The organism is Dyella sp. A6, from assembly GCF_036320485.1.
GTDB classification, from domain to species: domain Bacteria; phylum Pseudomonadota; class Gammaproteobacteria; order Xanthomonadales; family Rhodanobacteraceae; genus Rhodanobacter_A; species Rhodanobacter_A aluminiiresistens.
Genome location: NZ_CP132911.1, coordinates 3,030,845 through 3,261,530 on the forward strand (window position 1 = coordinate 3,030,845; position 230,686 = coordinate 3,261,530).

At 63.0% G+C, this 230,686-nt stretch carries 206 protein-coding genes, 1 tRNA gene, 3 pseudogenes and 2 riboswitches (2 of these 212 cut by a window edge); of the genes and pseudogenes, 106 read left to right on the plus strand and 104 right to left on the minus strand.

Annotation, left to right across the window (positions count from 1 at the left end):
- On the plus strand, positions 1 to 1,535 hold the 3' portion of the coding sequence (locus RA164_RS13585; protein WP_329741376.1) for an APC family permease. The gene continues 127 nt to the left of window position 1, outside the view; 1,535 of the gene's 1,662 nt are visible here — the last part of the coding sequence; its start codon lies off the left edge, out of view; it ends in the stop codon at positions 1,533 to 1,535.
- Positions 1,536 to 1,592: 57 nt separating this feature from the next.
- On the opposite strand, the gene RA164_RS13590 is transcribed toward RA164_RS13585, so the two are convergent.
- Genes RA164_RS13590 through metX form a run of 3 tightly spaced genes read right to left on the minus strand, consistent with a single transcriptional unit; the run spans position 1,593 to position 4,937 of the window.
- A complete protein-coding gene (locus tag RA164_RS13590; protein WP_329741377.1) occupies positions 1,593 to 2,693 on the minus strand; it encodes a homoserine dehydrogenase family protein in 1,101 nt (366 codons plus the stop codon).
- Positions 2,690 to 3,892 (minus strand): cystathionine gamma-synthase, encoded by a 1,203-nt coding sequence (gene metB, locus RA164_RS13595; RefSeq protein ID WP_329741378.1) that lies wholly within the window; start codon positions 3,890 to 3,892, stop codon positions 2,690 to 2,692. The genes RA164_RS13590 and metB overlap by 4 nt, the downstream gene beginning before the upstream one ends.
- A 4-nt stretch (positions 3,893 to 3,896) precedes the next feature.
- Positions 3,897 to 4,937 (minus strand): homoserine O-succinyltransferase MetX, encoded by a 1,041-nt coding sequence (gene metX / locus RA164_RS13600; protein ID WP_329741379.1) that lies wholly within the window; start codon positions 4,935 to 4,937, stop codon positions 3,897 to 3,899.
- Positions 4,938 to 5,023: 86 nt separating this feature from the next.
- A riboswitch (SAM riboswitch) is annotated at positions 5,024 to 5,138 on the minus strand.
- Between the two features lie 680 nt (positions 5,139 to 5,818).
- Here metX and RA164_RS13605 point away from each other — a divergent pair.
- The 3 genes from RA164_RS13605 to RA164_RS13615 are packed head-to-tail and all read left to right on the plus strand — an operon-like array spanning position 5,819 to position 8,186.
- Complete coding sequence (locus RA164_RS13605) at positions 5,819 to 6,760, plus strand: DUF6662 family protein (RefSeq protein WP_329741380.1); 942 nt, start codon at positions 5,819 to 5,821, stop codon at positions 6,758 to 6,760.
- A gap of 12 nt (positions 6,761 to 6,772) precedes the next feature.
- The gene (locus tag RA164_RS13610) at positions 6,773 to 7,300 is read left to right on the plus strand and encodes an FMN-binding protein (protein ID WP_329741381.1); all 528 of its coding nucleotides are present in this window, start codon (positions 6,773 to 6,775) and stop codon (positions 7,298 to 7,300) included.
- On the plus strand, positions 7,275 to 8,186 hold the full coding sequence (locus RA164_RS13615; RefSeq protein WP_329741382.1) for an FAD:protein FMN transferase: 912 nt from the start codon (positions 7,275 to 7,277) through the stop codon (positions 8,184 to 8,186). Before RA164_RS13610 ends, RA164_RS13615 begins: the two co-directional genes overlap by 26 nt.
- Positions 8,187 to 9,134: 948 nt before the next feature.
- Here the strand turns inward: RA164_RS13615 and RA164_RS16625 are convergent.
- Entirely contained in the window at positions 9,135 to 9,443 is a 309-nt protein-coding gene (locus tag RA164_RS16625; RefSeq protein WP_412731034.1) for a helix-turn-helix transcriptional regulator, read from the minus strand.
- Positions 9,444 to 9,524: 81 nt separating this feature from the next.
- Positions 9,525 to 9,631: riboswitch (TPP riboswitch) on the plus strand.
- Between the two features lie 63 nt (positions 9,632 to 9,694).
- Here RA164_RS16625 and thiC point away from each other — a divergent pair.
- From thiC to thiD, 7 genes are read left to right on the plus strand one after another with little or no spacing between them, the layout of a single operon-like run.
- Positions 9,695 to 11,518, plus strand: a complete 1,824-nt coding sequence (thiC, locus tag RA164_RS13620) for a phosphomethylpyrimidine synthase ThiC (RefSeq protein ID WP_329741383.1) — start codon at positions 9,695 to 9,697, stop codon at positions 11,516 to 11,518.
- Positions 11,502 to 12,497 (plus strand): FAD-dependent oxidoreductase, encoded by a 996-nt coding sequence (locus RA164_RS13625; protein WP_329741384.1) that lies wholly within the window; start codon positions 11,502 to 11,504, stop codon positions 12,495 to 12,497. Before thiC ends, RA164_RS13625 begins: the two co-directional genes overlap by 17 nt.
- Complete coding sequence (gene thiS, locus RA164_RS13630) at positions 12,494 to 12,688, plus strand: sulfur carrier protein ThiS (protein WP_329741385.1); 195 nt, start codon at positions 12,494 to 12,496, stop codon at positions 12,686 to 12,688. The genes RA164_RS13625 and thiS overlap by 4 nt, the downstream gene beginning before the upstream one ends.
- Before the next feature lie 3 nt (positions 12,689 to 12,691).
- Positions 12,692 to 13,471 (plus strand): thiazole synthase, encoded by a 780-nt coding sequence (locus tag RA164_RS13635; protein ID WP_329741386.1) that lies wholly within the window; start codon positions 12,692 to 12,694, stop codon positions 13,469 to 13,471.
- Positions 13,468 to 14,076, plus strand: coding sequence for a thiamine phosphate synthase (locus tag RA164_RS13640; RefSeq protein WP_329741387.1), 609 nt, complete (start codon positions 13,468 to 13,470; stop codon positions 14,074 to 14,076). Before RA164_RS13635 ends, RA164_RS13640 begins: the two co-directional genes overlap by 4 nt.
- Positions 14,073 to 15,059, plus strand: coding sequence for a HesA/MoeB/ThiF family protein (locus tag RA164_RS13645; RefSeq protein WP_329741388.1), 987 nt, complete (start codon positions 14,073 to 14,075; stop codon positions 15,057 to 15,059). The genes RA164_RS13640 and RA164_RS13645 overlap by 4 nt, the downstream gene beginning before the upstream one ends.
- On the plus strand, positions 15,056 to 15,853 hold the full coding sequence (gene thiD / locus RA164_RS13650) for a bifunctional hydroxymethylpyrimidine kinase/phosphomethylpyrimidine kinase (protein ID WP_329741389.1): 798 nt from the start codon (positions 15,056 to 15,058) through the stop codon (positions 15,851 to 15,853). Before RA164_RS13645 ends, thiD begins: the two co-directional genes overlap by 4 nt.
- Before the next feature lie 81 nt (positions 15,854 to 15,934).
- On the opposite strand, the pseudogene RA164_RS13655 reads toward thiD, so the two are convergent.
- Both RA164_RS13655 and RA164_RS13660 read right to left on the minus strand, forming a co-directional pair.
- Positions 15,935 to 16,186, minus strand: a pseudogene (locus RA164_RS13655) (IS3 family transposase); the annotation flags it as partial.
- A 57-nt stretch (positions 16,187 to 16,243) separates the two neighbouring features.
- Positions 16,244 to 17,155, minus strand: coding sequence for a LysR family transcriptional regulator (locus RA164_RS13660; RefSeq protein WP_329741390.1), 912 nt, complete (start codon positions 17,153 to 17,155; stop codon positions 16,244 to 16,246).
- Positions 17,156 to 17,382: 227 nt separating this feature from the next.
- Between RA164_RS13660 and msuE the strand changes: the two genes are divergently transcribed.
- From msuE to RA164_RS13690, 6 genes and pseudogenes are all read left to right on the plus strand, one after another.
- The gene (gene msuE / locus RA164_RS13665; RefSeq protein WP_329741391.1) at positions 17,383 to 17,964 is read left to right on the plus strand and encodes an FMN reductase; all 582 of its coding nucleotides are present in this window, start codon (positions 17,383 to 17,385) and stop codon (positions 17,962 to 17,964) included.
- 200 nt (positions 17,965 to 18,164) lie between these two features.
- Positions 18,165 to 19,148, plus strand: coding sequence for a DUF1852 domain-containing protein (locus RA164_RS13670; RefSeq protein ID WP_329741392.1), 984 nt, complete (start codon positions 18,165 to 18,167; stop codon positions 19,146 to 19,148).
- Between the two features lie 27 nt (positions 19,149 to 19,175).
- Positions 19,176 to 20,204, plus strand: coding sequence for a methionine synthase (locus RA164_RS13675; protein ID WP_329741393.1), 1,029 nt, complete (start codon positions 19,176 to 19,178; stop codon positions 20,202 to 20,204).
- 69 nt (positions 20,205 to 20,273) lie between these two features.
- Positions 20,274 to 21,346 (plus strand): annotated as a pseudogene (locus tag RA164_RS13680) (IS5 family transposase).
- Positions 21,347 to 21,797: 451 nt separating this feature from the next.
- Positions 21,798 to 22,661: a hypothetical protein gene (locus tag RA164_RS13685; protein WP_329741394.1), complete on the plus strand. Its 864-nt coding sequence runs from the start codon at positions 21,798 to 21,800 to the stop codon at positions 22,659 to 22,661.
- 84 nt (positions 22,662 to 22,745) lie between these two features.
- Positions 22,746 to 23,771, plus strand: coding sequence for a YncE family protein (locus RA164_RS13690; RefSeq protein ID WP_329741395.1), 1,026 nt, complete (start codon positions 22,746 to 22,748; stop codon positions 23,769 to 23,771).
- Positions 23,772 to 23,961: 190 nt separating this feature from the next.
- Here RA164_RS13690 and RA164_RS13695 read toward each other — a convergent pair whose 3' ends face one another.
- Together RA164_RS13695 and RA164_RS13700 are read right to left on the minus strand one after the other, a co-directional pair.
- Positions 23,962 to 25,341 (minus strand): HAMP domain-containing sensor histidine kinase, encoded by a 1,380-nt coding sequence (locus RA164_RS13695; RefSeq protein WP_329741396.1) that lies wholly within the window; start codon positions 25,339 to 25,341, stop codon positions 23,962 to 23,964.
- The gene (locus tag RA164_RS13700; protein WP_329741397.1) at positions 25,338 to 25,997 is read right to left on the minus strand and encodes a response regulator transcription factor; all 660 of its coding nucleotides are present in this window, start codon (positions 25,995 to 25,997) and stop codon (positions 25,338 to 25,340) included. The genes RA164_RS13695 and RA164_RS13700 overlap by 4 nt, the downstream gene beginning before the upstream one ends.
- A gap of 243 nt (positions 25,998 to 26,240) precedes the next feature.
- Here RA164_RS13700 and RA164_RS13705 point away from each other — a divergent pair, with 243 nt between their 5' ends.
- The 3 genes from RA164_RS13705 (at position 26,241) to RA164_RS13715 (ending at position 31,998) form a co-directional block, all read left to right on the plus strand.
- Positions 26,241 to 27,335 carry a YncE family protein gene (locus RA164_RS13705; RefSeq protein ID WP_329741398.1) on the plus strand — a complete coding sequence of 365 codons (1,095 nt, stop codon included), beginning with the start codon at positions 26,241 to 26,243 and terminating at the stop codon, positions 27,333 to 27,335.
- A 123-nt stretch (positions 27,336 to 27,458) separates the two neighbouring features.
- Positions 27,459 to 30,446, plus strand: a complete 2,988-nt coding sequence (locus RA164_RS13710; protein ID WP_329741399.1) for a TonB-dependent receptor plug domain-containing protein — start codon at positions 27,459 to 27,461, stop codon at positions 30,444 to 30,446.
- Between the two features lie 145 nt (positions 30,447 to 30,591).
- Positions 30,592 to 31,998: an MFS transporter gene (locus tag RA164_RS13715; RefSeq protein ID WP_329741400.1), complete on the plus strand. Its 1,407-nt coding sequence runs from the start codon at positions 30,592 to 30,594 to the stop codon at positions 31,996 to 31,998.
- On the opposite strand, the gene RA164_RS13720 is transcribed toward RA164_RS13715, so the two are convergent.
- The 9 genes from RA164_RS13720 to RA164_RS13760 form a co-directional block, all read right to left on the minus strand.
- On the minus strand, positions 31,992 to 33,854 hold the full coding sequence (locus tag RA164_RS13720; protein ID WP_412731035.1) for a PstS family phosphate ABC transporter substrate-binding protein: 1,863 nt from the start codon (positions 33,852 to 33,854) through the stop codon (positions 31,992 to 31,994). The genes RA164_RS13715 and RA164_RS13720 overlap by 7 nt on opposite strands.
- 140 nt (positions 33,855 to 33,994) lie before the next feature.
- Complete coding sequence (locus tag RA164_RS13725; RefSeq protein ID WP_329741402.1) at positions 33,995 to 35,035, minus strand: ABC transporter substrate-binding protein; 1,041 nt, start codon at positions 35,033 to 35,035, stop codon at positions 33,995 to 33,997.
- Between the two features lie 21 nt (positions 35,036 to 35,056).
- Complete coding sequence (locus tag RA164_RS13730) at positions 35,057 to 35,842, minus strand: hypothetical protein (protein WP_329741403.1); 786 nt, start codon at positions 35,840 to 35,842, stop codon at positions 35,057 to 35,059.
- A 58-nt stretch (positions 35,843 to 35,900) separates the two neighbouring features.
- Positions 35,901 to 37,949, minus strand: coding sequence for a PepSY domain-containing protein (locus RA164_RS13735; protein ID WP_329741404.1), 2,049 nt, complete (start codon positions 37,947 to 37,949; stop codon positions 35,901 to 35,903).
- A gap of 206 nt (positions 37,950 to 38,155) precedes the next feature.
- Entirely contained in the window at positions 38,156 to 39,664 is a 1,509-nt protein-coding gene (locus RA164_RS13740; protein WP_329741405.1) for an HAD family hydrolase, read from the minus strand.
- Positions 39,661 to 40,707, minus strand: coding sequence for a hypothetical protein (locus RA164_RS13745; protein ID WP_329741406.1), 1,047 nt, complete (start codon positions 40,705 to 40,707; stop codon positions 39,661 to 39,663). The genes RA164_RS13740 and RA164_RS13745 overlap by 4 nt, the downstream gene beginning before the upstream one ends.
- Positions 40,704 to 41,852, minus strand: a complete 1,149-nt coding sequence (locus RA164_RS13750; protein WP_329741407.1) for a PstS family phosphate ABC transporter substrate-binding protein — start codon at positions 41,850 to 41,852, stop codon at positions 40,704 to 40,706. Before RA164_RS13750 ends, RA164_RS13745 begins: the two co-directional genes overlap by 4 nt.
- Positions 41,853 to 41,896: 44 nt before the next feature.
- The gene (locus RA164_RS13755; RefSeq protein ID WP_329741408.1) at positions 41,897 to 44,173 is read right to left on the minus strand and encodes a TonB-dependent siderophore receptor; all 2,277 of its coding nucleotides are present in this window, start codon (positions 44,171 to 44,173) and stop codon (positions 41,897 to 41,899) included.
- A gap of 450 nt (positions 44,174 to 44,623) precedes the next feature.
- Positions 44,624 to 45,625, minus strand: coding sequence for a sialidase family protein (locus RA164_RS13760; RefSeq protein ID WP_329743557.1), 1,002 nt, complete (start codon positions 45,623 to 45,625; stop codon positions 44,624 to 44,626).
- Positions 45,626 to 45,907: 282 nt separating this feature from the next.
- Here RA164_RS13760 and RA164_RS13765 point away from each other — a divergent pair, with 282 nt between their 5' ends.
- On the plus strand, positions 45,908 to 47,128 hold the full coding sequence (locus tag RA164_RS13765; protein WP_412731036.1) for an alpha-L-fucosidase: 1,221 nt from the start codon (positions 45,908 to 45,910) through the stop codon (positions 47,126 to 47,128).
- A 120-nt stretch (positions 47,129 to 47,248) separates the two neighbouring features.
- Here RA164_RS13765 and RA164_RS13770 read toward each other — a convergent pair whose 3' ends face one another.
- The 7 genes from RA164_RS13770 to RA164_RS13800 all read right to left on the minus strand — a co-directional run bounded on the left by RA164_RS13770 (position 47,249) and on the right by RA164_RS13800 (position 60,786).
- On the minus strand, positions 47,249 to 49,087 hold the full coding sequence (locus RA164_RS13770; RefSeq protein ID WP_329741410.1) for a glycoside hydrolase family 35 protein: 1,839 nt from the start codon (positions 49,085 to 49,087) through the stop codon (positions 47,249 to 47,251).
- 59 nt (positions 49,088 to 49,146) lie between these two features.
- Positions 49,147 to 51,816 (minus strand): glycoside hydrolase family 3 protein, encoded by a 2,670-nt coding sequence (locus tag RA164_RS13775; protein ID WP_329743558.1) that lies wholly within the window; start codon positions 51,814 to 51,816, stop codon positions 49,147 to 49,149.
- 10 nt (positions 51,817 to 51,826) lie between these two features.
- Positions 51,827 to 54,241, minus strand: a complete 2,415-nt coding sequence (locus RA164_RS13780; protein ID WP_329741411.1) for a beta-N-acetylhexosaminidase — start codon at positions 54,239 to 54,241, stop codon at positions 51,827 to 51,829.
- A gap of 14 nt (positions 54,242 to 54,255) precedes the next feature.
- A complete protein-coding gene (locus RA164_RS13785) occupies positions 54,256 to 55,311 on the minus strand; it encodes a glycosyl hydrolase family 18 protein (protein ID WP_329741412.1) in 1,056 nt (351 codons plus the stop codon).
- Positions 55,308 to 56,942: an alpha-L-fucosidase gene (locus RA164_RS13790; RefSeq protein ID WP_412731037.1), complete on the minus strand. Its 1,635-nt coding sequence runs from the start codon at positions 56,940 to 56,942 to the stop codon at positions 55,308 to 55,310. The genes RA164_RS13785 and RA164_RS13790 overlap by 4 nt, the downstream gene beginning before the upstream one ends.
- 142 nt (positions 56,943 to 57,084) lie before the next feature.
- A complete protein-coding gene (locus tag RA164_RS13795) occupies positions 57,085 to 59,748 on the minus strand; it encodes a TonB-dependent receptor (protein WP_329741413.1) in 2,664 nt (887 codons plus the stop codon).
- 30 nt (positions 59,749 to 59,778) lie between these two features.
- Positions 59,779 to 60,786: a glucokinase gene (locus RA164_RS13800; RefSeq protein ID WP_412731038.1), complete on the minus strand. Its 1,008-nt coding sequence runs from the start codon at positions 60,784 to 60,786 to the stop codon at positions 59,779 to 59,781.
- Positions 60,787 to 61,268: 482 nt separating this feature from the next.
- Between RA164_RS13800 and RA164_RS13805 the strand changes: the two genes are divergently transcribed.
- Genes RA164_RS13805 through RA164_RS13830 form a run of 6 tightly spaced genes read left to right on the plus strand, consistent with a single transcriptional unit; the run spans position 61,269 to position 67,351 of the window.
- The gene (locus RA164_RS13805; RefSeq protein ID WP_329741415.1) at positions 61,269 to 62,294 is read left to right on the plus strand and encodes an aldo/keto reductase; all 1,026 of its coding nucleotides are present in this window, start codon (positions 61,269 to 61,271) and stop codon (positions 62,292 to 62,294) included.
- Complete coding sequence (locus RA164_RS13810; protein WP_329741416.1) at positions 62,291 to 63,160, plus strand: amidohydrolase family protein; 870 nt, start codon at positions 62,291 to 62,293, stop codon at positions 63,158 to 63,160. Before RA164_RS13805 ends, RA164_RS13810 begins: the two co-directional genes overlap by 4 nt.
- Positions 63,161 to 63,203: 43 nt before the next feature.
- A complete protein-coding gene (locus RA164_RS13815; RefSeq protein WP_329741417.1) occupies positions 63,204 to 63,950 on the plus strand; it encodes an SDR family oxidoreductase in 747 nt (248 codons plus the stop codon).
- Between the two features lie 15 nt (positions 63,951 to 63,965).
- On the plus strand, positions 63,966 to 64,829 hold the full coding sequence (locus tag RA164_RS13820) for a fumarylacetoacetate hydrolase family protein (RefSeq protein WP_329741418.1): 864 nt from the start codon (positions 63,966 to 63,968) through the stop codon (positions 64,827 to 64,829).
- Positions 64,830 to 64,888: 59 nt separating this feature from the next.
- The gene (locus tag RA164_RS13825; RefSeq protein ID WP_329741419.1) at positions 64,889 to 66,208 is read left to right on the plus strand and encodes an L-fuconate dehydratase; all 1,320 of its coding nucleotides are present in this window, start codon (positions 64,889 to 64,891) and stop codon (positions 66,206 to 66,208) included.
- 3 nt (positions 66,209 to 66,211) lie between these two features.
- Positions 66,212 to 67,351 (plus strand): alpha-hydroxy acid oxidase, encoded by a 1,140-nt coding sequence (locus RA164_RS13830; protein ID WP_329741420.1) that lies wholly within the window; start codon positions 66,212 to 66,214, stop codon positions 67,349 to 67,351.
- A gap of 77 nt (positions 67,352 to 67,428) precedes the next feature.
- On the opposite strand, the gene RA164_RS13835 is transcribed toward RA164_RS13830, so the two are convergent.
- On the minus strand, positions 67,429 to 67,782 hold the full coding sequence (locus RA164_RS13835) for an L-rhamnose mutarotase (protein WP_329741421.1): 354 nt from the start codon (positions 67,780 to 67,782) through the stop codon (positions 67,429 to 67,431).
- Positions 67,779 to 69,068 (minus strand): L-fucose:H+ symporter permease, encoded by a 1,290-nt coding sequence (gene fucP, locus RA164_RS13840; protein WP_329741422.1) that lies wholly within the window; start codon positions 69,066 to 69,068, stop codon positions 67,779 to 67,781. The genes RA164_RS13835 and fucP overlap by 4 nt, the downstream gene beginning before the upstream one ends.
- Before the next feature lie 239 nt (positions 69,069 to 69,307).
- On the opposite strand from fucP, the gene RA164_RS13845 reads away from it, so the two are divergent.
- Together RA164_RS13845 and RA164_RS13850 are read left to right on the plus strand one after the other, a co-directional pair.
- On the plus strand, positions 69,308 to 70,087 hold the full coding sequence (locus tag RA164_RS13845; protein ID WP_329743560.1) for an IclR family transcriptional regulator: 780 nt from the start codon (positions 69,308 to 69,310) through the stop codon (positions 70,085 to 70,087).
- Between the two features lie 224 nt (positions 70,088 to 70,311).
- Positions 70,312 to 70,599, plus strand: a complete 288-nt coding sequence (locus RA164_RS13850; RefSeq protein ID WP_329741423.1) for a hypothetical protein — start codon at positions 70,312 to 70,314, stop codon at positions 70,597 to 70,599.
- On the opposite strand, the gene RA164_RS13855 is transcribed toward RA164_RS13850, so the two are convergent.
- The 10 genes and pseudogenes from RA164_RS13855 to RA164_RS13890 form a co-directional block, all read right to left on the minus strand.
- The gene (locus RA164_RS13855; RefSeq protein WP_329741424.1) at positions 70,567 to 72,927 is read right to left on the minus strand and encodes a winged helix-turn-helix domain-containing protein; all 2,361 of its coding nucleotides are present in this window, start codon (positions 72,925 to 72,927) and stop codon (positions 70,567 to 70,569) included. The genes RA164_RS13850 and RA164_RS13855 overlap by 33 nt on opposite strands.
- An 84-nt stretch (positions 72,928 to 73,011) precedes the next feature.
- Positions 73,012 to 75,135 carry a beta strand repeat-containing protein gene (locus RA164_RS13860; RefSeq protein ID WP_329741425.1) on the minus strand — a complete coding sequence of 708 codons (2,124 nt, stop codon included), beginning with the start codon at positions 75,133 to 75,135 and terminating at the stop codon, positions 73,012 to 73,014.
- A gap of 63 nt (positions 75,136 to 75,198) precedes the next feature.
- Complete coding sequence (locus RA164_RS13865) at positions 75,199 to 75,945, minus strand: PilW family protein (RefSeq protein WP_329741426.1); 747 nt, start codon at positions 75,943 to 75,945, stop codon at positions 75,199 to 75,201.
- Entirely contained in the window at positions 75,939 to 76,406 is a 468-nt protein-coding gene (locus tag RA164_RS13870) for a type IV pilus modification PilV family protein (protein ID WP_329741427.1), read from the minus strand. Before RA164_RS13870 ends, RA164_RS13865 begins: the two co-directional genes overlap by 7 nt.
- On the minus strand, positions 76,366 to 76,809 hold the full coding sequence (locus tag RA164_RS13875) for a hypothetical protein (protein WP_329741428.1): 444 nt from the start codon (positions 76,807 to 76,809) through the stop codon (positions 76,366 to 76,368). The genes RA164_RS13870 and RA164_RS13875 overlap by 41 nt, the downstream gene beginning before the upstream one ends.
- 57 nt (positions 76,810 to 76,866) lie before the next feature.
- A complete protein-coding gene (locus tag RA164_RS13880) occupies positions 76,867 to 77,277 on the minus strand; it encodes a type IV pilin protein (RefSeq protein WP_329741429.1) in 411 nt (136 codons plus the stop codon).
- A 968-nt stretch (positions 77,278 to 78,245) separates the two neighbouring features.
- Entirely contained in the window at positions 78,246 to 79,280 is a 1,035-nt protein-coding gene (locus RA164_RS13885; protein ID WP_329741430.1) for an AraC family transcriptional regulator, read from the minus strand.
- A gap of 440 nt (positions 79,281 to 79,720) precedes the next feature.
- Positions 79,721 to 80,092 carry a transposase gene (locus RA164_RS16565; RefSeq protein ID WP_345786164.1) on the minus strand — a complete coding sequence of 124 codons (372 nt, stop codon included), beginning with the start codon at positions 80,090 to 80,092 and terminating at the stop codon, positions 79,721 to 79,723.
- Between the two features lie 10 nt (positions 80,093 to 80,102).
- Positions 80,103 to 80,279: pseudogene (locus RA164_RS16630) on the minus strand (IS110 family transposase); the annotation flags it as partial.
- A complete protein-coding gene (locus RA164_RS13890; protein WP_329741431.1) occupies positions 80,194 to 80,808 on the minus strand; it encodes an IS110 family RNA-guided transposase in 615 nt (204 codons plus the stop codon). The pseudogene RA164_RS16630 and the gene RA164_RS13890, both read right to left, overlap by 86 nt.
- Here RA164_RS13890 and RA164_RS13895 point away from each other — a divergent pair.
- From RA164_RS13895 to RA164_RS13910, 4 genes are read left to right on the plus strand one after another with little or no spacing between them, the layout of a single operon-like run.
- The gene (locus RA164_RS13895) at positions 80,807 to 80,962 is read left to right on the plus strand and encodes a hypothetical protein (protein ID WP_329741432.1); all 156 of its coding nucleotides are present in this window, start codon (positions 80,807 to 80,809) and stop codon (positions 80,960 to 80,962) included. The two genes, RA164_RS13890 and RA164_RS13895, sit on opposite strands and share 2 nt — an antisense overlap.
- On the plus strand, positions 80,959 to 81,144 hold the full coding sequence (locus RA164_RS13900; protein WP_329743561.1) for an H-NS family nucleoid-associated regulatory protein: 186 nt from the start codon (positions 80,959 to 80,961) through the stop codon (positions 81,142 to 81,144). Before RA164_RS13895 ends, RA164_RS13900 begins: the two co-directional genes overlap by 4 nt.
- Before the next feature lie 42 nt (positions 81,145 to 81,186).
- On the plus strand, positions 81,187 to 82,119 hold the full coding sequence (locus RA164_RS13905; protein WP_329741433.1) for a tyrosine-type recombinase/integrase: 933 nt from the start codon (positions 81,187 to 81,189) through the stop codon (positions 82,117 to 82,119).
- Positions 82,120 to 82,159: 40 nt separating this feature from the next.
- Entirely contained in the window at positions 82,160 to 83,377 is a 1,218-nt protein-coding gene (locus RA164_RS13910; protein ID WP_329741434.1) for a PLP-dependent aminotransferase family protein, read from the plus strand.
- Here the strand turns inward: RA164_RS13910 and RA164_RS13915 are convergent.
- Complete coding sequence (locus RA164_RS13915; protein WP_329741435.1) at positions 83,337 to 84,797, minus strand: pentapeptide repeat-containing protein; 1,461 nt, start codon at positions 84,795 to 84,797, stop codon at positions 83,337 to 83,339. The two genes, RA164_RS13910 and RA164_RS13915, sit on opposite strands and share 41 nt — an antisense overlap.
- 423 nt (positions 84,798 to 85,220) lie before the next feature.
- Here RA164_RS13915 and RA164_RS13920 point away from each other — a divergent pair, with 423 nt between their 5' ends.
- The 3 genes from RA164_RS13920 to RA164_RS13930 are packed head-to-tail and all read left to right on the plus strand — an operon-like array spanning position 85,221 to position 87,606.
- Positions 85,221 to 85,643 carry a hypothetical protein gene (locus RA164_RS13920; RefSeq protein WP_329741436.1) on the plus strand — a complete coding sequence of 141 codons (423 nt, stop codon included), beginning with the start codon at positions 85,221 to 85,223 and terminating at the stop codon, positions 85,641 to 85,643.
- Positions 85,643 to 86,038, plus strand: coding sequence for a hypothetical protein (locus RA164_RS13925; RefSeq protein ID WP_329741437.1), 396 nt, complete (start codon positions 85,643 to 85,645; stop codon positions 86,036 to 86,038). The genes RA164_RS13920 and RA164_RS13925 overlap by 1 nt, the downstream gene beginning before the upstream one ends.
- Complete coding sequence (locus RA164_RS13930) at positions 86,035 to 87,606, plus strand: DUF3987 domain-containing protein (RefSeq protein ID WP_329741438.1); 1,572 nt, start codon at positions 86,035 to 86,037, stop codon at positions 87,604 to 87,606. Before RA164_RS13925 ends, RA164_RS13930 begins: the two co-directional genes overlap by 4 nt.
- A 467-nt stretch (positions 87,607 to 88,073) precedes the next feature.
- On the opposite strand, the gene RA164_RS13935 is transcribed toward RA164_RS13930, so the two are convergent.
- The gene (locus RA164_RS13935; RefSeq protein WP_329741439.1) at positions 88,074 to 88,739 is read right to left on the minus strand and encodes a MobA/MobL family protein; all 666 of its coding nucleotides are present in this window, start codon (positions 88,737 to 88,739) and stop codon (positions 88,074 to 88,076) included.
- A gap of 386 nt (positions 88,740 to 89,125) precedes the next feature.
- On the opposite strand from RA164_RS13935, the gene RA164_RS13940 reads away from it, so the two are divergent.
- Entirely contained in the window at positions 89,126 to 89,536 is a 411-nt protein-coding gene (locus tag RA164_RS13940; RefSeq protein ID WP_329741440.1) for a hypothetical protein, read from the plus strand.
- A gap of 511 nt (positions 89,537 to 90,047) precedes the next feature.
- Here the strand turns inward: RA164_RS13940 and RA164_RS13945 are convergent.
- On the minus strand, positions 90,048 to 91,124 hold the full coding sequence (locus RA164_RS13945; protein ID WP_412731039.1) for an IS5 family transposase: 1,077 nt from the start codon (positions 91,122 to 91,124) through the stop codon (positions 90,048 to 90,050).
- A 220-nt stretch (positions 91,125 to 91,344) separates the two neighbouring features.
- Here RA164_RS13945 and RA164_RS13950 point away from each other — a divergent pair, with 220 nt between their 5' ends.
- The gene (locus RA164_RS13950; protein WP_329741442.1) at positions 91,345 to 91,764 is read left to right on the plus strand and encodes an H-NS histone family protein; all 420 of its coding nucleotides are present in this window, start codon (positions 91,345 to 91,347) and stop codon (positions 91,762 to 91,764) included.
- A gap of 109 nt (positions 91,765 to 91,873) precedes the next feature.
- Here the strand turns inward: RA164_RS13950 and RA164_RS13955 are convergent, their stop codons facing one another.
- Positions 91,874 to 91,960 carry a YegP family protein gene (locus RA164_RS13955; protein WP_412731110.1) on the minus strand — a complete coding sequence of 29 codons (87 nt, stop codon included), beginning with the start codon at positions 91,958 to 91,960 and terminating at the stop codon, positions 91,874 to 91,876.
- Between the two features lie 501 nt (positions 91,961 to 92,461).
- Between RA164_RS13955 and RA164_RS13960 the strand changes: the two genes are divergently transcribed.
- Both RA164_RS13960 and RA164_RS13965 read left to right on the plus strand, forming a co-directional pair.
- Positions 92,462 to 93,037, plus strand: coding sequence for a TetR/AcrR family transcriptional regulator (locus RA164_RS13960; RefSeq protein ID WP_329741444.1), 576 nt, complete (start codon positions 92,462 to 92,464; stop codon positions 93,035 to 93,037).
- Positions 93,034 to 94,014, plus strand: a complete 981-nt coding sequence (locus tag RA164_RS13965) for an NAD-dependent epimerase/dehydratase family protein (protein WP_329741445.1) — start codon at positions 93,034 to 93,036, stop codon at positions 94,012 to 94,014. Before RA164_RS13960 ends, RA164_RS13965 begins: the two co-directional genes overlap by 4 nt.
- Before the next feature lie 179 nt (positions 94,015 to 94,193).
- Here the strand turns inward: RA164_RS13965 and RA164_RS16635 are convergent, their stop codons facing one another.
- Positions 94,194 to 95,054 carry an inositol monophosphatase family protein gene (locus RA164_RS16635; protein WP_412731040.1) on the minus strand — a complete coding sequence of 287 codons (861 nt, stop codon included), beginning with the start codon at positions 95,052 to 95,054 and terminating at the stop codon, positions 94,194 to 94,196.
- Between the two features lie 12 nt (positions 95,055 to 95,066).
- On the opposite strand from RA164_RS16635, the gene RA164_RS13970 reads away from it, so the two are divergent.
- A complete protein-coding gene (locus RA164_RS13970) occupies positions 95,067 to 95,696 on the plus strand; it encodes a TetR/AcrR family transcriptional regulator (protein ID WP_329741446.1) in 630 nt (209 codons plus the stop codon).
- Between the two features lie 307 nt (positions 95,697 to 96,003).
- Here RA164_RS13970 and RA164_RS13975 read toward each other — a convergent pair whose 3' ends face one another.
- A complete protein-coding gene (locus RA164_RS13975; RefSeq protein WP_329741447.1) occupies positions 96,004 to 97,434 on the minus strand; it encodes an aminotransferase-like domain-containing protein in 1,431 nt (476 codons plus the stop codon).
- Between the two features lie 89 nt (positions 97,435 to 97,523).
- On the opposite strand from RA164_RS13975, the gene cyoA reads away from it, so the two are divergent.
- Genes cyoA through cyoD form a run of 4 tightly spaced genes read left to right on the plus strand, consistent with a single transcriptional unit; the run spans position 97,524 to position 101,525 of the window.
- Positions 97,524 to 98,498 carry a ubiquinol oxidase subunit II gene (gene cyoA, locus RA164_RS13980; protein ID WP_412731041.1) on the plus strand — a complete coding sequence of 325 codons (975 nt, stop codon included), beginning with the start codon at positions 97,524 to 97,526 and terminating at the stop codon, positions 98,496 to 98,498.
- A gap of 16 nt (positions 98,499 to 98,514) precedes the next feature.
- The gene (gene cyoB / locus RA164_RS13985; RefSeq protein ID WP_329743562.1) at positions 98,515 to 100,527 is read left to right on the plus strand and encodes a cytochrome o ubiquinol oxidase subunit I; all 2,013 of its coding nucleotides are present in this window, start codon (positions 98,515 to 98,517) and stop codon (positions 100,525 to 100,527) included.
- Between the two features lie 3 nt (positions 100,528 to 100,530).
- Complete coding sequence (gene cyoC / locus RA164_RS13990) at positions 100,531 to 101,148, plus strand: cytochrome o ubiquinol oxidase subunit III (protein ID WP_329741449.1); 618 nt, start codon at positions 100,531 to 100,533, stop codon at positions 101,146 to 101,148.
- Entirely contained in the window at positions 101,145 to 101,525 is a 381-nt protein-coding gene (gene cyoD, locus RA164_RS13995) for a cytochrome o ubiquinol oxidase subunit IV (protein ID WP_329741450.1), read from the plus strand. Before cyoC ends, cyoD begins: the two co-directional genes overlap by 4 nt.
- A 215-nt stretch (positions 101,526 to 101,740) precedes the next feature.
- On the opposite strand, the gene RA164_RS14000 is transcribed toward cyoD, so the two are convergent.
- Both RA164_RS14000 and RA164_RS14005 read right to left on the minus strand, forming a co-directional pair.
- Positions 101,741 to 103,348 carry a hypothetical protein gene (locus RA164_RS14000; protein WP_329741451.1) on the minus strand — a complete coding sequence of 536 codons (1,608 nt, stop codon included), beginning with the start codon at positions 103,346 to 103,348 and terminating at the stop codon, positions 101,741 to 101,743.
- 229 nt (positions 103,349 to 103,577) lie between these two features.
- Positions 103,578 to 104,072 carry a hypothetical protein gene (locus RA164_RS14005; protein WP_329741452.1) on the minus strand — a complete coding sequence of 165 codons (495 nt, stop codon included), beginning with the start codon at positions 104,070 to 104,072 and terminating at the stop codon, positions 103,578 to 103,580.
- 215 nt (positions 104,073 to 104,287) lie between these two features.
- Between RA164_RS14005 and RA164_RS16640 the strand changes: the two genes are divergently transcribed.
- Positions 104,288 to 104,545: a helix-turn-helix domain-containing protein gene (locus RA164_RS16640; RefSeq protein WP_412731042.1), complete on the plus strand. Its 258-nt coding sequence runs from the start codon at positions 104,288 to 104,290 to the stop codon at positions 104,543 to 104,545.
- A 151-nt stretch (positions 104,546 to 104,696) separates the two neighbouring features.
- Here RA164_RS16640 and RA164_RS14010 read toward each other — a convergent pair whose 3' ends face one another.
- The 6 genes from RA164_RS14010 to RA164_RS14035 form a co-directional block, all read right to left on the minus strand.
- Complete coding sequence (locus RA164_RS14010) at positions 104,697 to 105,182, minus strand: JAB domain-containing protein (RefSeq protein ID WP_329741453.1); 486 nt, start codon at positions 105,180 to 105,182, stop codon at positions 104,697 to 104,699.
- 107 nt (positions 105,183 to 105,289) lie between these two features.
- Positions 105,290 to 105,658, minus strand: coding sequence for a hypothetical protein (locus tag RA164_RS14015; protein ID WP_329741454.1), 369 nt, complete (start codon positions 105,656 to 105,658; stop codon positions 105,290 to 105,292).
- 857 nt (positions 105,659 to 106,515) lie between these two features.
- Positions 106,516 to 106,803 carry a YegP family protein gene (locus tag RA164_RS14020; RefSeq protein ID WP_459553950.1) on the minus strand — a complete coding sequence of 96 codons (288 nt, stop codon included), beginning with the start codon at positions 106,801 to 106,803 and terminating at the stop codon, positions 106,516 to 106,518.
- A 197-nt stretch (positions 106,804 to 107,000) separates the two neighbouring features.
- The gene (locus tag RA164_RS14025) at positions 107,001 to 107,210 is read right to left on the minus strand and encodes an alkylphosphonate utilization protein (RefSeq protein WP_329741456.1); all 210 of its coding nucleotides are present in this window, start codon (positions 107,208 to 107,210) and stop codon (positions 107,001 to 107,003) included.
- A gap of 109 nt (positions 107,211 to 107,319) precedes the next feature.
- Complete coding sequence (locus RA164_RS14030) at positions 107,320 to 108,033, minus strand: hypothetical protein (RefSeq protein WP_329741457.1); 714 nt, start codon at positions 108,031 to 108,033, stop codon at positions 107,320 to 107,322.
- A 58-nt stretch (positions 108,034 to 108,091) separates the two neighbouring features.
- Positions 108,092 to 108,307 carry a ribbon-helix-helix protein, CopG family gene (locus RA164_RS14035; protein WP_329741458.1) on the minus strand — a complete coding sequence of 72 codons (216 nt, stop codon included), beginning with the start codon at positions 108,305 to 108,307 and terminating at the stop codon, positions 108,092 to 108,094.
- A 116-nt stretch (positions 108,308 to 108,423) separates the two neighbouring features.
- On the opposite strand from RA164_RS14035, the gene hyfB reads away from it, so the two are divergent.
- The 6 genes from hyfB to RA164_RS14065 are packed head-to-tail and all read left to right on the plus strand — an operon-like array spanning position 108,424 to position 115,634.
- A complete protein-coding gene (gene hyfB / locus RA164_RS14040) occupies positions 108,424 to 110,448 on the plus strand; it encodes a hydrogenase 4 subunit B (protein ID WP_329741459.1) in 2,025 nt (674 codons plus the stop codon).
- A complete protein-coding gene (locus RA164_RS14045; protein WP_329741460.1) occupies positions 110,439 to 111,398 on the plus strand; it encodes a respiratory chain complex I subunit 1 family protein in 960 nt (319 codons plus the stop codon). The genes hyfB and RA164_RS14045 overlap by 10 nt, the downstream gene beginning before the upstream one ends.
- A 3-nt stretch (positions 111,399 to 111,401) precedes the next feature.
- Positions 111,402 to 112,067 (plus strand): formate hydrogenlyase, encoded by a 666-nt coding sequence (locus RA164_RS14050; RefSeq protein WP_329741461.1) that lies wholly within the window; start codon positions 111,402 to 111,404, stop codon positions 112,065 to 112,067.
- Position 112,068: 1 nt separating this feature from the next.
- Positions 112,069 to 113,523, plus strand: a complete 1,455-nt coding sequence (locus RA164_RS14055) for a hydrogenase 4 subunit F (RefSeq protein ID WP_329741462.1) — start codon at positions 112,069 to 112,071, stop codon at positions 113,521 to 113,523.
- A gap of 4 nt (positions 113,524 to 113,527) precedes the next feature.
- On the plus strand, positions 113,528 to 115,072 hold the full coding sequence (locus tag RA164_RS14060; protein WP_329741463.1) for a hydrogenase large subunit: 1,545 nt from the start codon (positions 113,528 to 113,530) through the stop codon (positions 115,070 to 115,072).
- Positions 115,056 to 115,634 carry an NADH-quinone oxidoreductase subunit B family protein gene (locus RA164_RS14065; protein ID WP_329741464.1) on the plus strand — a complete coding sequence of 193 codons (579 nt, stop codon included), beginning with the start codon at positions 115,056 to 115,058 and terminating at the stop codon, positions 115,632 to 115,634. The genes RA164_RS14060 and RA164_RS14065 overlap by 17 nt, the downstream gene beginning before the upstream one ends.
- 568 nt (positions 115,635 to 116,202) lie before the next feature.
- On the opposite strand, the gene RA164_RS14070 is transcribed toward RA164_RS14065, so the two are convergent.
- From RA164_RS14070 to RA164_RS14090, 5 genes are all read right to left on the minus strand, one after another.
- Positions 116,203 to 117,417: a tyrosine-type recombinase/integrase gene (locus tag RA164_RS14070; RefSeq protein WP_329741465.1), complete on the minus strand. Its 1,215-nt coding sequence runs from the start codon at positions 117,415 to 117,417 to the stop codon at positions 116,203 to 116,205.
- Between the two features lie 173 nt (positions 117,418 to 117,590).
- Positions 117,591 to 117,666 (minus strand) — tRNA-Thr (locus RA164_RS14075).
- Between the two features lie 79 nt (positions 117,667 to 117,745).
- Positions 117,746 to 118,453 (minus strand): SPOR domain-containing protein, encoded by a 708-nt coding sequence (locus tag RA164_RS14080; RefSeq protein WP_329741466.1) that lies wholly within the window; start codon positions 118,451 to 118,453, stop codon positions 117,746 to 117,748.
- Positions 118,454 to 118,561: 108 nt separating this feature from the next.
- Positions 118,562 to 119,308: a type III pantothenate kinase gene (locus RA164_RS14085; protein WP_329741467.1), complete on the minus strand. Its 747-nt coding sequence runs from the start codon at positions 119,306 to 119,308 to the stop codon at positions 118,562 to 118,564.
- Positions 119,305 to 120,294: a biotin--[acetyl-CoA-carboxylase] ligase gene (locus tag RA164_RS14090; protein WP_329741468.1), complete on the minus strand. Its 990-nt coding sequence runs from the start codon at positions 120,292 to 120,294 to the stop codon at positions 119,305 to 119,307. Before RA164_RS14090 ends, RA164_RS14085 begins: the two co-directional genes overlap by 4 nt.
- Before the next feature lie 152 nt (positions 120,295 to 120,446).
- Here RA164_RS14090 and RA164_RS14095 point away from each other — a divergent pair, with 152 nt between their 5' ends.
- Positions 120,447 to 120,803, plus strand: coding sequence for a hypothetical protein (locus RA164_RS14095; protein ID WP_329741469.1), 357 nt, complete (start codon positions 120,447 to 120,449; stop codon positions 120,801 to 120,803).
- 48 nt (positions 120,804 to 120,851) lie between these two features.
- Here RA164_RS14095 and RA164_RS14100 read toward each other — a convergent pair whose 3' ends face one another.
- The 4 genes from RA164_RS14100 to dusA all read right to left on the minus strand — a co-directional run bounded on the left by RA164_RS14100 (position 120,852) and on the right by dusA (position 124,271).
- Positions 120,852 to 122,264, minus strand: coding sequence for an ATP-binding protein (locus RA164_RS14100; RefSeq protein WP_329741470.1), 1,413 nt, complete (start codon positions 122,262 to 122,264; stop codon positions 120,852 to 120,854).
- Complete coding sequence (locus RA164_RS14105; RefSeq protein WP_329741471.1) at positions 122,230 to 122,922, minus strand: response regulator transcription factor; 693 nt, start codon at positions 122,920 to 122,922, stop codon at positions 122,230 to 122,232. The genes RA164_RS14100 and RA164_RS14105 overlap by 35 nt, the downstream gene beginning before the upstream one ends.
- Complete coding sequence (locus tag RA164_RS14110) at positions 122,922 to 123,245, minus strand: PepSY domain-containing protein (RefSeq protein ID WP_329741472.1); 324 nt, start codon at positions 123,243 to 123,245, stop codon at positions 122,922 to 122,924. Before RA164_RS14110 ends, RA164_RS14105 begins: the two co-directional genes overlap by 1 nt.
- 90 nt (positions 123,246 to 123,335) lie before the next feature.
- Complete coding sequence (gene dusA, locus RA164_RS14115) at positions 123,336 to 124,271, minus strand: tRNA dihydrouridine(20/20a) synthase DusA (RefSeq protein ID WP_412731111.1); 936 nt, start codon at positions 124,269 to 124,271, stop codon at positions 123,336 to 123,338.
- A 318-nt stretch (positions 124,272 to 124,589) separates the two neighbouring features.
- Between dusA and RA164_RS14120 the strand changes: the two genes are divergently transcribed.
- Positions 124,590 to 125,366: a ferredoxin--NADP reductase gene (locus RA164_RS14120; protein WP_329741474.1), complete on the plus strand. Its 777-nt coding sequence runs from the start codon at positions 124,590 to 124,592 to the stop codon at positions 125,364 to 125,366.
- Positions 125,367 to 125,461: 95 nt separating this feature from the next.
- Here RA164_RS14120 and RA164_RS14125 read toward each other — a convergent pair whose 3' ends face one another.
- A complete protein-coding gene (locus tag RA164_RS14125; protein ID WP_329741475.1) occupies positions 125,462 to 126,112 on the minus strand; it encodes an RIO1 family regulatory kinase/ATPase domain-containing protein in 651 nt (216 codons plus the stop codon).
- A gap of 106 nt (positions 126,113 to 126,218) precedes the next feature.
- On the opposite strand from RA164_RS14125, the gene RA164_RS14130 reads away from it, so the two are divergent.
- The gene (locus tag RA164_RS14130; protein ID WP_329741476.1) at positions 126,219 to 126,704 is read left to right on the plus strand and encodes a DUF456 domain-containing protein; all 486 of its coding nucleotides are present in this window, start codon (positions 126,219 to 126,221) and stop codon (positions 126,702 to 126,704) included.
- Positions 126,705 to 126,713: 9 nt separating this feature from the next.
- Here the strand turns inward: RA164_RS14130 and trhA are convergent, their stop codons facing one another.
- Positions 126,714 to 127,379, minus strand: coding sequence for a PAQR family membrane homeostasis protein TrhA (gene trhA, locus RA164_RS14135; protein WP_329741477.1), 666 nt, complete (start codon positions 127,377 to 127,379; stop codon positions 126,714 to 126,716).
- A gap of 388 nt (positions 127,380 to 127,767) precedes the next feature.
- Between trhA and RA164_RS14140 the strand changes: the two genes are divergently transcribed.
- Positions 127,768 to 128,436 (plus strand): energy transducer TonB, encoded by a 669-nt coding sequence (locus RA164_RS14140; protein ID WP_329741478.1) that lies wholly within the window; start codon positions 127,768 to 127,770, stop codon positions 128,434 to 128,436.
- A gap of 68 nt (positions 128,437 to 128,504) precedes the next feature.
- Here RA164_RS14140 and RA164_RS14145 read toward each other — a convergent pair whose 3' ends face one another.
- Positions 128,505 to 128,795: a hypothetical protein gene (locus RA164_RS14145; protein ID WP_329741479.1), complete on the minus strand. Its 291-nt coding sequence runs from the start codon at positions 128,793 to 128,795 to the stop codon at positions 128,505 to 128,507.
- A 224-nt stretch (positions 128,796 to 129,019) separates the two neighbouring features.
- Here RA164_RS14145 and RA164_RS14150 point away from each other — a divergent pair, with 224 nt between their 5' ends.
- The 4 genes from RA164_RS14150 (at position 129,020) to RA164_RS14165 (ending at position 133,184) form a co-directional block, all read left to right on the plus strand.
- A complete protein-coding gene (locus RA164_RS14150; protein ID WP_329741480.1) occupies positions 129,020 to 129,610 on the plus strand; it encodes a cupin domain-containing protein in 591 nt (196 codons plus the stop codon).
- A gap of 23 nt (positions 129,611 to 129,633) precedes the next feature.
- Positions 129,634 to 131,004: an FAD/NAD(P)-binding protein gene (locus RA164_RS14155; RefSeq protein WP_329741481.1), complete on the plus strand. Its 1,371-nt coding sequence runs from the start codon at positions 129,634 to 129,636 to the stop codon at positions 131,002 to 131,004.
- Positions 131,005 to 131,037: 33 nt separating this feature from the next.
- Positions 131,038 to 132,432: a cardiolipin synthase gene (gene cls / locus RA164_RS14160; protein ID WP_329741482.1), complete on the plus strand. Its 1,395-nt coding sequence runs from the start codon at positions 131,038 to 131,040 to the stop codon at positions 132,430 to 132,432.
- Positions 132,433 to 132,563: 131 nt separating this feature from the next.
- Positions 132,564 to 133,184 (plus strand): glutathione S-transferase, encoded by a 621-nt coding sequence (locus RA164_RS14165; RefSeq protein ID WP_329741483.1) that lies wholly within the window; start codon positions 132,564 to 132,566, stop codon positions 133,182 to 133,184.
- A gap of 36 nt (positions 133,185 to 133,220) precedes the next feature.
- On the opposite strand, the gene RA164_RS14170 is transcribed toward RA164_RS14165, so the two are convergent.
- The gene (locus RA164_RS14170) at positions 133,221 to 133,982 is read right to left on the minus strand and encodes an energy transducer TonB (protein ID WP_329741484.1); all 762 of its coding nucleotides are present in this window, start codon (positions 133,980 to 133,982) and stop codon (positions 133,221 to 133,223) included.
- Between the two features lie 47 nt (positions 133,983 to 134,029).
- Positions 134,030 to 134,419, minus strand: coding sequence for a hypothetical protein (locus RA164_RS14175; protein ID WP_329741485.1), 390 nt, complete (start codon positions 134,417 to 134,419; stop codon positions 134,030 to 134,032).
- 84 nt (positions 134,420 to 134,503) lie between these two features.
- Between RA164_RS14175 and pncA the strand changes: the two genes are divergently transcribed.
- The 3 genes from pncA (at position 134,504) to RA164_RS14190 (ending at position 137,855) form a co-directional block, all read left to right on the plus strand.
- Entirely contained in the window at positions 134,504 to 135,148 is a 645-nt protein-coding gene (gene pncA, locus RA164_RS14180) for a bifunctional nicotinamidase/pyrazinamidase (RefSeq protein WP_329741486.1), read from the plus strand.
- A gap of 99 nt (positions 135,149 to 135,247) precedes the next feature.
- Positions 135,248 to 136,585 carry an ABC transporter permease gene (locus tag RA164_RS14185; RefSeq protein WP_329741487.1) on the plus strand — a complete coding sequence of 446 codons (1,338 nt, stop codon included), beginning with the start codon at positions 135,248 to 135,250 and terminating at the stop codon, positions 136,583 to 136,585.
- 10 nt (positions 136,586 to 136,595) lie between these two features.
- Complete coding sequence (locus tag RA164_RS14190; protein WP_329741488.1) at positions 136,596 to 137,855, plus strand: ABC transporter permease; 1,260 nt, start codon at positions 136,596 to 136,598, stop codon at positions 137,853 to 137,855.
- Positions 137,856 to 137,877: 22 nt separating this feature from the next.
- Here the strand turns inward: RA164_RS14190 and RA164_RS14195 are convergent, their stop codons facing one another.
- Positions 137,878 to 138,066 (minus strand): CPXCG motif-containing cysteine-rich protein, encoded by a 189-nt coding sequence (locus RA164_RS14195; RefSeq protein WP_329741489.1) that lies wholly within the window; start codon positions 138,064 to 138,066, stop codon positions 137,878 to 137,880.
- 69 nt (positions 138,067 to 138,135) lie between these two features.
- On the opposite strand from RA164_RS14195, the gene RA164_RS14200 reads away from it, so the two are divergent.
- Positions 138,136 to 138,411: a hypothetical protein gene (locus RA164_RS14200; protein ID WP_329741490.1), complete on the plus strand. Its 276-nt coding sequence runs from the start codon at positions 138,136 to 138,138 to the stop codon at positions 138,409 to 138,411.
- A 1-nt stretch (position 138,412) separates the two neighbouring features.
- Here RA164_RS14200 and RA164_RS14205 read toward each other — a convergent pair whose 3' ends face one another.
- Both RA164_RS14205 and RA164_RS14210 read right to left on the minus strand, forming a co-directional pair.
- The gene (locus RA164_RS14205) at positions 138,413 to 139,132 is read right to left on the minus strand and encodes an HAD family hydrolase (RefSeq protein ID WP_329741491.1); all 720 of its coding nucleotides are present in this window, start codon (positions 139,130 to 139,132) and stop codon (positions 138,413 to 138,415) included.
- Positions 139,133 to 139,258: 126 nt separating this feature from the next.
- On the minus strand, positions 139,259 to 141,826 hold the full coding sequence (locus tag RA164_RS14210) for a glycoside hydrolase family 3 protein (protein WP_412731043.1): 2,568 nt from the start codon (positions 141,824 to 141,826) through the stop codon (positions 139,259 to 139,261).
- 583 nt (positions 141,827 to 142,409) lie between these two features.
- Here RA164_RS14210 and RA164_RS14215 point away from each other — a divergent pair.
- From RA164_RS14215 to tsaA, 3 genes are all read left to right on the plus strand, one after another.
- On the plus strand, positions 142,410 to 144,836 hold the full coding sequence (locus RA164_RS14215) for a TonB-dependent receptor (protein WP_329741492.1): 2,427 nt from the start codon (positions 142,410 to 142,412) through the stop codon (positions 144,834 to 144,836).
- 211 nt (positions 144,837 to 145,047) lie between these two features.
- Positions 145,048 to 145,812 (plus strand): META and DUF4377 domain-containing protein, encoded by a 765-nt coding sequence (locus RA164_RS14220; protein ID WP_329741493.1) that lies wholly within the window; start codon positions 145,048 to 145,050, stop codon positions 145,810 to 145,812.
- Positions 145,813 to 145,874: 62 nt separating this feature from the next.
- Positions 145,875 to 146,393, plus strand: coding sequence for a tRNA (N6-threonylcarbamoyladenosine(37)-N6)-methyltransferase TrmO (gene tsaA, locus RA164_RS14225; RefSeq protein ID WP_329741494.1), 519 nt, complete (start codon positions 145,875 to 145,877; stop codon positions 146,391 to 146,393).
- A gap of 32 nt (positions 146,394 to 146,425) precedes the next feature.
- On the opposite strand, the gene RA164_RS14230 is transcribed toward tsaA, so the two are convergent.
- Complete coding sequence (locus RA164_RS14230; protein ID WP_329741495.1) at positions 146,426 to 146,812, minus strand: YciI family protein; 387 nt, start codon at positions 146,810 to 146,812, stop codon at positions 146,426 to 146,428.
- A 177-nt stretch (positions 146,813 to 146,989) separates the two neighbouring features.
- Here RA164_RS14230 and RA164_RS14235 point away from each other — a divergent pair, with 177 nt between their 5' ends.
- Both RA164_RS14235 and RA164_RS14240 read left to right on the plus strand, forming a co-directional pair.
- Positions 146,990 to 147,865, plus strand: a complete 876-nt coding sequence (locus tag RA164_RS14235) for a sulfotransferase family protein (RefSeq protein WP_329741496.1) — start codon at positions 146,990 to 146,992, stop codon at positions 147,863 to 147,865.
- A 188-nt stretch (positions 147,866 to 148,053) separates the two neighbouring features.
- Positions 148,054 to 149,478 (plus strand): cryptochrome/photolyase family protein, encoded by a 1,425-nt coding sequence (locus RA164_RS14240; protein WP_329741497.1) that lies wholly within the window; start codon positions 148,054 to 148,056, stop codon positions 149,476 to 149,478.
- Positions 149,479 to 149,649: 171 nt separating this feature from the next.
- Here the strand turns inward: RA164_RS14240 and RA164_RS14245 are convergent, their stop codons facing one another.
- Positions 149,650 to 150,321 carry a ChrR family anti-sigma-E factor gene (locus RA164_RS14245; RefSeq protein WP_329741498.1) on the minus strand — a complete coding sequence of 224 codons (672 nt, stop codon included), beginning with the start codon at positions 150,319 to 150,321 and terminating at the stop codon, positions 149,650 to 149,652.
- The gene (locus tag RA164_RS14250; RefSeq protein WP_329741499.1) at positions 150,318 to 150,947 is read right to left on the minus strand and encodes a sigma-70 family RNA polymerase sigma factor; all 630 of its coding nucleotides are present in this window, start codon (positions 150,945 to 150,947) and stop codon (positions 150,318 to 150,320) included. Before RA164_RS14250 ends, RA164_RS14245 begins: the two co-directional genes overlap by 4 nt.
- A 170-nt stretch (positions 150,948 to 151,117) precedes the next feature.
- On the opposite strand from RA164_RS14250, the gene RA164_RS14255 reads away from it, so the two are divergent.
- The 9 genes from RA164_RS14255 (at position 151,118) to RA164_RS14295 (ending at position 159,038) form a co-directional block, all read left to right on the plus strand.
- Entirely contained in the window at positions 151,118 to 152,080 is a 963-nt protein-coding gene (locus RA164_RS14255) for an acyl-CoA desaturase (protein ID WP_329741500.1), read from the plus strand.
- Positions 152,081 to 152,082: 2 nt separating this feature from the next.
- A complete protein-coding gene (locus tag RA164_RS14260; protein WP_329741501.1) occupies positions 152,083 to 153,372 on the plus strand; it encodes an NAD(P)/FAD-dependent oxidoreductase in 1,290 nt (429 codons plus the stop codon).
- Positions 153,369 to 154,151 (plus strand): DUF1365 domain-containing protein, encoded by a 783-nt coding sequence (locus tag RA164_RS14265; RefSeq protein WP_329741502.1) that lies wholly within the window; start codon positions 153,369 to 153,371, stop codon positions 154,149 to 154,151. The genes RA164_RS14260 and RA164_RS14265 overlap by 4 nt, the downstream gene beginning before the upstream one ends.
- A complete protein-coding gene (locus RA164_RS14270; protein WP_329741503.1) occupies positions 154,148 to 155,452 on the plus strand; it encodes a cyclopropane-fatty-acyl-phospholipid synthase family protein in 1,305 nt (434 codons plus the stop codon). The genes RA164_RS14265 and RA164_RS14270 overlap by 4 nt, the downstream gene beginning before the upstream one ends.
- Positions 155,449 to 155,982 carry a DUF2878 domain-containing protein gene (locus RA164_RS14275; protein WP_329741504.1) on the plus strand — a complete coding sequence of 178 codons (534 nt, stop codon included), beginning with the start codon at positions 155,449 to 155,451 and terminating at the stop codon, positions 155,980 to 155,982. The genes RA164_RS14270 and RA164_RS14275 overlap by 4 nt, the downstream gene beginning before the upstream one ends.
- On the plus strand, positions 155,979 to 156,776 hold the full coding sequence (locus tag RA164_RS14280) for a DUF1295 domain-containing protein (protein WP_329741505.1): 798 nt from the start codon (positions 155,979 to 155,981) through the stop codon (positions 156,774 to 156,776). The genes RA164_RS14275 and RA164_RS14280 overlap by 4 nt, the downstream gene beginning before the upstream one ends.
- On the plus strand, positions 156,773 to 157,855 hold the full coding sequence (locus RA164_RS14285) for an SAM-dependent methyltransferase (RefSeq protein ID WP_412731044.1): 1,083 nt from the start codon (positions 156,773 to 156,775) through the stop codon (positions 157,853 to 157,855). Before RA164_RS14280 ends, RA164_RS14285 begins: the two co-directional genes overlap by 4 nt.
- A gap of 21 nt (positions 157,856 to 157,876) precedes the next feature.
- Positions 157,877 to 158,455, plus strand: a complete 579-nt coding sequence (locus tag RA164_RS14290) for a lipocalin family protein (RefSeq protein WP_329741506.1) — start codon at positions 157,877 to 157,879, stop codon at positions 158,453 to 158,455.
- Positions 158,456 to 158,537: 82 nt separating this feature from the next.
- Positions 158,538 to 159,038 (plus strand): low molecular weight protein-tyrosine-phosphatase, encoded by a 501-nt coding sequence (locus tag RA164_RS14295; protein ID WP_329741507.1) that lies wholly within the window; start codon positions 158,538 to 158,540, stop codon positions 159,036 to 159,038.
- A gap of 698 nt (positions 159,039 to 159,736) precedes the next feature.
- Here RA164_RS14295 and RA164_RS14300 read toward each other — a convergent pair.
- From RA164_RS14300 to RA164_RS14315, 4 genes are all read right to left on the minus strand, one after another.
- Positions 159,737 to 160,342, minus strand: a complete 606-nt coding sequence (locus tag RA164_RS14300; RefSeq protein ID WP_329741508.1) for an OmpH/Skp family outer membrane protein — start codon at positions 160,340 to 160,342, stop codon at positions 159,737 to 159,739.
- A gap of 259 nt (positions 160,343 to 160,601) precedes the next feature.
- Positions 160,602 to 160,889, minus strand: a complete 288-nt coding sequence (locus tag RA164_RS14305) for a hypothetical protein (RefSeq protein ID WP_329741509.1) — start codon at positions 160,887 to 160,889, stop codon at positions 160,602 to 160,604.
- A 53-nt stretch (positions 160,890 to 160,942) separates the two neighbouring features.
- Positions 160,943 to 161,602, minus strand: coding sequence for a thiopurine S-methyltransferase (locus RA164_RS14310; RefSeq protein WP_329741510.1), 660 nt, complete (start codon positions 161,600 to 161,602; stop codon positions 160,943 to 160,945).
- A gap of 152 nt (positions 161,603 to 161,754) precedes the next feature.
- A complete protein-coding gene (locus RA164_RS14315) occupies positions 161,755 to 162,309 on the minus strand; it encodes a transglycosylase SLT domain-containing protein (protein ID WP_329741511.1) in 555 nt (184 codons plus the stop codon).
- 73 nt (positions 162,310 to 162,382) lie between these two features.
- Here RA164_RS14315 and RA164_RS14320 point away from each other — a divergent pair, with 73 nt between their 5' ends.
- Positions 162,383 to 163,171: a hypothetical protein gene (locus tag RA164_RS14320; protein WP_329741512.1), complete on the plus strand. Its 789-nt coding sequence runs from the start codon at positions 162,383 to 162,385 to the stop codon at positions 163,169 to 163,171.
- Positions 163,172 to 163,301: 130 nt separating this feature from the next.
- Here RA164_RS14320 and RA164_RS14325 read toward each other — a convergent pair whose 3' ends face one another.
- From RA164_RS14325 to RA164_RS14355, 7 genes are all read right to left on the minus strand, one after another.
- A complete protein-coding gene (locus tag RA164_RS14325) occupies positions 163,302 to 163,586 on the minus strand; it encodes a DUF6881 domain-containing protein (protein ID WP_329741513.1) in 285 nt (94 codons plus the stop codon).
- Positions 163,587 to 163,603: 17 nt separating this feature from the next.
- Positions 163,604 to 163,909: a hypothetical protein gene (locus tag RA164_RS14330; protein ID WP_329741514.1), complete on the minus strand. Its 306-nt coding sequence runs from the start codon at positions 163,907 to 163,909 to the stop codon at positions 163,604 to 163,606.
- Positions 163,910 to 163,974: 65 nt separating this feature from the next.
- On the minus strand, positions 163,975 to 164,403 hold the full coding sequence (locus RA164_RS14335; RefSeq protein ID WP_329741515.1) for a hypothetical protein: 429 nt from the start codon (positions 164,401 to 164,403) through the stop codon (positions 163,975 to 163,977).
- A gap of 70 nt (positions 164,404 to 164,473) precedes the next feature.
- The gene (locus tag RA164_RS14340; protein WP_329741516.1) at positions 164,474 to 164,947 is read right to left on the minus strand and encodes a GNAT family N-acetyltransferase; all 474 of its coding nucleotides are present in this window, start codon (positions 164,945 to 164,947) and stop codon (positions 164,474 to 164,476) included.
- A 561-nt stretch (positions 164,948 to 165,508) separates the two neighbouring features.
- Complete coding sequence (locus RA164_RS14345; RefSeq protein WP_329741517.1) at positions 165,509 to 166,270, minus strand: TSCPD domain-containing protein; 762 nt, start codon at positions 166,268 to 166,270, stop codon at positions 165,509 to 165,511.
- Between the two features lie 90 nt (positions 166,271 to 166,360).
- The gene (locus tag RA164_RS14350) at positions 166,361 to 166,903 is read right to left on the minus strand and encodes a hypothetical protein (RefSeq protein ID WP_329741518.1); all 543 of its coding nucleotides are present in this window, start codon (positions 166,901 to 166,903) and stop codon (positions 166,361 to 166,363) included.
- 53 nt (positions 166,904 to 166,956) lie between these two features.
- Positions 166,957 to 169,104: an adenosylcobalamin-dependent ribonucleoside-diphosphate reductase gene (locus RA164_RS14355; protein ID WP_329741519.1), complete on the minus strand. Its 2,148-nt coding sequence runs from the start codon at positions 169,102 to 169,104 to the stop codon at positions 166,957 to 166,959.
- A 257-nt stretch (positions 169,105 to 169,361) separates the two neighbouring features.
- On the opposite strand from RA164_RS14355, the gene RA164_RS14360 reads away from it, so the two are divergent.
- The 4 genes from RA164_RS14360 (at position 169,362) to RA164_RS14375 (ending at position 174,595) form a co-directional block, all read left to right on the plus strand.
- Positions 169,362 to 170,741, plus strand: coding sequence for a Do family serine endopeptidase (locus tag RA164_RS14360; protein WP_329741520.1), 1,380 nt, complete (start codon positions 169,362 to 169,364; stop codon positions 170,739 to 170,741).
- 229 nt (positions 170,742 to 170,970) lie between these two features.
- Positions 170,971 to 172,416: a LysM peptidoglycan-binding domain-containing protein gene (locus RA164_RS14365; protein ID WP_329741521.1), complete on the plus strand. Its 1,446-nt coding sequence runs from the start codon at positions 170,971 to 170,973 to the stop codon at positions 172,414 to 172,416.
- 2 nt (positions 172,417 to 172,418) lie between these two features.
- Entirely contained in the window at positions 172,419 to 173,129 is a 711-nt protein-coding gene (locus RA164_RS14370) for an HAD family hydrolase (protein WP_329741522.1), read from the plus strand.
- A gap of 83 nt (positions 173,130 to 173,212) precedes the next feature.
- Positions 173,213 to 174,595: a leucyl aminopeptidase family protein gene (locus tag RA164_RS14375; protein ID WP_329741523.1), complete on the plus strand. Its 1,383-nt coding sequence runs from the start codon at positions 173,213 to 173,215 to the stop codon at positions 174,593 to 174,595.
- Between the two features lie 571 nt (positions 174,596 to 175,166).
- Here RA164_RS14375 and RA164_RS14380 read toward each other — a convergent pair.
- Entirely contained in the window at positions 175,167 to 176,231 is a 1,065-nt protein-coding gene (locus tag RA164_RS14380) for an IS30 family transposase (RefSeq protein WP_329741524.1), read from the minus strand.
- Positions 176,232 to 176,468: 237 nt separating this feature from the next.
- Between RA164_RS14380 and RA164_RS14385 the strand changes: the two genes are divergently transcribed.
- Positions 176,469 to 178,220 carry a M1 family metallopeptidase gene (locus RA164_RS14385; RefSeq protein ID WP_329741525.1) on the plus strand — a complete coding sequence of 584 codons (1,752 nt, stop codon included), beginning with the start codon at positions 176,469 to 176,471 and terminating at the stop codon, positions 178,218 to 178,220.
- 79 nt (positions 178,221 to 178,299) lie between these two features.
- Here RA164_RS14385 and RA164_RS14390 read toward each other — a convergent pair whose 3' ends face one another.
- From RA164_RS14390 to RA164_RS14445, 12 genes are all read right to left on the minus strand, one after another.
- A complete protein-coding gene (locus RA164_RS14390; protein ID WP_329741526.1) occupies positions 178,300 to 180,555 on the minus strand; it encodes a carboxy terminal-processing peptidase in 2,256 nt (751 codons plus the stop codon).
- Positions 180,556 to 180,566: 11 nt separating this feature from the next.
- The gene (gene lipA, locus RA164_RS14395; protein ID WP_329741527.1) at positions 180,567 to 181,577 is read right to left on the minus strand and encodes a lipoyl synthase; all 1,011 of its coding nucleotides are present in this window, start codon (positions 181,575 to 181,577) and stop codon (positions 180,567 to 180,569) included.
- Between the two features lie 11 nt (positions 181,578 to 181,588).
- Positions 181,589 to 182,257, minus strand: a complete 669-nt coding sequence (lipB, locus tag RA164_RS14400; RefSeq protein WP_329741528.1) for a lipoyl(octanoyl) transferase LipB — start codon at positions 182,255 to 182,257, stop codon at positions 181,589 to 181,591.
- Positions 182,258 to 182,339: 82 nt separating this feature from the next.
- Positions 182,340 to 182,630, minus strand: coding sequence for a YbeD family protein (locus RA164_RS14405; RefSeq protein ID WP_329743565.1), 291 nt, complete (start codon positions 182,628 to 182,630; stop codon positions 182,340 to 182,342).
- Positions 182,630 to 183,892, minus strand: coding sequence for a D-alanyl-D-alanine carboxypeptidase family protein (locus RA164_RS14410; protein WP_329741529.1), 1,263 nt, complete (start codon positions 183,890 to 183,892; stop codon positions 182,630 to 182,632). Before RA164_RS14410 ends, RA164_RS14405 begins: the two co-directional genes overlap by 1 nt.
- Positions 183,893 to 183,951: 59 nt before the next feature.
- The gene (locus RA164_RS14415) at positions 183,952 to 184,875 is read right to left on the minus strand and encodes a septal ring lytic transglycosylase RlpA family protein (RefSeq protein ID WP_329741530.1); all 924 of its coding nucleotides are present in this window, start codon (positions 184,873 to 184,875) and stop codon (positions 183,952 to 183,954) included.
- Complete coding sequence (mltB, locus tag RA164_RS14420; RefSeq protein WP_412731112.1) at positions 184,872 to 185,885, minus strand: lytic murein transglycosylase B; 1,014 nt, start codon at positions 185,883 to 185,885, stop codon at positions 184,872 to 184,874. Before mltB ends, RA164_RS14415 begins: the two co-directional genes overlap by 4 nt.
- 91 nt (positions 185,886 to 185,976) lie before the next feature.
- Complete coding sequence (gene rodA / locus RA164_RS14425) at positions 185,977 to 187,092, minus strand: rod shape-determining protein RodA (protein ID WP_329741532.1); 1,116 nt, start codon at positions 187,090 to 187,092, stop codon at positions 185,977 to 185,979.
- Positions 187,089 to 189,014, minus strand: coding sequence for a penicillin-binding protein 2 (mrdA, locus tag RA164_RS14430; protein ID WP_329741533.1), 1,926 nt, complete (start codon positions 189,012 to 189,014; stop codon positions 187,089 to 187,091). Before mrdA ends, rodA begins: the two co-directional genes overlap by 4 nt.
- 46 nt (positions 189,015 to 189,060) lie before the next feature.
- Positions 189,061 to 189,546 carry a rod shape-determining protein MreD gene (mreD, locus tag RA164_RS14435; RefSeq protein ID WP_329741534.1) on the minus strand — a complete coding sequence of 162 codons (486 nt, stop codon included), beginning with the start codon at positions 189,544 to 189,546 and terminating at the stop codon, positions 189,061 to 189,063.
- The gene (gene mreC, locus RA164_RS14440; protein ID WP_329741535.1) at positions 189,543 to 190,493 is read right to left on the minus strand and encodes a rod shape-determining protein MreC; all 951 of its coding nucleotides are present in this window, start codon (positions 190,491 to 190,493) and stop codon (positions 189,543 to 189,545) included. The genes mreD and mreC overlap by 4 nt, the downstream gene beginning before the upstream one ends.
- 124 nt (positions 190,494 to 190,617) lie before the next feature.
- The gene (locus RA164_RS14445; RefSeq protein WP_329741536.1) at positions 190,618 to 191,664 is read right to left on the minus strand and encodes a rod shape-determining protein; all 1,047 of its coding nucleotides are present in this window, start codon (positions 191,662 to 191,664) and stop codon (positions 190,618 to 190,620) included.
- Between the two features lie 282 nt (positions 191,665 to 191,946).
- Between RA164_RS14445 and RA164_RS14450 the strand changes: the two genes are divergently transcribed.
- The 11 genes from RA164_RS14450 to RA164_RS14500 all read left to right on the plus strand — a co-directional run bounded on the left by RA164_RS14450 (position 191,947) and on the right by RA164_RS14500 (position 206,288).
- A complete protein-coding gene (locus RA164_RS14450; protein WP_329741537.1) occupies positions 191,947 to 192,882 on the plus strand; it encodes a carbohydrate kinase family protein in 936 nt (311 codons plus the stop codon).
- A gap of 18 nt (positions 192,883 to 192,900) precedes the next feature.
- Positions 192,901 to 193,254 (plus strand): DUF1304 domain-containing protein, encoded by a 354-nt coding sequence (locus tag RA164_RS14455; RefSeq protein ID WP_329741538.1) that lies wholly within the window; start codon positions 192,901 to 192,903, stop codon positions 193,252 to 193,254.
- A gap of 17 nt (positions 193,255 to 193,271) precedes the next feature.
- The gene (locus RA164_RS14460; protein WP_329741539.1) at positions 193,272 to 193,961 is read left to right on the plus strand and encodes a M24 family metallopeptidase; all 690 of its coding nucleotides are present in this window, start codon (positions 193,272 to 193,274) and stop codon (positions 193,959 to 193,961) included.
- 368 nt (positions 193,962 to 194,329) lie between these two features.
- A complete protein-coding gene (gene fusA / locus RA164_RS14465; protein ID WP_329741540.1) occupies positions 194,330 to 196,471 on the plus strand; it encodes an elongation factor G in 2,142 nt (713 codons plus the stop codon).
- 131 nt (positions 196,472 to 196,602) lie between these two features.
- Positions 196,603 to 197,325, plus strand: a complete 723-nt coding sequence (locus RA164_RS14470; RefSeq protein ID WP_329741541.1) for a 2OG-Fe dioxygenase family protein — start codon at positions 196,603 to 196,605, stop codon at positions 197,323 to 197,325.
- A 65-nt stretch (positions 197,326 to 197,390) separates the two neighbouring features.
- Complete coding sequence (locus tag RA164_RS14475) at positions 197,391 to 198,992, plus strand: peptide chain release factor 3 (protein WP_329741542.1); 1,602 nt, start codon at positions 197,391 to 197,393, stop codon at positions 198,990 to 198,992.
- 217 nt (positions 198,993 to 199,209) lie between these two features.
- Positions 199,210 to 202,800 carry a response regulator gene (locus RA164_RS14480; RefSeq protein WP_329741543.1) on the plus strand — a complete coding sequence of 1,197 codons (3,591 nt, stop codon included), beginning with the start codon at positions 199,210 to 199,212 and terminating at the stop codon, positions 202,798 to 202,800.
- A complete protein-coding gene (locus RA164_RS14485) occupies positions 202,800 to 203,660 on the plus strand; it encodes a CheR family methyltransferase (protein WP_329743566.1) in 861 nt (286 codons plus the stop codon). Before RA164_RS14480 ends, RA164_RS14485 begins: the two co-directional genes overlap by 1 nt.
- Positions 203,657 to 204,226: a chemotaxis protein CheB gene (locus RA164_RS14490; RefSeq protein WP_329741544.1), complete on the plus strand. Its 570-nt coding sequence runs from the start codon at positions 203,657 to 203,659 to the stop codon at positions 204,224 to 204,226. The genes RA164_RS14485 and RA164_RS14490 overlap by 4 nt, the downstream gene beginning before the upstream one ends.
- Entirely contained in the window at positions 204,223 to 205,227 is a 1,005-nt protein-coding gene (locus RA164_RS14495) for a diguanylate cyclase domain-containing protein (RefSeq protein ID WP_329741545.1), read from the plus strand. The genes RA164_RS14490 and RA164_RS14495 overlap by 4 nt, the downstream gene beginning before the upstream one ends.
- Positions 205,228 to 205,358: 131 nt before the next feature.
- Positions 205,359 to 206,288, plus strand: coding sequence for a CPBP family intramembrane glutamic endopeptidase (locus tag RA164_RS14500; RefSeq protein ID WP_329741546.1), 930 nt, complete (start codon positions 205,359 to 205,361; stop codon positions 206,286 to 206,288).
- Between the two features lie 67 nt (positions 206,289 to 206,355).
- Here RA164_RS14500 and RA164_RS14505 read toward each other — a convergent pair whose 3' ends face one another.
- Both RA164_RS14505 and RA164_RS14510 read right to left on the minus strand, forming a co-directional pair.
- Positions 206,356 to 208,827, minus strand: coding sequence for an acyl-CoA dehydrogenase (locus RA164_RS14505; protein WP_329741547.1), 2,472 nt, complete (start codon positions 208,825 to 208,827; stop codon positions 206,356 to 206,358).
- 19 nt (positions 208,828 to 208,846) lie between these two features.
- Entirely contained in the window at positions 208,847 to 209,743 is an 897-nt protein-coding gene (locus tag RA164_RS14510) for an alpha/beta fold hydrolase (RefSeq protein WP_412731045.1), read from the minus strand.
- Between the two features lie 100 nt (positions 209,744 to 209,843).
- Between RA164_RS14510 and RA164_RS14515 the strand changes: the two genes are divergently transcribed.
- From RA164_RS14515 to RA164_RS14535, 5 genes are all read left to right on the plus strand, one after another.
- Entirely contained in the window at positions 209,844 to 210,422 is a 579-nt protein-coding gene (locus tag RA164_RS14515; RefSeq protein WP_329741548.1) for a TetR/AcrR family transcriptional regulator, read from the plus strand.
- A gap of 134 nt (positions 210,423 to 210,556) precedes the next feature.
- Entirely contained in the window at positions 210,557 to 212,326 is a 1,770-nt protein-coding gene (locus RA164_RS14520; RefSeq protein WP_329741549.1) for a phosphoenolpyruvate carboxykinase (GTP), read from the plus strand.
- A 188-nt stretch (positions 212,327 to 212,514) separates the two neighbouring features.
- Positions 212,515 to 213,060 carry an RNA polymerase sigma factor gene (locus RA164_RS14525; RefSeq protein WP_329741550.1) on the plus strand — a complete coding sequence of 182 codons (546 nt, stop codon included), beginning with the start codon at positions 212,515 to 212,517 and terminating at the stop codon, positions 213,058 to 213,060.
- On the plus strand, positions 213,060 to 213,488 hold the full coding sequence (locus tag RA164_RS14530; RefSeq protein WP_329741551.1) for a hypothetical protein: 429 nt from the start codon (positions 213,060 to 213,062) through the stop codon (positions 213,486 to 213,488). The genes RA164_RS14525 and RA164_RS14530 overlap by 1 nt, the downstream gene beginning before the upstream one ends.
- A gap of 16 nt (positions 213,489 to 213,504) precedes the next feature.
- Positions 213,505 to 214,407, plus strand: a complete 903-nt coding sequence (locus tag RA164_RS14535; RefSeq protein ID WP_329741552.1) for a DUF4097 family beta strand repeat-containing protein — start codon at positions 213,505 to 213,507, stop codon at positions 214,405 to 214,407.
- A 159-nt stretch (positions 214,408 to 214,566) separates the two neighbouring features.
- On the opposite strand, the gene RA164_RS14540 is transcribed toward RA164_RS14535, so the two are convergent.
- A complete protein-coding gene (locus RA164_RS14540) occupies positions 214,567 to 215,472 on the minus strand; it encodes a hypothetical protein (RefSeq protein WP_329741553.1) in 906 nt (301 codons plus the stop codon).
- A 250-nt stretch (positions 215,473 to 215,722) separates the two neighbouring features.
- On the opposite strand from RA164_RS14540, the gene RA164_RS14545 reads away from it, so the two are divergent.
- The gene (locus RA164_RS14545) at positions 215,723 to 218,608 is read left to right on the plus strand and encodes a bifunctional diguanylate cyclase/phosphodiesterase (protein ID WP_329741554.1); all 2,886 of its coding nucleotides are present in this window, start codon (positions 215,723 to 215,725) and stop codon (positions 218,606 to 218,608) included.
- 10 nt (positions 218,609 to 218,618) lie between these two features.
- Here RA164_RS14545 and hslO read toward each other — a convergent pair whose 3' ends face one another.
- Positions 218,619 to 219,518 carry an Hsp33 family molecular chaperone HslO gene (gene hslO, locus RA164_RS14550; protein ID WP_329741555.1) on the minus strand — a complete coding sequence of 300 codons (900 nt, stop codon included), beginning with the start codon at positions 219,516 to 219,518 and terminating at the stop codon, positions 218,619 to 218,621.
- Between the two features lie 124 nt (positions 219,519 to 219,642).
- On the opposite strand from hslO, the gene mtgA reads away from it, so the two are divergent.
- The 3 genes from mtgA (at position 219,643) to RA164_RS14565 (ending at position 221,897) form a co-directional block, all read left to right on the plus strand.
- The gene (gene mtgA, locus RA164_RS14555; RefSeq protein ID WP_329741556.1) at positions 219,643 to 220,380 is read left to right on the plus strand and encodes a monofunctional biosynthetic peptidoglycan transglycosylase; all 738 of its coding nucleotides are present in this window, start codon (positions 219,643 to 219,645) and stop codon (positions 220,378 to 220,380) included.
- A gap of 72 nt (positions 220,381 to 220,452) precedes the next feature.
- Positions 220,453 to 221,427 (plus strand): glycosyltransferase family 2 protein, encoded by a 975-nt coding sequence (locus RA164_RS14560; RefSeq protein WP_329741557.1) that lies wholly within the window; start codon positions 220,453 to 220,455, stop codon positions 221,425 to 221,427.
- A 41-nt stretch (positions 221,428 to 221,468) separates the two neighbouring features.
- Positions 221,469 to 221,897, plus strand: coding sequence for a CBS domain-containing protein (locus tag RA164_RS14565; RefSeq protein ID WP_329741558.1), 429 nt, complete (start codon positions 221,469 to 221,471; stop codon positions 221,895 to 221,897).
- A 36-nt stretch (positions 221,898 to 221,933) separates the two neighbouring features.
- Here RA164_RS14565 and RA164_RS14570 read toward each other — a convergent pair whose 3' ends face one another.
- Positions 221,934 to 223,193, minus strand: coding sequence for an NTP/NDP exchange transporter (locus tag RA164_RS14570; RefSeq protein ID WP_329743568.1), 1,260 nt, complete (start codon positions 223,191 to 223,193; stop codon positions 221,934 to 221,936).
- Positions 223,194 to 223,307: 114 nt separating this feature from the next.
- Between RA164_RS14570 and RA164_RS14575 the strand changes: the two genes are divergently transcribed.
- Positions 223,308 to 224,936 carry a GMC family oxidoreductase gene (locus RA164_RS14575; protein WP_329741559.1) on the plus strand — a complete coding sequence of 543 codons (1,629 nt, stop codon included), beginning with the start codon at positions 223,308 to 223,310 and terminating at the stop codon, positions 224,934 to 224,936.
- Positions 224,937 to 225,072: 136 nt separating this feature from the next.
- Positions 225,073 to 226,377: a serine hydrolase domain-containing protein gene (locus RA164_RS14580; protein WP_329741560.1), complete on the plus strand. Its 1,305-nt coding sequence runs from the start codon at positions 225,073 to 225,075 to the stop codon at positions 226,375 to 226,377.
- 73 nt (positions 226,378 to 226,450) lie between these two features.
- Here the strand turns inward: RA164_RS14580 and RA164_RS14585 are convergent, their stop codons facing one another.
- The 5 genes from RA164_RS14585 to RA164_RS14605 all read right to left on the minus strand — a co-directional run.
- Positions 226,451 to 227,488, minus strand: a complete 1,038-nt coding sequence (locus RA164_RS14585) for an energy transducer TonB (protein ID WP_329741561.1) — start codon at positions 227,486 to 227,488, stop codon at positions 226,451 to 226,453.
- A gap of 275 nt (positions 227,489 to 227,763) precedes the next feature.
- Positions 227,764 to 228,384 carry a met regulon transcriptional regulator MetJ gene (gene metJ, locus RA164_RS14590; RefSeq protein ID WP_329741562.1) on the minus strand — a complete coding sequence of 207 codons (621 nt, stop codon included), beginning with the start codon at positions 228,382 to 228,384 and terminating at the stop codon, positions 227,764 to 227,766.
- A 483-nt stretch (positions 228,385 to 228,867) separates the two neighbouring features.
- Positions 228,868 to 229,263, minus strand: a complete 396-nt coding sequence (gcvH, locus tag RA164_RS14595; RefSeq protein WP_329741563.1) for a glycine cleavage system protein GcvH — start codon at positions 229,261 to 229,263, stop codon at positions 228,868 to 228,870.
- Positions 229,264 to 229,359: 96 nt separating this feature from the next.
- Positions 229,360 to 230,460, minus strand: coding sequence for a glycine cleavage system aminomethyltransferase GcvT (gcvT, locus tag RA164_RS14600; protein ID WP_329741564.1), 1,101 nt, complete (start codon positions 230,458 to 230,460; stop codon positions 229,360 to 229,362).
- Positions 230,461 to 230,532: 72 nt separating this feature from the next.
- Positions 230,533 to 230,686, minus strand: partial view of an alpha-ketoglutarate-dependent dioxygenase AlkB family protein gene (locus RA164_RS14605; RefSeq protein WP_329741565.1) — the end only. 470 nt of this gene lie beyond the right edge of the window; 154 of the gene's 624 nt are visible here — the last part of the coding sequence; its start codon lies off the right edge, out of view; its stop codon occupies positions 230,533 to 230,535.

A 230,686-nucleotide genomic window follows, 5' to 3' on the forward strand; every position in this document is an offset into this window, starting at 1 on the left:
GCGCAACCTGGGCCTGGGTGATCGGCGCCGCCGTGATCATGGTGATCGCGCTGACCTACGCCGAGCTGGGCGCGATGTTCCCCGAGTCCGGCGGCATGGTGCGCTACGGCCACTATTCGCACGGCTCGCTGGTCGGCTTCATCGCCGCCTGGGCCAACTGGATCGCCATCGTCTCGGTGATTCCGGTGGAAGCCGAGGCCTCGGTGCAGTACATGTCCGGCTGGAAGTGGCAGTGGGCGCAGAACCTGTACCACGTCACCAACGGCCACGGCGAGCTGGCGCCGGCCGGCCTGATGATCGCCGCGGCGCTGGTGATCATGTACTTCCTGCTCAACTTCTGGAGCGTGAAGCTGTTCGCCCACTCCAACACGGCGATCACCATCTTCAAGCTGATCGTGCCCGCCGCCACCGGCCTGGCACTGATCGCCAGCGGTTTCCACCACTCGAACTTCTCGGTGGGCCTGCACGGCGGCACCCACGTCAGCGACTTCGCGGCGATCCTTACCGCTGTAGCCACCGCGGGCATCGTGTTCAGCTTCAACGGCTTCCAGAGTCCGGTGAACCTGGCCGGCGAAGCACACAATCCCGGCAAGAGCATTCCGTTCGCGGTGATCGGCTCGATCGTGCTGGCCGCCGTGGTCTACCTGATCCTGCAGGTGGCCTACCTGGGCGCGGTACCGCCCGACATGCTGGCCAAGTTCGGCTGGCACGGCATCGACTTCAGCTCGCCGTTCGCCGAGCTGGCGGTGATCCTCAACCTGAACTGGCTGGCCCTGCTGCTGTACGCCGATGCCTTCATCAGCCCCAGCGGCACCGGCATGACCTACACCGCGACGACCGCGCGGATGATCTACGGCATGGAGCGCAACGGCACCCTGCCGAAGATCTTTGGCCGGATCCACCCGAAATGGGGCGTACCGCGTCCGGCGATGTGGCTGGACCTGGTGGTGGCGTTCCTGTTCCTGTTCTTCTTCCGCGGCTGGGGCACGCTGGCGGCGGTGATCTCGGTGGCCACGGTGATCTCCTACCTGACCGGCCCGGTCAGCGTGATGACGCTGCGTCGCACCGCACCGGAACTGAAGCGCCCGCTGCGCCTGATCGGCCTGCCGGTGATCGCCGGCGTGGCCTTCATCATGGCGACCGAGCTGCTGTACTGGGCACGCTGGCCGCTGACCGGCCAGATCATCCTGCTGATGGTGGTGGCGCTGCCGGTGTACCTGTACTACCAGGCGAAAAGTGGCTGGCACGATTTCGGCCGGCAGATGAAGGGCGCCTGGTGGCTGATCTGCTACCTGCCGGTGATGGCGATCGTGTCATGGCTGGGCAGCACCACGTTCGGCGGCCACGGCTACCTGCCCTACGGCTGGGACCTGTTCACGGTCGGCGTGGTGGGTCTGGTGTTCTATGTGTGGGGCGTGCGCGCCGGCTGGCGCACGCCGTCTGTCGAAGCGGCACGCATCGAAGCCCACGACGAGCCCGACGCACCGCTGGTGCCGCCGGACGAGGAAGAGTCGGAGCGCATGACCGGACATTGATCCGGTCGCGCCTGCCATCTCCTGCCCGCCATCGCGCCCGCCCTGCGGCAGGCGCGATCAGGCCAGCGCCAGCACGTCGCCCAGCAGGGCCTGCGCGGTGACGTCCGGGCCGGCACCCGGGCCCTGGATCACCAGCGGCTGGGTGTTGTAGCGGGTAGTGGTGAGCGCGAACTGGTTGTCGGTGCCGTACAGGCGCGTCGCCGGGTGCGTGCTGGCCACTTCCACCAGCCCCACGTGGGCATGTCCGCGCTGGTTGAGCCGGGCCAGGAAGCGGATCGAGCCGCCCCGCGCCTTCGCCGCGGCGTGACGCTCGGCAAGGCTTTCGTCCAGCTCGCCGATGCGTGCAAGAAAGGTCTGCAGGTCCACGCCACGCAGGGCCTCGGGCACCAGCCCCTCCACCGTGACCTCTTCCGGGCGTAGCGCAAAACCGGCGCAACGGGCCAGGATCAGCAGCTTGCGTGCGACATCGCCGCCGGAAAGGTCGTCGCGCGGATCAGGCTCGGTGTAGCCGAGTTCGCGCGCACGAAGCAGCAGCGCCGAGAACGGCTGGCTGCCGTCGTACTGATTGAACAGGTACGAGAGCGAGCCCGAGAACACGCCTTCCAGCGTCAGCAGCGCATCGCCGCAGGCGCGCAGCCGGCGCAGGGTGGAGATCACCGGCAGACCGGCCCCCACGGTGGCCGAATCGCCGTAGCGTGCGCCTCCTGCCAATGCCTCCTGCAGGGCGCGCCAGCCAGGCAGGTCGCCACCGGCCAGCGACTTGTTGGCGGTGACCACGTGATAGCCGCGCGCCAGCCAGGCGGCATGGCGCGAAGCCAGTTCCGCACTGGCGGTGGCATCGACCACCACCTTGTGTCCGGCGCCGCTGGCATCGAGCGCAGCCAGCAGAGCCGCGTCGTCCCGCGGATCGCCGTCGCTCTTCAGACGCTCGCGCAGGTTGCGCGAGGCCAGCTTCTCCGGTTCGACCTGCTGGCGACGCGAATTGGCCGCGCCGACCAGACTGAGATGGGCCGCGGCGGGCGTGTTCAGCAAGCGCAGGAAGGCGCCACCCACCACACCAGTACCCAGCAGCACCATCGCAGTCGCGCTGCCGGCCGCCGGCTGGCCGGCCCTGAGCGCCGGTTTCTGCCGCGCACCGTCTTCCAGCACTGCACTCATGCGCTGACCCTGCGTTTGGATTTGCCTGCAGCCTCGGCGCGTGCCAGTGCGGCATCCAGGTCACGCAGCAGGTCGTCGCCATCCTCGATGCCCACCGACAGGCGCAACAGGGTGTCAGCGATACCCGCCTTGCGACGCGCCTCCGGCGCCATCGCCGCATGCGTCATCGTCGCCGGGTGCGCAACCAGGCTTTCCACCCCGCCCAGCGACTCGGCCAGCGAGAAGTAGTGCAGGCCATCGATGAATGCCTCGATCTCGGCTACCTCGCCTTCCAGCTCGAAGCTGAGCATGGCGCCGAAGCCCTGCTGCTGACGCGCCGCCAGGGCGTGGCCGGGGTGATATTCCAGACCGGGGTAATAGACCTTGCGCACCGCCGCATGGCCATCCAGCCGGCTGGCGATGCGCACCGCGTTTTCCTGATGCTGGCGCAGCCGCACGCTCAGCGTGCGCAGGCCGCGCAGGGTGAGAAAGCTGTCGAACGGCGCACCGGTGAGACCGTTGCAGTTGCCCCACCACTTGATCTGCTCGGCGACCGCCGCCTCGCGCGCCACCACCGCGCCACCGACCACGTCGCTGTGGCCGTTGATGTACTTGGTGGTGGAATGCACCACCACGTCGGCGCCCAGCGCCAGCGGCTGCTGCAATGCCGGTGACAGGAAAGTGTTGTCCACCACCACCAGCGCGCCCACGGCATGCGCCGCCTGCGCCACGTGACGGATGTCAGTGATGCGCAGCAGCGGGTTGGATGGCGTCTCGACCCAGACCAGTGCCGGCTTCTCCACCAGCCCGGCGGCCAGCGCAGCTCGATCGGTGAGGTCGGCGAACTGCACGCGGAAGCGCCCCTTCTTGGCCCAGGCGTCGAGCAGGCGCCAGGTGCCGCCGTAGCAGTCGTGTGCGGCCAGCACCAGGCCACCGGCCGGCACCAGTTCCAGCGCTAGGGCCACTGCGGCCATGCCGCTGGCAGTGACCACCGCGCCGGCGCCCTGCTCCAGCTCGGTCAGCGCTTCGGCCAGCAGGTCGCGGGTGGGATTGCCGCTGCGCGAATAGTCGTACGGCCGCTTGCGACCGAAGCCTTCGAAGCTGTAGTTGGTGGACAGGTGCAGCGGCGGCACCACGGCACCGTGCTGGGTATCGGACTCGATGCCGGCGCGCACGGCACGCGTGGCGGCGGCAGCCTCGGGGGCGAAATCGGCGCTCATGGGATCAGACTCCACAACAACAGGGGATGGCCTGGCGCAGCAGTGGCGCCAGCTTGCCGGTTTCTTTCAGGAATGCATCGTGGCCGTAGGGGGAGTCGACCACCTCCAGCGTGGCCGGTCCGCGCACGCGGCGCTGCAGCTCGCACAGGTCGGCCAGCGGCACCAGCCGGTCGGTAGGGAAACCGATCAACGTGGTCGGCGCCAGCACCGCCTCGGGCGCCACATCGTGCAGGTCGATCGATTCGGAGAGCGACAGGAAGCGTTGCACGTCGAAGCGCTCGACGAAACGGCGACCGGCGTTTTCCAGGTAATCCTCCACCGGAAAGTGGAAACGGCCGTCGCGGAATTCAGCCTCGCCACCGAAGCGGCGCGAGAACTCCTCGCCACCCCGGTAGGTCGTCATCGCCAACTGCCGCGCCAGCGCCAGCGCGTCGTCCGCACGCCCCGTCTCCAGGCCGAGTCGGACGATCTGCCGCTGGATCGAGCGCTGCGCCGTGGACAGCGGATGCGAACGATGCGCGCCCGCCAGCAGCACCAGCCGCTCGATCCTGGCCGGGTGACGTGCCGCGAAGGCCAGACCGACCATCGCGCCATAGGACGAGCCCACGAAAGCGGCAACCTGCCCGATACCCAATGTCTCGACCAGCGCCGCCAGCGCATCGGCCTGGTCCTCGCTGGACACCGTGTTCACGTCGTCGCCGAGCGTGGCTGGGGTCAGCCAGTCGATGCTCAGCACGCGGCAGGCGGCCAGGTCGATGGCGCAGTCCTCGCCGACCAGCTCCGACCACCAACCGGGGGTACCTGTTGCCGTGGTGGCCACATCGCGGTCGGCCGAGATTCCGCCCTGCACGATCACCGTGGGCGCATCCGGCGCACCGCACCAGCGATACGACACTTCCACCTCGCGCACGGCCTGCCCGTAGCGCGGCGACAACATCACCCGACGACTGCTGCGCTGGTCGGTAAGGGCCTGACGCGGAAACAGCGACACGATCACGGCAGTGGGCCGTTCATCGTCGGAGGAGTGGGCATGTGTGGCGGGCATCGGTGGTTCTCCTGTGGCATCGCCCCTGCGGAGAACCTGCAAAGAGGTTGTCGCCAGATCAAACGCGAACGTGCCGCGATGACGACATCCCATCTACCGGTCGGTGCCTAGGCACCCCGCAGGAGTTGGCACCGTTGCAGGCAATGCCTGCAGGTTGCCCCGGCTTCAAAGGGCCTGTCCCTCAGCCGGTCTCGATGAGTGGAAGCAACTCTAACGACACCGGCAAACAGGTGTCAATGGACGTATAGACGTCTAAACGGCTTGAAGGCCTTATGCACACTGCATTCGGCGCTTATGTCCATTCGCCATATGTGCCGAAATGCATGGCTCCCGTCAGCATTCAGGAGATTCACCAGGAGGCCATGCCGTACCCGTGACGACAGGCAACGGGCAGCCAAGGAAGGAAGATGCGCGCAACATCTGAGCCGTGCCCGCGCACATGCAGGCGATCCGCACACGAAAAAGGCCGGAGATCCGATGCACGGATTTCCGGCCCTGGGTGCAGCGTCGCTGCATGATGTCTGGTGCCGCTTGTCAGCATGGAATTACATACATACCTCTATGTTTTGTAACAAATTAAGATAATCTAAATTCATACCTACCGCCAACGTTACCGTCGCTCTTTACTTGCTTACTTTGTCAGCCCGGACCTTATCGTCATCCATGTCGATGTACGGGTGCTCTGCGCTTGAGCTGGACCGGCTTAGCCACGTTCATGAATTTCTTTTCAGGCGGCTTACAGGATGTTGTGGTCAATGCATTCCCGCAACCGAGTCACCATCGACTCCAGAATATGCGAATAGGACCTATTCGCATTGACTTAGAGCGAAGCAACGTGCAAGTATGCGAATGGTTCTCGTTTGCGTATATAAAGGGGTCTCATGACGCGCACTTCGAAAAGGAAGCTATCGGTGTGCCTGCTGGCCGTCGCCGCGACTTACCTCTCCGCCGCAGCAATGGCGGACGAGCCAATCTTTGGATTCCTCAACACAACCGACCTGCTTCCCAAGCATGGTCAGGAGTATGAGCAGTGGTTGACATGGCGCCACCAGAAGGCGGGCGGGCGATTTGATCTGCTGGAGGGAAAGACTGAATATTCCTACGGTGTAACCGACGCCCTGCAGCTCTCAGGCTACCTGGTCTACGACTGGACACAGGCGTATCGCAATGGTCCGGATGGAACGACGACAGCACCGGAACCATATTCGGCCTATTTCCCGAGCCCCTACAGTCACTTCAACAGCACCAAGCTCATCGCAGGTGCATTCGAAGCGATCTGGCGTGTGCGCAGCCCATACACCAACCCAGTGGGTGTCGCCTTCCTGTTCGAGCCGGAAGTTGGACCGCGTTTCCAGGAATTGGCCGTGAAGGCCATCATCCAGAAAAACTACCTGGACGACCGGCTTGTTCTGGTCGGCAACGTCGCGTGGAAACCGGAAATCCGCGAGCTCCCAGGCAACCCTTATGCGGATCCCGGCAGCGGCGAAGATCGCTCCAACACCAATATCGAGACCGACGTGAATTTCGGCGCTGGTGTCTCGTATCGCTTCACTTCTAACTGGTCCGCAGCATGGGAGATTCAGAACGAGCGGGAGATCAACCGATTCGCGCTGCTCGATCACAGCCAGTGGATGGGCAATGTCCTGTACACGGGGCCAACCATCCATTACGCAAACCAACATTTCTTTGCCACGCTCACGTGGTTGCAGCAGCTTCCTGGTGCGCACAACTACATGGACCCCAGCATGGTCGTCCATGGATATGACAATGACGTCGATTTCGAACACACGCGTGTTCGACTGAAGCTCGGTTACTACTTCTGACGGAAGCGAACTATGAAAGCCCAATTCCTGTTGGTGCCCGCCACCGCATTGGTGGCCGTGGCGGCACCTGTGTACGCCAAGGTGTACCTGAGCATCGAGCAAGCACAGCAGTTGATGTTTCCTGGAGCTACGCTCATCCAGCAACCATTGACGTTGACAGCAGGCCAGGTACACGCCATCGAAAAGGCGAGCCATACAGACGTGTTAAGCCGTCAGCTCCGACTGTGGAAAGTGTCCACTGGCGGCTGGTTCATCATCGATCAGGTCGTGGGCAAGCACGCGTTCATTCCCATCGCATTGGGACTAGACGGCACCGGTGCGGTAAAAAGTATCGAGATACTAGAGTATCGCGAAGCTTTCGGCAGCGAGGTACGCAATCCGAAGTGGCTCGCTCAGTTTGACGGCAAGCGCAATGGCGCAACGCTTACCTTGACTAGGGATATCCAGAACATCTCCGGCGCAACCCTATCATCCAAGCACATCACAGACGGCGTGCGCCGGCTCCTAGCGACCTATGCTCTTGCCATCGCACCCCATTGAGAGGGCCAGGCCGCTCCTAGGCACTATTGTCCGCATTCGGATCCAGGGACTACCCTCCGATCTAGCCAACGACGCTATCGATGCAGCCTTTGGCCTCCTCGCCGACATTCATCGCCTGATGAGCTTCCATGAGCCAAGTAGCGAGCTTTCGCACCTGAACAGAAAGGCATCGTACGGCCCAGTCCCAGTCAGTTCGCATACGCAGGCGGTATTGAGTCACGCACTGGAGCTTTCTAGGGTCTCAGGGGGACTGTTCGATCCGACGATCGCCCTGGCTCTCGTTGAAGATGGGTTACTCCCTGCCCTGCCTGGAGTACGGCCCGACCCAGAGGCGGACTGGAACGATGTCACCATATCGCCAGACGGGGTCGTCTCGTTTGCCAAGCCGTTGTGGCTGGATCTGGGCGGCATTGCCAAGGGCTACGCCGTCGATTGTGCGTTCGACTATCTCGCCGCCCGCTCCCCAACCCATCTGTGCGTGGAAGCCGGAGGTGATCTGCGCCTGATGGGACCGGTACCCGAACTCATCTATCTGTCCACTTCCCACAGGGGAAGTGCCATTCCGGCAATCCATCTCGAAAATGCTGCGCTAGCCAGTTCCGGCAGTCAGACATCAATGGTCTGTTCCAATAGCACTAATGACTCGAGGCTCATCTGCCCCCATATCGACCCGCGCTCTGGACAGTCGTGCAAGGCTGATCGGTTTGTTAGCGTCGTTGCTCCCTGCTGCATTGATGCCGACGCGCTCACCAAGGTCGTCATGGCTGCAGGGAAATCAGCTACCCCTGTTCTTGAACGTCACCATGCAATGGCATTCATGATGGACGACAACGCATGGACGTCCATCTGCAGCAACCAGCCCATGCCCATTTCCGTTGATTTTTAAGCCCAATGCGTCTCACTCTACCCATGCGCTTGACGCTCTATGTTGTCGGCCTTGGCTTATGGCTAACCGGCATCCTTTGGCTAATTTTCCACTACTTTCTGATGCAGCAAACGCCGTTCGGGCTAGAGCCGCATCCATTGGAACACTGGTGGCTTTCGCTGCATGGACTTTTCGCCTTCCTTGCACTCTGGGTTTTAGGATGGCTCTGGGGGCGCCACATCATCTGGGGATGGAAGGCAAAGCGGTACCGGCTAACGGGTGGTCTGTTGTTCGTAATTCTTGTAGTGCTCGTGATATCTGGCTATTTCCTGTATTACCCCCCTAACGACAGCGTTCTTCCAATTATCGCAGTGTTGCATTGGTCGATTGGCCTTGCAGTCCTGATTCAGTTCCTTCTACATCGCTACTGGCATCCGTCAAAGAAGCAAGGGTCACCATATCAGCGGTAACAACACCTAAAAACGTGTTTCGCCGCCTAACCTGCTGCAGGCAAGGTAGACTTCTGCATCTCTCCCTATTCTTACTGGGTCATAAATCCCGTCCCATTGGGCGTGCGCAACAGGGACATCGGTCGAGTTGTTGAGCGATGAAGCGTGCTGGCAGGTATCGCAGTGTCAGTGGCGTCTGGAACGTAGCGCTGCATTCGTCTGACAGCCGCGCGGCGTGTAGCTATCGGGTAGGGCAAGCGCTTCTGGCTGAGCGGTGCTTTTTATCGCCTCCACCCTTCGAGCGTTGGGTGAACAGGCTGGCGTGGGTGGCGATACACAACGTCGCGTGATGGCGCCTCGCCCGTCTGATAGGTGCAGACGATCGTGCCATGATTTTTATGACACAGCTTAAGACTAAGCTGACCATATTTTACGGTGCTAATCCATCCATCATGTCTGCACCTACAGTCACACTCGACCGAAGGGATCGCGAGCGCATCGAGCTGACAGACGCAACACTTCAACGGAGCATCAACTCTAGACACGTTAAGACTTGATCTTTTGACTTGCCCTCTTTCTTGACAACGTACCAATCACGCATCTGTCGTGGCGACACTTTGTAACGAGCTTTGAATTGACGGCAAAAGTGCGGAAGCGATGTAAACCCGCATGCATAGGCAATCTCAGAAATCCGATCCGAAGAGCGTCCCAGCATCGCGGCGGCTACGGACAGTCTTGTTTCCATGAGTAGCTGATTGAAGGTCACACCATGCTTCGCACATGTTTTGTGCAGCGTGCTGAGCGAGCAGCCTAGCGACCGCGCGGCCATGGTTGGTGACAAAGCCTCTAATCAGGAGACGACGCGAGCAACATCCGTCGTGACCCGTTCAGAAAGTTGCGCTAAGCTCATAGACGTTCCGAGGGGTGTCCTGCGCGTGCAGGGCTGAGATGGCAGTGGCCGAACCCTTTGAACCTGATCCGGGTCATGCCGGCGAAGGGACGGGAATTCACTAGCTCGCCATCGGCGTGCGCCCAAACTGATCGTCGCCCCGGATCTCCCCATTCTTCAGGAGGAGATCCATGCAAACAACGAGTCATCCACACACAGCTACTCCGGCCACCGTGACTACGGGCGCCATCCGTGGCTCACGCAAGATTTACCTGAGCCCTGCGGGGCATCCGGAACTGCTAGTACCGTTCCGCCAGGTGCTACTGAGCGCCCCCCAGGAGTTACCGCTCAACCTCTACGATGCCTCCGGCCCGTATACCGACGATACGGCTCAGATCAATCTAGCGCATGGCCTGTCACCACTGCGCGAACCATGGCTAGCCAAACGCACGCTGGAGCTCATCCCTGGCCGAACGGTACGACCCGAGGACAATGGTCAACGCGAAGAAGGAGGGGCGCTACCGGCTTGTCCTGCTGCTTTGCGGTTACGTCGCGGAAGTGAGTGCAACTATGTCACCCAGTTGGAATACGCGCGCGCCGGCATCATCACCGAAGAGATGACCTACGCTGCCTTCCGCGAAAACCTTGGTCGCAGCGAAGCACTGGCAGATGCAGCAACAAGGCTCGCCGATGGTGAAGATTTCGACTCAGCCATGCCCGAGTACGTCACTCCCGAGTTCGTGCGACAGGAGATTGCGCTCGGCCGGGCCATCCTGCCGGCCAACATCAACCATCCCGAGCTGGAGCCGATGGTGATCGGTCGCAACTTCCTGGTGAAGGTTAACGCAAACATCGGCAACTCGGCGATCAGCTCCGGCGGTGCCGAGGAGGTGGAGAAGCTGGTATGGGCAATCCGCTGGGGCGCCGACACGGTGATGGACCTGTCCACCGGGCGTAACATCCACAACCTCCGCTCGTGGATCATGCGCAACTCACCGGTGCCGATCGGTACCGTACCGATCTACCAGGCGTTGGAGAAAGTAGGTGGTGATCCCCTCAGGCTCAGCTGGGAGGTGTTCCGCGACACGCTGATCGAGCAGGCCGAGCAAGGTGTGGATTATTTCACCATCCACGCCGGGGTACGGCTGGCGTATGTGCCGCTGACCGCCAGCCGGGTTACCGGCATCGTCAGTCGCGGTGGCTCGATCATGGCCCGCTGGTGCCTGGCCAGACACCGGGAGAGTTTTCTCTACGAACATTTCGCAGAGATCTGTGCGATCTGCCGGCAATACGACGTATCGCTCTCCCTGGGCGATGGCCTGCGTCCGGGCTCAATTGCCGACGCCAACGACGCTGCGCAGTTCGCTGAACTGGAAACCCTCGGCGAACTTACCAGGGTGGCTTGGCAACACGGCTGCCAGGTGATGATCGAAGGCCCCGGCCATGTACCGATGCACAAGATCAAGGCCAACATGGACAAGCAGTTGATCGCCTGCGGCGAAGCGCCGTTCTACACATTGGGCCCGCTGACCACCGACGTATCTCCCGGCTACGATCACATCACCTCGGGCATTGGTGCAGCGATGATCGGCTGGTTCGGTACCGCCATGCTCTGCTACGTGACCCCCAAGGAACACCTGGGTCTTCCCGACAGGGACGACGTCAAGACCGGCGTGATCACATATCGTATCGCCGCACATGCCGCTGACTTGGCCAAGGGACACCCGGCTGCACGCCTGCGCGACGATGCATTGTCGCGCGCGCGCTTCGATTTCCGCTGGGAGGATCAGTTCAATCTGGCACTTGACCCGGATACGGCACGCGCCTATCACGATGCCACCCTGCCCAAGGAAGCCCACAAGGTGGCCCATTTCTGCTCGATGTGCGGGCCAAAGTTCTGTTCGATGAAGATATCCCAGGATCTACGCCAGGATGCCGCGGCGCTGGCCGGTATGGCCGACAAGTCCAAGGAGTTTCTGGCCACCGGTGGCGCGCTCTATGTGCCAACCACTTGAAGGCCGCGCCATTGCAGTAGTCGGTGCCGGCGTAGCCGGCCTGAGCGCGGCCGTGGCATTGGCCGAACGCGGTGCGCGAGTGAGCGTGTATGAGCAAGCCCGCACGCTCGGTCGCGAGTCCTGCTCATGGTTGGCCGGCGGCATGCTGGCACCCGGTTGCGAGCGCGAGTTGGGCGAGCCGCGGGTGGCAGAGCGTGGCGCCTTAGCGCTGGACTGGTGGTCGCAACATGTGCCGGGCGTCAACCGACATGGTTCACTGGTACTGGCGCCCCCCCGCGACCATGTTGAACTGCAGCGCTTCGCCATGCGTACCGGGGGACATCGCATACTGAACGCCGATGCCATCGGCACACTGGAACCTGATCTGGCTGGTCGCTTCGCTACCGGCCTATGGTTTGCCGGCGATGGCCATCTGGATCCACGCCTGGCGCTGCCAGCGTTGGGCGAGCGGCTGAAGGAGTTGGGTGGGTGCCTGTTCCTGGATACCGCGACTGAACCCGCAGCGATATCTCATGGCAGCGTGATTGACTGCCGGGGACTGGCAGCCCGTGAGGCCTTGCCGGCACTGCGCGGCGTACGCGGTGAAATGCTTTTGCTACGCAGCCGTGACCTACATCTGACACGGCCCGTACGATTGCTGCATCCGCGTATCCCACTCTACGTGGTACCACGCACCGACGGCCTGCTGATGCTTGGCGCCACCAGCATCGAGAGCGAGCATGCCGGTCCAGTTAGCGTGCGCTCCTCACTAGAGCTTCTCAACGCAGCCTACATCTTGCATCCGGCGCTGGCCGAGGCGGAGATCGTCGAGTTTGGCGTCGGCGTTCGGCCCGCTCTGCCCGATAACTTGCCGCACCTGCAACACAAAGGTCGAGTAGTGCATTTCAATGGCTTATATAGGCATGGCTTCCTGTTAGCACCATGGTACGCCGAACAGTTGGCCGTCCAAATGGCAACAACCAATAAGGTACTCGCATGACGATCATGGTGAATGACCAGGCCCAGCCACTAGCTTCAAACTTGGCAGAACTTCTGGATCGCATGGCGCTAGGCGATGCCGTGGTGGCTACCGCACTCAACGGCCATTTCGTGACAGTAGGAGAGCGCGTCAACACCTTGCTGGCACCCGGCGACCGGGTGGAAATCCTGGCACCGATGCAAGGAGGCTGAGCGATGGATGAACTTGAATTGTACGGCCAACACTTCGCTTCACGGCTGTTGCTTGGCACGGCTCAGTATCCCTCGCCAAACTGTCTGGCCGAAGCGGTGCGTGCAGGCGGCAGCCAAATCCTCACTGTGTCATTGCGCCGGGAATCGGGTAGCGAACGCAGCGGCCAGCAGTTCTGGCAATTGGTGGCGGGCCTTGATTGCAGCATGCTGCCCAACACCGCCGGCTGCCATTCGGTGAAAGAAGCGGTCATCACGGCGCAGATGGCACGGGAACTGTTCGGCACCCGCTGGATCAAGCTCGAGGTTATTGGCGACAGCGATACGTTGAGGCCTGATGTCTTCGGCCTGGTCGAGGCGGCGCACCAACTCGCCGCGGAAGGCTTCCAGGTGTTTCCCTACACGACGGACGACCTCGGTGTAGCCGAACGCCTGCTGCATGCGGGCTGCCGGGTGCTGATGCCTTGGGCCGCACCGATCGGCAGTGGCCGCGGCTTGAGCCATCCGTATGCTCTACGCAGCCTGCGCGCACATTTTCCCGATGTGCCCCTGGTGATCGATGCCGGCATTGGCCTGCCCTCGCAGGCTGCCGCGGCCATGGAGCTGGGCTACGACGCAGTACTTCTCAATACCGCCGTTGCATGCGCTGGCGACCCGATCGCGATGGCTGGTGCGTTCGGCAAGGCCGTGCAGGCGGGCCGGGCGGCCTACCTGGCTGGACCGATCCTACCTCGCGACATGGCTGCACCCTCCACGCCACTGCTGGGCCAGGCGGTGCTCGAATGACTCTGCTCGACCCGTTCTACCCAGTGGTCCCTGATGTCAGGCGGCTACAACAAATGCTGGCCGGCGGCGCGCGGTTGGTGCAGTTGCGCGCCAAGTCGGAAGACATGAACTGGTTGCGCACGCAGATCGCCGATGCGCTGCAAGCCTGTCGTATGGTTGGTGCGCAGCTGGTGGTCAACGACCATTGGGCGTTGGCGATCGAGCTAGGCGCCGACTTCGTCCATCTCGGTCAGGAGGATCTGCTTCGGGCCGACCTGGTGGCATTGCGCCGGGCCGGGATTAGGTTGGGCATCAGCACCCATGATCCAGCCGAACTGGATCGCGCGCTGGAGGCGCAGGCCGATTACGTCGCACTGGGGCCGATCTGGCCAACCACCCTGAAAGTGATGCCATGGGCATCGCAGGGATTGGATCGAATAGGTGAATGGAAGCGTCGTATCGGTTGCCTTCCGCTGGTGGCCATCGGCGGCATCACCCTACAGCGACTGCCTAAATGCCTGGCCGCCGGTGCCGATGTGGTTGCGGTTGTTAACGATGTGGTCAATCATGCTGACCCACGAGCACGAGCGGCGGCCTGGCTGGCCGCAAGCCAGCGCGCCGTATGAGTCCGCGCTATTGTACCCAGCAAAAGCTGGCGCAGGTCGGTGTGACCGGCCAGCAGCGGCTTGTAGGTGCGCGGGTGTTGGTAGTCGGTGCCGGTGGACTGGGAAGCACGCTGCTGCCGTTGTTGGCGGGCGCCGGTGTGGGCCAATTGCAGCTGGTCGATCCGGATACGGTGGAATTGAGCAACCTACACCGACAGACGCTTTATCGTATGGACGATCTTGGCCAGTCCAAGGTGCAGGCGGCCGTCGCGTCCCTCCATGCGCTCAATCCGCAGGTACAGGTGCACGCCGAACAACAGGCCCTTGATCCGGCCAACGCGCCCGGCTGGGTAGCACAGGCCGACGTGGTGGTGGATGCGGCCGACCAGTTCGCCGTCAGCTACGCGCTGAGCGATGCCTGCCTGGCTACAGGCACGCCGCTGGTGAGCGCTTCGGCACAGGCATTGGACGGGTATGCCGGCGTGTTCTGCGGCGACGCGCCGAGCTATCGGGCCTTGTTTCCACGCTGGCCCGTGCAGGCGGCCGACTGCGCCAGTGCAGGCGTGCTTGGACCGGTGGTGGCGATGATCGGCAGCCTGCAGGCGCAGCTCGTGCTGGCATTGCTTTTGAAGATGACACCTTCGCCATGCGGTCGTTTGTGGCGTTGGGATGGCCAGTCGATGGCGTTCTCTCAATTCAATTTCGGCGAAGCGGAAGAACCAGTCAACTCCTTACCCTTGGTTGGGCACACGCAACTGAAAGAAGACGACCTTCCGATTGACTTGCGGAGCGCTGCAGAAGCACCTCTCACGGTGCGCGAGGATGCCGTTCGCTGCGCACTGCCCGAGTTGCGGCAGATACTGCCTGAGCTACCGCGTGATCAACGGCTGGTATTGACCTGCCGCAGTGGCATGCGCGCGGCACGAGCCGCCGAACAACTTCAGCAGTCCGGCTTCACGCGTCTCGCCTTGCTCGCGATGGGCGAAGTGGACCGTCACCGGTGATCCCCCATGTGCTCAGTGTGGCTGGCAACGACCCTACCGCATGCTCGGGCATCGGCGCCGATTTGAAAACTTTTGCCGCACTGGGTGCCTACGGCATGGCAGTGATCACCGCGCTGACCGTGCAGAACACCCAGGGTGTACGCGCAATCTCTCCAGTCGCCCCCGAATGCGTCGGCGCCCAACTTGATGCCGTACTGGAGGACGTCAGGGTAGATGCGCTCAAACTTGGCATGCTGACCGATACCGGCATCATCTGCGCAGTGGCAACACGACTGGCGAGCCGACCGATATTGCCGGCAGTACTCGATCCGGTAATGCTGGCCAGCAGCGGCGACGCACTGATGACCGGACATGCGTTGGCAGCCCTGCGCGATGTGCTTCTGCCGCGGATTACGGTCCTGACTCCAAATTTGCACGAAGCAGCCACGCTGCTGGATATACCGCCAGCGGGCAACCTGGAACAGATGCATCAGCAGGCCGTGATGCTGCAAGGCTTGGGCCCCTCCTGGGTACTGCTGAAGGGCGGTCATCTGGGCGGTGAGTGTAGCCCTGACGTGCTGGCCGGCCCCTCAGGAGTGCAGACATTTGACGCACCGCGACTGGCCTGCAGCAACAGTCGCGGCACAGGCTGTACGCTTTCTTCTGCGATCGCGGCACTGCTTCCGCGGCATTCAGTGCATGAGTCCGTGGCTATGGCCAAGCGATTCGTGAAGGCGGCCCTAAGCACGTCAGATACGTTGGACGTCGGCGAAGGACCAGGACCGTTAAATCACTTCTGCAGCAACTTAACCTAAGCCTAGGTATTTCGACTCTACCTTTGTCTGCATCCAGTGCGGCCGCTTCACAATCCTGAAACCACCGGCGGAGATCGGGTTCTACCCGGTTTTCACGGACGGTTGTGAAAGGGTGGAGAACTGCAGATCCCACTTCGCCTGTCTCCGCTGCATTCTAAGGTTGTAGAACCGCTCGACGTATTCGATTACATCGGCCGTTGCCGCATTGAGCGTCGGGTGCTTCATGTGATAAATCCGTTCGCGCTTGAGCAGGCCGAAGAAGCCCTCGCACGCCGCGTTGTCGCCGCAGTGACCCACTGCACTCAGTGAGCGCACCAACGCGTTGTCTGCCTGCTCGCGGATTTTGCACGAATTTCTGCCGACCTTCCCTGTTGACGATGCGGCGTTCCATTAGTTGGTCCCGCATGCGGTAGAGCGGTTCGTGAGACCGCGAGCCAGCTCGACAAAAGCACGCAGGTAGTCGATAGCAATGTCTGCTTCGCGCGCGCCCAAGTAGATCTGCTTAGGGATGCCTTGCGGACCTAGCCGCACGGCAACCACTTCCATCCGGGCTGCGTATTCCTCGACCAACCAGCGCGGCATTGCGGCCACGCCACGGCCGCTGGCCACTAACTGCATCATGATATCTGTGGTTTCGATCGCCTTGTGCCGTTTTGGGGTGACGCCGGCAGGCAACAGGAACTGGCTGTAGATGTCCAGCCGCTCGATGTCCACCGGGTAGCTGATCAGGACCTCGCGAGTCAGCTGCTGCGGCTTCACGTAGGCCGACGCCGCCAGTACGTGGCTCTTAGGGACCACGAGCACCTGTTCATAGTCGAAGACCGGCTCGTATTTCAGACCTGGCTTGAACAGTGGGTCGGGTGTGACTAATAGGTCGATCTCGTAGCCGAACAGCGCGCCGATACCACCGAACTGAAATTTCTGCTTGACGTCCACATCCACATCCGGCCATGCAGCCAGATACGGCGACACGACCTTGAGTAGCCACTGGTAGCAGGGATGACATTCCATGCCGATGCGCAGCGTGCCACGCGCTCCCTGTGCAAACTGGCCCAGACGCTCCTCGGCCAAATCCAGCTGTGGCAGCACCCGATTCGCCACCGCCAGCAGGTACTGCCCGGACTGAGTCAGGCGCAGGCTGCGCCCTTCCCGCAGCCAGATGTCGGTACCGAGCTGCTGCTCAAGCTTCTTCATGCTGTGGCTAAGTGCCGACTGGGTCAGGTTCAGCACGCCCGCGGCGGCCGTCAGCGACCCCTGCCGCTCGACCTGCTGCACGATGCTGAGGTGGATGCGCTCAATCACAATAATGAACCTGGCTCATGGATTCGTGAAATATTACCATTTTACGTCATCTGAAGTGGCGGCTAGCATCAAGCCCACATTTGATTGATGCGGGCGTCGTAGCCGATCCAGTAACGGACAGCCGCGGCAGTCCGGATCGATCATCTGCTCATGACATGTATCTGCACGCAGCCGGCTCCCAACCTTCTCACGGTGCCGGACACCTCTCCCCACGCTGAAAACACAAAATGACACGTCCACTCCGCGTCGTTTCCGTCTCCGGCGGGCTGCAACGCCCATCCAAGGCGATAGCCCTAACAGAACACCTTCTGCAGCTGCTTGGCGAGCAGCTGCCGTGCGAGCAGCATCTGGTCGAAGTGGGTCAACTTGCACCGCAGTTCGCCGGAGCGGTCCGGCGCTCGCAAGTGCCTGCCGCGGTAGAGCGCGAACTTGTGGCGGTCGAGCGGGCCGATGTGCTTGTGGTCACGACGCCGGTCTATCGCGGCTCTTACACCGGGTTGTTCAAACACTTCTTCGATCTCATCAAGCAAGACGCCCTGACCGACACGCCTGTCCTTCTCGCTGCTACCGGTGGCAGCGAGCGCCACACCCTGATCATCGACCATCAACTACGGCCACTCTTCAGCTTCTTCCAGGCGCGCACATTGCCGTTGGGCGTCTACGCGACAGACAAGGAATTCGTGGACTTCCGTGTGCACGACGAAGCGCTGCTCCAGCGGGCCAGTCTGGCCGTGCAGCGGGCGTTGCCGCTGCTGGAGCTCAGCCGCCGGGCTGAAACCCACATCGCCGAGGACGTGGCCGTTGCCTGAATCAGCAACAGCCCAGATGCGCCCTCCCCGTTCATCGTCCGATACCGCCGCGCTGTTGCACTCACGCCATCACGCAGGCGAACCGCAGCCTTCAGCCAGCAGCGCAAGAGTGTGAAGGCAGTTGAGCTGCATCACATTCAAGTGCCAGATGCACCACGTGCATCCGGATGTCATCCAGGAAGCCATAGCACCAGGCCACCATGAACAACGACTTTAGTTTCAACATCAAGCGCATCGCCTTCGACGAGAACTACCGGCCCGCTGAAGGAACGCGTATCACCACCAACTTCGCCAATCTGGCCAGAGGAGAGCATCGAAAGGAGAACCTACTCAATACCCTGCGGATGATCGGCAACCGTTTCAACGACCTGGTGCACTGGGACAATCCGAACGCGGATCGCTATCGCGTCGAGCTCGACATCGTCTCTGTCGAGATGCATATCGACGCAAGCGAAGCAGATGATGCGTTCCCGCTAATCGAGATCCTGCAGCCGAGCGTGATCGACACCCGCTCCGGTGCGCGCATCGCCGGCATCCCCGGGAACAATTTCTCGTCCTATGTGCGCGATTACGACTTCAACGTGGTGCTGCCCGAATACAACCAGGACAAGGCCACCTTCGGCGCTCCGGACGATTTCGGCGATCTGCATGGCAAGCTGTTCAGGCACTTCCTGAAGTCGGCGGCCTACGCCGCACAGTTTTCCAAGTCGCCGGTGATCTGCATCAGCGTCTCCAGCAGCAAGATCTATCACCGCACCGAGAACCAGCACCCCATTCTCGGCGTGGAGTACAGGCAGAGCGAGTTTTCCTCGACCGACCAGTACTTCGAGAAGATGGGGCTGCAGGCCCGCTATTTCATGCCGCCCAACAGCGTCGCGCCGCTGGCGTTCTACTTCCAGGGCGACCTGCTGGGCGACTACACGAGCCTGGAGCTGATTGCCACCATCGCCACGATGGAGGCATTCCAGAAGATCTACCGACCGGAGATCTACAACGCAAACTCCGCAGCGGGAGCGATCTATCAACCCAGCCTGACGCACCAAGACTATTCCACGACCCGCATAGTCTACGACCGCGAAGAACGCAGCCAGCTGGCCATCAAGCAAGGCAGGTTCACCGAGCACCATTTCATCAAGCCCTACCGGAGCGTTCTTGATCAGTGGGCCGCCGGCCGCCCTCGCTAATCACCAGGACACACGAAATCTCACCTCATGAAAAAACTATTGCCTACCTCCACCGCCGGTAGCCTACCCAAGCCGTCTTGGCTTGCAGAACCCGAGAAGCTCTGGTCACCCTGGAAACTGCAGGGCAAGGAGCTGACCGAAGGCAAGCGCGATGCGCTGCGCCTGTCGCTGCAGGAGCAACAGCACGCAGGCATCGATATCGTCAGCGAAGGCGAGCAGACGCGCCAGCACTTCGTCACCACGTTCATCGAGCACCTCAGTGGCGTGGATTTCGAGAAGCGCGAGACGGTCAGGATCCGTGATCGCTACGATGCCAGTGTGCCGACCGTGGTCGGCGCGGTAAGCCGCTCGAAACCTGTTTTCGTCGAGGATGCGAAGTTTCTGCGCCAGCAGACCAGTCAGCCGATCAAATGGGCGCTACCGGGCCCGATGACGATGATCGACACGCTCTATGACGCCCATTACAGGAGCCGCGAGAAGCTCGCCTGGGAGTTCGCCACCATCCTCAACCAGGAAGCCAGGGAGCTGGAAGCGGCCGGCGTCGACATCATCCAGTTCGATGAGCCGGCGTTCAACGTGTTCTTCGACGAGGTGAACGATTGGGGCGTTGCCACGCTCGAGCGCGCAATCGAAGGGCTCAAGTGCGAAACTGCGGTGCACATTTGCTATGGCTACGGCATCAAGGCCAACACCGACTGGAAGCAAGCACTGGGATCGGAATGGCGGCAGTACGAGGAGTCGTTCCCGAAACTGCAGAAGTCCAGCATCGACCTGATCTCACTGGAATGCCACAACTCGCATGTGCCTATGGATCTGATCGAACTCGTGCGCGGCAAGAAGGTGATGGTCGGCGCGATCGACGTATCTACCAACAAGGTAGAGACGCCGGAAGAAGTGGCCGATACGTTACGTAAAGCCATGCGATTCGTCGAAATCGATAAGCTGTTTCCAAGCACCAACTGCGGTATGGCGCCACTATCGCGCGATGTTGCGAGAAGTAAGCTCGCCGCCCTCTGCGCAGGTGCAAAAATGATTCGCGACGAGAAATCCACCTAGCGGGCTATTGAGAAACCTCCACGCATCGCCGTGGTCATAGACGCTCTCAATCACTGACCGCCTAATCCGATGCGCAGCCCCGACTTCCAGCAGCTTGGCATGTTTTCGTATGTATCGGTCGATGATCGGGTGCCGCCCGATCATCCGATCCGCAAACTGCGGGTGCTGGTGGACGCGATCCTGGGCGAGCTCGATACGTTGCTGGCGGCACGCTATGCCGCGAGTGGCCGCCCGTCGATACCGCCCGAGCGCATCCTGCGTGCCTCGCTGCTGCAGGTGGTCTACAGCGTGCGCAGCGAGCGGCTGCTGATGGAGCAGCTCAACTACAACCTGCTGTTCCGCTGGTTCGTGGGACTGAACATCGACGATTCGGTGTGGGACCACTCGACGTTCTCTTTCAACCGCCAACGGCTGTTCGACGAGGCGATCGCCCAGCACTTCTTCGAGCACACCGTGCTGCTGGCGCGGCTGCGTGATCTGGTCAGCGACGAGCACTTCTCGGTGGACGGCACGTTGCTGGAGGCGTGGGCTTCGCACAAGAGCTTCCGGCCCAAGGACGGCGACGGTGATGGCGACAACTTCGTGGCCAGTCGCGCAGCAACGAGACGCACGCGTCCACCACCGATCCGGATGCCCGGCTGATCCGCAAGGGCTAAGGCAAGGAGGCCAAGCTGAGCTACCTGGCCAACAGCCTGATGGAGAACCGCCACGGCCTGGTCATCGGCGTGGATGTCCGCCATGCCAGCGGCACCGGCGAACGCGACGGTGCCTTGGATCTGCTCACCGCGGCTGGCGTGTTGCGAGGGGCTACGCTCGGGGCCGACAAGGGCTATGACACGCAGGACTTCGTCGCAGCACTGATGACACGGGGAGTCGTGCCGCATATCGCACGCAACACGGGTAACGGTCGACGCAGCGCCGTGCCGAGCGCAGTGGCACGCACGGGTGACTACGCGATCAGCCAGAAGGTGCGTAAACGGATTGAACAGGGCTTTGGCTGGATCAAGACCATCGGCGGGCTGCGCAAGCTGCCGATGGTCGGCCTCGCCGCGGTGCGTGGCTGGGTGACCTGGACGTTTGCCGCCTACAACCTGATCCGCCTTGGTGGCATCGGGCAGTGGTGGGAACCGTCGCCGACGTGAGCGACGACGGGAGACGTGCGTCCGCAGGATGGAAAATCGTGTCCTGTGGCTGCCGCAAAGCCGATGATCCATAGACCATGGCTATGAAGCCTGACGCAAGATGGTGCTTCTCAACGGCCTGCTAAGCCATTGATTCGCCGATGGCCACACATACCTTGCTCTTCGGCTCCAAGCAAAGTGTGTGAATGACCTGCCTGAGCTGCACTGACTTTGGTTTTCAAAACTGCGCACACGTTGCTGACATGCCCACCTTATCGTCATCCATGTCGATGTACGGGTGCTGTGCGCTTGAGCTGGACCGGCTTAGCCACGTTCATGAATTTCTTTTCAGGCGGCTTACAGGATTCCTTTAGGTTGGGCCGATACCCTCCATCACGATACAACTTTTTCCTCTCCGTAATGGGGCGGGTCACTACAAACCTTTGAGGGGCACGAAATGGTACGCACGGGCATGAAGGTTACGGCCGCGCTGATAGCACTCACGATGGCCGGGGCGGTATTCGCTGAAATGGGGCCGATTGTGATTGGGCCTGGTAGCTACGGCCAGGAGCTGGTTACTCGCGTGATTCATAAAAATCGCAATGTCGATTCACTCACGCTCTACGTCGCTGTTCCTCACACGTCCAACCCGCAGGCCATCGCCTCCACGACAGGCAAGACGGGTACACCAGCCACGGCAACCGCCAAGAAGGTACTGGTGAACGGCAAGGCCCATTTCGACTACGTCGCAGGACAGCTCACGGCGACGATGCCGATGCTAGATGTCTCTGGCAAAAATGCCGGGGTCATGACGATCTCGCTCAAAGGCAGCAGCAGGCAAGAACTCGAACATGAGGCGCTCGCCATCCGTACCTACCTTCAGCGCAATACCTCCTATGCGGCAAACCTGGTTCAGAAAGCACTCTGGGACAAAAACCTTCCCCTGAATTCCTATGCGCAAGATCTCGTCGATGAGACGCTGGCGCGACATCGCGATGTGCTGATCATGGCCATTCACGCCGCGACGCCGAAAAACGCCACGCCCGAGATCCTGGCTTCGAACATCGGTCGCATTGGCAAACCGGACGACAGCGATGACGCCCGAGTGGTGAACCTCGGCAAGACCAACCTGGAAAACAACACCGGTCTGCAACGCTACGAGGTAGAGCTCCCTTTGAACGACTCCACCGGCAAGCGTATCGGTGCACTCGGCGTGGTCTTTCCCCTGACGAAAAACATCGACGAGAAGGCCCGCCATGAGGAGGCTATCCGCATCCGCGATGAGCTCGCCCGCAAAATCCCCTCGGCGGCGAAGCTGGTCGAAACCACATATTGACCCTGATAACAGTACTCCACAGCTATAGGCCCGGGCGCGAAATGGGCCTTACCTGAATCCCAATCGACCGATGGACCAATAACGATGAAACTACGTCAATTTGCCTGGCTCACGAGCTTTGCATTCTCAAGCTTGCTTTCGATGACCACCTTTGCCGCCTCATCGAACGAACCTTTGACTCTACTCGGGCGTACCAACTTCCCAGGCTACAACGGTGATGTTGATCACCTGTTCGCCGACCTCAAGGAGAACAAGCTCTTCGTGGCTGCGGAGGATCACGGCACCGTGGAGGTATTCAATCTCAAGACTGGCAAGCACCTGACGACATTGACGACCTTCAAGACACCACATGCTTTCTTCCTGGTTCCTGGCACGCATCGCCTGATCGTGACTGACGATTCAGGGCCACGGATCATCGACGACCGAAACTACAAAGTGCTCGGATACATCAAAGTGGCCCCTGGCGCCGATACCGAATACTACGACCCATCCACGAAGCATCTATTCATAGTCACCGGCGGCGCAGATGTACATGCGAAGCACTGCTGGCTCAATGAGATCGATCCCTGGACAGGACGTGTGTTACGCACGCATGAGTTCGATTCCGACCACGTCGAGGCACTGCGCGCCGAGGAGCACGGCAACCGGATGTTCATCAATGTAGCCGACAAAAATGAGGTTGACGTGCTCGACAAAAAGACACTCGACGTCATTGCCCACTGGCCGATCATTGGCGCTCGCACCAACCTCGCGATGTCGCTCGACGATGCCCATCACCGATTGTTTGTGGTAACGCGCAATCCAACGAAGATGCTGGTGTTCAACACTCAAAACGGCAAATCAGTCGCCACTCTGGATGTGCCCGCGATCAATGATGGGGTTTCCTTCGATGCCGCCCGTGATCGTATCTATGTCCCTGGAGCGGTGGGCGAACTAGGTGTCTACCAGGAAATTGATCCGGACCACTATCGCGAACTCGCGCGCGTCCCCACCGCACCTGGGGCCAAGAGCGAGACTTATGTCCCGCAACTCAACGAACTATTCCTGGGGATCTCGCCCCAGTACAACAAGCCACCGGTAGCCGGTGTTCTGCGCTTCAAGGCACATTGAGCTGGAACCGGGAAGTTCTCTGGACACCTGCTTCGGTGACTACAGGCTCGGATGTGAGCTTGGCTCCTCTTCACATCCGGGCCTGTGATGAGTCCGGTCTACCTTTGCGACCCGCCGCGTACCCGCCCATACAAGTCCAAAGACATGGCTGGCTATTGCCCACATAGAACAACAAGATATCGCTGTCACATCACCCTGGTTGTTTCGAACTCTCCTCACTGGTGGGTAACTCCAGCACGACGCGCAGCCCCTGACTTTCCACACGGGGCTCGGCGTAAATGCGGCCATTGTGCAACTGGATGACGCTTCGGCAAATAGCGAGACCCAAGCCGCTGCCGCGATCTGCTTCGCCACCTTGATGAAAGCGGACGAAGCGTTCAAAAGCGCGTTCACACTGCTCACGCGTCAGGCCCGGCCCCTCGTCCTCAATGCTCAAGCGCCAGTAGCGCGGCACAAATTCGGAACGCAACGTGATCAGCCCACCTGGCGGGGAAGCCCGCAAGGCATTGGTGAAGATGTTGAGGATGACCTGCCGCAGCCACCGTCTCTCGAACGCAACCCGGCCATGGCCCAGGCAGGTACAGCGTATGCGTCGTCCTTGATGCTCGGCCAGAGCACAGACATCCTGCTCGAAACTCTGCAAAAAACGATGCGGATCCTGCACAACGAGATCCATATGGATACCCTGCGCCTCGGCTCGCGAGAGGAAAAGCAGCTCGTCCACCATCTGATTGATGCGGGCCAGCTCCTCCAGTTGCACCTGGACAGCCTCCTCCTGCGCCGTGTTCAGGGTGCCGTCCGCCAACAATTTTTCGGCATGCAGCCGTACCAGCGAAAGTGGCGTCTTGAGCTCGTGGGACACCTCGGCACTGAATTCACGCACATGGTTGAACGAAGATTCAAGGCGGTCGAACATTTGATTCAGCAGCCGCGCGAGATCCGATATCTCGTCGTCGATGCCACTGACGCTGATGCGCTCTGTGAGGTTGTCTGAACGAATGCGATTGGCCATCTCGCCGATCAGCCGCACCGGTCGTAGCATCAGGCGGGAGAGTCCCAACCCGATCATCATGCTGGCAAGGATCATCCCAAGAAGTAGCGCTAGACTGACCTCGGTATAGGCCACCAAGGCCCGCCGCATCTGTCCCACCGGTGTACCGACGCTGACGTCGAACGGTGGCATCAGGAATTCCGCAATACGCAGCTCGCCTACACCGGGCATGCTGCCGTTGTAGACCCGTTTGCCCTTCACGTCGGGCAGTGCCTTGCCAGCAAGGTTCCTGGAACGGAACAGGTTGCCTTGTTTAGGTACATCAATACTGATGTAGAACAACACCGAGGCATATTCCGTGGTCTGCCGAATACGCTCGTTGATCGTTGCCGAGCTCAGTGCTGCGTAGTCCGGCCCAAGGCGTGCCTTGATCTGGCGGAACTCGGTGGTGTTGAGCAGATCCAGATCACGGATCATGTAGCTCTGCAGCAGATGGTAGCCGGCAATGAACAGACCGGCCAGGGTAAGCGTGACACTCAGTACGAACCAGAAGGTGATGCGCGCACCGATCGATTTCATACAAGCTGGTAGCCGACACCTCGCAGTGTCTTGAACAGTGGCACGGGTTGACCGGCTTCCAGCTTGTTACGTAGCCGACTCATATAGACGTCCAGAAGATTGGTGTCAGTCAGGCCTGGCCATATACGCTCGGAGATGTAGGAGCGTGTAAGCGTTCGTCCCGCGTTCTGCATGAAGATCTCCAGCAGCGCAAATTCCCTGCTGGTAAGGTCTACTGGCTGCTCCTTCAACATGACTGTGTGGCCAAGCAGATCGAGCTTCACGCAACGATGAGTAAGCACTGTCTGCTTGATCGAAGACTGGCGCCGCAACAAGGAGCGCACGTGAGCCAAAAGCTCGTCGAAACTGAAAGGTTTGGGCAAATAGTCGTCGGCCCCGATGTCCAGGCCTTTGATGCGATCTTGCACCGTATCGCGCGCGCTGAGGATCAGTACCGCTTCGTTGAAGCCTGCGCGTCGCCATTCCGCGAGTAGATTCAGGCCATCACCATCAGGCAGGTTCAGGTCGAGGATGATCACGTCATAGTTGGTGTCAGCCAGCGCATCGCTCGCATCTCTACAGGTGCCGACCCAGGACACGGTGTAGGCACATTCGCTAAGCCCCTGCTTCAGAAACTGACCAAGCCGTTGCTGGTCTTCGACGACGAGAATCTTCATAGCGCACCTGACTGTCGAGGTTGCGCAGCGAGTGTATGCCAGCAATGGACATAACCAGTGACGCGACGCACAACATGTATTTGCCGAGTCATTGCCTCGCGGCATGCCTGGAAAACCACGTCCTGTCGACACAGCGATGATCTGAAAAATTTTTAAGGATTCTTACAGGTATCTGTTAGGTGCATACCCTAGGGTACGCGCCAAGCATTTACCGATTTCGTCGATAGGGGACAGGATAAGTCGATGGTTGCCATGCCCTCACCTTTCCGATTCGCACGTCCACGATGGTGTGGCATCCAGACCCTGGCGACCTTGCTTCTTTGCCTGGCTGCACTGTCCACACCGAGTCGCGCAGCAAGCTTCTACCAGCTTCGCTCTGCCGTAACCCTAGCGGGCAAGGCACCGGCATGGGACTACCTGAGCTACGATCCCACGCGCTCCTATCTGTTCATCGGCCGCCGCCACGATGGTGTCACCGTGTTTGACGTGACCACACATAAGGTGGTCACTGACATCACCAATTCCTCGGGCGCCAACAAAGCGATCCTGGTGCCCGAACTGGGCCTCGGTTTCACCGTCAACGGCGACGGCTCGACGACCGAGTTCAAGCTGGCCTCGTTAAAGACAATACGCCGTATCCGCTTTGGCATCAGCGCCGATGCCGGCAGCTATGAACCAGTGACCGGGCAGCTAATCTTCACGATGGGCGACAACAGGAAGGTCGCCTTCATGGATGCTCGCAGCGGCAAGCTGGTGGCCACGTTGCCGATGCGAAGCCACCAGATTGAGGCTTCGGCACCGGACGGTCACGGCAACCTGTTTGTCGCCGAGCGTGACCGCGATGCGGTAGTTCGCATTAATGCCCGCACGCACCGTGTCACTGCTATCTGGCCGACCGCGCCCTGTCACCAGCCCACCGGGTTGGATTACGACGCGAACAGCCGGCGCATTTTTGTCGGCTGCCGTAGCGACCGCCCCCTACTGGTTGTACTCGATGCGGGCAACGGCAAGCTGGTGGCCAGGCAACCGATTGGCCGTGGCAACGATGGCGTGGCCTTCGATCCACTTACACACCGTATCTTCGCCTCCAACGGGCTCGATGCCGACCTGATGGTCATCGACCAGCTAGGCCCCGACAGCTACCGTCTGGAGCAGGCCGTCACCACCCGTCCCATGGCCCGCACATTGGCTCTCGACCCGAAACGTAATCGCGTCTACCTGGTAGCCGCCGAAGGCGGCGTCGATCCCACCAGGAAGGTCGACACAGCCGTAGCACCCTTCTATCCGAACTTCTATTTCGACAACAGTTTCACCGTACTTACGTACCAGGAGAACTGAAGCAAACAACGAGTGGCAAACACCACACGCGGCCTGGGGAATGGATGTCGATGGATGAGGGACGGGGCTCGCTGGGTGAATTGCTAGGGGATTTGACGCGACACTCTGGGGGGGAGACATCACATGCACGACTATCCACGCAAGGCGTTGTTCGGCGCATTGCTTCTTGGGCTGAGCCTGAGTGGCCAATCCATGGCGGCGAAGTCCAGGAACGGAGAGAAAGCCACACCGGCAAAACACAATCCGGCGGCAGCTACTGCAAACAAGGCACCCAAAGTCAGCAACCTGAAGCAAGTCATGGTGACGGGCACCTTGCTTCCTATAGATCCAAACACCGCAGCCGTTCCCGTCACTACACTCGAGGCCAGCGAACTTCGCCAAACTGGCGTTTCGAGCAACATGCTCGGAGCCTTACGCAAGAGCATTCCCGCTTTCGCCGGCCGCAGCAATGCGGGCGCAAGCAACGCGCAGAACCGCAACCAGTTCACCGCCGGCGGCTCGCAGGTCGAACTGCGTAATCTGCCGACGCTGGTCCTGGTCAACGGCCGGCGTATGGCACTGGATGGCGTCGCCGGCCTAAGCGGAAGCAAGAACTTCGTCGACATTAGCCAGATTCCGGCCGCCGCGCTTGAACGGGTCGACGTGCTCACCGACGGCGCTTCCTCGCTCTACGGCGCCGACGCCGTCGGTGGCGTGGTGAACTTCATTCTGAAGCACGATTATCATGGTGTGACGCTCGGTGGGCATTACGGCGTGGCGGATGGTGGCTATAAGGACCGCTCCGCCTACGTAACATTCGGCGGGGATATCGGCCCGATGAACTTCACGGCCACTGTCGCTGATGCCAAGACCAGTCCGCTGTACCAGAGCGCACGCTCGTTCACGAGCCCAATGTACGGTGTCGTTCCCGGTACCGGTCTGCCGGGCGTCGTCGACGGCGGCAACTATGTGCTTGCACCCGGGCTGCTCACGCCGGGGGTTCCTACCGGCTCCGCCGCAACCGCCGGCAGCTACGCGGCCCTGACACCGAACGTCTACAACGCTACCAGCGCCACACAGCTGTCCAAGGGATTCGATTATTCGAAATACGCGATGCTCCTGCAGCGACAGGAGCACAAGAATCTGGTCGTGAATATGACTTCGCAGCCCTTCACCGCGGACCAGATCGAGGCCTTCGGCGACTTACTGCTCTCGCAGAACAAGGTCCAGTCCACCGCCTGGGCCGCTGCAGGCCAGCCCTACTCCCATGTCTCGCTGACCGTGCCGGCCGGCGCGCCCTACAACCCGCTGACCACAGCCGCCGCGGGCGTGACCTTTGCTGATAGTTCGCGGCCCAAACAGGTATTCGACACAACAGACTCCTATCGCTTTTCCTTCGGGCTCAAGGGCAACCTGCCCCATGCATGGACCTGGCATACCAGCGTCGATTACAGCGAGAGCAAGCTGACGGAGCGCGACACCAACCTGATTTTCGTGCCCAATCTGGCGCGGGCGGTAGCCGGCGGGTACGACTCCAATGGCAACGCAGTGGCTGGCGGTGCCTACAGCAAGGTCTACGGCGGCTATTCGATTGGCAACCCGCTGGTACTGCAGCCAGCGCTCAACCCATTCGCGGTGACCGGCAACTCGGCGGCCGCGCTGGCAAACGTGTTCGGCACCGAGATGCTGCACGGCGACAGCAAACTCTACTCCTGGGATGCGCACGCAGTCGGCAAGCTGTTCGAGCTACCCGCAGGTCGAGTGAACATCGCATTCGGCATCAGTTGGCGACGCGAAGAGGTTTCCGGCCACGCAGATCCGAATGGCCGCGTCACCGATCCAGTCACCGGCTCCACTGCCGGCAACGACCAGAATTGGAGCGGCGGCCTGTTCACCGATCCCTTCAGCCACGGCCGCAACGTGAGTGCCGCGTACGCAGAGACGCTGATTCCGATCACCTCTCGCAGCATGGACATCCCCGGTCTCCACGAGCTCGACATCACAGCCGCGAGCCGCTTCGAACACTACAGCGACGCCGGCAGCAGTAACTCGCCGAAGCTCGGATTCCGTTGGGAACCCTTCGACAACCAGTTGGTGCTCCATGGCACCTACACTAAGTCGTTCGCAGCGCCGCCCCTGTACCAGGCTTATGGGCCGTTCGACACCCGCCCCGTCACCGACCGCCTCATTGGCATCGTGTTCGGCAGCCAGTACGGCGTCGGGAATACCTTCAATGGTGAGGACGGCGTCAATCCGGCGCTCAAACCGTCCACCTCGACATCTCGCTCCATCGGATTCGCGTTCTATCCGAACTTCATTAAGGGCCTGACGCTCACTGCGGATTATTCCTCGATCACCGTGCACGGTTTCCCAGGTGGTGCGGACTTCACCACCATCCTGAAATCGGTGAACGACCTGGGGTCGGCCTCGCCCTACTTTGACAGCGTCAGCACCGGCAACTTCACCAACCTCGGTGGCACCGATCCATTCGGAACCCCTGGATCGCTGAAGGCTTTCCTGACCAACCAGGCCACCGGCCTGCCCGACCCCAGTAAGTACTCGCAGCTCTACGTCATCGACCGCTTTCGCAACCAGAGCACCCTGATTGAGCATTCCTGGATGCTTGGACTGGACTACGTACTCCCCATGGCCCATTACGGAACCTGGGAGTTCTCTAGCAAGGGGATGCTATTCAATTCGTACAAGTTTCAGCGCTTCGCGGGCGGTTCGTACCAGCAATATGCTGGTAACGCCAGCAACATTGGCGTGTTCGCCGGAACGCTACCGAAGGCAAGCTTCTATTCGACACTCGGCTGGTCCTACGGAAACTTTAACCTCATGTTGGGAAACACCTACATCTCCTACGTCAACGACACGGGCGCCGCCGGCACTCTCCCGGGTATCCGGGTACCGAGCTACAGCGTGTGGGACATTCACGGCTCGTACACCTGGACATCCAGAAACCTCGCAAGCGACAGGAGCATCACGCTGTCGCTCGGTGTGAACAACATCGGCAACACGATGCCGCCGATCTTCCCACGCGCCTTCAGCAACCAGTTCACCACCAGCGACATCGGCACGTATTCACCCATCGGTCGGCTGATCTATGGAGACGTGAAGGTAAGCTTCTGAGCATCTCTGGCGACCCAGACGCCACGGCGGCACGTCCGGGTCCCCGCATCCAGACCCGGTCGATTCTCCATGCCGCCCTACCCTCGCCGATACGATTCAAGCGCCCTTCGCGGCGACCGCCCCCCACTGCCGACAGGTGAACAACGTGTCTGAAACTGCTTCTGCCAAGATCGCCGCCCGCCTTGATCGGCTGCCACCATCACGCACGATATGGAAGATCGTCCTGTGGATCTCGCTTGGTGGTGTATTCGAGTTCTACGACCTCTTCTTCACCGGCTATGTGGCCCCGGGCATGATGAAATCCGGGCTGTTCACGCCACAATCCCTGGGATTCTTCGCCAACCTCGACTCGATCAAGATTGCCGGCTTCGGCACCTTCGTGTTCTGTACCTTCGCAGGCCTTTGGGTGGGCGTGGTTCTATTCGGTCACATGGCTGACCGCTACGGCCGTCGTCCGGTATTCACCTGGTCACTGGTCTGGTACGTAGCCTGTACCGCCATCATGGCCTTTCAACGAAGCGGTGAAATGCTCAATGTCTGGCGCTTCATCGCAGGTGTGGGCTTTGCGGTGCAGCTGGTCACCATTGACACCTACATCTCCGAACTGATTCCCAGCGCGGAGCGTGGACGCGCGTTCTCCGTGAACCAGTTCATCACGTTCTGTATTGTGCCTGTAGTGGCGCTGCTAGCGTGGCTACTGGTTCCGCTCAGTCCCCTTGGCATCGACGGCTGGCGCTGGGTGGTGCTGACTGGATCGATAGGTGCCGTGCTGGTATGGCTGCTTGTACAGGGAATACCCGAGAGTCCGCGTTGGCTGGCCCTGCAGGGGCGCACGGACGAAGCAGAAGCGATCATGACCGCCATCGAACTGCGCGTGACTGCGGAAACCGGCAAGCCACTACCGCCGCCCGCCTTGGCTCATGCCGAGGAAACCGGCCTCGGCCAGGGTCGTCTCGCGGAAATTTTTTCTCCACAGTACCGCCAACGCACCCTGATGTTGTCGGTGTTCAACATGGCGCAAGTGATCGGTTTTTACGGGTTTGCGGCATGGGTACCCACACTGCTGATCGCGCGCGGCGTCACCGTTACGCACAGCCTCGAATATTCCTTCATCATTGCGATCGCCAACCCGGTTGGACCACTGCTTGGCGTGCTGTTCGCCGATCGTATCGAGCGCAAGGTACAGATCATCATTGGCCTGGTAGTCATGGGCCTGAGCATGCTGGCTTTTGCCATGGCGAACAGCCCCCTCGTGCTCATCGCGCTAGGCGTATTGTTCACCCTGTCAGCCAACGTGATGTCGTACGCCTACCACAACTATCAGGCTGAGCTATATCCCACCCGCATACGCTCCCGCGCGGTCGGCTTCGTCTACTCCTGGAGCCGCATCGCCGCCGCATTCGCCGGCCTTGCCATCGGTTACCTACTCCACGCCGGCGGCGCCTTGGCAGTAGCGGCGTTCATCGCAAGCGCCATGGTGATAGGCATCGCGATGATCGGCATCTTCGGCCCAAAGACCAAGGGTGTTGCACTGGAGAAAATCAGTCACTGATGCGGACGAAAGACGATCGGCATATGCCCTCGCGGCACGGCCTCCGATCCGCATAGCAGACGTCTGACTCGGACCCGCTCCACATCCCGTTGCGCGCGACTAAGCGGTAAATAGCCTGGGCGGGATGCAGTCATTATCCGCTGCCCTTGCCTGGACAGCAGCAACGTAAGGTAACGACAAAGTAGGAGGTTGCGATGACCAGCCTCAGGTGCGCGGGTGTAGATGTAGAGATAACGGTCCAGGGGATAGCGGCCGGACACGATGTCCGCGGCTGATCCCGTCGAGACTCCCTGCTCTGCACCAAGCCGGATGCTCAACATGCGCACCGAACTATTGGCTTGGTTGAGATCTGCAATGCATAGTGCATCGGGATCGGCAGCTACCCGCCGGATCACCTGCACGGACTCACGGTAGCCAGTGTAGTTGGCGGCATAATGCTCGTCCGCGAAGTGATGCCGACGCATGTAGCGTCCTAACGCGGTGTCCGCTGCCAGACCGCACGGATGGATGGGCCGTTTCGCCCAGATTCCAGCCAGCCCCAGCTGCCCCCAGGTTTCCAGTGGTTTGGCGCCGGTGAAGCTGCGACGCAGTTGGGCCAGATCAATGCTGGCAAGTGGGTTACCCGGATGAACGTAGATCGCCAACGGCGATGAACGCGCGCGCGGATCGAGCGCGGCATGTGCCACTCTGAACTGCAGCGGATCGCTACCGATTTTTCGACGGTAGTCTGCCAATGCCTCAGGCAGGAACTCCGCCCCCATCGGCGCAAACAGGCTGCGCCCTTCAGCCAGGGCCGCCGGCGCAGTGCGCGTTCCTTCAAGAATCAGCGAGAAGTGGGTGCCAGGATAGCGTTTCGCGTAGAGTCGATTGATCGCCTGCAACATCCAGAGCATGTCGTTATAGCCAACGATGCGCACCGCGCCATTCCGATCCAGGTAGGCCGGTTTTGTCGTATCGCAATCGCGAGCCAGTTCCAGAAGCGCATCGTGTCGCTGCATCGGCGTCAGCGGCATGAAGTGCATGTGATCACGCGCTACCTGGTGCTGACCGCGTGGGCTCAGCACATAGGTAAGAAACTTGCAGGCCGGCTGCGAAAGTCCTCCCGCGGGCGTGGACGGAAAGCCCAGGTAGATCAGGCGCGCGAGCGCATAGTGCCCGACGGCGACCTCAGCATGACTACCCATCACGTAGGTCATGCCTGTATGCAGCGACATCGGCACTGCGCGCACAGCCCCCTTCGCGTAGCCGAAGCCGCTGTAGCCGATTCCATCCGGATCACGCCCGACCTGTCGCACGATAGCCGTCAACGCGGTGGAGCCGGGACTATCCCTCTCTACCCGCAGATCCGCGCGCCAGCGCTGTCCATGCAAGACGCGCTCATCGAGAAAATTCACGATGCCGGGCGGGTTACCGGAGGTGCGCAGCGGTGTCATCCCATACAGGTGGATCGGACGTTTGGCCCACCTCCCTCGTAGTCCGAGCTGGCCCCAGGTCGTCCGCGCATGGTCCCGGCCTGGTCCGGGCATCCCTGAAAAGATCGCTGCGAGCTGCGCGAGATCTAGGCCACGAAGTGGGTTGGAACGATTGACATAGACCGCCAGCGCGAAGGTGCCATGTGGCGTGGCATAACTACCGCCTGCAACCGGGACGACAAGGAGTCTCCGTCCCAACCTGTGCTCGACGGATGTGCGCTCCGATGGAAATGGCTCGCGTGCGAAACTGATGCAGTTGGCCTTGCCAGCCAACGTGGCAGCCACGCCAGCGGAAGAGTAACGAGTGCCTGTGCCGACCACGACGGCCACGTCCTGCGTCGTCGCATTGAAAACCCCCGCCCAGTTCGACAAAAGCGTCTGCATAGTGTCAGCACCCAGGCAGTGCAATCCTTGATCCGCTTCGGGTGAACCAGCAGGAGCTGCACTTGTCGACCCTCCCGTCGCCGCTACTGCAACCAGACAGAACAACGTCAGGACCGCCAGGGAGCCAAATCGCAAAGCCGTCATCGATAGGCCTTCAGCGCCTTGTCAACGAACGTGTTGGTATACGTATCATTCACCCTCACACGCCAATACGACGGATTGGCCGCGGTCAGCACCTGCCATTCCTTGGTCGCGCCCTTGGCAGGCATCCTTCCGTCGTTATCGAACATCGGGATTTCTTCCTTCAGTTCCTTCAGGTAAGCCCCGCGGTCCTTGCCTACGATCTGCGGCGGCATCACTGCCATGATCTGCTCAGGCGTATGCGTGTGGATGAAGTGCAACGTGCGCACGAAGGCATCGGCCAGGAGTTGCGCAACCTCAGGGTGTGCTTTCACCTCTGCACTCATCATGTACACCGTGCTCGACGGAAAAAGCGTTCCCAAAGCCTTTTTGGTGCCGCGCACGGTTGTCAGATCCGCGAAGACCGACCCCACGCCCTGGGATTCGTACAGATCCCCCTCCGGAGTCGGTGCGACAACCAGGTCCGCCTCACCTCGACGCAATGTGTCTACGTTCCTTGCGTACATCGTGGGCAACCGCGTGTAATCGCCAAGACCGTGTCCACCCGACAAGACGAGTGCGTTGGCAATCGTTGTCTTGGAGGAACCCGCACCACCCGTGATGATGCGTGCGCCCTTCAGATCCGTCGCGCTTCGATACTTGTTGCGCACCTGATTGGCGACATAGACCTTCGCGCCAGGCGTTACGCCCAGAGTGACGATCGCTTCGGTGTCGATGCCTTTCGATTGATTGACCACGTTATGGTGGTAATAAGCCATTACCGCATCGACTCGCCCATCTTTGAGCATGTCCACGCTAGGCACATCGTGCCGTGTGTTCATGACGGTCACGATCACTTTCCCCTCGTCGAAATAGCCGAGACGCTCGGCGAGCACGACGGGAAAGTTGCGGATCTTATCGATCTCGTCGACCAGTAGCACGACACGATGCGGAGACGTAGTCGTACAGTCAGGCGAATCCACCGGTGCGTCACGGTCACGGGCCATGGCCATGCTGCTCACGATGAGGGCGGCGGTAAAGGAAATAGCAAGTTTTTTCATGAGGGTTCCATGCACAGACGCTCAATGGCCCAAGACGACGGGGTCGGCGACAACGACCTGTTCCTCGGCACGTACATGTTGCTTGCTAACACTGATCGCCTCCCATTCCGGATTCGACTTCAGGCGTGCGCGCACCTTGTCCACGACAGCCTCGCGTCTGCTCAGCGCCGCCTGGTCCTTGTATCGAAGGATCGCGATCACGTTCCATGCACGTCCGGCCGGGAACTGATTCATGTAGATCGCATAGCTCGCCAGCACGCCCTCACCCATCCATCCTTTGAACTGAGGTATAACGTAGGCATTCGCATATTTCAGATAGTCGCTAGCCGACACTTCCGTCTTGTAGGGAATGACCACATAGACGGCATCCGGCAGACGCGCCGCAGTGGCAGCCGAGAATTTCAGATCTGCTGGTGTCGTGCGAATGGTCGTCACCGCCGCCAGTGCTTTCGTGGATAGCGCACCCGGATCCCTTGCCTCGACACGACGCCAGCGATAGAGGGACGCTGGGGTGGCGAATGTGAGGATCGCCATCGCATCCCAGTTCCCTGAATCCGCGTATCGACTGAAGAGCAGCTTGTAGTGCGTGAGGCGGCCGTCATGCTCCCATTTCGCGAACGTTTGAACAGTTGATTGCGTAAGCTCTTGTCGCAACATGGGTCGATTCGGAGGTGTCGTCTGGTACTCGATGATCAGCGACAAGCCTCGATTGTCTGGCGGCGGTACTGTACCTGTTGCACTTACTTCTCCGACATGGGACAGGCCCATCGATACTAGTGTCAGCGCAAATATCGTTTTTTTGATCATGCTCCCTCCCTTTGATTGTCGTTTGTTGCATGGATCTGTCGACGCTCGGACGCTGATTTCAGAGATCCAGCACCAGATATTCCCCCTTGGCCCGCGAACAACACGGAGTGAAATAACCGCGCTCCCGCTGTACCCCCGTCAACACCGAGTCCAGATGCTCAACCTCACCTGATATCAGTCGCATTACGCAGGTTCCGCAAATTCCTTGCCCGCATGACACCGGGATCTCGACCCCGTGTTCGGCCAACGTCGCTGCAATGCTCACGTGTTCGGCGACCTGAAACGTCCTCCCGGTGCTTGCTGCCCGGACAACAAACGCATGCGTCATCACCGGTTGCTTCGCCTGGGCCGCAAACCGTTCGCTGTGGAGCTGCTCCGTAGCCCAACCATGCCGATGCGCGGCTTCCAGCACCGCGTCAGTGAACCCTGCCGGACCGCATACATAGAGGTGTGTACCCACCGGCTGCCGGCTGAGGACATGGTCGATATCGAGCCGTCCGCCCCGTTCGTCACTGAAATGGAAAGACACACACTGCGCCCAGGACGAGCCCGCAATCCGTTGCAGAAAGGCGGTGCGTGAGCGCGAGCGTGTGCAGTAGTGCATCTCGAACTCGGCGCCACCGCGCGCGAGCTTCTCAGCCATACCGAGGATCGGCGTAATTCCGATGCCACCTGCGAGAAGCAGCGAGTGGGAAACCGATTCGTCCAGCGCGAAGTGGTTGCGCGGAGGGCCGATCTCCAGAAGATCATCTGTTTTTACGCGCTCATGCAACATCGCAGACGCACCGCGCGACTCCGGGGCGCACAACACGGCGATCAAGTAGCGTCGACGATCTCGAGGGTCGCCACATAACGAATATTGACGTACGAAGCTGCCTACGTAGACGTCAATATGCGAGCCCGCGGTAAACGCGGGCAACTTGCCTCCGTTTCGCGCGACGAGCTCGAATGCACACACACCGTCGGCCTCGACTGTCCTGCCGGCGACACGCACTTCCAACGTGGCGTTGCCGGAGACTGGACCACGGGTACGGCGTATGAAGTTGCGTATGCCTGTGTATCCGAGTATCGGTACCGATAGCGCACCGAAGAGCAGCAGTAGTTGTGCAAACACTCCGCCGTATTGTCCTGTGTGCCAGGACAACATCCAGAAATACAGGCGAAAACCGAGACTGTTCTTCGCATACGGCACGAAGCTAAGCACCTTGCCACTATAGGCATCGAGGTACAGCATCGTGCGTGCATTCGGATGCGGCGCATCATGGGCGATCAGCCATATTTCGACGGGATCACGCGTCTTGTACGGAATGTGTATCAGCGCATCCTGCGGATCGGGCACGAGCGTCAGCGCCGTGCGCCAGAACGTTTCGAGTGGCAAACGCCTGGCATCATGAGCCGGTACTACCGACATCGGTGACACGGTCATCCGTGAACCGGTGACCGTGTAGATGCCTTGTTTGTACCACTTGAATGCGAAGGGCAGTCCAGTCAGGACCAGCGACAGCAGGACGGCCGCAGCGCATACGCCCATTACCCGGTGTAAATGGAAGGCTGATAACCGTGCAGGCGAGCCAGCTTTGACCGCGAGTGCCATCCGCCATCCGGTGCGTGTTCGCGGCCACCAGAGCACGACTCCGCCGATGATGAGCGAAAGCCCGAAGACCATTGCGCACGTGCCCGCAATCAGCCGACCGTGCTCGATGAAGAGAAAGCGATGAATCTGCTCGATGCGGCCGAGAAGACCGCCGTAGCGTGGGCGCTGGCCGAGCACTTTCCCGGTGCAGGGATTGAGATACACAAAAACTGCATCCTCAAGGCGAACTATCGCCACCGGCATGCGCGGTTCACCCGGCTTTCCAGCAATTATGCGGACATAGTCGGGTTTTACCCCAGGCCGCAAGGCAGCTGCGTTTGCGGCGAGCTCATCCAACGGCACGCGCGACGTACAGACTGGTATGGTCAGCAGACTACGGCTTATTACCGGCTCAAGTTCCGCACGAAACACGATAGCCGCCCCCGTTGCCGCCATGAGGCAGAACAGCAGCCCGATGGTCAGGCCGGTCCAGCGATGGACCTGTAGCAACCGCGAACGGAATGCGTGCTTCATGACGTACCCTGACTATGGCAATGCCTTCGCTTCATATCTCCAACCGGCCGACCGGTGGATTTATCTGCGCTCAAGTACACGTTGAGCCAGGGAGTTACATCGCCAGTTCCCCTACACACGAACGCCACTAGGCCCTGCCAGAACGCTGGAGTGGGGATGTGCCCGATGAGGCACCCTCCAGCGACGGCAGGTGGTAAAACATCGATTCACCCGCCGATTGACCAGAGCACCACAGCGTCGAACAGTGCATGGCCCTGGGTGGTGAGATCATCGTAAGTAGGGTTATCCATCGGCAACTGCGCCCGCCGGGCCGGTGCAACGAAGCCATCCGCCATTACCGAACCCTTGGGATAGCCAAAGATCGCACGCTGCTCTGGAGCGTTGGGCAGGGTCGCGATCACCACAGCGTCGGGCGTCGGTACTGCCCACTTCAGCACGCCTGGATGTTTGCTGAACTGCACCAGGCCCGGCGTAAGGCCTGCCGCCATCGGGTTGCCCGCACCGACAATGTCCAGATAGTTCTCGGGCGGGTCGTCACTTTCGTGCTCCTCGCCGTGCTCGCCATAGTCAACATACCGGTGGCGACCCGCCAGATGCAGTGCATCGGCGTCCAGGCCCTCCATCGAAATTACCGGCACTGCGACATCGGCATACTTGTTGGCCAATTTGTACTTCGAACAGGTTGAGGAAATAAGCACCAGATCCTTGCCGTCAGCACGTGACTGTGGCGCAGTCTGGTCGGCGACATCCACGTCGAAACCCAAGCTGCGCAGGTGTGCCACGATGTGCTGGTCTGCCTCACGCCCTTCCCCGCCGTTGACACGTTCCACGTACAGCACCTTCTTGCCGTGCGCCGCCTTACGGAGCCGAGCGTCGAGCGCAGTGGGATCGTAGGGCGCTACATGCGGGGGCGGGCTGGCTGCCCAACGGAGAGCTGTGTCGAACAATTTCAGACCGATCGCCCAACTCCGCATCTGTGGGTCGTGTGCTGCCGGTCCATGTACCGCGGTTAGCAGATGGAAATTACCGTTGCCGAGAAAGAAGCCAACCCGACGCGCTGGAGCTACCCGTCGTTGCAGCATGCTGGCATTGCGCTCGTAGGTGAACACCGCCGCCATATGCGGACTGCCATTGAAATCGGCGACCACGGTGGCACCGGGGCCAGGACGGCCCCAGCCGGCATGACCAGGCTCCAGATACAGCGTGCCAAACAACTGCGGTTTGAGCCCGACCGCCCGACCAATCTCCGACGTCGTGCTCGCCCCGTAGCCGTAGAGAATCATGAAGCTATCGGCGAAATGCTGGATCGGATCCACCACACCGAAATCCCTGTGCAACTCAGGCCCGGTCATCCCCAAATTGGGATAGTCGAAGGTGTTCCAGGTGAAGATCGGCACCGCGACATCGGCATAGCGATCACCCAGTCGATTGGCGTTAGCGGTGGAAGAGATCACGATCAGACTGACGCCCAGAGCGGAACTCTCGGGCGCATTGTCATCAACCGTCTTGACCTTGAAGCCCAGTGACTCCAGGTGCTGGTGTACCAAGGCATCGTCATTGGGCTGGCCGGGTTCAGTCGAGCCGGTCACCAGCAGTACGGTCTTACCGTGGAGCGCCGACCAGGGCAGCATCGCAGCGCTGGCGGATGACATACAGAACACGAGTGCCAGCACGAGGCCAACCGTGACCAAGAAGGAACGCATCCGTCGACTCATGGCCTTGCCCCCTCCGCCTGTCCCAATGTCCATAGTTCGGCCGTTTTGTTCGCCCCCTTCCCAACATCGGATGTACCACCGATCGCAAGCCATGGCTGGTGGGTGACTGGGTCCATGGCCATCGCTTCGCAGTGCCACGGCAGCGGATCGTCGCCGGCCGCAACGTATTTCACGAAAGCCAGCATACGGATCAGGGTCAGTCGGTCGTTGGCGGCCACTCCGATCGCGGCCCCCTTCCAGCCACCGGCACCAAAGGGATGGAAAGCGAACAGCATGCGCGAGGCACCGCGCATCGAAGATGGCAGATGCTCGAATGTGAAGCCCATGTCGGTATCGATTACCGCGCGTGTACCGTCTGCGCAGCCGACAAACAGGCGACGACCGACCGGGTCCATTGCCAACCCGCTCGGGTTCTTGCAAGCCGACAGCGGAATGGCGCCCAAATCACTCATGTGCGCCTCGTCGACAGCATCGATCGCGTCGTTCGAGCCATCGGTAACATAAAGCGTACCGCGCTCATCGATGGCCATCTGCCCAAGAGTGCCGGACAAGTTCAGCGCCCCAAGAAGACGACCGCTTGTCGCATCGACTTTGTCCAGGCCGGATCCATGTACATGCTCGATAAACACCGCCCGCGCCTCGCTGTCGTAGAGCATGGCTTTGGGCGTGCCGCCACCGAGTGATTGCTGCCATAGCAAATGCAGCGGACGCAGACCGAAGCTCGCCAGCCGTGCAGGATCGGCAAGCAAGGCATAGCCGGTGGCATGCTCAGGATCGATTGCGATGTCAACGACGGTTCCGGATAAAGCCAGCGTTCCTGTCATCTGCCCGGTAGCCGCATCGTAGGCCAGCAGTTCGCTCCCTCTGGCAATATAGGCCTCGTGGCCACCAGGACCGAACGCCAGCGCCTGCACCAATGCACCAGCCGGTAACGTGAAGCGCTTTACGAGTTTCTGCCCAGGTGTAGCGGCTGAGCAGATGCCACACAGCGATGCCAAAGCCAGCCCGAGCAGGCCGCACCTGATAGGTTGATGCCTTCTCATGGACGACCTTCCCCTTGCACCGAGTTGCCGATCAACGCACGAGCACTGGCCGCCTGGTTACTACGCAGCGGCAGGAACACAGCCTCGTCCAGCACCTGCTGCTGCCCCTGCCGACTAAGCACAAAGCGGAGGAACTCCCGCTCAGCTGGCGGCAAGCTACTTCCCGGCTTCACATTCACATTGGCGTAAACCAACCTGCTCAACGGATAGGTCGCCATGGCGACGTTCGTATACGTCGGTGCCACATAGTGACCGTTGCTTCCGATCGCCAGCATCTTTACCGGGGCGTCGATGAAGGCCAACCCTGCATAACCGATACCATCGGGATCGGCGGCGACGCGCTGGGCGATCGGAAACACCGTCGGATCGAAGTGCAGGTCCTTCCGCCAGTGTCCACGCTGCGTGCCGGTATCGAGCACGCGTTGACGTACGAACTCCTCGAAGCCATTCCAGGGTTTGATCGCATACACATGGATCGGCTGAGCGGCCCAAGCACCTTTGGCGCCGAGGTCGCCCCAAGTGGTTGTGACCTGCCCGCCGCGTAGTCGCGTGCGCGACAATACGGCATCCAGTTGCTTCAGGCTCAGATGGCTAAGTGGATTTTGCCTGTTCACGAAGAACGCCACTGCATCCAGGAAACCAAACTGCCGATACGAACCGCCCGAGACCGGAATGCTCAATGGTGGATAGCCATGGTGTGCGCGGAAAGCACTTACGTCGGTAGGCCTGAGCTCGCGTGAGACAAAGGCGATGTCGAGCCGGCCGGCATCCATTTCGCCGGCCACGTGGGTCCCTTCGTAGGGCGGACCAAAATCGACTCGTACCCTGGGATAGAACGTGTGGAACGCGCTTATCCAGGCTCTCACCAATCCGGGCAGAACATCGGAGCAACCAACCTTGATCGAACCGTGAAAGTCGGCGCCATGCGCAGGCACAAACAGCGGCAACGAACCGTCGAGCGTCGGCTGCAGCAGCTCGGGCTGCGGTAATGGCCTGCCGACGCGCTTGCCGGCTTCATCCTGAGCATGAGTCTGAACCGGATGCGTGGTCGCCACCGGCAGCAGCCACTCAACCTGCTGTGACGCCGACGGTCGCTGTGCTGCAACTGCCACCGGAGCAGCAAGAACTGCGACCAGCAGCGCCAAGCCTCGCCGCCTCAATGGCGTTGTGTTGCGCTCACCATGACGTTTCATTGGAAATAAGCCCTTACCGAGAGGGTGAACATTCGTGGAGTGCCCGGAAGCAGATTGATGTCACCGTTGAACCCGGCACTTTGGTAGTAGGTCTTGTCGAACAGATTCTCGACCTTGAACGTCACCACATACGGCCCACGGCTGTAGTACAGCGCCGTATCCACCCGGGTATAGGCGGGTAGCCGCAACATTGGTACACCCACCTTGGTTGGGCTGAAACCCTGACGTTCGCCGTTGTAAATAACGCCCACCCCAAAGCCCAGTCCTTCCAGCGAGGCGTTGGTGAAGTCATAGCGTGACCAGACGTGCGCGCTGTTGTAGGGCACGTCTGGCAGGCGACTGTTCACCTGTACCGGTGTGGTCGATGCCGTGATCCGAGCGTCGGTATAGCTGTAGCCGGCAGTCAGCTGCCAATTATCCACGGGGCGTGCATTGACCTCGAACTCTGCGCCCTGCGAGCGCGCCTTGCCCAACTGCTGGTAGCAGGTGCCGTAGGCGCAAGGGAAATGACTGAATGTGTTCTTCTCGTTGATACGGAACAGCGCCAGCGTGGCCGACAGATGACCGTCCATGAAGTTGGCCTTGCTCCCTGCTTCGATCTGACTGGCCCACGTCGGCACAAAGCTGTTGACCCCGTGGATGTCGATCGCGTTGGCCGCTGGCGGCACGTAAGACGTGCTGTAGCTTGCGTAGTAGCTCCAATGCTTGTTCGGTTGGTAGACCAGACCGTACATGGGCAGAAATTTTCCGTTGGTCTTGCTGTTCCTTGGAACGCCAGCGACCCGCCGCTCGACGATCGACTCGTGATTGCGCGCATAGCGCAAACCAAGCGTGGCTTTCCAGTGTTCGGAAAGGCTCATCATGTCGGCGAAATACACGCCATAGCTCTCCGTCACCGAGTAGCGGTCTGTCAGTAGCTTGGCACTACCGTTGGCCACCAAGGGCAGATCTGACAATGCCGGAACTTGGCCGTACACCGGATCGTAGATCGAGATATCCAGCGATTCAGGACCCTTGGCCGGCGCATTGAAGAACTGCAGTCGGTTGGCATCCAAAGTGTCGCGGCCCGCGGTAAGGCCGATTACCGTCTTATGGCTGATACCGAAAGTATCGAAGGGGATATGCAGATTGGTATCAACGTAATCGTATCGGCGCCTGTTGATCTGACCGCGTGCGCGGCGAGCGACGTGGAGCAAGTCCGGGCGGATTGCTGTGACATCGAAGCCGTGCGCCTGGTCGGTATGCCAGACGTCGCGAGTGTCGATGTTCCAGCTGATACCGTTACCGAAGTTATGGTTGAAAAACAGCGACAGTACGCTGCCATGCTCCTTCTCGTAGTCGCTTGGCTCCTGGTAACGCGTCGTGATCGGTGCCACGAGGTTGATGTTGCTGTCCGGCGCGACCAGATAGGTGTCGTAGCTGTAGTGCAGGTGCTGGTATTGATAAGCCGCGGTAAGGCTGGTCCTGTCCGAGATATTCCAGGTCAGGCTGGGAGCGAAGTAGACGTTGCGGTCGTAACTGGAGTGACGGTAAGTATCCTTGTCCGAGTCTTCCATGATCAGCCTGTAGAGAAAGCGCTTGTCCTTGTCCAGCGGACCGGTCAAATCGGCCGCGAAGTCAAGTCCGGGCCTGTCTCCGATGCCAACGCCGGCTCCATCGTAGGTGGTGACGGTGCTGCTCAGCTCATACAGGGGATAGGGCTCGGGCTTCTTGGTGATCAAGTTGACGAATCCGCCCGGTTGTTCCTCGCCATTGAGCACCGAGGATGGACCGCGCACCACATCAATACGCGAGATCCCGATGGTTGCTGGTGAGCCGAATCGCGTTGCCAGCCCCGGCAGCCCATCGACCAGGATGGAGTTCTGATCGTTGGCACCGCTCTGGAAACCACGAAAAACCAGGTCGTAACCGGTAATGCCGGCACTCTGTATCCCGGTCATGTAGGGATACAACTCGGCGACCTTGGTCGCCTCGACCGCGTGCATGAAGGCACCTGTATAGGTGGAGATGGAGAACGGCGTATCCCTGGCAGATACGTCCATCTTCAATGCACTGTGGCCCTTGGCGGAAATGAAGCGACTTTTGACCGATACCGCTTTCAGCGTGACAACTTTTTTGGGCGATGACTTTGATGATGACTGGCCATTCGACACCGACTTCGCAGCACCTCCGAACGGCTGCTCGGGTGATGGCCCTGGCCGGGCTTGCGTGGTTGCTGCTGAAAGGACTGCTGCGATTGAAACGGCGATTAGATTGAAACGACGGAATGACATTCTCCCCTCCCCGACAGGCACATCTTTGGATGCCTTGTGTGTATGCCGGTCGGCCCCCCCCGGGGGTTCCGGCTCAGGGCGAGCATAGGTCGCGTTTCTTTAAGCAGACTTAATTCTTTCTTAAATTTCTTTCAGCCCACCCGAATGGACTGTCCCCGCATCCTGGAGGGAGCCAGGTCGCCGGTTCAAGCCATAACAGCACTCCTCAACGGCTACGGCGGCTACCCCAGATAACTGGCCCTAATCGCCCTTCCCTGACGCCACCTCATGGCCAAAACCGGACAACGCCACAGCCCTGCGGGGCGTCCAGAGGCATGCTTGAAGCGTCCGTGGTGACGGGGTAGAACCCTTCACAGATCCGCGGGTTTCTGACCACCATGGCTATGAAGCCTGACGCAGGACGGTGCTTCTCAACAGCCTGCTACCGGGCATCGCACAGATGAGCCTTATTTAGAGCCGCTTGGGGTCAAGCACAATGTGCCTTATGCGCAAGCGCTTCCATGTGTACACAATGTGTACTAGACCATTCTTTGCCTGAATCACTGCGGGGTACGAAAACTCTGCCCCTGGAGTATGTTCAAGTGTAAGCACGCGCCTCCAGTGAATCCCATCTTTCGATAGCGCCACCGCAAGCGTGCCCCGTCCGTTCCACCAGTTCTTTCCGTGTATCGTCGGGTTATAGACGAGCAGTGCACGACCATCGCGCAACATCACCGCATCGATACCGGAATTTGGGTTACGCACGTCTAGCAGCGCCAGATTCGACCAGTGTCTTCCGCCATCATGTGACCAGGTCGAAAAAACGCGGTTCTGCTTTGTTCGTCCAATGGCCTGCAACAGGTGCGGCCCCCAGTACAAAAGAGAGGGCTGGATCGCTGCAATGTGCCGTGGATTACCGACTGGCGCAGCCAGATGCCATGTCTGGCCAGCATCATCAGACAACTCGAAGTGGATGTGCCAGCCACCTAGCTCGTTGCTCGACGGGCTGACAATGCTGCCATCGGGTAGCTGCACGGGCTTGTCCTTGATCGGACCAAGCAACCCTGAAGGGAGTCGCCTTGGGGCGGACCAATGCACTCCATCGTCCAGTGATGTCATGACCATCCCCCACCAGTGCGCTGGATCAGGACCAACCTTATAGAACAGCAACAACGGACCATGTCGCGGCATGAACAGTACCGGGTTCCACGTTGGCAGGCTTCTCCCATCTGGCTGCCGTCCATTGGCAACCTGGACCGGCCGACTCCAACCGCCCCCAGCCGGTTTGCGCGACAACCAGATACCTACATCGGGTGCGCGCTCATGCTTGCCACCAAACCATGCGGCAACTAGTCCAGCCGGCGTATCCACAATGGTCGACGCATGACACCTCGGCGTTGGCGGAGAGATGCTTACGAACTCCTTGAGAACGATCGATCCATGCGACCTAGACGCAGAAAATGACGGCGCCATAAAGCACACGAAGACGAGGCAAGCCGAGTAACGGAATACCTTGATAAACATACTATTTTTCATTGACAAAGCCCGGTTATGACATTTTAATCTTCAATCGATTTAGACGTCTTTACTTCTACTTTTGGAATACGAATGATCAAGCCCGCCTTAAGGACACTTTGCATCTCCATTGCCATCGCAACGACCGCATGGTCGATACCGGCAACGGCACAAAACTTTGTCGACGTTGAACCATCCCCGCAGCAGTTGCATTGGCAGGACCTTGAGTTCGGAGTGATCGTGCATTTCGGCCTGAACACCTTCCTCAACCAGGAGTGGGGCAACGGCACGGCGAACCCATCCGTGTTCAATCCCGACCACGTCGATCCCGAGCAGTGGCTGCGCGCAGCGAAATCTGCCGGAGCTCGCTACGTGGTACTGGTCGCCAAGCACCACGATGGCTTTGCGCTCTGGCCTACCGGCCAGACCAGCTATTCGGTAAAGAGCAGCCCGTGGAAGCATGGCAAGGGCGATCTGGTACGGATGACCGAACTGGCCGCACACAAGGAAGGCATGGGCTTCGGCGTCTATCTCTCGCCATGGGACCGGCATGAACCCAGCTACGCGAACTCCAAGGCCTATGACAAGTTCTACATGGCCCAGATGGATGAGCTGGCGCAAAACTACGGCCCATTGGTCGAATGGTGGCTCGATGGTGCTGGCAGTGCAGGCCATGTCTATGCTTTCAAGAAGTACGTCAACGAGCTGCGCACTTATCAGCCGAACACCATGGTGTTCGCCGACGTCGCGCTGTTTGGCTACGGTGACGTACGTTGGGTCGGTCAGGAGGACGGCCGCATACATGGCGAAAACTGGAACGTGATCGATCGTCACGGCGAAGTGCGCTGGCGACCGGTCGAAGTCGACACGCCTCTGCACAAGCTCCAGTGGTATTGGCACCCCGATAGCAACAAGACGCTTAAAAGCGTGGCTGAGCTGGTCGACATCTGGGAAAACAGCGTTGGCCGTGGCGGCCAACTGATGCTTGGCATCGCGCCAAACGAACATGGCCTGCTGCCCGCGGCCGACGTGGCCAGACTCAAAGCCTTCGGCGAAGCACTGAAAGCCCGCTATGGTGCCGACAAGAACCTCGCACGCCACCATCTTCCCTGCAATCCTAACGTTGCCGCCGCGCTCGACAACAACGAGGACACCTTCTGGTCCGCACCAAAAGGCTCGCATCACGCGACACTCGAAGTCGACTTCAAGCACCCGGTCACCCTCGACCACTCGCTTGCAATGGAATGGTTGAACGTGGGGCAGCGCGTCGAGAAATATGCCATCCAGGTCTGGACCGGCAACGGCTGGAGGACCGTCGCCGGAGCGCAGGCCATCGGTCACATGAAGATCGATCACTTTCCCGCTGTGACCACGACCAAGGTGCGACTGGACATCCTGGCCAGCACCGGCACCGCGCGCATCCGCGAATTCCAGCTGTTCAACGTGGGCACCACACCCTGATGGCAATACCCGAGTTACCTGCCCGCACCGCGGGCGGGTAACCCGGTGCGCTGAGCGCTCGGCGCGCCACCGGACTGCCGCTGGCGAGAAATGCGTCATGGCCCGCGTACGACACATCCTTCACTTCCGTCTCGCTTGGGTCGACCATAGCGGTGTATCCAAGCCACGCAGGGTCGGTCGGACATCGCTGCGCAGGTCGAATACCACGACATCGTTGCGGCCACGGCGCATCCACGGTGCGGGCAGATACAGCGAGTGCTGCGGACCAATGGACCAAATGCGGCCGAGGTTGTGGCCATTAACCCAGGCGAAGCCCTTACCGAAGGCTCGGACGTCGAGAAAGGTATCGAGACGCTGCGTCACATCGAACCAGCCACGATGGAACGCCGGCCCGGTCACCGGGACAGTGCTCCAGCCATGGATCTGTCGCGGCGAGCGCATGGGCAATGGATAGACATCCCAGCCATGCAGCACCCTGCCATCGAACATGACGGGGTCGACCAGCCCAGCTCGCCCGTCGGCCAGATGTGGCCCGTAGTTGATCCGCCCAGTGTTTTCCACGAGCACGTCGAGGGTGTGCCGGCCCGGCCCCGTGTCGATGTCCAGCGCCACCTGCTTCAGCCGGCGGTCAACCGTGCCGACCCGCTGCCGGTCGATATACACGGCAGCGTAGTCGCGCACGTCGCCCAGATACAGTTGGCCGTGGTGGGGACCATCCAGCCGGGTGCGATACAGAATGTAGCCATAAGCCTGACCGAAGTGCTCCATCGGCTTCGGCAAGTCGACATGCACTGGTGCCGGCAGATTGCTCCACAACGAAGCCGACTGCGTCAGGGTGAATATGGGAAGCCGCATCCGCGGCAGGGCTGGCGGCAATGGCGGCGGCGTCTTGTCAGTGGCCCGCTCAATGACATCGCGGAACAACATGAACTTGCGCCGGGGCCGGCCGCCTTCGTCCAGCGCCGCATCGTAGTCGTAACTTGTGGTCTGCGGCGCGTAATGGTCGGCCGGTCCACCCTGGAAATTTGCGCCATTCATGAAGCCGAAGCTGGTACCACCCTCGAACATGTATATGTTCACCGAGTCGCCCTGCCCCAGTATCCAGGCCAGCTCCTTCGCCTGGGTACTGGTATCGGTCTGCGCGTGTGCGCCACCCCACTGGTCGAACCAGCCGGCCCAGTATTCGCCGGCCATGCGCGGCTGCCTGGGCCGGAACGCGGCCAGCTCAGCAAAGGCCTTGCGTGCCTCGCCTGGAGCGAAGTTCACGACGGCAAGCACACCAGGCATGGCATCGTTCTTGAGTTCGCCCGGACCATCGGAGGTGAACAGGATGTCGCTCCCCATGCCAGCCTTCTTCAGGGCCTGGCGAATGTCCTCCATGTAGCGACGATCATTGCCGTAGGAACCGTATTCGTTTTCCACCTGCACGGCGATGACCGGACCGCCACGACTAGCCATCAGTGGTGCCACCTGCCGTCCAAGCGCGTCGAAATAGCGATCCACTGCATGCAGGAACGCTGGATCCCGGGTGCGTACATGAAGATTTGGGTCGGCGAACAGCCAAGCCGGCAACCCGCCCGCCTCCCACTCCGCACAGGCATAGGGTCCCGGGCGCAGGATCACATTGAGCCCCATCGCCTGCGCCAGCCGCAGGAACGCCGCGACGTCGTTGCGCCCCTTGAAGTCGAAATGGCCCGGTCGCGGCTCCACCGCATTCCAGAACACATAAGTCGTGATGGTGTTCAGGCCCATCGCCCGTGCCTTTTCCAACCGGTCGCGCCAGTACGCGCGCGGTACGCGCTGAAAGTGCATGGACCCGGCAATGATCTGGTACGGCTTGCCCGCACGTACGAAATGGTCGCCAGCGATCGTTACCGGCTCTATGGTTGCCGCTCTGGCCGCCATTCCGGCGACCAGGGCCAGGGCAAAACAGGCCGACAGCGACACACGGCGTAGCATGCCTTTGCATACGCTCCGAACGCGTGTATGGCCGGACATCGCACAGACAGGCACACGGATCATTTCGGCAGTTCCGCATGCCCGGAAATATGGAAGCCTGCCGACACCCCTCCGGCTTGGCCCGGCTGGCCACCACCCAAGAACACCCGGTAGCTGCCTGCATCGACGGCACGCCTGCCGGCAGCATCGACTTCGCTTAATCGACGCGGCGACAGGGTGAAGCTGACCACGCAGCTTTCGCCCGGCGCCAGATGCACGCGACGGAATCCCACCAGCGCATGGCGCGGCGCCAGCGGCACACCGGGAGCATCGAGATAGACCTGCACCACATCATCGCCCGCGCGTTGGCCGATGTTGCGCACGACGGCGCTGACCTTGAGCGGCTGACCCGCGCGCAGGGCACCGCTGGAAAGCTTCAGGCCGGCATATACAAAGTGCGTGTAGCTCAGTCCATAGCCGAACGGATACAGCGGTATGCCCTTGAAGTAACGGTAGGTGCGTCCCTGCATGTCGTAACTGTCGAACGGCGGTAGATCATCCACCGAACGGAAGAACGTCACCGGCAGGCGCCCGCCGGGGTTGTAGTCGCCGGCCAGCACCTGGGCGATCGCCCGGCCGCCCTGCTCGCCCGGGTACCATGCCGCAAGAATTGCGTCCGCATGCTGTTGCGCCCAGTTCAATGCCACGGCACCGCCGGACAGCAGTACGACGACCAGCGGCTTGCCGGTCGCCGCCACCCGCTCGAGCAGATGACGCTGTATCGCAGGCAGGCCGATACGGGTACGGTCACCGCCGTCGAAACCCGGCACATCGAGCTGCAAGGCCTCGCCTTCCACGTCCGGCGAGAGACCGACGAAGGCGACCACCGCGTCGGCCGAACGTGCCGCCCGCACCGCAGCGGCAAGCTGGTCGGCCGGGGGCGCCAGCCATTGCAGGCGGATGCCCTGATCCTGTCCGCTGTGCACCATTTCCAGCCGGATCGCATGCGGCGCGATGCCGGCGAAGTGCAGCTCCACCTGCATGTGCTTGCCATTGCCTTGATCGTCAATGACCTTGCGGCCATCCACGTACAGACGCACCGGATCGTGACCACGACAGTCGAAGCAGCGGTCCACGTGGATGGCCAGTGTGTAGTCGCCCGGACCCGGCGGCACCAGTTGGCCAGTCCAGCGCACTGCATAGGCATCGGCCGACAAGCCCTTGGCCGGGGCCACCTGGTCCCAGTCGAAATCGACGACGCGGTCGGTACGGGTCACTCGCGGCACGCCAACGAAGCTCGTTCCGGCGAAATATTCGCCGGTGAGCCCCACATGCCCACGCGAGCGCAGCGCGGTTTCGGGAATTGGTACCGGCACACGCGCCGCGATCGGCGAACCCTGCGCATAGACCACCTTGCCGGCACCGAAACGCCTACGCATGCCTTCGAGCGGCGTCACCGGGTTGCGTGCCGTGCCGTGGTAGTTCGCCTCCAGCGTCTCCACCGTGTCCGCGTCGGGGCCGATCACCGCCACGCGCATGCCGGCGTGCATCGGCAGGGTGTCGTGGGCGTTCTTCAACAACACCATCGACTCCAGCGCAGCACGCAGAGCCAATTGACGATGTGCCCGGCTGTCCACCTGGTTGGGACCGATCGAGGCGTACGGGTCGGCCGAGGTCGGACCCAGCTCGCCGAGCCGGTAACGGGCCGCGAACAGGCGGATCAGCGCACGATCGAGTGCCGCCTGCTTCACGTATCCCTTGCGTACCGCTTCGTCCAGGCTGGCATAGGTGTGGCCACAGTCCAGGTCGGTACCTGCCCGGATCGCCGCCGCCGCCGACTGTGCACTGTCCGGCAGGTAATGGTGGAACTGCGTGATGTCGCCCACCGCATCGCAGTCGGACACGACGTAGCCATGGAACCCCCAGTCCTTGCGCAAAAGCGTGGAGAGCAGCCAGGGGTCGGCACACACCGGCGTACCGTGCAGCGCGTTGTAGGCGCACATCACCGAACCGGCCCGCCCTTCGACCACGGCGGCCCGGAAGGCCGGCAGATAGGTCGACTCCAGATCGTACGGCGACACGTCGACGTCGAAACTGTCGCGTCCCGGCTCCGGCCCGCTGTGTGCCGCGAAGTGCTTGGGTGTGGCGATGGCGCGCGGATGCTCCGGATCAGGCCCTTGCACGCCACGGATGAAGGCTATCGCAAGGCGTCCGGTGAGGAACGGATCCTCGCCGTAGGTTTCCTGGCCCCGTCCCCAGCGGGGATCACGCAGGATGTTGATGTTCGGCGACCACACCGAGAGCCCCTGGTAACGCCCGTGATCGCGACCGGCACCCAGTGCATTGAACTTGGCCCTGGCCTCGACCGAAACCGTTTTCCCAACACCTTCGAGCAGACCCGGATCCCAGCTCGAAGCCAAACCAATCGCTTGCGGAAATACCGTCGCATAACCTTCGCGCGCGATGCCATGCAGCCCCTCGCTCCACCAGTCGTAGGCCGGAACGCCAAGCCGTGGAATGGCTGGGGCATCGTTCTGTAGCTGCGCCACTTTTTCGGGCAGGGTCATCCTGGCCACCAGCGCGGCCGCACGACGGCCGGCATCGTCCGGAGTGTACGCATTCGTGACGGCAGGGCATGCCAGGCCAAGCGCTAACAGCAAAAACAGCAGCCGATCACAACGAGCTGCAAGCGCGCTGGCCGTTAGGGCAGCGATACCTCTTGGCCTTATCTGACAGCACCTGTTCGGCATCGGTATCTCCTCAATGTCCACGACGGAGGCCTGCCGACCCGACCTTTGTACTGCCTTCCAACAACCGCACCATGCCCAGGCCATACAGCGGTCCATCGATCGGCGCAGTCACCCGCAGGCAAAGGTCGTGTACACCCTGCCTCTGCATCAACACCCCATGCAGTGCGAAACGCTCTCCCAGCTGTCGGCCGGCCGGCAATGGCAGGCTCGCCAGCAGGGGGCCGTCGCAGCGATCCTCGTGCACCTCCAGCTCACCATGCACTGTGCGTGCCGGATAGGCCACCACCTTGGATTGGTCGTGTGCCAGTCCGTAGTTGCGTGCCAGCCTCGCCATGTCGACGTCGATGCCGGTCACTGTATCCAACGGTGCCTGCGGATAGACCCAGCAGGCGTGGAACAGGTCCATGTCGTAGACCGGGGTGTGCCGGGTACCGAGGTCGGGCAGCAGCGGCACACGCAGCCCGAGATTTCCGCCCGGGCACGCCTCCAACTGGCCGTTGCGCAGGGTCAGCAATGCAGCGCGGTCGAATACCCGCACGCGTGGTGCAGCCAGCTCGCTGCCGTCCGGCGCGAAAGTCGCGGCACGCACCGTGGCCGGCAGCGCAACCGTGAAAGGCCGCGCGTAGACAGGCGACCGCCTGCCGGGCTCGCTGCCATCGGTGGTGTAGCGCAGGGTGCCAAAGCCCAGCTGGTTGTCCAGGCTGACCATGGCGTGACCGCTTTCCAGCGCCTTCGACACGGTTTCGTCGAGGTGGAATGTCGGGGCGAACGGCGTGTCGGCCGCCGCGATGCCGAAGGCGCGATAACGCCGCATCTGCGCGGGTAGACGTTGCAGGAAGCTACGCCAGTCTCGCTGCTTGCGCGGCGACCAAGCGATCTCCGACAACGCGTCGACCCTTGGGAACAGCGCGTGCTGCACTTGCCACGGCGAGATCATGTACTCGCTCCACAGCGCCGCCTCGACACCCAGCACATGGCGCGCCTGGCCGGCGGTCAACGACGGATCGATCGGCTCGAAGCGATAGACCCTCGACAATGGCAGGACGGAAAGCCGGCCACTCGGCTCATCGGCGCGACGGGTCTGCAGGTTGTCAAAATACAGCCAGCCGGCCGGCGCCAGCACCACATCGTGATCCTGCTTGGCCGCCGCGATCGCACCCGCGGTTCCCCGCCAGGACATCACCGATGCCGTGCGCGGCAAGCCACCTTCCAAGATCTCGTCCCAGCCGATCAGCCGCCGGCCGTGCCGCTGCAGGTATTCGCCAAGGCGATTGGTAAACCAGCTTTGCAGGGCATTCTCGTTGCTGATGCCCAACGCCTTCATCTTCGCCTGCACCTGGGACGACGCCTTCCACTCGTCCTTGATCGCCTCGTCGCCACCCAGGTGGATGTACTTCGATGGGAACAGCGCCATCACTTCGTCGAGCACATTTTCGATGAAATGCAGGCTGCGATCGTCGACATTGTAAAGATAGGGGTTAACGCCCCAGTCCACCGACACCGGTGGCCGCCGCCCAGTGACTCCGACCTGCCCGGGATAGGAAGCCACGGCAGCTTGGGCATGGCCTGGCATGTCCAGTTCCGGGACCACCTCGATATGCCGGGCGGCCGCGTAGGCGACGACCTGCCGGATCTGCGCCTGGGTGTAGAAACCACCGTACCGCAAAGGCTCGCCGTGGCTACCGGCACCCGGCGGCGTACGCCATGCGCCGATCCGGGTGAGCTCCGGATAGCGCTTGATCTGGATCCGCCAGCCCTGGTCGTCAGTAAGGTGCCAGTGGAAGACGTCGAGCTTGTGCCGAGCCATCGCATCGAGCACCTGCTCGATTGTGTCCACGCTTTGGAAATGTCGGGCCGAGTCCAGCATCAGCCCACGCCAGGCGAAGCGCGGCCAGTCGTGGATCGATATGCCGTCGATCCGCACCGGGCCATGGCCCGCGTGAGCGGTCAACAGCTGCCACAGCGTGATCGCTCCATAGAAGATACCGCGCTCGTCGCGTGCCTCGATCGTCGCACCCTGCGCATCGACCTGCAGCACGTAACCGCCGCGCTTGTCCACCGGCGCGTGTGGATTCAGTCGCAGCACGATGGCACCGATCGGTGCCTCGGCTAGCGCGCGCACCGGTAGCGAAAGCCCCCGCACACGCTTCAGCGACCTGGCGAGATAGTTTGCCGCGAACAGTGCCTGCCGGTCTCCGGGCGGCACCACGATGACCGTATGTGCGTCGACAGTGAAGCGTCCGGCTTGCGCCTGCATCTCGGCCGGAACCGGGATCAATGCCGGCACGGCCGGTGTCGGCGCAGCCGCAGCCAAGGCAGGACCGGCCAGCAGGAACAGTGCCGCAATGCCCCGTGCGAGCAGGCGGCGGCGCCAGTGTCCTGCTACGCGACGGGCAGTCGACTCGACGGCATGACTCGAATTCACCGACGAATCTCCGCTCAATGCCGGGCGAGCGGCAGCTCGTTCCAGACCTTCGGGTCCTCGGCACCAAGCACCCAGGCACAAAAACCTTCCAGGTGGTATTTCCCGATCAGCTGGTAACGGTCATGAAAACTGCGCGCGTCAGGCATGAAAACCCATTCACGCATCTCGTCACGGTAGAAGTAGTACCAGGATTCGTGCGCGATCGGATCCCAGCGGATTGTTGCGTTCTGCTGCCTGGCCAGCGGAATCGATGCATCGGCGTCAATGTAGTCGGCCTTGATGTTCGACGCTTCCGTGCCATCGGGTCGCACGGGGTTGCCCGTATACCAGTGGTAGCCGTACAGCGCGATGCCCAGCGAAAGCTTGTCGGCCGGCACCCGCTTCAGGGCATATTTGAGCTGAGTCAGCATCCATGGCAGTCCGTCGACCGGACCCGGCGTGGTCCAGCGCGTGTGCTGGTCGTAGGTCATCAGACAGATCAGGTCGGCATATTTGCCCAGCGCAGAGAGGTCGTAGGCACCGCGCCAGTATTGCCACATCCACTTCGAGAACGCGCCCTTTCCGGCATGCCCAGGTGCGTTGGGCACGACCGCGATCGACAGTTTCATGCCATGGCGATGCAGTGCCTCCGCAGTCTGCTTGACCAGCAGCGTGTAGGCATCGCGATCGGTCCAGGAGATGCTCTCGAAATCGAACTGGAAACCGTCATACCCGTATTCACGGCCCTGCTGCAACAGCGACTGGATCATCGCCCGCTTGGCGGTCTCGTCATGCAGAAATGCATGAAAGCCCTTGCGCCCCGCCGTCATCGAAATGATCGGCATGACAGGCAGGTGATGCACCTGCGCGATATGCAGCACGTACTTCTCGGGACCACCGTTGACGAGCCCCTGGTTATCCACCCCATACCAGGTCGGAACCAGGAGACCGATCTTGTCGACGTGCGCCTCGAAAGAGTTGAGCGATTTCTGCGTATTCATCAAATAGAACAACGCGACCGGCTGCGCAGCGAAAAGCGGGGTACAGACGAGCGATGCGGCCAGGAGCAGCCAGAGGTGCCAGCGTTTCATGGGTGTCCTTTGGTCGAAACCGGTTTGGAGAATGCGATACGGAAGGCGTACGCGTACTCGCCAACCGGGCGTGCCGGAAGCGCGAGGTGCAGGCCGTCGGCCTGCTGTTTCCAGGTCACCTCGCGACCGTCGGCAAGCAGACGCACGTCGCGCACGTGGTCGGTAGGTTTGATCGCGTGGATCACGGCCTTGCCGTCGGCGGGCCAGGCCATCTCGATGGCATAGAGATCGCCGTCGCGTGTGGTGAAGCGGAAATCCGCGGCGGTGTACGCCGATGTTTTGGTGTCATGGAAGCTGCCACTGACGACCTTGGTCGGCCCCTCACCCGACACCCGCCACGGCCTGGTGTCGTAAATCGCACGGCCGTTGGCCTTGAGCCAGCGACCGATGGCGTGCAGGATCCCCTGCTCGGCCGCGGGAATCGTGCCGTCGGCGCGCGGACCGATGTTCAACAACAGGTTCCCGTTTTTGCTGACCACGTCGACTAGCAGACGCACGATGAAACCGGGCGTCTTGTAGGTGTCGTTCTCGACGTAGCCCCACGAGTCGTTGCTGACCGAGGTATCCGTCTGCCAATGCCGCGCCTGGATGCCGTTGAGCTGACCACGCTCGATGTCTAGCGTGCCGGCGCCTGGCGCAAAGTCGCCCAGCTTGTAATTGACCACCACGCCACCCCAGCTTCGCCCCCGGTTGTAGTAGTAGGCGAGCATCTTTGGCAGCGTATTGCGGAACGACGGCTGGCCAATCCACCAGTCGAAATAGATCAGGTCCGGGTGATAGTCGTCGATCAGCTCGGCTGTGCGCGCCAGCCAGTCATCGAGGAAAGCTTGAGAGACATACGTCCAGTCTTTGGCCAGATGCATGTCGTTACCGTCGTAGATGCGCGGCTCGGCAGGCCCGTACAGCCCGGCGTAACGAGGATCGTTCACGTCGGAATCGATCTGCCGCCCGGTGTCGAAGAACCAGTCGTGTTCGGCACGGTGCGAGGAAACCCCGAAGTGCAGCCCCTGTGCGCGAACGGCCTTTTCCAGCGCACCGACCAGGTCGCGCTTCGGGCCCATCTTCACCGCGGTCCAGTCCGACAACTTGGAGTTGTACATCGCGAAACCGTCATGGTGCTCGGCCACCTGCACCACGTAGCGGGCGCCCGCGGCACGGAATAATCGAGCCCATGCCGACGGATCGAAATGCTGCGCCTTGAACCTGGGAATGAAGTCCTTGTAGCCGAACTTCGCCTGTGGCCCATAGGTGGCGACATGGTGGTCGAACTCCTTCGACCCCCTCTTGTACATCCGGCGCGAATACCACTCGCTGCCGAATGCCGGCACCGAATACACGCCCCAGTGAATGAAGATGCCGAACTTCGCGTTGTCGTACCACGTCGGCGCGCGGTAATGCTGCAACGATGCCCAGTCAGCCTTGTACGGCCCGTTGTCCATGCCACGTTCCACCCGCGACAGGATCCTGCGCCGTTCCGGTTCGTACTTGGCCGTGGCCTTCTGCCAGGCCATGTCCATCTGGCGTGCGGTGAGACGATGTTCGGTCGAACTGGTGGGCGACGTTTGCACCGCAAAGGCATGGGGCGCCAGCATCACCGCCAGCGCGCCGCATGAGAGCAGGGAAAATTTCATCGACTCGATCTCCGCGGATGCCTGTCCGCAGAACCGTCTTCCTGACAATTTCTGCGGAGCAGCCGTCGTTACGTATACGAACTTCAAAAAAGCCGGTCGCGACCCAGGAGGGGAGAAGACAGGGCCGCGACCGGCCGCTAAATCAAAGCTTGAAGTTCAGGCCCAGCGAGAACGTCCTGCCGTTCTTGTACATGCCGATCGGCGCGTACTTCACGCCGTTGTACCAGTAGTACGTCGAGTCGAGCAGGTTCGTTGCGCTTGCTGTAAGGCCGACCCAGTGATTGAGCTGATAGCTCACGGTGAAATCGAGCTCTTTGTAAGCATCAGCAAAGACCTGCGAGTCCAATCGCCCGACCTGGGTGAAATACGGCGAGCGCCAGCTGTAGTTCAGACGCGCCGACCACGGACCACGCTCGTAGTACGGGATGATGTTGATCGTGTCCCTCGACAGATACGGCATGTTGTAGTTGTTGGTGGTCTTTGCGTGCGCGTAGGTGTAGTTGGTCTGCACGCCAAAACCATGACCGAGGTCCTGCTGGTACAGCAGCGAGATACCGTGCACCTTGGCATTGTCGGCGTTCACAGGAGAGGTCACCTGATAGGTCTCCGTCTTGCCCGTGGTCACGTCGTACAGCTGCTGATCGGTCGTCTTCGAGACAATATAGGTACCAATGTTACGGACAAATACTTCTGTCGAAAGCAGACTTGCCGGTGCGAAATACCACTCGGCCGAAAAGTCGAAATTGGTCGACTGGTACGGCTTCAGATCCGGGTTGCCACCACTCGCCGACAGGGTCGTGTCATCACGACTGAACGCACCGGCAAGATTCGAATAGCGCGGCCGTGCAATCACCTTCGAAGCCGAGAAGCGAAGCACCTTGTCGGAACCCCAGTCATACGCGATGTTGAAGCTAGGCAGGGGCTTGTAATAGTGCGACGAGGACGTCGCCGGCGTATAGGTGCTGCCTCCATTGAGGCTATTCCAATAATGCGACGTATCCAACGTATCAACGTAGCGGACACCAAAGTTACCGCGAAAACCATTGTCGCTATCGAAATTCACCTGACCGTACAAATCCTTCGTTATTTCGTTGACGTCGAACGAAGAACCGTAGTCGATGTGGTATGCACCCTGCGGAAGCGACTTCAAATACGACACAACGTCGCTCAAGTTTGCTGTCGCCCACTGAGTCAGGTTGCCGCTGGCATCCAGGCCGTTGAACAGGCCATTGGGAGTTGAACCCGGATCGAACTGTGTCAGATAAATGTCGCTGGTCGTGTAGATGGAGTTTCCATAAGCGGAGGTTCCATTGGTGTGATTGATGTACTTCGCGCCAAACAGCACCTCATCGAACGGTCCCCAGTTGACATCCTTGGTTGCGTCAAACTGCGCGTAGCGCTCACGGTCCTTGGTCTTCTGGTAGTAGATGCCGCCAGCCTGCTGGCCGGTGGTCAGCCCCCAGTTGGCGGCGCTATCGTTGTCGTACGTCACACCGGTCTGCTTGCCGTTGTAGTTGAACGCATAACCGCCCGATTGCAGCAGGTACTTCATCAGGTACTCGGGATCCTTGCCGCCCTTGGCGGAGGTGTAGCCGACCTGGCTCTTGAAGGTCCAGGAATCACCGAAGAACTCGTGCTTCAGGTTGATGCTGCGGGTATCGACGTGGGTCACGCGATAGTTGGCATCGAGCTCTGCATAGGGCTGGCCATTGCCGGTATTCGGGGAAACCGTGGCCGAAGTGATGTAGCCGTTGTTGAGCGAAAGCTTGGTGATCTTGTTCAGATCGCCGCAGCCGGGACAGACATATTCAGACTCGCTGTAGTTATTGTAGGTGCCCTTGATGTACAGGCCGGTAAGGTCGAATTCGTTCTTGTCGTTCGGCTTCCACTCCAGTGCCGATTCGATACCGTCGCGCTTGCGCGTCTGCTGGAAGTACGAGCTGTTGATGCCAACCGGTAGCTTGGCGGTGGCAACGTTGCCGCTGCCACTGACCGCAGCGGTGCTCGGGATGCTGCTGCCCGTGGTGTAGCCAAAGAACTCAATGCCCGCACGCGACAGGTTTTCTTTGTCGTGGGTCACCGTGGTCAGAATGCCGAATGTATCGTCGCTGTTCTTCCAGCTCCACAGTACCGATGCGCGCGGATTACCCTGTTGGGAGCGGTCGTTGTAGTTGTATCCGACCGAGCCGCGCAGCGTGTTCGCGGGAAGGTCTAACGGCTTGCGCGTATGAATGATCACGGTGCCGCCGATACTGCCTTCGTCGATGCGTGCTTCAGGCGACTTGTAAACCTCCATCAGGCCGATGATCTCGGGCGAAAGCAGGGTGTAGTTGAAGGTGCGGCCGCTGGTGTCGGTCGGGTTGCCGCCCCAGTCGCCGGACGCAATCGTTTCGCCATTCAGAAGCACACGATTAAGTGCCGGGTCGGTCCCGTTGATGCTGACCTTCTCACCCTCACCGAACTGGCGATCGACGGTGATGCCAGGCAGGTGCGAGAGCGACTCGGCCGCATTGGTATCCGGGAATTTGCCGATGTCGGTGGCGCTGATCGCATCTACCACTGCATTTGCGTTGCGCTTTACATCAAGCGCCCTCTCGAGACTACTCCGGTACCCAGTGACCGTGATGCCCTTCAGTGTGCGGGCCTGCTTTTCCTCGTGCTTTTTCTCGGGTGTCAGCTTCTGGCTGCCCGTACTGGCTGCCACAGCCTGCGCGGCTGGCGTAGCTGGCTCCTGGGCACTCACGCCGGCGGCGGCACCCAACCCGAAAAGTATGCTCACGTACAGCAACGAATTCTCAAGTTTCATAGATATTCCTCCCGACCCCTCATAAAGTTGTCACGCCTGTTTGTTTGCGTGGTTTTGCCGTTCGATTGTCGGCTTATGCACATCATCGGTATCGACAGTCGCAGTGCATGTGTCCGCTCCGGGACGATGAACTTCCAGATGCCAGCGAGCTGCGCCGACGACGCCTTGCCAGCCTCGGTCCAAAACGTAAATAGGTACTCTTTGCAGCAACGGTCGCATCACACCTTTGTCGAGGAATCGATCGACAAACGGGCTCTGTATGAACCTCTCTTCGATGAGAGATATCACTCCACCCACAAGGCATACGCTGCCGGCGCCATACGCAGCCGCCATATCGCCAATGAACGCCCCCAACCAGCCACAGAAAACGTTCAAGGCCTCGTCAGCCAGCTCATCTCCGTCGTTGGCTGCAGCCACAATGGATCGCGCATCTTCATGTCGCGGATAGCGATTTCGAGCCGCGCAGAGTGCGACATACAGTCGATGCATACCTGGTAGAGACAACAACACTTCGCAGGATGTATATGCCCCGGCTACGCTTATCTTTTCGAGTAACTCCTGCTCCAGACCGACCTTTGCCGCCAACTGCATCTGTCCAGCTTGGGTCGCCAGCACACGTGACTGGCAGCCTGGCAGCCAGGCTGCCACTCCGAGCCCGCGCCCCACGCCAACTACGACAGTGGGTCCTGACAACTCGCTTTTTCCAACCCCTTGTTTCAGACATTTCAGGGTATTGAGATCGATGCCCGGAACCGCATGCGCCACCGCCTCGATCGTGTTCAGGAAATGGATTCGCCCAAGACCAAGTACACGCGCCACCTCATCGAGCACTACAGGCCAAGCCAATTGGCGACTAACCACAACACCGGCATGTATGTACCCCGAACCGGCGACGACTAGTTCCTTCGGCCTCTGCGCGACCTCCTCACAAAACGAATGAACGATGTCTTCCAGCCGCGGGTGAGCCGAACCCTCATATGCACGACAAGCGATGATTCGCGAATTGCCTCGATCTAAATCTTGTGTCAACAAACCCATGCGTACATGTGAGCTTCCTATATCTGCCACAAGGAGTAGGGGCGACCGGTCACCGTGCTCGACGCCCTCGAACTCGACAGATCCATACGCCGATGCATCACGCGATTCGGCGCTCCCGAGCTGAACGTGCAGAGAGGCGTCATAAGCCCCCCCACCCTCTCCCACTGTCCGGTCGTGCCGCACGTGGTTCGCCCCATGTCCTACCGCGACTCGCATGATTGCCCCCGATGCACCTGGACCCAGATCAACGTCAGAACCGACATCGACAGCACAGTTCATCCACGAACTGTATATTTATATATAATTTGGATCGTGACAAGTCATGCTGCAATGCAACTTTTCTGACAAACGCAAGAGGTCGCAAATGAACTCGACGTTCATATGTACACTTTCAGGCAAATGAGCGAAGATGAAAGTCACCCGGTGACTCGAACGGATCGGCGGGACCACAACACCGACTCCAGCGCATTCATGAGGGCTGCATGACAGCATCGGCCACACAACCCACACGCTCAGCGCACTGGTTTCACTCCAACAGGCAGATCTCACGACTTGCCTTCGGTGGAGCTCCCATCGGCAATCTCTATACAGAAGTAGAGACTGCGACCGCATACGCGGCAGTCGAACATGCGTGGGAACGAGGGATTCGACACTTCGACACTGCGCCCTACTACGGATACGGTCTTAGCGAGACTCGGCTATCCGGCGCACTACTAGGCAAACCACGAAGCAGCTACACGCTTTCGACCAAAGTAGGCCGATGGATCGAAACCGACAGCAATGCGCTCGACCATCCTGACGGCTTCTTCGTTGATGGCTTTCGTGCCCACTTCGACTACAGCAGAGACGCAATCTTTCGTAGTTTCGAAGCCAGCCTGAAGCGACTATGCACGCATCGCGTAGAGATCCTGCTCCTGCATGACGTGGGTAGCGATGCCCACGGTGAAAATCACCAAACCATGCTCCGACAAGCTTTGGATGAAGCGCTACCTGCAATGGCAGAGTTACGGGCACAGGGCGCGTGCGACGCGATTGGAATCGGTGTCAACGAGGAGGCGGTTTGCCTTGAACTCATGCCGCGCTTCCCGCTCGATGTGATCATGCTGGCTGGTCGCTACACCCTGTTCGAACAACATGCTAGCCGTAGAGTTATGGCTGAAGCAGAGTCACGCGGGATATCCATCCTTGCAGCTGGCCCCTACAACTCCGGACTGCTAGGCGATGCGGCCGGCCCGGGTCGGTTTTACAACTATAGCCCCGCCGCCCCAGATGTTCTCGAGCGCGCACAGCGCTTCTATTCGGTATGCGCTGAAACCGGAACCGATATTGGTGCAGCAGCTCTACAGTTCCCGCTGGCGCACCCGGCCGTGGCCACAGTGGTATGCGGTCTGCGTTCGTCCGATGAAGTGATCACTGCAGCCAATCGATTCGACACGGTAGTGCCCGACGAGACATGGGACGCGCTGCGCAAAGCGGGCTTGCTTGAAGCAGACGTGCTCACCCCATGATCATTGTCGATGCGCATCAGCATTACTGGGAGCCAAGCCGTGGCGATTACGGCTGGCTGGATGATGCGCCAGCACAGTTGCGACACGCATTTCTTCCGCAAGACCTGGACATACAGCGCATTGCAGCAGGCGTGGCCTTCAGCATCCTGGTGCAAGCAGCACCGAGCGAAGCCGAAACCCGCTATCTGTATGCCCTTGCGCAGCTTGAAACCGGCGTTCTCGGCGTCGTCGGCTGGGTCGATCTGGAAGCTCCCGATGCAGAGGCGCGCATCGATGCACTAGCCTCCGACGGGAGCGGACTACTGTGCGGGCTGCGACCGATGGCACAGGACCACCCCGACCATGACTGGTTGGCACGCAGCTCGCTGGATCACGCGCTGGCGCATATGGTGGAACATGATCTGGCGTTCGATGCTCTAGTGACAGAACCGCAATGGTCTTCTCTACTGATGCGGCTCGACCGCCAGCCAGGCCTGCGAGTGATACTCGATCATGGTGGCAAACCACCGGCCGGCGCTGCCGGCTTCCGTCGCTGGTGCGCATGGATCGACGAACTGGCCGCGATCCCAACTGTTCACTGCAAGCTGTCCGGCCTGCTGACGGAGCTCGCGTCGACACAACCAGACAGCGCCATCGAACCCCACGTCGCATACCTGTTCGAACGCTTCGGTCCGTTCCGCTTGGCATGGGGCAGCGACTGGCCGGTGCTGACCCTACGCAGCGACTACAACACGTGGCTTCGCCAGGCTACCGCCCTGACCGAGCGATACGCCCCCGGACACCTCGGCGATGTCTTCGCCGGCAATGCGCTGCGCTTCTATGGACGCAACCAACCAAGTCTTAACCCGTGTGGAGAAATGTCATGACACACTCGAAAAGCCCCGCCAACGACAACACGGACTGCGGCACATGAGCGGGCGCCTTAGCGACAAGCACGCGCTGGTGACGGCCGCTGGCGCCGGTATCGGTCGTGCCACCGCGATTGCCTTCGCCAAAGCAGGCGCACGCGTGTTGGCAACGGATATCGACGAGAGCGCACTCACCGACCTGTCGGCGGCCCACCCGGCCATCGCCACTGCACGCCTCGACGTCACCGACACCGCCGCGATCACCCGTTTGGTGCAGGCATCCGGACCCTTCGATGTACTCTTCAACTGTGCCGGCTACGTCCATGCGGGCACCATTCTCGACACTGACGAGGAAAGCTGGCGCCGTTCGTTCTCAATCAACGTCGACAGCATGTTCCACCTCATCAAGGCTGTGCTGCCCGGCATGCTCGAGCAGGGCCGCGGCAGCATCATCAACATGGCATCGGTCGCCTCAAGCGTGAAAGGTGTACCCAACCGCTTCGCCTACGGCACGACCAAGGGCGCGGTGACCGGGCTCACTCGCGCTGTCGCCGCCGACTATGTCGGCCAGGGCATTCGCTGCAATGCGATCTGCCCGGGCACAGTCAAGACACCCTCGCTCGGGGATCGCGTGGCGGCACTCGGTGGCGACCCGGATGCGGTATGGCGAAGCTTCGAGGAACGGCAGCCAATGGGGCGGCTGGGCCGCGCCGAAGAAATAGCCGCCCTGGCGCTTTACCTCGCTTCGGACGAAGCCTCATTCACCACAGGTGCGCTCCACATCGTGGATGGCGGTTGGTCGAACTGACATCGGGAATACTTCATGAAACTTGTACGCTACGGTCAGCCGGGGCAGGAAAAGCCCGGCATGTGCGATGCCAATGGGCAGTTGCGCGATCTTTCCTCCATTGTCCAGGACTTCAGCGGCGAAGCACTCTCGCGCCAGAGCCTCGACCGGCTCGCGCGCCTCGACCCGGCTACCCTGCCACCAGTCTCCGGCAACCCGCGCCTGGGACCGCCGGTAGCCCATGTCGGCAAGATGATCTGCGTGGGCATGAATTACGCGCGCCATGCCGCCGAGACCGGCGCCTCGGTGCCGGAGCAGCCGGTACTCTTCATGAAGGCGACCAGCGCCATCGTGGGAGCATATGACGATGTCGTCATTCCGCGTGGATCGACCTGCACTGACTGGGAAGTGGAACTTGGCGTGGTGATCGGTGAAGCCGCGCGCGACGTCGCCGAGGCGGACGCGCTTGCGCACGTCGCCGGCTACGTCGTGGTCAACGATCTGTCCGAACGCGCCTTCCAGCTCGAACATGGCGGCCAGTGGGTCAAGGGAAAAAGCTGCGACACGTTCGGCCCGATCGGCCCATGGCTGGTGACCAGCGATGACGTCGCCAACCCCCAGCAGCTCGACCTCTGGCTCGAGGTGAACGGCCACCGCTACCAGTCCAGCAATACCAGCGACATGGTGTTCGGCGTGGCAAAGCTGGTGAGCTACATCAGTCGCTACATGACCCTGCAACCGGGCGACGTGATCAGCACCGGCACGCCGGCCGGGGTCGGACTTGGACTGAAACCGCCGACCTACCTGCGTGCCGGCGACACCATCGAACTGGGCATCGCACAACTGGGCCAGCAACGACAGCGCGTCGTGGCCCACCCCTCGGATGCCACATCCGCCTGACACACATCGCACCCACTCCAGTACAGCACTGCTTTCGTTTGCGGGGAACCGAAGTTCACATGGCCATTATTACTGCATTGGAAACTTTCGATGTGCGCTTTCCGACCTCGCGCACACTGGATGGCTCGGATGCCATGAATCCTGACCCAGACTATTCCGCCGCCTATCTCGTACTGCGTACGGATCGCAGCGACGGGCTGTGCGGACACGGCTTCGTATTCACGATCGGCCGTGGCAACGATGTGCAGACCGCGGCCCTCTCCGCACTGGCCCCGATGGTGGTCGGACGGACGGTCGAATCGGTGATCGGCGACCTCGGTGCGTTCGCGCGACAGCTCAATGGCGACTCCCAGCTGCGCTGGCTCGGCCCTGAGAAAGGCGTCATGCACATGGCTATCGGCGCGGTCGTCAATGCCGCCTGGGATATGGCAGCCAGGGATTCGCACAAACCGCTGTGGCGATTTATCGCCGACATGGCGCCGGAACAGCTGGTCGCGCAGATCGACTTCCGCTACCTCACCGACGAGCTTTCGCCGACACAGGCACTGGCGATTCTGCGCACGGCAGAGCCCTTCAAGCAGGAACGCATCGAGCAGCTGCTGACGGAGGGTTACCCTGCCTACACGACCTCGCCGGGCTGGCTGGGATACGCCGACGCAAAGATGCAGCGCCTGACCCGTGAGGCCGTCCAGGAGGGCTTCCGCACGATCAAGCTGAAAGTCGGCGAGAGCGTCGAAGACGATATCCGTCGCTGCAGGCTAGCCCGTGAAACGGTAGGACCGGATATCGCTATTGCAATCGACGCCAACCAGCGCTGGGATGTCCCACAGGCAATCGAATGGCTGCGCGCGCTGGAAACGTTCAACCTAGCCTGGATCGAAGAGCCGACTAGCCCGGACGACATCTTAGGCCATGCAGCCATCCGTCGTGGTGTGCCGTCCATTCCGGTGTCCACCGGTGAGCACACGCACAACCGCGTCATGTTCAAGCAGCTCTTCCAGGCCGACTCGGTGGACTTGATCCAGATCGATGCAGCCCGCGTCGGCGGCGTCAACGAAAACCTTGCCATCCTGCTGCTGGCTGCGCATCGCGGCGTCCGCGTGTTTCCGCATGCGGGCGGCGTCGGCCTATGCGAGCTTGTACAGCACCTAGCCATGGCCGATTTCATCGCGATCAGCGGTAAGAAAGAGGATCGCGCGATCGAGTTCGTTGACCACCTGCATGAGCACTTCCTCGAACCGGTCGTGATCAAGGACGGCCGCTACCTGCCACCCCGGCAGCCCGGATTCTCGGCCGAAATGCATGCGCGATCGCTGGACGAATACCGCTACCCTGACGGCACTGCCTGGCAGGACACACCAAGCGCCGTGAAGGCTTGAGCCATGACTACGCCCATCACCTGCATCCGCGACCTGCGCGAAATGGCACGCCGACGCGTGCCCCGCGCCTTCTTCGAGTACGCCGACCGCGGCGCCTACGACGAGTGGACGCTGCACGAGAACCGCGCCGCACTCGACCGGATCCGGTTGCGGCAACGAGTCATGATCGATGTCGACCAGCGCCAACTCAACACCCGTATGCTCGGGCAACCAGTCAGCATGCCACTGGCGATCGCACCAACCGGACTGACCGGCCTGCAGCATGGCGCCGGCGAAATCCTCGGGGCTCGCGCCGCCGCACGCGCAGGCATTCCGTTCTGCCTGAGCACGATGTCGATCTGCTCGATCGAACAGGTCCGCGCAGCCACCGATGCTCCGTTCTGGTTTCAGGTCTACGTCATGCGCGATCGTGGCTTCGCCCGTGACCTGATTGACCGTGCCCGCGCGGCAGAATGCTCCGCGTTGATGCTGACTGCAGACCTCACCGTACAGGGACAGCGTCACCGCGAGATCAAGAACGGCCTTTCCGTGCCTCCAAGGATCACTCTACGCAATCTGCTAGACATGGCCAGCAAGCCACGCTGGGCATGGAGCATGCTGCACGCACCGAGTCGTTCTTTCGGCAATCTGGAAGGACGTATCCAGGGAACCGACAGCCTAACCACCCTGGCGCAATGGATCGCTGGGCAGTTCGATCCGACGCTGAACTGGAACGACCTCGACTGGATCCGCGAACGCTGGCCCGGCAAGCTGATCGTGAAGGGCATACTCGATCCCGAAGATGCACATCTCGCCGCCGAGCACGGCGTCGACGCGATCGTCGTATCGAATCACGGCGGTCGACAGCTCGACGGCGCTCCCGCCACCATCGATGCCCTGCGCGGAATCGTCGATGCCGTGGGTGACCGACTCGAAGTCCTCTTCGATGGAGGCATCCTCAGCGGCCAGGACCTGTTCAAGGCCTTGGCGACCGGCGCCCGCGCCGGCCTGATCGGCAAGGCCTTCCTTTATGGACTTGGCGCACTGGGAGAGGACGGGGTGACCCAAGCCATCGAGATCATCCGCCGCGAACTAAGCGTGACGATGGCGCTTACCGGGCAGCGCGATGTGCAGCAGATCACGCGCGAGGTGCTCTGGCACTGAACGCTCCCAGGCATCACAGCGAGTCGCCGCCTCATTACGCGGGGCCCTGAGCTACCCGACACCAGCGGCGCCTTGCTCTACGCTTCGCCTAGGCTGGCGAGGCTGAAGATCCGCTGCATCGGCACCCACTTCTGCCCGGGCTGAGCCCACGGAAGCGCCTGCTGGAATGTATTCATCAACGCCTCCCACTGCTGGATTCGGGGATCGTTCGCATCGGCAGCGGCCTTGGCCTTCGGGTCATAGGCAGCGCCCGCATCCATCACCATCAGCAGACGGTTTCCGGTGCGGAAGATCTCCATGTTCTCGATGCCCGCTGCGCGGATCGATGCAACGACCTCGGGCCAGATCTGCGACGCCTGATGCCAGCGTTCGTATTCGGCAATGGCCTCTGCGTTATCGCGCAGATCAAGCGCAAAACAGTGACGACTCATACCCGCCCTTTCCAGCGACTTCTGGCAAAGGCCAGCACCACGACGAAACACATCCCGGGAACCAGCATCGCATGCGCGATGCCGTACGCGTCAGACACCGCCCCCATCACGCCCGTGAGCACCGCACCACCGATGATCGCCATCACCAGCACGGAGGAACCCAGCTTACGCTCGTTGCCATGCCGGTCGCCGACGCCAAGCGCGAAAATGGTCGGATACATCACCGACATGAAGAAGCTGCAGGCAACCAGCGCGCAGGCGCCCGACATGCCTGGCACCAGCGCCGCATACACCGCCAGTAGCACATCGACTACTGCGAACATCGCGAGCAGGCGGGGCGGCCGCAGATAGCGCATCATGCCGGCACCGGCGAAACGCCCGAGCATGAAGCACACCAGCGCAGCAGTAAGAAAGTTGGCCGCCTCACGTGCCGGCGTTCCAGGCATCGTCGCCTGCACGTAGCGGATCGTATAGCTCCAGACACTCACCTGGGCGCCCACATAAAAGAACTGCGCTACTACCGCCGACATAAAGTGACCATTGCGAAGCACCCGCCACAACGCGCCGCCCTTGTTCTGCGGCTCGGTCGCGTCATCCCGGCCCGAATCAGGAAAACGCGTCGACGCGATCAACACTGCCCAGCCAAGCACCACCAAACCGATGATCAGGTACGGCAACTGCACAGCTTCTGCCTCGTGCACCGAACGGACATGCCGCGCGGCAGCCGACAATGTCGGCGATACCGTTGCCGGGGTGGTTTCCGAAAGAATGAATATCTGGCCAACCACCACTCCGAAGATCGAACCCAACGGGTTGAAGGCTTGGGCCCAGTTGAGCCTGGCTGCGGCGGTTTCCGGCGAACCCAGCAGGGTCACCAGTGGATTAGCCGAGGTTTCCAGGAAAGCCAGACCACCGGCAATGATGAACAACGCGCACAAGAACATGCCATAGGTCGCCATCACCGCAGCAGGCCAGAACAGGAGAGCGCCGACGCCATAGAGCAACAGGCCGAAAAGCATGGCACCCTTGTATCCATAGCGCCGCATAAACATGCCGGCAGGAATCGCCACCAGAAAATAGCCTACGTAGAACGCACCCTGTACCAGTCCGGACTGGAAATCGGTAAGCGTGAATGCCCTTTTGAACTGTGCGACCAAGACATCGTTCAGATTGTTAGCCACGCCCCACAGGAAGAACAGACTGACCACCAGAAACAACGGCAACCGCCCGGCTCGCCTCACTGTCTGCAGCCTTGCTTCGACTGCAACCGTATTTGCCGATGCCATCAGGGACTCCGATTAGAGGATCAGGATGCCATGCGCTCGCCATGGCACGAGATGTAGCATTGCTAGGTGGTGCAAATATAAACTAGATGTTTACCAGCATCACAAGCTGCGTCGCAACACTGAGCTAGATTGCACCCACATGCATTTATTGCGCTGATGTACAGCTTCGGGAGTTGCCAGCCCGACCTGCAACGCCACCGCGCTAGTTAGCGCCCACTCAACGCATGAACATCACGACCATGACCAAAGCCCCTGCAAAGTATCGCGCTCCAGCTCTCGATAAGGGTCTGGACATACTTGAATTGCTGGCCGCCGCACCGGCCCCCATGAGCATCACCGAAATCTCTGAGGGTGTCGGTCGATCGCGCGGCGAGATCTTCCGAATGCTGCAAGTGCTTGAAGAACGTGACTACATCGAGCGTGGGGAAAGTGACAGTAGCTACTCGATCACAACCCGTCTTTTCCGTCTCGGCATGGAACAACCTCCGGTCAAGAGCGCCCTCGAAACTGCATTCCCAATCATGCATAGGCTGGCCGACGAAATAGACCAGTCCTGTCACCTGGTTGTGCCATCAGGGGAACAGATAGTGGTGGTCGCTCGCGTCGATCCTCCCGGAGAAATTGGACTAGTCGTGCGTGTCGGCCATCGTCGCCCTATGTCGCAATCTGCATCAGGTCAGGTGCTGCTGGCGTTCCAGAGCGACGAGATCCGCATACGCTGGCTGCAGAACATCGCGGAATCTGATCCTGAGTTTGATCGAAAGAAACTGCTGCGGACCATTCGTCAAATTCAATCTCACGGACATGCCATCAGCCCAAGCCAAGTCGTGGACGGGATCACCGACCTCTCCGCGCCCGTCATGCAGCATGGTCATGCAGTATGCGCATTAACAGTTCCTTTCATCGAGCGCCGCAGAGCATCGATTGACATGGACGCAACGCTCAGACAATTGCATGAAGCAGCCTCGGAAATTTCCGAGGCGCTTCAGTACGGCAGTCCGTCACGTGTGACGACATGAGCCGCCCCATCCACTTAAGACACTACGCCTACCCGCTACTCAAGCGGGTGGGCATCGGGCGAACATAGATTGACGGCTATCTCGTCATTGGAATCGATGCATGCAGTTATCGGAGCACCTTCTTGCAGGCTGTTGAGAAACCTCCACGCATCGCCGCGGTCATAGACGCTCTCAATCACTGACAGCCTAATCCGATACGCAGCCCCGACGTCCAGCAGCTTGGCATGTTTTCGTATGTATCGGTCGAGGATCGGGTGCCGCCCGATCATCCGATCCGCAAACTGCGGGTGCAGGTGGACGCGATCCTGCGGGCCCGCCGCTGCAGGCGGTACGCTATACCGCGGGCAGCCGCCCGTCGATACCGCCCGCGTGCCTCGCTGCTGCAGGTGGTCTACAGCGTGCGCAGCGAGCGGCTGCTGATGGAGCAGCTCAACTACAGCCTGCTAGATGACTCGACGTATTGTCAGGATGGCCTGTTCCTACAGAATGAAACTCGTCCCTGCCATAGGTAGAGACCGATCACCTGCCAGGCGCTTTGCTCGTCTGGTCGCCTGCTGCTCCGCAGTCCGGTGCCCCAGGGCACCGTACAGGCAGGCTTCGGCCCATGCAGCTCGCCAGTCGGTCGCGCTCCAGGCCGAGAGCACGCCACCGACAGCCATGGCTCGATGGACGTGTCCAGTCGCCAGCAACGCCAGCGTGTAGGGCGCACCTACTTGAACTATCCCCTCAGGAACGCCCATCTTTTCCGCCACGTCCATGGCATGTTTCAAATGGTCAAGTGCAGTCGCCCGGTCGCCCATAGCCCATGATCTGGAAGCCTGCGCACGTGCAAGATAGAGGCTGACCCAGGCATTCAGTGTCCGTAACCGTGCAGCCCAGCGGGACATCTCATCCAGCTGTCGTTGTGCATCCTGCAGCCGGTTCGCATGCAACAGTGCCTCGATGCGGACGAAGTACGCATGCGCACAATCCTCCGGATCGACCAACACGAAGTCCGATACAAGAACCTTGGCCGCCGTCCTAGCCGCTTGCATATCATGGCCCTGCTCCAGATCAATCACTGCCAAGAGTTCGTCGGTCTCGGCAATCAGCGTGGCATCGACGCTGGAATCGGCCTGTACGATCAACCTGTCCGCCAATCCCTCAGCTTCCGCCGTGCGGCCGTTGTCTGCCAGTGCACTGGCGCGTGCAAGCGTCAATTCATAACGCATGTGTGCGCTGATGAAACCCAGGTCGTGGGCTCCAAGCGGCCAGAAAAGATCACTGGTCCGCAATTCGTCCGCGAACTGGAGCTGTATCTGCTGGACATCCGCGATACCGTCCAGCGCCGTTGGCAGCATGGCACGGGCTCCCATCGATTCGAATTGGCCCCGTGCCCGCTGTAACAGTGCCAGCGCGGCATCGGGCTGGTTACGGCGGATCTTGAGCAGACCGAGCTCGAAATCGACTTTGGCCGCGCCCAATGCATCGCCCGACAGGATGTAGGTAATACGGGCAAGTCCCAGATCCGCGCTGGCATCATCGAACTTCGTCAGTACCTGCTCCTCGTAGGCACGATCGAGATAGGCGTTGGCCAACGCCTCGCCACCCTTATGCGACCGAAGTATCGCTACCGCACGGTCCAGCGAGGCCTTCGCTCGTCCATGTTGACCCTGACTGCCATACAACAACCCAAGCGATGTGAAAATCTCGCCCTGCACATATGGATCACGCCCCCCGGGCAGCCGCTTCAGCAGCGCAAGCAGACGCGCCTCGCACAAGCTCGCATGCCCCTCCTCGCAATCGAGCGAGGCCAGGGCATAGGCTACTTCCGGCTGGTTCCGGATTTTCGGTGGTGCACGGTTGATCAGCTCGCGGGCTGTTTCGGGCTGACCGGCGAGACGCGCTGCATCGATGCGCTGCAGGGCATCCTGCGTATCGTCCGAAGGCGACTCTGCTGCACTCCCGCCGTAGCCCATCTGGGCAAGTAGCAGTTCACTGGCGGTGCGTGCGGCGACCAAGACGTTTCCGGACGACGCACTGGTCGCCCAGGTTCCACCGTCATGCCCCCTTGCCTTCAGCCGTACATGCCAAGTGTCTCCAGAATACGCGACATCGGGCCGTACCTGGAGACCGAAGCCTGGCAGCCATGGTGCCACCTGGCCGTGCCCACCCGCCTGCTGGCGGACCAGGCTCATCGTGCTAGAGCTTGGCTCGGTCAGCATCTTCGCATCCCGCAACCGGTTCGATACCAGCTCCATCAGGCCGTAGCGAAGCCACTGCCAATCCTCGGGCGCCTGGACGGTAGCGGGAAGCACAATGGCCACACGCCGACCCAGGTGCAGCGACGCCGGTGCCCTGGCCGTGCGGCTGAGGTGCCAGCCGAGGTAACCGGCCAGCGGCAGGAACAGTACCAGGGTGACGAGATAAAGGCGCCGCCGGCCAGCACCACGCCAATACCCTCGCGCCTCAGCGTGTTCTGGGGGTGCCTGCGTGTCGTCGTCAGTGCCTGGCGCCGTCTCGAACGCTCCGACCGAGGGCGTAGGCATCCTTTCGGTCGAGGTGGTATCCGGCATCCAACGGTAGCCGACCCGGGCCACCGTCCTGATGTAGCGCTGCTCGCTACCCGCATCGCCCAGTGCGCGCCGCAGGCGAACGATTGTCTGGGCCAGACGGTTGTCGCTGACGTCGACACGTCCCCACACCGCGGAAATGAGTTCGTCCCGCCCAATGGCCCGCTCCCGGTGCTCGACGAGATAGACTAGGCAGTCGAACGCGCTGGCCGGCAGGGAAACAGCCCGACCGTCCCGACTCAACTCCCGCGCCAACGGGTCGAGCTGGAAGTCGTCGAAACGATACATCTGATTCCCCATCCGTGGATCTTAGCCGATAACTTCTGCGCGCCGCCGGATCTCATTGCCGCAATGCGCCACCCGCGGATGCCGTTACAGGTAGCGTGTCCACACGACGACGCTCAGATTGCTTCGTCCGGCCTGACTGTCCCCGGCATTGCAGTCCTTCATGCACGGCACCTTGCCCGGCTGGTAGCCTCCCGGCAGCTTGCTGTAGTCGATCAGTGTCGCCCCGCTCAGCGAGACGGGCGCGGTGTCGGAGGTATTTTCCGCGCCCGCGGTGATGGAGCCGTTGATCGTGGTGCTGCCACCGGTGTTCAGCACGTTGCCTGCCAGCACACTGCCGTTGACCACCGAACTCGCACCGATATTGATATCGCCGCCCGAGAACTGCCCGTTGACGTACCCCCCAGCAAGCAGGCCTACGTTGCCGATGGCATCACCGGACATGGCTTGATTCGCGGTATCGCAGAGGTCGGTCGGGTAGACGCCGTCGAAATCGGACTTCTGCACCGCATCCAGGGTCATGCCCGTCGGCGTCGCGTTCTTGCACATCTCCTGGTAGCCCGCGTAGTTCGGTGAATCCAGGCGAAAGCTTCCGCTGGTAGCGATGTTGCCGGTCGCGATCGCAGTATCGAGGTAGTAGCCGTTGCCGAGAACGAGATTGCCCTGGAACCACAGCACGCCACGGGCGAAACTGTGACCGCTGATGGTCCAGGTGCCGCCGCTGTAGGAAAGGCAGCCGTTCTCGGTGGACTGCCCCTGGCAAAGGGTGTGCCCGGGCACGGCTGGCTTGCTGCACTGTCCCACGCCGCTGGCATCCAGCGTACCGGGCACCAGCACGGTGCAGAGAAAATCCTGGTAGCCGCGCTGGTTCGCGAACGGATACCCGCCCAGGTAATAGGTTCCGGCGTCGATGCCCGCCACGTTCGACACGGTGACCCGCATCGCGCCATCGACCATCGCGAAGGCATAGTTGGCCGACGATTGCAGCGCATAGGCGTCGATCGCCGGACGACTAACCGTCACCGGCGACAAAGCAGTTACCGAGACCGTGGGCACGTGCACCGAGTGGCCCGGCACGACGCTGACGTCGACCGTCATGTACTTGCTGGCTAGGGTCAGCTGCCCGCCGATGGTACCGCTGACGCCGACCCAGCTCTCAACGTTCAGGTCGCCCTGCGCATCCAGCGCACCGATGCCGCCATAGCCACTCACGGTCACGCTGCCGGCCGTGGTGACGCTTTGCGCTCCACCTCCAGTCATTGTGACGTCGCCGGTGGTGGTGATCACCGTCGAGGCGTTGCCTCCGGCATAGAGCACGGTGCCGTTCGCATGGATTGTCGAGGCGCTGCCGCCACTACCGCTCCAGTCGACGTTCCCCATGGTGGTGATCGTACCGATCGTCACGCCGCCGGCCGGGACATTCACGTCGCCGATCGCAGTCACCGACGTGGCGCTTCCGCCATTGAAAGTGACGCTACCGTTCGCCTGGATGACGAACGGCTTGGCGCCGCCGTCGACGACCACGTTACCGAGTGCATCGATCACGTCCACACTTGCGCTGCCGGTCACCGTGACGTCACCGTTAGCATAGACCTGGTTGACGTGGATGCCACTGCCTATGCTCACGTTACCTGTCGCATGGATGCTGTTGATGCCGGTGATGGAGGCGTTGTCCAGGTTCACGTTGCCGTCGACGTTGAGATTGGCGTTGTCTCCCCCGACCACCTTGATCCCCCCGGTCATGTCTAGATTTTTATAGATGTTGATGGTGTTGACACTCACTGGTGCCGACCCAGACGTACCGCTGCCGTTTGTGCCGCTCGCCGGAGCGGGCGTGACGTCGTAGACCACCTGTAGGGTCGCCTTGCTTGCGGCGTCGGTGGTGTTCGCCGCTGCACCGACCAGGTCCGCGACGACCTGATAGATTACGGTCCCGTTGGCCGAGTTGTTCTTGGTGACATGAATGATGTCGAAGGACAACTCGGATTGTCCGGTAATCGCCAGCGGCCCGGAAAGTCCAGCCAGCGTCGTCGCGCTGACCGTCGCCAAGTAGCGCCGCAGGACTTCCACCCCGGTCCACGCCGTGCCCTGCGCCGAAGTCACCGAATGGAGGCTGAGCTGGCCTTCCTGCGAGCTTCGAACCACGTGCACCACGCCGATGGTGGTCGCCATCATGGCCAAACCTATCATGATGACCAGCAGCAGGTTCATGATGCCGCGCTGGTCGGCACGGCGGATGACGGGGCGGGCGTGTCGACGGAACACGTGCGGTCCTCACTGATGTAAGTTGGAGAGACAGGCCGAGAAGACCGCCAGCGTGGTGCCTCCGGTCGCCTGGCCCTCGATGGAACTGCTCCGGGTCGTGGTCGGCTGTGCAGCCATGCCCGAGGAGCTGTCCGGTTGGTCGTAGCTCACATAGAGTCCGTTCACCGCCGAGGTCTGTCCGAACGGCCAGCAAGACGCCGACGAAACCGTGAAACCAGCCCCCGCTCCCACGCTCTGCGCCGAGGCGAGCGAATGGCTAGTCCAGGTGAGTTCCTGCCAGGCCGTGGCGCGAATGCAGCTGACCGGGGCAAGCCATTGCAGTCCGCCGCCATCACCGCCGCTGTCGGTGACGATCAGGCCCTCGCACATATAACCGTTCGCATCCACGGCGCCGGACGCGGCGGTGGGGTTGTAGCCCCACACGATCGCATTGCCGCTGACGCTCCCGGTATAGGACGCGATGGCCGTGCCACTGAGTCTGCCCTCGACCAGCGCCGCGTCCTTCAGCACCACAAGGTCGGTACCTGCGGCGGCATCGGCTATGCCGAAGCCGGCCTGCTGGATTTCCTCTTGCGACACGAGCGAGCCGACGGCCACCTCGCGATCCCTGGTCGCCTGGGTGTTGACTTGCTTGGCGGTGACGATGAGTGTGCGATAAAGCATCAGCATCGCAGCCACCGAAATCAACGCGATGACCATGCCGATCATCATGCTGATCAGGGTAAACCCCACTTCTCGGCGGTGGCGCGTCAGCATGGCGTCGCCACGTCGTCGCCCACGCGAAGCCGACCGTTGAACATGACATCGTCCGGCCTGGTGCAAAGCACGACGGTCGAGGGCTGCGATACGACCAGGCCGCCGACCTTGACGGTCGATGCGCCCGGGCACTTCACCTCCAGCATGTGTTCGCTGCTGTCGGGAAGCACGACCTTCGCCAGGGCGTTATCCGATGCCTTGGGACAAAGCTCGGGGCCGTAGTGCTGCAGAAGCATCCGCATCTGTGACACGGCCACGCCGTCGACACGCGCATTCTTGGCGCCCACCACGATGCGCGACGCCACGTAGGCCGTCCCCGCACCGATGATCGACATGAGCAGGACGCTGATCAGCGCTTCCAACAGCATGTCGCCGCGCTGCCTCCGCCGTGGATGCGCGCCGGCAGGCTTTCGAATCGCCCTAGGGAAGAGAAACGGGATAAGCATCTTCGGCCCCCACATCGATATCGAGCGGCGATTGCGTGCACGTCATGCCACCGACCCTGACGGACAGCGGCACGCCCCTTTCGCTGTAGGCCACGCACTGCAAAGGAATCTGGTCCCATTGCCGAAGCACCGACGCATCCGACGGCATCGCCTGGCTCCATGCGGGAGTCTGGGTGCAGGAGATACCCTGCGTGTCCGCGACGACGACGCTGATCACCCCCTTGACGAGGCAGACTGCGGCCACCGGCGTGGACGGGTCGATCAGCGCCGCCGGATCACGCAGCGCGATGGCCTTGGCGCGCCCCAGGCCGTCGATCAGGATGCCCACCGCGTTGCGCTGGTGCACCGACTCCACCCAGCGGCGAGTCAATGGAAGACTGATAAGCACCAGGAAGGCGAACAACGCCAGCGTGACCATCAATTCCACCAGCGTGAAGCCGCGCTCTCCGGCCAGCCTCGACTCATTCATCGGCAGTCACCACGACGTGACGGCGCCGCAACCGCTCACGGCGCCCTGGGCTTCATCGTTGTTCAGCGTGAGCACACACTGGGCGAGCGAACCGTCGATGCCGTGCGCCTTCAGCTCGTAGGTCGTCTGGGTCGACTGGATCGTGTACGTGAAATCCGCCCCCTGCGACGGCTTCCAGCCGGGGTAGTCCTGTTCGGTTTCCGCGGTGCTCTTCGTATCGTGCACGGAATAACTCAGCTGGCGTTGCAGCTCGTTCTCGAGATTGAGTGCCAGCGCGCTCAGGTCGCTCTCCGCAGCCCGCACCTTGCTGCGTGTGATGTAACTGCCGTAGGCGGCGACCGCAAGCGCGGACAGGATGGCGATGATGACAATCACAGTCATCAGTTCGATCAAGGTGAAGCCGCGCTGCCTTGTCACGGCAGACTCGGTCGTGCGGTATCTCATCATCGATCTCGTATGAACCGGCTTCGTACCAGCTTCAATGGCACCGGTCGCTTCTTCCCGCACACGGCCAGCAGGCCTTGCGCCCCCTTTGCCCGCGCGTATCAACAGCGCGGAAACGTCCTGGCAAAGCGCGGAACATCGTTCCATGCGTACCAGTACGGCGGGGTATGCTAAGGCCTCGTAGCGCCGGCCAACCATGGCGTACCGGCACCGAAATTCTGTCATCTTGGGTCAACCGTCAGAGCCAGTCCGTCGCCACCCGCCCATGACCCGAAATGACAGATTTTCGCCCTCTTCGGCAATGGTCCTTCAATGCGCCGGCGATGAGGATGACGATAACGTTTCCGCCAGCGCGGTTCTGTTTCCGGGCCGACCGTTCGCGGCGATACAGGCATGCCATGCCTCATCCCCCGAGTCTGCGCGACATGCACCCACTCTTACCCGCGTCCTCGCAACAGACTTAGCCTTTATGAAGTATCGCTCCGTCGTACCCTCCACCTTGCTGCACTCCCGTATCCAGCTAGGCACGGCTGGCCTAACGGATAAACTCTGGCTTCGCGTGTCGACAGCATGCGACTTTCTATCCAACTGGGGGGTGCAGGTCAACTTATCGATTTGGAGAGGTCTTCCGTGCGATGTCTTGATCGTAGACAGAACTAGCAGTTATGGCCTTCTTGCCTACGAAGTGGCTATACGTCGAAATATCCGCATGCTGGCTGTAGAAAGTACTATTGAACACATACCTTGCCTTCCCCGCGAAGCTAATTCAGCGACTATTGCCGGTGCCTTACACGAGATACTATTCGAATCATCAACAAGGAGAACACTCTCCACCTCACCGGAGCAAAAGGGCTCTATCTCGCATATGACTGATCCATGGCCTCATGATTGAAGGTGTGTCGCATGTCGACTTAAGCATTTATGACTAGCTATCTTCATCCTTAGCTGCCGGTCTCGCATAAACGCCCATGACATATCCGAGCGCGGTATCGGCTTGGGGATTCGCCAGTCCAGCGACGGAACGCACGGGTGAGGTTTGCTGCATCGGCATATCCTCGTCGACCCGCGATTTCGTCTACGGTCATGGTCGTATTCACGACATCCTCCATGACCTCCCACTTGCGCGCCTCATCGACCAGATTACGGAACTGGATGCCGTGAATGCGTAGCCGACGCTTGAGCGCACTGCTTGACATACATAGCAATGACGCGACTTCATCCTGGCTCAAATAGCTGCCATCTCCCCGAGCGAGAATCAGCCTTGTGCGAGCTAATAAACTAGCATTGAAGCCATATCGATGGCGATCCCTTTCACACTGATGCCTTGATCTCCTCAAGGACGCAGCATTTGCGCTTGGTAGTCGCAAGTCAAGATATTGAATGGGTATTCGCACTAGGCACAATTTTGTATCAAAGCGCACATCCATGAGCCGTTTCTGATAGGCACTGAAGTATTCAGGCTCACTTTCAGGAAACCAGAGCTCGACATCCGGAAGACTCTGCTGCGTTAACTGCTCACCTAGCCGAGCCGTTATTGTCGCTATGCGCTCAAGAGCAGAGCGGCGCATAAGGCCACCAACCGACAAGTCATGGATTTGGAGCTCTACAACTCTGCGTTGTTCATGCAAATGTATGCCGAATGAGGTCGTACAAAGGCTCAGATACCGCTCCCACAACTCTAACGCCTCGCGCAAAGTAGCACTGCTCATGAGGGCTAGTCCCAAGATGCCGTGCCAGGTCATTGTGCTGCTTAGCCCAAGCTCAAAACCGATGCCTCGGTTCCCAGTCAGACGCGCTGCATTCTCCAGCAGCACGGCATCCTGCTGCGTTGTTAGACGGAGATCGGCATCAAAGTAATCCAGATCGACCCCTATGCCACCTGTCACTTCCCGCAGTGCTATGCCGTACTTATCAAGAACCTGAACAAGACCCGCCAGATATTCAGCGGATACATCCGCCCCACACCACTTGCTCATGCTAGTTGCCCCCAGAGTGAGAAAGCAGCCTCTAGCTGCCCTAGGCATACTGGGTTGCCTAGACACATCACTCATGCGCTAAATATGCTCCCGACGTGTGACTTCTATGACTTCCACGAGAAATCAAAGCGATTCGGACATACAACGACTTCGGGACATCGAAGCCGAGCATGCCAAGCTCAAGCGGATGTATGCCGAACTGGCGATGGAGAACCATGCGCTGAAGGATCCCATCGCAAAAAATGTATGGTCCGCCCCGGTCTGCAAGGACCGCGGTCGTTGACGAAAGGCAGTTTGCACAAATGTATCCGGCCTCTCGCGAGTCAGCCGCTTTTGGCGACCAGGCCATGATGAAATTCGCACGCAGCATTCCTAATAAACGGTTCGGGCCCGATGCCCGCTTTTTTGCCAGGATTACGCTACGCCGATCGACTGTTTCGTCATCTCCCTACGGGCTTCGCAAACGCGGTGAAGAAAAGCAGTGAAGCAAGGCTACTCAGGCGCTGGTAGAGTCCGCCGGGTCGGGTAATCACGGCCCTAGCCATACGTGCCATCTTATTGGCCAGGGCCACTGTGACCTTGTTGAAATGCGCTCGCTGGCTGAGTTGGTCGAGCCACGTGCCCAAGCGGTTTCGGGTTCGGTCTATGTGCATGACGCATGACCTGGCGCCATGGATGAGTAGGCGACGAACGTAGCTGTTGCCACGTTTGCTCACTCCGAGCAGCGTCGGCTTGCCGCCTGTCGAGTACTGCGCAGGTACTAGGCCGAGCCATGCCGATAAATCTCGCCCCCCGCTTGAACTGGCGCGCATCGCCCACGGCTGCCAGCAGCGCAGTCGCCGTCAGGGCACCGATACCAGGAATGGTCATGAGTCGACGTGCCATATCGTTCCGATCGGCCAACGCGGCCACCTCATCGGAAAGTTGCTGGATATGACCTTCGAGTTCGTTGAGGTACTGACGTAACATCCCCAGCAACTGGCGCATCGAAGGCGTCATTTTCGGCATCCTCAAGGACCTGTGGCAGGTCCAACTTGAACGCGCCGGCACCGCCACGCAAGGCAACCCCATACTCAAGCAGCAAGCCGCGCATCTGGCTGATCAGCGCGGTGCGCTGATACACCATCATGTCGCGTGCCCGATGCATGGCTTGCACGTCCACCTGCTCGACGCGTTTGACGATGACAAAGCGCATCGTTGGCCGTGTCGCGGCCTCGGCAATGGCTTCTGCGTCGACGCTGTCATTCTTGTTGAACTTTACGTACGGCTTGACGAACTGCGCGGGGATGATACGAACGGTGTGTCCATACGCCTGCAGCTTACGCGCCAGCCACTGCGAGCCAGGGCAGGCTTCCATGGCAATAACTGCGACCGGTACATTGCTGAAGAACTGCAGCAGAGTGTCCCGCTTGAGCTTCGTACGCAGTTCCGAATGGCCCGATTTGTCCAGGCCGGAGATATGAAAGAGATTCTTGCCGATGTCGATGCCGTAGGTAGCGACATGCTGAGCTTCAGCGAGGTGGCGCATGGTCGAATCCTCCATCGAAGGGAGTGGCGATTATCTCGCCGAGGAGGGGGCGGACCATCTCATTAATGTAAACCCGGCGCACAAGCGCCCGCTGTTGGCATGGTTGATGGATCGCCCAAGCCCGGTGGGTAATCATCTTGTCCTTGAGCACTGAAGTATCGCAATCCCGAGAATGCCGCCCAGAACTGGTCAGGCCGAAACAACCGCCCTGCGTGGTTTGTCGAGGCACTGAAAAACCAAGGCATGACTGCTGACAGCCTGCTCATCGCTGGCCCAGCTGATAAGAATGTATCGCAAGGTGCTTCATGGGGAGTGCAGCACAGGCCAGCCCCTTGAGCTCGGTAATCAGATCAGTCATGGGCCACAACGGCGTCTAAGATGTCCTGCCTTCCTCAAGAGAAATCTTTGATGCAGCAGCTTGACTCCGCCGTCGTAGATTTTATCGCCCACTGCAGGCACGCCAAAGCCCTTTCCCCGCACACAGTAAGGGCTTACACACAAGATCTAGCAGACTTCTCCTCATTCGCCCCCCAAGGAAGAAGCATCAGTAAGGCCAGTGATTCCGACGTAGAGCAGTACCTTCAGGGTCTTAACCGACGGGGGCTCAGTCCCGCGACCATCAAACGACGCCTGGGATGCCTTAAGGTATTCTTCCAGTGGCTCGCTTCAACCAAAACCATTTCGTGCAACCCACTCGAACAATTCAAATTGACCATCAAACAAGTCCGCCGACTCCCACGAGCCATCTCAAGAAAAGAGCTCAGGGAACTCGTGCATGTGGCATCCAACGCAAATAAGGTAACGCCCAGCGGCGCAACAGACCTCGGCATCCTCTTGATGGCGACCACTGGCATCCGGGTTGCCGAACTCGTTGGCTTGAGACTCGATGATATCGACACGATTGATGGCCAGGTTCTGATACATGGCAAAGGGAGTCGTGAGCGCACAGTCTTTGTAACGAACACAGATCTCCTTAAGAAACTAAAAACACATGCCACCGAACGCCTAAAAGCATCCGGCATCGACGGGCACCTGTTCGTCAACCAGCGGGGAACCCCACTTACACCGGCAGCCTTCCGGGCCCGCGTGCGCAAGACATGCGATGCGTCAAAAGTCAAACGCCACGTTACCCCCCATATGCTCCGACACACAGCGGCCACATTGCTCCTTGAGGAGGGCGTCGACGTCCGCATCGTCCAGCGCTTACTTGGACACCAGAGCATATCTACCACCGAGATCTATACCCATGTAGCCGACATGACGCTTCGCAAAGCCCTCCTACAAGCGGATTTGGCAAAGTACCTGAACTGAGCGCTGATAACTAGGAATTATCAGCAATGGGTGAAGTGCATTGAACGCATGCGATTTTGAGTTGAGCGCTACCCCGCGCTACGCTAAAGATGACTACGAAGACGTCAATGCTGAATTCTTCAATGACATACTGCGAACCAAGACTTGGTCATCGCTACCGGCCGGCTGGCATAATCCAAAAAGCGTTGCCGCTGAGACATTCCCACTTCAACAAGCCAATTTCGCAGATGGCTTGCAGTACGCTTTAGACGAAGGTTTTGCTCTAGGTGAGTTCAAAGAAGCCATCCTGAGCGTTCTGGGGCGTTGGGAGGCGCGAACAATGGCCTGGGGGGAGTTAACTATTTGCCCATCCGTTTCCACGGCAAACCTCGTCGTTTTGAGTGCACTCAAAGTCCGTGGATATCGGCACATCTGCTTCGAAAGCCCGGCCTATTTTGCGACCCCCATTCAAGCAGAGATGCTGGGCTTTGAGGTCCGAAGGGTCTCAGGCACACTCGCGGACGACTTCGAGATTCCAGGGAGATCGTTCATCGAATCCTTTCCGGGTACGCGCAAAGTGTTGTGGCTCACCCAGCCCCGCTTCGGACTTGGAACCAATCAAGACTTGTACGCACTTCGTGAACTGGCGTCGCAGTTGTCGCCTGACGATGTCCTCGTCTTCGATGAAGCCGCAGAACAGATGTTCCCCAGTGTCTTATCCGCAATTGGGCCAACATCTTGCACCATTCTTCGTACTCGTGGACTGATGAAAGGCATCGGTATGAACGGCATGCGCCTAGCTACCATTCTTCACCCGCATGACTGGCGAGCCGATATGGAGCTGATGCTGGAGCCATGTGGCGCATCTTTGGACCGCTTTAGCCTGAGAAATTTTGTGATCTTCGCAGACTCGCCGCAGCTCTTGCCGTCGCTGCTTGAAACTGCAAACAGGCAAGCAAGCCGTCTGCGGAAGGAGGTCGAGCTCACTACTCTCGGCACCTGGGCAAAGCCCACGCTTCTAATCAATGGCTACATTGGTTCAGTGGTGTTGGACTTTCGGGGACTTCCTGGTGACTACGCGTCAAAGCGTCGAGCCTTTCTGTACTACTGTAGAAAGCAACGCATGCCAGTTGTCATGCGGGCAAGCATAGGCTTCCCTCACGACGACGCGTGGGAGGCCATCCGCCTGAATTACTTTACGTCTGAGGAGAATGTTTCTCGATCTGCCGTGACCTTGGTTAGTGCTTATGAATACCTTTCTGAGCGTCTTGCTCGCTAGAAAGAAGGTCAACCAGTACCCTTCGGACTTTTTGAAAAAATGCGACACTCATACTCAACTGAAGGCCCAAAAGAAAAGAGTTGGGCAGAAGCGTTTTTACGCTTAACTGATACTCCCCACTCTTCGAGGGCATGAGACCCATTGATATGGCGAACACGTCATTGCTTACTTTGACCTTCGCGCCACCTTCCTCGCCAAGACGGGGCGTTTTCGACAGGCTCACCTTGAATCTTGTAGATAGGAAGGCCGCCACAAAGCCGACCAGCGCCTTGTGATTCACAAAGCCAAGTGCTAGATCTATCGGTGAATTTCTTGGCCGAACCGATTCTACTTCGATGCCATTGATGCCGACTTCAGCAAACCAATTTCGGAAGTAGTCTTCATCAAGGGGGCCTACAGCGGCGACATGAAGAATCTTGGTTTCTGCGAAGGCGGCAGACCAGTTCTCCACAGCCTCCAAGAACGCTGTAGCATGCCTGGCAAGAACCCAATGTATTCCTGCGACCTCTTGATAGAGCCCAGCCGCTTCTGGCCTTTGCTCGAGAAATTTCAGAATCTCAAAGTTCCGAGAGTGAAGAATGAGCAATGGGTAGACCGGCAGACGGTCTCGCTCAAAGAGCGCGACGAGGAACTGAGCAAAAGAAGAAAGTTGTGCACCAAAGCTGGCCTGTACGGCGACATCGCTCTTCCAGTTTCGAAGATCCAGCGCAGATTCAAATGCCCCCTCGTCCGCCTCGAGATTCTCCGTCTCAAAGTTTCGATATCGCAAGTACTCAACCGGGCTTAGTTCGCTCTCTGAAGCGATTTCGCCAAGCGCTGACCACTCGCATTTAACATCCTCGCCCATCGACGTGCGTGTCACCAGGCTGCAGTGTTGGAACTCACTCTTGAGAAGTCCGAAGTTTCCAAAAATTAGCCGGGCGTCGATGTCCATCGACGCCCAAGCCGTATCAATTAGGAGGCTGCTTTCGATGACGCGATTGGATGTCTCGCAGCTGAAGAACGAAGATTTCTCCAAATGGCTGCTTTTTATAATGATATGTTTTAGATCGCACCGGTCGAAGACGCATTCTTTGAACACGCAGTCACTAATGCCCGTGTCTGGGAAACGGCACTCGATAAATTCACAGCGCTCAAACGAGTTAGTGATAAAAGATGCGTGTCCTAGATCGCAGTTATCAAACACGACATCGGTTACCCGGCAGTCTTTCCAATCGCACCGGTCTAAGTCGATGTTTCGGAACTCTGCGTCATGAATTCGGCTCTCGGCGAAGTTGCCCGAAAACTGCTGCCAGGGCGCGAACGTGCCAGTCAGTCGCAGACGTCTGACATCATTGCCGACTCGAGGAATATCCCGTATCAATCCACCCGCAATGCTGGTAAGCCCCTGATCATCAACATATACGTGAAGCTCACCCATTGCTGATAATTCCTAGTTATCGTCGCTGGTGAAATTTTGCTTCTTAACTAAAAGCAGCGCAACCTGCTGGCCCTTGGCTAAGCGTGACAGGTTGCCGCTGTTCGTACCGCATCGAATAGAACACGTACAAGATGCAGGCGACGACCAAGTAACCCACACCTCCGACCACGAAACAGAATGAACAGTAGCTGAACACCCGCCTACATCGAACCCCCTCCCTGTTGATTGTCGAGGCAGCACCCCCCATTGCATGTACCGCCGGCTCGCCGGTGTTGTTCACTTCATGTCTCCGTTATAGCGGCGTAAGCCGCCACTGCAGCTCCGCTGCATTACTCCACTCAAAAGACATAGCGCACGCGCGCACCGCCCTCGGCCGCCCTCGGGCAGGCATAGGCCTTCTTTTGTCTTCTCTAGGAGATTTACATGATGTTGAACGACCGCCCCAATGGGGCAGCACGAATCGATAGTCGCAACATTCGGCGTGGCTGCGCTTTCAAGAAGGCGCACAACACTATCAATTCCCCCACCCCAGCGGCCCCACGAGGCCGGTACACACTCGATGTCTTGACTTTGGGTGACATCTCCGAGCGCATGAACCGCTCAAGGTCATGGCTGTACGCTAACAATATCGTCCCGTTGCTGGACTCGGCCGGGAAGCACATCAATGCCAACAAGCCGACGCCCTTCCCGTGGGTGCAACTCCCTTTGCCATTCAACGAAGTCGGCGAGCGGCTCTGGCAAGCAACTCAAGTGGATGAATGGGCGATCGAAATCTTCACTCGGGGCCGTCACGAGCGGCTCGCCTCTTCCGATGGTTCGCTCCAGCTCTCGCGGGAGGTGCGGTGATGGATCCCGTCAACGAGCTGACCCAACACCGCTACGCAGAGGAAAAGCCTGCGGCCACGGCAGAGGACATCATAGCGGCACTCGATACGCTAGAGCCTGACGCTGACTCGCAAGCAGCCATGCTTATCGCGGCTACCTTTCCTGCACTCAAGCAGGCAATGGATCGCGGCAACTCCAAGCAACGGATTCTCGCGCTGCTGAGCGATAAGGGCGTCACCTTGCATCCGAAAAAGTTCGACAGGCTGTTCAATGCGGAACTGAACGCACGCAATGAACGCGGCGAACGCTTCTGCTGCGTGACATGCGGCCAATCGATCACTAAGCAAAAGGACCGAGGGAGTACGAGCGTCACCTCGTCTGATCACGACGACCGCGCCAAAAGGGGAGAAGCATGATGCAGGCGGATCTCCCCACCGACACGGTGAAGCGCGTGGCGCAAACCGAGTCAAGTACCAACTACCTGCAGACCGGAGGGCGCCCTTTGGGCGCCCTCCATTATCACGTCTGCGGCCCTATGCACGCATTCCCAAAGGTCGCGTCCAAGATGATCGAGGAGCTGATACAGAATCTCCAGACCCCAATCGCGGTCAACATCGGTGTCACTTTGGCAGCCATGTCCGCTGCATGCCAGCCGTGGATCCGCGTCCAACTTCCCAATGAAGACACCCCACAGATCACAGCTCTCGCAACCATCGTGGGGGTGGACTCCGTCATGGGTGATAATCGTGCCGCAAACCATGCCTTCCGCTCCATCCGCGAATACAGCCTCGATCAAGCCCACCAATACGCGAAGAGCGAAACCACCCGGGAGACCCAGTCCGCGCTCTATCGCGCCAAACATAAGGCCCTCTCTGGCAAGCTCACCAAACTATACGATCCTGACAAGAACCCATCCGCCAAGGATATTGCAGAGGCCGAGGACGCACTTGGCCGTCACATCAGCGGCAGAGTCAAGGCAGCTGAACCACGCCTCTACATCAAGGGCAATATCACAGTTACAAGGCTGGTTAAGGATCTTGAAGGCATCCATGTACCTGCACTTTGGGCTACCGATGGGAGCCAAGGACTCTTCGGCAAAATAACCAAGGAGGACATGGCGATCATCAACGAGATCTTGGAAGGTCGGACTGTGTTGTACCAGAGACTGCGCCAAAACGCCCTGGTAGAGAATGCACTCCTGACCATTTTCGCTTCCACGTCATGTGGTGAGTTTGACCTCTTTATCAAGAACAAGGGGCGATTTGCCATGGATGACGGTCTCATTCCTCGCTGCCTTATGGCCAAGACTTCTGGTAACGCCCGCATTCAGCCCATCATGGAGCCTGAATCGCCTTGCTCGGATGCATTCAATCAACGCGTCACGGAACTACTTTCTCGAGTCCAGCAACTCACTGCGAGTGGCGAACTTGAGCCCATCACTCTGGAATTCACTGACGAAGCCAAACTGGCTTTCATGGGGCTCTTAGATGATTGTCGTCACCGTGTAAATTCCACGAATGACTGGAGACAAATCGAAAAATCCGCGAAGAAATATCCTTCCAACGTTGCTCGTATCGCAGCTATCTTTCACTTCTTCGGCGGGCAAGATGGTAACCTTATCTCGATAGACACTCTTCGCCGGGCGCGTATCGTCGCAGATTGGTATATGGAGCAAGCCAAGCAGATTCTTGTCATTGAACCTACGAAGCGTCGCCTTGAGAAGCTGATCGATTTTCTCTACGCCGATTGTATCCAGAAAAGGAGGCACGAAAGGTGCGTGAGCCCGTTTGAAGGGCATCTCATCTCTGTGCGATGGATTCTCCAAAATCATAACGTGGACAAGGATACGCTCGCTTCCATGCTTACGATTCTATACAGGGAAGACATGGCATGGCCCGGCGCCTCATCGTCGGGTGCACAGTGCATCGAGCTGAACTATCAAAAGTTCTCTCGGCAGCGAGTCGTATCCGACTTCAATCTGTAGGCCCAAACCAAATCACGGCGAACCGACCGGTTCGCCGTGATTTGCAACGTGCTCACTACATACTACACACAACTTTCATCGCACTGATTACGGCAAATCGTGGGTATGCCGACGAATACACAAATCTCTATTCACGGGCACCAGAGGTTCACGGGCACCAGAGGTCTAGCTTCATCGTATTCGACTCGACATCCAAACGCAGGCTCGCAAGCACCCTCCTCGCACCGCATCCACTCCTAGGCCTGAAAAAACTACTACACCTACTACGTAGTAGGTGTAGTAGCGAATGGTTTCACGGAGTCGCCAACCAGTAGCCCGAATGCGCCCCATCCATGCCCATAAGCGCCTACCCACTTTCGCATCAAGGCATCGGCATTCGTGATGCCACGCTTGGTACATGAGCCCAGAAGAGCCTCTCAATTGCCCTGCGCTCCCTGTTTGCTTGTTCACTTACGGCATGACAGCTTTCAGTCGATACCAGGGTCATCTCGATATCTTGCGCGAAGGTAGGCTTTCTTCTCCAGGGCCGACATTCGCCGGATACGGCCGGGACCCAGATGACGTTCCGGTTTCCGGCTCAAGCCTTGCTCCCTCAAGGATCGGTGGTCTACGCGCGCTTCGTGTCCATAACGAATCAGCGCCTCATTCTGGGCCACGGCAGTTTGCTTCTTCAATCTAAGGACGGAGTCTCGCAACTCCATCAAGTTCATGCCACCGCTTGCTTTGCGGCAACCTCCGCGTTCAGGACACTTCGAGTTGTAGCGCCTGAACATTTGCTCAGGGGGGCGCTCTATGCCGTCCGGCATTCGGTCAGAGACCATGAGATGAAGGTGCGTATTGAGCCACCCTTCCAGCGAGGAGCACTTGGCATGTACGGCGTACTGGTAGGGCCTATTGCCAGCAATGTCGGCAACATGCCTCAAGGCTAAAGCAATTTGCTGATCTTGGGTCAACTCTGATGGAAGCGCGATCTCATGTTCACGATATGTCGCACCATTCGCGCGCTCATGCATGTCCGCCATCTTCCAGAAGAAAATTGGGTTATTCACAGCCCAATCAGGCATATTCCCGTAGCCCGTTGCAATGACATCCTCCCGCCCACGATGTCGCCCCTGGCCCGTGATGTAAGCCATGTGACTCGCCGCTACCCCAACTCCGCCAGCCTTCAGCTGGTGATGGAAACTTGCCATGCAATTACCCTTTCTCTGTCATCCAAAAAAAACCGACGAAGTTGACTTCGTCGGTTGCACATGAGGGGAATTCACCACGTCTAAGCAGGCTTTGGCGAGAAACGGTATGTGCGCGCGCACCCACACACCCAATGGGCTCTACGCTTTCGATACCAATTCTTTCTTATCCTATCTCTGATGCTCAGTCACTGACGCCCAATCACACTGAATGCATTCCACCTCATACGGCTGCACCGTATCGAGATTTTTTACTACATGATCGTAGGCACTCGGCGGGAAGCACTCGCGTGATTCACTCAACACGGATTACCCTCCAACCAGTCCATGCCATGCAATATCGCTCCAAGGAGCTCTGCGTGCACGCACCTCAATCACTTCCACAAGAACGACAACCACATCCACCCGCACCTTCCTTTACCCAGAAAGTGACGAGCATCCTCACCATATCGTCGCTCTTCATCGTGGTGATGACACCATTCGCTTATTTGGGTGGGCGGGCATACCACGATGGCTGGTACGCAGCACTTCGTCTTGACCCGAACATGTTTCCCCTGGATCCGCAGGGAGTTCTGGTTGAAGGCGCCATCGGATGGGGAGAGGTACTATCGACCGTAATGGACACCATTTGCCACGTAATCGCGCACTATTGGTTGGAGGCAATTGGTATCCTTGCCGCTATTGCCGCGCGCTTCATCGTGTCCATAGACGGCTTGCTTACACCAGTCGACGAAAGCGGCTGAATAAGCCTATTCGCCGACGTCGGAGAGCCATCCGCCGGTGGTTTCGCCCATCCATCAAACCAACACTCTTTCTTGCCATGGTGATTCTTACTACCTTTGAGCTAATGTTTGGCTTGGGATCAATATATGGCATGGTTGTGCTGCCCACACTGTTGATGGGACAGCACGACGCCCACAGGATGGCGGCCACAGGCTTCACTCACTCACCGCAGACCGTGGCAAAGAACCCAGAAGGCAAACTCATTGAAAATGCATCTGGTCGGATGCGGGCCGTGATTCTGCGCGCCTTGGGCACAGCGTCACGCGAGCACAGTCCCCGTGTCTGCAATCACTTCGTCAGACTCACCTCCACCGGCTTCCTCGCATCACCGCAGGTAGGAACCGAGTACTCCTTCGAACAGCGCCTTAACAGGCTGTTGAGAAGCGCCCATTCAGAGGCCGCACGATAGGTTCAATGAATCATGAAACGACCGCCATGCCATGGCGTTGCCGTCGCTGGACGCACGTCCCCTCACGTGGGCGAGGGATTCCACCACTCACCAATACCGCCGAGCCAGATCAGGTTGTAGGCCGCAAAATTCCAATGCACCCAGGCGCTGACCTTCGCCAAACCGACCAGGGGCAGCTTGCGTAGATCGCCGACGGTCTTGACCCAGCCAAAGCCCTGTTCGATGCGTTTGCGCACCTGCAGGCTGATGGCGTAGCCCTTGCCACGCGCCGTGCGCCCGTCAAAGGCGCTGCGCCGACCGTTGGCGGTGTTGCGGGCGATGTGCGCCTTGATACCGCGCTGCTTCAGCTGGCCGACGAAGTCGCGCACGTCGTAACCCTTGTCGGCACCCAGCGTCGCGCCACGATGCAGGTGCGCATCGACCAGGGCCAAGGCGCCATCGCGTTCCCCCGTGCCCGTGGCGTGACGAACGTCCACACCCACCAGCAAGCCGTGGCGGTTTTCCATCAAGGCATTGGCCAGATAGGCCAGACGCGCCTGTTGACCTTGACCTTTGCGGGCCAGCCGCGCGTCCGGGTCGGTGGTGGAGGCATGCGTGTCGTTGCTGCGCTTCTGACCACGGAAGTCGCTGCCATCCCCATCGTCCGAACCGTCCTTGGGACGGAAGCTGCGGTGCGAGGCCCAGGCTTCCAGCAGCGTGCCATCCACCGAGAAGTGCTCGTCACTGACCAGTTCGCCCAGCCGGGCCAGTAGGACCGTGTGCGCGAAGAACCGCTGAGCGATCTCGGCGTCGAACAAGCGGTCGCGGTTGAACGAGAACGTGGAGTGGTCCCACACCGGGTCGTCGATATTCAGGCCCACGAACCAGCGAAACAGCAGGTTGTAGTTCAACTGCTCCATCAGCAGCCGCTCGCTGCGCACGCTGTAGACCACCTGCAGCAGCGAGGCCCGCAGTAGCCGTTCCGGCGGAATCGAGAGGCGGCCACCCGGTGCATAGCTCGACGCCAGGAGTTCGTCGAGCTCCTTCAGGATCGTGTCGACCAGCATGCGTAGCTTGCGGATCGGATGATCGCCTGGCACGCGCTCGTCCACCGATACATACGAGAACATGCCCAACTGCTGGATATCTGCTCCGCGCACCGTGACAACCCGATCATTGATGAGGGCTATCATTGTCGCGGCTGCGGGGCGTTTCTCAACAGCCTGTTAAGCCCGCCACAGTCCCAATGAATTGAATTCGATAGCTCTAGTCATCAGAACGCCCCGTCGTCGCGTAACATGTTGATACTCGCATGAATGGCAAAGATGCCGTCTTCGACGAAAAATCCTAAAAACCCAGCTAATCAATCAGAGGCTGTCAATGACCATTGACCTGAAGAACCTATCTCCGAAAGAACTCCAAGCGCTCATCGCCAGCGCCAATGCACAGATGGAGGCGGCGCATGCACAGCACGTCAGTGCTGTCCGCGCAAAGGTGGATGCGCTCCTCAAGAACGCTGACCTGACCCTGGATCAGGTCTACCCGCGGCGCGGCGGTAAGAGTAACAAAGGTCCGAAGGCTGCCGCCGCGCCGAAGTATCGCAACCCGGAGAATGCCACTCAAACCTGGTCAGGCCGTGGCAAGCGTCCAGCATGGTTTGTCGCTGCCTTGAGGAAGAAGGGCGTGACTGCGGACAGCCTGCTCATTACTATCTCCGCGGCCAAGGCCTTACCTGCCAAGAAGGCCGTGAAGAAGGTGGCCAGAAGGGCCCCTGCCAAAAGGGCTGGCACGAAGAAGTAAGAACAAACGCAGCACCGCCGCGATGGTATCTTGGATGCCTTCAGACTGCCGAAGGCCGACGGATGCCGGCCTTCGGAGACATTCGATCACGACGGGCTCTACAACCTGGTCAAGTCTCGTCCTTGATATCGGCCGTCGGTCCATTCTCCTTGACGGAGGCAATACCCCTCTCACACGCCGCCGAAGAGGAATACATCTCGCTGCGACCGATCACCTCGCCGGGGGCGCGCACCGATCAAAACGCATCACGCAACCGATCAGCGCTGATCATACCGCCGACCGCTATGATCAGCGGAGGGCTCGCGCTAACGGACTGAAGCCAACTCAAAGCAGACATGATTGGGAACCCTGCGCAGGAGACGCTTTGCACATGACTCAAAGTGTCATGCACACCTACACCGTACAACCCCGAATCAGTGAGACGGGGCTTTCTCCCGAAGAAAGGGTTATCAGTCACCACTGATGACTTAGTGAACAGTCCCCGCTGAACCGCATCCATCCGCTCGGAGCGGGCGGCAAACCGGATGCGGAGCAGCCGCGCTAGCTCATGAGTCAGCTTCCCGATTAGCAATCACGCCTGGCCGCAGGCTGTCCGCTACTCCTGTTAGCAACTCTCGCCCCAAAGGGATCAGAGCTTTGCATCAAACAATTTAGCGTCGCTATAGACAAGCCAATATAGCGTCGCTATATTGGCCGCATGAATACGCGCGACATCCTGCTCCATGCTGCCCTTAAGCTTCTGGAAGAAGAAGGCGAGGCACAGTTCACGACGCGAAAGATCTGCGCGATCGCAAACGTGACCGCACCTACGCTCTATCACCACTACGGCAATGCAGATGGACTTCTGAGCGCCGCCATTGCGGAAGCCTTCGCACAATTTCTCGAAAGCAAGCGGACAGTGGCCCAATCCACTGATCCGGTGATGGCGCTGCGCGAGGGCTGGGACGATTACGTACGCTTCGCTGCGGCTCGCCCAAGGCTCTATGCGGTGATGATGAGCCGCGTTCTGGACGGCGCTGACATCACCGCTGCCGAGCAGGCCTTCGCGCTTCTGATCGCACGCCTAGAGGCTGTTGCCGCAGGGGGGCGACTCGGACCAACCATCCAGGATGCGGCGGATCTCATGTGGGCGTCTGCCAATGCCGCATCCCAACTTCACGTCACGGCACGGCTGCGGAAAGTGAAGGCCCCAACTCCCGCAATTCTTGAACGCATCCGCGAGGATGCCCTGCGGTTCATCCTGAATTCTGAAAAAGACGGCCTGTCACCATGAAAATTCTCGTTACGGGGGGCACCGGGATGCTCGGCGGCCATCTAATCCCTAAGCTCGTGGAAGCAGACCATCAGGTTTTCGCCCTCACACGCTCTGAAGCCTCCTACGCCAGGCTGAAGACCATGGGAGCCATGCCACTCGGCGCCGATCTAAATAGCAGCACGCCTCTGTCACTGCCCGCAGTCGACGCCGTCGTGCATGCAGCCGCCATATTCCGCTTTTCAGGACCTCGAGAACCTTTCTTCCGCACCAATGCCGATGGCACCGCCGCTCTGCTCGAGGCATCCGAATCCGCCGGTGCGAAGATATTCGTCTATATCAGTGCAGCGGGAATCATCATGGATGACGGCGGCACGGCAATTCGCGACGCGGATGAGCGCGCGCCGACGTTCCCTAACCACGTCTCCGCCTACATTGCGAGCAAGGCCCAGGCCGAGCAGTTGGTCCTAGCAGCCAACAGACCCGGCTTCCGTACGATCGCGCTTCGCCCACCGGCCATCTGGGGGCCTGGCGATCCGTTCAGCAAGGCGCTTCCTGAAGCGATCAGGTCCGGGCAGTTCGCCTTCATCGACCGCGGTGACTACGCCTTTGCCACTTGCCATGTGGACAATGTGATCGAAGCCATTCGATGCGCTCTTGAATGCGGGGAAGGCGGTCGCGCCTACTTCATCAAGGATCGGGAAGATCAGACCTTCCGGGAATTCGTGGCGTCACTTGCGAGCCTGCAAAATTTGTCCATCGACAAGCTGCGTTCGATGCCCTATTGGCTCGCTTCATCCATTGGCCGGCTGCTCGATACTTTCTGGGCCATCACGCGAAAAAGCGGGGATCCACCCATTTCGCGCTCAATGATCCGCATGATCGGGCGCGCCTTTACCGTCAACGACGCTGCCGCACGTCGAGAGCTGGGCTACATCGGAAGAACCTCGCGTTCCGATGGCTTGCAAAGCTATGCGAGACCGCCGGCTCGACGATAGAGCCCTTGAAAGAAACCGGTGACATGCGGGAAACAGGGGGCAGGCTAGACTCTTCAGTGATCGCTTCTGGCACCGATTTCTGCCTGTGGCGCGTGCTGATCGAAATGCCGGCACACTGATCACGGCCAACTGGTCCGGGTGATCAATCTTTTCGATGTGCGCAGCGGGGAGAACCCCGGCTATGCTTTGGACTTTGCAAGTATTCGCACGAGTTGACGGTGTAGGCTGCTAGGCGCCGCCACAATGCCACCAGGAGTCCAGCCAAGAGGCTGTCCCACCATGTCGCTGACGATCCCTCCCGCCTCCTCGACGAGGAGACTCCCAGCGAGCCAATCCCCTACATCCTGACCAACCTCCCAGTAACCGTCCAGTCGACCCGAGGCGACATAAGCCAACTGCAGAGATGCAGAGCCCATCTGACGGACCACAAAGGCCTTGGATGAAACCGCTCTCAGAAGGTTAAGCGAATGACGATGCGATTGCCCCCCCACCTGAGCAAGTGGAGGGATCGCGGTCGACATTACGGACGTTTTGATTTCAGTCTTCATGCTTGACGTCAATCTATGCCCGTTCAAGGTCGCCCCGTACCCCGCCGCCGCGACAAACATCTCACCCAAGGCTGGTTCGTAGACAAAGGCAGCACGAACCTTCCCGCCCGTCACGAGTGCCAGCGAGCTTGACCACAACGGCAAGTTCTGAATGTAGTGGTATGCACCGTCAATGGGGTCGTGGATCCAGCAAGTCGAGTCCTTAGACTCAAGCTGTGGCTCCTCTCCTCCCCACTTGATGGGTGGGTAAAGGTCGTATAACGCCGCTCGTAACTCGTCGGCGCCGAAATGGCCTATCCCACGCACCCAAGCAATGACCGCACTCAAATCTTCGCAGGGTGGAGGCCGTTCAGAAATCGATGCAACCTTGTCAGTTGTGGCACGCAGCAGGTTGCCACAAGCCTCCAAGTCAATGTCAATCACCTTTTTGTATCCTTCCCAGTACCACTTGGCACTACGATAGACGGTAGGTTTCTCCCTTCCTACTCGCATTTTCCAATCATCGTGAAGGCCCGCCAGTCAACGTTAAGCCCAAGAAAAAAGGCTTCTCAAGAGCGATCAATCATGACGGTTGATGCAATTGTTGAAGCAGCCGCTCGCATTCTTGAGACGCGTGGCGCGGAGGGCTACACCACCAATGTCATCGCGGAGCGCGCAGGAGTGAGCGTCGGCTCGCTGTACCAGTACTTTCCGAACAAGGATTCGATCACGAACGCCCTGATTGAGCGCGAGACAACCATTCTCATTGGTCGCGTGCGATCCGCTGCTGGCGAATCCGACGCACGGTTAGCACTTAGCGTCATGATTCGACTTGCGGTGGCACACCAATTCGAGCGCCCTATACTCGCCCGTCTCCTGGATGCCGAAGAGGTTCGCCTTTTGGGCTCCGCCCATGAGTCACGCTTCGCAGAACTCGCCCGTTCCGCAATAGCCCCAGTGGTGAAACGGGTGACATGCGCACAAGTTGAGGACGCCGAATCTGCCGCGTTAGACATCATGGCGATTACGCGGGGGCTGACGGATGCCATAAGTGTACAAGGCGACGTTAGAACACATGGAGTGGAACAAAGGATCTCTAGAGCCGTATTTGGCTACTTGGGGTTAGCGTGCGGGCAACGCCGCTTCCCGCTTTGAGTAGCAGGGTCCCGAGTACTTTAGCTGCTTCGCGTAGGGGCTGGTGTCAGCCCGCCCAATGCCTTCTTCAGCGCCCTTCGTAGTATTCGTTCGATCTCGGCGTGAACCGCGTGCAGCACGCTGTTTAACGCCACGAATTTCGTCGATCACAAGGTCTGGGGTTTGATGCTGATGGCCGTGATCGCGTGCGGACCGGAGCGTTATAACTGGACACGCTAATCGGACGGATACGCACACCTCGTCGAGATCCACTTCAAAGCACGCGACGCTGGCGCATGAAGAAGACTCAATCAACGTATGTGCACGGCTACACGACAAGACTAGGCTGCAGCAATGGCTGACGAGCTAGCAGCGCGGCCAATTTTTGCAGTGCCGCCACAAGGCTCTGACGGCTAGATCCACCTCCAAGCGAAATACGAATCGCGTTTTGTGATGACGATGCCACTTGGAAGACGCTCGACGGTGTGAGGGCTAGGCCTTCGGAACGAGCCACTTGGACGAGGTCGTTAGAGGTCCAATGGTCTGGCAGGACATGCCACAGATGGATGCCCGCACTGTTAGCGTAGGTCGCCCCCTTTGCCCCTAGAAGAATCTTGCGTGCGAGCCGCTGACGAGAACGTGCCTCAGAACGGACGTCTGCCACAATGCGGGCCGCCGTTCCATCGAGTATCCATTGCGTCACAAGCGCGGCCATCATCGGAGCGGCCATCAGGGCGATGGAACGCAAAGCTGCAAGAAACACGCGATGAGTGTTGTCATCCGGCGACACCACGAAGGCGGTGCGTAATCCCGGTGATAGGCATTTGGACAAGGTCGATACGTAGTGAACGCGTTCCGGCACGATTCGAGCCAATGGTGGAGGTGCACCATCTGCGAATAACCAGTACGGATCATCCTCAATGATCTGAAGGCCGTGTTTGACCGCCATGGCGGCGATTTCGCGGCGACGGCTTTCGGGCATGGTATGTGTGCTCGGGTTCTGCAAGGTCGGATTGAGATAAACCACGCTCCCCCTATGCGCCCGACATGCTTCTTCCAGCGCGTCGGGCCGCATACCGTCTGCATCTGTCGCCACAGGCATTGCGATTCGCCCGAACTGCTGGATGGCCGCCAGTAGACCCGGATAAGCCAGAGGTTCGGTCAAGATGATTTCGCCAGGCGTCGTCAAGGTCATAATCAATGCAGCAAGGGCGGACTGAGCGCCTGGAGACGTCGCCACCCGCTCGATATCCACTTTGCCAAGCATCGGATTCAGCCAGCGTCGAGCGGCATCGCGATCCGCTGGGCCGCCTCCGGCCAAGTGGTACGTCATCAGAAGGTCCGCATCGTTGCGCACCAGGACTTGTGAAGTGCCTTGTCGCAAAGACTCCGCCCAGTCGACCTCTCGGGGCGAAGGTGGGATGTTCATGCTCAGGTCGACCATCCCGGACAATTCGACCTTCGAGGCCGCGACATAAGTTCCACGTGCGCCCAGCGATCGTATCCACGCTCGCTGTATGGCTTCTCGATAGGCATGGCTTACCGTCGTGAGGTCCACATGGAGTTGTGCGGCCAATTGGCGCTGGGGCGGCAACCGATCCCCCGGGCGAAGTCGTCCGTCGGACAATGCGTGTTCCAAGGCCTGAAGAATCTGCAGATAGCGCGGACCTCTGCCCGGCCTGATCGCTTCGATCCAGCCGGTTACCGCCGCCTTTCGTCCTGGTCCTACCTGAGTCATTTTGCCGCCAATGTATGGCATATGCACCCATCTAGCATACACAAAAACCAAACAAAGTACCGTAGATAGATTTTTGTATGGTTCTTGTCTTCGGAGAGTGTGTGCGAACCATGAAGAGACTGGCTACCAGTGGCACTGATAGATCGTTGCCTCGGACACGACCGGGCAGACGACTAGGGTCACGGGCCGCATGCGGCCTTGCCCCCTTTCTTGTATGCATGACAACGCTCACATTGAGTGGCTGTCACATGGCACTGTTCGACCCCAAGGGCAGTATCGGCGTGCAAGAAAAGCACCTGATCATCATTGCATCAGTTTTGATGCTGCTGGTGGTGGTCCCAGTGATCGCGCTGACACTGTATTTCGCCTGGCACTACCGCAAATCCAACACACAGGCTACCTACGCGCCAACGTGGACACACTCCACAAAGATCGAGGTGGTGGTGTGGGTTATTCCGTGCCTGATTGTGACCTGTCTTGCGGTACTTATCTGGCGCTCAACGCATACGCTGGATCCCTACCGCCCCGTCCAGTCGACGGCCAAACCGGTAAACGTCGATGTCATCGCACTCAACTGGAAGTGGCTATTCATCTACCCCGACGAGGATATTGCCTCGGTCAATCGGTTAGTGATTCCGGTCGGCAGGCCAATCAATTTCCGCATCACCTCTGACTCCATCATGAACTCCTTCTTCATCCCCCGGCTCGGTAGCCAGATTTATGCGATGTCGGGAATGCAGACGCGCCTGCACCTGATCGCAGATACGCCCGGCGTCTATCAAGGGATGTCGTCCTCGTTCAGTGGCCCGGGATTCGCTGACATGCATTTCGATACCGCAGCCACCAGCGAGGCGGATTTCAAGCGCTGGGTCGAACAGGCTCGGCACTCAAAGCTTGTATTGACCAAGGCGGCCTACCAGGCCCTTGCAGCACCGAGCCGGAACAACCCGGTGGAAAGTTATTCGCACGTGGCTGCTCACCTGTTCGAACACGTCGTCGACCAGTACCGGCGCGACGTCTTCCCAGGCCGCCCACCGCACCCCGCCATTCCCTTGAACCCATCCGCTGCCAGAGTCTCGGAGTAGCGCCATGTTCGGACACTTGTTGGGTAAGCTCTCTCTAAACGCCATCCCCTATCACGAGCCCATCATCATGGGCACGCTCGCCGTGGTCTCGGTCCTCGGCTTCGCCCTATTGGCGGCCGTCACCTACGCCGGCAAGTGGACCTACCTTTGGAAGGAGTGGTTCACCTCGGTCGACCACAAGAAGGTCGGCGTGATGTACATCATTCTTGCCTTGGTGATGCTGCTTCGCGGCTTTGCCGACGCCATCATGATGCGCGCCCAACAGGCCATCGCGGCGAATGGCGCGGCAGGTTACCTGCCTCCACATCACTACGACCAGATATTCACCGCCCACGGCGTCATCATGATCTTCTTCGTGGCGACACCGTTCATCATAGGCCTGATGAACGTCATCCTGCCGTTGCAGATTGGTGCGCGCGACGTCGCCTTTCCGTTCCTGAATTCGCTGGGCCTGTGGCTATCCGTCGTCGGGGCACTACTGGTTATGCTCTCGATGTTCGTCGGCGACTTCGCTGCCACGGGCTGGGTCGCCTACCCCCCGCTCTCCGAGCTCAGTCACAGCCCCACGGTAGGCGTCGACTACTACATATGGTCGCTGCAGGTCTCCGGGTTGGGAACGCTGCTGTCGGGCATCAACTTCATCGCCACCATCCTGCGCATGCGGGCACCGGGCATGACGCTGATGAAGATGCCGGTCTTCGTCTGGACAGCGCTGGTCACCAGCATTCTGATCGTCGCCGTATTCCCCGTACTGACAGCGACCCTGGCCCTGCTCGCCGCCGACCGCTACCTGGGGATGCATTTCTTCACCAACACGCTTGGCGGAAACGCGATGATGTACATCAATCTCATCTGGGTCTGGGGCCATCCAGAGGTCTACATCCTCATCCTGCCTTTGTTTGGCACGTTCTCGGAGGTGATCGCGACCTTTTCGGGTAAGCCGCTCTTCGGCTACAAATCGATGGTCTACGCCACCTGCGCGATCGGCGTGCTGTCGTTCTTCGTCTGGCTGCACCACTTCTTCACCATGGGCTCCGGGGCAAACGTCAACGCCTTCTTCGGCATCATGACGTCAATCATCTCGATTCCCACCGGAGTGAAGCTGTTCAACTGGCTTTTCACCATGTATCGCGGGCGCGTGCGCTTCCATCCATCCACGCTATGGACGATTGGCTTCATGGTGACCTTTACCATCGGGGGTATGTCCGGTGTGCTGCTGGCCGTTCCTGGCGCCGACTTCGTCCTGCACAACAGCTTGTTTCTGATCGCGCATTTCCACAACGTGATCATCGGCGGGGTCGTATTCGGATGCATGGCCGGCCTCAATTTCTGGTTCCCCAAGGTGTTCGGGTTCACGCTTGACGAATTCTGGGGCAAGGTTTCGTTCTGGTGCTGGCTGATCGGCTTCTACCTCGCCTTCATGCCGCTCTACGTGCTTGGCTTCGAAGGCATGACTCGGCGCATGAACCACTATACGAACCCTGCGTGGCAACCGTGGCTGATCGTGGCGTTCATTGGTGCCGTGGTCATCGGGATGGGGATCTTCGCCAACCTGATCCAGATCGGCGTGAGCATCGCCCGCCGCGAAGCGAGCCGCGACCCTACGGGTGACCCGTGGGATGGACGGAGCCTCGAATGGTCGACCGCATCACCTGCACCTTTCTACAACTTCGCCACCATCCCCCACATCACGTCGCTGGAACAGCATTGGGACGACAAGACAACGGGTGTCGCCTACCGTAAACCGGAGCGGTACGAAGACATCCACATGCCGAAAAACACCCCAGCAGGCATCGTCATTGCCGCGTTCAGTCTGATGCTCTCCTTCGCACTGGTCTGGCATATGTGGGTGGTGGCGCTGCTCAGCCTCGTCGGTGCAGCAGCGACCCTCCTGGCGCGCAGTTATCGCCTCGACCAGGAGTATGTCGTCCCCGCCGCAGAGGTGGAGCGCCTGGAGCACACCCGTCTTGCCCCCATGCAGATGTTCCACCAAGTGAATTCGGCATCGGCCAGCCTGAAGGCGTCTTGAGCAATGAGTACCTCCGTCCTATCCACCACGCAGAACGTCACTAGCCACGATGCGGGACACCACGACCGCGGCGCGACCACCGTGCTCGGGTTCTGGCTCTACCTGATGAGCGATTGCCTGATCTTCGCCACGTTGTTCGCGACGTTCGGTGTACTGGCGGCCAATACGGCGGGCGGTCCCGGTGGCAGAGCGCTCTTCGACCTGCCCTATGTCCTTGGCGAGACCGCCTTACTGCTGACCAGCAGTTTCACCTTCGGGTTTGCCGTGCTAAGCGCACATGAGCAGCACCGAGACCGCACTCAGGCGTGGCTGTGGATTACGTTTCTTCTTGGCGCCGCATTCATCGCGATGGAGCTGCACGAGTTCGCCCTGCTGATCCACCGCGGCGCCGGCCCTGATACCAGCGCGTTCCTGTCGTCGTATTTCGTCCTCGTCGGAACGCATGGTCTGCACGTGATGTGCGGGTTGCTATGGATCGTAACGCTCATTCATCAGGTCGGCCGCTTCGGCCTCAACAGTGCGATGCTTCGCCGCCTAACCTGTTTGAGTCTCTTCTGGCATTTCCTCGACCTGATCTGGATCTGTGTCTTTACCTTCGTCTACTTGCGCGCTTTCCTATGAAAACCTCGCCATCACATCCAAAGGCTGCCGCCGCGAAGACGTCCTCGCACGGAACGACCAGGGACTATGCCGTTGGTTTTGCCCTGTCATGCATCATCACGATGGCGGCATTCGCCACTGTCATGGCCGGCATCGCATCGCATGGCATCGGACTCGCCATCGTCGTGGCGCTCTGTGTCGCCCAATTGCTCGTGCAACTGGTGTACTTCATGCACATTGGAACCTCCCCCGACAAGCGCGAGAACGCCGTCATTTTCAGCTGCACGGCGCTTCTCATCGTCGTCATGGTGGGACTTTCGCTGTGGGTCATGCACAACGCCAACGTCAACATGATGCCGACACATATGTCGGCGAGACAGGCCATGCTGCATGAGTAATCTCGAATTGGCTGTTGAGAAGTGGCGTTCCACTGTGCTTTGGTAGGTCCGATCTAGCGATAGCTGTCATGCTGGTGACCATTTGTGGCACACGTACACGATTACTACGTTAGCAACCGGCAAAGCCGGAGCCCCCGTTCGTGGACGGGGGGCTCGATATCAAAAGCGCTAAAATCCGCCCGCATGGAAGCGTAGAAAGACTTTGGCCTACGCCGCTACTCTTTGAATCTAGGATCCCGACCTATGACGTTGCCTTTGGTGTCGTAGCAGATGACATCGCAGCTCAGGCGGTAGCGGCTGATGTCGGCCGGATCGACTGGAAACATCCATCCCGCGACATCCTGTATCGAACCGATTGCCACGCCATCCCCACTGACGCATTGGCCGTTCTTTTCGCACTCGACCTCGTAGATCGGGTACCCGAGATAATCGATGGTGCTCACCATGAGATTCGAGTTGATCCGGATCAGGGCGTCCATGTATGCATCGAGCGGTGCCTTACCCGGATAGAACGAGGTCACCCGGTTGCCAAAGGTGTTGGCCGTCAGTTCGCTACTGCCAGTTGATTCCGGTGTCGACGCGTGTTGTACCCCCGCCTGCGCCGACGGCGACATCGCTTGCGATGACTGTCCGGTGGTCAACCATCGAGTGACCGGAATTTCCGCCGCCAGGGTCGACGATATCGCCCGTCCCACGACATGCTGCGCCTTGTCGAAGCAGATCGGCCCCATACACGCGATCTTGTTCGCAGCCAGCGCATTGATCAGCTTCGGCCACCCATCGATATCCGGGATGGCAGTGACCGCGATCTGTACATCGGCCGGATTGACCGGCCACAACCGCGCCGCGAACCCGGCGATGTTGGTTGTGTGCCCGGTATCGCCGTTGCTGAAGTAATCATCACAGGACGCTCGTCCGGCGTTGTTCTGGCACGTTGCCTCGATCGATACATAGCCCGCCGCATCAATACCGCCCAGCTGGTAGGGCATCTTCAGATACCGAAGCGCGTAGGTCGCCGCCTTGAGCGGGCTTTGCCCTGGATAGTGAGACACCACCTGGTTGCCATAGGTTGCCAGGGTCAGCCCCGGGGTGGGTACCGGATCACTGTTGCCTTGTGTAGACGGAGTCGCCTGCTCATTCGCGGATGCCGGCAGTGTGGTGCCACTGGCCATGGCATGGATCAGCGCGTCATCGTCGGTCAAGGCCACGGTCGAAGACGTACCGGTGTTGGCCACCTTCGCCATTGACTGACCAACCTGGGCCAAAGCGCCAATCAGGACGAGGATGCCAGCGACGTTGAAGAACAGCTGGCGCTGAGCAATGCCCTTGGGGTTGATCAGGTGAAGCACCTGCTGGCCCCGCATCGTCTCATCAGCCTGCTCGGGTGGGATGACCTCGGACCAGCCCTTGCGGATGCCCAGGACCACGGCCAGCGCGGCAAGAAACGCGGTGACGGCATTGTTGACGTTCACCATCATCAGTTCGCTGGCGCCAGCGACGGCGCTGATGCCTATCCACGCCGCGCTGTAAGCCGCACCGATCACGCCCGCGAGGAGGTACCACACCCAGAGCTTCGATGACCGGGTCAGGAAACCGCCCGGGAGGTGGAGACGGTGCAAGGTCTTGCCGCGTCCGATGTTGGACCAGAGGTAGAACGGCAGCACGACCCAGGGAAAGAGGGCGATGCCATACAGGCCGCCTCCCACACCAAGTTCCAGGGCGATGAGGAGGATTGGAAGTACGAGGATGTTGCGGATGACGGTGAACTTCTGCCCACCGGTCAGGGTGGCGAAGATCGTCCAGAAGCTTTCAGTCTTCTTCATGGGGATGTTCCTTTCGATACGGTCGCGCAGCGACCGCAGGGATGTCGTGGGAGAGAGAAAACGTCGTTAAAGCCCAGAGCCGTAACCTGGCGCCAGGATGCATGCCGGTGCCTGCAGGCACCGGGGCCGCCCCTGGCCATGGGTGCGATGACCTGCGTTCCTAAGGTTGCTTTCGGTGATCGCGTGGTGGTGCCGGTGCGTAGAGGCAACCAGCTCCAGGACCAGTTGACTATTCGACGTGCGACAGCCCCCAGTCGTATTGGTCGTAGGTGCTGACGTTGTCGTGGTCGATCATGCTGTAGATGTTGGCGAGGTAGTCGGCGGCGTTCTTGTCGCTTTCCTTCCGGCCATCGGTGAACAGGGTTTCCCAACCGACGTAGCTCAACTCGGGCGTACCGTCGGCACCGATGGTCCACTGCTGGACCTCAGTGACCTTCTTGTAATGCAGCTTTGTGAAGTCAGGACTGCTTGCCGGATTCAGCACGCAGCGGTACTCAACCACGGTCTGCCCGCGATCACTGGTGATCGTGCCCCAGTGGACGGAGGCGCAAACCTTGCGGTGATCCAGAGCCTGGCCGAGGGTCATGTCCGATTGGACGGTGTAGTACTGGACCGGGCTCGTGAAAGCCATGGCCTTCACCTTGCTGATGTTCGGGTGGGAACATCCGGCCAAAACCGCAAATGCGGCGACCAACCCCAGCCCAACGGTGATGCGGGTTTTCATGCACTTGCTCCTTGTGTGGGCAACGTTGTCTCGCCCGGGTTATGGGAATGGATCAGATCCGCGTCGGCGCTGGATGGATCGGGGTACCGGCCTCGCTGAGATGCATGACCGGCATCACAGATGACGCGGAAGCCTTCCGGATTTATCTGGTCCTCAATAGAGTTTGTAGAATATATCCCGTGGATTGAAAGTCTCGCAATCGGCACTTTGCGTGCATGCCACGGGACTTCGACCAGGTGCGTCACCAGCTTGCGCGTAACATCCGGAATCTCCGGAGAAGCAAGCGACTCTCTCAAGAGCAACTAGCTCTGAACGCAGACGTGGATCGAACCTATGTCAGCCAGATCGAGCGAGCCATCGGTAACCCGTCCCTTCTTGTGCTGTGCAAGCTTGGACTCGTACTTAATGTCGACATTGGCGCACTACTCGACGCGGACAAAAAAGCGAGACCGGTAAAATCAGCGGGTAGCTGACGTCTATGCCAGCTTTCGGTCGTGATCTAATCGTGTCGTAGACGGATTCCATGGAGGGATCGGAGACGCCCGGTGGCGGCTCACACCGCTCACCAGGCCTACGAAGGATTGCACCAAATCAGTCGCTACGAACTGGCGTTGTTGCGGCCGGCTACAGCAGGCCGCGACTGGCCATACTGACGCAGTCGGATCCGACGATCAGGTGATCCAGCACTCGAACTCCGACTAGGCGTAGGGCATCGCACAACTCCTTGGTGATGGAACGATCGGCGACGCTGGGCTCAGCCACCCCACTTGGATGGTTGTGGGCCAGAATGGCTGCACTGGCGTTGATGCCCAAAGCGGCTCGTACAACTTCGCGCGGATAGACACTGGCACCGTCGACAGTGCCGGTGAACAGCCGCTGGCAACCCAGGATGCGATGCCGGGTATCGAGCCACAGGACATGAAACTCCTCGTGCCGAAGCGCCCCCAGGCGCATACGGAGAAAGTCAGCGGCATCGGTCGGACAACCGATGCTTCCCTTACGCTCGAGCCGTTCCTTGAGGATGTCCTCAGCTGCTTCCATGATGGCTTGCTCTTTGGACTGGCGTTCCGGATCGGCGACCGGGGGGCAGAGGGTTGAACTAGATGACATGGTGGATTCCTTGTTTCAGAGGCACAAAGGCCCAGCGCCCGGCCGAGGCCGGGCGCTGGGCACTATGCGCGAAAGTGAGAAATGAAGTTAACGAGCCCGAAAGAGCCCTACGGCGAGGTGTCGCCGAAGGTGTGCCCGCAGGCTCTGCAGCGGTAGTTGTCGAGGATGTTCTGGTCGATGGCGGCACCCAGTTTGGACCCGGCCGCACAACCCGCAGCACCGGCGACGATCCCATCGATCACCACGCCAGCCGCCGCACCCATCAGCGCTCCGATAGGTCCGCCCACAAACCCTACCTCAGCACCTGAAAGCGCCAGGGTCACGCCACTGGTCGTACCAGCAATGGCACCGATCGCGCCACCGTACTTGCGTCCCAGGTTACGCGTTTCGATCTGTGCTGACCTACATCGTGGGCAACGTGGCACCACATCCATTACGTCACCGGCCCAGGGCTGCTCCGGGATCAGGTCATGCATGGGCGCTGTCCTCCAGACGGTAGTTGACGTACCACTGAAGGAGGAACATCCAGAGACATCCCGCCAGGAAAAGGCTCGCGAACACAATCAGGCATTCAACCAGCGAGAAGCAGGGGTAAGTACCCCCCAATCTATCGAACATCACCAAGACTCCCAGGAAAGGAACATCCGCGGACTGCAAGCACGGATGGATCCGCCACGATGGCGGCTCAGAGAGGTGATGTGGATTTGAAAAATGTTGGATTCGACGCTGCCTGATGCACTAGGAGCCCACGCTGACGACAGGGCGTTCCAATAGTGTCGAGTGGGGATAACCACCACAAGCGTTGTTGAACATCACCATGACTCCGTACGCAGGTGGCTTTCGCATGGAAGCCCACACGGAAGGAGCAGAGAACGCCCTCTGCTCATCGGGGTGATATGGATCTCAAAATTGCTGGGTTCGCTGGCTCCAATCTCCCTCTAGCCAGTAGTGGGCCGGGGTAGCCCACGGAACTGCTGCGCGCAGATGGCGGCCAACGAACACTGGAGCAAGCAGAAGTTACGCGTGGGTGCCTGGCGCTAGCGACGATGGATGCCCCGGAAAGGGCGCCGCATGCTCGCCCCCCCTTTGAAAGAGCCACCTGATTCATTGCAGTCCTCGGATCGCAGTTGTGCCCAGCCGTCACGGCGTGATCGGCAGCACGCTTGGCGTGCCACGACCACACCACACTTGCGAGAGCTGCTAGGTGAGGCGCTTGTCAGTATGTTGCTAACCGATGAGGGTCGAAATCTCTTTTAAAGCCAGCGCAGAACAAGGAAGGCCGACGGATGCCGGCCTTCGGAGACATTCGATCACGACGGGCTCTACAACCTGGTCAAGTCTCGTCCTTGATATCGGCCGTCGGTCCATTCTCCTTGACGGAGGCAATACCCCTCTCACACGCCGCCGAAGAGGAATACATCTCGCTGCGACCGATCACCTCGCCGTTACCGGCCTTGAGGACAAAGTAGGGATCGCCTGCTGTGGACGTTTTGCGCTCGTAGCGCCCATCGTACGGACTGTTGGTCTGGACGGACGCAATGCCGTTCTGTGCTCCAGCCTTGGTCGTATATCGCTCGCTGGTCAAAATGATCTCGTAGTTGCCCGCCTTCAGATTAAACATGAATTGGTCACCACTACGCTTCAAGACATACCTTCCGGACATCGCTCAGTTCTCCTGCGGCATTGATGTTCCCCCTGAGGCGATCCATGGGTTTTCCATATCCACAGCCATGGATTGGTCAGATAACCATAGTTCATCGGAGTGCTGCGACGGTTCACTGAAACGGCTTACTATCGCCTATAGCGGATGTCGCATGCTCACCCCTTCTTCAAGAAACATGTCCTGAGTACCAGCGTGCTCTTGCCGTCGCGGCACTCTATCTCTTCCTCGTTCGACGTGAGGCGAATGTTCTTGAACTGCGCTCCGCGCTTGAGCGTTTGTGACGAACCCTTGACCTTGAGGTCTTTGATGACAAGCACCGTGTCACCGTTCTCAAGCGTGTTTCCATTGCTGTCGCGTACCGCCATGATGTTGCTTGCCTCTCTTTGGGTCATTACGTGCGTCATTGAACCAGGCGGCGGCCGAATGATCCCCATGCCGTTTCAGGCTTGAGGTTGGCGCCTGATGCGACGGGCATCATTTCGATCGCTTCTTCTGGCCCATGGCGTGAAAACGTGAAGGCGGCGCCAAATGCGCGCGCACCGTCTCAAAAATGGGATTGGCTTCCGATGGTTGCCTGAGATGGCGCCCCACAGCCACGGCAGCCAACTGACTCACCTCCATGGGCAGTGGCGTAGCGAGTTCCGACCAGAATCCCAACTCAAGGCCTTTCAGATTCGCCGTTCCTGTCAACTGGGACAGCGCCTCGTCGAAAGCCGTCCGGCGTAGCTCATTGACGACCGCATCACCCGCCGCTGCGATAACGAGGCGACATGCGGCCTGGCGAGAGCTCTTCAAATAGGCCTCATACGCCATCAAGCAACCAGAGAACAGGGAGCGGTGACGCACTATGTCCGACCCTTTGCTGCGCCCGGTTTGGTGTTCGACAACGGCTACTGCAAATCGCAGCGGCAGGCGCCGGATGAGCGCCGCCAGCGTACTTTCGACCGCATTGGGTTCGCGGTCGACGGGGCGAGACAGCTGAGGTGCAGCGTCTTGAGTCCACGTCAAGCCAGGTTCGCCGGCGATATTGCCCCGCAATGCCTGCAGCTCCTCCAAGGCATGTGCAAGCATGGACCACGTCGCTGGCACGGTCGGCCAACAGAGCACCTGCACATCGGTTCGACTGTCCTGCGTCGTGGTGCTGCATTCGCCGAGGAAGGCCACATGCTCCGGGCGCAGCCCTGACATGACCCGAGAGGCATCTGATTTGTGCTGTGCCGGTGAGAGCTGCCGGCGCGTCGTAGGTTTACTTGCGGCCGGCATGCTTACCTCGTTGATCGGGCACCGGTTCGTCTTCGGCATGCCAGGGACGTCCGGAGGTTTGCTCGATGTACTCGCGGATAAGCCGACGCACGACCTGTGACGGCGTGGTGTCCTCGGCCGCGCACAAGCGCTCGAAGACGGCCTTCTTGCGCGGATCGATCAGGATCGTGAGACGGGCTGTACGATTCTCGATGGTCATGGGAGTATTATCCAGCTTACATGAAGAACAAACCATATGATAATCATATTATCATTTGATGAGCATGCCGTGATGTTCGCGTCCGTGGCCACCCCACCATCGAGGGAGCCAGGCGCGTGAACGAGGTGGTTTTCGCATCACCCACGCTGGTGACGGCTTTGCTCGGCCTTGTGGCGACCTGGCTGTTTATCGGCGTACTCGGTCTGGCCCGCCCTCATGGCGTCGTCTGGGTGGCCCGCGCGCTGTTCCCCCTGGGGAGCGTGATCGCCCTGGGCGTGGCCGCAGTCGGCGCCGCGGCCTTGATGCCCGCCTTCCAGGCCCAGCAGGTCGTGCTGCCCCTGGGACTGCCTGACTTGCCGTTTCACGCCCGACTGGACGCCCTGTCAGGGTTTTTCCTGATGCTCCTCGGCAGTGCAGGGGCGGGGATTTCCATCTTTTCGGCAGGATACTTCCGGTCCGGCGAAGGCACGGCACCTGGCCTGCTGTGCCTGCAGTACCACGTGTTTCTTGCCAGCATGACGCTAGTCATCCTGGCCGCCGATGCATACGGCTTCATGGTCGCCTGGGAGACCATGGCGCTCAGCTCGTACTTCCTGGTCACCACGCAGCACCGGTTGCCCGAGATTCGACGCGCGGGATTCCTGTACCTGCTGATGGCGCATGTCGGCGCGCTTGGCATTCTGTTGTGCTTCGGCGTTCTGCATGGTGCCGGCTGGCAGATGACGTTCGATGCCATGCGGACCGCCTCGCTCTCCCCGGCTTGGGTGAGTGTCGCCTTCCTGCTGGCCTTGTTCGGCTTCGGCGCCAAGGCGGGCATGGTCCCTCTTCACATCTGGCTACCCGAGGCGCACCCCGCCGCGCCATCCCCGGTCTCGGCCATGATGAGCGGATTGATGTTGAAGACGGCGATCTACGGCCTTTTACGTGTCGGCCTGGACCTTCTTCCAGCCGGTCCATGGTGGTGGGGACTGCTGACACTGGTCCTCGGCCTGGGGACGGCGCTTTATGGCGCCGTCTTTGCAGCGGTCCAGACTGACATGAAGCGGCTGCTGGCTTACTCCTCGATCGAAAACATCGGTCTGATCTTGGCCGGGACCGGCCTGGTACTGCTGTGCCGCACGTTCGACATGCCGGTGCTTGCCGCTCTGGCGCTGGCCGCCGTACTGATCCATGCCTTCAACCACGCACTGTTCAAGAGCCTGCTCTTCCTGGCGACCGGCTCGGTGATGCACGCCACGGGCGAACGCAGCCTGGGCAAGTTGGGAGGACTGATCCGGCGCATGCCATGGGTCGCCGCGTTCGCACTCCTGGGGTCGCTGGCGATTGCCGGCCTCCCCCCGCTCAACGGCTTCGTCTCCGAGTGGCTGCTGCTGCAATCCTTTCTGAAGACCCCCACCCTCCCGCATGCCTTCCTCAACATGATCGTCCCGCTGGGCGCTGCCGTGGTGACACTGACCGCCGCCTTGGCCGGCTACGTGATGGTCAAGTTCTACGGCGTGGTCTTCCTTGGCCAGCATCGTGAGAAAGCGCTGGCTACGGCGCATGATGCAGGCCTGCTCGAGCGGGTGGGGCTGGCGTGGCTGGCCCTCGGATGCGTCGCGATTGGAGCCTTTCCCCAGGTGGCACTGGATGCCGCCGGACGTGTGACCCGGGCGCTGCTTGGAGCCACGACGCAGCGCGGGCCTTCGCCGTGGTGGATGACACCCATCGCAACCAATGAGGCGTCGTACAGCGGCCTGTGGTTCTGGATGGGACTGCTGGCGGTGATCGGCGTGACGTTTTCCATCGTGTACCTCTTGTTCCGCGGGCGCACTCGGCGTACGCCCGCGTGGGATTGCGGGTACCCCTGGCAGACGCCGCGCATGCAGGATTCCGCCGAGGGCTTTGGTCAACCGATCCGCCATCTGTTTGAACCCTTTTTCAAGATCGAGCGCGAACTGCCTGGCCCAACGGATACCGTTCCACGGTATCGCGTCCTGGTCATGGACCGGTTCTGGCTGGCGATCTATCAACCGCTCGGGCGCATGCTGCAACGCATGACGGACCGCATCGCCGTCTTGCAGTCGGGACGGCTGGCGCTCTATCTGCTGTACAGCTTTCTGACCTTGATCCTTCTACTGATGCTCGTCCTATGGCAATGACGGCAATGATCTATGGATGGCAAATAGGCGCGTGCCTGCTCGCCATCGGTCTGGCCCCCTTGTTCGCCGGATGGGTCGGGCAGTGCCGGGCGCTGCTGCAGAATCGCACTGCGCCATCGCCCTGGCAGCCCTACCGGATGCTGCGGAAGCTGTTCCATAAGGACGTCGCCCTGGCCAACGACGCGTCCTGGCTTTTCCGCAGCGCGCCGTACGTCGTCTTCGCCTCCATGGTGCTGGCAGCAGCGATCATTCCTTCGCTGACGACCCAGCTCCCCGCATCGCGGGTCGCCGATGCCATCGCGCTGGTGGGTCTGTTTGCGACGGCGCGCGCCTTCATGGCATTAGCGGCGATGGATATCGGCACCGCCTTCGGTACGCTCGGGGCGCGACGCGAAATGATGATCGGATTCCTCACCGAGCCGGCGTTGTTGATGGTGTTGTTCAACGCCTTCCTGATGGCGGGCACGACGGCCTTGCCGGTCATCGTCCAGCACACGCTTGCACAAACGCACATCGTGCTTCATCCGAGCTTGGCGTTTGCCGCCATTGCGTTCGTCATGGTGCTACTTGCCGAAAACGCCCGCCTGCCGATCGACAACCCGTCGACGCATCTCGAACTGACGATGATCCATGAAGCTATGGTGCTGGAATACTCCGCGCGCCACCTGGCACTGATCGAATGGGCATCGTGGCTGAAACTGTTCAACTACGCCTGCATCGGCTTCACGCTGTTCGCGCCATGGGGCATCGCCACACACCATGTCGGCGCCGCGGGCATCGCACTCGCCCTGCTCACCCTGCTCGCCAAGTTGTTGTTGGCCGGCGGCGTCCTGGCGCTATTCGAAACCGTGTCGACCAAGCTGCGACTGTTCCGTGCACCCGAGTTTCTCACCATGGCCTTCCTGCTGGCCGTACTCGGTGTACTCGTACACCTGTTACTGGAGGGCTGAGCCGTGCTCACGCTACCGCTTACCGCCCAATGGCTGCAAACGCTCGCCGGCGCCTTGCTGCTGATCTCCTTCGCCATGCTGGCCGAACGGCGGAGTCGGCGCCTCGTCACGCTGCTCGTCTGGCAAGGCATGGTGCTGGTGACCGCCACACTGCTGACCGCGGCAACCACCCATCTGAACCATCTGTACTTTTCGGCGGCGCTCACATTCGTACTGAAAGTCTGCGTGCTCCCCTGGATCCTTCTGCGCCTGATGCGTCGACTGGGTATCGAACGCGACAACGAACCCCTGGTGAACGTACCCACCTTGATGCTTGTCGGGCTTGGCTTGGTGATTTTCGCGTTTGGCCTGGCCCAGCCGGTCAGCGCACTCGCGACAACAGTCATCCGGCAGACGCTGGGGATTGCGCTAGCCGTAATCCTGCTGGCTCTGCTGATGATCCTGGCGCGTCGCAAGGCCTTTACCCAGGTGACCGGGTTCCTTGCGCTGGAAAACGGCCTGTTCTTTGCGGCCACCAGCACCACCTATGGCATGCCCATGGTGGTCGAACTGGGCATCGCGCTGGACGTGCTCGTGGGCGTCTTCATCTTCGGCGTCTTTTTCTTTCACATACGCGAGCAGTTCGACAGCCTTGATCTCCATCACCTCGAGTCGCTCAAGGAGGAATGACATGGAGATTGCATGGGTCGTGGGCATCCCTGTCGTGGGAGCCGCCCTGCTTGCGCTGATCGGCTCGCGACGTTATGCCGCCGAGATCAATGTCGCGATCAGCCTGGCCACGCTGCTGGCCGCGTCGATGCTGACCGTCCATGTCTTCCGGGATGGATCCCTGACGGCCTATGACGAGCAGTTCTTCATTGATCCGTTCAACGTGTTCCTCGTGGCGCTGACGGCGCTGGTCGGCTTCACCACGGCGCTCTTTTCACGGTCCTACATGCGCATCGAAGCCACCCATGGCCGACTGACCGTGCGACGGCTACGGCTTTATCACAGCATGTACCAGCTGTTCATGGCGTCCATGCTGGTCGCCCTGACGACAAACAACCTGGGATTCCTGTGGGTGGCCATGGAGGCGGCCACACTGTCGACCGTTCTGCTGGTGTCGCTGTATCGCACCCGCGCAAGCATCGAGGCCGCCTGGAAGTACTTCATCCTTTGCGGCGTGGGGATCGCCCTGGCGCTGTTCGGCACCATTCTGATGTACGTGGCCGCGCAGGATCGGCTCGGCGGCAGTGGCATGTCCGCACTGCTCTGGACGCATCTCGACGCGGTCAGGGGCCAGCTGGAACCCACCGTGGTCGGCCTGGCCTTCGTCTTTCTGCTGGTCGGGTACGGCACCAAGGTCGGGCTGGCACCGTTGCACAACTGGTTGCCGGATGCACACGCCGAGGGTCCCACGCCCGTCTCGGCGGTTCTGTCCGGGCTTCTTCTCAACGTAGCGCTCTATGCCGTCCTGCGTTGCAAGATCATTGCCGACGGCGCCCTGCATTCACCGCTTCCCGGACGCATGCTGATGGGCTTCGGCCTGCTGTCGACCGTATGGGCCGCGCTGTTTCTCTGGCGCCAGCGCGACATCAAGCGATTGTTCGCGTACTCGTCGATCGAGCACATGGGCATCATGACCTTCGCCTTCGGCATGGGCGGACCGGTCGCGACCTTCGCTGGTCTCTTACACATGACCGTACACTCGTTGACGAAGTCGGCCATCTTTTTCACGGCAGGCCATGCATCGCAAGCGACGGGCACGCAGCGCATGGACCGTATTCGCGGCCTGCTCGCCATTCATCCCAGTGTCGGCTGGGGGCTCATGATTGGATCGCTGGCGATTCTCGGCATGCCGCCTTTCGGCGTGTTCGCTAGCGAGTACATGGTCCTCATGACGGCGATGCGCGACCACCCGTGGGCAACGCCTTTCCTGCTCTTCGCATTGGTGATTGCCTTCGCCGCCATCTTCGCGCGTGTGCAACCGATGGTCTTCGGCGAAGCCGAAGCGCCGTCACTCCCGCACCCGCCGTCCCTGGCACCGGTTTTCATTCACCTGGCCCTAGTGCTCGTCTTGGGTATCAGCATTCCAGCGGCTCTCGCCGAATGGTATCGCCTGGCAGCCCACCTGTTCGTGAGGTGACCCTATGCCGCTTGAAGTCATTGCTCGAAACGGCATCCCGGTACCGGCCAATGTCCCCGTGCGACGCCTTGTGGTCGACGCCCATCAATGGACGTCGCTGGCCGAGCAACTGCACGTGGCCGGAGCAAGCCTGCTCACGCTGTGGGGACATGACGAGCGAGATCGCAACGGCCAGTTCAGCGTCTTCGCGGCCTTCCTCCTGCCTGGCCAAGTGGTGGTGCTTCAGCACATGCTGGCGGGGCATCACCCGATCTACCCATCCCTTGGACACCGGTTCCCGGTCGCCATTCGCTTGCAGCGGTCCACTTACGATCTGCTCGGCGTGGAAGCCGACGGCGACGACACCCGCTCATGGCTATGCCATGACACCTGGCCCGCCCACTACTTCCCGTTACGTCGCGACGCCGATCTGGCCATCACGCATGCCACGCCGCCACGGCCTTATCGCTTTGTACCCGTCCTCGGCGAGGGTGTGCACGAGATACCGGTCGGTCCGGTGCATGCCGGCACCATCGAGCCCGGCCACTTCCGGTTCTCCGTCGTCGGTGAAAAGGTCCTTCGCCTGGAAGCGCGGCTCGGCTATGCCCACAAGGGCATAGCCAAACGGTTCGAAACGCTTGCACCACACGAGGGACACCGGCTCGCCGCACGCGTCAGCGGCGACAGCGCCGTCGCGTACTCATGGGCCTATTGTGCGGCACTCGAGTCACTTACAGGCATGGCCCCGTCGCCACGGGCCGCGCATCTGCGTGCCCTCGCTCTTGAACGGGAACGCATCGCCAATCATCTCGGCGACCTGGGCGCGCTCGGCAACGATGCCGGCCTCGCGTTCGGCCTCACTCAGTTCTCGATACTGAAAGAGCGCCTGCTTCGCCTCAATGACGACATCTTCGGTCAGCGCTATCTGATGGATTACGTCATTCCAGGTGGCGTGCAATCCGATATCGGACCGCATCACGTTCGTCGACTCCTCGACGAAACGACCGTTCTCGCCCACGAAGTCACATCACTACGCTCGATCTACAGCAGCCATTCAGGCCTTCAGGACCGCTTCCGCGGCACCGGGCAACTCGCGCCGTCCCTCGCCAAGGCTCACGGGGCACTGGGCCTTGTCGCACGGGCTTCGGGCATCGCGCAGGACGCACGCATCAGCATGCCGTGGGCACCCTACAACGATGTCCCTCCCGCAGGAGTGCTGGAGACCGACGGCGATGTCGCCGCACGCGTCCAGGTGCGCTTTGGCGAGGTCATGGAGTCCTTGCGACTCAGTCGTCTCTTGCTCGAGAAGCTCCCGCCAGGACCCACCGCGACGCCCATCCCCACGGCAGCCTCCCATGCCATCGGTATCGGCATCATTGAAGGATGGAGGGGGCCGGTGACGGTGGTGCTCGAGACCGACACCCCGCATACCATCCGGCGGTGTCACGTCCACGACCCGTCGTGGCAAAACTGGCCGCTGATCGAGTACGCGATGCTCGGCAATATCGTGCCCGATTTCCCGCTGATCAATAAGTCATTCAACCTTTCCTACAGTGGTCACGACGGGTGAGCCGATCATGCTAGATCTCCTGACACGTATCCGTCGCACCGGCCTGCTCACCGAGGCAACGGCCAAACCCGATCTTCGCGACGATGAAGTACGTCATATGCATGATCGCCTCCAGCGTGTGTTCGGGCGTGCATTGCGTATTCGCCATGTCGATGCCGGCTCCTGCAACGGCTGCGAGCTGGAAATCCAGGCGCTCACCAACCCGTACTACAACCTCGAAGGCGCCGGACTTGCCTTCGTCGCCAGCCCACGCCACGCAGACGTCCTACTGGTGACCGGCCCCGTCTCTGTCAACATGGTCGAAGCGCTCAGACGCACCTATGACGCCATGCCCAACCCCAAATGGGTCATGGCTGTCGGCGATTGCGGCGCCTGCGGTGGCGTCTTCGGCATCAATTACGCATCCCGTGGGCGCGTGGCCGATGTCCTTCCGGTGGATATGACGGTCCCGGGTTGCCCGCCGACGCCTCGTGCACTCCTGCAAGGACTGTTGCTGATGGCCAGCATGCCCCACTCACGTTCGCCTTTCCGAACCTCACGCGAACGCACCGATCCGAAATAGCCAGGCATACCCCACCGCGCGCCGCACGGCGCCGGGCCGAACTTACGTGGGGGCAAAATCTCCGTGCGGCTGATCTATTTCATTAATGTAGTATCCGCAAAAGACTTCAACTTTATAGCTGACAACTACCGCCGGTCGCTATGGAAATATTGCCACTCTAGAGGTGAGTTCTGGCAAATCTCGCATGCGCCCGGTGGTACTGAATGAACCATAGCGTTGAGTCGAGTCTCGAAGTCGAAGCTCCAACCTAGCACTGACAGCCATGCTGCAATCACCAAAGCTCAGGCGAGAGCGCACACTCGAATGACCGCTCTTGGCGCCGATTCCAGCCAGTGGTCTCATGCTGATCATCATGCCGGTGCGCTGATCATGATCGATTGGTGCTACTGATCAACTCCATCGGTGTACGCATCGAAAGCAGCAGCCACACCATTGCTAGTCGATACTCTATGGCGCTAGGGAAAGTGCAACTGCCTGCCAGAAAGCATACCCTTCAAAATTTTGCTCATAGGCGGCTTGATGTGCGTACTTCTCTGCATAGAGATGCACTCCCCTGCCAGTAGCAAATTCAGCCACACTCAACCGCGATCCCCACCTTCTTCCCAGTATTCCGCAACTCATCCAGGTAGTCCGCCCACGCCTGCATCATATTTCGGCGCTCAGGCAGATGCTGGGCATAGTTGTAAGCGGCACGGATACTGTTGCGCTCGACATGCGCCAGCTGGCGCTCAATCCAGTCTGTGTTGTAGCCCTGCTCGTGAAGCAGTGTACTCGCCAAACTACGGAACCCATGACCGGTCATTGAATCCTTGTCGTACCCGAGTCGTCGTAATGCCGCGTTAATCGTGCCATCGCTCATAGGCTCCGTATAACGTCGAACCCCTGGGAATACTAGGCGCCCCCGCCCCGTCAGCGGTTGAAGCTCCTGAAGGATGTTCACCGCCTGGCGAGACAAAGGCACGAAGTGCCTCTCACGCATCTTCATCCGTTCACCAGGAATCACCCACATCCCCTTTTCAAGGTCGAACTCTCCCCAGTCTGCCTTGCGCAGCTCACCAGGGCGCACGAATACCAACGGAGCCAACTGCAGGGCACATCGAACGGGAAGCGTACCGCCATAGCTGTCGATCGCACGTAGCAACTCTCCTACCTTCAGTGGCTCGGTGATACTGGCCCTGTGGCGCGTCTTCGCCGTCTTCAGGGCACCGCGAAGGTCAACCGTCGGATCACGCTGCGCCCGACCGGTAGCCACGGCATACCGGAATACTTGCGAACAGATCGACTTAAGGCGCTGCGCGGTCTCTAGATGCCCCCGGGACTCCACGCGACGAAGCACAGCAAGTACATCCGGCGGCTCAAGATCACCTACGGGTCGGCCTCCAATCCAGGGAAAAGCCAAGTCATCGAGCATCCAACGCACCTTGCCCCGGGTGGTCTCAGCCAAGTCTTGGCGGCCAGCAAACCACTCCTCCGCAATGACAGCAAAGCTGTTCGCCGCCTGTTCCTTTCCTGCAGCCTTCTCTGCCCTACGCTTTGCTCCAGGGTCGACGCCTGCTTGTATCAGCTTCCGTGCATCATCGCGCCGAACACGCGCGTCAGAAAGACTCGTCTCGGGATAGGTACCCATGCTTAGCGTCTTGCGCTTGCCAGCGAATCGGTAGTCGAAACGCCACCAGCGCGCACCCGATGGGTTTAGAAGCAGGTAAAGGCCAGCCCCATCGGCCAGCTTCTTGGGCTTGTCGGGCAGTGGTGCCTTGCGGATAGTGATGTCGGTAAGCGCCATGACGGTAACACCCTCTAACGACAGGTTGCTTACCGTCAAATCTACCGTCACCTGACGGTGGATTTCAATGGACGTGATTGGACAGCACAAGACAACAAAAAAGCCAGAAGCCTTACGTACCAAGGACTTTCTGGCTTTTGTTAGACGAATTTGGACTGCTTTGAACCATTATGTGGTGCCGCTTGTCCGACTCGAACGGACGACCTACTGATTACAAATCAGTTGCTCTACCAACTGAGCTAAAGCGGCGACGGACCGCGATTCTAGCAGGCTGCCAGCCTGGCTCAATGCTTGCGCCGCATCCGGTCGGCCTGCCGGCCCGCCGGACTCAGAAGCAACCCGTACTGTGCGAGCCCACGCTCGGGTCGCGGATACGGCTGCGCCAGTCGAAATGGGCACTGTCGTTGACGACCATGTCCAGCCAGTACTGCGGCACCTGCTCGGTGCGCTGACTCAAGCGGGCCGGAAAACCGGCCGCCACGATCTGGTCGAAACGCTTGTGGGCATTGGCCGGATCGTGGAACAGGCCCAGTGAAACGGTGTTCTGCTGATCCCCGGAACCGACCACGAAATAGTCCGTGATATGGCTGGCTTCCAGCTTGCGCGCCTGCGCCAGCGCCGCCGCACGGCTTGGACTGGTGGGCAGATGCACCCACCAGCCACGCATCTCGGTGGACTGCTCCATGCGTGCACGCAGGCGGACCACCCTGGAGACCAGCGCACTGCGCGCGTCACGCATGTCCTGTGGCGTGGCGAACGGCCCAAGTGTCATGCACTGATAGCTCGCCGCCTGCGCCGGCACCACGGCTGGCGCGGCAGCAGGTGCCATGGCTACCGTGGTCGCAGGCGCCACTGAGGGCGCCGAGGCGGCGATCGCCGGCTCCGGACTGGCGGGGCGCTCGGACAGCAGGTGCAGCTCGGGTACCCCGGGATCGGTCGCGGCGCGGCGCACGGGATCACCCTGCCCCAGGAGCAGCCACGCACCCACGGCAATATTGAGCGTCATCAGAAGAACAAAAAGCAGGCGCAGGAACATCGACCATCCATCCGGCGGGTGAATACCTATTTTAAGCCAGCACGGCCGACCGGCGGCGTGCGGCACGACAAGCCCCACGGCATGCCGCACGAGGCCGGCATGCCTGGCTCAGGCCGACGTCGCCCCGTTCGCCCAGACCGCCAGGCCGCGCAGCACGCTGTCGACGACCTGGCGCGAGGGCAAGGTCAGCAGCGGCACCAGCTCGCCTGCATCCCCACCGTGCAGGATCATGCCGGGCGTGCCACCGAGCGGGCCGGCCATGCGCGCGGCGAAGCGCTCGACCAGGGCCACCGCCGCCAGCCAGCAACCCGAACTCACGGCATCGGCGGTATTGTCGGCCACGTCCAGTATCCGCCCCGGCCGCTCCGGCCGGACCTTGGCGGTAGCGCCCAGCAACGACTGCTGCATCAGTCGCGGCCCCGGAGCGATAAGCCCACCAAGATGCCGGCCATCCGCCGCCAGCGCATCCAGGGTGAGCGCGGTACCGACGCCGACCAGCACGCACGGAGCATCGCCGGCGGCCCGTGCCGCCACCATGCTCAGAAAACGATCGACGCCTAGCCGCCGGGGCTCGGCGTAGGCATTGCGCACGCCGCAGGCTTCCGCCGGGGTCCGCAGCCAGGCAACCGCCTGCCCGAACAGCGAAGCCGACTGCCCGGCCACCATCGCCTCGCGTGCCTCGTCCACCACCGACGCGCCCAGCACCGCCGCCGGCACCGGCAGGCCGTGCCACGCAGTCGACAGCAGATCCGGCAGGTTCTCATCCCAGGCCACGGCTCCGCGCGCCAGCCATCCGTCGTTGCCGGACAGCGCCCATTTCAGGCGGGTATTGCCCAGATCCAGCAGCAGCCTCATGCGCGACGCACCGTGACGTCAGCACTGTCGATGCGATGCAGGCCATCGGCGGCCTGCAACAGCAGCGCTCCGCGCGCATCCACGCCCGCACCGACGCCATCGAGATCGCCCAGCGCCCCGCTGAGGCGCAATGGCACGTCGCGCAGCAGGTCATGCCGCGCATAGTCGTCGGCGAATCCGGCGAAGCCCTGCTGCTCGAACACGGCCAGGCCATCGACCAGCGCCGCGATCAGTGCCGCCGCCACCGCGTTGCGGTCGGGCGGCACACCACCGCACAAGGTGGCCAGATCGCAGGCCGGCTGCCCGGCCTGCTCGTGCAGCGCCGGCGTCAGGCGAAGGTTGAGACCGATACCGATCACCGCGGCACAGGGCCCCTGATATTCGCCCGACAACTCGACCAGGATGCCGGCCAGCTTGCCGCCCGGAAGGCCATCGCCCGAACGGGCCAGCACGTCGTTCGGCCACTTCAGCCCGGCACCGCCCACCCCGAGCGACTCCAGCGCCCGCTGCACGATCACGCCAACCGCCAGCGACAGGCCGCCCAGCGCGGCAAAACCGGCATCGAAGCGCTTGAGGCAGGACAGATAAAGGTTCAGGCCGGGCGGCGAAAGCCAGGTCCGTCCACGCCGTCCGCGTCCGGCACTCTGGGTTTCCGCCATCACCACGCTGAGGTCCGGCGCCTTCGGCCCTCGGCGTTGCAACTCGGTCGAAGTGGAGTCGATTTCCCAGTACAGGTCCAGCACTCCGAGGCGTCGCCTGGCGGCCGCAGGCAGGGCCGCCTCGATGGTCGCGGCGTCCAGCATCTGCAATGGCCATGGCAGACCGTAACCGGCCGGACCATGGGATTCGATCGGCACGCCACGGCTGCGCAGCGCCTCGACCTGCTTCCAGATCGCAGCACGGGAGATCCCCGCGGCCTCGGCCAGCCGGGTGCCCGAGACGATTTCGCCGGTAGCCAGCGTCGCCAGCAATTGCGGGGCGGACATCAGCGCGTGCCCGCCGGCAGGAGGTCAGAACATGTCATCCGTGGATTCTAGCCGGTGCGACGGCCGTCGCACCGGCCGACCGGGGCACTGGCATCGCCACGCCATTTCTGGGACGATCAACGTCTCGCCTGTGCGTCAAGGGGTTGATCGCCATGCGCGCCATACATCTTGTACTGACCGGTTGCGTGCTGGGCCTGTGCCTGGTCGCGACGGCTCAAGCCACTGTCAATGCCGACACGGGAAATGGCGGCATGGGTGGCGACTCGAGTCATGCCAACGCATCGGCCAACGGCAGCCGTGATGCCGATACCTCCGGCGGCGAACTGATGGGCATGCCCGTCGGCGCCTCGTCCGGCAGCGGACATGCCAGCAGTGCGTCCTCGTCGGACAAGAGCGACGACAACTCGATCCACAACGTCAGCAGCGGTGACTCCGCACCCTCGTCGTCGCCGCCACCGCACCGCGTGAACCTGGGCTGGCAATCGCTGCTGCCCGGATCCATCCAGTAAGCGGCACCGCCGCGCCACCCGGACACGGGCAGCCGCAACGGTTGCCGGTCAGCCCGGCGGGAACTCCACGCTGAAGCGGGCACCGCCGAATTCCGGGGAGCGATCAACCACTAGCTCGCCACGATAGGCGCGCACGATGTCCTGCACGATGGACAGGCCGATGCCATGGCCTTGCACACGTTCGTCACCACGCACGCCACGCTGCAGCACCTTCTCGATCTTCTCGTCGGGAATGCCCGGGCCGTCGTCTTCCACGCTCAGCCACAGACCCGGACGCAAGCGGCTGCCCTGAGACTGCACCTTAGCGACCAGCAGCACGTGGTGGTTAGCCCACTTGAAAGCGTTCTCGAGCAGATTGCCCATCAGTTCCAGCAGGTCGCCCTGCTCGCCGTAGAAGGCCGCGGCATCCTCGATGTCGAATTCGCACAGCACGTTCTTGGCCGCGTAGACCTTCTCCAGGCTGCGCACCAGGTCCTCGGCATGACCAGCCAGCGGCACCGCCGCGGCGGCGAAGGTCTGCCGGCCCGAGGTCGCAGCGCGTGCCAGCTGATAGGCCACCAGTTCGTCCATCCGACGCACCTGGTCGAGCAGCGCATCGCGCAGCTGCGGCCGCTCGTTGGCCGCCGACTCCACCTGCGAGCGGATCACCGCCAACGGCGTCTTCAGGCTGTGAGCCAGGTCGGCCAGAGTGTTGCGGTAACGCGTGCGCTGCTCGCGCTCGCTGTCGATGAAGGCGTTGATGCGCCCGGTCAGGCCGGTCAGCTCGAGCGGATACTGACTGTCCAGGTGCTCGCTGTCGCCGCGCTCGACGCGGCTCATGTCGCTGGCGACCCGGCGCAGCGGGGTAAGGCTCCAGCGCAGCAGCAACAGCTGCAGCACGATCAGCAGCACGCCCAGTGTCGACAGCCAGCCGATCAGGCTGCGCCGGTACACCGCGTTACTGCTCGCGAGCTGCTCTTCGGTCTGCGCGACGGTAAACGTCAGATGCACCGACTTGCGCTCGGGCAGGTCCAGCGCCACGCCGTAACTGTAGTAGTACAGCCGACCCATACGGGTATCCACCGGCCCGACGAAGCGTCGCACTCCGGGCGGCAACGGCTGCAGGAAGCCGAAGTCGCGGCCGATTGCCGAGGACGACTCCCAGCGGAAGCCATGGTCGCCCAGCACCACCGCATACAGACCGGACCCGGGCCGCGAGAAGCGCGGGTCCGGCGTCGCGTCGGGCATCAGCGGACGCCCGTAGCGCCCCACGTCAGTGCCGGCGATGTAGGCAATCGCGAAGTTCTGCAGACGGTCCTGCAATGCATTGAGCGCGCTGTCCGCGTTGGTCTTGGACAGCGTCAGGCCGATCGCACCCAGAAAGGCTGCCAGCACCAGCGCGGTCGCCAGCGCCGCGCGTGCCGCCAGCGAGAACGGGCGTGGCGTCTCAGTCGTCGTCGCTTTCGTTGCGGGGGATGGCAAAGCGGTATCCGCGTCCACGTACCGTCTCGATGGGTTTGAGGGTGGCTTCCGGGTCCAGCTTCCTGCGCAGGCGGCCGATGAAGACCTCGAGCACGTTGGAGTCCCGGTCGAAATCCTGCTGGTAGATGTGCTCGGTCAGATCGGCCTTGGAGACCAGCTCGCCGGCGTGCAGCATCAGGTACTCGAGTACCTTGTACTCGTAGCTGGTGAGGTCGACCGGTTTGCCCTGGACCGTCACGGTCTGCGCGGTGGTATCCAGCTTGATCGGGCCGCATGCCAGCACCGGCTTGGACCAGCCACTGGCACGCCGCACCAATGCATTGATGCGCGCCAGCAGCTCCTCGACATGGAACGGCTTGACCAGATAGTCGTCGGCACCCTGCTTGAGGCCCTCCACCTTGTCCTGCCAGCCACCGCGCGCGGTGAGGATCAGGATCGGATAGCGCTGGCCGGCTTCGCGCAGCGCCTTGATCAGCTCCATGCCCGACATCTTGGGCAGGCCCAGATCGATGATGGCCAGGTCGAACGGCACCTCGCGCCCCATGTACAGGCCCTCTTCGCCGTCCTGCGCCGCGTCGACCGCGAAACCATCGCGTTTCAGGCGGGCGGCGAGGGTCTCGCGCAACGGCGCCTCGTCTTCTACCAGAAGGATGCGCATCAGTGTTTCTCCTTGTTGCCCGCGGCACGGCCGACGGGATTCTCGGTGGATGGAGCCCTTGAAGCGGGATGTCCGGCATCGGACGACAGGGTAACGACCCTCACGTGCCCATCGGGTGTAAGTACTTTGACGCGGTACTCCAGCCGGCGCCCCACATGACGCTGGTCGGCGGAAAGTATCCGCCCGCCCGTCTGCTGGTGGACCAGGATCACGGCCTGGTCCAGCGACGGGACGGAAGCTTCCTGCGCGCGCGCGCGGACCGCGGCCGTCACCAGCGACAGCACGGCCACGATGGCCAGCGCGGAGAGGGATTTCAATGCCATTTCATCTCATGACTGCTTGCGGGGGACACCCCCGCGGACGCTTCATAGTGAAAAACCCGGGCTGAATAGTGACCGGACGGCGATCGACTGTCACGCGGCAGCGTATCGGGCGGGGATGGCCTGCTCCAGCAACGGCCAGGCGGCCCCGGCGCGATGTGCGCCCTCGCTCAGCACCCGGCGGAAACCCCGTGCGCCAGGCTCGCCCTGGTAAAGCCCCAGCAGGTGACGCGTGATGTGTTTGAGCGCGGTGCCGCGGGCCAGTTCGGCCTCCACATAGGGCCGCAGGCGCGCCAGCACCTGCTCGCGGGTCGGCAGCGCCTGTCCATACAGCGCCTGCTCGAGCCGGGCCAGCACGAACGGATCGTGATAGGCCGCCCGCCCCAGCATCACGCCGTCCAGCTGCTGCAGGTGGTCGCGCACCTGCTCCACCGTGGTGATGCCGCCATTGATCACCACCACCAGTTGCGAAAACTCGCGCTTCAGCCGGTAGACGCGCTCGTAGTCGAGCGGCGGAATCTCGCGGTTCTCTTTCGGCGAAAGTCCCTGCAGCCAGGCCTTGCGCGCATGCACCACCAAGATTTCCACGCCGGCCTCGAGCATGGTATCGGTGAAGTGCTGCAGGTCGGCATAGTCGTCCTGGTCGTCGACGCCAATACGGCATTTCACCGTCACCGGCACCGCCACCGAGTCACGCATCGCCTTCACGCAGTCGGCCACCAGCGCCGGCTCGCGCATCAGGCAGGCGCCGAACCGGCCGGACTGCACGCGATCGGACGGGCAACCGACATTCAGGTTGATCTCGTCGTAGCCGGCCTGCGCACCCAGCCGGGCCGCCTCGGCCAGCTCGCGCGGTTCGCTGCCGCCCAGCTGCAGGGCTACCGGGTGCTCCTGCTGGCTGTGCTCGAGCAGACGCAACTGACGCCCACGCACCAGCGCCGCGCTGGTCACCATCTCGGTATACAGCCGGGCATGCGGCGACAGCAGTCGATGGAAATAGCGGCAATGCCGGTCCGTCCAGTCCATCATCGGCGCCACGCTGAGGCGCCAGGGCTGGTCGTCCGGCCGGGTTTGAAGTGGGGTCGAGGCGTTCATCAGCCTGCCATTTTCCGCGATAAGTCCCGTCACTGCACACTTTTCGGTCCGGATGGCCACAGCGGTCGTGCGCGAACGACCCGCCGCGAGCGCCCGAACCCCGGCAAGCAGCCCGCCGATCGCGTAAAATGGCGACCTGCTGCGTTTCCGCACGACACTCGCCAGGTAGCACGGCCCCGCCGCCTTCCCCAAGCGAGCAATGCCCGTGTTTCGTGCCGCGCCCACCCACTGCAACGACTTCGAGAGCCCACCATGGTAGCCATGGCGACCGAGCACGTGATCGACGTGCACCACTGGAACGACACGCTGTTTTCCTTCCGCACCACGCGCGACCCCGGCTTCCGCTTCGACAGCGGTCAGTTCGTGATGATCGGCATGGACGTGGACGGCAAGCCGCTGATGCGCGCCTATTCCATCGCCAGCGCCAGCTGGGAAGAACACCTGGAGTTCTTCTCGATCAAGGTGCCGGACGGCCCGCTCACCTCGCGCCTGCAGCACCTCAAGCCCGGCGACCCGCTGATCCTCACGCGCAAGCCCACCGGCACCCTGGTGCTGACCGACCTCAAGCCCGGCAAGCATCTGTACCTGCTCGGCACCGGCACTGGACTGGCACCGTTCATGAGCATCATCCGCGATCCGGATACCTACGAACGCTTCGACAAGATCGTGCTGGCCCACGGCGTGCGTCACATCAACGACCTTGCGTATGCCCAGTACCTGGAACACGAGCTGACGCAACACGAGTATCTGGGCGAGCTGGTGCGCGAGAAGCTGATCTACTACCCGACCGTCACGCGCGAGCCGTTCCGCAACCGGGGACGCATCACCGATGCGATCGCCGACGGCCAGATGAGCGAGACCATCGGCCTGCCGCCACTGAACCCGGATACCGACCGCGTCATGCTGTGCGGCAGTCCGGCCATGCTGGACGATCTCTGCGCACTGCTCGACGGCCGCGGCTTCCAGGCCTCGCCACGTACCCGCGAACCCGGCGACTACGTGATCGAACGCGCCTTCGTCGAAAAGTAAGAACCAGGAGTGAGTGGAGAGGAGTGAGGAATGAGAAAGGAGCGGCAGTGTTCTGGTGCCTGCACGCTTTTCTCTCACTTCTCACTTCTCGCCCGTCAGCTCCTGACGCGCCCCTTGCCCTCGTTGTCCCAGTAGCCGAATACGCGGCGGGCGATGAGCTTGTAGAGTCGCTTGCCGGTGGCGCGCCACAACCGCGAATGCGGCGCGGGCGTATCCAGAATGGCGCGCTGGCGGGCACTGAGCGCATCCGCACAATAGGTCCGCTTGTGCTTCAGCAGGTGACGCAAGTCCTCGCGCGCCAGCAGGCGGAACAGGCGACCACGGCGCCCGCGCGTCCATGCCAGCTGGAAATCCACCACGGCGGGACGACCGTCATCGCGCACCAGCCAGTTCGGCTCCTTGGCCAGGTCGTTGTGCACGATGCCGCACCGATGCAGGCGTGCGAGCAAGCGCAGTGCATCGCGGTAATAACCTCGATCGCGCGGCTGCGCCAGCTGCATCGGCTGGCCCGCGATATAGCTGCGCAGCAGTTCCCGACCATTCCAGCCCAGCAGTGCGGGCACGCCATCGATGCCGGCCAGCCGTGTCAGCGCACGGGCTTCGCGCGCCGCTGCACGTCGGGCGAAGGCACGCGACCACCAGCGCGCCGCACCGATGTCGCGGCGGATCGCGCGCTGGCGGTCATGCTCGACGATTTCGATGCGGCCGAGTTCGTCGGCCTTGAGCAAGGTGGGTTCGCTGGTCATGCCTGTTCCGGTCACACTGGTGGGCTCACTTGCCCGCTTCATCTCGACGACCGAGTATTGTGGCCGATCCACGGCACACCCGCCGCGACAGGGAAGGCCATACCGCATGCTCGACATCGCACTCTACCTGCTGGCCGCCGCACTGATCATCGGCGGGCTGATCGGCACCGTGCTTCCGGCCCTGCCCGGCCTGCCGATGATCTTCGGCGGCATCTGGCTGGCCGCGGCGGTGGACGGCTATCGCCACCTGGGCCAGTGGTGGCTGCTGGTACTCGGCGGCCTTACCGCGCTCGGCATCACCGTGGATTTCGTGGCCGCCTCGCTCGGCGCCAAACGCGTGGGCGCCAGCAAGACAGCGATCTGGGGGGCCAGCATCGGCACGATCGTGGGCATGTTCTTCGGCCTGCCCGGATTGATCCTGGGACCGTTCGTGGGCGCGCTGCTGGGCGAGTTCTCGTCCAGCGGCAGCGTGTTGCGTTCCACCCATGTCGGTATCGGCACCTGGCTCGGCCTGCTGTTCGGCGCCCTGCTCAAGCTGGTGCTTTCGCTGTTGATCCTGGCACTGGCCGCGTTCGGCTGGCTGCTGGCCTGACCCGGTCGCTCAGGCGCCGTCCGGCAGCACGTAAAGGAGCACGGCCATGAAATGCAGCACGCTGCCGGCCAGCACGAAGGCATGCCACACCGCGTGGTGATACGGCAGGCGCCGCCATAGATAGAACGGCACGCCCAAGGTGTAGGCCACGCCACCGGCGATCAGCAGCGCCATGCCACCAGTCTGCAGGTGCGCCAGCAGTGGCTTGAACGCCACCATGCCGACCCAGCCCATGGCCACGTAGAGCAGCACCGCCAGCGCGCGACGATGACCCAGCAGACCCAGTTCCAGGGCGCTGCCCAGCAGGGCCAGGGTCCAGATGACGCCGAACAGGCTCCAGCCCCAGGGCCCCGGCAAGGCCACCAGGGTAAATGGCGTGTAGGTGCCGGCGATCAGCAGGTAGATGGCGATGTGGTCGAGCACCCGCAACCGGCGCCGGACGGGTTCGCTACGCACCGCGTGATAGAGCGTCGATGCGGTGTAGAGCAGTACCAGCGAGCTGCCGTACACGGCACTGGCCGTCACTGCGCGGGCGTCGCCATGGATCGCGGCGAGGGCCACCAGGGTTGCCAGCCCGGCGATGCTTAGCAGGATGCCGACCCCGTGGATCAGGCTGCTGGCCAGTTCGTCACCAACGCTGTAGCGCGGCATCTGCGCCGGAAGTGCAGTGGTCATGGGTGATCGGCTCCGTGGACAGCGACCGGCGCCTGCGACGCGCCTCGACCTACCTTAGCGACTTGGCCGGCGCTTGCATACTCACGCGTATGTCGAAGCGAGGCACGCGCGTTAAGCGCGTCATCACGAAAGTTGTACACCCTTCCAAGGTTGTTGAGCGCATTTTAGGTCTAGCGGACTGTACCTCCCCGATGTCCGCATTCCCCGACCCCGCGCCCGCGGGGTTCTTTTTTGGCCCGGCGACAGGCCGCAGCCGACCGGCGCGGGTCCGCCCGAACTTGCGACACTAGGCTCGCAGGCATAGGCTGAAGCCGCGTCACCACGATCCCCTCTGCCTCCGGCAGCGTGCGTGCCGCCACAACTCCCCCACCGCTGTCAGGAGGTCGCCATGTCGTCCGCAAGCCTGGCTGTCGTTTCTCGCGCGCACCCGGATCCGGTGCGCATCGCTGCGCTCAGCGCCACACTCGCCCTCAACCTCGCCGCCTTCGTGATCGCGATGCGGCCGCAGGCCCCGGCCTTCACGCCTGCCACCATCCCGCACGACGCGCTGGTAGTGCAGTGGGCCGAACCGCCCGCGCCTGTGCCACCACCCCCGCCATTGACCGTCAAGCCGCTTCCGCCGCAACCGGCTCCGCTTCCTCGAACCCGCCCGACACCAGTCCAGCCACCGGTAGTGGCACCAACCGACCTGGACCGCATCGCCACCATCCAGCCTGCATCGGTCGCGCCACCGGCGACACCTGCGCACGATGCCCGGCCGGCGACGAACACGGTTCCGACCGAAGCCAGCCTCGCCTATCGCGCAGCGCCACTCCGCTACCCCGGCATGGCAATGCGCCAGCACATGCAGGGCACGGTATTGCTGCGCGTGCTGGTGGACGAAAACGGGCGACCGCTGCAAGTGGAGATCGCCCACAGCAGCGGCTATGTGCTGCTCGACCGTAGTGCGCGCGACCAGGTCCTCGCCGGGTGGCGTTTCAGCCCCGCGATGGTCGATGGCCATGCGGTGAAGGCATGGGCGCTGGTACCGGTCAGCTTTGCCCTTCGAACGCTCTGAGGGCAGCTCCGGCAAACGAAAGGGCCCGGCCCGCCATCACGGCGGACCGAGCCCTTCCACGGCAAACGTCAATGCGACAACTGCGGCTTCGACGGTGTGCGCCGCGTACCGTGCACGATCGCCCACACCACCGCGGCCACGAGCAGCAGCGGCATGCAGAATGGCAGCAACGCCAGCAGCACGAAGGGCGCAACCAGCAACAGCACCAGGCCACCCGCCAGCAGTCCGACGGCGCCGGCAAGCAAGCCAAACACCCCGCCGACAACCGCGAACACCAGCTTGAACACGAAACCCACCAGCGCGAAGGTCACCCACAACGCGACCGCCGCCAGCATCAGCATTACGAACAACTCGATCATGTCCGTTCTCCATTGATGAGCGCGCATTCCGGCACCCGTCCAGGCGCTTCGATGCGGCAAACCGCCCGAGGGTTTAAAGCCGAGGGCTTGAAGCTGCACAAGGAGCACGTTACGCCGCCGCGCGACACGCCGCCTGTCGCAAAAGTCATGCATGGGCGTCACGCCTTCGCCTTACGCCGACTTAACAATGAGCATGCTCCACTGATCGCCGGATTTTGCTTGGCATGGCCCGCATGCGCAGACATCGCCACCACCTGAAAGCCTTGCGCGACACCGCGCTGGCGCACACCCGCGAACCGCACCCCGACCTCGCCGTACTGGCACGCGAACTGGGCCGTGTCGTCCACCGTGACGGCCAGGCCCTGGTCGATGACATGGTCCGGCTGCACGGCTCCTCGCGCGACTTCCGCCGCCTGCTGCTCAGCCGCCGCGGACAGTTGACGCCAGTGAGCGTGCTGCTGGTGGTCTGGCCGCCGGACCATGTCACTCCGTCGCACGATCATGGCGGACTGTGGGGGCTGGAGATGAGCCTGCACGGGGCCCTTGAAATGGAATCGTGGACGCGGTCGTCCGAGCACAGCGACTGGCAGCTGCGTGGTCGCGACTGGCTTGGTCCCGGCGATGCGATGTGGTTCGATGCCGGAACATCCACGATGCACCGCTGCCGCAACATGTCCCGTCACGAAGTGGCACTCAGCCTGCATGTCTACGGTGGTGACCTGATCGATTGCAACGCCTACGCGCCGGAGGCCCAGGGCTCGCACTGGCATGCCATGCCGCAGCACCTGCGTATCGACGGCGCCCTGCCCGTCTGACTGCACCAACAACCGGGAGTCGCATGTTTCGACGTGTCGCCATCATCGGCGGCGGCGCCGCCGGCGCTTCGCTGCTCAGCGAACTGCTCGACCGGCAGGTCGCGCAGCCCATGCATCTGGACTGGTATGCCGGCCCGGGCAACGCCGGACGCGGTGTCGCCTACGCCACCCGCTCCAACCTGCACCTGCTGAATGTGCGTGCCGCCACGATGGGCATGTACGCGCATCGGCCCGGCGGCTTTCTTGAGTATCTGCGCCGCGACAACCCCGACATTGCCGGTACCGACTTCGTGCCGCGCCGGCTCTATGGTGACTATCTCGAGGAAGAGACCGCGCAGGCGCTGGCGCGGGCCAGAACTAACGGGCACGACGTGCATGTCGTGCCGTTCGCGGCCGAGGCGGTCGTGCCGGAACGTGACGCGGTGACGGTGCTCCACAGCGGCGTCGAAACCCGCGTCGATGCGGCCGTGCTGGCCCTCGGCACCCTGCCCGCACGCCCGCAGGCGGGCGTGAGCGCGGCCGCGCTCGACAGCGGACGCTACGTCGTCGAACCCTGGCAATGGCTGTCCGCAGACCACGACGAACCGCCGCCGCGCCAGGTCGTCCTGGTCGGACTCGGCCTCACCTCCGTGGACGTGCTGCTCGAGCTTGCGAACCGCTGGCCGGAAACGCAGTTCGTAGCGATCTCGCGCCACGGCCGGCTGCCCGAAGCCCACCAGCAGCGCATCGCCGCGCCGTTCGAGGACGGCGACACGCTGCCGGAGGCGATGCTCGATGCCCCCGAGATCCGTACCTGGCTACCCTTGCTGCGCGAAGCCTGTAACCAGCATGGCGAATGGCGCAGCGTGATCGACGGCCTGCGCCCGTATACCGCAAGCCTGTGGCGTGCACTGTCCCAGCAGGAGCGTGCCCGCTTCCTGCGTCACGCGCGCTGGGCCTGGGAGCGCGCGCGTCATCGCATGGCACCGCAGGTCGACGCAGGCATCGCCGCGCTTGTGCAGCAGGGTCGCCTGCGCATAGCGGCGGCCCGCATGCGCTCGGCCGAACCGGCCGCGGACGGCCGCCTGAGCGTGGAACTGGTCCACGCCGGGCAACTGATCGAGAACGTGCAGGCCGACCTGGTCATCCAGGCCACCGGTCTTGAAACCGACGTGGGCCAGACCACGCACCCGCTGGTGCGGCAACTGGTCACCAACGGCCATATCCTGCCCGACCCGCTCGGGCTCGGCTGCCAGGCCGAGCCCGACGGACGACTGCGCTACGATGGCGGCACATGGTCACGCCTGTTTGCCTTGGGCGGGTTGTTGCGCGGTACCTTGTGGGAATCCATCGCCATGCCGGAAATCCGGCAACAGGCGCGCCAGCTCACGGATCGACTGCTCGACGGGAAATGACGGCATGCCAGTAGCGCACGAGGGCCCTTCACCATGAACCTGCCGCTACTCACCCTGATCATCGTGCTGGTGCACCTGGCCGGACTGGTGGCGGCTACGCATGCCGTGATGCACACCCGTACGCCGCAGGGCGCATTCGCCTGGGCACTGGGTCTCGCACTGCTGCCCTGGCTCACCCTGCTGCCCTACCTCTACCTCGGGCGCAGCCGCTTCCACGGCTATGTGGACCTGCATCGCCGTCATCGCCGCCAGCTGGACCTGGCCCGCTCCGAGGCGATCCAGCCGCCGCAACACATCCTCGAACGCTACGGTGCGCTGTCCACCATGCTGGACACGCCCTTCCATCCCGGCCAGGCGCTGCGCCTACTGGTGGACGGTGGCGCCACCTTCACCGCCATCCTGGCAGCCATCGCACAGGCCGAGCACAGCGTACTGGTGCAGTTCTTCATCATCCACGACGACGGCCTGGGGCGCCGCATGCAGCAGGCCCTGCTGAAGCGTGCGGCCGCGGGCGTGAAGGTGTGTGTGCTGTACGACGGCATCGGCAGCTACGCCCTGCCCCATCGCTACGTGGAAACCCTGCGTGCCGGTGGCGTCGCCATCCACCCCTTCGCCACCCAGCGACGGCACAACCGCTTCCAGGTGAACTTCCGCAACCATCGCAAGATCGTGGTGGTGGACGGCGCCATCGGCTACGTCGGCGGACTCAATGTCGGTGACGAATACCTTGGCCAGAAGCCGCCACTGGCACCCTGGCGCGATACCCATATGGAACTGCGTGGGCCGGCCGTGGGCGAGCTTCAGCGCAGCTTCGCCGAAGACTGGCACTGGGTCACCGGCACCCTGCCGCCCCTGCACACACCGCCGCTGGGCCAGGGCAGCGCGCACACCCTGATCGCCGCCACCGGGCCGGCCGACCGGCAGGAAAGCTGCTCGCTGTTCTTCGTGACCGCGATCCAGGCCGCGCGCCAGCGGGTGTGGCTGACCACGCCCTATTTCGTACCCGACAGCGCCGTGATGGCCGAGCTGCGGCTGGCGGTGTTCCGCGGCGTCGATGTACGGGTACTGATCCCGTCGATCGCCGACCACACCACCGTATTCCTGTCGTCCACCCTGCACGCGCGGGATGCCGTGCGCGCCGGCATCCGCATGTTCCGCCACCACCCCGGCTTCATGCACCAGAAGGTGTTGCTGGTGGACGACGACACCGCCGCGGTCGGCAGCATGAACATGGACAGCCGCTCATTCCGGCTGAACTTCGAGGCCAGCGCACTGAATGTGGACCGCGGTTTCGCCGCCGATGTGGACGCCATGCTGCGCAACGACTTCAGCCACGCCGTCGAATTCGACGAGAGCGAATACGACCATGCGCCATGGCGGCGACGGCTGGCCATGCACCTGGCACGCCTGTGCGACCCGATCCTGTGAGCGCATGGGCGTGGCTGCCCACAGCCGCTGGAAGCCGTTGTCACGCGAATGACCCGGGCTGATTGACGACAGCCGCACTACCCCCGAAAAATGCATCGCCCGCAGCAGCAGCGCCACCCCGAGGATCGCACGTGAAACTGATCGGCATGCTGGATTCACCCTATGTGCGTCGAACCGCGATCTCGTTGCGGCTGCTCGGCCTTCCCTTCGAGCATCAGCCGCTCTCGGTATTCCGCACCTTCGCGGCCTTCGAGAAGATCAACCCGGTGGTGAAGGCGCCGACGCTGATCTGTGACAACGGCGAAGTACTGATGGATTCGGGCCTGATCATCCAGTACGCCGAGGCGCTGACCCGGCCGCGCTCGCTGTTTCCCGACGACCCCGAGATCCTGCAGCACGACCTGCACATCATCGGGCTGGCGCTGGCCGCCACCGAGAAGAGCGTGCAACTGGTCTACGAACGTGAATTGCGGCCACCGGAGAAGCGGCATCACCCGTGGGTGTCGCGGGTCACCGGCCAGTTGCTGGCCGCCTGCCGCGAACTGGAACAGGCCTTCGCCCGCAGCAAGCCACCAGTCGAGAGCGCGACGATCCGGCAGGCCGGCCTGACCGCTGCGGTCGGCTGGCACTTCGCCCAGCAGATGCTCCCCGGCGTGATCCCGCCCGAGCACTACCCCGCGCTTGCCGCCTATTCGGCCGCGGCCGAGGCATTGCCCGAGTTCCGTGCCCTGCCGCACACCGCGGCAACGTAAGGGATCACCCGTCTGCAGCCCCATGCTGGCAATGCCTCAACGCGTCTTGTGCACCAGCTTCACCGGACTGTCGATCGCCGCCACCACGCCATCGGGCAGTGGCGCGGGGCGATGCCCCAGCCTGGCCAGGCCGGTTGCGTCGATCGCCGGTCGCAGCGCCGGAAGATTGGAGGCCTCCGGATTGCCGAAGCTGTCATAGGCATGCAGCATGAAGGAAATCGGGATCAGTACATGTGAAATCACCGGCGTGCCGGCCACCATGATCGGCCTGGCCCGCCAGCGCTCCAACGTATGCACCGCCTGATAGACGAACATGCGCGCCGGGCGTCCTTCGGTCGTCAACGCCCGCACCAGCTGCACATGGTCCACCCGGCCATCCGTTTCGACCGTCGCCTTCAGCAGCAGTCTCGCTTCGCGCCGTTGACTGATCATCTGCCGCGGGAAGCCCGGCGGGTCCCGCCGCGTGAAATAAGGGCCGGTGCAGATGTACCTCACCGACACGTCGTATTTCCCGTCCGCGGCCGGCGTGCCCAGCAGGCGCACATACAGCCAGGTTGTCGTCGCCACCGTGCGGCTACCCTCCCGCGCCGGCAGGAACGACAGGTTCGACAAGCTACGCTGGATCAATGCCGTGAACGGCGCCGACAGCTTGACCATCGGCTGGACCGACTGCAGGTGGCCCTGCGCATCCACGCTTACCTGCACCGCAATCTCGGACGACTGAACATCCCGCACGGCCGCATGGCAGGGCAACAGCACCAGCAGTGCCAGCCAGACCGACGTCATGATGCTCTTCATCAGCGTCCTCCTGTCATCCATTCCAGTCCGCCGGCATCCGGCAAGGCCTACTTGCGCCCGGACAGCCGCCGCTTCCAGTCGCCACTGCACAGTGCCCAGGCAACGTATACACCGATCGCCGCGCCCAGCAACTCGAACAGTACGCGCATACCGATATGGTCCGGGTCGTGCACCGTCGCCAGCTCGGCCTGCAGCAGCTGCAGCGACTGCAGGCCGGAGGTGTAATTGAAGTAGAACAGGTTCCATACGTCGCCACTGGCCGTCAGCACCAGCGTCACGAAGTACGACCAGCCGATGCGCTTGGCGTCGTTCCAGTGGTTGTGCCTGCCGATGACGTGAAACAGCAGGTACAGCAGCACGCCCGCCAGCAGACTGATCGCTCCGGCCTCGAGGCCACCGAGCAGACCGAAGGCCATCCACGACTGGTTGTATTGCATTCCCGCCCCCTGTGCTGCCGATCCGGCGATGACTGCCCTGCGCGCTAGACTAGACTAGCGTCTCCAACCGCTTTCCACACGCCCATGCCACATACCACGCACGAACGCGCCGCACTGATCCTGGTGGACGTGCAGCCGGACTTCATGCCCGGCGGTACGCTGGCCTGCCACGAAGGCGACGTCATCGTGCCGGGCATCGACCAGTTGCTGCAGCGCCGCCTGTTCCGCCACGTGGTCGCCACCCAGGACTGGCACCCGGCCGGCCATGTTTCCTTTGCCAGCACGCACGACGGCAGTGCACCGTTCCAGCAGATCGAGCTGTACGGCCAGCCGCAGACACTGTGGCCGGACCACTGCGTGCAGGACACGCCCGGTGCTGCGCTGCACCCGGCCATCGACTGGTCGTGCGCCGACCTGATCCTGCGCAAGGGCAGCGACCCGCGCGTGGATTCCTACAGCGGCTTCCGCGAGAACCATGGCCCGGCAGGTACGCGTCCCGCCACCGGCCTGGCCGGCTGGCTGCGCGATCGTGGCGTCGACACCGTCTATGTCGCCGGACTGGCACGCGACGTCTGCGTGCTGTGGACCGCGCAGGACGCCGTGGCTGCAGGCTTCCGCGCCCATCTGCTGTGGGACCTGAGCCGGCCGGTCGCACCCGGTGGCGACGACGCACTGCGCAACACGCTGCGCGCGGCGGACATCGGCGTGCTGGAATCCGGCGCACTCTAGCCCCTCGGGAAGACGGGCGGCGGCCGTACCGATCAGGTATGGTCGAGAACCGGCGGGTCGCGTACCTGCCGATCACCAGGCCGCGTCACAGGGGACGTTATGTGGGCTTATTACGTAGCACTCGCGCTGCGGAGCAGCGGGCGCAGCAAGGCACTGACCGCGCTGGTGATCGTGCTGCTGGCCTTCGGGGTATCGGCCTGCATGGTGTCCTACGCCGTGTTCCGCGCCACCACCAGCGACCCGCTTCCCGCCAAGTCGTCCCGACTGTTCGTGCCGCAGATCGACAACTTCGGTCCGTCCTACACCTGGCAGAACGAACCGCCGGATACGCTGAGCTACATCGATGCGGTCGCACTCTGGAAAGCGCGAAAAGCACGCCGGCAAACCCTGCTCTATCCCGCGATATGGCAAGTGGAATCGGTGGATCAGACCACTCCGGTCATGTCGATGCATGGCGATGCGGTGACCGCCGATTTTTTTCCCATGTTCGACGTGCCTTTCCGCTATGGCAGTGGATGGACACCACATGACGATGCGCAGCACGCCAGTGTGGTCGTGATCAGCAGGCATTTGAACGAGAGGTTATTCCACGATCAGAACAGTATCGGACAGGAGATCCAACTGGATGGGAAGCTGTTTCGGATCATCGGCGTGCTGGATCGGTGGAATCCAAGGCCACGCTTCTACGATTTGGGCAGTTTTGGAAGCAATAGCAACCACGCATTCGACAATGCAGGGGACATCTATATTCCATTCACCCGCGCGACCGACATGAAGAAGGACAGCACATCGACCTCGGGCTGCCCGACGAAGTCAGGACAGATGGATACGTCCAACTGGGGCGCCTATTTGAACAGCGAATGCGACCGGATCGATGCCTGGGTGGAGCTTGCGACACCCGGTGGCGTGCAGCGCTATCGTGAATTCCTTCGCAACTATGCCGAAGAACAACAGCATCTGGGCCGTTTCGCGTGGTCGCCCAACGTACGCCTACGCAACCTGATGCGCTGGATGACGCACCTGCAGGTCACGCCGAGAGCATCCACATTGTCCATGCTTGTGTCCGCCAGCTTTCTTCTGGTCGTTCTGGTCAATGTCATTGGTCTGATGCTGGCTCGATTCATGCGCCGCGCACCGGAAATCGGCATTCGCCGTGCACTTGGGGCGTCACGCGCGGCGATCTACCGGCAGTTCCTGGTTGAAGGTGCCACCATGGGCTTCGTCGGCGGCATGCTCGGGGTAGCGCTGACAATGCTGGGGCTATGGGGCATCGGAGGGTTGTTCGAGTCGAAGATAGCGCGCCTTGTGCACGTTGATGCTTCCCTGCTCTCGCTGACAGTCGTAGTGGCGGTGATCGCCACGGTGATATCCGCGCTGTACCCGACATGGCGCGCGGCACAGACCCAGCCCGCCTGGCAAATCAAGATCAACAACTGAGGGCTCCGCCATGGCGTTTTCCCGGGCCTACATGCAATTGCGTCCGATCATCGTCGCACTGGGCCGGCACAAAGTCGCCACGATGCTCATCGTGTTGCAGGTGGCATTGACCCTGGCGGTGACCTCCAACGCGCTTTTCATTGTCGCAACCCGCATCGTCCACCAGTCCCGCGCCACGGGTACCGACGAGGCCCATCTTTTCGTCATCCGCAACAAGTGGACGATCGGCCAGAGCACAACCCTGATCCATGCCGACATTCGTACCGATCTGCATGCATTGCGCCATGTCGCAGGGGTCCGTGACGCATTTTCGAGCAACGACTTCCCGCTGGCGGGCTATGGTGAGAGCGGCATATCGACACGCTTGAAGGTCAAACCTGACCAGGCGAAGCGGCCACAGTTCGCCATGGTCTACGCTGCCGACGTACATGCCATCGACACCCTTGGTGTTTCGCTGATTGCGGGGCGCAATTTCCGCCCTGACGAAGTCGGTTCGATCGGCCCCGACGGCACGCTGGCCTCGCCGGACATCATCATCACGCGCAGTCTGGCCCGCAAGCTCTTTCCAGATGGCCATGCACTAGGTAAAACGGTCTATCTGCCAGGCGGACCGACCACCATCATCGGTATTGTCGACAGGCTACAGGGGCCACTCAGCGTGACACGGTCTTCCGATGGAGACAGCGTGCTCGTCCCCGCACACTATATCGACCCGGCAGGTGTGGTGTATCTGATCCGTACCGCCCCCAAGGCGGCCATGGGACCCGTCATCACTGCAGCACTGAGAGCCCTTCAAAGCCGCAGCGGACTACGGATCATCGACCCGGAAAGGGGCATTGTCACGATGTCCGAAGCACGTGCGCACGCCTACGCCACCGACCGCAACGTAAGCCTGCTGATGAGCATCCTCAGCGGAATGCTCCTGCTGGCGACCGCCGGCGGGATTGTCGGATTGAGTAGCTTCTGGGTCAGCCAGCGACGCCGGCAGATCGGCATCCGCCGCTCTCTCGGTGCCTCAAGTGGCGACATCCTGCGCTACTTCCATGTAGAAAATTTCCTGATCGTCAGTGGCGGCATCTTTCCCGGCGTAGTGCTTGCGGTGCTGGCAAACCTTGGCCTGATGAAGGCCTTTTACCCGATGAACCGCATGCCGCTCTCCATACCCCTGCTCGGCGCACTGCTGCTGTGGGTACTCGGCCAGCTGGCCGTATGGGGACCGGCCCGCCATGCGGCCAGAGTGCCGCCCGTGGTGGCGATCCGCGCCGATTGAACTGCCACGGAATCCGCCCGGCTCAGGCATCGTTCTCCGCTGACACACTGGCGTGCGGCTCGCCGTCCACGTCGACCGTCACCTGCACGGTGATCGGCCGGCAGCACACCTGGCAGTCCTCGATGTAGCACTGCGCGCCTGCGGAGGCGTCGAGCAGCAGCTCGATGCGTTCGCCGCAGTAGGGGCATGCCATTTCGGCTGGGGTGAGCATGTGCACGAACCTCGCGCCAAACACCAGTGGGCGCGGCTATACTCGCGTTCTCCGCGTGGATGGATTGTCATGGCTGAGCGTATTTTCGACCGCTACCGCGTCCATTCCGGCGCGACCCTGGAGGGTTCGCGCTATACCGCATGGCTGGCGGTCACCCCGCTGGAGCGCGGTTTTCCGGTGTACTACGCGATCTGCGAGAACCGCAGCTTCCGCCGGCAGGAGACCGCCGAACGTGCGGCCACCTCGGCACTGGACGCCGTGATGGCGCTGGAAGAAGACGGCACCCCGGTGTTCCCGATCGACTACGCCGGCCCGGACGACGACGCCCCCGTCGCCACGGAGTGACTCAGGCGCTGGCGCGCTTCGCCAGCTCGGCCACCGCCGCCGGAATGCCGGCGGCCGCTTCCACCGTCAGCATGCGATGGGCATCGTCCTGGCCTAGCCCGTGGTCCAGCTCGTGCGACCAGGTCACGTGATAGGGCATGTGCACGCCCCAGCCTCCCAGGCGCAGCACCGGTTCGATATCCGAGCGCAGCGAGTTGCCGACCATCGCGAACTGCCCGGGTTCGAGTCCGAACTCGCCCAGCACGCGGCTGTAGGTGGCACTGTCCTTTTCCGAGACGATCTCGATGCGGCCGAACAGCCCGGCCAGGCCCGACTGGCGCACTTTCTTTTCCTGGTGGAACAGGTCGCCCTTGGTGATCAGTACCACCGCGTACTCGCGTGCCACCTGCTCCACCGCCTCGCGGATGCCGGGCAGCAGGTCCACCGGATGCTGCAGCACCTGCTTGCCCAGCTCCACCAGCCGGTGGATGTCGGCGACCGAGATGCGCTCGCCGGTGACCGCTATGGCGGTCTCCACCATCGACAGCGTCATGCCCTTGGCGCCATAGCCGAACAGGGCCAGGTTGCGCCGCTCGGTGGCCAACATGCTGGCGTGGACCTCGGCATCGGCCAGGTCCACATAGCGCCCCACTATCGCGGCGAAGGCATCATTTGCCTGACGGTAGTAGTCCTCGCTGTGCCACAGGGTGTCGTCGCCGTCGAAGCCGATCAGTCGGAGCATGGGTAGGTGCCGTTGTGTCGGGGCCGGCAGCATAACCCACACGCGGCCGGCCACAGATCGCAAGCGACCCCGCCATGAGACGGGGTCGCTCGTCGATACGCTTTTGCCGACAACCCGCGGCGGGTGTCACTGCCCGCCGTGGCAGGGCACGCTGTACGGCGCGTTGGTGCCCAGCGCGATGCGGGTGATCGCAAGCGTGTCATGCGCTGCCGTCTGCAGCCGGAACGGCACCTCGATGTGCTTCATGTCGGCACCCGCTGCCTGGAAGCACTTCAGCGGCACGCCGACACGCAGCCACTTGCCCTTCGGCAAGGCGGCCAGTCCCTGCTCCAGCGGCAGGCTGGCTGCACAGTGGGCACCGCAGTCCATGCCCAGGGTGATGCGTCCGGGTGCCAGCGCGTCGATGCGCATATCGGCAATCAGTTCCACGTCGCCATTGGTCTGGCGTTCCAGGTTCAGCGGCTTGTCGGCATGCAGCGCGAAGCTTGCTTCGCCGTGGCCAGACCAGACCAGGCGACGCGCGTCTTCCTGCCGGTGGTAGTCGAGCGCGCTGACATGCAGGCTGCCGTCATGGGTCGCCGCAGGCACCGCCAGCAGGGCCTGCGCCTTGCCGTCGGCACCGGCGATGCGCGTACCGAGCCCCGCCGCAGCCTTGCCGTGCTGCAGATACACGCCGGGTGCGGCCACGTTCGCCGGCAGGCCGGAAACCTCGGACAGATGGCCGAGATCGCCGTTGTCTTCGTAGGTCAGGCCATAGCCGTAGGGGAACTGCGGATCGTAGTGCTTCTGCCCCACGTTCAGCGGCGTCTGCATCGCCGTGCGCGGCCACGAATCCGGCAGCTTGCCGTGGAAGTCGTACTGCACCTTGCCGGCAGCGTTGCGCAGCAATACATCGGCCACGCCGGCGCCCTCGGAACCGGGCAGCCACGCCGCCACGAAGGCGTTCGAGGCATTGATTTCCGGATTCACCCACAGCGGCCGGCCGGACAGGAACACCGACACCACCGGAATGCCCTGCGCGCGCAGGCGACGGACCAGGTCGAGGTCGGTGGAGTCGCCCGGCGCGAACGCCAGCGTGGGCACGTCGCCCTGGAATTCCGCATACGGATGCTCGCCGTACACCACGATCGCCACGTCCGGCTTGTGCGTGTAGTGGCCGTCCACCGACAGTTCGGCCGTACCGCCCGCCGCACTCACCTGGCTGTGGATGCCGTCCCAGATCGATTCGCCGTGCGGGAAGTCCGCATTGGTGGTACCGGTACCCTGCCAGGTCAGCGTCCAGCCACCGCACTGCTCGGGAATGTTGTTGGCGCCGTCGCCCGCCACCAGGATGTGCTCGTGCGGGTTCAGCGGCAGCAGATGGTGCTCGTTCTTCAACAGCACCAGCGATTCGCGCACCGCCCGACGCGCCAGCGCACGGTGTGCGGCACTGCCGATCAGGTCGAAATGCCCGCCCAGCGGCTGCCTGGACGGCAAGCCCTCGTGAAACAGGCCCAGCCGCATCTTCACCCGCAGGATGCGCGCCACCGCGTCGTCGAGCCGGGACATCGGAATCACGCCCGACTTCACCTCGGCCAGGGTGTGCTGGTACAGCCCGCGCCAGCTGTCCGGCGCCATGTACATGTCCAGTCCGGCATTGATCGCCTGCGGACAATCAACGTCGCTGCAACCGGGGATCTGACCCTGGGCGTTCCAGTCGCCCACCACGAAGCCCTGGAAATCCATGCGCTTCTTCAGCACGTCGGTGAGCAGTGCCTTGTTGCCGGTCATCTTCACGCCGTTCCAGCTGGAGAACGAGGCCATGACGGTCTGCACGCCGGCGTTGATGGCCGGCGGATAACCGGCACCGGCCACGTCACGCAGTTCCTTCTCGCTGATTTCGGCGTCGCCCTGGTCGATGCCGTCCTTGGTGGAACCGTCGCCGACGAAATGCTTGGCGGTGGCGATCACATGTGCGCTGTCCAGGAACTGCGGCGTGCCAGCCTTGCCCTGCAGGCCCTCGACCGCGGCCGACGCGTAACGCGCCACCAGTGCGGGATTCTCGCCGTAACCTTCGTAGGTGCGTCCCCAGCGATCGTCCCTGGGCACGGTGATCGTGGGCGCGAAGGCCCAGTTGATGCCCGCCGCACGCGCCTCTTCCGCGGTGGCCGCACCGATCGCGCGCACCAGCGCCGGGTCGCGCGTGGCGCCCATCGCGATGTTCTGCGGGAACACGGTGGAACCGAGCACATCATTGTCGCCATGCACGGCGTCCACGCCGAACAGCACCGGGATGGCGACGCCGCCATCGTGCGTGTCCATCGACGCGCGGTAAAACGCATCCGAAAGTGCCAGCCATTTCGCCGGCCCGGCCAGCAGGCCGCCGCCCGGCTTGGAATTGCCGCCGGCAAGGATCGCGCCCAGCCGATATTTGCGGACATCCGCCGGGGTGACGCTGCCGATGTCGGCCTGGATGACCTGGCCGACCTTGTCGCGCAGGGTCATCTTCGCCATCAGCGCATGCACGCGCTGCTCGAGTGCCGCGTCGGGCGGCAGCGGCCAGTGCCCCTTCGGCCATAGCGACGGATGCACCGTCGTCGATGCCTTGATCTTTCCCGCATCCGCCCGGGCCAGCCCCAGGGTGCCGGCGGAAAGTCCCGCGAACAATGCCCAGGCGCACCACCAGGCGCCCTTTCCACCAACGACGAACCGCACGGCCTTCTCCTCGACTTCAATACGGCCGGGTATGCCAACACCCACCCCGGCCAGGATGTTCCGGCGAGTATCGACAGATGATGACAGCGCTGTCAAATGGTAGGACATTTCCGATTCGATGCGGGTGCACCAGGCATTGCCGAACGCTTTCCTTCTCCTCCGTCGCACGCGATCCCGTGATCATTGACCGTGATCGTCCATACCATCTCGGTGACACCAGACGACCGGCCAGACATGCCCCGTCGATGGCATTCCAGCCGCTTGTCCCATTCATGCATTGCAACATGCGTATTCGTCACATGGCATGCATTCAGCACCGCAAAGGGGCGACATCCGCACTCGATGCGAGATCACCCCGAAACGTATCTGCATGAATCTTCCGAGATTCTCCGGAAATGCTGCAGCGCAACGTCGAAAGGCCTTGTGCGGCAACGTCTCCGGCCATGCTTGCACCAAAATGACAGCGCTATCAATTTTGAATTGACAGCGCTGTCATGATCGATTAAACCAACGCCGTCGGCCATCGAATCCGACTCGCCTGAGAACCAGGCATAAAAATTCATTCCATGGGGAGAGTCCTGAAATGAAGTATCGCCACTCAGCGCTTTGCGGCGCTATTTTTGCTGTGCTCGCGTCAGGCAACGCGTTTGCCGCGACACAGGCGGCAGCATCCAGCCAGTCCGCGGCGACGCCTGTCGCCAGCAAGAAGAACGTCAAGAATCTCGACACCATCCAGGTCACGGCCACCAAGCGCAGGACACCGCTTGAGAAGACGCCGATCGCGATCACCGCGATCGGTGCCAATACGCTGAGCCAGGACCGCGTGATGACCGTGCAGGACATCACCCAGCTGGTGCCCAGCCTGGCCGCCACAACCGAAGGCGACCACGGCGTGATCACCCTGACCATGCGCGGCATCGGCAACGACAGCGCCAAGACCGAATACGCCGATCCCGAAGTGGCCACCTTCGTCGACGGCGTCTACGCGCCGCGTGCCGAAGCGGCTGCAAGCCTGCTGCTCGACATCGACCGCATCGACGTGATGCGCGGCCCGCAGGGCACCCTGTGGGGACGCAACTCCACCGTCGGCGCCATCAACTACGTGACCACCAAGCCGGACATCCAGGGCGGCTTCTACGGCAACGCGCAGATGAGCTACGGCAAGTACAACGAGGTCGGCACCCGCGCCGCGGTGAACCTGCCGATCAGCAGCACCTTCGCGATGCGCGTGGCGATCGCGCAGGAACAGCATGACGGCTACGTCGACTACCAGAACCCGGTCGGCCAGATCCCGTCGGTAGCGCAGCAGGAAGCCAACTACATCGCCGCCGGCGGCACTGCTGCCACGTTCCAGCCGATCGATACCAACCTGTTCGTGACGCGCGGCGCGAAATACAACGCGCAGAACCAGTCCGCCGCCCGAATCAGCGCACTGTGGCAGCCGAACGCCGACTTCAGCTGGAACTTGTCCTACGAGTATTTCCGCGACCGCGGCACGCCGGACATGAACCTGATGCAGAATCCGCGTCCCGGTCAGAAGTTCTGGTCGGCGCTGATCCAGACCGCCCCCTACCTGGACCGCACCTCGAACACGGTTCGCAGCAAGGTCGAATGGAACCTCAGCGATTACCTCTCGCTGAGCTACATCGCCGGCTTCAGCCGCTACAGCGGCAAGAGCGATTTCGCCCAGGATGACGGCGCGATCCTGCCGACCAGCTTCAGCACCGGCGGCGTATCCCAGGAGGACCGCACCAACGACTCCAACTACCGCAACAGCAGCCATGAGCTGGACCTGCGGTCGCGCGGCGAACACAGCATCGACTGGATCCTGGGCCTGTACTACGCGCAGGAAAACAACAACATCCGTTTCGACATCCCGATCATGAACGGCACCCAGCAGGGCAGCGTCAGCTGGCAGGGCTCGTTCATCCAGCCGAAGGAGACGGTGCATTCGGACGCGATCTTCGGCCAGGCAACCTGGAACATCAGCGACACCTGGCACTTCACCGCCGGCGCCCGCTACAGCAAGGACCGCAAGACCAACCAGGGCGGCATCAACTGGGGCTGGGCCTACGACCCGAACGTGCCGCAGCAGCCGATCTCCACCGACGAAACGCCCTCGGCACCCGGCTGGGCGATCTCCCAGCACAACGACGGCAGGTACAGCAGCAATCACCTGACCTGGCTGGCCCGGATCAATGCCGATGTCGGCCAGCACGGCATGGTCTACGCCAGCGTGTCCACCGGCTACAAGTCCGGCGGACTGGAAGACGGCGGCACCCCGTACAAGGCCGAGACATTGACCAACTACGAGGTCGGCTCGAAATTCTCCTTCCTCGATGGCCAGATGACCTGGAACAGCGCGATCTACTACGAGCGCTTCAAGAACTTCCAGCTCTCCGCGCCGATCGTCTACCCCGACGGCAACCACGGTCTGGGCTTCTCCAACGTGCAGGGCGTCACCAAGGTCATCGGCCTGGAGTCCGAACTGGCGGCCCGCATCGGTCGCAACGATCGGTTCAACCTGATTTTCTCGGCGATCCCGAAGAAGAAGCTCGGTACCCTGCTCTACGCCGGCAGCAACGACTACGCCGGTCTGCCGGCCTGTGCACCGCAGTCGGGCATCAGCAACTGCATCAACATCACCGGCAACGATCTGGCCCATGCGCCGGATGTCTCGGTCACCGCGGTGTACGCACACGACTTCCACCTGAGCAATGGCGCGCGCCTGACCCCGCGCATCACCATCCACCACGAGAGCTCCAGCTGGCTCAGCCCACTGAACCTCGGCTCCGGCGACATGCAGAAGGCGTATACCCGCAGCGATTTCACGTTGCGCTATCACGAACCGCAGGATCGCTGGTGGGTCGGCATGTACGTGCAGAACCTGACCAACGACAAGGTCCGCACCAACGCCGGTCGCTTCGTGGCTCCCAACGGCAGCTTCGTCTATGTGTCGCAGTACCTGCCGCCGCGCACTTACGGCTTGAACCTCGGCATCTGGTTCTGATGCTTCGACCCGCGCAGCGGATGCGTGCCTGAGCCGTCCACGGGACCGCGGAGATCCCCTCCCCTTCCGGTCCCGGCCTTACTCCCCCGGACACGCACGCTTCCGTCGCACGCTCGCCCCTGCCCATGGCGGGGGCTTTTTTTGTCTGGGCCTGCATGGAACCGGCGGCAGCGTATGCTGTCCGTCGTGGTGACCTTGAGGAGGATGTCCCATGTATCGTCGCCTGCTCGGACTGCTGCTGGCCGGCATTGCCGCCCACGCCCACGCCACTGATCCAGCCGGAGTGCTCGGCGGCTATCACTGGCAGCTGGACCGTGCCACGGCCAGCGACGGCCAGCGCCTGGACGCCCTGTTCGCACACCCGGACAAGCCACTGCAGCTGGATTTCAGCGACGGCCACCTGCGCATCAGCCATACCTGCAACGTGATCAGTGGCAGCTACCACATCGAGGGTCACACGCTCGACATCGGCCGGCTCATGCACACCATGATGTTCTGCGCCGACAAACCGCTGATGGCGATGGAGCAGATGGCCAGTCAGCGCCTGCAAGGCCCGCTGGACTTCGCGCTGCTGGGCAACGACGCCCAGCCGCAGCTGCGGCTGACCACGGTCGAAGGAGATACCCTGCTGTTCACCGGCAGACCGACACCGGCCACCCGCTTCGGAAGTACCGGTACCACCGAGTTTCTCGAAGTGGCCGCGCATACGGTGCCGTGCAAGGCCGCATCGGGGGCCGCCCGGACATGCCTGTGGGTACGCCAGCGCCACTACGGCAGCAACGGCCTGCAGGCCGGACCGCCCGGCACATGGCATGTGCTGGACCAGCCGATCGAGGGCTATGCCCATCGGCCCGGTATCCGCAATGTGCTGCGGGTAAAGCGCTATGTGGTGCGGCACCCCGTCGAGGGCCAGCCCGGTCATGCCTACGTGCTGGACATGGTGGTGGAAACGCACGCACAGGACGCGAAACACTAGGCAATGCCCCGCTGCATGCGCGGCCTGCGACAATGGCAGTGTTACCGCCCAGCCTGGCCGCCATGTCCGACAGCTTCACCTTCCAGCCGATCGCCCATGCGCGCTCGCCGTACGCGCGCCGCATCGATGCGCCTCACCAGCCGACCGTGACTCAGGGCACCGAGAGCGGCAGTGCGGCCGAGGGTTCGATCGTTTTCGTCGACGGCTTTCCCGCCGCCGCATTCCGCGACCTAGAAGGCTTCGAGCGCATCTGGCTGCTGTTCGCGTTCGACCGCAGCGAGGGCTGGAAAAGCGAAGTGCGGCCACCGCGTGGCGGCGGCAAGCGCAGCGTGCTGGCCACGCGCTCGCCACATCGACCGAACGCCATCGGCCTGTCCGCGGTGGAGCTGGTCGCAGTCGAAGACCATGCACTGCGGGTGCGCGGCATGGACCTGCTCGACGGCACACCGATTCTCGACATCAAGCCCTATGTGCCCTACGCCGATGCGTTCGCGCAGTCGCGTGCGGGCTGGATCGACGCCATCGACGCGGCGCAGGGTCGGCACTCCGCACCCGGTCCGCGGCGACCGCGCTCGGGCTGACGCTGTCGCCGCATCCGATGTGCCGCAGCCGGTCAGCGGCCGCCCGCTCCGGTCACGCGACGGCGCACGCTGTCGATATCGCGCACCGGACGAAGCTCGATGCAGCCGGTCCGTGCCCACGGGAATGCCAATGCCATCTGCACCGCCTCGTCCATGTCGGCCGCTTCGATCAGGTTGAACCCGGCGAGATACTCCTTGGTTTCGGCGAACGGCCCGTCCACCAGCTGCACCTGTTCGCCGCGCACCCGCACCGAACGGGCCGTGGCCGGCGCTTCGAGCTGCTGCGCATCGTGCAGGCTGCCCTCGGCACGCAGATCATCAGCATGCGCCAGGCAGCCGCGCATGCGCGTATCGAACTCGCCGGCGGGCAAGGCTTCCAGCAGCGAGTCGTCGCAATAGATCATCATGAGGAATTTCATGCGCGCTCCATCCGTCCGGTATCCGGGAGCCCCGATGTCACCACCGACCGGGACCTGGCCCGGCCGAGCATACGTCAGGTATCGGCGGGACTGGCGCCACGCACAAACTTACGCAAGACTTACACCCTGAAATGAGGTAAATACTCATCCCAATCGTCGCAAAGCAGTATCCCGATCATGCAGCGAATCTTCATCGTCGGCTGCCCCCGCTCTGGCACCACACTCGTGCAGGCCATGCTGGCCCGCCATCCGTCCATATTCACGCTGCCCGAGACGGCCTTCTTCGAAGGCCTGTTCACCGACCTCAAATGGCGCTGGGGCGATCCGGGTGCGCGCAACCGTCCGCCGCGCCCGCATCATCGGCTGGGCATGGCGCGCAGCGGCAGCCGACGCGCGTTCCGCGAACTGCAGAGCCAGCTCCTGGGCACCGCGCCCGAACGGGTCCGCGTGCCGTGGCGGGTCCGCACCTGCACCCGCCAGTTCGTCGACACCCTGGACCGCATGGCCACCGACGCACAGCGCTCGGCGTGGATCGAAAAGACGCCCAACCACCTGCTCTACATCCCCGAGATCGAAGCCGCGGTGCCGGATGCGCGCTTCATCCATGTGATCCGTCGTGGCATGGACGTGGTGGCATCGCTGACCGACGCCACCCTGCGCTTCAATGCGCTGGAAGCGTTCGACGGCAGCGTGGCGCTGTGGACCCACCGCTGGAACCGCGCCATGCAGATCCATCGCGAACATGCCGGTCAGGCACACCACCATTTCGTCTTTCTAGAAGACCTGCAGCACGACAGCGCATCGACCTGGCGTAATCTGTGCCAGTTCCTCGATCTACCCGCCAATGCCCAGCTTGCCGACAACTGCCAGCAGTCCATCGCCGACCTGGGCAAGGAGCCCTGGAAGCATGCCGCGCTCGCCGGCGTACCGAAGAAGCCGGAACGCAAGGTGGACGAGCTGTTCGGCCCGCGCATCAAGCGCTGGCTGCAGAGCAACCTGCTGCCCTACGAGGAACTGCGCACGTCCTGTCTGGTGCGTTCGCCGCGGTACTGAAATACGGCCTTCCACGCCCGCCAGGCTTTACCCGTCCCAGCGCGTGGGTTACCAGTTCTCTTCCGGATACGCGTAACCTGCACGCGCCCATTCGAGAAGAGCGCGATGAACGCATGCCCTGAACAACAGACCGCAGCGCGCCCCCGGCGTCCTGCGCGCCCCGCGATGCAGCACGGATACGGCCACGCATGAGCACCGCGATCGTGCTGTTCCGGCGCGACCTGCGCCTGGCCGACCATGCAGCCCTGACGGCGGCATGCGCGGCGCATGCGCATGTCATGCCACTGTATGTGCATGCACCCGATGAGGACGCGCCCTGGGCCGCGGGCGGTGCCGGCCGCTGGTGGCTGCACCACAGCCTGCAGGCGCTGGACGCGCAGCTGGCCGACCAGTCCGGTCGGCTGCACCTGGCATCGGGCGACACGCTGGGCGAAGTCCGCCGGCTGGCGCGTGCAGGCAAGGCCGACGCCGTCTACTGGACCCGCCGCTACGAACCGGCCGCGATCGCGCACGACACCCGGCTCAAGGCCGCGCTGCGCGCCGATGGGCTGGCCGTGGAAAGCCATGGCGGCAACCTGTGGTGCGAACCCTGGCAGATCGCCACCGGGCAGGACTCGCCCTACCGCGTTTTCACGCCCTACTGGCGCAAGTTGCGTACCCGGCTCGAACCGGAAGCACCTCTGCCCGCCGCCCGGCCTGGCCAGTGGCTCACCCAGCCAGACAGCCTGCCGCTGGCCGCCCTGCAACTACTGCCGCGCATCGCCTGGGCCGACGGCCTGGCGCAGACCTGGCACCCCGGTGAAGCAGGGGCATGGGAATGCCTGGAGCTGTTCGGCGACGATGCCGTGGCCGACTATGCGCACGGCCGCGACCTGCCCGCGCGCCACGGCACCTCGCGGTTGTCACCGCACTTGCACTTCGGCGAAATCACCCCGCGTCAGATCCACCACGCGCTGCACACGCAGCATGCGCGTACCGATGCACGGCGACGACCGGATATCGAGCCGTATCTGCGCGAACTGGGCTGGCGCGAGTTCGCGCACCACCTGCTGTATCACTTTCCCGACACGCCCAGCGAGCCGTTCGATCCGCGCTTCGCCACTTTCCGCTGGGCCGACGACGACGATACCGTGCTGCAGCGCTGGCAACGTGGCCGCACCGGCATTCCGCTGGTGGATGCAGGCATGCGCGAGCTGTGGCACACCGGCTGGATGCACAACCGCGTGCGCATGGTCGCCGCCAGCCTGCTCACCAAGAACCTGCGCCAGCACTGGCACCATGGCGCCCGCTGGTTCTGGGACACGCTGGTCGACGCGGACCTCGCCAACAACACGCTGGGCTGGCAATGGGTGGCGGGCTGCGGAGCCGATGCAGCGCCCTATTTCCGGGTGTTCAATCCGTATGCCCAGGCCGCCCGGTTCGACCCGCAGACCAGCTACCTGAAACGCTGGCTGCCCGAACTGGCCGACCTGTCGCCGCGCCTGCTGCACGAACCCTGGCGCGATCCGGCCGCGCTCACGGCACGTGGCTACCCTGCGCCATTGATCGACCTACCGGCCTCGCGCGATGCCGCGCTGGCGGCCTGGCGTACGCTCGCGCCCAAAACTGGCTGAACGCAGGGCCGGTTGAACGCCCTGCATCCAGTCGCGTCGAATCTGCGTATGCATTCGGTGCGCCGATCGACCGGCGCCCGTCTGCCGGAACCCGCGCCCCCTCTCAAGCGCGCGTCCATCGGGCGGGCGTCCGGTCGGCGCACACTCCAGGGATGGCCTCTGCCGCTGCTGCTACAGCCCCACCAGCGGCTGCAGCTTGCGCGCCAGCCAGCCCGGAAAGCGTAGCGGCGCATCCAGCGCGGCCACGCAGATGCACGGCACGCCCGGCACGGTCACCGGCTGGTGCAGCACATCGCTGTCCAGGTCGGCCACGTCGCCGGGCGCGAAATGACCCAGCGCGTCGCTGTATGCGCCCTGCAGAATCTGGGTCAGCTCGCTGCGACCATGACTATGCAAGGGCATGCTCTTGCCGGCCGCAATCTTCAGCATGAACAACGATCCGCCACCGCTGCGGCGGGCGCGGATGCAATACATGCCGGGGGCCATCCAGCGCCACTTCAAGGCGCTCAGCGAGGGGCCGAAATACGGATGCAGCGGTTTCGGCAGGCGATCGGGATCGGCCGACTCCGCATCGTTCTGCGGTACGGGCGGCAACGCCGGCACTGCATCGTCGAGACGTTCCAGCATGGCGGCACGCAGGCTTTCCCGGCGCGGTGCGTCGATGGTCGCGGCCTGCTGCTGTTCCACCAGCAGGCCACCGATGCGTTCGGCGTCGCGCACCTGCCGACGGCAGTGCGCGCACACCGACAGATGCGTCGCCACGACCACGCCCAGCTCCAGCGACAGGGTACCGGCGGCATAGGCCATGACGGTGGACGGATCAAGGTGATGGCATGGTGTCATGGCGTCCCCCTCACATCGCCCTGCAGTTTCAGGAAGGCGCGCCGCAGGCTGGATTTCACGGTGCCCAGGGGCATGCCCAGCTCGTCGGCGATTTCCTGATGACTCTTCGCCTCGAAGTACGACATGCGGATCAGGCGGGCCTGGATCGCCGGCAGCTTGTCGATGCGGCTTTTCAGATCGACATGCTCGGCATACGACTCCGCCGAGGTGGCGACACCGCTTTCATCGTCCATGTCCATGCGCTCGGGCTCGTCCAGCACCTGAATCCAGTTCGGCTCCCTGCGCACGCGGTCGATGTGCAGGTTGCGCGCAATGCGGAACAGCCAGGTCGACAGGCGGCTACGCGACGGGTCGTACATGTCCGCACGCTGCCATAACCGCAGCAGCGCCTCCTGGGCCAGCTCTTCGGCGATCATCTCGGCCGCGCCCAGCCCGCGCAGGTACAGGCACAGGCGCGGCATGAAGTAGTCGTAGATGCGCATGAAACACTCGCGGTCGCGTGCACGCGCCACCGACAGCATCTCGCTGGTCCAGTCGCGCGGATCTCTCGCTTGCGGTGTCGGCGTGGACACGATTCGGGTCGCCTCGAAAGGCGACGTGCTCCCAGTGGCGGCATCGGCAGTCATGGTAGGTCAATTTCACAGGGCGCGGTTCTGCTTTCACCCCGAATACGCAAGAAAACGTGCATTGGATGCAGTGCACGTGCTCCAGCATTAGTACGAGCTGTATCCGATGGCCTGCATCCGATTCGTCCTACCAGCCGTATCGACATGCACAGAGACCAGGAACCGCCGTCATGTCCACGCAAACAGTCAACGATGCCGAACGACCGGCACGGCGAGGTCAGCTCCGGCGCAGTCTGCGGCAGTGGTTCGATACCGCGTCGACGCCACTGCCGGAAGGAGCCGCCGCCGATCGCATCGACGGCCTGCGCGCGCTGCCTTTCGCGGTACTGCACCTGGCTTGCCTGGGCGCCATCTGGACCGGCGTGTCCACGGTCGCCGTACTGACCGCGGTCGCGCTCTACGCCCTGCGCATGTTCGCGCTCACCGGCTTCTATCATCGCTACTTCTCGCATCGCACCTTCCGCACCTCGCGCACTGTGCAGTTCGTGTTCGCGCTGATCGGTGCCGCCTGCGTGCAGCGCGGTCCGCTATGGTGGGCCGCGCATCATCGCCATCATCATCGGCATGCGGATACCGCCGCCGACCCGCACTCGCCGCAGGTGCACGGCTTCCTGTGGAGCCACATGGGCTGGTTCCTCACCCCGCGCGCCTTCCGTACCGAGCTCGAACGGGTGCCCGACCTGGCACGATACCCCGAACTGCGCCTGCTGGACCGCTACGACACCCTCGTGCCGGTATTGCTGGCCGTCGCGCTATACGCGATCGGCACGTGGATGCAGCACATCGCTCCCGGGCTGCACACCAGCGGCATGCAGATGCTGGTGTGGGGTTTCTTCATCTCCACGGTGGTGCTGTTCCACGCCACCGTCACCATCAACTCCCTCGCCCACCGGTTCGGCTCGCGCCGCTTCGACACACGCGACGACAGCCGCAACAACCCGCTGCTGGCAGTGCTGACCTTCGGCGAAGGCTGGCACAACAACCACCATTTCTTTCCGGGCAGCGCACGGCAGGGCTTCCGCTGGTGGGAAATCGACCTGACCTGGTACGGCCTGAAGCTGATGTCGGCGCTGGGCCTGGTGCATGACCTGAAACCGGTACCGGCCTGGGTGCTGGCCCGGGCGGAGCATTGACCGTGCGCATCGCCGTCATCGGATCGGGCATCGCGGGACTCGCCTCGGCGTGGCTGCTGTCGCGCCAGCATGAAGTGACCCTGTTCGAGGCGAACGACTACCTGGGCGGGCATACCCACACGCACGACATCGTGCTGGGCGGCAAGCACCTTGCGGTCGACACCGGCTTCATCGTGCACAACCCGAGCCACTACCCGCTGCTGACCCGGTTGTTCGACGAGCTCGGGGTGGTGTCGAAGCCCACCACCATGAGCTTTTCGGTGCAGCACGAGGCAAGCGGTCGCGAATACAACGCGACCTCGCTGAATGCGCTGTTCTGCCAGCGCCGCAACCTGCTGTCGCCGCGCTTCCTGGGCATGGTGCGCGACCTGATGCGCTTCTATCGCGAGGCACCCGCACTGCTCGAGGGTGACGACAATCCGACCCTGGGCAACTACCTCGCCGCCAACGGTTACGGCGACGCCTTCCGCGACGAGCATCTGGTGCCGATGGCCTCGGCGCTGTGGTCATCGCCACCCACCCAGATCCTGGCCTTCCCCGCGCGTTACCTGGTGCAGTTCATGGCCAACCACCAGATGCTGCAGGTGAGCGGACGCCCCGAATGGCGCGTCGTCCGCGGCGGGTCGGCCAACTACGTCCGCGCACTGCGGCGACACTGGCGCGTGCACGAACGGGTGTCCTGCCCGGTGCATTCGGTCACCCGCCACGCACGGGGCGTCACCGTGTGGAGCCCGATGGGCAACGAGCGTTTCGACCACGTGGTGATGGCCTGCCACAGCGACCAGGCGCTGGCCCTGCTCGTCGACCCCGACGAGCGCGAACGCGACGTGCTCGGCGCGATGACCTACCAAACCAACGACGTGGTGCTGCACACCGACCATCGTCTGTTGCCCAGGCATCGCAAGGCATGGGCTGCCTGGAATGCATTCGTGCCGGACGACCCCACGGCCCCCTGCACGGTCAGCTACTGCATGAACCTGCTGCAGGGCATCGACGCAAGCGAACCGCTGATCGTCACCCTGAACCGCAGCGAGGCGATCGACCCGGCCCGGGTGCTGCGCCGGATGCGCTACCAGCACCCCGTGTATACCCACGCCGCGGTAGCGGCACAGCGTCGCAAGAGCGAGATCCAGGGCACCCGGCGCACGTGGTTCGCCGGCGCCTACTGGGGTTGGGGTTTCCACGAGGACGGCATCCGCAGCGCCGTCGAGATCGCCAGCGCATTTGGCATCGACTGGGACAGCACCCCGCCACGGCGCGCCCTGCACCTGGTCACGGATACGCCGACATGAGTGAACGGACGCCCCTGCAAAGTGCCGTCTATGAGGGCGTGGTGCGCCATCGCCGGATGGCTCCGCACGCGCACGTATTCGGCTACCGCATGGCCCAGCTCTACCTCGACCTGGACGAGCTGGACCAGGTGTTCGCCGGCCGCTGGCTGTGGTCGAACGACCGCCGCAACCTGGCCGAATTCCGGCGCAGCGACTTCCTGGCGCCGCACGACGTGCCGCTGGCCGAAGCCGTGCGCCAGCGCGTCGAACAGGCCACCGGGCAACGCCCGCAGGGGCCGGTGCGCCTGCTCGCCCACCTGCGTTACGGCGGCTATGCGTTCAACCCGGTCAGCTTCTATTACTGCCACGGTGCCGACGGCCGCACCCTGGAATGCATCGTGGCGGAGATCACCAACACCCCGTGGAAGGAACGCCACGCCTACGTGCTGCCGCTGGACGATGCGCAGCGCCGTGGCCGCATGTACGAGTGGCGCTTTGCGAAAAGCTTCCACGTATCGCCGTTCATGCCGATGCAGCGCGACTACGCCTGGCGCTTCAATGCCCCCGGTGACGATCTGCGCGTCCACATGGACGTGCTGCGCGAAGGCAACCGCGAGTTCGACGCCGACCTGTGCCTGCAACGCCAGCCGCTGGACAGCGCCGCACTGGCGCGGGTGCTGTGGCGCTATCCGCTGATGACCGCCCAGGTGATCGGCGCGATCCACTGGCAGGCACTGCGGCTGTGGTTGAAGCGCAATCCGGTCCACGACCATCCACGACTTTCCCGAGGCACGCCATGAACGCCGTTGTCAGCGAAACCTCCAGCGCCGCCTCCAGCGCCGCCTTCGGCGCCATCGACCGCCTGCTCCGCGGCCGCCTGCTCGAACAACTGGGTGCCCTGCGCCACGGCCGGCTGCAGGTATGCGACGCACTGGGCGAAGTGATGCTGGGCGAAGGCGACGAAGGCGCACTGCCCACCGTGCGCATCGACGTGCGCGATCCCGGCTTCTACCGTGCGGTGGCGCGCAACGGCAGCGTCGGTGCCGGCGAAGCATGGATGGATGGCCTGTGGAACTGCAGCGCGCCAAGCATGAGCCCGACCGACGCGCTGGTGGTGCTGGTGCGGCTGCTGGTGCGCAACCGCGATCTGCTCGACGGCATGGAAACCGGCCTGGCCCGCCTCGGCGGCATGGCCATGCGCGGCTGGCACGCCCTGCGCCGCAACACCCTGGCCGGCAGCCGCCGCAACATCGCCGCCCACTACGACCTGGGCAACGACTTCTTCCGCCTGTTCCTGTCCACCGACCTGATGTATTCCTCGGCGCTGTGGGACGGCCCCGACGACACGCTGGAAGCCGCCTCGACACGCAAGCTCGACGCGATCTGCCGCCAGCTCGAACTCAAGCCCGGCGATCGCGTAGTGGAGATCGGTACCGGCTGGGGCGGCTTCGCCGTGCATGCGGCCAGGCATTACGGCTGCCACGTCACCACCACCACCATCTCGCGCGAACAGTACGCGCTGGCAGCGACGCGGGTGGCCGAGGCCGGCCTGCAGGAACGCGTCACGCTGCGCCTGGACGACTACCGCGACCTCGACGGCCAGTACGACAAGCTGGTGTCGATCGAAATGATCGAAGCGATCGGTGCCGCGTATCTCGACACCTATTTCGCCCAGCTCGGCCGCCTGCTCAAGCCCGGCGGCCTGGCGCTGGTGCAGGCGATCACCATCGAAGACCATCGCTACGAGCAGGCGCTGGCCTCGGTCGACTTCATCAAGCGCCATGTCTTTCCAGGCAGCTTCATACCCTCGATCAACGCGATGCTGGCCGCCAAGACCCGTGCCAGCGATCTTGCGCTGGTCGCCCAGCACGACTTCGGCGAGTCGTACGCGCGCACCCTGCAAGCCTGGCGCGAACGCTTCCTGGCGCGGCTATCGGACGTGCGCGCACAGGGCTTCGACGAGCGCTTCATTCGCATGTGGACGTTCTACCTGGCGTATTGCGAAGGCGGCTTCCGCGAACGCTCCATCGGCGTCTCGCACCTGCTGATGGCACGCCCGGACTGGCGCCCGGCCAGCGCACGCGACGAGGCGGCCATATGAATTTCTGGGTTGCCCTGATCGCCTACGAAGTGGTCTGGTTCGTGGCCGTGATCGGCGCCGGCCACGGCCTCGGCTGGCCGGGCGTGCTGGCCGCGGCGCTGTTCGTCGGCTGGCGCCTGGCGGTCTCCAGGCAGCGTGCGGTGGAGCTTCGCCTGGGCATCGTCGGGTTGATCGTCGGCCTGCTGCTGGAAGCGGCGTGGACTGCGGCGGGGCTGGTGCACTACGCGGCGGCATGGCCGGCGCAGGCGGCACCGGCGTGGCTGATCGCGCTGTGGGTGACGTTCGCCTTCACCATCGTGCCGCTGTTCGGCTACCTGCATGACCGCCCGTGGCTGGCGGCGCTGTTCGGTGGCATCGGCGGCCCGCTGGCCTACCTGGGCGCCGCACGCGGCTGGCATGCGGTGACGATGGCGGTACCGGCATGGCACACGCTGGCGGCGCTGGCCGCGGGTTGGGCGATCGCGCTGCCGCTGCTTACCTCGCTCGCGCATCACTGGCTGCAGCCCACGGCCACGGAGCGTGCCGCATGAATTCCTGGCTGGCCCTGTTGCTGGTCTGGCTGGTGGTGGCCGTCGCCATGACCGCCGGCTGGCGCTGGCAGCAGCGCCGTCGCAACGCCGGCATCGTCGACGTGCTGTGGTCGTGCGGGCTCGCCTTCGGCGCCGTGGCACTGGCGGCACTGGGCCGTGGCGCTGCTGCACCGCGGCTGGTCCTGGCCGTGCTCGGCGGATTGTGGGGACTGCGCCTGGCGCGTCACCTGTGGACACGGGTACGCGGCGAGAACGAAGACGGCCGCTATCGCCAGTTGCGCGCGCAGTGGGGTGACGGCGGCGCCCGCTGGTTCGCCTTCTTCCAGTTCCAGGCCTTGCTGGTGGCGCTGTTTGCATTGCCGTTCGTGGCCGTGGCCGGCAACCCGCACACGCAACCGGGCTGGCTGCTGACCGGCGTGCTGATAGGCCTGGTCAGCGTGGTCGGCGAGTCGACGGCCGACGCGCAGCTGGCACGCTTCCGCGCGGACCCGGCGCAGCGTGGCTACACCTGCCGCAGCGGTCTGTGGCGCTACTCGCGCCATCCCAACTACTTCTTCGAATGGCTGCACTGGTTTGCCTACGTAGCCCTGGCGCACGGTGCTCCGCTGGCCCCGCTGGCATGGCTGGGCCCGGTCGTCATGTACATCTTCCTGCGCTGGCTCAGCGGCATTCCCTGGACCGAGGCGCAGGCCCTGCGCAGCCGCGGCGAGGACTACCGCGAATACCAGCGCACCACGCCGATGCTGATTCCCTGGTTTCCGCGCCGCCCGCAAGTCACGAGGAGCGAGTCATGAGCACTGCCACCCTGGACCGGACCGAACTAATGTCCGACCGCGCCGCCCCCGGCCTGCTTGGCCTGGCCGAACGCGGGCTGCTGCCCGACGTACTGCTGCGCTGGGGCATCCGCCAGCTGTGTTCGCAGCGCCTGGTGGCCGAACGCGCCAGCGGACCCGAGCGGCAGGCGCTGCGCTTCGCCCGTCTGATCGACGGCTTGCGCCAGAGCCCGATCGCGATCCACACCGACGCCGCCAACGCGCAGCACTACGAATTGCCGGCCGCCTTTTTCGAGCACTGCCTGGGCCCGCGCCTGAAGTATTCCTGCTGCTATTACCCGCAAGGCAACGAAACGCTGGAGGAGGCCGAAGAGGCCATGCTGGCGCTGTACGCCGAACGGGCCGAGCTGGCCGACGGCCAGGACATCCTCGAACTGGGTTGCGGGTGGGGCTCGCTGACCCTGTGGATGGCCGAACACTATCCGCGCGCGCGCATCGTCGCGGTGTCCAACTCGCACAGCCAGCGTCGCCACATCGAGGCGCAGTGCCGCGCACGCGCGCTGCGCAACGTGATCGTGCTGACCCAGGACGCCAACACGCTGGACCTGGAAGCGGCACGCTTCGACCGCTGCGTGTCGGTGGAGATGTTCGAACACATGCGCAACTACGAGAGCCTGCTCGGCCGCATCGCGCAGTGGCTGACGCCGGGCGGCAAGCTGTTCGTTCACATCTTCGCGCACCGCACCCTGATGTATCCGTTCGAAACCGAGGGCGAGGACAACTGGATGGGCCGGCACTTCTTCACCGGCGGCCTGATGCCTTCCACCGATACCTTGCTGTGGTTCCAGCGCGACCTGAAGATCGAGCAGCGCTGGCTGGTCGACGGCACCCACTACCAGCGCAGCGCGGACCAGTGGCTGGCACGGCAGGACGCACAACGCGACGCGGTAATGGCGGTGTTGAAGGAGGCCTACGGTCCGCATGCCAGGCTGTGGTTCCAGCGCTGGCGCATGTTCTGGATGTCCTGTGCCGAGCTGTTCGGCTACGACCACGGGCACGAGTGGATGGTCGCCCATTACCGCTTCACGCGCGAAGCCTGAGTTGCCCCCCACGGAGTACCCATGAAACTGTCGCGCCTGTTCGCCACCCCCTGGTTCACCGCCCTGCTGCTGGTCGGCGGCTGTGCCCACGCCAGCCAGCCGATCCCGCCGGTGGCGCATGTCGATCTGTCCCGCTACATGGGGCGCTGGTACGTCATCGCCTCGATCCCCACGCGCTTCGAGCGCGGCGGTTACAACCCGGTGGAAACCTACAAGCTGGACCCTGACGGCCGCGTCTGCACCGCCTTCCGCTTCCGCCCCGGCAGCTTCAGCGCACCAGTGAAGAAGATCCACTCGATTGCCAGCGTGGTGCCGCACACCGGCAACGCCGAATGGAAAGTGCACTTGTTCTGGTTCCTGCGTGCGCAGTACATCGTGGCGTGGCTGGCACCGGACTACAGCAAGGTGATCGTGGCCCGCGACAAGCGCGACTACGTATGGCTGATGGCACGCACCCCGCATGTCTCCGAAGCCGATTACCAGGCCATGCTGGCGCGGGTGAAAGCGATGGGCTACGACATGTCGAAGCTGCAGAAGGCACCGCAGCAATGGCCCGAGGCCCAGCCGACGCCCGACTCGTTCATCCCGTCCTGCGACTGACGGATACGACTGACCCGAGTGCTTTGCGAAACACCTGCGCGCTGCTAGCGTGACCGCTCCACTGGCTGACCCGCGCGGGCACATGTCGAACCAGAATGCTTCGCCCTCGGTACTGTTCGTCTGCACCGGCAATATCTGCCGCTCGCCCACTGCACAGGCCCTAATGGTGCACAAGGCCGCTGCGCGCAAGCTGCGCGTGACGGTGGACAGCGCAGCGGTCAGCGGTGAGGAACGCGGCAACCCGCCCGACCGGCGAGCGCTGGCCGAGCTGCGCCGCCGCGGCGTCAGCATGCCGCCGCACTGGGCGCGCCTGGTCGAGCCAGCCGACTTCGAGCGTTTTGATCTGGTGCTGGGCATGACCGCCTCGCACGTCGACCGACTGCGACGGCTGGCACCGGCACAGGCTGCAAAAGTCGATCTGCTGATGCGCTACGCCGACGGCCACGATGCGATCGACGTACCCGATCCATGGTTGGGCGGCGAACTGGATTTCATCGAGGCCTTCGACCTGATCGAGGCCGGCGTGGACGGCCTGCTGCGACACTGGTCGATGGCCGAGGCCAGCAGTCTGGCCGGCGGCTAGGCGCAGACGACGTGGCGCGCATCGGGCAGCGGCTCGGCCGGCCGACATAGGGCACCGGGTCTTTCACGGTCAGGCCCACCTGATCCATCCTGACCCGGATCGCCTGGATCGGGCCCGACGCGTCGCGGGTCCGACGCGTCGATCGGCAAGTGCATTGCCCCGTGGTACGGAGCTTCGAGCCGCATCACGGCGCGGCTGCGTGATCGGCCGGAAACCGGTGAGGTGTGGCCTTGGGCAGGAAAGTCATCGGTGATGCAGGACTCCGTCCTTGCACCACCGATGATGGCGAGCGCGCCCCCTGTTCGCCAAACATTAAAGCACGCTTCGCGCCAGCTCGCCGCGAGCGGCGCGTGCCAGGCCGCTTGTGTGACGCATCTCCCGGAATCGTGCGGATAGGGCGGCTAGGCGACTGCCATACGTGCCGACTAGCAAGCGGCCATGCTGCCGCCACGGGTCACTTGCGGTCGCGGCATGTCCGCCTACGACACTCGCCGGCTGCGCCATGGCCGCAGCGTCACGTCACCGGAACTCGTGCGGGTGGCGACCTGGATGGGGGACGGAAAAAGCGGCCTGTGCAGTGGGCGGCCCGACGGAGGCGGCAGCGACGGGCGACTCGGACGGGCACGGCGCGATGCGCGCCCCTCGGGATGAGACTGCCGGCCGGCGTGCCGAGGCGACGCCGACCAGCGTGTTCGGGCTTACTTGCCGGACTTGCTCGGCAGCGGCTCGAGGTTGAACGTGATGGTGCTGGTGCGGCGATCCAGACCCTGGATCACTTCGGCGGTGATGTCGTTGCTGGTGTTGCCACCCAGCACCGAGTCGCGGTCCAGCAGCAGGCCGCAATGGTGTGCCGTGTAGGCGCTGGCGACGGCCGGCTCGGCGTCCTGGCCGATGCGCTGCATGACCTTGGCGCGGGTCAGCTGGATGCGCTCGTTCAGTTCACCGGCCTGGGTCTGGAAAGCCTGCATGCGCTGCTGCAGCGCCTCGCCGTCCTGCTTGCGCTGGGCCGGGCTCATCGACGCGGCCTTCTTCTGGAACGCCTGCACATCGGCGTCCAGCGGCTGACGCTCGGTTTCGAGCTGGGCGCGCGCCTGCTGCGCCAGCTGGGCCAGCCGCTGGCTGGCGGCCTTGCCGACCTTGGCTTCCGCGAAGATCGCCTCACGCGAGAGCATGCAGACACCCGGCACCGGGCTGCCACCCAGGGACTTGGTCGCCGCCGCAGCGTGCACGGGCGCAACAGGAGTGATGGCGAGGCCGGCCACGGTGAGCAGGGCGGCGGTAAGCAGGGGGCGGTGCAAATTCATATGGGCTGATCCATTTTCCAGAGGCACAAGAATGATGTGTGACCACATTTGGCACACACGGTTCCCCAGCATACTCCTCCCGACCGGGGCCTAGAACGGGTAGCGTATCGCGATTCAGGCAACCGCCGACCTGGCCGATACGCATTTCCGGCAAGTTCCTAACCAGTCGCTGCATCCTGGCGTTCCGGCCGGTCACCGGCAGCGCTGCGGTGCCGCTCAGGCGCGTGCCCGCGGATTGGTCGCCGCACGCCAAACCGCCTCAACCGTCCTGGCTGCCGGTCGTTTCCAGTTCACGCGAGCGCGCATAGCCGGGGGTGTCGTTTGACGGGTAGTGATACCAGGCCTCGTGCGGCGACGACTGCTTGCAGGCAAGGCACTGGGTGCGGGTCCAGTAATGACCGCAACCGGGGCAGCAGCCGGCCGTCCAGAAGGTGTTCCAGCGGGTGCCGCAACCCGCGCCGGGCTCCGACGCCGTGCACAACCAGCGGCTGTCGACCCTGGGCTCCCAGCGGCAATGCGGGCAGTAAATGTGGGCTTGCGGTTGCATGGAACACTCCTTTGTCCGGAACGACGCTTCGATCCCTGATCCCGTATGCCCGCTCAGGCGTTCCGCTCAAGCCCGTACGCGGCCGTGGCCAGGGCGGTCACACCTTCCTCGATGAAGCCGGGCTGCTGCGCCAGGATGTCGCGATGGGTCAGCTGGCTGATCGTCCAGCCGGCGCCGAACAGCGTCTGCACCTCGGCCTGCGGCACCGAGAACGGCGGCCCCTGCTTTTCGTGCTGCGGGTATTCCAGGGTGATCATCAAGCCGCGGCAGCCGGCCGGCAGCCGCGCATACAGCTCGTGCGCATAGCGCTGGCGCAGCGCCGGCGGCAGCGCGATCACCGCGCCACGGTCGTAGACCCCGGCGCAGTCGGCCAGCGCCGCCGCATCGGTATCGAACACGTCGCCGCAGACCAGCTCGATATCGCCAGCGCGGAAATGCCGGCCATACGGCGACACATGTTCTTCCGGCGTCAGCCCGTGTTCGGCGAAGAACTGCTGCACCGCCAGCGGCGACAGCTCCACCCCCAGCACGCGGTAACCCTGCGCCGCCAGCCACACCAGGTCCAGCGACTTGCCGGCCAGCGGCACGAACACGCGACTGCCGCGCGGCAATTGCAGCGCCGGCCACAGCTCCAGCAGCAACGGCGTCACCTGGTCCTGATGAAAACCGATGCGCCCTTCGCGCCAACGCTGATGCCAGAACTCGGGGTCCAAGGCGCTTCTCCTGCCGGAACATGGGGAAGCCCATGGTAGCGGGGATGGCGCACCGGTACATGAGGCCCGGCAGGACCGGTTCACGCGTCACGACCTTGTAACCGCTCAGCGGCACACCCACACCGGGCACAACCCGCGGATGCGCCGGGCGGCTATCGGCACTCCCGCAGCTGGGCGCCGTATTCGCGAGCAAGGCGGTCGACGTAGTCGGCGGTTTCGAGCAGGTGGCGGTCGTGCCGCCAGTAACCGCTGCGATAGCCCTGAATGCCTTCGTGGTACGCAATGTAAAGGTGCCGCGGGTCCCACTTGGAGATGCCCAGCTCGCGGTGGATCAGGTCGGTGTACCAGCCGATGAAATCGAGCGAGCTGCCCATGTGCTTGCGGCTCTTGAACCAGTGGCCATTGGCCTTGAGGTACGCGCGCCACACCGGGTCCTGCGCCTGCGCGTAGCCATAGGCGCTGGAACGGCGCGGCAGCGGAATGAACAGGAAGTGCGGTCGTGCCGGACGGGCCTTGGCATGGAAGTCGGATTCCCGCTGCACGAACGCCATCAGCACGTTGGCCGGCGTGCCCCAGCGCTTCTGCGCCCGACGGGCATCACGGTACCAGCTCGGGTACTGGTGGAAGATCGAACATAGGTTGTCAGGGTTGCGCGGCGGGGCGGTGGCACAGCCACCGAGGGCCAACAGACCTATCGCAAGAATCACCAAGCCGACATATCGTGCTGTTCGATGCCCCAGTATTGTTGCCGACACTCTTTGCTCCAGAGAGGATCAAGCCATGCGTATCGCAAGCATAGGGCATGCCGCGTTCGCGGCAACCCTGATCGCCCTGGGCCTGTTGGGTTTGATCGAAGGCAGCTTCACCGCGATATGGCAGCCGGTGTTCGATCACGTGCCCGATGCCACGCTTCTGTCGTATCTGTGCGCCGTGGTCGCGCTGGCATGCGGAGTCGGCCTGTTCGGATCGCGCACGCATTCGCTGGCGGCGCGCGTGCTGTTCATCTACGCGCTGCTGTGGCTGCTGGTGTTCAAGCTGCCGATGATCATCCGCGCGCCGCTCACCGAAGGCTCGTACCAGTACTGCAGCGAAATGGCGGTGGTCGTGGCCGGCACCTGGGTGCTATACGCGTGGTTCGCCACCGACGCGGACCGGCGCCGACTCGGCTTCGCCGTCGGCCAGCGTGGCCTGCGCATGGCGCGCGTGCTCTACGGCCTGGCGCTGCTCGGCTTCGGCTTCTCGCACTTCGTCTATCTCAACCTCACCGCCCCGCTGATTCCCCACTGGCTGCATGCACCGGTGTTCTGGGCCTACCTGACCGGCAGCGCCTACCTCGCCGCGGGCGCGGCGATCCTGCTCAACGTGCTGGACCGGCTGGCTGCCACCCTATCGGCCGTGATGATGGGTCTGTTCCTGCTGCTGATCTGGCTACCGATGGTCGCCAGGGGCCATGTCAGCGCCTTCCACTGGGGCGAGACCTATGCGACCTGGGTACTGACGGCGGCGGCGTGGGTGGTGGCGGATTCGTATTGCGAGATGCGCTGGCTTGGGGCTGACAAGGGGAAGTGACACGTCACTGAGCACCTAATTCCCTCCGCCCTCTTTTGCCGCCCTAAAAAGGGGAAAGGAGCAAGGCAGGCTCTACGAGAAAGTGAACTCTGCCCCCTGTTTTTCCTGCGCGTCCGCCTTGAACGAGTAGTTAGACACGCTGCGATACATGCTCGTGCCACAGTTGCTCGAATGCTGTGCCGGCGATGGGGGTGCCGCTGAACTCAGATGATGCGTTGATCTCCGCCAAGGGCGGAACTGGCAACTCACCAAGCTCGGTACCTTCGGACTGCTGACCAGGGCGTGCGAAGCCGACCGCACCACTACGGAAAAACTCAAGCTTGCGTACTTCATAGCGTTGCGCGTCCAGCTCGGAGACGAGACGGATGGGGTCTTGATTCCTTTCGTGGTGCCACATGACGTCGATGTATTCCATGATGTCTAACGCTGGAGTTAAGCGGTGGCGGAGCCGTCCGCCTTGAACGAAATGTTAGGCGCCACGATCACGATTGTGTCGCCAGACTGCATGGCAAGCTCGTAAAGCCCCTCGCCTTTGTCGCGAAACTCCAACACCGAGATCGACGAACCCCAAGGGTAGGATGCGGGAACAACTAGCTTGGTAACGTTGCCGAAGATGACGCTAAACGGCTCAAGGCTCTGTGGCGCACCTGAAAAATTGAAGCTGCACGTGCGCGCCTTCCAGTCGAAGGCAACGGTGGCCAAGGAAGCGTCATGGAGCTTGTCGATGAATGATGTCATTTCCCTTGACGCCTAACGCTGGAGTTAAGCGGCGCGCGGTACGCGCGTCCGCCTTGAACGGGATGTTAGGCGCCACGCTCGATTTTTGCGCGGAATACCAACATGACTAGCTTAAGGCCAAGGAGGACGCCGGCGGCCATGGCCAGAGGCACCAGTGCCTCAACATAGAACGAGGTTTGTGAGAAGACCAGGCGAACTAAAACGACAAGTGCCTGTGCCAAGCAGATGTAGGCGCCCAAATGGAAGAACTGAAGAGGCTGCCGAAAGTTGAACGGGTTGAGGTGCCATGAAGGGCGAAGCCACGCCTTTGGCGAGCGTGGGTTGATGACTTGAAGTCCGAGAACGAACAGCGGGCCAAGTGAGCAGAATGCGAAGATGGCCAGCAACGCACCCCACCCGATGGGTGGCGATGCCTGAGGACCAAGCGGCACGAAGAATGCGCCAACCGCTGACGCAGCAATGAGTGCCCATCGCACAATTAGCCAAACACGCATGCTTCTAACGCCTAACGCTTGAGTTAAGCGGCGCGCGTCAGCGCGTTCGCCTTGAACGAGATGTTAGCTGCTAGCCTACCAATGGCTTGCTTGCGAGTCGGTAGACCGGCCCTTTTGGAGACAAGCCGGTGTGTTGTTGAATAGCTTCTGGCGTTACACGGACGAAACCAACCTTTTCGTAGAACGTTGAGGCGCTCTCCGGGCATTCGAGCCACATGCCAGAAGTGGCGCGCGGGTCGCTCAGTTGTAGTGCGTGCCGAATGAGCTCAGCTCCAACATGTTGGCCTTGCAGTTCGGGCAGCACACCGACAAAGGCAAGGTAAGGCCGCAGTCGTTCCCATAAGTGCTGACCGTTCGGATTTAGCCCACCGAGCAAGACAGAGATGAAGCCTACGATGGCACCGTCATGAACTGCGACTAGGTTGACCGTGCCCGAGCAAAGGATGTTCCGCGCGTATTCGTACGGATGATCCCGCGCGATGACGGCGTGTTGGACGGCCAACGCCCCATGGAAATCGTTCGGATTTGCGGCGCGAATTTCCACGAAGGCTCCATTTGACAGCTAACTCATAAGTTAAGTTGCCGCGCTTCGCGCGGATAGGTTTTCGCGACATGACGGCGCGCGGTCAACTTGAACGTGTAGTTCGGGAGGGAGAGCGTCGAGCAGCGCGCGATTGAATGCCGTCAGTGTTCCGATCGAAGCGCGCTGCAGCAACTGCGGCGCGCCTCTTTGAACAACGAAGTGCCCTGGCATCCGGATCAACGCCGTTATCCGGATGCCAGGGCACTTCGTTGAGTATCCGTGGTGGCTCGACTCAGTCAATCAGGTTGCTCCGCTTCCTGACGTACGTGTTGATCATTGCGACGGCTCGGCGCTTTCACTGCTGAACTCAAAGTAGATTTCAAAATGCAGTCTAATACAGCAGCATAATCCTGAAAATCAGACCTCAAGCCAAGCTTGAGGCATACATAAATCAATGACTTATTCTTTTCTCCGCAGCCTAACTCGACAACCTAATCCCACTATGCTTTTTGCCAGTCACAAAAAGCAAAAGGGCAGCCTCACGGCCGCCCTTCTTGCTTCACTTCCTACTGCGAGCCTCACTCACCCGCACTTCGAATACCCACAGTTCAAACACGTCTGGCACCCGTCCATCAGCACCAGCGCCTGGGTATTGCACTTGGCACACAGGGTGGCACCGGGCGGGAAGCCGCTGGCGCTGGATTCGCTGCCGCTGCCGGAAGCTTCGGCGGCCGGTTCGCTGCTGCTCGACGTGCCGGCGGTCTGCTGTTCGTAGGCGGCGCGCTTTTCGGCGATGAGCTGGCGGGTGGACTCGTCCATTTCCGGATCGTGGATCAGGCCGATGTTCTTCATGTGCTGCTCGATCACCGCGCCGATCTCGGCGACGATGCTGGGCATGTAGACGCCGCCGGCCTTGAAGTAGCCGCCGCGCGGGTCGAACACGGCCTTCATCTCTTCGGCCAGGAAGGTGACGTCGCCGCCCTTGCGGAACACGGCGGAGATGATGCGGGTAAGCGCCACGATCCACTGGAAGTGGTCCATGTTCTTCGAGTTGATGAAGATCTCGAAGGGGCGGCGCTGCTCGTACTTGGTGCCGGGGTTGAGCACGATGTCGTTGATGGTGACGTACAGCGCGTGCTCGAACAGCGGCGACTTGATCTTGAAGGTGGAGCCGATGAGCTGCTCGGGGCGCTCGACGCTCTCGTGCATCTGGATGACTTCGGCCTGCTTGGGCTCGGCCGGCTTGGCGGCGGCCTTGAGCTGGTCGGTGACGGCCGGCGCGGCCTTGTCTTCGGGTTTGACGACGTTGTAACCCGTGATCTTCTTTTCGATCTTGATCGCCATGATGTTTTTATTCCTGGTTGGGATGGCGGCGCGCGGCACTGGAAAAAGCACGCCCGGCCCGGCTCGCGACCGGGCCGGGCGTGTGGGTGCTTACTTCTTTTTCTTGCCGGCGGCCTTCTTGGCGGGCTTCTTGGCCGCCTTCACGGTCGCCTTCTTGCTGGCAGTGGACCTCTTCACCGCCTTGACGGCGGCTTTCTTCACGGCGGCCTTCTTCGGCGCCGCTTTCTTCACGGCGGCTTTTTTGGCCACCTTCTTGGCCGCCTTCTTGGCGACAACCTTCTTGGCGGCCTTTTTCGGCGCAGCCTTCTTCGCGACGGCCTTCTTCACCGCTTTCTTGGCGGCAGCCTTCTTCGGCGCGGCCTTCTTCGCGGCAGCCTTCTTCACCGCCTTCTTGGCTGCGGCCTTCTTCGGCGCGGCCTTCTTGGCGGCAGCTTTCTTCACCGCTTTCTTGGCGGCGGCCTTCTTGGCGGCAGCTTTCTTCGGCGCGGCTTTCTTGGCAGCCGCCTTCTTCACCGCCTTCTTGGCCGGTTTTTTCTTGGCAGGTGCCGCGACAGCAGCGGCAGGAGCGTCCGCCGCCGCGGGGGCGGCCGGCGCGGCGCTGTCTTGCGCTTCGACTACGGGATCAGTGGACATGCGGGTCTTCCCCTCGGGCAGTGGTTTGATGTTTCCGTGAAACTTCGATGGAGCTAGAACTTGCCGTAATACCCTTCCTTCAGGGCGTCGAAGAGGTTGGCGGCAGTATGCATTTCGCCGTCGTATTCCACTTCCTCGTTGCCGCGAAGTTCGATAACGCTACCGTCTTCCAGTTCGAAGTGGTAGAGGGTGTTCGCAAGGTCGGCTTCCTTCACCAGCACACCCTGGAATGCAGCGGGGTTGAAACGGAAGGTGGTGCATCCCTTCAGGCCCTGCTTGTAGGCGTAGAAATAGATGTCCTTGAAGTCTTCGTAGGGGTAGTCGGTAGGCACATTGGCGGTCTTGGAAATGGACGAGTCGATCCATTTCTGCGACGCGGCCTGAATGTCCACGTGCTCTTTGGGGGAGATGTCGTCGGCGGCGACGAAGTAGTCCGGCAGCTTGGCCTTGGGGTCGTCGGAGAACGGCATCGCGTCGGCGTTGATCAGCGCGCGGTAGGCCAGCAGCTCGTAGCTGTAGACCTCGACCTTTTCCTTGGTCTTGCGACCTTCGCGGATGACGTTGCGCGAATAGTGATGGGCGAAGCTGGGCTCGATGCCGTTGCTGGCGTTGTTGGCCAGCGACAGGGAAATGGTGCCGGTGGGCGCGATCGAGCTGTGGTGGGTGAAGCGCGCACCGGTCTCGGCCAGCTGCTTGACCAGGTTGGGCGCCACGCTGGCGATGCGCTGCATGTAGCGGCTGTACTTGGCGTGCAGCACGCGGCCGGGAATGCTGTCGCCGACTTTCCAGCCGTCGCCGACCATCTCGGGGCGCTTGCGCAGCATGTCGCCGGTGACGGTGTAGTCCTTGGCCAGCACGGGCGCGGCGCCCTTTTCCTTGGCCAGGTCGAGCGCGACTTCCCAGCCGGCCACGGCCATTTCGCGCGAGACGTCTTCGGTGAAGCTGACTGCCTCGGCCGTGCCGTAGCGCATCTTGAGCATGGACAGGGTGGAACCCAGGCCCAGGAAGCCCATGCCGTGGCGACGCTTGTTCATGATCTCGTCGCGCTGCTGCTGCAGCGGCAGGCCGTTGATCTCGACCACGTTGTCGAGCATGCGGGTGAACACCTTCACCACCTCGCGGTACTCGTCCCAGTCGAAACGGGCCTTGGGGCCGAACGGGTCGCGCACGAACCTAGTCAGGTTGACCGAACCGAGCAGGCACGAGCCGTACGGCGGCAGCGGCTGCTCGCCGCAGGGGTTGGTGGCGCGGATGTGCTCGCACCACCAGTTGTTGTTCATCTCGTTGACCATGTCGATCAGGATGAAGCCCGGCTCCGCGTAGTCGTACGTGGAGACCATGATCATGTCCCACAGGTGACGCGCGCGGATGTGGCCGTAGATCTTGCAGGCGACCAAGCCGTCCTCGCGCTCCACGTAGTTCTGGTGGGTGGGCCATTCGCGCCACACCACCTGGGCGGGATCGTCCAGGTCCAGCTCGCCTTTTTCCTTCACGTGCACCGGGAACACCAGCGGCCAGTCCTGGTCGTGCTCGACCGCTTCCATGAAGCCACCGGTGACCAGCAGCGACAGGTTGAACTGGCGCAGGCGACCGTCTTCGCGCTTGGCGCGGATGAATTCCTTCACGTCCGGATGGCTGACATCGAAGGTGCCCATCTGCGCGCCGCGGCGACCGCCGGCCGACGACACGGTGAAGCACATCTTGTCGTAGATATCCATGAAGGACAGCGGGCCGGAGGTGTAGGCACCCGCACCCGACACGTACGCGCCGCGCGGACGCAGCGTGGAGAATTCGTAGCCGATGCCGCAGCCGGCCTTCAGCGTGAGGCCCGCCTCGTGCACCTTCTCCAGGATGTTGTCCATGGAGTCGTGGATGGTGCCGGACACCGTGCAGTTGATGGTGGACGTAGCCGGCTTGTGCGCCAGCGCGCCGGCGTTGGAGGTGATGCGGCCGGCGGGAATGGCACCGTGACGCAGCGCCCACAGGAAGCGTTCGTTCCAGTGCTCGCGCAGTTCGGGCGTGGCCTCCACCTCGGCCAGGGCATGGGCGACGCGCTGCCAGGTGCCGTCGACGTCGGCGTCGACCGGTTCGCCCAGCTTGGTACGCAGACGGTATTTCTTGTCCCAGATGTCCTGCGAAGCCGGCTGCAGTGGAATTTCTGCAACGTCACGCTGAGCGGCTGGAGCACGCACGGTAGTCATCGTTTCACGATCTCCCGGGCGGCTGCGCGCCCGCTGGATTCTAAAATTCCCCCGCCCCGACGACTTGGCGCTTTCCACCTGCATCTGGGCTGGTCATCCTGACGGACACACAAGATGTTGTGGTCACTGGTGATGCTGCAAGTTAAACCCGGGACCGGTCGATGTAAAGTGGTTGACACCAAATTTCCGCAAGGAACCGCAGCCGCCGACGCGAGTCGAAACAGCGCCGCTTTTGATCGCGCATGCAGGAGGAGTCCATGCCCCAACGTCACCGTCCGTCACGCTGGCTTGCCGCCGCGTTCGTCGCCCTGCTCGGCGGCACCCTGTCCGCCGCCGGCCATGCCGGCATGCCGCCCGAGGTGAACGGGCAACCGCTGCCCTCGCTGGCGCCGATGCTGCAGCACGTGACCCCGGCCGTGGTGAACATTTCCACCCGGACCCGCGTGGCGGTGCGCAACCCGTATTTCGACGACCCGGTATTCCGCCAGTTCTTCGGCCTGTCCGGCACGCCGCGCGAGAAGGTGAAGCAGAGTCTGGGCTCGGGTGTGATCGTTAACGCGACCAAGGGTTACATCCTCACCAACAACCATGTGGTCGGCGGCGCCGACGACATCACCGTGACGCTGCAGGACGGCCGCAGCTTCAAGGGGCACCTGGTCGGCACCGACCCGGCCACCGACATCGCCGTGGTGAAGATCGACGCCGACCACCTGCAGGCACTGCCGCTGGCCGACTCATCGAAGCTGCGCGTGGGCGACTTCGTGGTGGCGGTGGGCGAACCGTTCGGACTCAGCGAGACGGTCACCTCCGGCATCGTCTCCGCGCTGGGGCGTTCGGGCCTGGGCGGCTCGGGCTACCAGAACTTCATCCAGACCGACGCTTCGATCAACCCCGGCAATTCCGGCGGCGCACTGGTGAACCTGCGCGGCCAGTTGGTCGGCATCAACTCGATGATCTTCTCGCCGTCGGGCGGCAACGTGGGCATCGGCTTCGCGATTCCCTCCAACCTTGCCGCCGAGGTGATGAAGCAGCTGATCGCGCACGGCAAGGTCAGCCGCGGCACGCTGGGCATACAGACCCGCGACATCAGCCCGCGCATCGCGCGCATGCTGGGCCTGCTCGATGACGAGGGCGTGGTGGTGACCAATGTCACGCGCGGCTCGTCGGGCGACCGGGCCGGGCTGCAGATCGGCGACGTGATCACCGCACTGGACGGCAAGCCGTTGCACGACAGCCAGCAGCTGCACAACACCGAAGGCCTGCAGCCGGTCGGCACCGTGCTGCACCTCACCGTGCACGGCAGGCACGGCGACCATCAGGTGGATGCCACGCTGGCGCTGGAGAAACTGGCCACGGTGGAAGGCCGCGAGCTGGACCCGCGCCTGGCAGGCGTGACCTTCAGCGAGCTGGACGAGAACCAGCGCAACCAGGGCGTGGCCGGCGTCGCGGTGAGCGCGGTGCGGGCCGACAGCGCAGCCGCGCAGGCCGGGCTGGGTGTCGGCGACATCGTGGTCGCGGTGGGCAATTACCGCGTCACCAGCATCCGCGATATCCGCCGGCTGGCCGGCGTGCGACCGCGACAGCTGGTGCTGGTGGTCGCCGGACGCAACGGCCTGAGCTACGTGCCGATTCCCTGAAGCGGCACTCTGTGGGCGGCGCGCAACGCGTCGCCCAAGGCACATCGACAAGCACGATTTTCTGAACGCACCAGTTTGCCTTCGCGCGCCGATCCTTAACGCAAGCTCATGACACGGCTTGATGTTTTCAGGCGCCACGGCTGAAATACCGCGATTGCATCACTGCATGCATGTCGCAATGACGGCACGCTCCGAACTACTCAATCATTCCGCCAGGTCACTCATCCTCATGCCCGTCCGTCCCACCCGCCTGCTCTACGTCGCCCTGCTCGGCGCCAGTGTCGCCACTACCGCCTTCGCGGCCACCCAGACCCTGACCTGGAGCGGCGACATCGTGACCGCCCGCGGCGTGGTCGAGGGCATGGCCAGCGCCTGGCATCGTGCCGGCCACGGCCGGCTGGTGGGCCAGTCGTTCAACACCGCCGCCGGCATCGACGCAGTGAGCAACGGCAGTGCCGACATCGCTGGCAGCGTGCGCGGCAGCGACGGCAGCGCGGAAGACCGCAGCCTGACCTTCACCCCGGTGGCATGGGACGGACTGGTGGTGATCACCGGCCGCGGCAACCCGGTCAGCGGCATCACCCTGAAGCAACTGCACGACATCTATTTCCGCAAGATCACCAACTGGGACCAGGTCGGCGGCCCGAACGCACGCATCCAGGTATATGCGGTGGCCAGTCCCGGTGACGGCGTCGAATACAGCCTGCGCAGCCTGGTGTTCGGCCGCGGCAGCCAGCCGGTGTTCTCGCCGCGCCTGTACCTCAGCACCACCTCGCTGGAACAGGGCGTGGCGCTGGACCCGCATTCGCTAGGCGTGACCACCCTGTCCAGCGCGCTGGGCAACCCGCACCTTAAGATGCTGCGCATCGACGGCAGCACGCCCACGCTGGGCAACGTCGCCAGCGGCCGCTACCCGCTGTTCACGCCGATCTACCTGGTGACGCGTCCGGGCGACCCGCACGCGGCGGCGGTGCAGTCGTTCGTCGACTTCACCCAGAGCGCGCGCGGCAAGGCCGTGCTGCGCGAGCATCACCTGCTGCCGTACAGCGAAGGCACCCGGCTGGCTTCGCTGGACGGTGCACGTCGTGCCCGCATCCTGGCCGAGACCGGCGGCGCCTACGGGCCGACCAGGCCGGCCCGTTCGCCGATCGCCGCGCCGGGCGCCACCTATTCCTCGCTGGCGTCGTCCGAACCGACCTCGCCACAGGCTCTGGCCGCGCGTCGCGCACTGGCCGAGCGCCAGGCACGCCGGCAGGCCGCGCGCACCGCGGCAGCGGCATCGATGGCGGCTGCCACCGAGCGGCGTGCGCATGAGCGTGAGGAAGCGAAGCTGGCCGACGTGCGCAGCAGCGTGATCGCCAAGCCGGTTCCGCCGGCGCCGACCAGTCTCGATCACGTGCATGCCGATGCGGTCACCGTGGCGGATGCGGGCAGCCGTGGCCACGACTTCGCCCATGTGCGCTCGTACAGCTACGTGAGCGCGGATCGCCCGCACACCGAACATCGCCATGTGGCCGTCACGCGGCGTGGTCCGACGTATACGGTGCGCGCCGGCGAGACGCTGTACTCCATCGCCCGCCGGCATTCGGTGGACGTGGCCGAGCTGCGCCGCTGGAACCACCTTGGCAACAACACCGTGCGCCCGGGCCAGGTGCTGCGCCTCAGCGCACGCTGACCGTGCGCATCCTTGCGCTGACGCTCGACCTGGACGACACCCTGTGGCCGGTACGACCGGCGCTGGAACGTGCCGACCGCGAGCTGGACGCGTGGCTGCAGGCGCACCATCCCGAGGTTGCCCGCGCATGGCCGATTCCGGCCATGCGCGAGCTGCGTGCACAGGTCGCCGTCGAGCGGCCCGACCTGGCCCACGACTTCACCACGCAGCGGCACATCACCATGCGCCGCGCGTTCGCTGCCTGCGGCATCGATGAAGCGCCGCTGGAAGCGCTGTGGGACGTGTACTTCAACGCGCGCAACAGCGTCGAGCTGTTTCCCGACGTGCCGGCAGCGCTGCCACGACTGGCCGCACTGCGCCCGCTGGCCAGCCTGACCAACGGCAATGCCGACCTGGAACTGACCGGCGTGCACGCGCATTTCGTCCACCACGTCTGCGCCCGCGACACCGGCGTCGCCAAACCCGATCCGCGCATCTTCCGGGCGGCCGCCGAACGGCTGGGCGTGGCACCCGACACGATCCTGCACGTGGGCGACGACCCCGCGCTGGACATCGCCGGCGCCCGCGATGCCGGCATGCGCACGGCATGGATCAACCGTGCCGGCGAAGCCTGGCCCGACGCCCTGGGCGCGCCGCCCGATCTCGACCTGCACGACCTGACCGAACTGGCCGACTGGCTCGACCGGCACGGCGGCTCCGTCGGCAAGGCATAGGCAGGCCTGCCGAAAGCGCGCATCATGTGCGGTCGAATCAACCGCCTGGCGATCCCCGCCGCCTGGTGTCATGAGGAGCCCGCATGTCCGCACTGATCGACCGCTCGTCCGCCCCCCGCCAACGCATCGCCATCGAAGCGATCGACCCGTCCGGCCTCGCCGCCGCGCGCACGCGCCTCGATGTCGCGCAGGCGCGCTGGCTCGATCTCAACGGATTCGACGCGAAGCCCGGCAGCGTCGCGCTGCTGCCCGATGCAAACGGTCGCCTGGCACGTGTACTGGCAGGCGTGGACGCCCACGCGCCACTGGCCGCGCTGGCCGCCCTGCCGGCCACCCTGCCCAAGGGCGTCTACCAGCTCGCCACCGACGGCATGTCGCTGGACCCGGTGCAGACGGCACTCGGCTGGGCACTCGGCGCCTACGCTTTCACCCGCTATCGCAAGGCCGGGCGCGAACCCGCCACGCTGGCCGTCGACAAGGCCGTGCTCGCCACCGTGCAGCCGCTGGCCGAAGCCACCGCGCTGGTGCGCGACCTGGTCAACACGCCGACCGAGGACATGGGCCCCGAGCAGCTGGGCGATGCCATCAAGATGCTGGGCAAGGCACACAAGGCGAAGGTGCGCGACTGGGTCGGCGACGAACTGCTGAAGGCGAACTTCCCCACCATCCACGCGGTAGGCCGCGCCAGCCACCGCGCACCGCGACTGATCGAACTGAGCTGGGGCAAGGCCGATCATCCGAAACTGGTGCTGGTCGGCAAAGGCGTGTGCTTCGACACCGGTGGCCTGGACCTGAAACCGGCCGACGGCATGCGCTGGATGAAGAAAGACATGGGCGGTGCCGCCCATGCGATCGCCCTGGCCGGCCTGGTGATGCAGGCGAAGCTGCCGGTACGGCTGACCCTGCTGGTGCCCGCGGTCGAGAATGCCGTGGCCGGCAATGCCTTCCGCCCCGGCGAGGTGATCGTGACCCGCGCCGGCCACAGCGTGGAGATCGACAACACCGACGCCGAGGGCCGCCTGATTTTGTGCGACGCACTGGCCTACGGTGCCGAGCAGAAGCCCGACCTGATGGTGGACTTCGCCACCCTGACCGGTGCCGCCCGCGTGGCGCTGGGCCCGGACCTGCCGGCCCTGTTCGCCAACGACGACCGCCTCGCCGACGCCGTGCTGGCCGCCGGTCAGGCAGTGGAAGATCCGCTGTGGCGCCTGCCGCTGTGGCGTCCCTACCGCAAGATGCTCGACTCCTACCTGGCCGACTTCGCCAACAGCGGCCCGTCGCGCCATGGCGGCGCGATCACCGCTGCGCTGTACCTCGAACGCTTCGTGCCCGACGGCCTGCCCTGGCTGCATCTGGACACCTACGCCTGGAACGACGCCAATCGTCCGGGCCGACCGCGCGGCGGCGAGGCGATGGGGTTGCGGGCGCTGTTCGCGTTGCTGCAGCAGCGCTACGGGAAGGGTTGAGGTTTCGCTTTTGTCCGTGTGGGACGTGGGCGAGTTCGAATCGCTGCCGCAAAGAACAAAGCGGTTTCGTGCTGCTGCCGCAGCCCGAGTTCCTTTCTCTTTGTGTGCCCAAAGAGAAAGGGCACCCCGGTGCGGCGCTCTCCGGGCATCCTGCCCTACGAGTCCGTGAGGCGTAGCCGGGCTTTTCGGCCAGGCTTCCTGCCCGGTCGAAAAGGCACCGCCATCCATGGCGGCGCCCGCTGTGCGGCCTGATCGTCCCCACCTCACCACCCGACGAGCAGCGCGCATCCTGCGCACAGAAGCAACAGCAGAGCGCAGGGCGTTATGCACGGTGGCTCTTGCTTCGGCTCTTCTGAAAAGTGCGCGCTGGGAGCGCGCTGCTCTACCCGGGGCCCCTATGGCGCGGCGGGTGGGTGGAGGAAAGTCCGCAGGATGGCCGGCAGGGAAGCCGGCCAGTTTTTCGCCGGGACAGGAGTCCCGTCGAAAAACCCCGCAACCCGCCCGCGTACCCGCAGAGCAGGATGGCCGGAGGGCGCGCCATCGTGGTGGCTTCTCTTTTGGTTAGGCGGTGTCAATCTAGAAGTGCACCATCGATGGCATCGGCCAGATCATCTCTGCCCATGGCACGGATGAACATTTCTGCAGGGCAGTGGTAATCGAGAGTGGCACGTGGCCGGAGGTTCATGCGTCGGGCGATCGCGTCGAGCTGCTTCTGGCTGTAGACCGACAAGTCCGTACCTTTAGGCAGGTATTGGCGCAGCAGGCCATTGGTGTTCTCGCAGATGCCGCGTTGCCAAGGGCTACGTGGGTCGGCGAAGTAGATCGCTAATCCAGTGCGCTCCGATAGCGTCCGGTAGAGCGCCATTTCCTTGCCCTGATCGTAAGTCAGCGTCTGGCGCAGTTCCGGTGGCAGCGGCCGGAATGCGCGGCTGAAGCCTTTCAGCGCATCCTCCGCCAAACACCCCTCCATCCTCACCAGCTTCAGGAAACGTGTCCGACGATCCACCAGTACGCCCACCGAGGATCGGTTACGGGCGCCTTTGATGAAGTCGCCTTCCCAGTGGCCGGGCAACAGCCGTTCATTGGCTTCGAGTGGACGATCATGAATGCTCGGCAAGTCGTGCATCCGGCCGCGCCGGTTCGCACCCTGACCACGCGGCCGACGCGCACATTTGTGCTGCCGCAGAAGTGCGACCAGGCCCCGCCGCAGTTCGCCGCGTGGCGCGGCATAGATCGCGGTGTAGATCGTCTCGTGCGACACGTGCTTGGCTCGCTCATCCGGGTGATGACGCCGCAGTGTGCGACTCACCTGTTGAGGTGACCAGCCCTTGCCCAGCAAGCGGCGCACGAGGCACCACAGCTGACCGTCCCGCCGCAATTTGCGCTCGCGCCGCGGCTTACGTGCCAGGCGCCGGGCGCGTTGGCCGGCTCGACTGGCGTCGTAGCTCAACCTTGGCCGACCCATCCGAGGCAGGACGGACGGTTCCTGGTGACCATTGCGAGCCAGCTCCCGCGAAATCGTGCTGGGTGAGCGACCCAGCATCAGGGCGAGCTGCCGGGCACTCTCCCCCCGAGCCTTGCCGACCATGATCGCGCCCCGTTCTTCGGCGCTCAGATGTCCATAGTGCTGACCCATGCATCACCTTGTCGTGGGGTGGTGCACTTGATCATAGAAACCGCCTTACTTTTCTCTGGCCATGCAGAGAAAAGTGACTCGGGCGCCGAAAGGCGCTCGAAAACACCCCGTCAACACGGCAGCACGCCCCCTGTGACCTGCCCAGGCAGAAACCACCCCAAGTCATGACTTCCGGCGATACCGCCCCAACAGCCGCCGTGGCATGGTGCAGGGTTCGTACCCGTGGAGAAACACACCATGCGCCCTCACCTGCTCGCGCTGAGTCTGGCCCTCGGACTGGGCAGCACCACACTCGCCCATGCCGCGACGTCGCAGACCGTCCAGCAGCCGCCACTGACTGCACTCACCCGCGACTCCGGCACACCGGAACCAGCCGCGCAGAGGCTCGTGCATTTCGACCATGCCGTGCTGCGCATCGCGGTACACCCGCGCACGCAGAGCATCGACGGCAAGGCCACGCTCACCTTCAGCGCACTACAGAGCACCGACGTGCTGCTGGTGGACCTGGATCGCAACCTGCCGGTGCGCGCGATCAGCGTGGACGGCAAGGCCCTGCCTGCCGGCGCATGGAGCAATCCGGAAGGTCGTCTGCGCATCCAGTTGCCGCACAGCGTGGTCCGCGGCGGCAAGGTCAGCGCCACCATCGTGTATGGCGGCAAGCCGCACGTCGCCAGGCACGCGCCATGGGACGGCGGTTTCGTATGGAGCCACACGAAAGACGGCCAGCCCTGGGTCGGCAGCGCAGTGGAAGGCGAAGGCTGCGACCTGTTCTGGCCCTGCATCGACCAGCCTGACGGCAAGCCCGACCTGGTGGATTTGTACGTGACCGTACCCAAGCCGCTGGTGGCACCAGGCAATGGCGTGCTGGTGGACGTGACCGAACAGGGCGACACGCGCACCTACCACTGGCGCGCGAAGCACCCCACCACCTATGCCGTCTCGATCAATGTCGGCCCGTACCACGAGCTGAAAGGCAGCTACCACAGCCGCTTCGGCAACACGATTCCGCTGTATTACTGGTACCTGCCGGGCGAGAAGGCCAAGGCCGAACAACTGTTCGCCCAGTTCCCGAAGATGCTGCGCTTCTTCGAGGCCAGAATTGGACCGTATCCGTGGGGCGACGAGAAGATGGGCGTGGTGGAAACGCCGTACCTGGGCATGGAGCACCAGACCATCAACGCCTATGGCAACCACTACGCACTGGACGGCAGCGGCTTCGACTCGCTGCTGCAGCACGAGTTCTCGCACGAGTGGTTCGGCAACCAGATGACCAATGCCAACTGGGACGACATGTGGCTGCACGAGGGTTTCGCCACCTACATGCAGCCGCTGTACGCGCAATACCTGGACGGCGACGCCGAGTACTACAGCTGGATGCACCGGCTGCGCCTGCTGATCCGCAACCATCACCCGATGGTCTCGGGCACCAGCCGCACCGAGGAGCAGGTCTACGACGACGCGCGCGGCGGCCCCGGCCAGGACATCTACAACAAGGGCGCGCTGATGCTGCAGACGCTGCGCCACCTGATCGGCGATCAGGCGTTCTGCGACAGCATCCGCCTGCTGGTGTACGGGCGTCCCGATCCGAAACCCGGCAACTTCATGCCGCAGTACGCCACGACCCACGACTTCATGCGCATCGTCGACAAGGTCACCGGCCGGAAGCTCGACTGGTTCTTCAACGTCTACCTGTACCAGGCGGCACTGCCGAAGCTGGAGACGCAGCGCCATGGCAACACGCTGGACCTGCGCTGGGTAGTACCGCACGACCTGCCGTTCCCGATGCCGGTGGACGTGCAGGTGAACGGCCGCGTGCATACGGTGGCGATGACCGATGGTCACGGCAGCCTGTCCGTGCCGGCAGACGCCTTGGTGACCATCGACCCACACTCGATGCTGCTGCGCGACGAGCCGCGGATCACCGCCTTCCAGCACTGGGAAGCGGAGCAGCGTGCCAGGCGCAAGGCTGCTTCACACCACCGTTCCTGAGTTCGGCGGACCCGACGGAGGGGACCCACAAAAAAGGCGGCGCTGAGCGCCGCCTTTTTTGTTGCCGGACCCGGGCGGGTCAGTGCGTGGTCGATGCCGCCGCGGCCGGTGCCTTGGCCGCCAGCGTAGCGACGGCGACATGGTCGAACTTGCCGCCGTAGGGTTCCACCTCGGCCGCCAGCTTCGGGTCGTGCTGGATCAGGCCGATCGCGTCGAACAGAATGTGCGCGGTCTCGTGCAGGACCGGATCGGGCGCCTTCTTGGCGTCCTGCTCGTCCTTCAGCTCCTGCTTCAGGCTGCGCTCGCCCGGATTCAAGCCGTCGTCGAGGTTGGTGTCCGCGTCACTGAGGGCCGCGTCGTTGCCACTGATCGCCTTCTGGCGAGCACGGAAGCTGGCCTGGATGGCATCGAGCTGCTTGCGCTCGGCCTCGCGCTTGGCGAAGTTCAGCGACACCGTGGTGCGCGCCGCCATCTTCCTGTACTGCGCCAACTCGTCGAGCATCAACTGCCACGCCGGCGATTTGGCCACGCGCGCCTGGTGCATCTGCCGCAGCTGCGGCAGCCATGCCTGCATGTCGGCCACCGGCTTGTAATTGGCCGGCGCGATATGCGTCCACGGCAGGGCATTGTCGTAGGTCGACTCGCCGAATTCCTTGTCGTCGCCGCTCTTCGGATACTCGATGTCAGGCGTCACGCCCTTCAGCTGGGTGGAGCCGCCGTTGATACGGAAGAACTCGGCAATGGTCATCTTCAGCTCGCCATACTGCGGCTTGCCGGTGGTGTTCGGCGCGAAGCGGTCAAGATCGACCAGGTTCTGCACCGTGCCCTTGCCGAAGGTCGGCGTACCGATGATCAGGCCACGACCGTAGTCCTGGATCGCCGCGGAGAAGATCTCCGACGCCGACGCCGTGCCACGGTTCACCAGCACCGCCAGCGGACCGCTCCAGGCCATGCCCGGGTGATCGTCACCCTGCACGTCGACCTGGCCGCGGGCATCGCGCACCTGCACCACCGGACCCTTGTCGATGAATAGGCCGGTGAGCTCGTTCGCCTCGTACAGCGAACCGCCGCCGTTGTTGCGCAGGTCCATGACGATGCCCTGCACACCCTCGGCCTTCAGTTCGCCGATCAACTTGGCCACGTCGCGGGTGGCGCTCTTGAAGTTCTTGTCGCCACGCATGCGTGCGGCGAAGTCCGAATAGAAGGCAGGCAGCACGATCACGCCGATCTTGCGGGTCACGCCGCCGTCGGTGATCGTGATGACCTTCTTCTTGGCCGCCTGCTCGGCGATGGTGACCTTCTTGCGCACCATGGTCACCAGCACATGCTTGCCGTCCAGGCCGGTGCTGGCGGGAATGATCTCGAGCCGCACCACGGTGTTCTTCTTGCCGCGGATCAGGTTCACCACGTCGTCCAGGCGCCAGCCGATGACATCCACCATCGGTCCGCTTTCACCCTGGCCCACCGCCACGATGCGGTCGCCCACGTGGATCTTGCCCGACTTGATCGCCGGGCCGCCCGGCACCAGCTCGCGGATCTGGGTGTAGTCGTCGCGCGCCTGCAGCACCGCACCGATGCCTTCCAGCGACAGCTTCATCGAGATGTCGAAGTTCTGCGCCTCGCGCGGGCCGAGGTAGTCGGTATGCGGATCGGTCGACTCCGCATAGGCGGTCATGAAGGTCTGGAACGCGTCTTCGCCATCGAGCTGCTTCACGCGGTCGATGTAGTTGCTGTAGCGCTTGTCGAGGATCTTGCGGATCTGGTCGTCGGTCTTGCCGGCGAGCTTCAGGCGCAGCCAGTCGTTCATGGTGCGCTTGCGCCACAACGCGTCCAGCGCGGCCTGGTCCTTCGGCCACTGGGCGTGCTTGCGGTCGTAGTTGTAGGTCTCGTCGGTGTTGAAGTCGAAACCCTTCTTCAACAGGCTGCGCGCGTACTCCATGCGGTTGACCGCACTGAGGATGTACTGGTTGAAGATGTCGAACGGAGCCGACAGGTCCTCGTTCCAGATCGCGTCGTCGAGCTTGTCCTTGTACTGCGCGAACTTCGCCATGTCCTGCTGGGTGAAGAAGACCTTCTCACCGTCCAGCATCTTGAAGTAGGCCTTGTAGATCTTCTCCGACATCGCGTCGTCGAGCGGCTGCGCGTCGTAGTGGAAGCGGGTGAGGAAGCGCGCGGAAAGCTGCGCCGCCTGTGCTTCGGTGGCCGTGGGCTTGAGCGGCAGCGTGGACGCCTGGCGGGGCTTGCTGGCCCCCAGGTCGGCCGCGGACTGGGCGGCACAGACGGGAGCGGCAACGACAAAGGCAATCAGGAGGGCGAGCGCGGGGCGGAAGGTCATGGAGGTCTCGTTCAGGCGTGCTCGGTAACGCCGGCCGCATGGGCCTGCAGGTCGGCGTGGTAGGACGAACGTACCAGCGGGCCGGAGGCGACGTGATGGAAACCCATCGCCTCGCCTTCCTTGCGCAGATCGTCGAATTCTTCGGGGGTCCAGTAGCGCACCACCGGGTGATGATGCGGCGTGGGCTGCAGGTACTGGCCGATGGTGATCATCTCGACGTCATGCGCGCGCAGGTCGCGCATGGTCTCCAGCACCTGGTCGCGGGTCTCGCCCAGGCCCAGCATGATGCCGGACTTGGTCGGCACGTCCGGATGCTGCGCCTTGAAGCGCTTCAGCAGGTCCAGCGACCACTGGTAATCGGCACCAGGGCGCACCTCGCGATACAGGTGCGGCACGGTTTCCAGGTTGTGGTTGAACACGTCCGGCGGGAAATCCTTGAGCACTTCCAGCGCGCGCTCCATGCGCCCCTTGCCGCGGAAATCGGGGGTGAGGATCTCGATCTTGATGTCCGGGCTGGCATGACGCACGGCGCGGATGCAGCTGGCGAAGTGCTCGGCACCGCCGTCGCGCAGGTCGTCGCGATCCACCGAAGTGATCACCACGTAGCGCAGGCGCATGTCGTGGATGGTTTCGGCCAGGCGTGCCGGTTCCAACGGATCGGGTGCGGCCGGGCGGCCGTGGGCCACGTCGCAGAACGAGCAGCGGCGGGTGCACACCTCGCCGAGGATCATGAAGGTGGCGGTGCCCTTGCTGAAGCATTCGTGGATGTTCGGGCAGGACGCCTCCTCGCAGACGGTCACCAGCGAGCTGTCGCGCAGGCGCGATTTGAGCTGCTGCACGGCATTGCCCTGCGGCAGCCGCACGCGGATCCACGAAGGCTTGCGCAGGGTCGGCACGGCCGTGTCGAAACCGGCGCGGTTGAGCGCGATCTTGTCGTTGCCGAGCTGCTTGTCCGCCGCCGGGGTACCGGCGACGACACTGATCGGGATGGTCTTGTTCGGGGAGAGGGGCGCTTCGCTCATTAATAGCTTGCTCAAACCGCTACGCGAGCGGGGAGTTCGGGGATGACGGGGGCAGCCGGCTCGGCATGGAAACCGAACTGGCGGCAGAACTCCTCCACCAGCACGTCCTCCACGTCGACCAACCGCGACGGGCCGCCCAAGTCTAGCACCTGCGTGACCTCCAAACCCTTGTAGCCGCACGGATTGATGCGGTGGTAAGGCTCCAGGTCCATATTCACGTTGAAGGCCAGACCATGGAAGCTGCAGCCACGGCGCACGCGCAGCCCCAGGGCGGCCACCTTGGCGTCGTCCACGTACACGCCCGGCGCTCCTTCGCGGCGCACCGCATCGATGTTCCAGTGCGCCAGCGTATCGATCAGCGACTGCTCGATCCGGTTGACCAGCTCGCGCACGCCCACCCCGACCCGGCGCAGGTCGATCAGCGGATAGCCCACGATCTGCCCGGGCCCGTGATAGGTCACCTGGCCGCCCCGGTCGACCGGAACCACCGGGATGTTCCCCGGCGCCAGCACGTGTTCCATCTTGCCGGCCTGGCCCAGGGTGAACACGGGGTCGTGTTCCAGCAGCCAGAATTCGTCCACCGTGTCCGCGGTGCGGTTGTCGGTGAACGCGCTCATCGCCTTCCAGGTCGCTTCGTAGGGCTGGCGGCCGAGGCGGCGGATCTTGAGCGGAAGGGACATGGCAAAACCTGGTGTTGACGACGGACCGGGGAAAGATGCGGCCACCGATACGCCCGCACAAGGCGATCGGCGGCCCCGGCCGTCAGAGCGTGTAGCGGATACCCGGATCGGCCCGCAAGGCGGCATGCGCGGCGTCGTACTGCTCGCGCGTGTCGCAGCGGAAGCTCACCGTAACGGAGAGAAAATTGCCTTCACGTGAATGGCGGTGCCGCACGGTCTCGTGCAGCACATGGAGACCCAGGCCCTCGAGGATCTGCGGTACCCGCGTCTTAAGGTCGGCATCGGCCGCGCCCATCGCGGTGATCTCGAACTCGCCCGGAAAGACGAAGCCCTTGCCGTCACGCTTGGCCTGGGTGAAATCGATTTCCTGCATCATTTTCCGCCTGCCGGCTTCGCGCCGGACTTGTCGCTGTCATGATGGAACCACAGCAGGATAGCGTCCCACAGGCGCTTGAAGAAACCGCCCTGCGGTGCGTCCTCGAGCGCGACCAGCGGCACGGTCTCCAGCGGCTTGCCGTTCATGCTGATGTCGAGCGTGCCGATCTTCTGCCCTTTCTTGAAGGGTGCGATCAGGGTCGAGGGGATGTCCATGTCGGCCTTGAGCTTGTCGTACTGGCCGGTCTTGACCGTCACCATCACGTCCTGGGTCACGCCGATCGGCAGCTGGTTGGCTTCGCCCTTCCACAGACGCGGCGAGGCCAGCGGCTTGCCCGCTGCGTACAGTTTGTGGGTCTTGTAGTAGCGGAACCCGTAGTTGAGCAGGGCCATGGCCGAATCGGCGCGCGCGTGCTCGCTGCTGGCGCCCATCACCACCGCGATCATGCGTTCGTCGCCGCGCTTGGCCGAGGCGTCCATGCAGTAGCCGGCAGCCGCGGTGTAGCCCGTCTTCACGCCGTCCACGCTGGGGTCGCGCCACAGCAGGATGTTGCGGTTGGGCTGGGTGATGCCGTTGAGGGTGACTTTCTTGATCTTGGAGACCGCATAGTCGGTCGGGTAGTTGTGGATCAGCGCCCGGGTCAGGATGGCGATGTCGCGTGCCGACGAGTAGTGATCCGCGATCGGGTAGCCGTTGACGTCGGAGTAATGCGTGTCGGTCATGCCAAGCTGCTTGGCATAGGTGTTCATCAGCCCCACGAAGGCCTGCTGGGAACCCGCGGTGTGCTGCGCCAGCGCGATCGCGGCGTCATTGCCGGACTGCACGATCATGCCCTTGAGCAGATCCTCCACCGAGACCTGGCTGCCTTCCTTGAGGAAGCTGGTGGAACCGTCGGTGGCCGCGCCGCCCTCTTCCCAGGCCTGCTTGCTGATGGTCACCATGTCGGTGGCGTGGATGTAGCCGGCGGCGATCTCGGACGAAACCACGTAGTCGGTCATCACCTTGGTCAGCGAAGCCGGCGCGCGGTGCTCGTCCGGATTCTTCGAGGCGATGATCTGGCCGGTCGTGTAGTCCATCAGCACCCAGCTCTGGCCGTCCACGTCCGGCGGCGGCGGCACCGGCATCTGCGGCACCGTCGGATGCGGCACCGGCATCGGCTTCGGCATGGGCTGCGGCGGCGTCTGCTGGGCGGCGGCGGCACTGACGGTCAGCGCGACCGCGGCGAATGCGACAAGTGGGCGGCGGAACAGGTTCTTCACGATGATCTATCCGGTCTTTAGAGATGAATCGTCGGCTCGCGCCGCGATCAGTTAATGCATCAGTCTACCGCGACCTCGGGATGCGGCAGCCCCATCCGCTCGACCCGGCTTGCGACCCGGTCGGCCGTGTCCACGTCGGGCAATGGCCCCAGCCGGACGCGCTGTACACGCCGGCCACCGACCACGGCCTGGACCACATGTACCGGCGCCAGACCGGCTCGGCGCAGCCGGCTGGCCACGCGTTCGGCGTTGGCCGGATCGGCGAAAGCACCCACCTGCAGATAAAGGCCCGGAGGCGCGGACCCGCGTGAGACCACGGGCGGCGGCGGCAGTTCCCGGGTATTGCCGGACGTGTCGATACCCTGCACCTCCACCAGACCGGTACCCCGCGGCCAGATGCCGATACGCACCGCGGCGGCATAGGAAAGGTCGATGATGCGGTTCTCGTGGAACGGCCCGCGGTCGTTGACCCTTACGATCACGCTCTTGCCGTTGGCCAGGTTGGTCACGCGCGCATAGCTGGGCAGCGGCAACACCTTGCTGGCGGCGGAGAACTTGTACATGTCGTAATCCTCCAGATCGGAGGTCTTGTACCCGTTGAACTTGCTGCCGTAATACGAGGCGATGCCGCGCTGGTCGTAACCGGCCGCCGTGCGCAGCACGTGATAGGTGCGGCCACGCACGCTGTAGGTCGACTTGTTGCCGTAGGGCGAACGCGGCTCCGCCTTCGGTACCGGCTCGGGCAAGGTGGCGATGAAGGCTGGTGGCGGTCCGCCTGGGGTGCTGTCGCTGCGCTCGCTGTAGCGTTCATCCTGCGGCAGGCTGGTGTCATCGTGGAACAGGTGCCGGTGGAGCCAGCCATGCTGCTGGCTGGCCGGTACGGACGCCGGTTCGGCCACCGGGCGGGTGGCCTTCTGTCCGGCACACCCGGCCAGCAGCGCCAGGCCTGCCAGCACCGCCAGGCGTGCGATGGCCTGCCTCACCGACGCTGATCCGTGCCGGCCATGTCGTCGCCGACGCCTGCGGCAATCGCCTGCGCCAGCTGGTAGACCGCCATGGCGTACAAGGGACTGCGGTTGTAGCGGGTGATCACCTGGAAATTGTGGAAGGTGAACCAGTATTCGGGCCCGTGGCCGCCCTGCAGGGTCAGCAGGCTGGTCGGCTCGCCCGGATTGATCATGCGCAGCGGCGCATAGCCCCAGGCCTCCAGTTGCTCCAGCGGCCACTGCGGTGCCGGCGTCCACGTCAACGATCGGGCCGCCACATCAGGCTGCGCCTGCGCGGCCACCGCCCCGCCGTCCACCCAGCCGTGCTTCGCGAAATAGTTGGCCACGCTGGCCAGGATGTCCGGCAGCGACGATTGCAGGTCGATGCGGCCATCGCCGTCGCCATCCACCGCATAGTCGCGGATGCTGTCGGGCATGAACTGGCCCCAGCCCTGCGCACCCGCGTAGGAGCCCGTCAGCGTGTCCAGCGGACCACCCAGCTTGTCGGCCGGCAGCTCCAGCAGGGTCTTCAGCTCGGCACGGAAGAACTTCGCCCGCGGCGGGTAGTGGAAGCCCAGCGTGACCAGCGCATCGAGCACCTTGTAGTGCCCGGTATTGCGTCCGTAATAGGTTTCCACGCCCAGGATCGCCACGATGATCTCCGGCGATACCCCGTACTGGCGGGCGATGCGCTCGATCAGCCCGCGATGGGCCTGGTAGAAGGCGATGCCTGCGTCGATACGCGCCTGGGTCAGGAAGATCGGCCGGTAGGCGCTCCATGGCTTGCTTTCGGCCGGGCGGCTGATCGCATCGAGAATGCTCTGCTGCACTTTCGCGCCATCCAGCAGTGCATTGAGCGCGGCCGGGCTGCGACCGGTATCACGCGCCACCTCGCGCACCAGCGCGGCCTGGCCGGGGTGCGTATCCGCCCAGGCCGGCAATGCGACGGACAACGAGAGGGCAAGCAGGATGAACAGGCAACGGCGCGACGCGGATCTCGATGGCATGAACGGCAGGGCTGTCGTGGACGGCAACGGGCCAAGCCTAGCATGCGTGCCGGCGTGTTCTGCGGCCCCGGCATGGCCGTCGTGTGGCAGCTCAGTCATGCATCTTGCGATGCGCGTGGATCGACATCAGCACACCGAAGCCGACCAGCAGGGTCACCGCCGAGGTGCCGCCGTAACTGACCATCGGCATCGGCACGCCCACCACCGGCAGCATGCCGGCCACCATGCCGCCGTTGACGAAGACGTAAACGAAGAAGCTCATGCCGATCGCCCCCGCCAGCAGGCGCGAATAGCTGTCGCGTGCCTGCATCGCGATCCACAGGCAACGGCCGATGATGAAGGCGTACAGCACCAGCAGCAGGCACACGCCAACCAGACCGAATTCCTCGGAGTACACCGCGAAGATGAAGTCGGTGGTGTGCTCGGGCAGGAAGTCCAGTTTCGACTGCGTGCTGTGCCCGAAACCCTTGCCGAAGATACCGCCCGAACCTACCGCGATCTGCGACTGGATGATGTGCCAGCCATTGCCCAGCGGGTCGGACTCGGGATTCAGCATGGTCAGCACGCGGTCGCGCTGGTACTGGTGCATGAAGTGCCAGCCGACCGGCGCCAGCGCCACCATCACCAGCAGCAGGGCAGCGATGCGCCACCAGCTCATGCCGGACAGGAACAGCGCGAAGGTGCCCGCGGCCGCCACCAGCACGGCGGTGCCCAGATCCGGCTGCTTGTAGATCAGGGCGACCGGCATAGCGATCAGCAGGCCGACCACCGCCGTGTCTTTCCAGCTGGGCGGCAGGGGCCGCGTGTGCAGATACCAGGCAACCATCATCGGCATCGACAGCTTGAGCAGCTCCGAGGGCTGGAAGCGCATCACCCCCAGGTTGAGCCAGCGGTCGGCGCCGCGTCCCTCGCCAAGCACCGCGACCACCAGCAGCAAAGCCGTGCTGCCGGCGTAGAACCAGGGCGTCCAGGTGCGCAGCGTGGCCGGCGGAATGCGCGAGACCAGCAGCAGCAGAACGCCGCCGAGCACGAAGCGGATGGCCTGGCCGACCACCATCGACAGCACGCCACCATCGGCGCTGTACAGCGTCGCCAGACCGATGCAGCCGAGCAGGAACAGGCCGGCCGCCAGCGGCAGGTCGATCCGCGGGCGGGTCAGCACGCGGGCCACGAAGCGACGCAAGCGCACGTTCAGGATGTCGATCATGGCTTTGCCCCCGAGGCCGCAGGTGGCGCTGGCGGCGCCTTGGTCATCGCGTCGGGCAGCAGCGTATCGGGCAGCGGATGCTTACGGGTGGCTTCCCACGCGTCCAGTATCCGGCGCGCGATCGGACCCGACGACGAGGCACCCCAGGCGCCCGCTTCCAGCACCACCGCCACCGCGATCTTCGGGTCGTCGGCCGGCGCGAACATCTCGAACCAGGCGCGGTGGCGGCTGGCCAGATAGGCAGTGTTCTTGTCATTGTTATAGGCGTTGGTGGTCCGCGAATAGCGCTCGGCGGTACCGCTCTTGCCGGCGATGGTGTACGGGAACCCCTTGCCCAGGCCGTAGCCGGTTCCGCGCGGATCGTTCACCACCATCTGCATGCCCTGCTCGACTGCCTCCCAGTCCGACAGGTTGGTCACCAGCGAAGGCCCGCTGGGCGGGTTCGGCAGCATGGTCTCCGGCCCCTTGCCCTGCTGCTCGGCCATCACCAGCCTCGGCTTGTGCGGCAGGCCGCGATCGGCCAGCGTCGCCAGCGCATGCGCCAGTTGCAGCGGCGTCACCGCCCAGTAGCCCTGCCCGATGCCGGCAATCACCGTCTCGCCGGGATACCACGGCTGGCGGAAGTGTCTCGCTTTCCAGGCACGCGAGGGCAGCACGCCGGACGCCTCGTTGTCCAGGTCGATGCCGGTGGGCTTGCCGAAGCCGAACCGGCTCATCCAGCCGCTGAAGCGGTCGATACCCATGTCCAGCGCCAGCTTGTAGAAGTAGGTGTTCACCGACCACATGATGGCCTTGCGCAGGTCCACCGTGCCGAAACCGCCGCGGCGGTCGTCGCGATAGCCGCGTTTCTGTCCCGGAATATAGAACGTGCCGGTGGACAGCACCGTGTCCTGCGGGGTGCGCAGACCCAGCTCCAGGCCGCCCAGCGCAATGAACGGCTTCACCGTGGAGCCGGGCGGGTAGACGCCACTGATCGCGCGATTGAACAGCGGCTTGCTGGGTGCGTAGAGCAGGCTGTGGTAGTCGATGGCACTGATGCCGTCGACAAACAGGTTGGGATTGAAGCTGGGCACGCTGACCATCGCCAGCACCTGGCCATTGCGCGGATCGATCGCCACCGCCGCACCGGGACGACCGTCGAAGGCCTTCATGGCCGCCATCTGGATGCGCGCGTCGATGCTCAGGTACAGGTTCTTGCCCGGAATCGGCGGATGGGTCTCCAGCACGCGCTGCACGCGGCCGTCGGCATTGACCTCGTCCAGCTCGTAGCCCGGCGTGCCGTGCAGCACCGACTCGTAGGCACGCTCCAGCCCGGTGCGCCCCACATGGGTGGTGCCCTTGTAACTGGCCTCGTTGAGCTTGCTCAGGTCCCTGGCGTCGATCCGGCCCACATAGCCCACCACATGCGCGAACAGCGGACCCAGCGGGTAGTTGCGGGTCAGGTAGGGCACCACGTCCACGCCGGGGAAGCGCCAGCGGTTCACCGCGAAACGGTCGATCTCGTCCTCGGTCAGGTGCAGCTTCAGCGGGATGCTGTCGAAGCGACGGCTGATCTTGACCTGCTTCAGGAAGGTGTCGATGTCCTCGTGGCTCAGCGGCACGACCCGGTCGAGCCGGGCCAGCATCGCCTTCATGTCCGTCACCTGCTCGGGTACCACCTCGAGCCTGAAGGCCGGCACATTGTCGGCCAGCAGCACGCCATTGCGGTCGTAGATCAGGCCGCGCGGCGGCGGCAGCACGCGCGGCTTCACGCGGTTGTTCACCGAACGGGTGACGAACTCGCTGTGGCGCACCACCTGCAGGTAGACATAGCGACCGACCAGCGTGCTCAGGCTGAGCAGGATCAACGCGAAGCCGGTCAGCGCGCGCCGCCGGAACAGCGCACTTTCCCTGCGGTTGTCCTTGATCGACTGCCGCCGCATCAACGGTCCCCGATTGTGCCGGTGGTTGCCATGCCCGTCGGTCGCCTCACTGGATGCGCAAGCGCATGCGCAGGTCGTCCATCAGCAGGAACAGGAACGGCCACAGCGCGGCGCCCACGAAAGGTGCGATCCACCACGTGGCCGGCGGCAGCGCCTCGCCCGCAAACGCACGCACGATCAGCAGCAGCACGCGGTCGTTAAGCAGCAGCGCCAGCACCGCGAGGGTCTGCTGCCACATCGGGAAGAAGCGCAGGCGCGAACGGAAGCGCAGCGCAATGAACGCCAGCGCGGTCAGGCGCAGCGCCTGTTCGCCCAGCAGCACGCCGTCGAGCAGGTCGGCGCCCAGGCCCAGCGTGAATGCCAGCCCCAGCGTCACCCGGTCGGCGGACTCCAGCGTCCAGTACAGCAGCACCAGGGCCGGCCAGTACGGCTTGAGCGGTTCCAGCGCCACCGGCAGCGGCACCAGCATCAGCAGCAGCGACACCAGCAGCGTGCCGACGAACCACCAGCGGGCGAATCGTGAATGGTTCATCGCTGCGCTCCACTGGCAGGCACAGCCGCTTGGGCCGGGGATGCGGCAGAGGATGCGGGCGCCAGCGAGGCCGGTGGCCCCACCGGTGCGGCGGGGGCGGGCGGACCGGCCGGCGCGGCCAGGTCATGCAGGATCAGCACGTCCTGGCTGCGGTTGATGTCGGCGCTGGGTTGCGCATGCGCCTCGAGGAACATGCCGGTCGGTGCCGGCGCCACCGCCTGCACGTCGCCCACCGGAAAGCCTGGCGGAAAGCGTCCGCCGATGCCCGAGGTGAGTAGATGGTCGCCCACCCTCACGTCGGCCGCGCGGGGAATCGTCGGCAGCACCAGCTGCCCGCCAGCATGCGAGCCATAGGCCACGGTACGCAGGCCGGTGCGTTCCACCACGACCGGAATCGCGCTGTCCGGGTCGGTAACCAGCATGACCACCGAGGTGGACGGCAGCACATGCACCACCTGGCCCATCACCCCATGCGCATCGATCACCGGCTGCCCGGCCTTGACGCCCTGATGCGCACCCACGTCCAGCATCAGGCGATGCCGGTAGGCTCCCAGGTCGACACCGACCACGTGGGCCAACTGGACCTTCAGGTTGAGGTAGCGACGCGTATCGAGCAGCTCCTTCAGGCGCTGGTTCTGCTCGGCCACCGCCGCCATGCGGTTGAGCTTGGCGTTCGCCAGCAGCAGGTCCTCGCGCAGCTGCCGGTTCTGTTCGGTGAGCTGCTTGCGGTCGGCGAAGGCCACGCCCAGCGAGTGCAGGCCCTCGGACGGCAGCCCGGCCAGCCGGTAGACCGGTTCCACCACCACAGCCGCGCCGTAGCGCACCCGCCACAGCCAGCCATCGCGGTGATCGAGCACCATCAGCACCATCGACAGCGCGAGATAGAAGATCAGCCGCAGGGTGCCTGCGACCGACGTGCTGAACAGGGGCGAAGACTCCTGGCCCATCACATCAACCCTGAAAGATGGCGGTAGCGCCCGAGATCAACCGGGCGCGTGCCCGTGCCAGCCATCAAGGCCTCCGGCGCGACGCGGCGGAGGCCCGGACATGCCCCTGCCACGGGGCGCGCGCTCATTCCGGCGCGAAGAAGTCGCTGCCGTGCTGGTCGATCAGTTCCAGCGCCTTGCCGCCGCCACGCGCGACGCAGGTGAGCGGATCGTCCGCCACCTGCACGTGCAGGCCGGTTTCCTCCGACAGCAGCCGATCGAGGTCACGCAGCAGCGCACCGCCGCCGGTGAGCACGATGCCGCGCTCGGCCACGTCCGAGCACAGCTCGGGCGGAGTCTGCTCCAGCGCGGACTTCACCGCCGCCACGATGCCGGCCAGCGGTTCGTGCAGCGCTTCGAGGATCTCGTTGGAGTTGATCGTGAACATGCGCGGCACACCCTCGGCGAGGTTGCGGCCGGAGATCTCGATCTCCTTCACGTCGGCCTGCGGGAAGGCGCAGCCGATCTCCAGCTTGATCCGCTCGGCGGTGGATTCGCCGATCAGCGTGCCGTGGTTGCGGCGCACGTAGTTGATGATGGCCTCGTCGAAGCGGTCGCCGCCGACACGCACCGACTGCGAGTAAACGATGCCGTTGAGCGAGATCACCGCCACTTCGGAGGTGCCGCCACCGATGTCCAGCACCATCGAGCCGCGTGCCTCGTGCACCGGAATGCCGGCACCGATCGCGGCAGCCATCGGCTCCTCGATCAGGAACACGTCGCGGGCGCCGGCGCCTTCGGCCGATTCCTTGATCGCGCGACGCTCGACCTGGGTCGAGCCGCACGGCACGCAGACCAGCACGCGAGGGCTGGGGCGCAGCATCCGCGATTTGTGCACCTGGCGGATGAAGTGCTGCAACATCGCCTCGGTCATGGTGAAGTCGGCGATCACGCCGTCCTTCATCGGGCGCACCGTGGCGATGTTGCCCGGGGTACGACCCAGCATGCGCTTGGCATCGCCGCCTACCGCAGCCACCGCACGGGGGCCGCCCGGGCCGCGTTCCTGGCGGATCGCCACCACCGAGGGCTCATTCAGGATGATGCCCTGCCCACGCACGTAGATCAGCGTGTTGGCCGTGCCGAGGTCGATGGAAATGTCGTTGGAGAAGATGCCGCGAAACTTCTTGAACATGAGGGATGCGCCGCGCGTCGACCTGGCTAAAAAGTAAGCGCGCCAGTCTAGTCAGCACAGGCCCGAACCGCAAGGATAGGAACGTTAAGAAATCCTTGTGCAACGGGACGATATGCTCATTTTCTGCCATCCATGGCGAACTTGTGGCCATGGCAGGAAGTCGCCATGGCAGGACGATGGCGTTACGATGGAACCTTTGGACGGCCCCCGGCATGCCGCGCTCGGGCCCTTCGGCCGTGTGCCACACGGCAATTTCCACCCCATCAAGGCCACGACACGACCATGCCTGCCGTTATCTGCGGATCGCTCGCCTACGACACCATCATGGTGTTCCAGGACCAGTTCAAGAACCACATCCTGCCGGACCAGATGCACATCTTGAACGTGTCGTTCCTGGTTCCGCGGATGCGTCGCGAGTTCGGCGGCTGCGCGGGCAACATCGCCTACAACCTGAAACTGCTCGGCGGCGACCCGCAGCCGGTAGCCGCGGTGGGCCAGGATTTTGCGCCGTATCGCGCACACCTGGAACAGTGCGGCATCCGCCTGGACAGCGTGCGCGTGTTCGAAGACCAGTTCACTCCGCAGTGCTTCATCACCACCGACCTGGACAACAACCAGATCACCGCCTTCCACCCCGGCGCCATGTCCAGCGCGCACGACAATCACGTGCGTGACATTCCCGGAATCGACTTCGCGATCGTGGCGCCCGACGGCCGCGAGGCGATGCTGCAGCACGTGGATGAATTCGCCGCACGCGGCGTGCCCTTCATTTTCGACCCGGGCCAGGCCATGCCGCTGTTCAACGGCGACGAATTCCGCTCGATGATCGAGAAGGCCACCTACGTCATCGTCAATGACTACGAGTCGCAGCTGCTGCAGGCCCGCACCGGCTGGAGCGCCGAGGAAATCGCGTCCAGGGTAAAGGCCTACGTGGTGACGCTGGGCCCACGCGGCTCGGTGATCCATGCCGACGGCACCTCGCACGAGATCCCGCCGGCACGCGAGCGGCGCATCGTCGACCCGACCGGCTGCGGCGACGCGTACCGCGCAGGCCTGATCTTCGGCATCATGAAGGGCTACGACTGGCCCACCGTGGGCCGCATGGCCTCGCTGATGGGCGCGCTGAAGGTGGAGCACCCGGGCACCCAGAACCAGCATTTCGATTACGCCCAGTTCGCCGCGGAATTCCTCGACCAGTTCGGCTACGCGCTGGCCTGACGCCGCCCGGAGAACCGCATGTCGCTCGCCGCGGATGTCGTGATCGCCATCGTCGCCCTGCTGCACCTGTGGTTCCTGGTGCTGGAAATGCTCCTGTGGAACCGGCCGACCGGACTGCGCGCTTTCGGCACTGACGCCGACTTCGCGGAACGCTCGAAAGCGCTGGCGGCCAACATGGGCCTGTACAACGGCTTCCTCGCCGCCGGCCTGGTCTGGGGCCTGCTGCTGGGCGCCGACGGTCGGCCGGAGAAACTGTTCTTCCTCGGTTGCGTGCTGGTCGCCGGCCTGTACGGCGGCCTCACCACCTCGCGCCGGGTGCTATGGATACAGGCCCTGCCGGCGGCCATCGCGCTGGCACTGCTGCTGGCATGAACCGGACCGAAGCCAGCATGCGCCAGCCCACCCGTGAGGCCGTCGGCAAGCGCTTCGACCCGGCCCTGATGCAGCAGGCCCGCGCCAAGAGCTGGGCCGCACTGCACGCCATCAGTGCGCGGATGCATCCGGGCATCAGCGAACCCGAGGCGCACGCCGAGGCCGACGCGGTGTTCCGCGCGCTAGGCGTCGAACGCCTGTGGCACCCGGTAATCATCCGGATCGGCGAAAACACCACCCGGACCTTCCGCCAGCGCTCGAAGCCGGATGTCCGCCTGGGTGAAAACGACAGTTACTTCATCGATCTCGGCCTGGTCTTCGACGGCCACGAGGGCGATGTCGGCGACACCTTCGTGACTGGCCGGGCGCCCGAACGCAAGGCCTGCGCCGAAGCCGCGCGCACGCTGTTCCACGAGGTCGCCGCCGCCTGGCGCGAGCGCGACCTGAGCGGACAGGCGCTGTACGCCTTTGCCGCCGAATGCGCCGAGGCCATGGGCTGGCGCCTCAACCATGCGATCAAGGGGCACCGCGTCGGCGATTTCCCGCACTCGATCCACAAGGCCGGCGACCTTGGCGACCTGGACAACCCGCCAGCGGACGGCCTGTGGATCCTGGAAATCCAGCTAGCCCACCCGAGCGAGCCGTTCGGCGCGTTCTTCGAGGACCTGCTGACGCGGCAGCCCCTGACTGACCCGCCTGCAACCTGAACGTCCTCGAAAAAGCCGCCCAGCCGAGTCCTGGCCGGCCTGCCGCGAACGCCCGAGTGCCCTGAAGCCCCACCACGACAGCACCTGCAGAGCCCACCGGCGCCCGGTCCGCCCTCTCGGCCCGGACCGTACCGGGCACCCGATCTGCCCGCGTGGAACACCCTCGCCTCAAGCGCTGCTACACTTATGGATCAGCTAAGCGAGGCAACCGGGCGAAACGACGCCTATTTCGCGCAGCTCGGCTGATTCGCCCTTTACCCGTTGGTTTCGCGCACGCGCCCGCCCCATTGAAAAATGTCGCGGCGGCCGGCACGTGAGCGGTCCGACTCGCGCCTGTGTCCGCGCAGGCATTCACGGAACTCCACATCATGGCCCGCCAGAAACCGCTGAACCTGTACCGCAACATCGGCATCATCGCCCATATCGACGCCGGCAAGACCACCACCACCGAGCGCGTGCTCTATTACACCGGCAAGAAGCACCAGATCGTCGACGTGCACGACACCAAGGACGGCAAGGGCTCGACCACCACCGACTATCTGGAGCAGGAGCGCAAGCGCGGCATCACCATCCAGTCGGCCGCCGTGTCGACCGAGTGGAAGGGCCACCAGATCAACGTGATCGACACCCCCGGGCACGTGGACTTCACCATCGAGGTGAACCGTTCGCTGCGCGTGCTGGACGGCGCCGTGGTGGTGTTCGACGGCGTGGCCGGCGTGGAACCGCAGACCGAGACCAACTGGCGCCTGGCCGACCAGTACAACGTGCCGCGCATGTGCTACATCAACAAGATGGACCGCATCGGCGCCAGCTTCGCGCATTGCGTGAAGGGCATCCGCGAGCGCCTGGGCGCCAACGCGCTGCTGTGCCAAGTGCCGCTGGGCAGCCATGACGACTTCATGGGCATGGTCGACCTGATCGCGGGCGTCGGTTACATCTGGCTGGGCGACGACAAGGACAGCAAGTGGGAAACCATTCCGCTGGACGAAGTCGCCGCGCACCCGCGCGTGCAGGCCCTGAGCAACGCCGCCGACAAGCAGTGGGTGGCCGACCTGGCCAAGCTGCGCGAGCAGAGCATCGAGAGCGCGGTCGAAGCCGACGACGAAGTGATGGACGCCTACCTGTCCACCGGCGAGACCCCCTCGCTGGAAACGCTGAAGAAGTGCATCCGCAAGGGCTGCGTGGCCGGCAATATCGTGCCGGTGTTCTGCGGCTCGTCCTACCGCAACAAGGGCGTGCAGCAGCTGCTCGACGGCGTGATCGACTACATGCCGTACCCGGGCGAGAACGGCGGCATCTCGATGGTGGACGAAGACGGCAACGTGATCGGCGAGCAGATCGTCACCGACGACGCACCGGTGCGCGCACTGGCGTTCAAGGTGATCAACGACCAGTTCGGCACGCTCACCTTCACCCGCATCTACTCCGGCGTGATCAAGAAGGGCGACACCCTGCTCAACGTCACCCGCGACAAGAAGGAGCGCATCGGCCGCATCGTGGAAGTGCAGGCCAATGCCACCAAGGAAATCGACGAAGTCCGCGCGGGCGACATCTGCGCCTTCGTGTCGCTGAAGGAAACCGAGACCGGTGACTCGCTGACCGACCAGGCCCATCCGGTGCTGCTGGAGCGCATGCGCTTCCCCGACCCGGTGATCAGCGTGTCGGTGGAGCCGAAGAGCCGCAACGACATCGACAAGATGTCCACCGCGCTCTACAAGATGGTGAAGGCCGACCCGTCGCTGAAGATGGAAGTGGACAAGGAAACCGGGCAGACCGTGCTGAAGGGCATGGGCGAACTGCACCTGGAAATCACCATCGACCGCATGAAGACCGAGCTGGGCGTGGAAGCCAACATGGGCAAGCCCAAGGTCAGCTTCCGCGAAGCCTTCGGCAAGACGGTCGAGCACACCTACACCCACAAGAAGCAGTCCGGCGGGTCGGGCCAGTTCGCCGAAGTGAAGATGATCTTCGAGCCGGGCGAGTCGGGTTCGGGCGTGGTCTTCTCCGACGAGATCGTCGGCGGCCGCGTGCCGCGCGAATACATCCCGGCGGTCGAGCACGCGATCCGCACCGAGGCGCTGCAGGGCCAGGTGGCCGGTTACGAAGTGCTGGACTTCAAGGCACGCCTGGTGGACGGCAAGTTCCATGACGTCGACTCCTCGGCACTGGCCTTCGAAATCGCCGGCCGCGCCTGCTTCCGCGAAGCCCAGCGCATGTCGAACGCCAAGCTGCTCGAGCCGGTCATGAGCCTGGAAGTGGTAACCGAAGCCGACTACCTCGGCGACGTCATCGGCGACATCAACCGTCGTCGTGGCTCGGTCAGCGAACAGGGCCACCGTGGCGCGCAGGCCTACGTGCAGGGCTTCGTGCCGCTGTCGGAAATGTTCGGCTACATCAACTTCCTGCGTTCGGCCACCAGCGGCCGCGGCAACTTCACGATGATCTTCGATCATTACGAGGAAGTGCCGTCGCACCTGGTCGAGAAGCTTATGGAGAAGGAGGCGAAGTAAGCCTTCGCTCTTCCTGTTCCACAAAAAGCCCGGGGCACCACCCCGGGCTTTTTGCTTGCCGCCGCCGCAACCATCTGGCATTCCGCCGGTCGGTCGCATCAATCCCTCCCCTTCCCTGCTAGCGTTCGCGCATGAACACCCCCACCGACCTACCCGACCTGCACTCGACGCTGCGGGACAACGGCTTCGCCTTTGTCGACGCCGATGCCATGCGCAACGCACTCGACGCGATTTCGCTGGACGACTGGCCCGCCTTCGCGGCCAGCTGGAACGACCTCGGTGACGACACCTATCTCGCTGCCCGCGGTCGTCATCGCCGACGCCGGCACGCAGTGTTCGCCGCGGCTGCCGACGGCACGATCCGTCGCCAGCCGCACCAGCCGCATTACCAGAGCCTGACCTACAACCGCCTGCAAGGCGACATCGAACGCTGGTTCGCGCCGGTGGAGCCCGCCATCACGGACAGCCGCAGCCTGCAGCGCGTCCTGGCGTTCTGTCGCGAAAGCTTCGGCCCGCTGTCGCCCGACGCCCGCAACTGGCACATCGAAGTCCACCAGTTCCGCATCGAGGCCCGCGCGGACGAGGCCGGCGAACCCACGCCCGAAGGGGTCCATCGCGACGGTGTCGATTACGTGCTGGTGCTGCTGGTCGACCGGGTCAACATCGAACGCGGCACCACCACCATCCATGCGCCGGACGGACGGGAGCTGGGGCAGTTCACCCTCACCCATGCATTCGACGCCGCGCTGGTGGACGATCACCGCGTGTTCCACGGCGTCACCGCCGTGGTGCCGAAGGATCCGCTCCAGCCCGCCTACCGCGACGTGCTGGTGGTGACGTTCAAGGCGGCCTGAGCCGCTGCCCGGCCCCGCTGCCGATCCACGCTACAATAAGCGGTTCGCATACCACCGAAACGCCCATGTCCACCCACCTCGACGAAACCCGCCGCCGCCGCACGTTCGCCATCGTCAGCCACCCCGACGCCGGCAAGACCACGCTGACGGAAAAGCTGCTGCTGTTCGGCGGCGCGATCCAGATGGCCGGCTCGGTGAAGGGCCGCAAGGCGGCGCGGCATGCCACTTCGGACTGGATGGCGCTGGAAAAGGAGCGCGGCATTTCGGTGACGTCGTCGGTGATGCAGTTCCCCTACGAGGGAACCATCGTCAACCTGCTCGACACCCCAGGCCACGCCGACTTCTCCGAGGACACCTACCGCGTGCTCACCGCGGTCGACTCCGCGTTGATGGTGATCGACTGCGCCAAGGGCGTGGAGGAACGCACCATCAAGCTGATGGAGGTGTGCCGCCTGCGCGACACGCCGATCATGACCTTCATCAACAAGCTGGACCGCGAGGGCAAGTCGCCGATCGAGCTGCTCGACGAGGTGGAGTCGGTGCTGGGCATCGCCTGTGCCCCGCTGACCTGGCCGATCGGCATGGGCAAGCGGCTGAAGGGCGTGTACCACCTGCTGCTGGACGAGGTGCACATCTTCGAGCCGGGCAAGAACTTCACCCGGCAGGACTCGACCATCTTCAAGGGGCTGGACGCTCCCGGGCTGGAGGCCGCGGTCGGCGCCGAGGCCATGACCGAACTGCGCGAGGAACTGGAGCTGGTACAGGGTGCCGCGCCGTCATTCGACCTGGACGACTACCTGGCCGGCAAGCTGACCCCGGTGTTCTTCGGCTCGGCGGTCAACAACTTCGGCGTGCAGCTGCTGCTGGACTTCTTCGTCAAGCACGCGCCCGCACCGCGGTCGCGCACCACCACCAGTCGCGAAGTACAGCCCGGCGAGGAAAAGCTCACCGGCTTCGTGTTCAAGATCCAGGCGAACATGGACCCGGCCCACCGCGACCGTGTGGCCTTCATGCGCGTGTGCTCGGGCACCTATACCGCCGGCATGAAGATGATCCAGACGCGCACCGGCAAGGAAGTGCGCATCGCCAATGCGCTGACCTTCATGGCCAGCGACCGCGAGATCGTGGAAAGCGCCTATCCCGGCGACGTGATCGGCCTGCACAACCACGGCACCATCTCGATCGGCGATACCTTCTCCGAAGGCGAGGCGATCTCGTTCACCGGCATTCCCAACTTCGCGCCGGAACTGTTCCGCCGTGCGCGGCTGCGCGACCCGCTGAAGATGAAGGCGCTGCAGAAAGGCCTGGCGCAGCTTTCCGAAGAAGGCGCGACGCAGTTCTTCCGTCCGCTGATGTCGAACGACCTGGTGCTGGGTGCGGTTGGCGTGCTGCAGTTCGACGTGGTCGCCTACCGCCTCAAGGACGAGTACGGGGTCGACGCGACGTTCGAGCCCGTCAGCGTGGCCACCGCCCGCTGGATCCATTGCGACGATGCGAAGAAGCTCGAGGAATTCCGCGAGAAGAACGCGCTGAACCTGGCCATCGATGCCGCCGGCGAGCTGGTCTACCTGGCACCGTCGCGGGTCAACCTGCAACTGGCGCAGGAGCGCTGGCCGCAGGTGCGCTTCTCGGCGACCCGCGAGCACGCAAGCGCAACCGAGATCTGAGACACAGCATCGCCATTCGGCGGGTGGTAATCGCTTCCTGCGGCTACCCACCACGCCGAACGGCGGTTAAGCTGCCTGCTGCCGCGGCGACCGCCGCCCCTGTGGCGACGGCCTTGCGTGGCGTTCCATCCAGGCACAGGTTGCAGGCATGAACGGTTCGAGCAGCGCGAGACCCCGTCGATATTCCTGGCTTGCCCACCAGCCGATGCAGCACAAGATGCTGCTCGCAATCGGCCTGCTACTCGGCCTGTTCATGCTGGACAGCACCGTCACCCTGCATTCGCTGAACCAGGAAAGCTACAGCCGTCACTGGACCCAGCATACCTACCGGGTACTGCTGGAACTGGGCCAGGCGCAACGCGCGGCGGAATGGAGCGAAGGCTCGGTCCGAGGCTACCTGCTGAGCCCCGAACCGAACGGGCTGAGCGAGGTGCGGCAGAGCCTGGCGCTCATCACCAGCGACCTCGCCCGCCTGCGCAGCCTCACCTCGGACAACGCGCTGCAACAGACCCGCCTGGACCATATCGACACGATTGCCTCCGAATGGCGCCAAAGCGTGCAGCAGCAGGTGATCGACCCGATCAGCCGGCTCAGCGTGACCGCCGCGACCCGTTCGCAGGTGCTGGCGCCGATCCAGGATGCTTTCTGGGCCAGCAGCAACACACGTATCGGCAACCTTTCCAGCGACCTGGAGCAGATGGCCGCCACCGAGCATGCCCTGCTGGCAAAGCGTGATGCACAGCTGGACGACAACTTCAGATTCACGCAGCTGGCCAACGGGGTGTTCGCCGTGCTCGGGCTGCTGCTGGGGCTGGCGGTGCTGTCGATGACCGCCAGCATGATCACGCGGCCGCTGCGCCGGATCACTGACCTGATGAACCGGCTGACCCGGCAGGAACGGGACGTCCAGATCCGTGGTGTCGAACGGCGCGACGAGATCGGCGAGATCGCGCGTGCACTCGAAGTGTTCAAGCAGATGGTGATTCAGACCCATGACCGGGTCTGGCTCAAGGGGCGCATCGCGGAAATCGCCCACAACCTGCAGGAAACCACCACGCACCGCGACTTCGGCACGACCCTGACCGCCAAGCTCGGCCCGCTGCTGCAAGCCGGCGTGGGGCTGTTCTACAGCTACGACGAAAACTCGCAGCGACTCGATCTGCTGGGCAGCTACGGCCTGCGGCTGGGCAGCCCGGCATCGCCCAACTACGTGCCGGGCGAGGGCCTGGTGGGACAATGCGCGCAGAGCAGGCAGCTGATCGAACTGGACGAGGTGCCACCGGACTACGTCGCGATCGATTCCGGCAGCGGCCACGCCAGACCCGGGCACATCACCATTCTGCCGGTACTGCTGCGCGACCATCTGCTGGGCGTGTTCGAAGTGGCCGGCTTCCACAAGCTGACTCCGCTGCAGCGTGAAATGCTCGACGAACTGCTGCCGACGGTGGCCCTGACCCTGGAGAACCTCAACCGCGCAGTCACCACGCAGGACTTGCTGGAACAGTCCCGCGAGCAGGCCAACGAACTCCGCCTGTCCGGCGTGACCCTGCGCCAGCAGCAGGACGCGCTGCGGACGGTCAACGACAACCTGCATCACAAGACGCTGGAACTGGAAGAGCAGTCGCAGCGCCTGCTTGCTTCGGAAGAGGAGCTGCGGGTGCAGGCGGAGGAGCTGCAGGAATCCAACGACGAGCTGCGCGAAAAGAGCCAGGCGCTGCACGAACAGACCCGTACCCTGCAGGTGCTGCAGCAGGAAACCGAGCAGAAGGCGCAGGAACTGGCCCAGGCCAGCCGCTACAAGAGCGAGTTCCTGGCCAACATGTCGCACGAATTGCGCACCCCGCTGAACAGCCTGCTGATCCTGTCGCACAGCCTGGCCGAAAACCGCGAAGGCAACCTCGATGCCGAACAGGTGGAGTCGGCGCAGATCATCCATGGCGCCGGCAGCAGCCTGCTCAAGTTGATCAACGACATCCTCGACCTGTCCAAGATCGAGGCCGGCAAGATGGAACTGGTACTGGAAGACCTGCCGCTGACGCAGTTCACGCGACGCCTGCGCCGCACCTTCGAGCACGTCGCGCGCGAGCGCAGCCTGAACTTCACGGTGTCGCTGGACGAAAGCCTGCCGGAATCCATCCATACCGACCCCACGCGATTGGAACAGGTGATCAACAACCTGCTGTCCAATGCGTTCAAGTTCACCGCGGAAGGCTCGGTGCAGGTGGCCATTGGTCGCCCGACCGAAGGCCAGGAGATCCCCGCTGCACTGGCCGACAAACCGCTGCTGGCGATACGCGTGCGCGACACCGGCATCGGCATCCCGCAGGACAAGCAGGCCCGTGTGTTCAACGCCTTCGAGCAGGTCGATGCCAGCACCAGCCGCCAGTACGGTGGCACCGGCCTGGGCCTGTCGATCTGCCGGCAGATGTGCGCGCTGCTGGGTGGCGAACTGCACCTGCGCAGCCAGCCCGGCGAAGGCAGCGAGTTCACCGTGCTGTTGCCCGAGCGCATCGAGGCACCGGCCGCAACCGCAACGACGACGGACCGCGAGACACCCGCGCCGCTGGCCACGCCGGCCCTGCAGACACCGCTATCCAACGGCATTCCGGACGACCGCGAGCGCCTCGCCGCAGGCGACGAGCCGATCCTGATCGTGGAAGACGACCTGGCCTTCGCGCGCATCCTGGCCGGCATGGTCCGCGACAAGGGCTACAAGGTGCTGCATGCCGCCGACGGCGAGAGCGGATTCGGGCTGGCCCGACGCTACCGTCCGCTGGGCATCCTGCTCGACGTGATGCTGCCGGGCATGGACGGCTGGGCCGTGATCGAGCGCCTCAAGGAAGACCCCGCCACCCAGCACATCCCGGTGCATTTCCTTTCCGCCACCGGCGAGGTCTCACGCGGACTCGAGCTGGGCGCGGTCGGCTTCCTGACCAAACCGGTGAGCCGCGAGGCCATCGAGGAAGCCTTCGAGCGACTGCAGCACTTCGCCGCCGGACGCACCCGTCGCCTGCTGGTGGTGGAAGACGACGGCGGTGCCCGCCAGGTGGTGCGCAACCTGTTGCGGCACGACCAGGTGGAGATCGACGAAGCCGGCACGGCGGAACAGGCGCTGGAGATGATCGCGAGCACCGGCTACGACTGCATGGTGCTCGACCTCGGCCTGCCGGGGCTGTCCGGCCTGGAACTGCTGGAACGACTGGCGCAGCGCGGCAACGTGCCGCCGGTGGTCATCTATTCCGGCCGTGAGCTGAGTCACGAGGAAAACCTGCGGCTGCGCCAGTACACCGACAGTATCGTGATCAAGGGGGCCCGTTCGCCTGACCGGCTGCTCGACGAAGTCAGCCTGTTCCTGCACAGCATTCGCCGTCCCGGTGGTGCCCCGGCCGCACCGGAAGGCGATCCGGCCACCGACGGCGAACTGCAGGGTCGCCGCGTGCTGCTGGTGGACGACGACATGCGCAACCTGTTCGCGCTGTCCAAGGTGCTGCGTAGCTGGGGTCTGCAGGTGGCGATGGCGCAGGACGGCTACAAGGCGCTGCAGGCTCTTGACCAGGAACCTCTGCCCGAGCTGGTGCTGATGGACATCATGATGCCCGGCATGGACGGTTTCGAAGCGATCCGCGCGATCCGCGAACAGCCGCGCCTCGCCGCGCTGCCGGTTATCGCGCTCACCGCCAAGGCCATGCGCGGCGACCGCGAGCAATGCCTCGAGGCGGGTGCCAACGACTACCTGTCCAAACCGGTCGACCTGGACAAGCTGGCTTCGATGATCCGCGTGTGGCTGCGCGGCTCGACCCCGGCATGATGCGCGACATCGCCGCCATCGAGCGCGAGGTCATCGAAGTCGACTTGTTCGTGCGCGCCCTGCAACGGGCCTACGACTACGACTTCGGCCAGTATGCACCCGCGTCCCTGCAGCGCCGGATACGCCAGCTTGCGGTACAGCTGGAATGCCCCAGCATCAGCGCACTGACCGCGCGTGCGCTGCACGAGCCCGAGCTGCTGCCGCGCCTGCTGGAAGGGCTGACGGTGCCGGTATCGGAAATGTTCCGCGACCCGGCCGTATTCCGCGCACTGCGCGAGCAGGTACTGCCGGTGCTGGCCTCGTATCCGCACATCAACATCTGGCAGGCCGGCTGCGCCCGCGGCGAGGAAGCCTATTCGCTGGCGATCCTGCTGGAAGAAGCGGGACTGTACGAACGCAGCCGTATCTACGCCACCGATCTCAGCGCCGACGCGCTGCGACGTGCCGAGGAAGGCATCTACTCGATGCAGGAAGCGCAGCAGTGGTCGCGCAATTACCAGGCGTCCGGCGGCACCCATTCGCTGGCCGACTACTATCGTGCCCGTTATGGCCTGCTGAAGCTTGACCAGCGATTGCGCCGCAACATCACGTTTGCCCAGCACAACCTGGTTTCGGACAAGGTGTTCTGCGAAGCGCACCTGGTGATGTGCCGCAACGTGCTGATCTATTTTTCCAACCCGCTGCAGAACCGCTGCCTGGGGCTGTTCCGCGATTCGCTGGTGCGCGGCGGCTTTCTCTGCCTCGGGCTGCGCGAGAGCATCGACTACGCCAGCAATGCCGCACACTTCGTCGCACTTGATCCGCGCTTGCGCCTTTATCGACTGACGGGCCTACCGACTGCCACAGGCCTCGCCCGATGAAGCAACCGCAGGCCATCGTCATCGGCTGCTCGTCCGGCGGGCTGGACGCGCTGCGGACCGTACTTGCCGGCCTCGACCCCGATCTGCCGCAGGCCGTGCTGGTGTGCTGCCATACCGGCTCGGAAACGGTGGAACTACTGTGCGGCCTGCTCGGCCGCGTCTCGACACTACCGGTCATCGAGGCGGAGGAGCGGCATGCCGTGCTGGGCGGCACCGTGCAGCTCGCACCCAGCGGCTACCACCTGCTGATCGAGCGCGACCGCCACTTCGCACTTTCCGCCGACCCGAGGGTCAACCACTCCCGGCCGTCGATCGACGTACTGCTCGCCTCCGCCAGTGCGGTATGGGGCGAGTCGCTGATCGGGGTCGTCATGACCGGCGCCAATGCCGACGGCGCCGACGGCCTGCGCCGGATGCGCGAGGCCGGCGGCATCGCCATCGTGCAGTCACCGGCCGACGCGGAGGTGTCCGCCATGCCACAGGCCGCGCTCGACCAGGCCGGCGCCGACTACTGCGTCGAACTTCACGCCATCGCTCCACTGCTCAACCGACTCTGCCTATCATGAATCCTGCACGCCCCAAGATCCTGGTCGTCGACGACACCCGCGCAAACCTGGTCGCCATGCATCACCTGCTGGCCGATTCGGGTGCCGAACTGGTCGAGGCCAACAGCGGCAACGAAGCACTGGCACTGTGCCTGGACCACCACTTCGCACTGATCCTGCTCGACGTGAACATGCCGGACATGGACGGCTTCGAAGTCGCCAGCCTGCTCGGCGAGGCCGAACAACTCAAGGACACGCCGATCATCTTCGTCACCGCCGCATATGCCGACGACCTCAACAAGCTCAAGGGATACCACTCCGGCGCGGTGGACTACATCGCCAAACCCATCAACGATGCCATCCTGCGCTCGAAGGTCCGTGTATTCCTGGACCTGTACAACGCACGCATGCAGCTCGAACAGGCCATGGGCGAACTGGCCGAACGCAACCGCCAGCTGAAAGTGGAGATCGACGAGCGCGAGCGGATCGAGGCACAGGTGCGCCATCAGGCGACGCACGACATGCTGACCGGGCTGCCCAACCGGGTGCTGTTCCACGAACGGCTATCCACGGCGCTGGACACGTGCCGTGACTCGGCAGACCGGTTCGCCCTGGCCCTGCTCGACATCGACGGCTTCAAGGGCGTCAACGACACCTGGGGGCATCCGGCAGGCGACGCGCTGCTGAAAGCCATCGCCGGACGCCTTCGCTCACATGTGCGCGAACACGACACCATCGCACGACTGGGTGGCGACGAGTTCGCACTGGTCGTGGCCGAGATCGGCGACGAAGCGGCCCTGCTGGCACGCTGCCAGGAACTGTGCGGCATGCTCGGACGCCCCTACGCCCTGCAGGGTCCGCACGGCGCCTTCCTGGCGCATGTCAGCGCCAGCATCGGCATTGCCGTGAGCGACAACGAGTGCGACGACGAACAGTTGATCCAGGCGGCAGACCGTGCCTTGTACAAGGCCAAGGCCGACGGCAAGAACCGCTGCGTGCTGGGACCGCCGGATGCCGGCTGAAACAACCCAGTCACAGCCTCGCTATTGATCGCGCAGGGCATGTGTGAGCCTAGCGGGATGACAACCGTCACTATGGCCGACGTGCCGCGTCGGTCAGACTGAAAGCCGTCCACCGCATGGAGCCGCGCATCATGTCTACCGGAATGCCCACCTCAGTCGCCTTCGTCACGCCGGCATCGGCACCTGCCTGGAAACGCTGGCTGCTGTATTCGCCGCTGGCCCGCATGCTGATTTTCGCGGTGCTGTTCGTGGCCGGTTCGATGGTGATGGGCGTCCTGCTTCACCTGTGGCTTGGCATGGACAAGGCCATGCTGGCAGGCAAGGGCACCATGACACTGAAGTTCGCCCTGGCCCAGTTGCTGATGCGCGTTCCGCCTGCGCTGCTCGCCTACCTGGTGCTGGTCAAGCTGGTCGAACGCCGACCCATGACCGAGCTGGCACCACGCCGGCTGGTGCCGGACAGCCTGCGCGGCATCGCAGCGGGCACGCTGCTGCTGACGGCGATCGTCGGCGTGCTGTGGCTGCTGGGCAGCTACCACGTCGTCGGCTTCAACCCGCATGCCGCATGGTTGCCGGCCTTGCTGATGGTGGGCATCAGTGCTGGCATCAGCGAGGAACTGATCTTTCGCGGTGCACTGTTCCGTATCGTCGAGGAAGGCCAGGGCACCTGGGTGGCCCTGCTGGTCTCGGCGCTGTTCTTTGGTTTTGCGCATACCTTCAACCCCGGCGCCACGGCATGGAGTTCGATGGCCATCGCGATCGAAGCCGGTGTGCTGTTCGGGCTGGTCTACCACGTCACCCGCTCGCTGGCGGTCTGCATGGGCCTGCATGCGGCCTGGAATTTCTGCGAAGGCACGCTGTACGGCAGCCCGGTGTCGGGCCTGAAGGCCAATGGCTGGCTGGTGTCCACCCGTACCGGCCCGGACTGGCTCAGCGGCGGGGTGTTCGGGATCGAAGCCTCGGTCGTGGCACTGGCGCTGTGCATCGCATGCTCGATCGCGCTGCTGCTGCTGGCCTTGCGCAGGCATTCCATCGTGGCACCGGCCTGGCGCCGACGCTGATCTTTCCGCACATGCAAACGGGGCGCCCGATGGGCGCCCCGTTTGCATGTGCGACGGCCGGGGAAACTCAGGCGGCCGCGTCCAGTTTCTTGCGCTCGTCCGCACGGGTCACCGCCGCGCGCAGTTCGGACGGGTCGAAATCGTCCACCGAAATGAACTCGAACACGGCCGCGTGCACACGCTTCAGCAGGTCGTGCTCGGCCTGGCTGAGCACGCCGGCCTGCAGCGCCTCGGCCAGCTGGCCGTCATATTCGTGCGCCGTGAACTGGCCGGCTTTCAGGCCCTTGATGAACTTCCGCTCCACCGGCTCGGCAGCGATCACATCGGGCAGCAACGCATTCATGCGACCCACCGTGTTGTGCGTCGACGGCGTCAGGTAAACCCACTCGGTGAGGCGACCGCGCGCCTCGTTCGGCGTGGTCAGCAGGGCGGCGACGCGGCGGCCCAGACGATCCGACGGCGGCACTTCGCGACGGCCCAGCGGAAACACCAGCACACGCAGCAGCCATGCCACCGGGCGTACCGGGAAGTTGCGGATGGCACCGTCGAGAGCGTTCTGGATCAGCCACATGCACTCATGGAAACCCCAGGCCAGGAACGGACGATCGGCCTCGGGACGGTCAGTGTCCTCGTAGCGCTTCAGCATGCTGCTGGCGATGTACAGGTAGCTGAGCACGTCGCCCAGCCGCGCGGACAGTTTCTCCTTGAACTTGAGCTTGCCGCCCAGCACGCCCATGAAGGTGTCGGCGCACAGCGCCAGCGCGGCGGAATAGCGGTTGAGCTTGCGGTAATAGCGGCGGGTATAGGCATCGCCCGCGGCATCGCCCATGCGGCCACCGGACAGCCCCATGGCAAAGCTGCGCACGGCGTTGGAGATGCCGAACCCGATATGGCCGAACAGGGCCTTGTCGAAGGTGCGCAGGCGCTCGCCGTAGTCGGCGATGGACAGCGCCTGCATTTCCTTCAGCACGTAGGGATGGCAACGGATCGCACCCTGGCCGAAGATCATCAGGCTGCGCGTCATGATGTTCGCGCCTTCCACGGTGATCGCAATAGGCACGCTCGACCAGCCGCGCCCGGCATAGTTCTTCGGACCCAGCTGGACCGCCTTGCCGCCGTGCACGTCCATGGTGTCGCCGGCGACCACGCGCGCCCACTCGGTCGCGTGGTACTTGGCGATGGCCGAGGGCACGGCCGGCTTCTCGCCACGATCCACCGCGGCAGCGGTGGCCCGCGACAGTGCGGCGGTGGCGTAGGTCAGGCCACCGATGCGGCCCAGCGCTTCTTCCACGCCCTCGAAACGGGCGATCGCCAGGCCGAACTGCTTGCGCATGCGCGCATAGGCTCCGGTGGCAGCCGCCGAGGCGCGCATCGCACCGGTGGCATTGGAAGGCAGCGAGATCGCACGCCCCACCGACAGGCACTCCACCAGCATGCGCCAGCCGTGCCCGGCCATCTGCGGACCGCCGATCAGGGTACTGATCGGGGCGAACACGTCCTTGCCGTGGATCGGGCCGTTCTGGAACGGGATGTTCAGCGGGAAGTGGCGACGGCCGATCTCCAGCCCCGGCGTGGAGCGCGGCAGCAGCGCCAGGGTGATGCCGAGGTCGTCCTTGTCGCCCAGCAGGTGCTCCGGGTCGTACATGCGGAAGGCCAGACCGACCACGGTGGCGACCGGCGCCAACGTGATGTAACGCTTGTCGAAGGTGAGCTTCACGCCCAGCGTCTCGACACCGTCGACCACCTGCTTGCAGACGATGCCGTAGTCCGGGATCGAGGTCGCGTCGGAGCCTGCATACGGACCGGTGAGCGCGAAGCAGGGAATCTCCTCGCCGACCGCCAGCCGCGGCAGGTAGTAGTCCTTCTGCTCGTCGCTGCCGTAGTGCAGCAGCAGTTCGGCCGGACCCAGCGAATTGGGTACAGCGACCGTCGACGACAATGTGGCCGATACCGTGGACAGCTTCTGCAGCACCGCCGAATGCGCCAGCGCAGAGAACTGCAGGCCGCCGTACTGCTTGGGGATGATCATGCCGAAGAATTTGTGCTTCTTGACGAATGCCCACACCTCCGGTGGCAGGTCCGCCAGCTCGTGGGTGATCTGCCAGTCGTCGACCATCGCGCACAGTTCTTCGACCGGGCCATCGAGAAAGGCCTGTTCCTCGGTGCTCAGCTCGGGACGTGGCTGGCGCAGCAGGTTGCTCCAGTTCGGCTTGCCGGAAAACAGCTCGCCCTCGAAACCCACGGTGCCGGCTTCCAGTGCGGTCTGCTCGGTCTCGGAAAGCTTGGGTGTGACCTTGGCGAACATTTTCAGCAGCGGCGCGGTGATCTGCCGGCGCCGGAACACCGGCATCAACAGGGGCAGACCGATGGCCAGCTCGATCACTACCAGCAGGGCCATGGTCCAGGGTGCGTGCGCCAGCAGGCCGACCACCACGGTGGCGACCACGGTGGCGACCGCCCAGGTGCGCAGGCTGGTGCGATGGTAGGCGCAGGCGCCGCTCGCGATGAGCGCGGCCAGCAAGGTCAGTATCACGGACATCTCGACATCCTCGTTGCGTTTAGCCGACGCCCTGGCCGATCCGGGCGCCCTCGTCGTTCTTCAGTGTGTTGATGAAGCCTGCGATCTCGCGCGTGAACGCGTCGTTCGCATCGCCGGCCACCATGTGCGTGGCACCGGCCACCTGCACATGGCGCGCATGCGGCACCAGGTGCAGGAATTCCTCGACAGTGGCATGTGATACCACGTCGCTGCGCTCGCCGGACAGCAACAGCACCGGCACGTCCACGTTCGCAGCCGCAGCCAGCAGGCGTGGCTGGTAACGCTCGCTTTCGCGCACCAGATCGCCGGCCAGCAAGGCCGGATCCCAGTGCCAGCGCAGACGACCATCCCGGCCTTCGCGCAGCAGCGGCTGCAGCTGCGCTTCGCTCTTGCGTCCGGCACGATGCGGCAGATAGGCAGCGATCTGCGCCGCGGCGTCCGCATAGTCGGCAAAGCCGTCCGGATGCGCCTGCATGAAGGCGAGAATCCGCTCCACGCCGGAGGTCTCCCAGCGTGGCGTGATATCCACCAGCACCATCGCACGGAACGGTGACGGTCGTGTCTCACCGGCCACCACCAGGCCCAGCAGGCCACCCATCGACGCGCCGACCAGCACCGGCGGCTGCACCTGCGCGCTGGCCAGCGCCAGCAGGTCGTCGGCAAATTGCTGCATGTGGTACCTGCCATCGGCCACATGGGCACTTTCGCCGTGACCGCGCGCATCGTAGGTCACGCACGGATAGCCCTGGCGCGCCAATGCATTCGCCGTACCGCCCCAGGCACCCCGGGTCTGGCCAAAGCCATGCGCAAACAACAGCGGCAGCGCACCGGCAGCATCATGCGACTCCACCGCCAGCTGCGTGCCGTCGGGGGATGCGAAATGCTGCATCTGGCCAGTGAACTTATCCATACGCATGAGTATGGATTGGTCAGGCCGACATCGTCAACCGTCGGTATTAGGGCCCCCTGTGCAGACAGCCCTGCCCGGCCCACCCGGTCTGGGCTACCATACGGCCATGAATGTCACCAGCAAACCGGAACGCTCCCGCCTCTCCGCCGAGGATTGGGAAGAAGCTGCCCTCGTCCTGATTGCCGAACAGGGCGTCGGCGCACTGGCCGTCGAGGCCCTGGCCCGCCAGCTTGGCGTCACCAAGGGCAGTTTCTACTGGCACTTCCGCACCCGCGAAGCCTTGCTTCAAGCCGCACTCGAACGCTGGGAGCAGTATGGCGAGCGCGAGGTGCTGGGCCAGATCGAGGCCATCGCCGATCCACGCGAACGCCTGCCGGAGCTGTTCCGGCGCGTCGCGCACGAACTGCAGCCGCATCGGGTGTACGCCGCCCTGCTGAAAGCGCTGGACCACCCGCTGGTGGTGCCGGTGATGGCGCGCGTGTCACAGCGACGTACCGAGTTCCTCAACACCGCGTACCGCGAAGCGGGTCTGCCGCCCAAGGAGGCGATCAACCGCGCACGCCTCACCTATGCCGCCTACGTTGGTTTCCTGCAGCTGAACTTCACGCTGGGTCTGCCGCGTCTGGGGCACGACGAATTCGATGCCTACGTCGAACACATGATCCATACCCTGATCCCGTCGTGATCGAGGCAAGCCTCTGATCCATCGCAAAAAGGCGCCCTTGCGGCGCCTTTTTGCTGCGCACGACCTTGCAATGCCAATTTGCGTAACTTAGCGTTTTAGCTCTTTTTTGGCTAAAGACCATCCGAGGAGCACGCATGCCGAGCACGCTGGAAGCACTTACCCGCTGGGTCGACAAAGTAGCCTCGCTGACCCAACCGGCACAGATCCACTGGTGCGACGGTTCCGAGTCCGAGTACCGCGCACTGGTGCAGCAGATGCTGGCAGACGGCACTTTGATCGAGCTGAACCAGCAGAGCCACCCGGGCTGCTATCTGCACCGCTCGAACCCGGGCGACGTGGCACGGGTGGAACACCTCACGTTTGTCTGCCATGCCAGACGCGAGGACGCTGGCCCCAACAACCACTGGATGGACCCAGCCGAGGCGCACGCGAAGATGGACGCGCTGTTCGACGGCTGCATGGAAGGCCGCACCCTTTACGTGATCCCCTATTGCATGGGCCCGATCGATTCACCGCTGTCGCGTTGCGGCGTGGAGATCACCGACAGCCCGTACGTGGTCGCCAACATGCGCATCATGACCCGCATGGGCGCCGCCGCGTTGAAACGCATCGAACGCGAAGGCACGTTCGTGAAAGGCCTGCACTCGACCGGCGAGCTCGACCCGGAACGCCGCTTCATCATGCATTTTCCGGAAGAGCGCACTATCAAGTCCTACGGCTCCGGTTACGGTGGCAATGCCCTGCTCGGCAAGAAGTGCCATGCCCTGCGCATCGCCAGCCACCAGGCCCGCGACGAGGGCTGGCTGGCCGAGCACATGCTGATCGTGGGCATCGAAAATCCGCAGGGCGAGACCCACTACATCGCCGCAGCCTTCCCTTCCGCTTGCGGCAAGACCAACCTGGCCATGCTGATTCCGCCCGAAGGCTATCGCCGCGATGGCTGGAAAGTATGGACGGTCGGCGACGACATCTGCTGGATGCGTCCCGGCCAGGATGGGCGCCTGTACGCGATCAACCCCGAAGCGGGCTTCTTCGGCGTGGCACCGGGCACCAGCGACAGCACCAACCCCAATGCGCTGGCTACCGTGGCACACGACACCATCTTTACCAACGTCGCTGTCACCGCCGACAACCAGCCCTGGTGGGAAGGCCTGCCGGGGCAACCGGTCACCGACTGGCGGGGCCGTCCCTACGACCCCGCCAACGGCCCGGCCGCGCACCCCAACTCACGCTTCACGGTCAGCGCGAAGCAGTGCCCCACCTGGTCGCCAAAAGCAGAGGATGCCCAGGGCGTGCCGATCAGTGCGATCGTCTTCGGCGGTCGTCGCCCCTCCTTGCTGCCGCTGGTGATGGAGGCGCGCGACTGGTCCCATGGCGTGCTGATGGGCGCCGCCATGGGCTCCGAAACCACCGCTGCCGCAACTGGTGCAGTCGGCGTATTGCGCCGTGACTCGATGGCGATGAAACCGTTCTGCGGGTATCACTACGGCGACTATTTCGCGCACTGGCTTTCCTTCGACAAGGCCGGCGCTGTCTTGCCGAAGGTGTTCCACGTCAACTGGTTCCGCAAGGACGCCGAGGGCCGCTTCCTGTGGCCAGGCTTTGGCGAGAACCTGCGCGTGCTGGAATGGATGATCGCCCGCGTGAAAGGCGACGCACCTGGTGTCGACACGGCCATCGGCATCCTGCCGGCCCGCGACGAGCTGAATCTCGATGGCCTGTCGCTGACGCCCGGACAGCTCGACGAACTGCTCGCCGTGGACAGCGAGGGATGGCAAGCCGAGCTGGAGGCGATTGGCGATTACCTGCAGAGCTTCGAACCGCGCCTGCCGACCCGCCTGCGTCGCGAGCAGCAGGACATCGCCACGTCACTGGAAGGCCGGACCGCTGCCGCCAGCGCCTGACCAGCCATGCCGTGCACCGCACGGGACAAAGCCGATGAACCAGTCCGGCCCGCCCTGTCGAAGGCGGTGACCGGACTCGTCACGATCATTGATCACAAGCAATCGTCGCCGCGGACTTAAACCTTCGTGCGCATGGCGGCATCCAAGCTGGCAAGATGGATACAGCCTGCCTTGCCACCGGACACTTGATGCCAGCTGCGACCGTCGCGGAATACCCGGATGCGGCCGACGTACTGGCTGCGGCCGGTGGTGACCGCCTGGCATTCAGGCGGCTTTACCAGCGCCATGTCGCGCGTGTGCACGGCGCCATCTACCGACTGTGCGGCTACGATCACGCCCGCGCCGAGGACCTGACCCAGGAAGCCTTCGTTCGCGCCTGGCAGAAGCTCGGCAGTTTTCGTGGCCAAAGCGCCTTCGGCACCTGGCTGTACCGACTTGCGGTGAATGTCGCGCTGATGGACCTGCGGGCGCGTGGTGCCGATCCGGTCGGCTTCATGGACGAAGAGGATCTGCCCGAACCGGGCGAAACGCCGTTCTGCGCAGCCGAACGCGACGAACTCGCGCGCGCGATCAGCCAGCTTCCGCCTCGCGCCCGTGCCGTGCTCGTGCTGCACGACGTGGAAGGCTGGACACATGAAGATATCGGCCTCGAACTGGGTATGGCGACAGGCTCGTCGAAAGCGCAGCTGCACCGCGCTCGTGGCCTGCTGCGCAAGCTACTGGGAGCATCGTGATGAACGAATTCGAATGGCTACGCCAGATGCGCGAACTGCGCCAGCCGGTCGCGCCCAGCAACGATCTGTGGGAACGCATCGATGCCACGCTCGTCAATCCAGACGCGCCCGCCGTCGCGCCCCGCCGTCGCCATCCTTGGCGGATCGTCGCCGGCATGGCCGCCGCGCTGGTGCTGGCGAGCGGTATCGGCTGGCGTCTCCAGCATCACGCGGCATTGACCGCGGCACCTCCCGTCATCGCCAGCGTCACCCCATGGAAACCGGCCGACCCGCGGCTGGCCGGTGCGGCGATCGAACTCAATGCCGCGCAGATCGAACTGCGCCAGGCCATCCAGCAGGCGCCTCGCTCGCCCATGTTGCGCCGCCTGCTCGCCCGCACCCAACAACAACAAACCAGTCTGCGCCTGCTCGAACGCAATGCCAGCTGAGCTTACGAGGATTGCCATGAAAACCGCCCGCCACCTTACCCTGCTGCTTTTCCTCGCCGCCACGCCGGCCCTCGCCGACACACCGATCCAGTTGCAGCACGCCGCTTCGCCCTCGGTACACGTCAGCATCAGCAATACGGTGGGCGACGTGCACGTGACCGGGTGGGACCGCAATGAAGTCCAGGTGACCGGCGACCTGGGCAATGGCGCACGCCCGCTGGCGATCACCGGTGATGACAGCCACCTCGAGATCAAGGTGCAGCCCAAGGGCGGTGGTGGCTGGTTCAACTGGAACAGCAGCAACAGCATGGGGTCCACCACGCTGGACGTACATGTTCCGGTCGGTGCATCGCTCCACGTGAATGTGGTGAGCTCGTCGGCCGCGATCGACGGCCTGCGCGGCGGCAGCATCAAGCTCGACTCGATCAGCGGACGCGTACGCATAGACGCGCGGACACCCTCGCTGGAGGTCGACAGCGTGAGTGGTGGCGTCACCTTCTCGGGGCATGCGGATCATGCCGACCTGCAGACCGTCAGTGGCGATATCGTGGCGCCCTCGATCGGCCTCGATGCCAGCCTGCAGACCGTCTCCGGACACATCCAGGCCGGCGGCGGTCCATGGAAGCAGTTCAAGCTCAGCACGGTTTCCGGGGACGCCAATGTCAACGGCAGCATGGCCCCCGATGGGCAGATCGACATCGACAGCATGAGCGGGGATATCGACCTACGCCTGCCGACCGATCTCTCCAGCACGATCCACGCCAGCACCTTCAGCGGCGACCTGCATAGCGACTTCGGCACGCCGAAGACCTCGCAACACGGGCCCGGCAGTTCACTTGTCGTGACGGTCGGCCAAGGCAATGGGTCGGTCAAGGCGGAAACCTTCAGCGGCGACCTGCGGATTCACAAGCAGAACTGACCCAGCGGCAGCGTGCCGCAACGGGAACGGCCGACCACTCAGCGTCGGCCGTCGTGCTGCACAGGCTGTCCGCCTGGCAACGGGACGACATGACGCAACGAACGCCCACCCTGTCGCGCAGCGACACAAGGGCCCGCGGACGATCAGGCGGGAAGGAACTCAGAGATCCTGATGGTATTGCACGTAGGGCGTGCGCGACTGGTCCGGCTCGGGGCCGACGGGGGTAGTCGCCGACGTGCCTGACGACCACACGTTCTGAGCGCCGAAGCTCAACGAACCCTGCCATGGCAGATGCCAGGTGACACCCAGGTCGATGCTGCTCCAGCGACGATCGCCATTGAACGTACTGTTCACGCCCGCTTCCGGTTGCATCACGCGGCCGATGATGTTGCCGCTGATCGGGCCGTGGTCGACACCGAAACTCAAGGCCTTCTGGTCCAGCGTATTCAAGCCGAGGGCATTGCCGGGCAGCAGACGGATACGACCCACGCTGGCGCCGATGTCGATGCCGCTGCCGATGCCGAGAGCCAGGCGCCCACGGGCATTCAACTGGGTGCTGCTGTCGAAGTCACTCAGGCCATTCACGCTGGGCGTGATGCCCGGTAGGATCCGGGGCAGTGCGGCACTGTTCGGCGTGCCGTTGGCACCCACGCTCACACCGAGGCTGTAGCGACCGGCGTCGTAACTGGCGCCCAGCTCGCTGCCGATGATGCGGGGCGCGGGGTTGGCCCACGACCGCTCGCTGACGCCTGCATGGGCGGTCAGATGCGACGTCAGGCCATAGTTGAGGTTGCTGGATGCCACCGTGCCGCCATCCAGCGGCCGGAACGACAGCGGGGTCCCACTTTGTGCCTCGGCCTCGGTTTCGAGGCTCGATTGCAGAGACAGTGTGTGATTGTCCGCGCCGGGCCACATCGGCAGCGCCGACGCATCCGCAGTGGCCTGGGCAGATGGCGCCTGCAGCAGGTCATCGGCCATCGACGAAGCCGCATTGCCGCCCAGCGACTGGCCTGCCGCACCCAGCGACATGAACAGCAATGGCAATGTGATCAGCGAGCGACGCATGATGATCTGAAAAAGCAGCCCCGGTAAAACACGCACCCCCTGCAAAGGCAGGAAGTCCCACACCGCAAGCTTACAACTTTTTACTTCTTTCTAACACCCTGAAATTGCGCCGGACAGCACGAAAAAAGGCTTCCACGGCAACCACCGACGACGCCCCCGAAGCCTTGCCAGGCATACAAACTCACCAAAGTTGGCGCTTCCGGATATATAGTCATGTCGACATCCGGTTACACAGACCCGATCGCACCCGATGAGTTCAGTGCCTGACAGCGGTTCCGACCCGACCTGCCGGCTCACCGGGGCTGAGACAGCAGTGCTGCGCGAGTGCGCGGAAAAGCTGTGCTGCGCATCCGACGCATCATCGATCCAGGACATATGCGCCGGGGCCGTGCAGCAGTTGGGCATTGCCGGCTACCTGCGCTGGCGGAAAACGCATGAAATTGCGGACAGCGCCGCACATGCAGTGGACCTGGCAACCGACCCCCAGGGCACCCGGACATTGTCACTGGTCACAGACCAGCCGCTCGAAGCGGCACATCGCGAAAACATGACCTGGCTGGGACGTCTGGCCACGAACCGGCTGCGTCAACAGGCCGAAACCGGACGTCTCTACGAGGCCATTTCCCGGCTTGCGTTGGCCGAACGCCTGCAGCGGGCGCTGTATGCGATTGCCGAGCAGGCCGCATCGTCGCACTCCATGCCTGAGATGATGCGCGCGCTGCACAATATCGTGGCCAGCCTGATGTACGCGGAAAATTTCTTCGTCGTGCTGCAGGACCCCATGACCGGCGCCGTGCGCTTCCCCTACTACGTGGACACGCTCGATCAGCACCCGCCCGGAGCCGAGCAGGACATTCCGTTCGAGGACATCCGCTACAGTCTGAGCTGGAACCTGCTCGAGGGCGGGCAGCCCATCATGGGCTCGATGCAGGAGCTCAAGCGCCAGTTCCACGGCCGCTTCAAGCTGATCGGCCCGGCCTGCGAGCACTGCCTGGCCGTCCCCTTGCGGCGCAACGACCGGGTCGCGGGCGGCATTGTCATCCAGAGCTACCGCACCGACACCCGCTACAACCAGCAGGACATGGAACTGCTCGGCTACGTGGCGCAACACGTGCAGACCGCGCTCGAGCGGCGCGAGGCCCAGTCTGACCTGGAGCACCGCGTCGCCGACCGCACGGCAGCGCTGCGCGCAGCCAACCGCGTACTTCGCCAGCAGGTCCTGCAACGGCAACGCGGCGAACAGCTGCAGGCGGCCCTGTTCCGCATTGCCGAACTGGCCAGCACGCCGGAAAACCGCGAGGATTTCTATGCCGCCATGCACAGCGTGATCGGCAGCCTGCTGTACGCCCGCAATTTCTACATCGCCCTGTACGACAGCAAGGAACAGCAGATCACCTTTCCGTATTCGGTGGACGAAATCGACACCGACCGGATGCCGCGCAAACCCGGCCGTGGTGCCACCGAATACGTGATGCGCCACGGCAAGCCGCTGCTGGCCGACCGCGAAACCTTCGACCGGCTCGCCGAAGATGGCGAGTGCGTACAGACCGGGGCGCGCTCGGTGTGCTGGCTGGGCGTTCCGCTGGTCTGGGACAACCAGGTGAAAGGCGCGCTGGTGGTACAGAGCTATTCGCCCGAGCATGTCTACGATGAGCGCGACCAGGAGCTGCTGACCTTCGTTGGCTACCACGTCGCCAATGCCCTGCAGCGCAAGCACATCGCCGACTCGCTGAAACAGGCCTATGCCGGCCTCGAGCGACGCGTCACCGAGCGCACCCGCGCACTCGCACTGGCCAACCGCGACCTGCGCGAACAGATCGCCGAACGTGAGCGCGTGGAGCGGCGGCTCAAGTACGAGACCCTGCACGACTCGTTGACCGGGCTTCCCAACCGCACCTTCCTGCTCCAGCGGATGGAGCATGCGCTGCAGAAATATCTGAAGGATTCCGCGGCGTTGTTCGCGGTGCTGTTCATCGACCTGGACCGATTCAAGGTCATCAACGACTCGGTCGGCCACCTGGTCGGCGACGACCTGCTGTTCCAGGTCGGTGGCCGTATCCGCGCCTGCCTCAAGACCCGCGACGTGGTGGCCCGCCTGGGCGGCGACGAATTTGCCGTCTTGCTCGGCAATGTGGACAGCCAGGCCACTGCCGTGCAGGTTGCCGAACGCATCATCAGCGAGCTGCAGATGCCTTTCCGGCTTGGTGCCAAGGAGGTATTCACCTCCGCCTCGGTCGGCATCGCCATCGCGGGCCCGCACTACCAGCGTCCGGAGGAACTGCTGCGTGACGCCGACTCGGCCATGTACCGGGCCAAGGACGCCGGCCGTCACTGCACGGCCGTGTTCGACGACCGCCTGCGCTATGAGGCGCTGTCGTTGCTGGAAATGGAGGGCGACCTGCGACGTGGGCTCAACCGCCGCGAATTTGTGCCGTTCTACCAGCCCGTGGTCACACTGGAAGATGGTCGCACCGTGGGTTACGAAGCGCTGCTGCGCTGGCGCCATCCCGAGCGCGGGTTGCTCACGCCCGGCGATTTCCTGGCGGTGGCCGAGGAGAGCGGCAGCGCCGAAAGCATCGACTGGCAGATCTTCGAACAGGTCTGCGTGCATGCGCGGTCGCTGGCCAGTGAACAGACCTTCATCAGCTTCAATGTCTCGGGCCGGCATTTCCGTTCGCCCGATCTGGACCGTCGACTGCTGGACCTGTTCAAGGCCCACCAGGTGTCGCCCAGCCATCTGCGCATCGAGGTCACCGAGCACACCCTGCTGGAAAACCCGGCGCAGGTCAGGCGCATCCTGGGCAACCTGCGCGCGCACGGCGTCGGCATCGCGCTGGACGACTTCGGTACCGGCTATTCGTCATTGAGCTATCTGCACCAGTACCCGATCCAGACCCTCAAGATCGACCGCTCGTTCATCGTCGAGATGGAGCACGAGGGCGGCATCGCGGTGGTACGCGCAATCCAGGTGCTGGCGGACTCGCTGGGCATGCAGGTGATCGCCGAAGGCATCGAGGAAGAGCAGCAGCGCGAGGCGCTGCTGCAGATCGGCAGCCGTTACGGGCAAGGCTTCCTGTTTTCCGTACCCCGCGCAGCCGAAGACTGGATCGGACGCGCGCTGGTGGCGGCCAGCTGAAACGACGCGGTTACTGCACCGTGGACGCGGTCGAGCCACCGCCGCCGGTCAGCAGGTGCTCCGCATCGATGCGGTCGAAGGTGTAGCGCTGGGCGCAGAATTCGCAGATCACCTCGATCTCGCCATCGCGCGCCTCCAGCGCGGCCTCCACTTCGGCACGGCCCAGCGAACGCAGCATCGCCTCCACCCGCTCACGCGAGCAACTGCATCCGAAGGCCAGCGGTCGCGGCTCGAACAGGCGCACCGATTCTTCGTGGTACAGGCGGTACAGCAGCTGCTCCGGCGGCGTCGACAGCAGCTCTTTTGAGCCCAATGTCGCCGTGAGGTGCTCGATGCGCGGCCAGGCATCCGCATCTTCCTCACCGGCGTCATGGCCACCCTCGCCGGGAAGCTTCTGCAGGATCAGGCCTGCCGCGTGCTCGCCGTCGGCCGCCAGCACGATCTTCGCGGGCAACTGCTCGGACTGGCGGAAATAGCCTTCCAGGGCACCCGCCAGATCGGCCTGGCGCAGATCGACCAGACCCTGGTAGCGCTGGCCGCGTTCGGCATGGCCGATGGTGATCGCCATCACCGCTTTGGCCAGCTCGTCCAGGCGCAGCGGCGTTGCCACGTCGCCGTTCCAGCGGGCCAGCCCACGCAAGCGCCCCTGGTCGGTGCATTCGGCGAACAGCAGGTGCGGCGCACCGGCACTCTTCAGCTCGATCGAAAGTGCGCCATCGAACTTGATGTTGCCGGTAAGCAGCGCGCTGGCCGTCACGGCCTCGCCGAGCAGTTCACGCAGGGCCGCGGGGTAGTCGGCACGTCCGGCGATCTCGCGCCAGGCCGGCCCAAGCCGCACCAGCACACCACGCACACCGGCACGCTCGAGCAGGAAGCGATGCAGCACATCTTCGACAAGCACGGTTTCCACGTCGGACACCTCGATCAGGACAAGCCAGCGTACATGGGGGCAGCCTGACACATGGCAATACCGGCGCCATGGGAAATCATCGGCAGGCCCCTATACTTTTGCGAGCTTAGCTGCTTCGCCCGCCATGTCCCTGCATCCCAAACTCCGCCGCCCGCTGCGCTGGCTGGCATACATCGCGCTCGTCTGGGTGGCGCTCACCTGGCTGCTGGTGCTGGTGATGCGCTTCGTCCACCCGGTCACCTCGGCAGTGATGATCGAGCGCCGGATCAGCGCCTGGCGACACGGCGAGAAAGACTTCCACCTGCATCAGCACTGGGTCCCGTGGTCACAGGTCTCGCCCTGGGTGCCGCTGGCCATGGTGGCCGGCGAAGATCAGAAGTTCCCGTTCCATCATGGTTTCGACTTCGGCTCGATCCACCAGGCCATCGACGCTGCCGAGGACGGCCACCGCCTGCGCGGCGCCAGCACGATCAGCCAGCAGACCGCGAAGAACCTGTTCCTGTGGGAAGGCCGCAGCTACATCCGCAAGGGTCTGGAAGCCTATTTCACCGTACTGCTGGAGGCGACCTGGCCGAAGTGGCGCATCCTCGAGGTCTACATGAATATCGCCGAGCTGGGAAACGGCATCTACGGCGTCGGCGCCGCCAGCCGGATCTACTACCACGAGCCGCCTGCACACCTGACGCCCGAGCAGGCCGCCCGGCTGGCCGCGGTGCTGCCCAGCCCGCGCCGATTCCACGTGGATCATCCCAGCCCCTACGTGCAACGCCGCGTCGACTGGATCGAACAGCAGATGCGACAGCTTGGCGGCCCCGCCTATCTGGATGCCCGGCACCCACCACGGGACATCAGGCGCCAGTGAGCGACGCCGGCCATTCGCGATCCCGCCCCGGCTTTCGCTAGCATGTCGGTCTGCCCTTCCTGCGACACCACCATGTCCAAGCTCACCGTTGTCGTCCCTGCCTACAACGAAGCCGCCGTGCTGGAGGCTTTCCATCAGCGGCTATGTGCCGTGCTGGGCAGCCTGCCGCAGACCTGCGACGTGCTCTATGTGGATGACGGCAGCCACGATGCGACCTGGACCATCATCAGCCAGCTGGCCGCGCGCGACGCGCGCTGCGGCGGGCTCAAGCTGTCGCGCAATTTCGGCAAGGAAGCCGCCCTGACCGCCGGGCTGGACCAGGTCGACGCCGATGCCGCAGTGGTGATTGATGCCGACCTGCAGGATCCGCCCGAACTGATCCCGCAGCTGGTGGCCCGGTGGCAGGAAGGTTACGACGTGGTGTACGCCACTCGCAGTGCGCGTGCAGGCGAGAGCCGGCTCAAGAAGTTCACTGCCGCCGCGTTCTACCGCACCATGGAAAAGATGTCGGACACCAGCGTGCCGCGCGACACCGGCGACTTCCGGCTGATGTCGCGCCGGGCGCTGGACGCGCTGCACCAGCTGCGCGAACGCCAGCGCTTCATGAAGGGCCTGTTCGCCTGGATCGGCTACCGCCAGACGGCGGTCTACTACCAGCGCGACCCACGCCTGGCCGGGCAGACCAAGTGGAACTACTGGCGACTGACCCAGCTGGCGATCGAGGGCATCACCTCGTTCTCCACCGCGCCGCTGAAGCTGGCCACCTGGGTCGGTTCGGCCACGGCCCTGCTGGCCTTCGTCTACGGCCTGGAGGTCATCGTCAAGGCGCTGCTCTACGGCAACAACGTGCGCGGCTACCCCTCGCTGATGGTGGTGATCCTGTTCCTGGGCGGCATCCAGCTGCTGGCCCTTGGGGTGATCGGCGAATACCTTGGCCGCAACTACGCCGAGAGCAAGCGACGCCCGCTCTACTTCATCGAGGAAAAGCACGTTGCGCGCGACACCACGCCGGCTTCACATCCGCTCCGCACCAGCGCGCTAGACTGAACCGCACGCGGTCCGCCCGCGGCCGCCGGGGAGGCTTCGACATGCGTCAGGTCAGGCATTTGCTGGAACGAAAAGGCAGCGACATCTACGCCATCGCACCCGAAACACCCGTGCTCGAGGCGATCATGCACATGGCCGAACGAGGCGTTGGCGCACTACTGGTGATGCGCGGCGAACACCTGCTCGGCATCGTTTCCGAACGCGATTACGCCCGCAAGGTGATCCTGCAGGGACGATCTTCGGCGCAGACCGCCGTGGCTGACATCATGACCGGCACTCCGCTCACCGTGGAGCCGGGCACGGATGTATTCGACTGCATGCGCCTGTGCACCGACCGGCGAATCCGCCACCTGCCGGTGGTCGACGGTCACCATGTGATCGGCGTGATCTCGATCGGCGACCTGGTCAAGGAAGTGATCGACGCCCAGGCCGAGCAGATCGAACAACTGCAGCGCTACATCACCAGCTGAAAGCACCCGGCCCGAAGCCGCTAGACAGACAGGCACTCACGTACCCGATGCCGCCGTCGCCGATCGACCGGCATCGTCCGGCAGCAGGTCGGGCGAGCGGCCCGCCCTGCGGGCGACCCACGCCGCCAGACCGGACACGCCGGCTCCGACCGCGGCCATGCCACCGATGCCGATGCCCACCGCCGCGAATACGTTGACGCCGCTAGTGACCACCACATCCCCGAGACGCCAGATCAGCGTCTCCACGACATTCTTGCCCTTGTAACGGGTTTCGCGCGGCACCCGGGTGTACAGCGCATCGGACGCCGGCTTGGTCATGCCATAGGCGAAACCGCGGGTCACGGCCATGGTCATCGCAAGCATCGGTATCGTCATGCCCCACAGCATGAAGGTGCCGCTGCCGTACACCATCACGACGACCATCAGCGCCAGGTTGACCAGCGCCGGCAGCACCAGTCCCCAGATCGCACCGCGACGAACCAGCAACCAGCGGGTCAGGGTCAGCTGCAGCACGATGCCGATCGTGTTGGTCACGCCGTCGATATGCGCATAGAGCTCGGTACGCTGCATGCTGGTCGCCAGGTGCACCTTCGCGTAGTTCGCCACGAACGCGTAGGCCAGGGTGCCGATACCGTCGCCGAGCAGCATCAGGATCGCCATGTAGCGAAGGAACGGGCGTGTCCACAACTCGCGCACCCCGGCCCACAGCGAACCGCCGATGGCTTCCCCGGCGCCGCCTTCATGCATCTGGACGTCACGCACCGACAGCCGCAACAGCAGCAGCAACGCAACCCCGAGCATCAGCGCCGAGACCAGCAGCAGCGGTGCCACGCCCAGCACGCCGACCAGCAGGCTGGTCACGCCCGGGCCGCATACCGCACCGGCCATGCCACCCAGCGCAATCATCGGAAACGTGCGACGCGCCTGCGCGCTGTCGAAGATGTCGGCCATGAAGCTCCAGAACAGCGACACCACGAACAGGTTGAACACGCTGACCCAGATGAAGAACACCAGGCCCAGCTCGCGTGCGCCGATCCGCGCCTGCGCCATGAACGCCGGCACGAAGGCGATCAGGCAGGCAATGAAGAAGGAATAGCTCCAGCCCAGCAGGCTGCGGCGCGGGAAACGCGCCACCATCGCGCCGAACACCGGCGTCAGCACCACCATGGCCACCAGCGTGCCGGTGTAGAACAGCGGCAGTTCAACCGCGCCGACAGCGCCGCTCAGCTGGTCGCGTACCGGGCGGATGATGTAGTACGACGTAAGCACGAAGAAGAACGCCAGTGCGGACAGCATGGCGGTCGAGCGCTCGCTCGCGACAACTTGTGGGGACGAGCTCACCAATGGTATCCAGCGTGGGTCCGCGCAAGCCTAGCATGCACGGCCATCATTCACGCCAGCAGGGGGCATATGGACTACGACTACATCATCGTCGGCGCCGGTTCGGCCGGCTGCGTGCTGGCCCATCGACTCAGCGCGATGCCGGGGCGGCGCGTGCTGCTGCTCGAAGCCGGACCATCGGACTGGAACCCGCTGATCCACATGCCGGCCGGCATCGCCCGCCTGGTCAACAACCGACGGCTGAACTGGAGCTACGTCACCGAGCCGGAACCCGCGCTGCAGGGACGTCGCCTGTGGTGGCCGCGCGGACGGACCCTGGGCGGCTCCAGCGCCATCAACGCGATGTGCTACGTTCGCGGCGTGCCCGGCGACTACGCGCGCTGGGCCGAGGCGACCGGAGACCCCCGCTGGGCGTGGCGCGACGTGCTGCCATGGTTCCTGCACAGCGAGGACAACAGTCGCGGTGCCGGCACGCTGCACGCGACCGGTGGCCCGCTTGGCGTCTCCGACCTGCGCCATCACAACCCGCTGTCGGCCGCACTGATCGACGCGGCCAGCCTTGCCGGCCATCCCCGCAACGACGACTTCAATGGCCCATCGCAGGAGGGCTTCGGGCTGTACCAGGTCACCCAGCGCGACGGTGCCCGCTGCTCGACCGCCACCGGCTTCCTGGACCCGGTCCGGCACCGCCCGAACCTGACGATACGCACCCACGCCCTGGTCGAGCGCGTGCTGCTCGACGGCGACCGTGCCGTGGGCGTGGAGCTGCGCCACGGCCGTCAGCGGCAGCGCATCGAGGGCGGCGAGGTGATCCTTGCCGGCGGCGCGATCAATTCGCCGCAGTTGCTGATGCTGTCCGGTATCGGTCCGGCGGACGCGTTGCGCACACATGGCATCGCGATAGCCGCCGACCTTCCGGGTGTCGGCGGCAATCTGCAGGATCACCTGGACATCTGCACGCTGGACGGCTGTCGCCAGCCGGTCACCTACGACCATCTCAACGAGCTGACTACCGGCTGGCGCTGGTGGCGCCATCGCGATGGACCCGGCAGTTCGAACGTGGCCGAGGCCGGCGGTTTCGTGCGCAGCGCCCTGGCCGAGGACGAGCGCTGCGACCTGCAGTTCCATTTCGTGCCGGCCCTGCTCGACGATCATGGCCGCCATCGCCTGCCTGGCCACGGCTACACCCTGCATGCCTGCTACCTGCACCCGCACAGCCGCGGCCATCTGACATTGCAGTCGGCCGATGCGACACAGCCGCCAGCCATCCACGCCAACTACCTGAGCGATCCGGAAGGACTCGACCTGAAGCGGATGATCCTGGCTGCCCGCCTGTCGCGGGAGATTCTCGACCAGCACACGTTCGACAGCTACCGCGGCGACCCCATCTTCCCGGAGCGTCGCCTGCACTCCGACGCCGAGTATGCCGACTTCATCCGGCGCAAGGCCGAGTCGATCTACCACCCGGTAGGTACCTGCCGCATGGGACACGATGCCCATGCCGTGGTCGACCACGCGTTCCGCGTGCACGGTATCCACGGCCTGCGCGTGGTGGATGCCTCGGTGATGCCCAGTCTGCCCACCGGAAACACCAATGCGCCGACCATCATGCTGGCGGAACGGGCCGCCGAACTGATCTGCAACGACAGCGCCGCCCACGACACGCCGACGGTCACAGCAGCCACCCCTCCGTCCTGAACCCCGCGTGCACGCAGGCGCATGTCGTCGTTGTGAACGGCATGGGCCTGCATGACAATCGGAGGATTACGGAGTCGATGCAGCCCGGTCCCTCCGTCACCCGACACGCCCAGCCGCCAGCCAATATCGACCACTCATGCCGCTCCGCCCCAAGTCTCTGCTCCTTGCCTGCCTGCTCGGCTTGGCTGGCGCTTCTGCCAGCACCCATGCCGCCGAACCCATCCGCCGCACCGCACCCGCCGAGTCGAGCCACGAGGCGATTCCGCCAGCCCGGCTCAAGCGTGCGCTGGCCGACTACACGCGCTGGCTCAACACGCTGCAACAGCGCAACGAGGTGGCCGGCATGGCCACGGCGGTGGTGTACGACGACAAAGTGATCTACGAGCACACGACGGGATACGCCGACACGACCACAGGTGCCCGGGTGACACCGAACACGGTGTTCCGGCTGGCGTCGCTGTCCAAGGCCTTCGCCACCGCACTGGCCGGCCTGCTGGTCGACGACGGCCGCTTCAGCTGGGACACCCGACTGATCGACATACTGCCGTTCTTCAAGCTGAAGGACGCGCAAGCCTCCAGCGAGGCGACGATCCGCGACATCCTCGGCCAGCGTCTCGGCCTGCCGCGCAACACCTACGACAACCTGCTCGAAGACAACGTCCCCTACGAGGAACTGGTCCGCAAGCTGGACCAGGTCGACCTCGCCTGCAACGTCGGCCAATGCTACGGCTACCAGAACGTGGCATTCAGCCTGATCGGCGACGTGGTCTACGCCGAAACCGGCGACTTCTACTATCACCAGGTCGACAAGCGCCTGTTCTTTCCGCTCGGCATGCACTCGGCCAGCTATGGCCGGTCCGCACTGGAGATGAACAAGAACTGGGCCCGCCCGCATCGCAAGCTGCATGGCCACTGGGTCCCGTTCGAGCCGCGCGAAGCTTATTACCGCGTGGCACCGGCAGCAGGCGTCAATGCCAGTCTGCGCGACATGGAAAAGTGGCTGATCGCACAGATGGGTGGCCGACCCGACGTGCTCTCACCTGCACTGCTCAAGGTGCTGCACACGCCAGGCATCCCCACACCACCGGAACTGTATTCGGAACCGTGGCGCCGGGCCCGGCTGACCAAGGCCTATTACGCGCTCGGCTGGCGCGTGTTCACCTATGCTGACCAGACCCTGATTTTCCACACCGGCGCCGTGGAAGGCTACCGTACCTTGATCGGCTTCTTCCCCAAGTACCGGTTCGGCGTGGTGATGTTGCGCGACTCGCCGGGACTCGCACCCTCGGACGTCGCACCGATGCTGTTCGACAGCGTACTCGGCCTGCCGCATGAGGACTGGGCCGGTGTGGAGCACGCGCTACCGAAGCCGCGCCCCGAACGTCGGCGTCGGCGCCACATCAGGCACATCCGCCACCATCATCACTACCGCGGGCATTGATCACGCTGTTTGTGCATCGGGGGCGGGACATCTCGATGTCCCGCCCCCGATGCGAGTCCCGCAGGACTGATGGTCAGCGGTTGTTGCCCAGTTTGAACTCGATGCGGCGACGCAGCTTGCTTTGCACCAGTTCGCCGTTGCGCATGGCCGGCTGGAAGCGCCAGCGATTGACGGCCTCGAGTGCCGCATGGTCGAACACATGGCGTGGCTGTGCATGCGCGACCCGTGCGTCATGCACTTTGCCGTCGGTCCCGACGGTGAAATCCACTTCCACCCAGCCTTCGACACCGGCACGTTGCGCCGAGGTCGGATAGCGGGGCAATGCCTGTCGGGTCAGGACTGCAGGACGGGTCTCTACGGTGGTAGCGGCCGGCGTGGCAGCTGCAGCTGTCTGCTGCGTCGGTTGCGACTTGCTCGCTTCCTCACGCTGCTGCTGGGCCAGCGCCGCTTCCTTCTGCTGCACCACCTTGGCCTGTTCTGCCTGCTGCTGTTCGAGCTGGGCCGCAGCTGCCTTCGCTGCAACCGCCTTCTGGGCGGCCAGCTGCTGCTGATGCTGCTGGTCGAGCTGCTGTTGCTGCTCCTGGTCCAGCGTCTTGCGCTGGGCATCCAGCTTGGAACGCAGGATGGTCAGGGTGAAGTTGGTCGGGTCCGCCTGTGCCAGCAGGTTGATCTCGCGCTGCGCTTCGGCGAAGTTGCGCTGGTTGATCGTCTGTTCGGCGGCCGAGGCGGCGAACGGGAAGGTTTCGCGCAATGCGTCACTGGCCACCCGGTTGCCTGGCTGCTTCTGCAACACGCGCAGGTAGAACTCGAAGGCATTGTTGCCGGCCGGCGCCAGGTAACGCTGCTCCTTCATGGCCTTGGCAGCCTCGGACAGCAGATCGTTGACGCTCATCGCCTCGACATTGACCGGCGTCGCAGCGGCATGGCTGACGGTTACCGGCGAGGACGGATGACCGCCATTGTCAGTCGCGACCAGTTCCTGGTGCGGCCGAAAAATGAGGACCCATGAAGCCACGGCCAAGGCGGCAATGACGGCGATGACGGCTATCACTACGGGCCGTGCGGCCCCGCGCGCATGCTGGCGCGCTTTCAACGTATATCGGGTATCCATGATCTCTCGCTGAGTGGCATCAGATACCCGCGCTTTCCCCCCTGTAATCCAGGAGCGGCGCATTCTTCGATACGCCGCAGCGCGGATTGCGGAAAGGTAGCTCTATTGGATCAACTCGGCAAATCGAAGCCGCAGCGACCATGCCCGCGAGATTTCGTTTGGCTGTGACCGCAGAAACGAAACGTCCCGGCAAAGGCCGGGACGAAGCTTTTCGAAACATCTCCCCGCGCTGGGCACCGCGGGGAGACAAGCTCGATACGATCTAGTTCTTGTGCTTACTTCTTGCTGGTTTTCGCACGCGGCTTGGCGGTACGGGTGGCCTTGACCACACGAGCCGGCGCAGCCTTCTTCACGGCAGCCTTCTTGCCGGCGGTCTTCTTCGCGCCGACCTTCTTCACCGCGACCTTCTTGACTGCAGCCTTCTTGGCAGCAGCAGGACGCTTGGCAGCCGCCTTCTTGGCGACCTTCTTCACGGCAGCCTTCTTTGCTGCCGGCTTCTTGGCCACCGGCTTCTTGGCGGCAACCTTCTTCGCGGCAACCTTCTTGACCGCGACCTTCTTCACCGCAACCTTCTTTGCGGCGGTCTTCTTTACGGCTTTCTTGGCGGCCGGTTTCTTGGCGGCCGGTTTCTTGGCAGTGGTTTTCTTGGCGGTAGTAGCCATGGTTCGTCTCAGCTCCTCATCAGTTGGCAGTGGTTGCCCAGTAAAAGCGTGCAGGAACGCCTCGACCAGCAGATCGCTGTTGGTGGCGTGCCGAAGATTGTTGACCTGGCGGTAGGTACGCAAATCGGAAAGCAGCCTCAGTACGTGCATCGGAATGGAGACCGTGATCTTTCTTACTGACCCGGCCTTCTCTCCGTGCTCTACATAAGGCTCGACGAATTTCGATGTTGCCATGACGCCTGTTCCCCGTAACTTGAAGCGAAAGCTATTCCTGAAGGTTTCTTCTGTCAATTGATTTTAGCCTTGAAATCAACCTGTTTCATCCACCTTCAAATACCCTGAAAATGGCTTTGCCATCGAATGGAAAAGGATTTTGAGTAAATAGTCATATGGACGTCTATACGCCCATTTTATTTACACCAAAAAACATGGCGAATCGCCAAACCCCGCACCACACAAGGCTTCACAGCCAACTACCAAGAGCGTGAACTGGCAAATCCACGCATCACCAACTGGTCAAAGCACATGCCAGGAAGTCGAAATGACCGCATGCGAGCCACGCCACGCGCATGAACGGGAAGCGACCGATCCGCACATTTCGCGGCATCGGATCATCGTGCAAATCGTACCCGTACGATGACATCCGGCTCGCTGCAACCATCACGAAAACGCCGCCGGCTGCTTGCGCGGCCGGCGGCGTCGGAAGAAACGACTCGCTCAGTGATCCTCGTTTTCGATCAGCTCGGCATAGGCATCTGCGTCGAGCAACTCATTCAACTCGGCGCGATCGCTCATGCGTACCACGAAGATCCAGCCTTCGCCGTACGCGTCTTCATTGACCGTCTCCGGCTTGTCGCTCAGCATCTCGTTGACCTCGACCACCTCGCCGGACACCGGCGAATAGATGTCCGAGGCCGCCTTGACCGACTCGAGCACAGCGGCGCCATGGCCAGCCTGCACGCTTGCGCCGATTTCCGGCAGCTCGACGTAGACCAGGTCGCCCAGCTGGCTCTGTGCATGGTCGGAAATACCCACGCGCACCAGGCCGTCGTCTTCGACGCGGGCCCATTCGTGGGACTTGAGGAATTTCAGATCGCCGGGAATCTCGCTCATGATCGGGTTCCAGTCATGGAGGTTGGGGATGGGGCGACGGCGATTCTAGCCGCTTACGTCGCCCAGCAATATGTCGACGTGATGGATCGCGCGGTTTCAGATGCCTTCGCAGGGCTTGCCGTCGCGCACGAACGGATACTTGACCACGCGCACCGGTACCTCGCGACCACGGATATCCACCCGCACCGCACCGAGTTCGCCCGCCGGCACGCGTGCGAACGCCACTGCCTTTTCCAGCGTCGGAGCGAAGCTGCCCGAGAGGATCTCGCCCTCGCCGGCCTCGGTCAGCACGTTCTGGCCATGCCGCAGAACCCCTTTTTCGTCCAGCACCAGGCCGACCATCACACGCTTCACACCGGCAGCCTTCTGCTGCTCCAGCGCGGCGCGGCCGATGAAGTCACGTCCTTCGTCCAGCGCGATGGTCCAGCCAAGGTTGGCCTCCCACGGCGAGACGTCCTCGTCCATGTCCTGGCCATAGAGGTTCATGCCGGCTTCCAGGCGAAGCGTGTCGCGCGCACCGAGCCCAGCCGGCTTCACACCCGCAGCCACCAATGCCTCCCACAACGCCACGGCCTGCTCGGCCGGCACGATGATCTCGAAGCCGTCTTCGCCGGTGTAACCGGTACGCGCCACGAACAGCGGCATGCCGTGCGGCCCCTGTGCGGCGGCGGCGGCGAACTTGCCGAGCTTTTCGATCCGCGGGCGATCGCCCTCGTGCAGCAGGCCGAACACTTTCGCCCGCGCATTCGGGCCCTGCACCGCGATCATCGCGAAATCGGGACGCTCCTTGACCTCGACGCCGAAGGCCGCGGCCTGCTTCTCGATCCAGGCCAGGTCCTTCGCACGCGTGGCGGCATTCACCACCAGGCGGAAATGACTGTCGTCGAAGAAGTACACGATCAGGTCGTCGATGACGCCACCCTGCTCGTTGAGCATGCACGAGTACAGCGCCTTGCCCACCACCTTGAGCTTGTCCACGCTGTTGGCCAGCAGATGGCGGAGGAATTCGCGCGTGCGCGGACCGTGCAGGTCGACCACAGTCATGTGCGAGACATCGAACATGCCCGCGTCGCTGCGCACGGCATGATGCTCCTCGATCTGCGAGCCGTAATTGATCGGCATGTCCCAACCGCCGAAATCGACCATGCGTGCGCCATGCGCACGGTGGACGGCATTGAGTACAGTCTTCTCGGTCATGCGGGGATCGCCCTGAGGAAAGCGCGATTATCGCCTGTCGCCGGAATCCAATCCAAGCGCAGCGCAACATAGTCAGCGCGGCGCGATCAGCCGAAACGTGAGATTGATGCGTGGCGCGTCGACCCGACGCATCGCCGGCAGATCGTGCCGGTACAGACGCTGCGTGTCGCCCGCCATGCGCAACAGACTGCCGTGCGGCAGGCGCCACTCGCACGCATCGCCCGGT

Coding starts and splice junctions, on each gene's coding strand:
- RA164_RS14480 (WP_329741543.1), top strand. CDS start 199,210: ATGCTGCTCGCAATCGGCCTGCTACTCGGCCTGTTCATGCTGGACAGC.
- lipA (WP_329741527.1), bottom strand. CDS start 181,577: ATGAGCGAAGCGCCCCTCTCCCCGAACAAGACCATCCCGATCAGTGTC.
- RA164_RS14510 (WP_412731045.1), bottom strand. CDS start 209,743: ATGCGTATGGATAAGTTCACTGGCCAGATGCAGCATTTCGCATCCCCC.
- RA164_RS14515 (WP_329741548.1), top strand. CDS start 209,844: ATGAATGTCACCAGCAAACCGGAACGCTCCCGCCTCTCCGCCGAGGAT.
- lipB (WP_329741528.1), bottom strand. CDS start 182,257: ATGTCCCTTCCGCTCAAGATCCGCCGCCTCGGCCGCCAGCCCTACGAA.
- RA164_RS14020 (WP_459553950.1), bottom strand. CDS start 106,803: ATGTTTAATCTGAAGGCGGGCAACTACGAGATCATTTTGACCAGCGAG.
- RA164_RS14320 (WP_329741512.1), top strand. CDS start 162,383: ATGCGTATCGCAAGCATAGGGCATGCCGCGTTCGCGGCAACCCTGATC.
- RA164_RS14190 (WP_329741488.1), top strand. CDS start 136,596: ATGGCGTTTTCCCGGGCCTACATGCAATTGCGTCCGATCATCGTCGCA.
- fucP (WP_329741422.1), bottom strand. CDS start 69,068: ATGGCATCGGCAAATACGGTTGCAGTCGAAGCAAGGCTGCAGACAGTG.
- RA164_RS14130 (WP_329741476.1), top strand. CDS start 126,219: ATGCTCGACATCGCACTCTACCTGCTGGCCGCCGCACTGATCATCGGC.
- RA164_RS14445 (WP_329741536.1), bottom strand. CDS start 191,664: ATGTTCAAGAAGTTTCGCGGCATCTTCTCCAACGACATTTCCATCGAC.
- RA164_RS14035 (WP_329741458.1), bottom strand. CDS start 108,307: ATGACCATCGAGAATCGTACAGCCCGTCTCACGATCCTGATCGATCCG.
- RA164_RS14380 (WP_329741524.1), bottom strand. CDS start 176,231: ATGGGTCAGCACTATGGACATCTGAGCGCCGAAGAACGGGGCGCGATC.
- RA164_RS14455 (WP_329741538.1), top strand. CDS start 192,901: ATGTCGCTCGCCGCGGATGTCGTGATCGCCATCGTCGCCCTGCTGCAC.
- fusA (WP_329741540.1), top strand. CDS start 194,330: ATGGCCCGCCAGAAACCGCTGAACCTGTACCGCAACATCGGCATCATC.
- tsaA (WP_329741494.1), top strand. CDS start 145,875: ATGTCCGACAGCTTCACCTTCCAGCCGATCGCCCATGCGCGCTCGCCG.
- thiC (WP_329741383.1), top strand. CDS start 9,695: ATGCAAACAACGAGTCATCCACACACAGCTACTCCGGCCACCGTGACT.
- RA164_RS13690 (WP_329741395.1), top strand. CDS start 22,746: ATGAAACTACGTCAATTTGCCTGGCTCACGAGCTTTGCATTCTCAAGC.
- RA164_RS13890 (WP_329741431.1), bottom strand. CDS start 80,808: ATGCGCCACCTCGCTGAAGCTCAGCATGTCGCTACCTACGGCATCGAC.
- RA164_RS14545 (WP_329741554.1), top strand. CDS start 215,723: ATGAGTTCAGTGCCTGACAGCGGTTCCGACCCGACCTGCCGGCTCACC.
- pncA (WP_329741486.1), top strand. CDS start 134,504: ATGCCACATACCACGCACGAACGCGCCGCACTGATCCTGGTGGACGTG.
- RA164_RS14275 (WP_329741504.1), top strand. CDS start 155,449: ATGAATTTCTGGGTTGCCCTGATCGCCTACGAAGTGGTCTGGTTCGTG.
- RA164_RS14025 (WP_329741456.1), bottom strand. CDS start 107,210: ATGGCGGTACGCGACAGCAATGGAAACACGCTTGAGAACGGTGACACG.
- RA164_RS13805 (WP_329741415.1), top strand. CDS start 61,269: ATGACAGCATCGGCCACACAACCCACACGCTCAGCGCACTGGTTTCAC.
- RA164_RS14280 (WP_329741505.1), top strand. CDS start 155,979: ATGAATTCCTGGCTGGCCCTGTTGCTGGTCTGGCTGGTGGTGGCCGTC.
- RA164_RS13670 (WP_329741392.1), top strand. CDS start 18,165: ATGAACAACGACTTTAGTTTCAACATCAAGCGCATCGCCTTCGACGAG.
- RA164_RS14285 (WP_412731044.1), top strand. CDS start 156,773: ATGAGCACTGCCACCCTGGACCGGACCGAACTAATGTCCGACCGCGCC.
- RA164_RS13725 (WP_329741402.1), bottom strand. CDS start 35,035: ATGAAAAAACTTGCTATTTCCTTTACCGCCGCCCTCATCGTGAGCAGC.
- RA164_RS14460 (WP_329741539.1), top strand. CDS start 193,272: ATGCGCCAGCCCACCCGTGAGGCCGTCGGCAAGCGCTTCGACCCGGCC.
- RA164_RS14150 (WP_329741480.1), top strand. CDS start 129,020: ATGGCCCGCATGCGCAGACATCGCCACCACCTGAAAGCCTTGCGCGAC.
- RA164_RS14580 (WP_329741560.1), top strand. CDS start 225,073: ATGCCGCTCCGCCCCAAGTCTCTGCTCCTTGCCTGCCTGCTCGGCTTG.
- RA164_RS13875 (WP_329741428.1), bottom strand. CDS start 76,809: ATGGTCACGCTGGCGTTGTTCGCCTTCCTGGTGCTTATCAGTCTTCCA.
- RA164_RS14575 (WP_329741559.1), top strand. CDS start 223,308: ATGGACTACGACTACATCATCGTCGGCGCCGGTTCGGCCGGCTGCGTG.
- RA164_RS14240 (WP_329741497.1), top strand. CDS start 148,054: ATGAGCACCGCGATCGTGCTGTTCCGGCGCGACCTGCGCCTGGCCGAC.
- RA164_RS14355 (WP_329741519.1), bottom strand. CDS start 169,104: ATGACTACCGTGCGTGCTCCAGCCGCTCAGCGTGACGTTGCAGAAATT.
- RA164_RS13915 (WP_329741435.1), bottom strand. CDS start 84,797: ATGGGTGAGCTTCACGTATATGTTGATGATCAGGGGCTTACCAGCATT.
- RA164_RS14060 (WP_329741463.1), top strand. CDS start 113,528: ATGCCGCTTGAAGTCATTGCTCGAAACGGCATCCCGGTACCGGCCAAT.
- RA164_RS14390 (WP_329741526.1), bottom strand. CDS start 180,555: ATGACCTTCCGCCCCGCGCTCGCCCTCCTGATTGCCTTTGTCGTTGCC.
- RA164_RS14350 (WP_329741518.1), bottom strand. CDS start 166,903: ATGTCCACTGATCCCGTAGTCGAAGCGCAAGACAGCGCCGCGCCGGCC.
- RA164_RS13960 (WP_329741444.1), top strand. CDS start 92,462: ATGAATACGCGCGACATCCTGCTCCATGCTGCCCTTAAGCTTCTGGAA.
- RA164_RS14110 (WP_329741472.1), bottom strand. CDS start 123,245: ATGGCATTGAAATCCCTCTCCGCGCTGGCCATCGTGGCCGTGCTGTCG.
- RA164_RS14290 (WP_329741506.1), top strand. CDS start 157,877: ATGAAACTGTCGCGCCTGTTCGCCACCCCCTGGTTCACCGCCCTGCTG.
- RA164_RS14345 (WP_329741517.1), bottom strand. CDS start 166,270: ATGGCGATCAAGATCGAAAAGAAGATCACGGGTTACAACGTCGTCAAA.
- RA164_RS14485 (WP_329743566.1), top strand. CDS start 202,800: ATGCGCGACATCGCCGCCATCGAGCGCGAGGTCATCGAAGTCGACTTG.
- RA164_RS14015 (WP_329741454.1), bottom strand. CDS start 105,658: ATGCATGACCTGATCCCGGAGCAGCCCTGGGCCGGTGACGTAATGGAT.
- RA164_RS13885 (WP_329741430.1), bottom strand. CDS start 79,280: ATGAGCAAGTGGTGTGGGGCGGATGTATCCGCTGAATATCTGGCGGGT.
- RA164_RS14265 (WP_329741502.1), top strand. CDS start 153,369: ATGAGTGAACGGACGCCCCTGCAAAGTGCCGTCTATGAGGGCGTGGTG.
- RA164_RS13860 (WP_329741425.1), bottom strand. CDS start 75,135: ATGAACCTGCTGCTGGTCATCATGATAGGTTTGGCCATGATGGCGACC.
- RA164_RS13605 (WP_329741380.1), top strand. CDS start 5,819: ATGACGCGCACTTCGAAAAGGAAGCTATCGGTGTGCCTGCTGGCCGTC.
- RA164_RS13760 (WP_329743557.1), bottom strand. CDS start 45,625: ATGGCGCCGTCATTTTCTGCGTCTAGGTCGCATGGATCGATCGTTCTC.
- cyoC (WP_329741449.1), top strand. CDS start 100,531: ATGAGTACCTCCGTCCTATCCACCACGCAGAACGTCACTAGCCACGAT.
- RA164_RS14000 (WP_329741451.1), bottom strand. CDS start 103,348: ATGAAGAAGACTGAAAGCTTCTGGACGATCTTCGCCACCCTGACCGGT.
- RA164_RS13695 (WP_329741396.1), bottom strand. CDS start 25,341: ATGAAATCGATCGGTGCGCGCATCACCTTCTGGTTCGTACTGAGTGTC.
- RA164_RS13705 (WP_329741398.1), top strand. CDS start 26,241: ATGGTTGCCATGCCCTCACCTTTCCGATTCGCACGTCCACGATGGTGT.
- mltB (WP_412731112.1), bottom strand. CDS start 185,885: ATGCCATCGAGATCCGCGTCGCGCCGTTGCCTGTTCATCCTGCTTGCC.
- RA164_RS13830 (WP_329741420.1), top strand. CDS start 66,212: ATGACTACGCCCATCACCTGCATCCGCGACCTGCGCGAAATGGCACGC.
- RA164_RS14010 (WP_329741453.1), bottom strand. CDS start 105,182: ATGTCATCTAGTTCAACCCTCTGCCCCCCGGTCGCCGATCCGGAACGC.
- RA164_RS16565 (WP_345786164.1), bottom strand. CDS start 80,092: ATGCGCGCCAGTTCAAGCGGGGGGCGAGATTTATCGGCATGGCTCGGC.
- RA164_RS14215 (WP_329741492.1), top strand. CDS start 142,410: ATGAAGTATCGCCACTCAGCGCTTTGCGGCGCTATTTTTGCTGTGCTC.
- RA164_RS13855 (WP_329741424.1), bottom strand. CDS start 72,927: ATGTATCGTTTCGACGACTTCCAGCTCGACCCGTTGGCGCGGGAGTTG.
- RA164_RS13625 (WP_329741384.1), top strand. CDS start 11,502: ATGTGCCAACCACTTGAAGGCCGCGCCATTGCAGTAGTCGGTGCCGGC.
- RA164_RS14330 (WP_329741514.1), bottom strand. CDS start 163,909: ATGACATCATTCATCGACAAGCTCCATGACGCTTCCTTGGCCACCGTT.
- RA164_RS14235 (WP_329741496.1), top strand. CDS start 146,990: ATGCAGCGAATCTTCATCGTCGGCTGCCCCCGCTCTGGCACCACACTC.
- RA164_RS13895 (WP_329741432.1), top strand. CDS start 80,807: ATGGTCGAATCCTCCATCGAAGGGAGTGGCGATTATCTCGCCGAGGAG.
- RA164_RS13925 (WP_329741437.1), top strand. CDS start 85,643: ATGGATCCCGTCAACGAGCTGACCCAACACCGCTACGCAGAGGAAAAG.
- RA164_RS14570 (WP_329743568.1), bottom strand. CDS start 223,193: ATGCTGTCCGCACTGGCGTTCTTCTTCGTGCTTACGTCGTACTACATC.
- RA164_RS14005 (WP_329741452.1), bottom strand. CDS start 104,072: ATGAAAACCCGCATCACCGTTGGGCTGGGGTTGGTCGCCGCATTTGCG.
- RA164_RS14560 (WP_329741557.1), top strand. CDS start 220,453: ATGTCCAAGCTCACCGTTGTCGTCCCTGCCTACAACGAAGCCGCCGTG.
- RA164_RS13775 (WP_329743558.1), bottom strand. CDS start 51,816: ATGCCGAACAGGTGCTGTCAGATAAGGCCAAGAGGTATCGCTGCCCTA.
- RA164_RS14305 (WP_329741509.1), bottom strand. CDS start 160,889: ATGCAACCGCAAGCCCACATTTACTGCCCGCATTGCCGCTGGGAGCCC.
- RA164_RS14095 (WP_329741469.1), top strand. CDS start 120,447: ATGCGCGCCATACATCTTGTACTGACCGGTTGCGTGCTGGGCCTGTGC.
- RA164_RS14070 (WP_329741465.1), bottom strand. CDS start 117,417: ATGGCGCTTACCGACATCACTATCCGCAAGGCACCACTGCCCGACAAG.
- RA164_RS13975 (WP_329741447.1), bottom strand. CDS start 97,434: ATGCCATACATTGGCGGCAAAATGACTCAGGTAGGACCAGGACGAAAG.
- RA164_RS14565 (WP_329741558.1), top strand. CDS start 221,469: ATGCGTCAGGTCAGGCATTTGCTGGAACGAAAAGGCAGCGACATCTAC.
- RA164_RS14525 (WP_329741550.1), top strand. CDS start 212,515: ATGCCAGCTGCGACCGTCGCGGAATACCCGGATGCGGCCGACGTACTG.
- RA164_RS13735 (WP_329741404.1), bottom strand. CDS start 37,949: ATGAAGCACGCATTCCGTTCGCGGTTGCTACAGGTCCATCGCTGGACC.
- RA164_RS14195 (WP_329741489.1), bottom strand. CDS start 138,066: ATGCTCACCCCAGCCGAAATGGCATGCCCCTACTGCGGCGAACGCATC.
- cyoD (WP_329741450.1), top strand. CDS start 101,145: ATGAAAACCTCGCCATCACATCCAAAGGCTGCCGCCGCGAAGACGTCC.
- RA164_RS13720 (WP_412731035.1), bottom strand. CDS start 33,854: ATGCAGACGCTTTTGTCGAACTGGGCGGGGGTTTTCAATGCGACGACG.
- RA164_RS14360 (WP_329741520.1), top strand. CDS start 169,362: ATGCCCCAACGTCACCGTCCGTCACGCTGGCTTGCCGCCGCGTTCGTC.
- RA164_RS13820 (WP_329741418.1), top strand. CDS start 63,966: ATGAAACTTGTACGCTACGGTCAGCCGGGGCAGGAAAAGCCCGGCATG.
- rodA (WP_329741532.1), bottom strand. CDS start 187,092: ATGATCGACATCCTGAACGTGCGCTTGCGTCGCTTCGTGGCCCGCGTG.
- RA164_RS13940 (WP_329741440.1), top strand. CDS start 89,126: ATGCAATATCGCTCCAAGGAGCTCTGCGTGCACGCACCTCAATCACTT.
- RA164_RS13770 (WP_329741410.1), bottom strand. CDS start 49,087: ATGCTACGCCGTGTGTCGCTGTCGGCCTGTTTTGCCCTGGCCCTGGTC.
- RA164_RS14325 (WP_329741513.1), bottom strand. CDS start 163,586: ATGGAATACATCGACGTCATGTGGCACCACGAAAGGAATCAAGACCCC.
- RA164_RS14500 (WP_329741546.1), top strand. CDS start 205,359: ATGTCTACCGGAATGCCCACCTCAGTCGCCTTCGTCACGCCGGCATCG.
- RA164_RS13935 (WP_329741439.1), bottom strand. CDS start 88,739: ATGGCTTACATCACGGGCCAGGGGCGACATCGTGGGCGGGAGGATGTC.
- mrdA (WP_329741533.1), bottom strand. CDS start 189,014: ATGCGGCGGCAGTCGATCAAGGACAACCGCAGGGAAAGTGCGCTGTTC.
- RA164_RS14335 (WP_329741515.1), bottom strand. CDS start 164,403: ATGCGTGTTTGGCTAATTGTGCGATGGGCACTCATTGCTGCGTCAGCG.
- RA164_RS14255 (WP_329741500.1), top strand. CDS start 151,118: ATGTCCACGCAAACAGTCAACGATGCCGAACGACCGGCACGGCGAGGT.
- RA164_RS14375 (WP_329741523.1), top strand. CDS start 173,213: ATGTCCGCACTGATCGACCGCTCGTCCGCCCCCCGCCAACGCATCGCC.
- RA164_RS13615 (WP_329741382.1), top strand. CDS start 7,275: ATGCTCTTGCCATCGCACCCCATTGAGAGGGCCAGGCCGCTCCTAGGC.
- RA164_RS14080 (WP_329741466.1), bottom strand. CDS start 118,453: ATGTTCCTGCGCCTGCTTTTTGTTCTTCTGATGACGCTCAATATTGCC.
- thiS (WP_329741385.1), top strand. CDS start 12,494: ATGACGATCATGGTGAATGACCAGGCCCAGCCACTAGCTTCAAACTTG.
- RA164_RS14090 (WP_329741468.1), bottom strand. CDS start 120,294: ATGTCCGCCCCGCAATTGCTGGCGACGCTGGCTACCGGCGAAATCGTC.
- RA164_RS14245 (WP_329741498.1), bottom strand. CDS start 150,321: ATGACACCATGCCATCACCTTGATCCGTCCACCGTCATGGCCTATGCC.
- RA164_RS14105 (WP_329741471.1), bottom strand. CDS start 122,922: ATGCGCATCCTTCTGGTAGAAGACGAGGCGCCGTTGCGCGAGACCCTC.
- RA164_RS14490 (WP_329741544.1), top strand. CDS start 203,657: ATGAAGCAACCGCAGGCCATCGTCATCGGCTGCTCGTCCGGCGGGCTG.
- RA164_RS14030 (WP_329741457.1), bottom strand. CDS start 108,033: ATGTCAGGGCTGCGCCCGGAGCATGTGGCCTTCCTCGGCGAATGCAGC.
- mreD (WP_329741534.1), bottom strand. CDS start 189,546: ATGAACCATTCACGATTCGCCCGCTGGTGGTTCGTCGGCACGCTGCTG.
- RA164_RS14185 (WP_329741487.1), top strand. CDS start 135,248: ATGTGGGCTTATTACGTAGCACTCGCGCTGCGGAGCAGCGGGCGCAGC.
- RA164_RS13640 (WP_329741387.1), top strand. CDS start 13,468: ATGACTCTGCTCGACCCGTTCTACCCAGTGGTCCCTGATGTCAGGCGG.
- gcvT (WP_329741564.1), bottom strand. CDS start 230,460: ATGACCGAGAAGACTGTACTCAATGCCGTCCACCGTGCGCATGGCGCA.
- RA164_RS13635 (WP_329741386.1), top strand. CDS start 12,692: ATGGATGAACTTGAATTGTACGGCCAACACTTCGCTTCACGGCTGTTG.
- RA164_RS14155 (WP_329741481.1), top strand. CDS start 129,634: ATGTTTCGACGTGTCGCCATCATCGGCGGCGGCGCCGCCGGCGCTTCG.
- RA164_RS14200 (WP_329741490.1), top strand. CDS start 138,136: ATGGCTGAGCGTATTTTCGACCGCTACCGCGTCCATTCCGGCGCGACC.
- RA164_RS13685 (WP_329741394.1), top strand. CDS start 21,798: ATGAAGGTTACGGCCGCGCTGATAGCACTCACGATGGCCGGGGCGGTA.
- RA164_RS14475 (WP_329741542.1), top strand. CDS start 197,391: ATGTCCACCCACCTCGACGAAACCCGCCGCCGCCGCACGTTCGCCATC.
- RA164_RS13865 (WP_329741426.1), bottom strand. CDS start 75,945: ATGCTGACGCGCCACCGCCGAGAAGTGGGGTTTACCCTGATCAGCATG.
- metJ (WP_329741562.1), bottom strand. CDS start 228,384: ATGGCAACATCGAAATTCGTCGAGCCTTATGTAGAGCACGGAGAGAAG.
- RA164_RS16635 (WP_412731040.1), bottom strand. CDS start 95,054: ATGCGAGTAGGAAGGGAGAAACCTACCGTCTATCGTAGTGCCAAGTGG.
- RA164_RS14300 (WP_329741508.1), bottom strand. CDS start 160,342: ATGAATTTGCACCGCCCCCTGCTTACCGCCGCCCTGCTCACCGTGGCC.
- RA164_RS14365 (WP_329741521.1), top strand. CDS start 170,971: ATGCCCGTCCGTCCCACCCGCCTGCTCTACGTCGCCCTGCTCGGCGCC.
- RA164_RS16640 (WP_412731042.1), top strand. CDS start 104,288: ATGCCACGGGACTTCGACCAGGTGCGTCACCAGCTTGCGCGTAACATC.
- RA164_RS13745 (WP_329741406.1), bottom strand. CDS start 40,707: ATGAGAAGGCATCAACCTATCAGGTGCGGCCTGCTCGGGCTGGCTTTG.
- RA164_RS13675 (WP_329741393.1), top strand. CDS start 19,176: ATGAAAAAACTATTGCCTACCTCCACCGCCGGTAGCCTACCCAAGCCG.
- mreC (WP_329741535.1), bottom strand. CDS start 190,493: ATGGGCCAGGAGTCTTCGCCCCTGTTCAGCACGTCGGTCGCAGGCACC.
- RA164_RS13590 (WP_329741377.1), bottom strand. CDS start 2,693: ATGAGTGCAGTGCTGGAAGACGGTGCGCGGCAGAAACCGGCGCTCAGG.
- RA164_RS13870 (WP_329741427.1), bottom strand. CDS start 76,406: ATGTGGGGGCCGAAGATGCTTATCCCGTTTCTCTTCCCTAGGGCGATT.
- RA164_RS14170 (WP_329741484.1), bottom strand. CDS start 133,982: ATGAAGAGCATCATGACGTCGGTCTGGCTGGCACTGCTGGTGCTGTTG.
- RA164_RS13700 (WP_329741397.1), bottom strand. CDS start 25,997: ATGAAGATTCTCGTCGTCGAAGACCAGCAACGGCTTGGTCAGTTTCTG.
- RA164_RS13730 (WP_329741403.1), bottom strand. CDS start 35,842: ATGATCAAAAAAACGATATTTGCGCTGACACTAGTATCGATGGGCCTG.
- RA164_RS14520 (WP_329741549.1), top strand. CDS start 210,557: ATGCCGAGCACGCTGGAAGCACTTACCCGCTGGGTCGACAAAGTAGCC.
- RA164_RS14140 (WP_329741478.1), top strand. CDS start 127,768: ATGTCGTCCGCAAGCCTGGCTGTCGTTTCTCGCGCGCACCCGGATCCG.
- RA164_RS14505 (WP_329741547.1), bottom strand. CDS start 208,827: ATGTCCGTGATACTGACCTTGCTGGCCGCGCTCATCGCGAGCGGCGCC.
- RA164_RS13920 (WP_329741436.1), top strand. CDS start 85,221: ATGATGTTGAACGACCGCCCCAATGGGGCAGCACGAATCGATAGTCGC.
- RA164_RS13850 (WP_329741423.1), top strand. CDS start 70,312: ATGTTTTCGTATGTATCGGTCGAGGATCGGGTGCCGCCCGATCATCCG.
- RA164_RS13810 (WP_329741416.1), top strand. CDS start 62,291: ATGATCATTGTCGATGCGCATCAGCATTACTGGGAGCCAAGCCGTGGC.
- RA164_RS14450 (WP_329741537.1), top strand. CDS start 191,947: ATGCCTGCCGTTATCTGCGGATCGCTCGCCTACGACACCATCATGGTG.
- RA164_RS13825 (WP_329741419.1), top strand. CDS start 64,889: ATGGCCATTATTACTGCATTGGAAACTTTCGATGTGCGCTTTCCGACC.
- RA164_RS14175 (WP_329741485.1), bottom strand. CDS start 134,419: ATGCAATACAACCAGTCGTGGATGGCCTTCGGTCTGCTCGGTGGCCTC.
- metX (WP_329741379.1), bottom strand. CDS start 4,937: ATGCCCGCCACACATGCCCACTCCTCCGACGATGAACGGCCCACTGCC.
- RA164_RS14585 (WP_329741561.1), bottom strand. CDS start 227,488: ATGGATACCCGATATACGTTGAAAGCGCGCCAGCATGCGCGCGGGGCC.
- RA164_RS13785 (WP_329741412.1), bottom strand. CDS start 55,311: ATGAAACGCTGGCACCTCTGGCTGCTCCTGGCCGCATCGCTCGTCTGT.
- RA164_RS13905 (WP_329741433.1), top strand. CDS start 81,187: ATGTCCTGCCTTCCTCAAGAGAAATCTTTGATGCAGCAGCTTGACTCC.
- RA164_RS14120 (WP_329741474.1), top strand. CDS start 124,590: ATGGTAGCCATGGCGACCGAGCACGTGATCGACGTGCACCACTGGAAC.
- RA164_RS14220 (WP_329741493.1), top strand. CDS start 145,048: ATGTATCGTCGCCTGCTCGGACTGCTGCTGGCCGGCATTGCCGCCCAC.
- RA164_RS14250 (WP_329741499.1), bottom strand. CDS start 150,947: ATGACTGCCGATGCCGCCACTGGGAGCACGTCGCCTTTCGAGGCGACC.
- RA164_RS13930 (WP_329741438.1), top strand. CDS start 86,035: ATGATGCAGGCGGATCTCCCCACCGACACGGTGAAGCGCGTGGCGCAA.
- RA164_RS13950 (WP_329741442.1), top strand. CDS start 91,345: ATGACCATTGACCTGAAGAACCTATCTCCGAAAGAACTCCAAGCGCTC.
- RA164_RS14045 (WP_329741460.1), top strand. CDS start 110,439: ATGGCAATGACGGCAATGATCTATGGATGGCAAATAGGCGCGTGCCTG.
- RA164_RS14145 (WP_329741479.1), bottom strand. CDS start 128,795: ATGATCGAGTTGTTCGTAATGCTGATGCTGGCGGCGGTCGCGTTGTGG.
- RA164_RS13740 (WP_329741405.1), bottom strand. CDS start 39,664: ATGAGTCGACGGATGCGTTCCTTCTTGGTCACGGTTGGCCTCGTGCTG.
- RA164_RS13610 (WP_329741381.1), top strand. CDS start 6,773: ATGAAAGCCCAATTCCTGTTGGTGCCCGCCACCGCATTGGTGGCCGTG.
- RA164_RS13965 (WP_329741445.1), top strand. CDS start 93,034: ATGAAAATTCTCGTTACGGGGGGCACCGGGATGCTCGGCGGCCATCTA.
- gcvH (WP_329741563.1), bottom strand. CDS start 229,263: ATGAGCGAGATTCCCGGCGATCTGAAATTCCTCAAGTCCCACGAATGG.
- RA164_RS14055 (WP_329741462.1), top strand. CDS start 112,069: ATGGAGATTGCATGGGTCGTGGGCATCCCTGTCGTGGGAGCCGCCCTG.
- RA164_RS14405 (WP_329743565.1), bottom strand. CDS start 182,630: ATGCAGGAAATCGATTTCACCCAGGCCAAGCGTGACGGCAAGGGCTTC.
- RA164_RS14470 (WP_329741541.1), top strand. CDS start 196,603: ATGAACACCCCCACCGACCTACCCGACCTGCACTCGACGCTGCGGGAC.
- trhA (WP_329741477.1), bottom strand. CDS start 127,379: ATGACCACTGCACTTCCGGCGCAGATGCCGCGCTACAGCGTTGGTGAC.
- RA164_RS14205 (WP_329741491.1), bottom strand. CDS start 139,132: ATGCTCCGACTGATCGGCTTCGACGGCGACGACACCCTGTGGCACAGC.
- RA164_RS13955 (WP_412731110.1), bottom strand. CDS start 91,960: ATGTATTCCTCTTCGGCGGCGTGTGAGAGGGGTATTGCCTCCGTCAAG.
- RA164_RS14125 (WP_329741475.1), bottom strand. CDS start 126,112: ATGACCAGCGAACCCACCTTGCTCAAGGCCGACGAACTCGGCCGCATC.
- RA164_RS13835 (WP_329741421.1), bottom strand. CDS start 67,782: ATGAGTCGTCACTGTTTTGCGCTTGATCTGCGCGATAACGCAGAGGCC.
- RA164_RS14085 (WP_329741467.1), bottom strand. CDS start 119,308: ATGAGGCTGCTGCTGGATCTGGGCAATACCCGCCTGAAATGGGCGCTG.
- RA164_RS14535 (WP_329741552.1), top strand. CDS start 213,505: ATGAAAACCGCCCGCCACCTTACCCTGCTGCTTTTCCTCGCCGCCACG.
- RA164_RS13795 (WP_329741413.1), bottom strand. CDS start 59,748: ATGAAACTTGAGAATTCGTTGCTGTACGTGAGCATACTTTTCGGGTTG.
- RA164_RS14385 (WP_329741525.1), top strand. CDS start 176,469: ATGCGCCCTCACCTGCTCGCGCTGAGTCTGGCCCTCGGACTGGGCAGC.
- RA164_RS13800 (WP_412731038.1), bottom strand. CDS start 60,786: ATGGGTTTGTTGACACAAGATTTAGATCGAGGCAATTCGCGAATCATC.
- RA164_RS14230 (WP_329741495.1), bottom strand. CDS start 146,812: ATGAAATTCCTCATGATGATCTATTGCGACGACTCGCTGCTGGAAGCC.
- RA164_RS14530 (WP_329741551.1), top strand. CDS start 213,060: ATGAACGAATTCGAATGGCTACGCCAGATGCGCGAACTGCGCCAGCCG.
- RA164_RS13645 (WP_329741388.1), top strand. CDS start 14,073: ATGAGTCCGCGCTATTGTACCCAGCAAAAGCTGGCGCAGGTCGGTGTG.
- RA164_RS16625 (WP_412731034.1), bottom strand. CDS start 9,443: ATGGCCGCGCGGTCGCTAGGCTGCTCGCTCAGCACGCTGCACAAAACA.
- mtgA (WP_329741556.1), top strand. CDS start 219,643: ATGTCCCTGCATCCCAAACTCCGCCGCCCGCTGCGCTGGCTGGCATAC.
- RA164_RS14495 (WP_329741545.1), top strand. CDS start 204,223: ATGAATCCTGCACGCCCCAAGATCCTGGTCGTCGACGACACCCGCGCA.
- cls (WP_329741482.1), top strand. CDS start 131,038: ATGAACCTGCCGCTACTCACCCTGATCATCGTGCTGGTGCACCTGGCC.
- RA164_RS13815 (WP_329741417.1), top strand. CDS start 63,204: ATGAGCGGGCGCCTTAGCGACAAGCACGCGCTGGTGACGGCCGCTGGC.
- RA164_RS13845 (WP_329743560.1), top strand. CDS start 69,308: ATGACCAAAGCCCCTGCAAAGTATCGCGCTCCAGCTCTCGATAAGGGT.
- cyoA (WP_412731041.1), top strand. CDS start 97,524: ATGAAGAGACTGGCTACCAGTGGCACTGATAGATCGTTGCCTCGGACA.
- dusA (WP_412731111.1), bottom strand. CDS start 124,271: ATGATGGACTGGACGGACCGGCATTGCCGCTATTTCCATCGACTGCTG.
- RA164_RS14540 (WP_329741553.1), bottom strand. CDS start 215,472: ATGCGTCGCTCGCTGATCACATTGCCATTGCTGTTCATGTCGCTGGGT.
- RA164_RS13755 (WP_329741408.1), bottom strand. CDS start 44,173: ATGTCATTCCGTCGTTTCAATCTAATCGCCGTTTCAATCGCAGCAGTC.
- RA164_RS14270 (WP_329741503.1), top strand. CDS start 154,148: ATGAACGCCGTTGTCAGCGAAACCTCCAGCGCCGCCTCCAGCGCCGCC.
- metB (WP_329741378.1), bottom strand. CDS start 3,892: ATGAGCGCCGATTTCGCCCCCGAGGCTGCCGCCGCCACGCGTGCCGTG.
- RA164_RS14295 (WP_329741507.1), top strand. CDS start 158,538: ATGTCGAACCAGAATGCTTCGCCCTCGGTACTGTTCGTCTGCACCGGC.
- RA164_RS13790 (WP_412731037.1), bottom strand. CDS start 56,942: ATGAAATTTTCCCTGCTCTCATGCGGCGCGCTGGCGGTGATGCTGGCG.
- RA164_RS13710 (WP_329741399.1), top strand. CDS start 27,459: ATGCACGACTATCCACGCAAGGCGTTGTTCGGCGCATTGCTTCTTGGG.
- msuE (WP_329741391.1), top strand. CDS start 17,383: ATGACACGTCCACTCCGCGTCGTTTCCGTCTCCGGCGGGCTGCAACGC.